Annotated in this window: 184 protein-coding genes, 7 tRNA genes, 10 pseudogenes and 2 riboswitches (1 of these 203 only partly in view); of the genes and pseudogenes, 104 read left to right on the top strand and 97 right to left on the bottom strand. The window is 71.3% G+C overall.

The window, feature by feature from the left end; translation table 11 throughout:
- From ACIGJO_RS25480 to ACIGJO_RS25470, 3 genes and pseudogenes are all read right to left on the bottom strand, one after another.
- Positions 1–81, bottom strand: a pseudogene (locus ACIGJO_RS25480) (electron transfer flavoprotein subunit beta); the annotation flags it as partial.
- A gap of 202 nt (positions 82–283) precedes the next feature.
- On the bottom strand, positions 284–790 hold the full coding sequence (locus ACIGJO_RS25475) for a flavin reductase family protein (protein ID WP_399961725.1): 507 nt from the start codon (positions 788–790) through the stop codon (positions 284–286).
- 196 nt (positions 791–986) lie between these two features.
- Positions 987–1,313 carry a TlpA family protein disulfide reductase gene (locus ACIGJO_RS25470; protein WP_399961723.1) on the bottom strand — a complete coding sequence of 109 codons (327 nt, stop codon included), beginning with the start codon at positions 1,311–1,313 and terminating at the stop codon, positions 987–989.
- 218 nt (positions 1,314–1,531) lie between these two features.
- Here ACIGJO_RS25470 and ACIGJO_RS25465 point away from each other — a divergent pair, with 218 nt between their 5' ends.
- The 3 genes from ACIGJO_RS25465 (at position 1,532) to ACIGJO_RS25455 (ending at position 4,415) form a co-directional block, all read left to right on the top strand.
- A complete protein-coding gene (locus ACIGJO_RS25465) occupies positions 1,532–2,254 on the top strand; it encodes a lysophospholipid acyltransferase family protein (RefSeq protein ID WP_399961721.1) in 723 nt (240 codons plus the stop codon).
- 278 nt (positions 2,255–2,532) lie between these two features.
- Positions 2,533–3,153 (top strand): TetR/AcrR family transcriptional regulator, encoded by a 621-nt coding sequence (locus tag ACIGJO_RS25460; RefSeq protein WP_399961719.1) that lies wholly within the window; start codon positions 2,533–2,535, stop codon positions 3,151–3,153.
- A 68-nt stretch (positions 3,154–3,221) separates the two neighbouring features.
- Positions 3,222–4,415, top strand: a complete 1,194-nt coding sequence (locus ACIGJO_RS25455) for an MFS transporter (RefSeq protein WP_399961717.1) — start codon at positions 3,222–3,224, stop codon at positions 4,413–4,415.
- A 118-nt stretch (positions 4,416–4,533) separates the two neighbouring features.
- Here ACIGJO_RS25455 and ACIGJO_RS25450 read toward each other — a convergent pair whose 3' ends face one another.
- Genes ACIGJO_RS25450 through ACIGJO_RS25440 form a run of 3 tightly spaced genes read right to left on the bottom strand, consistent with a single transcriptional unit; the run spans position 4,534 to position 7,795 of the window.
- Positions 4,534–5,628 (bottom strand): threonine aldolase family protein, encoded by a 1,095-nt coding sequence (locus ACIGJO_RS25450; RefSeq protein WP_399961715.1) that lies wholly within the window; start codon positions 5,626–5,628, stop codon positions 4,534–4,536.
- A complete protein-coding gene (locus tag ACIGJO_RS25445) occupies positions 5,607–6,371 on the bottom strand; it encodes an SDR family NAD(P)-dependent oxidoreductase (protein WP_399961713.1) in 765 nt (254 codons plus the stop codon). Before ACIGJO_RS25445 ends, ACIGJO_RS25450 begins: the two co-directional genes overlap by 22 nt.
- A gap of 26 nt (positions 6,372–6,397) precedes the next feature.
- The gene (locus ACIGJO_RS25440) at positions 6,398–7,795 is read right to left on the bottom strand and encodes a DUF6421 family protein (RefSeq protein ID WP_399961711.1); all 1,398 of its coding nucleotides are present in this window, start codon (positions 7,793–7,795) and stop codon (positions 6,398–6,400) included.
- 295 nt (positions 7,796–8,090) lie between these two features.
- Between ACIGJO_RS25440 and ACIGJO_RS25435 the strand changes: the two genes are divergently transcribed.
- On the top strand, positions 8,091–8,774 hold the full coding sequence (locus ACIGJO_RS25435) for a glycerophosphodiester phosphodiesterase (RefSeq protein ID WP_399961709.1): 684 nt from the start codon (positions 8,091–8,093) through the stop codon (positions 8,772–8,774).
- A 96-nt stretch (positions 8,775–8,870) separates the two neighbouring features.
- Here ACIGJO_RS25435 and ACIGJO_RS25430 read toward each other — a convergent pair whose 3' ends face one another.
- On the bottom strand, positions 8,871–9,419 hold the full coding sequence (locus ACIGJO_RS25430) for a GNAT family N-acetyltransferase (protein WP_399961706.1): 549 nt from the start codon (positions 9,417–9,419) through the stop codon (positions 8,871–8,873).
- 236 nt (positions 9,420–9,655) lie between these two features.
- Between ACIGJO_RS25430 and ACIGJO_RS25425 the strand changes: the two genes are divergently transcribed.
- The 5 genes from ACIGJO_RS25425 (at position 9,656) to ACIGJO_RS25405 (ending at position 12,988) form a co-directional block, all read left to right on the top strand.
- Positions 9,656–10,288: a DUF5134 domain-containing protein gene (locus ACIGJO_RS25425; protein ID WP_399961704.1), complete on the top strand. Its 633-nt coding sequence runs from the start codon at positions 9,656–9,658 to the stop codon at positions 10,286–10,288.
- 87 nt (positions 10,289–10,375) lie between these two features.
- Complete coding sequence (locus tag ACIGJO_RS25420) at positions 10,376–11,311, top strand: M56 family metallopeptidase (protein WP_399961702.1); 936 nt, start codon at positions 10,376–10,378, stop codon at positions 11,309–11,311.
- A 33-nt stretch (positions 11,312–11,344) separates the two neighbouring features.
- The gene (locus tag ACIGJO_RS25415; RefSeq protein WP_399961700.1) at positions 11,345–12,052 is read left to right on the top strand and encodes a phosphatase PAP2 family protein; all 708 of its coding nucleotides are present in this window, start codon (positions 11,345–11,347) and stop codon (positions 12,050–12,052) included.
- A 171-nt stretch (positions 12,053–12,223) separates the two neighbouring features.
- The gene (locus ACIGJO_RS25410; protein ID WP_399961698.1) at positions 12,224–12,421 is read left to right on the top strand and encodes a hypothetical protein; all 198 of its coding nucleotides are present in this window, start codon (positions 12,224–12,226) and stop codon (positions 12,419–12,421) included.
- 90 nt (positions 12,422–12,511) lie between these two features.
- Entirely contained in the window at positions 12,512–12,988 is a 477-nt protein-coding gene (locus ACIGJO_RS25405; RefSeq protein WP_399961696.1) for a GNAT family N-acetyltransferase, read from the top strand.
- Positions 12,989–13,241: 253 nt separating this feature from the next.
- On the opposite strand, the gene ACIGJO_RS25400 is transcribed toward ACIGJO_RS25405, so the two are convergent.
- Positions 13,242–14,732, bottom strand: coding sequence for an LVIVD repeat-containing protein (locus ACIGJO_RS25400; protein WP_399961694.1), 1,491 nt, complete (start codon positions 14,730–14,732; stop codon positions 13,242–13,244).
- A gap of 158 nt (positions 14,733–14,890) precedes the next feature.
- Here ACIGJO_RS25400 and ACIGJO_RS25395 point away from each other — a divergent pair, with 158 nt between their 5' ends.
- A complete protein-coding gene (locus tag ACIGJO_RS25395) occupies positions 14,891–15,577 on the top strand; it encodes a DUF305 domain-containing protein (protein WP_399961692.1) in 687 nt (228 codons plus the stop codon).
- 250 nt (positions 15,578–15,827) lie between these two features.
- Here the strand turns inward: ACIGJO_RS25395 and ACIGJO_RS25390 are convergent, their stop codons facing one another.
- The 6 genes from ACIGJO_RS25390 to ACIGJO_RS25365 all read right to left on the bottom strand — a co-directional run bounded on the left by ACIGJO_RS25390 (position 15,828) and on the right by ACIGJO_RS25365 (position 21,674).
- On the bottom strand, positions 15,828–16,220 hold the full coding sequence (locus ACIGJO_RS25390; RefSeq protein WP_399961748.1) for an ArsR/SmtB family transcription factor: 393 nt from the start codon (positions 16,218–16,220) through the stop codon (positions 15,828–15,830).
- A gap of 201 nt (positions 16,221–16,421) precedes the next feature.
- Entirely contained in the window at positions 16,422–17,150 is a 729-nt protein-coding gene (locus tag ACIGJO_RS25385) for a class I SAM-dependent methyltransferase (protein WP_399961690.1), read from the bottom strand.
- Positions 17,151–17,188: 38 nt separating this feature from the next.
- A complete protein-coding gene (locus tag ACIGJO_RS25380; protein ID WP_399961688.1) occupies positions 17,189–18,904 on the bottom strand; it encodes a PHP domain-containing protein in 1,716 nt (571 codons plus the stop codon).
- 325 nt (positions 18,905–19,229) lie between these two features.
- Positions 19,230–20,336: an NADH:flavin oxidoreductase/NADH oxidase gene (locus tag ACIGJO_RS25375; protein ID WP_399961686.1), complete on the bottom strand. Its 1,107-nt coding sequence runs from the start codon at positions 20,334–20,336 to the stop codon at positions 19,230–19,232.
- A gap of 115 nt (positions 20,337–20,451) precedes the next feature.
- On the bottom strand, positions 20,452–20,856 hold the full coding sequence (locus ACIGJO_RS25370; protein ID WP_399961684.1) for a hypothetical protein: 405 nt from the start codon (positions 20,854–20,856) through the stop codon (positions 20,452–20,454).
- 101 nt (positions 20,857–20,957) lie between these two features.
- Positions 20,958–21,674, bottom strand: coding sequence for a cupin domain-containing protein (locus ACIGJO_RS25365; protein WP_399961682.1), 717 nt, complete (start codon positions 21,672–21,674; stop codon positions 20,958–20,960).
- A gap of 271 nt (positions 21,675–21,945) precedes the next feature.
- On the opposite strand from ACIGJO_RS25365, the gene ACIGJO_RS25360 reads away from it, so the two are divergent.
- The 4 genes from ACIGJO_RS25360 (at position 21,946) to ACIGJO_RS25345 (ending at position 26,017) form a co-directional block, all read left to right on the top strand.
- Positions 21,946–23,031: a WD40/YVTN/BNR-like repeat-containing protein gene (locus tag ACIGJO_RS25360; protein ID WP_399961680.1), complete on the top strand. Its 1,086-nt coding sequence runs from the start codon at positions 21,946–21,948 to the stop codon at positions 23,029–23,031.
- Between the two features lie 45 nt (positions 23,032–23,076).
- On the top strand, positions 23,077–23,754 hold the full coding sequence (locus tag ACIGJO_RS25355; RefSeq protein ID WP_399961678.1) for a uracil-DNA glycosylase: 678 nt from the start codon (positions 23,077–23,079) through the stop codon (positions 23,752–23,754).
- A gap of 107 nt (positions 23,755–23,861) precedes the next feature.
- Positions 23,862–24,926, top strand: coding sequence for a BadF/BadG/BcrA/BcrD ATPase family protein (locus ACIGJO_RS25350; RefSeq protein WP_399961746.1), 1,065 nt, complete (start codon positions 23,862–23,864; stop codon positions 24,924–24,926).
- 167 nt (positions 24,927–25,093) lie between these two features.
- On the top strand, positions 25,094–26,017 hold the full coding sequence (locus tag ACIGJO_RS25345) for a sirohydrochlorin chelatase (protein WP_399961676.1): 924 nt from the start codon (positions 25,094–25,096) through the stop codon (positions 26,015–26,017).
- 119 nt (positions 26,018–26,136) lie between these two features.
- Here the strand turns inward: ACIGJO_RS25345 and ACIGJO_RS25340 are convergent, their stop codons facing one another.
- Both ACIGJO_RS25340 and ACIGJO_RS25335 read right to left on the bottom strand, forming a co-directional pair.
- Complete coding sequence (locus ACIGJO_RS25340; RefSeq protein ID WP_399961674.1) at positions 26,137–27,204, bottom strand: lactonase family protein; 1,068 nt, start codon at positions 27,202–27,204, stop codon at positions 26,137–26,139.
- 211 nt (positions 27,205–27,415) lie between these two features.
- Entirely contained in the window at positions 27,416–28,918 is a 1,503-nt protein-coding gene (locus ACIGJO_RS25335) for an FUSC family protein (protein WP_399961744.1), read from the bottom strand.
- Between the two features lie 228 nt (positions 28,919–29,146).
- Between ACIGJO_RS25335 and ACIGJO_RS25330 the strand changes: the two genes are divergently transcribed.
- Both ACIGJO_RS25330 and ACIGJO_RS25325 read left to right on the top strand, forming a co-directional pair.
- A complete protein-coding gene (locus ACIGJO_RS25330) occupies positions 29,147–29,629 on the top strand; it encodes an Lrp/AsnC family transcriptional regulator (protein ID WP_399961672.1) in 483 nt (160 codons plus the stop codon).
- 291 nt (positions 29,630–29,920) lie between these two features.
- Positions 29,921–31,276 (top strand): serine/threonine-protein kinase, encoded by a 1,356-nt coding sequence (locus ACIGJO_RS25325; protein ID WP_399961669.1) that lies wholly within the window; start codon positions 29,921–29,923, stop codon positions 31,274–31,276.
- 57 nt (positions 31,277–31,333) lie between these two features.
- On the opposite strand, the gene ACIGJO_RS25320 is transcribed toward ACIGJO_RS25325, so the two are convergent.
- The 3 genes from ACIGJO_RS25320 to ACIGJO_RS25310 form a co-directional block, all read right to left on the bottom strand.
- The gene (locus tag ACIGJO_RS25320) at positions 31,334–31,726 is read right to left on the bottom strand and encodes a VOC family protein (protein ID WP_399961667.1); all 393 of its coding nucleotides are present in this window, start codon (positions 31,724–31,726) and stop codon (positions 31,334–31,336) included.
- Positions 31,723–32,025, bottom strand: a complete 303-nt coding sequence (locus ACIGJO_RS25315; RefSeq protein WP_399961665.1) for an ArsR/SmtB family transcription factor — start codon at positions 32,023–32,025, stop codon at positions 31,723–31,725. Before ACIGJO_RS25315 ends, ACIGJO_RS25320 begins: the two co-directional genes overlap by 4 nt.
- A 143-nt stretch (positions 32,026–32,168) precedes the next feature.
- A complete protein-coding gene (locus tag ACIGJO_RS25310) occupies positions 32,169–33,080 on the bottom strand; it encodes a family 16 glycosylhydrolase (protein ID WP_399961663.1) in 912 nt (303 codons plus the stop codon).
- Positions 33,081–33,358: 278 nt separating this feature from the next.
- Between ACIGJO_RS25310 and ACIGJO_RS25305 the strand changes: the two genes are divergently transcribed.
- Complete coding sequence (locus tag ACIGJO_RS25305) at positions 33,359–33,919, top strand: DNA polymerase ligase N-terminal domain-containing protein (RefSeq protein ID WP_399961661.1); 561 nt, start codon at positions 33,359–33,361, stop codon at positions 33,917–33,919.
- A 94-nt stretch (positions 33,920–34,013) separates the two neighbouring features.
- On the opposite strand, the gene ACIGJO_RS25300 is transcribed toward ACIGJO_RS25305, so the two are convergent.
- The 3 genes from ACIGJO_RS25300 to ACIGJO_RS25290 all read right to left on the bottom strand — a co-directional run bounded on the left by ACIGJO_RS25300 (position 34,014) and on the right by ACIGJO_RS25290 (position 40,536).
- On the bottom strand, positions 34,014–38,849 hold the full coding sequence (locus ACIGJO_RS25300) for a HEAT repeat domain-containing protein (protein WP_399961659.1): 4,836 nt from the start codon (positions 38,847–38,849) through the stop codon (positions 34,014–34,016).
- Between the two features lie 23 nt (positions 38,850–38,872).
- Positions 38,873–39,283, bottom strand: coding sequence for a MerR family transcriptional regulator (locus ACIGJO_RS25295; protein WP_399961657.1), 411 nt, complete (start codon positions 39,281–39,283; stop codon positions 38,873–38,875).
- An 80-nt stretch (positions 39,284–39,363) separates the two neighbouring features.
- Positions 39,364–40,536: an MDR family NADP-dependent oxidoreductase gene (locus ACIGJO_RS25290; protein ID WP_399961655.1), complete on the bottom strand. Its 1,173-nt coding sequence runs from the start codon at positions 40,534–40,536 to the stop codon at positions 39,364–39,366.
- Positions 40,537–40,878: 342 nt separating this feature from the next.
- Here ACIGJO_RS25290 and ACIGJO_RS25285 point away from each other — a divergent pair, with 342 nt between their 5' ends.
- Positions 40,879–41,292, top strand: a complete 414-nt coding sequence (locus ACIGJO_RS25285; protein ID WP_399961653.1) for a DUF6083 domain-containing protein — start codon at positions 40,879–40,881, stop codon at positions 41,290–41,292.
- 45 nt (positions 41,293–41,337) lie between these two features.
- Here the strand turns inward: ACIGJO_RS25285 and ACIGJO_RS25280 are convergent, their stop codons facing one another.
- The 6 genes from ACIGJO_RS25280 to dgoD all read right to left on the bottom strand — a co-directional run bounded on the left by ACIGJO_RS25280 (position 41,338) and on the right by dgoD (position 50,746).
- On the bottom strand, positions 41,338–42,336 hold the full coding sequence (locus tag ACIGJO_RS25280; protein WP_266928903.1) for an alpha/beta hydrolase family protein: 999 nt from the start codon (positions 42,334–42,336) through the stop codon (positions 41,338–41,340).
- Between the two features lie 92 nt (positions 42,337–42,428).
- The gene (locus ACIGJO_RS25275) at positions 42,429–43,145 is read right to left on the bottom strand and encodes a C39 family peptidase (RefSeq protein WP_266928904.1); all 717 of its coding nucleotides are present in this window, start codon (positions 43,143–43,145) and stop codon (positions 42,429–42,431) included.
- Positions 43,146–43,306: 161 nt separating this feature from the next.
- Positions 43,307–44,305 carry an ArsR/SmtB family transcription factor gene (locus ACIGJO_RS25270; RefSeq protein ID WP_399961650.1) on the bottom strand — a complete coding sequence of 333 codons (999 nt, stop codon included), beginning with the start codon at positions 44,303–44,305 and terminating at the stop codon, positions 43,307–43,309.
- 212 nt (positions 44,306–44,517) lie between these two features.
- Positions 44,518–46,842, bottom strand: coding sequence for a 5-methyltetrahydropteroyltriglutamate--homocysteine S-methyltransferase (gene metE / locus ACIGJO_RS25265; protein WP_399961648.1), 2,325 nt, complete (start codon positions 46,840–46,842; stop codon positions 44,518–44,520).
- A gap of 160 nt (positions 46,843–47,002) precedes the next feature.
- Positions 47,003–47,221, bottom strand: a riboswitch (cobalamin riboswitch).
- A 138-nt stretch (positions 47,222–47,359) separates the two neighbouring features.
- A complete protein-coding gene (locus tag ACIGJO_RS25260; protein WP_399961646.1) occupies positions 47,360–49,516 on the bottom strand; it encodes a DUF6351 family protein in 2,157 nt (718 codons plus the stop codon).
- 87 nt (positions 49,517–49,603) lie between these two features.
- Complete coding sequence (dgoD, locus tag ACIGJO_RS25255) at positions 49,604–50,746, bottom strand: galactonate dehydratase (protein ID WP_399961644.1); 1,143 nt, start codon at positions 50,744–50,746, stop codon at positions 49,604–49,606.
- A gap of 234 nt (positions 50,747–50,980) precedes the next feature.
- On the opposite strand from dgoD, the gene ACIGJO_RS25250 reads away from it, so the two are divergent.
- The 9 genes from ACIGJO_RS25250 (at position 50,981) to ACIGJO_RS25210 (ending at position 65,067) form a co-directional block, all read left to right on the top strand.
- Complete coding sequence (locus ACIGJO_RS25250; RefSeq protein ID WP_399961642.1) at positions 50,981–51,982, top strand: LacI family DNA-binding transcriptional regulator; 1,002 nt, start codon at positions 50,981–50,983, stop codon at positions 51,980–51,982.
- Positions 51,983–52,101: 119 nt separating this feature from the next.
- Complete coding sequence (locus ACIGJO_RS25245) at positions 52,102–53,442, top strand: ABC transporter substrate-binding protein (protein ID WP_399961640.1); 1,341 nt, start codon at positions 52,102–52,104, stop codon at positions 53,440–53,442.
- Between the two features lie 7 nt (positions 53,443–53,449).
- Positions 53,450–54,400, top strand: coding sequence for a carbohydrate ABC transporter permease (locus ACIGJO_RS25240; protein WP_399961638.1), 951 nt, complete (start codon positions 53,450–53,452; stop codon positions 54,398–54,400).
- Entirely contained in the window at positions 54,397–55,275 is an 879-nt protein-coding gene (locus ACIGJO_RS25235) for a carbohydrate ABC transporter permease (protein WP_399961636.1), read from the top strand. The genes ACIGJO_RS25240 and ACIGJO_RS25235 overlap by 4 nt, the downstream gene beginning before the upstream one ends.
- 125 nt (positions 55,276–55,400) lie before the next feature.
- A complete protein-coding gene (locus ACIGJO_RS25230; RefSeq protein ID WP_399961634.1) occupies positions 55,401–57,692 on the top strand; it encodes a hypothetical protein in 2,292 nt (763 codons plus the stop codon).
- 11 nt (positions 57,693–57,703) lie between these two features.
- Positions 57,704–59,926 carry an FAD-dependent oxidoreductase gene (locus ACIGJO_RS25225; protein WP_399961632.1) on the top strand — a complete coding sequence of 741 codons (2,223 nt, stop codon included), beginning with the start codon at positions 57,704–57,706 and terminating at the stop codon, positions 59,924–59,926.
- 25 nt (positions 59,927–59,951) lie between these two features.
- Positions 59,952–60,818 (top strand): NAD-dependent epimerase/dehydratase family protein, encoded by an 867-nt coding sequence (locus ACIGJO_RS25220; RefSeq protein ID WP_399961630.1) that lies wholly within the window; start codon positions 59,952–59,954, stop codon positions 60,816–60,818.
- An 81-nt stretch (positions 60,819–60,899) separates the two neighbouring features.
- Positions 60,900–61,460, top strand: coding sequence for a hypothetical protein (locus ACIGJO_RS25215; RefSeq protein WP_399961628.1), 561 nt, complete (start codon positions 60,900–60,902; stop codon positions 61,458–61,460).
- Between the two features lie 262 nt (positions 61,461–61,722).
- Positions 61,723–65,067, top strand: coding sequence for a S8 family peptidase (locus tag ACIGJO_RS25210; protein WP_399961626.1), 3,345 nt, complete (start codon positions 61,723–61,725; stop codon positions 65,065–65,067).
- 200 nt (positions 65,068–65,267) lie between these two features.
- Here ACIGJO_RS25210 and ACIGJO_RS25205 read toward each other — a convergent pair whose 3' ends face one another.
- The 8 genes and pseudogenes from ACIGJO_RS25205 to ACIGJO_RS25170 all read right to left on the bottom strand — a co-directional run.
- A complete protein-coding gene (locus ACIGJO_RS25205) occupies positions 65,268–65,927 on the bottom strand; it encodes a hypothetical protein (protein WP_399961624.1) in 660 nt (219 codons plus the stop codon).
- The gene (locus ACIGJO_RS25200) at positions 65,924–67,444 is read right to left on the bottom strand and encodes an ATP-binding protein (protein ID WP_399961622.1); all 1,521 of its coding nucleotides are present in this window, start codon (positions 67,442–67,444) and stop codon (positions 65,924–65,926) included. The genes ACIGJO_RS25205 and ACIGJO_RS25200 overlap by 4 nt, the downstream gene beginning before the upstream one ends.
- A gap of 2 nt (positions 67,445–67,446) precedes the next feature.
- Positions 67,447–68,130 (bottom strand): response regulator, encoded by a 684-nt coding sequence (locus tag ACIGJO_RS25195; protein WP_399961620.1) that lies wholly within the window; start codon positions 68,128–68,130, stop codon positions 67,447–67,449.
- Between the two features lie 221 nt (positions 68,131–68,351).
- Positions 68,352–70,643, bottom strand: a complete 2,292-nt coding sequence (locus ACIGJO_RS25190) for a PQQ-binding-like beta-propeller repeat protein (protein WP_399961618.1) — start codon at positions 70,641–70,643, stop codon at positions 68,352–68,354.
- A 303-nt stretch (positions 70,644–70,946) separates the two neighbouring features.
- Positions 70,947–72,014 (bottom strand): iron-containing redox enzyme family protein, encoded by a 1,068-nt coding sequence (locus ACIGJO_RS25185; RefSeq protein WP_399961616.1) that lies wholly within the window; start codon positions 72,012–72,014, stop codon positions 70,947–70,949.
- A complete protein-coding gene (locus ACIGJO_RS25180; RefSeq protein WP_399961614.1) occupies positions 71,995–72,273 on the bottom strand; it encodes a CDGSH iron-sulfur domain-containing protein in 279 nt (92 codons plus the stop codon). The genes ACIGJO_RS25185 and ACIGJO_RS25180 overlap by 20 nt, the downstream gene beginning before the upstream one ends.
- Positions 72,257–72,589 (bottom strand): hypothetical protein, encoded by a 333-nt coding sequence (locus ACIGJO_RS25175; RefSeq protein ID WP_399961612.1) that lies wholly within the window; start codon positions 72,587–72,589, stop codon positions 72,257–72,259. The genes ACIGJO_RS25180 and ACIGJO_RS25175 overlap by 17 nt, the downstream gene beginning before the upstream one ends.
- Positions 72,590–72,824: 235 nt before the next feature.
- Positions 72,825–73,390: pseudogene (locus ACIGJO_RS25170) on the bottom strand (hypothetical protein); the annotation flags it as partial.
- Between the two features lie 295 nt (positions 73,391–73,685).
- Between ACIGJO_RS25170 and ACIGJO_RS25165 the strand changes: the two are divergent.
- The 4 genes and pseudogenes from ACIGJO_RS25165 (at position 73,686) to ACIGJO_RS25150 (ending at position 77,149) form a co-directional block, all read left to right on the top strand.
- Positions 73,686–74,012, top strand: coding sequence for a plasmid stabilization protein (locus ACIGJO_RS25165; protein ID WP_399961610.1), 327 nt, complete (start codon positions 73,686–73,688; stop codon positions 74,010–74,012).
- A 707-nt stretch (positions 74,013–74,719) separates the two neighbouring features.
- Complete coding sequence (locus tag ACIGJO_RS25160) at positions 74,720–75,358, top strand: flavin reductase family protein (RefSeq protein WP_399961607.1); 639 nt, start codon at positions 74,720–74,722, stop codon at positions 75,356–75,358.
- Between the two features lie 76 nt (positions 75,359–75,434).
- Positions 75,435–76,364, top strand: a pseudogene (locus tag ACIGJO_RS25155) (transposase); the annotation flags it as partial.
- Positions 76,365–76,729: 365 nt separating this feature from the next.
- Positions 76,730–77,149, top strand: a complete 420-nt coding sequence (locus ACIGJO_RS25150; RefSeq protein ID WP_399961605.1) for a hypothetical protein — start codon at positions 76,730–76,732, stop codon at positions 77,147–77,149.
- Between the two features lie 285 nt (positions 77,150–77,434).
- On the opposite strand, the gene ACIGJO_RS25145 is transcribed toward ACIGJO_RS25150, so the two are convergent.
- A complete protein-coding gene (locus tag ACIGJO_RS25145) occupies positions 77,435–77,857 on the bottom strand; it encodes a YjbQ family protein (protein ID WP_399961603.1) in 423 nt (140 codons plus the stop codon).
- A 92-nt stretch (positions 77,858–77,949) separates the two neighbouring features.
- On the opposite strand from ACIGJO_RS25145, the gene ACIGJO_RS25140 reads away from it, so the two are divergent.
- The 5 genes and pseudogenes from ACIGJO_RS25140 (at position 77,950) to ACIGJO_RS25120 (ending at position 82,099) form a co-directional block, all read left to right on the top strand.
- Positions 77,950–78,033 carry a putative leader peptide gene (locus tag ACIGJO_RS25140; RefSeq protein ID WP_350692898.1) on the top strand — a complete coding sequence of 28 codons (84 nt, stop codon included), beginning with the start codon at positions 77,950–77,952 and terminating at the stop codon, positions 78,031–78,033.
- A 251-nt stretch (positions 78,034–78,284) separates the two neighbouring features.
- The gene (locus ACIGJO_RS25135; protein ID WP_399961742.1) at positions 78,285–79,142 is read left to right on the top strand and encodes an ABC transporter permease; all 858 of its coding nucleotides are present in this window, start codon (positions 78,285–78,287) and stop codon (positions 79,140–79,142) included.
- Positions 79,115–79,597, top strand: a pseudogene (locus tag ACIGJO_RS25130) (ATP-binding cassette domain-containing protein); the annotation flags it as partial. The gene ACIGJO_RS25135 and the pseudogene ACIGJO_RS25130, both read left to right, overlap by 28 nt.
- Before the next feature lie 108 nt (positions 79,598–79,705).
- A complete protein-coding gene (locus ACIGJO_RS25125) occupies positions 79,706–80,920 on the top strand; it encodes an LLM class flavin-dependent oxidoreductase (protein ID WP_399961740.1) in 1,215 nt (404 codons plus the stop codon).
- A 90-nt stretch (positions 80,921–81,010) separates the two neighbouring features.
- On the top strand, positions 81,011–82,099 hold the full coding sequence (locus ACIGJO_RS25120) for an NAD(P)-binding domain-containing protein (RefSeq protein WP_399961738.1): 1,089 nt from the start codon (positions 81,011–81,013) through the stop codon (positions 82,097–82,099).
- A 65-nt stretch (positions 82,100–82,164) separates the two neighbouring features.
- On the opposite strand, the gene mltG is transcribed toward ACIGJO_RS25120, so the two are convergent.
- Positions 82,165–83,016, bottom strand: a complete 852-nt coding sequence (gene mltG / locus ACIGJO_RS25115; RefSeq protein ID WP_399961601.1) for an endolytic transglycosylase MltG — start codon at positions 83,014–83,016, stop codon at positions 82,165–82,167.
- 366 nt (positions 83,017–83,382) lie between these two features.
- Entirely contained in the window at positions 83,383–85,188 is a 1,806-nt protein-coding gene (locus ACIGJO_RS25110; RefSeq protein ID WP_399961599.1) for an ABC transporter ATP-binding protein, read from the bottom strand.
- 105 nt (positions 85,189–85,293) lie between these two features.
- Between ACIGJO_RS25110 and ACIGJO_RS25105 the strand changes: the two genes are divergently transcribed.
- From ACIGJO_RS25105 to ACIGJO_RS25080, 6 genes are all read left to right on the top strand, one after another.
- Positions 85,294–85,737: a MarR family winged helix-turn-helix transcriptional regulator gene (locus tag ACIGJO_RS25105; protein WP_399961595.1), complete on the top strand. Its 444-nt coding sequence runs from the start codon at positions 85,294–85,296 to the stop codon at positions 85,735–85,737.
- 58 nt (positions 85,738–85,795) lie between these two features.
- The gene (locus ACIGJO_RS25100) at positions 85,796–88,726 is read left to right on the top strand and encodes an FAD-binding and (Fe-S)-binding domain-containing protein (RefSeq protein ID WP_399961593.1); all 2,931 of its coding nucleotides are present in this window, start codon (positions 85,796–85,798) and stop codon (positions 88,724–88,726) included.
- 314 nt (positions 88,727–89,040) lie between these two features.
- Positions 89,041–90,492, top strand: coding sequence for a Gfo/Idh/MocA family protein (locus ACIGJO_RS25095; RefSeq protein ID WP_399961591.1), 1,452 nt, complete (start codon positions 89,041–89,043; stop codon positions 90,490–90,492).
- A 198-nt stretch (positions 90,493–90,690) separates the two neighbouring features.
- A complete protein-coding gene (locus tag ACIGJO_RS25090) occupies positions 90,691–92,589 on the top strand; it encodes an ABC transporter transmembrane domain-containing protein (RefSeq protein ID WP_399961736.1) in 1,899 nt (632 codons plus the stop codon).
- The gene (locus ACIGJO_RS25085; RefSeq protein ID WP_399961589.1) at positions 92,586–94,367 is read left to right on the top strand and encodes an ABC transporter ATP-binding protein; all 1,782 of its coding nucleotides are present in this window, start codon (positions 92,586–92,588) and stop codon (positions 94,365–94,367) included. Before ACIGJO_RS25090 ends, ACIGJO_RS25085 begins: the two co-directional genes overlap by 4 nt.
- A gap of 170 nt (positions 94,368–94,537) precedes the next feature.
- A complete protein-coding gene (locus ACIGJO_RS25080) occupies positions 94,538–95,899 on the top strand; it encodes an NAD(P)/FAD-dependent oxidoreductase (protein WP_399961587.1) in 1,362 nt (453 codons plus the stop codon).
- Between the two features lie 86 nt (positions 95,900–95,985).
- Here ACIGJO_RS25080 and ACIGJO_RS25075 read toward each other — a convergent pair whose 3' ends face one another.
- Both ACIGJO_RS25075 and ACIGJO_RS25070 read right to left on the bottom strand, forming a co-directional pair.
- Positions 95,986–97,521: an ATP-dependent DNA ligase gene (locus ACIGJO_RS25075; protein WP_399961585.1), complete on the bottom strand. Its 1,536-nt coding sequence runs from the start codon at positions 97,519–97,521 to the stop codon at positions 95,986–95,988.
- A gap of 101 nt (positions 97,522–97,622) precedes the next feature.
- Positions 97,623–98,414, bottom strand: a complete 792-nt coding sequence (locus ACIGJO_RS25070; RefSeq protein ID WP_399961583.1) for a metal-dependent hydrolase — start codon at positions 98,412–98,414, stop codon at positions 97,623–97,625.
- Between the two features lie 138 nt (positions 98,415–98,552).
- Between ACIGJO_RS25070 and ACIGJO_RS25065 the strand changes: the two genes are divergently transcribed.
- From ACIGJO_RS25065 to ACIGJO_RS25050, 4 genes and pseudogenes are all read left to right on the top strand, one after another.
- On the top strand, positions 98,553–101,066 hold the full coding sequence (locus ACIGJO_RS25065) for a DEAD/DEAH box helicase (protein ID WP_399961580.1): 2,514 nt from the start codon (positions 98,553–98,555) through the stop codon (positions 101,064–101,066).
- 64 nt (positions 101,067–101,130) lie between these two features.
- Positions 101,131–101,310, top strand: a pseudogene (locus ACIGJO_RS25060) (acyl-CoA thioesterase); the annotation flags it as partial.
- Positions 101,310–101,876 carry a DUF4352 domain-containing protein gene (locus ACIGJO_RS25055; RefSeq protein ID WP_399961578.1) on the top strand — a complete coding sequence of 189 codons (567 nt, stop codon included), beginning with the start codon at positions 101,310–101,312 and terminating at the stop codon, positions 101,874–101,876. The pseudogene ACIGJO_RS25060 and the gene ACIGJO_RS25055, both read left to right, overlap by 1 nt.
- A gap of 9 nt (positions 101,877–101,885) precedes the next feature.
- Complete coding sequence (locus ACIGJO_RS25050; protein WP_399961576.1) at positions 101,886–102,131, top strand: hypothetical protein; 246 nt, start codon at positions 101,886–101,888, stop codon at positions 102,129–102,131.
- 65 nt (positions 102,132–102,196) lie between these two features.
- Here the strand turns inward: ACIGJO_RS25050 and ACIGJO_RS25045 are convergent.
- Positions 102,197–102,270: transfer RNA gene (locus ACIGJO_RS25045), tRNA-Pro, on the bottom strand.
- Between the two features lie 186 nt (positions 102,271–102,456).
- Here ACIGJO_RS25045 and ACIGJO_RS25040 point away from each other — a divergent pair.
- Positions 102,457–102,669, top strand: a complete 213-nt coding sequence (locus tag ACIGJO_RS25040; RefSeq protein WP_399961574.1) for a hypothetical protein — start codon at positions 102,457–102,459, stop codon at positions 102,667–102,669.
- A gap of 421 nt (positions 102,670–103,090) precedes the next feature.
- On the opposite strand, the gene ACIGJO_RS25035 is transcribed toward ACIGJO_RS25040, so the two are convergent.
- The 7 genes from ACIGJO_RS25035 to ACIGJO_RS25005 form a co-directional block, all read right to left on the bottom strand.
- Positions 103,091–103,163, bottom strand: a tRNA-Glu gene (locus ACIGJO_RS25035).
- A 12-nt stretch (positions 103,164–103,175) separates the two neighbouring features.
- Positions 103,176–103,246, bottom strand: a tRNA-Trp gene (locus ACIGJO_RS25030).
- A 74-nt stretch (positions 103,247–103,320) separates the two neighbouring features.
- Positions 103,321–103,392: transfer RNA gene (locus ACIGJO_RS25025), tRNA-Met, on the bottom strand.
- A gap of 10 nt (positions 103,393–103,402) precedes the next feature.
- Positions 103,403–103,477, bottom strand: a tRNA-Arg gene (locus ACIGJO_RS25020).
- 52 nt (positions 103,478–103,529) lie between these two features.
- Positions 103,530–103,600 (bottom strand) — tRNA-His (locus ACIGJO_RS25015).
- A gap of 57 nt (positions 103,601–103,657) precedes the next feature.
- A tRNA-OTHER gene (locus ACIGJO_RS25010) sits at positions 103,658–103,744 on the bottom strand.
- A gap of 596 nt (positions 103,745–104,340) precedes the next feature.
- Complete coding sequence (locus ACIGJO_RS25005) at positions 104,341–105,597, bottom strand: recombinase family protein (protein WP_399961734.1); 1,257 nt, start codon at positions 105,595–105,597, stop codon at positions 104,341–104,343.
- Positions 105,598–105,703: 106 nt separating this feature from the next.
- On the opposite strand from ACIGJO_RS25005, the pseudogene ACIGJO_RS25000 reads away from it, so the two are divergent.
- The 4 genes and pseudogenes from ACIGJO_RS25000 to ACIGJO_RS24985 form a co-directional block, all read left to right on the top strand.
- Positions 105,704–105,880 (top strand): annotated as a pseudogene (locus ACIGJO_RS25000) (acyl-CoA thioesterase); the annotation flags it as partial.
- Between the two features lie 74 nt (positions 105,881–105,954).
- Complete coding sequence (locus ACIGJO_RS24995; RefSeq protein ID WP_399961572.1) at positions 105,955–106,650, top strand: hypothetical protein; 696 nt, start codon at positions 105,955–105,957, stop codon at positions 106,648–106,650.
- A gap of 74 nt (positions 106,651–106,724) precedes the next feature.
- Positions 106,725–107,270 (top strand): GNAT family N-acetyltransferase, encoded by a 546-nt coding sequence (locus tag ACIGJO_RS24990; RefSeq protein ID WP_399961570.1) that lies wholly within the window; start codon positions 106,725–106,727, stop codon positions 107,268–107,270.
- A 375-nt stretch (positions 107,271–107,645) separates the two neighbouring features.
- A complete protein-coding gene (locus tag ACIGJO_RS24985) occupies positions 107,646–108,134 on the top strand; it encodes a glutathione peroxidase (RefSeq protein WP_399961568.1) in 489 nt (162 codons plus the stop codon).
- Between the two features lie 101 nt (positions 108,135–108,235).
- On the opposite strand, the gene ACIGJO_RS24980 is transcribed toward ACIGJO_RS24985, so the two are convergent.
- Positions 108,236–109,462, bottom strand: a complete 1,227-nt coding sequence (locus ACIGJO_RS24980) for an acyl-CoA dehydrogenase family protein (protein WP_399961565.1) — start codon at positions 109,460–109,462, stop codon at positions 108,236–108,238.
- A 173-nt stretch (positions 109,463–109,635) separates the two neighbouring features.
- On the opposite strand from ACIGJO_RS24980, the gene ACIGJO_RS24975 reads away from it, so the two are divergent.
- Entirely contained in the window at positions 109,636–110,289 is a 654-nt protein-coding gene (locus tag ACIGJO_RS24975) for a TetR family transcriptional regulator (RefSeq protein ID WP_399961563.1), read from the top strand.
- 46 nt (positions 110,290–110,335) lie between these two features.
- Here ACIGJO_RS24975 and def read toward each other — a convergent pair whose 3' ends face one another.
- Positions 110,336–110,881, bottom strand: a complete 546-nt coding sequence (gene def / locus ACIGJO_RS24970; protein ID WP_399961561.1) for a peptide deformylase — start codon at positions 110,879–110,881, stop codon at positions 110,336–110,338.
- A 114-nt stretch (positions 110,882–110,995) separates the two neighbouring features.
- Here def and ACIGJO_RS24965 point away from each other — a divergent pair, with 114 nt between their 5' ends.
- The 7 genes from ACIGJO_RS24965 (at position 110,996) to ACIGJO_RS24935 (ending at position 117,528) form a co-directional block, all read left to right on the top strand.
- A complete protein-coding gene (locus tag ACIGJO_RS24965; protein ID WP_399961558.1) occupies positions 110,996–112,234 on the top strand; it encodes a MurT ligase domain-containing protein in 1,239 nt (412 codons plus the stop codon).
- A gap of 34 nt (positions 112,235–112,268) precedes the next feature.
- Positions 112,269–112,997 carry a type 1 glutamine amidotransferase gene (locus ACIGJO_RS24960; RefSeq protein WP_399961556.1) on the top strand — a complete coding sequence of 243 codons (729 nt, stop codon included), beginning with the start codon at positions 112,269–112,271 and terminating at the stop codon, positions 112,995–112,997.
- Between the two features lie 140 nt (positions 112,998–113,137).
- The gene (locus tag ACIGJO_RS24955) at positions 113,138–114,163 is read left to right on the top strand and encodes a 6-phosphofructokinase (RefSeq protein ID WP_399961554.1); all 1,026 of its coding nucleotides are present in this window, start codon (positions 113,138–113,140) and stop codon (positions 114,161–114,163) included.
- Positions 114,164–114,276: 113 nt separating this feature from the next.
- Complete coding sequence (locus tag ACIGJO_RS24950; protein WP_399961552.1) at positions 114,277–115,227, top strand: cytochrome c oxidase assembly protein; 951 nt, start codon at positions 114,277–114,279, stop codon at positions 115,225–115,227.
- Between the two features lie 66 nt (positions 115,228–115,293).
- A complete protein-coding gene (locus ACIGJO_RS24945) occupies positions 115,294–115,464 on the top strand; it encodes a hypothetical protein (RefSeq protein ID WP_266928956.1) in 171 nt (56 codons plus the stop codon).
- Between the two features lie 236 nt (positions 115,465–115,700).
- Entirely contained in the window at positions 115,701–116,411 is a 711-nt protein-coding gene (locus ACIGJO_RS24940) for a lysophospholipid acyltransferase family protein (protein ID WP_399961549.1), read from the top strand.
- Positions 116,412–116,475: 64 nt separating this feature from the next.
- The gene (locus ACIGJO_RS24935) at positions 116,476–117,528 is read left to right on the top strand and encodes an NAD-dependent epimerase/dehydratase family protein (protein ID WP_399961547.1); all 1,053 of its coding nucleotides are present in this window, start codon (positions 116,476–116,478) and stop codon (positions 117,526–117,528) included.
- 74 nt (positions 117,529–117,602) lie between these two features.
- On the opposite strand, the gene ACIGJO_RS24930 is transcribed toward ACIGJO_RS24935, so the two are convergent.
- The 11 genes from ACIGJO_RS24930 to ACIGJO_RS24880 all read right to left on the bottom strand — a co-directional run bounded on the left by ACIGJO_RS24930 (position 117,603) and on the right by ACIGJO_RS24880 (position 126,669).
- Positions 117,603–119,183 (bottom strand): alpha/beta hydrolase, encoded by a 1,581-nt coding sequence (locus tag ACIGJO_RS24930; protein WP_399961545.1) that lies wholly within the window; start codon positions 119,181–119,183, stop codon positions 117,603–117,605.
- A 156-nt stretch (positions 119,184–119,339) separates the two neighbouring features.
- Positions 119,340–120,125, bottom strand: coding sequence for an urease accessory protein UreD (locus ACIGJO_RS24925; protein WP_399961542.1), 786 nt, complete (start codon positions 120,123–120,125; stop codon positions 119,340–119,342).
- The gene (gene ureG / locus ACIGJO_RS24920) at positions 120,122–120,799 is read right to left on the bottom strand and encodes an urease accessory protein UreG (protein ID WP_399961540.1); all 678 of its coding nucleotides are present in this window, start codon (positions 120,797–120,799) and stop codon (positions 120,122–120,124) included. Before ureG ends, ACIGJO_RS24925 begins: the two co-directional genes overlap by 4 nt.
- Positions 120,800–120,826: 27 nt before the next feature.
- Positions 120,827–121,489 (bottom strand): urease accessory protein UreF, encoded by a 663-nt coding sequence (locus ACIGJO_RS24915; RefSeq protein WP_399961538.1) that lies wholly within the window; start codon positions 121,487–121,489, stop codon positions 120,827–120,829.
- A gap of 13 nt (positions 121,490–121,502) precedes the next feature.
- Positions 121,503–123,224, bottom strand: coding sequence for an urease subunit alpha (locus ACIGJO_RS24910; RefSeq protein WP_399961536.1), 1,722 nt, complete (start codon positions 123,222–123,224; stop codon positions 121,503–121,505).
- Positions 123,217–123,528, bottom strand: coding sequence for an urease subunit beta (locus tag ACIGJO_RS24905; RefSeq protein WP_399961534.1), 312 nt, complete (start codon positions 123,526–123,528; stop codon positions 123,217–123,219). Before ACIGJO_RS24905 ends, ACIGJO_RS24910 begins: the two co-directional genes overlap by 8 nt.
- Before the next feature lie 15 nt (positions 123,529–123,543).
- A complete protein-coding gene (locus ACIGJO_RS24900) occupies positions 123,544–123,846 on the bottom strand; it encodes an urease subunit gamma (RefSeq protein ID WP_399961532.1) in 303 nt (100 codons plus the stop codon).
- Positions 123,847–124,089: 243 nt separating this feature from the next.
- Positions 124,090–124,374: a type II toxin-antitoxin system Phd/YefM family antitoxin gene (locus ACIGJO_RS24895; protein ID WP_399961530.1), complete on the bottom strand. Its 285-nt coding sequence runs from the start codon at positions 124,372–124,374 to the stop codon at positions 124,090–124,092.
- 650 nt (positions 124,375–125,024) lie between these two features.
- Entirely contained in the window at positions 125,025–126,071 is a 1,047-nt protein-coding gene (locus tag ACIGJO_RS24890) for a cytochrome P450 (RefSeq protein WP_399961528.1), read from the bottom strand.
- Between the two features lie 77 nt (positions 126,072–126,148).
- Positions 126,149–126,226 (bottom strand): tryptorubin family RiPP precursor, encoded by a 78-nt coding sequence (locus tag ACIGJO_RS24885; protein WP_353962296.1) that lies wholly within the window; start codon positions 126,224–126,226, stop codon positions 126,149–126,151.
- A gap of 152 nt (positions 126,227–126,378) precedes the next feature.
- Positions 126,379–126,669 carry a hypothetical protein gene (locus tag ACIGJO_RS24880; RefSeq protein ID WP_399961526.1) on the bottom strand — a complete coding sequence of 97 codons (291 nt, stop codon included), beginning with the start codon at positions 126,667–126,669 and terminating at the stop codon, positions 126,379–126,381.
- A gap of 148 nt (positions 126,670–126,817) precedes the next feature.
- Here ACIGJO_RS24880 and ACIGJO_RS24875 point away from each other — a divergent pair, with 148 nt between their 5' ends.
- The 3 genes from ACIGJO_RS24875 (at position 126,818) to ACIGJO_RS24865 (ending at position 129,031) form a co-directional block, all read left to right on the top strand.
- On the top strand, positions 126,818–127,453 hold the full coding sequence (locus tag ACIGJO_RS24875; protein WP_399961524.1) for an ATP-dependent Clp protease proteolytic subunit: 636 nt from the start codon (positions 126,818–126,820) through the stop codon (positions 127,451–127,453).
- A 7-nt stretch (positions 127,454–127,460) separates the two neighbouring features.
- Positions 127,461–127,769 carry a hypothetical protein gene (locus tag ACIGJO_RS24870; RefSeq protein WP_399961522.1) on the top strand — a complete coding sequence of 103 codons (309 nt, stop codon included), beginning with the start codon at positions 127,461–127,463 and terminating at the stop codon, positions 127,767–127,769.
- A 601-nt stretch (positions 127,770–128,370) separates the two neighbouring features.
- Positions 128,371–128,557: riboswitch (cyclic di-AMP (ydaO/yuaA leader) on the top strand.
- Positions 128,558–128,560: 3 nt separating this feature from the next.
- A complete protein-coding gene (locus tag ACIGJO_RS24865; protein WP_399961520.1) occupies positions 128,561–129,031 on the top strand; it encodes a C40 family peptidase in 471 nt (156 codons plus the stop codon).
- Positions 129,032–129,049: 18 nt separating this feature from the next.
- Here ACIGJO_RS24865 and ACIGJO_RS24860 read toward each other — a convergent pair whose 3' ends face one another.
- Entirely contained in the window at positions 129,050–129,691 is a 642-nt protein-coding gene (locus ACIGJO_RS24860) for a LysE family translocator (RefSeq protein ID WP_399961518.1), read from the bottom strand.
- Between the two features lie 72 nt (positions 129,692–129,763).
- Here ACIGJO_RS24860 and ACIGJO_RS24855 point away from each other — a divergent pair, with 72 nt between their 5' ends.
- Complete coding sequence (locus tag ACIGJO_RS24855; RefSeq protein WP_399961516.1) at positions 129,764–130,681, top strand: LysR family transcriptional regulator; 918 nt, start codon at positions 129,764–129,766, stop codon at positions 130,679–130,681.
- Positions 130,682–130,748: 67 nt separating this feature from the next.
- Here ACIGJO_RS24855 and ACIGJO_RS24850 read toward each other — a convergent pair whose 3' ends face one another.
- A complete protein-coding gene (locus ACIGJO_RS24850) occupies positions 130,749–131,180 on the bottom strand; it encodes an ATP-binding protein (RefSeq protein ID WP_399961514.1) in 432 nt (143 codons plus the stop codon).
- A 235-nt stretch (positions 131,181–131,415) separates the two neighbouring features.
- Here ACIGJO_RS24850 and ACIGJO_RS24845 point away from each other — a divergent pair, with 235 nt between their 5' ends.
- Positions 131,416–132,288: a helix-turn-helix domain-containing protein gene (locus tag ACIGJO_RS24845; protein WP_399961511.1), complete on the top strand. Its 873-nt coding sequence runs from the start codon at positions 131,416–131,418 to the stop codon at positions 132,286–132,288.
- 46 nt (positions 132,289–132,334) lie between these two features.
- Positions 132,335–132,541, top strand: a complete 207-nt coding sequence (locus tag ACIGJO_RS24840) for a DUF397 domain-containing protein (protein WP_329943081.1) — start codon at positions 132,335–132,337, stop codon at positions 132,539–132,541.
- Here ACIGJO_RS24840 and ACIGJO_RS24835 read toward each other — a convergent pair.
- The gene (locus ACIGJO_RS24835; RefSeq protein WP_399961508.1) at positions 132,534–133,694 is read right to left on the bottom strand and encodes an 8-amino-7-oxononanoate synthase; all 1,161 of its coding nucleotides are present in this window, start codon (positions 133,692–133,694) and stop codon (positions 132,534–132,536) included. The genes ACIGJO_RS24840 and ACIGJO_RS24835 overlap by 8 nt on opposite strands.
- A gap of 143 nt (positions 133,695–133,837) precedes the next feature.
- On the opposite strand from ACIGJO_RS24835, the gene bioB reads away from it, so the two are divergent.
- Genes bioB through ACIGJO_RS24815 form a run of 4 tightly spaced genes read left to right on the top strand, consistent with a single transcriptional unit; the run spans position 133,838 to position 137,799 of the window.
- On the top strand, positions 133,838–135,016 hold the full coding sequence (bioB, locus tag ACIGJO_RS24830) for a biotin synthase BioB (protein ID WP_399961506.1): 1,179 nt from the start codon (positions 133,838–133,840) through the stop codon (positions 135,014–135,016).
- Positions 135,009–136,361, top strand: coding sequence for an adenosylmethionine--8-amino-7-oxononanoate transaminase (locus ACIGJO_RS24825; RefSeq protein WP_399961504.1), 1,353 nt, complete (start codon positions 135,009–135,011; stop codon positions 136,359–136,361). Before bioB ends, ACIGJO_RS24825 begins: the two co-directional genes overlap by 8 nt.
- A 1-nt stretch (position 136,362) precedes the next feature.
- The gene (bioD, locus tag ACIGJO_RS24820) at positions 136,363–137,061 is read left to right on the top strand and encodes a dethiobiotin synthase (RefSeq protein ID WP_399961501.1); all 699 of its coding nucleotides are present in this window, start codon (positions 136,363–136,365) and stop codon (positions 137,059–137,061) included.
- Between the two features lie 60 nt (positions 137,062–137,121).
- Entirely contained in the window at positions 137,122–137,799 is a 678-nt protein-coding gene (locus tag ACIGJO_RS24815; RefSeq protein ID WP_399961499.1) for a class I SAM-dependent methyltransferase, read from the top strand.
- A 109-nt stretch (positions 137,800–137,908) separates the two neighbouring features.
- On the opposite strand, the gene ACIGJO_RS24810 is transcribed toward ACIGJO_RS24815, so the two are convergent.
- Positions 137,909–138,280 (bottom strand): fic family toxin-antitoxin system, toxin component, encoded by a 372-nt coding sequence (locus ACIGJO_RS24810; RefSeq protein WP_399961497.1) that lies wholly within the window; start codon positions 138,278–138,280, stop codon positions 137,909–137,911.
- Positions 138,277–138,504 carry an antitoxin gene (locus tag ACIGJO_RS24805; RefSeq protein ID WP_336674683.1) on the bottom strand — a complete coding sequence of 76 codons (228 nt, stop codon included), beginning with the start codon at positions 138,502–138,504 and terminating at the stop codon, positions 138,277–138,279. The genes ACIGJO_RS24810 and ACIGJO_RS24805 overlap by 4 nt, the downstream gene beginning before the upstream one ends.
- Positions 138,505–138,669: 165 nt before the next feature.
- Between ACIGJO_RS24805 and ACIGJO_RS24800 the strand changes: the two genes are divergently transcribed.
- The 6 genes from ACIGJO_RS24800 to mug all read left to right on the top strand — a co-directional run bounded on the left by ACIGJO_RS24800 (position 138,670) and on the right by mug (position 144,872).
- Positions 138,670–139,095 carry a GNAT family N-acetyltransferase gene (locus ACIGJO_RS24800; RefSeq protein WP_399961495.1) on the top strand — a complete coding sequence of 142 codons (426 nt, stop codon included), beginning with the start codon at positions 138,670–138,672 and terminating at the stop codon, positions 139,093–139,095.
- Between the two features lie 183 nt (positions 139,096–139,278).
- Positions 139,279–140,616, top strand: coding sequence for a hemolysin family protein (locus tag ACIGJO_RS24795; RefSeq protein WP_399961493.1), 1,338 nt, complete (start codon positions 139,279–139,281; stop codon positions 140,614–140,616).
- Positions 140,613–141,632 (top strand): hemolysin family protein, encoded by a 1,020-nt coding sequence (locus ACIGJO_RS24790; RefSeq protein ID WP_399961491.1) that lies wholly within the window; start codon positions 140,613–140,615, stop codon positions 141,630–141,632. Before ACIGJO_RS24795 ends, ACIGJO_RS24790 begins: the two co-directional genes overlap by 4 nt.
- A gap of 165 nt (positions 141,633–141,797) precedes the next feature.
- Positions 141,798–142,643, top strand: a complete 846-nt coding sequence (locus ACIGJO_RS24785; protein ID WP_399961489.1) for an SGNH/GDSL hydrolase family protein — start codon at positions 141,798–141,800, stop codon at positions 142,641–142,643.
- 215 nt (positions 142,644–142,858) lie between these two features.
- Positions 142,859–144,301: an adenylosuccinate lyase gene (gene purB / locus ACIGJO_RS24780; protein WP_399961487.1), complete on the top strand. Its 1,443-nt coding sequence runs from the start codon at positions 142,859–142,861 to the stop codon at positions 144,299–144,301.
- Positions 144,302–144,320: 19 nt separating this feature from the next.
- Positions 144,321–144,872, top strand: a complete 552-nt coding sequence (gene mug, locus ACIGJO_RS24775; RefSeq protein ID WP_399961485.1) for a G/U mismatch-specific DNA glycosylase — start codon at positions 144,321–144,323, stop codon at positions 144,870–144,872.
- 172 nt (positions 144,873–145,044) lie between these two features.
- Here mug and ACIGJO_RS24770 read toward each other — a convergent pair whose 3' ends face one another.
- From ACIGJO_RS24770 to ACIGJO_RS24760, 3 genes are all read right to left on the bottom strand, one after another.
- A complete protein-coding gene (locus tag ACIGJO_RS24770) occupies positions 145,045–145,482 on the bottom strand; it encodes a hypothetical protein (protein ID WP_399961483.1) in 438 nt (145 codons plus the stop codon).
- A 121-nt stretch (positions 145,483–145,603) separates the two neighbouring features.
- On the bottom strand, positions 145,604–146,341 hold the full coding sequence (locus ACIGJO_RS24765) for an ABC transporter permease (protein WP_399961480.1): 738 nt from the start codon (positions 146,339–146,341) through the stop codon (positions 145,604–145,606).
- Positions 146,342–146,343: 2 nt separating this feature from the next.
- A complete protein-coding gene (locus ACIGJO_RS24760; protein WP_399961478.1) occupies positions 146,344–147,282 on the bottom strand; it encodes an ATP-binding cassette domain-containing protein in 939 nt (312 codons plus the stop codon).
- A 108-nt stretch (positions 147,283–147,390) separates the two neighbouring features.
- Between ACIGJO_RS24760 and ACIGJO_RS24755 the strand changes: the two genes are divergently transcribed.
- The 3 genes from ACIGJO_RS24755 to ACIGJO_RS24745 all read left to right on the top strand — a co-directional run bounded on the left by ACIGJO_RS24755 (position 147,391) and on the right by ACIGJO_RS24745 (position 150,479).
- Positions 147,391–148,566 carry a sensor histidine kinase gene (locus tag ACIGJO_RS24755; protein ID WP_399961476.1) on the top strand — a complete coding sequence of 392 codons (1,176 nt, stop codon included), beginning with the start codon at positions 147,391–147,393 and terminating at the stop codon, positions 148,564–148,566.
- A 4-nt stretch (positions 148,567–148,570) separates the two neighbouring features.
- Entirely contained in the window at positions 148,571–149,221 is a 651-nt protein-coding gene (locus ACIGJO_RS24750) for a response regulator (RefSeq protein WP_399961474.1), read from the top strand.
- A 100-nt stretch (positions 149,222–149,321) separates the two neighbouring features.
- On the top strand, positions 149,322–150,479 hold the full coding sequence (locus tag ACIGJO_RS24745; RefSeq protein ID WP_399961472.1) for an ROK family transcriptional regulator: 1,158 nt from the start codon (positions 149,322–149,324) through the stop codon (positions 150,477–150,479).
- Positions 150,480–150,649: 170 nt separating this feature from the next.
- On the opposite strand, the gene ACIGJO_RS24740 is transcribed toward ACIGJO_RS24745, so the two are convergent.
- On the bottom strand, positions 150,650–151,417 hold the full coding sequence (locus tag ACIGJO_RS24740) for a GntR family transcriptional regulator (RefSeq protein ID WP_399961470.1): 768 nt from the start codon (positions 151,415–151,417) through the stop codon (positions 150,650–150,652).
- 283 nt (positions 151,418–151,700) lie between these two features.
- On the bottom strand, positions 151,701–152,585 hold the full coding sequence (locus tag ACIGJO_RS24735; RefSeq protein WP_399961468.1) for an RNA polymerase sigma-70 factor: 885 nt from the start codon (positions 152,583–152,585) through the stop codon (positions 151,701–151,703).
- 121 nt (positions 152,586–152,706) lie between these two features.
- On the opposite strand from ACIGJO_RS24735, the gene ACIGJO_RS24730 reads away from it, so the two are divergent.
- Positions 152,707–153,537, top strand: coding sequence for an alpha/beta fold hydrolase (locus ACIGJO_RS24730; protein ID WP_399961465.1), 831 nt, complete (start codon positions 152,707–152,709; stop codon positions 153,535–153,537).
- A 72-nt stretch (positions 153,538–153,609) separates the two neighbouring features.
- Here ACIGJO_RS24730 and ACIGJO_RS24725 read toward each other — a convergent pair.
- Positions 153,610–154,476: pseudogene (locus ACIGJO_RS24725) on the bottom strand (DMT family transporter); the annotation flags it as partial.
- Between the two features lie 47 nt (positions 154,477–154,523).
- Between ACIGJO_RS24725 and ACIGJO_RS24720 the strand changes: the two are divergent.
- The 5 genes and pseudogenes from ACIGJO_RS24720 to ACIGJO_RS24700 form a co-directional block, all read left to right on the top strand.
- Positions 154,524–156,017, top strand: coding sequence for a PLP-dependent aminotransferase family protein (locus tag ACIGJO_RS24720; protein WP_399961463.1), 1,494 nt, complete (start codon positions 154,524–154,526; stop codon positions 156,015–156,017).
- A gap of 157 nt (positions 156,018–156,174) precedes the next feature.
- Entirely contained in the window at positions 156,175–157,755 is a 1,581-nt protein-coding gene (locus ACIGJO_RS24715) for an alkaline phosphatase D family protein (protein ID WP_399961461.1), read from the top strand.
- 72 nt (positions 157,756–157,827) lie between these two features.
- On the top strand, positions 157,828–159,201 hold the full coding sequence (locus tag ACIGJO_RS24710; RefSeq protein WP_399961459.1) for an SWIM zinc finger family protein: 1,374 nt from the start codon (positions 157,828–157,830) through the stop codon (positions 159,199–159,201).
- On the top strand, positions 159,198–161,975 hold the full coding sequence (locus ACIGJO_RS24705) for a DUF6493 family protein (RefSeq protein ID WP_399961457.1): 2,778 nt from the start codon (positions 159,198–159,200) through the stop codon (positions 161,973–161,975). Before ACIGJO_RS24710 ends, ACIGJO_RS24705 begins: the two co-directional genes overlap by 4 nt.
- 65 nt (positions 161,976–162,040) lie before the next feature.
- Positions 162,041–163,480 (top strand): annotated as a pseudogene (locus ACIGJO_RS24700) (GNAT family N-acetyltransferase); the annotation flags it as partial.
- Here the strand turns inward: ACIGJO_RS24700 and ACIGJO_RS24695 are convergent.
- Complete coding sequence (locus ACIGJO_RS24695) at positions 163,416–164,726, bottom strand: trans-sulfuration enzyme family protein (protein ID WP_399961455.1); 1,311 nt, start codon at positions 164,724–164,726, stop codon at positions 163,416–163,418. The pseudogene ACIGJO_RS24700 and the gene ACIGJO_RS24695 overlap by 65 nt on opposite strands.
- A gap of 59 nt (positions 164,727–164,785) precedes the next feature.
- Between ACIGJO_RS24695 and ACIGJO_RS24690 the strand changes: the two genes are divergently transcribed.
- Together ACIGJO_RS24690 and ACIGJO_RS24685 are read left to right on the top strand one after the other, a co-directional pair.
- The gene (locus ACIGJO_RS24690) at positions 164,786–165,313 is read left to right on the top strand and encodes an Lrp/AsnC family transcriptional regulator (protein ID WP_399961453.1); all 528 of its coding nucleotides are present in this window, start codon (positions 164,786–164,788) and stop codon (positions 165,311–165,313) included.
- Between the two features lie 80 nt (positions 165,314–165,393).
- Complete coding sequence (locus ACIGJO_RS24685; RefSeq protein ID WP_399961451.1) at positions 165,394–167,079, top strand: DUF885 domain-containing protein; 1,686 nt, start codon at positions 165,394–165,396, stop codon at positions 167,077–167,079.
- 121 nt (positions 167,080–167,200) lie between these two features.
- On the opposite strand, the pseudogene ACIGJO_RS24680 reads toward ACIGJO_RS24685, so the two are convergent.
- The 4 genes and pseudogenes from ACIGJO_RS24680 to ACIGJO_RS24665 all read right to left on the bottom strand — a co-directional run.
- Positions 167,201–167,457 (bottom strand): annotated as a pseudogene (locus ACIGJO_RS24680) (rhodanese-like domain-containing protein); the annotation flags it as partial.
- A gap of 85 nt (positions 167,458–167,542) precedes the next feature.
- Entirely contained in the window at positions 167,543–170,632 is a 3,090-nt protein-coding gene (locus ACIGJO_RS24675) for an AAA family ATPase (protein WP_399961449.1), read from the bottom strand.
- Complete coding sequence (locus ACIGJO_RS24670) at positions 170,629–171,810, bottom strand: exonuclease SbcCD subunit D (RefSeq protein WP_399961447.1); 1,182 nt, start codon at positions 171,808–171,810, stop codon at positions 170,629–170,631. The genes ACIGJO_RS24675 and ACIGJO_RS24670 overlap by 4 nt, the downstream gene beginning before the upstream one ends.
- 180 nt (positions 171,811–171,990) lie before the next feature.
- Entirely contained in the window at positions 171,991–172,617 is a 627-nt protein-coding gene (locus tag ACIGJO_RS24665; RefSeq protein ID WP_399961445.1) for a YigZ family protein, read from the bottom strand.
- 74 nt (positions 172,618–172,691) lie between these two features.
- Between ACIGJO_RS24665 and ACIGJO_RS24660 the strand changes: the two genes are divergently transcribed.
- Both ACIGJO_RS24660 and ACIGJO_RS24655 read left to right on the top strand, forming a co-directional pair.
- Positions 172,692–173,108 carry a CoA-binding protein gene (locus ACIGJO_RS24660; protein WP_399961443.1) on the top strand — a complete coding sequence of 139 codons (417 nt, stop codon included), beginning with the start codon at positions 172,692–172,694 and terminating at the stop codon, positions 173,106–173,108.
- Between the two features lie 42 nt (positions 173,109–173,150).
- Positions 173,151–173,966, top strand: a complete 816-nt coding sequence (locus ACIGJO_RS24655) for an aminoglycoside N(3)-acetyltransferase (RefSeq protein WP_399961440.1) — start codon at positions 173,151–173,153, stop codon at positions 173,964–173,966.
- 122 nt (positions 173,967–174,088) lie between these two features.
- Here the strand turns inward: ACIGJO_RS24655 and ACIGJO_RS24650 are convergent, their stop codons facing one another.
- Positions 174,089–174,643 carry a YbaK/EbsC family protein gene (locus tag ACIGJO_RS24650; RefSeq protein WP_399961438.1) on the bottom strand — a complete coding sequence of 185 codons (555 nt, stop codon included), beginning with the start codon at positions 174,641–174,643 and terminating at the stop codon, positions 174,089–174,091.
- Positions 174,644–174,733: 90 nt separating this feature from the next.
- A complete protein-coding gene (locus tag ACIGJO_RS24645) occupies positions 174,734–175,537 on the bottom strand; it encodes an acyltransferase (protein ID WP_399961436.1) in 804 nt (267 codons plus the stop codon).
- 141 nt (positions 175,538–175,678) lie between these two features.
- Here ACIGJO_RS24645 and ACIGJO_RS24640 point away from each other — a divergent pair, with 141 nt between their 5' ends.
- Complete coding sequence (locus ACIGJO_RS24640; protein WP_399961731.1) at positions 175,679–176,209, top strand: gamma carbonic anhydrase family protein; 531 nt, start codon at positions 175,679–175,681, stop codon at positions 176,207–176,209.
- 111 nt (positions 176,210–176,320) lie between these two features.
- Here ACIGJO_RS24640 and ACIGJO_RS24635 read toward each other — a convergent pair whose 3' ends face one another.
- Together ACIGJO_RS24635 and ACIGJO_RS24630 are read right to left on the bottom strand one after the other, a co-directional pair.
- Positions 176,321–176,977 (bottom strand): DedA family protein, encoded by a 657-nt coding sequence (locus ACIGJO_RS24635; RefSeq protein ID WP_399961434.1) that lies wholly within the window; start codon positions 176,975–176,977, stop codon positions 176,321–176,323.
- A gap of 144 nt (positions 176,978–177,121) precedes the next feature.
- Positions 177,122–177,559: a DUF4442 domain-containing protein gene (locus ACIGJO_RS24630; RefSeq protein ID WP_399961729.1), complete on the bottom strand. Its 438-nt coding sequence runs from the start codon at positions 177,557–177,559 to the stop codon at positions 177,122–177,124.
- A 108-nt stretch (positions 177,560–177,667) separates the two neighbouring features.
- On the opposite strand from ACIGJO_RS24630, the gene ACIGJO_RS24625 reads away from it, so the two are divergent.
- Positions 177,668–178,726, top strand: coding sequence for a hypothetical protein (locus tag ACIGJO_RS24625; protein ID WP_399961432.1), 1,059 nt, complete (start codon positions 177,668–177,670; stop codon positions 178,724–178,726).
- A gap of 138 nt (positions 178,727–178,864) precedes the next feature.
- Here the strand turns inward: ACIGJO_RS24625 and ACIGJO_RS24620 are convergent, their stop codons facing one another.
- The 3 genes from ACIGJO_RS24620 to ACIGJO_RS24610 form a co-directional block, all read right to left on the bottom strand.
- Complete coding sequence (locus ACIGJO_RS24620; RefSeq protein ID WP_399961430.1) at positions 178,865–179,710, bottom strand: spermidine synthase; 846 nt, start codon at positions 179,708–179,710, stop codon at positions 178,865–178,867.
- 112 nt (positions 179,711–179,822) lie between these two features.
- Complete coding sequence (tuf, locus tag ACIGJO_RS24615; RefSeq protein WP_399961428.1) at positions 179,823–180,998, bottom strand: elongation factor Tu; 1,176 nt, start codon at positions 180,996–180,998, stop codon at positions 179,823–179,825.
- A gap of 94 nt (positions 180,999–181,092) precedes the next feature.
- The gene (locus ACIGJO_RS24610) at positions 181,093–181,239 is read right to left on the bottom strand and encodes a hypothetical protein (RefSeq protein WP_399961426.1); all 147 of its coding nucleotides are present in this window, start codon (positions 181,237–181,239) and stop codon (positions 181,093–181,095) included.
- A 265-nt stretch (positions 181,240–181,504) separates the two neighbouring features.
- On the opposite strand from ACIGJO_RS24610, the gene ACIGJO_RS24605 reads away from it, so the two are divergent.
- Positions 181,505–182,215, top strand: a complete 711-nt coding sequence (locus ACIGJO_RS24605; RefSeq protein WP_399961424.1) for a TVP38/TMEM64 family protein — start codon at positions 181,505–181,507, stop codon at positions 182,213–182,215.
- Between the two features lie 258 nt (positions 182,216–182,473).
- Positions 182,474–183,346, top strand: coding sequence for an undecaprenyl-diphosphate phosphatase (locus tag ACIGJO_RS24600; protein WP_399961422.1), 873 nt, complete (start codon positions 182,474–182,476; stop codon positions 183,344–183,346).
- 88 nt (positions 183,347–183,434) lie between these two features.
- Here the strand turns inward: ACIGJO_RS24600 and ACIGJO_RS24595 are convergent, their stop codons facing one another.
- Positions 183,435–183,608: a hypothetical protein gene (locus ACIGJO_RS24595; protein WP_399961420.1), complete on the bottom strand. Its 174-nt coding sequence runs from the start codon at positions 183,606–183,608 to the stop codon at positions 183,435–183,437.
- Positions 183,609–183,874: 266 nt separating this feature from the next.
- Between ACIGJO_RS24595 and ACIGJO_RS24590 the strand changes: the two genes are divergently transcribed.
- From ACIGJO_RS24590 to ACIGJO_RS24575, 4 genes are all read left to right on the top strand, one after another.
- Entirely contained in the window at positions 183,875–184,615 is a 741-nt protein-coding gene (locus tag ACIGJO_RS24590) for a class I SAM-dependent methyltransferase (protein WP_399961418.1), read from the top strand.
- A complete protein-coding gene (locus ACIGJO_RS24585) occupies positions 184,612–185,736 on the top strand; it encodes a pyridoxal-phosphate dependent enzyme (protein ID WP_399961416.1) in 1,125 nt (374 codons plus the stop codon). Before ACIGJO_RS24590 ends, ACIGJO_RS24585 begins: the two co-directional genes overlap by 4 nt.
- Entirely contained in the window at positions 185,733–187,025 is a 1,293-nt protein-coding gene (locus ACIGJO_RS24580; protein ID WP_399961414.1) for an argininosuccinate lyase, read from the top strand. The genes ACIGJO_RS24585 and ACIGJO_RS24580 overlap by 4 nt, the downstream gene beginning before the upstream one ends.
- A gap of 109 nt (positions 187,026–187,134) precedes the next feature.
- The gene (locus ACIGJO_RS24575) at positions 187,135–188,469 is read left to right on the top strand and encodes an MFS transporter (protein ID WP_399961412.1); all 1,335 of its coding nucleotides are present in this window, start codon (positions 187,135–187,137) and stop codon (positions 188,467–188,469) included.
- Positions 188,470–188,479: 10 nt separating this feature from the next.
- Here the strand turns inward: ACIGJO_RS24575 and ACIGJO_RS24570 are convergent, their stop codons facing one another.
- Positions 188,480–189,217 (bottom strand): sigma-70 family RNA polymerase sigma factor, encoded by a 738-nt coding sequence (locus ACIGJO_RS24570; RefSeq protein WP_399961410.1) that lies wholly within the window; start codon positions 189,215–189,217, stop codon positions 188,480–188,482.
- 175 nt (positions 189,218–189,392) lie between these two features.
- Positions 189,393–190,067, bottom strand: a complete 675-nt coding sequence (locus ACIGJO_RS24565) for a hypothetical protein (protein ID WP_399961408.1) — start codon at positions 190,065–190,067, stop codon at positions 189,393–189,395.
- Between the two features lie 230 nt (positions 190,068–190,297).
- On the opposite strand from ACIGJO_RS24565, the gene ACIGJO_RS24560 reads away from it, so the two are divergent.
- From ACIGJO_RS24560 to lnt, 4 genes are all read left to right on the top strand, one after another.
- The gene (locus tag ACIGJO_RS24560; RefSeq protein ID WP_399961406.1) at positions 190,298–191,359 is read left to right on the top strand and encodes a ferric reductase-like transmembrane domain-containing protein; all 1,062 of its coding nucleotides are present in this window, start codon (positions 190,298–190,300) and stop codon (positions 191,357–191,359) included.
- 198 nt (positions 191,360–191,557) lie between these two features.
- On the top strand, positions 191,558–192,424 hold the full coding sequence (locus ACIGJO_RS24555) for a universal stress protein (protein ID WP_399961404.1): 867 nt from the start codon (positions 191,558–191,560) through the stop codon (positions 192,422–192,424).
- A 98-nt stretch (positions 192,425–192,522) separates the two neighbouring features.
- Complete coding sequence (locus ACIGJO_RS24550) at positions 192,523–193,020, top strand: nuclear transport factor 2 family protein (RefSeq protein WP_399961402.1); 498 nt, start codon at positions 192,523–192,525, stop codon at positions 193,018–193,020.
- Between the two features lie 177 nt (positions 193,021–193,197).
- A complete protein-coding gene (gene lnt / locus ACIGJO_RS24545) occupies positions 193,198–194,862 on the top strand; it encodes an apolipoprotein N-acyltransferase (RefSeq protein WP_399961400.1) in 1,665 nt (554 codons plus the stop codon).
- Here lnt and ACIGJO_RS24540 read toward each other — a convergent pair.
- Entirely contained in the window at positions 194,786–195,691 is a 906-nt protein-coding gene (locus tag ACIGJO_RS24540) for a Gfo/Idh/MocA family protein (protein WP_399961398.1), read from the bottom strand. The two genes, lnt and ACIGJO_RS24540, sit on opposite strands and share 77 nt — an antisense overlap.
- A 199-nt stretch (positions 195,692–195,890) precedes the next feature.
- On the opposite strand from ACIGJO_RS24540, the gene ACIGJO_RS24535 reads away from it, so the two are divergent.
- Together ACIGJO_RS24535 and ACIGJO_RS24530 are read left to right on the top strand one after the other, a co-directional pair.
- On the top strand, positions 195,891–196,403 hold the full coding sequence (locus ACIGJO_RS24535) for a DinB family protein (RefSeq protein WP_399961396.1): 513 nt from the start codon (positions 195,891–195,893) through the stop codon (positions 196,401–196,403).
- Positions 196,404–196,499: 96 nt separating this feature from the next.
- On the top strand, positions 196,500–196,991 hold the full coding sequence (locus ACIGJO_RS24530) for a hypothetical protein (RefSeq protein ID WP_399961394.1): 492 nt from the start codon (positions 196,500–196,502) through the stop codon (positions 196,989–196,991).
- A 22-nt stretch (positions 196,992–197,013) separates the two neighbouring features.
- Here the strand turns inward: ACIGJO_RS24530 and ACIGJO_RS24525 are convergent, their stop codons facing one another.
- The 7 genes from ACIGJO_RS24525 to ACIGJO_RS24495 form a co-directional block, all read right to left on the bottom strand.
- Entirely contained in the window at positions 197,014–197,487 is a 474-nt protein-coding gene (locus ACIGJO_RS24525) for a hypothetical protein (protein ID WP_399961392.1), read from the bottom strand.
- Between the two features lie 268 nt (positions 197,488–197,755).
- Positions 197,756–198,439 (bottom strand): uracil-DNA glycosylase, encoded by a 684-nt coding sequence (locus ACIGJO_RS24520; protein WP_399961390.1) that lies wholly within the window; start codon positions 198,437–198,439, stop codon positions 197,756–197,758.
- Between the two features lie 76 nt (positions 198,440–198,515).
- A complete protein-coding gene (locus tag ACIGJO_RS24515) occupies positions 198,516–200,096 on the bottom strand; it encodes an ABC transporter substrate-binding protein (protein ID WP_399961388.1) in 1,581 nt (526 codons plus the stop codon).
- A gap of 118 nt (positions 200,097–200,214) precedes the next feature.
- Positions 200,215–200,970 (bottom strand): SDR family oxidoreductase, encoded by a 756-nt coding sequence (locus ACIGJO_RS24510; RefSeq protein WP_399961386.1) that lies wholly within the window; start codon positions 200,968–200,970, stop codon positions 200,215–200,217.
- A 20-nt stretch (positions 200,971–200,990) separates the two neighbouring features.
- Positions 200,991–201,752: a 3-oxoacyl-ACP reductase FabG gene (gene fabG / locus ACIGJO_RS24505; RefSeq protein WP_073718729.1), complete on the bottom strand. Its 762-nt coding sequence runs from the start codon at positions 201,750–201,752 to the stop codon at positions 200,991–200,993.
- A 229-nt stretch (positions 201,753–201,981) separates the two neighbouring features.
- The gene (locus ACIGJO_RS24500; protein WP_399961384.1) at positions 201,982–202,365 is read right to left on the bottom strand and encodes a DUF3037 domain-containing protein; all 384 of its coding nucleotides are present in this window, start codon (positions 202,363–202,365) and stop codon (positions 201,982–201,984) included.
- Positions 202,362–203,261: a HipA family kinase gene (locus tag ACIGJO_RS24495; RefSeq protein WP_399961382.1), complete on the bottom strand. Its 900-nt coding sequence runs from the start codon at positions 203,259–203,261 to the stop codon at positions 202,362–202,364. Before ACIGJO_RS24495 ends, ACIGJO_RS24500 begins: the two co-directional genes overlap by 4 nt.
- Before the next feature lie 269 nt (positions 203,262–203,530).
- On the opposite strand from ACIGJO_RS24495, the pseudogene ACIGJO_RS24490 reads away from it, so the two are divergent.
- Both ACIGJO_RS24490 and ACIGJO_RS24485 read left to right on the top strand, forming a co-directional pair.
- Positions 203,531–203,734: pseudogene (locus ACIGJO_RS24490) on the top strand (hypothetical protein); the annotation flags it as partial.
- A 249-nt stretch (positions 203,735–203,983) separates the two neighbouring features.
- On the top strand, positions 203,984–204,871 hold the full coding sequence (locus ACIGJO_RS24485; protein ID WP_399961380.1) for an IS3 family transposase: 888 nt from the start codon (positions 203,984–203,986) through the stop codon (positions 204,869–204,871).
- A gap of 143 nt (positions 204,872–205,014) precedes the next feature.
- On the opposite strand, the gene ACIGJO_RS24480 is transcribed toward ACIGJO_RS24485, so the two are convergent.
- Positions 205,015–205,655, bottom strand: partial view of a TIGR02679 family protein gene (locus ACIGJO_RS24480; RefSeq protein ID WP_399961378.1) — the 3' portion only. It continues 580 nt past the right edge of the window; 641 of the gene's 1,221 nt are visible here — the last part of the coding sequence; the start codon falls outside the window, past its right edge — the gene reads right to left on this strand; it ends in the stop codon at positions 205,015–205,017.

The raw sequence follows: 205,655 nt of genomic DNA, 5'->3' as shown, positions 1-205,655 counted from the left end.
CACCGTCAGGTCATCGGCGAAACGCCGGTCACCGGTCGCGTCGGGCACATACTTCACACAGACAACGATCCTCAAGCTCACGCCGGCTCTCCTACTGCATCGTCTTTCCCGGGCTGCCTTGTTGCACGCAGCATAGGCGCCTTTTGGGGCGGTTTCCGGTCGGGGCGACCGACGCTCCGAACGAAATATTACTCGCCAGTACACCCAGTGTTCCACGCGCAGGCAAGCGCTCCGCACTGTGACGTTGCCAACGCGGTGCGCCCCCTGCGCCGCCTGCGCGTTCTCAGTCTCGCAGAGCTGTGAAACGCCCCTGGTGGTAGAGCAGCGGACGACCGCCGCCGGCCGGGTCACCGGCCTCCGCGCGGGCGATCACGATGCGATGGTCCCCGGCGGGGACGCGGGCGACCACGCGGCACACCAGCCAGGCCGACACCCCGCCCAGCACCGGTACGCCTTCGGGGCCGCTGCGCCAGTCGGTGGACGGGCCGAACCGGTCGGCCCCGCTCCGCGCGAACCTGGCGGCCAGCTCCTCCTGGTGCTCACCGAGTATGTGGACGCCGACGTACTCGGCCTCGGCGATCACCGGCCAGCTGGAGGAGGAGACGCCCACGCCGAAGGAGACGAGCGGCGGTTCGGCGGCGACGGAGTTGAGCGACGTGGCGGTGAAGCCGACCGGGGAGTCACCGGCCGCGGTGATCACGGCGACGCCCGCGGCGTGCCGCCTGAAGACGGAGCGGAGCAGGTCGGGCGAGGCGGTGCGGGCGGTGGCGAGATCGGGCGAAGCCGTCATGGAGGTGTCCTTCTGCGTGAGTGGCGTACGTGGCCGCAGGCGCTCAGGCACCCGGACAGCGCGCACTCGCGTTGCGTGCGAGGTCCACGTGGACCCGGCCGTAGAGAAGGAGTTCTGTCGGCATAGCGTCAGACTGACGATACGAGGCGGGTGCGGTCAAGGGCGTTCCGCAATGTGGGAGATGCGTCACGGTCCGTCATATGGCCCGCCCCAGTGCCGCGACGACGTCCACGGTGCGCGGCTGTCCGGAGGCCCGGCGGACGACGTCCCCCAGGGCGTCGAGCACCAGCACGGTCGGCGTACTGGTGATGTCCAGCTGCCTCACGAGAGTGAGATGCGCCTCCGCGTCGATCTCGATGTGGGCGACCCCTTCAACCATCCCGGCCACCTCCACGAGCGTGCGCCGGGTGGCCCGGCAGGGCTGGCAGAAGGCACTGGAGAACTGGACGAGGGTAGCCCGATCCCCCAGTTCCGCGCCGAGTTGGGACGCGTCGAGCCTGTCGTTGCGTGTCCGCCCGTCCACTTCCGGCCTCCTGTCAGAGCTCTACGCAAAGAGTCAGCACCGGCCGGCGTCGGGACATTCCCGCAGTTCCCACGTGACGAGAATCTCGCGCCCCGGACCCACCGGGACTGGCCAGCGCGTCGCACATGGGGCACCATCGCCACAATGCCGAAAACCTACGGCTGCGTAACTTCCGCCGGGAGAACCCTCCTCAGGCGCTGAAGAAGGGTCTTCCCCAGATGGCAGAACTCGTCTATCGGCCGGTCATCGGCGCCGCTCGCACTCTGTTCAAGGCGCTGGACCTGAAGATCGACACTCAGGGTTCGGAGCACATCCCGAAGACCGGCGGTGCCGTACTGGTCAGCAACCACATCAGCTATCTGGACTTCATCTTCACCGGCCTCGGCGCTCTGCCACAGAAGCGGCTCGTCCGGTTCATGGCGAAGGAATCGGTCTTCCGGCACCGGATCTCCGGCCCCCTGATGCGCGGGATGAAGCACATCCCGGTCGACCGCAACCAGGGCGAGGACGCCTACGCGCACGCGCTCGAATCGCTGCGCTCCGGCGAGATCGTCGGGGTGTTCCCGGAAGCGACCATCTCGCAGTCGTTCACGCTCAAGAGCTTCAAGTCGGGCGCCGCCCGGCTGGCCCAGGAGGCCGGCGTACCGCTGATCCCGATGGCCCTGTGGGGCACACAGCGGATCTGGACCAAGGGACGGCCGCGCAATTTCAAGCGCAGCCACATCCCGATCACCATCCGGGTCGGCGAGCCCGTGGAGGCACCCACCGACCAGTACGCCGGTGCCATCACCCGGCGGCTGCGGGAGCGGGTGCAGGAGCTCCTCGAGGCCGCGCAGCGGGCCTATCCGGTGCGCCCGAAGGACGCGAGCGACACCTGGTGGGTGCCCGCCCACCTCGGAGGCACGGCCCCGACACCCGCCGAGGTGCGCGAGCTCGGCTGACCCGGGCGCTCGGGCGGGCGCTCGGGCGGGCGCTCGGGCGGAAACGTCACTCCGGAGCGTGGACGGTGATCCGCGCGCCGGGGACCGGCCTTCCCCGCGAATCGGCGGGTTCGGTGCCTGTGGCTCCGGGCTCGCCGATTCGTCATGCGCGTGAGGCCCGCCAGCGGGAGGACCGCCTGCACGGACCTCTCCCGGTGACGCCCCCGTCGTCGCGCCGGACGACAGCGCCTCCGCGAACCCGTCCCCTTTATTTGTCACACCCGTGATAATGTACGACGATGCCAGCCCGGATTGATCTCGAACAGCGCCGCGCGGAAGTCATCGAAGCGGCTTTCCGTCTCCTCGTCGACGAGGGCTTCAGCGGTTTGTCACTGCGGAAGGTCTCCGCCGAATCGGGATTGAACATCGGATCGGTACGCCATTACTTCGACGACCACCGCAGCCTTCTCGTGGCGGCCGCGAGCGAGGTCGGCGCCCGCATGGGAAGAAGGCTCACCCGCTATCCGGCCGGTGCCCTGTCCGGGCTCACGGGCGAATCCGCCGTCGACGCCCTGCAGGATCTTGTCGAGGAACTCCTGCCGATCGACGAGGAACGCCGCGTCGAGTCGATCGTCCTGACGGAATTCATCGTTGCCGCCCGGGTGAACCCGGCCTTCCGCCCGGTGACCGAACAGATGGCCGCGGACATGCGTCAGGTCATCACGGACGCCCTGGGCGTTCTCGATGTGGACGACCCGGCCGAGGAGGCCGAGCGGCTCATCGCGGTCCTGGGCGGTCTGATTCTCGATTCGGTGACACCGCACGGGTCGATCGGCGTCGAGCGGCTGCGCAGAACGCTGCGCGCGCACCTGTGCTCGATCCTGGTGAAATCCCCCGGCACCGCGCCGGCGACCCATTGATCCCATCCCGCCCCTTGACCTGATCCGCTCACTTGCAGGCTTCTTCGAAGCACAAAAGGAGATCGGTTGTGCCCGCATGGCTTTTCGCTCTGCTCGCTGCGGCTTTTGTGTTCTATACGGATGACTATGTGATCGCGGGAGTTCTTCCGGAACTCGCGAGAGATCTGGAGGTCAGTGAGGCACACGCCGGCCAGCTGGTCACCGTCTTCTCCCTCACTGTCGCGCTGGCCGCGCCGGTCGCCGCGTTCACCCTGGCGCGGGTGTCACGCCGCCGCCTGTTCACCGCCTCGTTCGCGATCTTCATCGTGGCGAACCTGGCGGCCGCCTCGGCAACCGGCTTCGGCCTCCTGATGGCCCTGCGGATCGTGGCCGCGCTCGCGGCGGCAGCCTCCACACCGGCGGTCTTCGCCTACGCCGCCGGGCGGGCTCCGGCAGGCCGGATCGGCGGGTACGTGGCGGTGGTGTCGCTCGGTGTCACGGGGTCGATCGCCGCCGGGGTCCCGATCGGCACCTGGATCGGCGGCCAGTACGGCTGGCGGGCGACGTTCCTCTCGATGGCGGTGGCGGGGGCCGGGGCGCTGGTCTTCCTGCTCCTGACCCTGCCCCGCGAGCGGGAGGCGGCCGGTGAGGCGCTCAGCGTCCCCGAACAGTTGCGCGCCCTCGCCAACGCACCGGTGGCACTGGGAGTCCTGGCGAACTGTGTGCTCATGACCGGATCGATGATGATGCTGACCTACATGGCCCCCTTCCTCACCTCCGTGAGCCGGGCCGACGTGGATCAGCGCGCGCTGGCCTTCAGCCTGTCCGGGGCCGCCGGCATCGTCTGTATCTGGGCGGGCGGGAAGGCCACCGACCGGTGGGGGCCGGACCGCACGCTGATCGCCGGAATCAGCGCGTTCACCTGCGTGATGGCGGCGCTCGGGGTGCTGTGGTCCGTCCGTCCGGTGCCGTTCTCCGTGCTCCTCGTGGTGGGGACGGTATGGGGCGGCATCGCCTTCTGGAACGCCCCGGCGATCCAGGCACGCCTCTACCTGCTCGCCGGTCCGGCCGCCGCGCAAGCCATGGCGCTCAACACCTCGGGCACCTACCTCGGAGTCTCGCTGGGCGGAGTCGTCGGCGGACTGGCCCTGAGCACCCTGGGGGCCGGACTTCTGCCGGTCATCGCGGCCGCCCTCGGACTGGGCGCGCTGGCGCTGCTGGGACTCGCCGTCGGTGCGTCGAGGAAATCGCCGAGCGGCAGGGCGGCTGTCGTGGAGTCCTGACCCCGGGCAGCCGGGGCTCCCGTACCAAGGGACCGCGCTCCGGCACGAACAGGCGGCCGACGGGCATCAGTTGATCTCCCGTCGGCCGCCTGTTCACATGAGTCCCGGGCGAGGGGCGCTACTTCGCCGCAGGGGTGTTCGCCATTTCTTCCTTGAGTGCCTGGATGAACGCGTCGACGTCGTCCTCGGTGGTGTCGAAGGCGCACATCCAGCGGACGTCCCCGGCCGTCTCGTCCCAGTAGTAGAACCGGTAGCGCTTCCGCAGACGTTCACTGACTTCGTGCGGCAGTCGCGCGAAGACGGCGTTGGCCTGTACGGGGTACAGGATCTCCACCCCGTCGACCGTCCGGACCCCCTCGGCGAGCCGCTGCGCCATGGCGTTGGCCTGGCGGGCGTTGCGCAGCCACAGGTCACGCGAGAGCAGGGCCTCCAGCTGGACGGAGACGAAGCGCATCTTGGAGGCGAGCTGCATCGACAGCTTGCGCAGGTGCTTCATCGCCCGGACCGCGTCGGGGTTGAGCACGACGACGGCCTCGCCGAAGAGGGCACCGTTCTTCGTGCCGCCGAAGGACAGCACATCGACACCGACCGTGTTGGTGAACGTACGCATCGGTACGTCCAGCGACGCGGCGGCGTTGGCTATCCGGGCACCGTCGAGGTGGACCTTCATGCCCCGCTCGTGGGCGTGGTCGCAGATCGCGCGGATCTCGTCCGGTGTGTAGACCGTGCCCAGCTCGGTGTTCTGGGTGATCGAGACGACCTGCGGCATCGCCCGGTGCTCGTCGTCCCAGCCGTACGCCTGCCGGTCGATGAGCTCGGGTGTCAGCTTGCCGTCCGGGGTCGGAACGGTGAGCAGCTTCAGACCGCCCATCCGCTCCGGGGCTCCGCCCTCGTCCACATTGATGTGGGCGGACTCGGCGCAGATCACGGCGCCCCAGCGGTCGGTCAACGCCTGGAAGGCGACGACATTGGCCCCGGTGCCGTTGAAGACCGGGAAGGCCTCGGCGGTCGATCCGAAGTGGCTGTGCATGACCCGCTGGAGGTGGCCGGTGTAGTCGTCCTCCCCGTAGGCGACCTGGTGGCCGCCGTTGGCGAGGGCGACGGCGGCCAGGACCTCCGGGTGCGCGCCCGCGTAATTGTCACTGGCGAAGCCGCGTACCTGCGGGTCATGGTGACGTCGAGCATCGGTCCTTACGGTTGCGGGGTCAGCCACAGGCGCTTTCCGTTCACTTCTGCGGCGGGCCTGTCCCAGACGCCGGCGATGGCCTCGGCCAGCTCCTTGACGTCGGTGAAGCCCGCGAACTTCGCATTCGGGCGCTCGGCGCGCATCGCGTCGTGCACCAGTGCCTTGATGACCAGGATCGCAGCCGCGGTCCTGGGCCCCTCGTCGCCCCCCGCTTTACGGAAGGCGTCGCCGAGCGCGAGCGTCCAGGCCTCGGCCGCGGCCTTGGCCGACGCGTAGGCGGCGTTGCCCGCCGTGGGCTTGCTCGCCCCGGCGGCGCTGATCAGCACATAGCGGCCGCGGTCACTGCGCTGCAGGCCGCTCTGGAAGGCGAGCGAGGTGGACTGCACCGTGCGGATCAGCAGCTTCTCCAGCACGTCCCAGTCGGCCAGGTCGGTCTCCTCGAAGGTGGCGCTGCCGCGCCAGCCGCCGACGAGGTGGACCAGGCCGTCGATCCGGCCGAATTCCTTCTCCGTCTTGGCCGCCCAGTCCCGCGCCGCCGCAAGGTCGAGCAGATCGACGGTGTCGCCGGTGACGGTCGCACCGCCGTGGGCGTACCGCGCCGCGTCGACCGCTTCGGCCAGTCGCTCGGGGTTGGCGTCGGACGCGACGACGGTCGCGCCGGCCTCGGCGAGCCGGAGCAGTGTCGCCCGGCCGGCCGGGCCCGCCGCTCCGGCCACCGCGATCACCGCGCCCTCGAGCGTCCCGGTTCCGTTGCCCCTGATTCCGTTCATGGCCACCGTCTCCTTGGCACCAGCGCTCACGCGGCTGCCCTCTCGGCATTCGTCGCGGTGATCCCCTTGGTGGAGGCGATCACGTTCTTCAGTTTCTTGGACAGCGCCTCATAGAACATGCTCAGGGGAAACTCGTCCGGAAGCACGTCGTCGACGAGCTTGCGCGGGGGCAGACTGAGGTCCAGGGCGTCCGGACCCTTGGCCCAGCGCGAGCCGGGGTGCGGGGAGAGATAGGTCGCGACCAGGTCGTACGCGGCGAACCAGTGGACCAGCTTGGGACGGTCGATGCCGTCGCGGTAGAGCTTCTCGATCTCGGCGCAGAGCTGGTTGGTGACCTGCGGCGCGCGCTCCCAGTCGATCTTCAGCGTGTTGTCGGTCCAGCGGACGACATCGTGCTTGTGGAGGTACGCGAAGAGGAGCTGGCCGCCGAGGCCGTCATAGTTGCGGACGCGCTCGCCGGTGACGGGGAAGCGGAACATCCGGTCGAACAGTACGGCGTACTGCACGTCCCGGCCCTGGCCGAAGCCGTCGGCCTCCAGCTTCACGGCCTCCTTGAAGGCGGTGAGGTCGCAGCGCAGCTCCTCCAGTCCGTACATCCAGAACGGCTGGCGCTGCTTGATCATGAAGGGGTCGAACGGCAGGTCGCCATGGCTGTGGGTGCGGTCGTGGACCATGTCCCAGAGCACGAAGGCCTGCTCGCAGCGCTCCTGGTCGCCGACCATCTCCCGGATGTCCTCGGGCAGCTCCAGGCCGAGGAGATCGACGGACGCCTCGGTCACCCGGCGGAAGCGGGCGGCCTCGCGGTCGCAGAAGATGCCGCCCCAGCTGAAGCGCTCGGGAGCCTCGCGCACGGCGATCGTCTCCGGGAAGAGCACCGCGGAGTTGGTGTCGTAGCCGGCGGTGAAGTCCTCGAAGGTGATGCCGCAGAACAGGGGGTTGTCGTAGCGGGTGGCTTCGAGGTCGGCGAGCCACTCGGGCCACACCATCCTCAGCACGACCGCTTCGAGGTTGCGGTCGGGGTTGCCGTTCTGCGTGTACATCGCGAAGACGACCAGGTGCTGGAGGCCGTCCACGCGGTCCTTGGCGGGCTGGAAGGCGAGCAGCGAGTCGAGGAAGTCCGGCACCCGGAATCCGTCCGCGGCCCAGCGGCGCAGGTCCGCGGCGAGAGCGCGGTGGTACTCGGCGTCGTGCGGAAGCAGCGGGGAGAGCTCCTCCACCGCGGCGATCACCCGGTCGACGGCGGCCGCGGCGGCGTCGGGAGCCGGGGCGCCCTCGGCCTCGAAGTCGATGGAACCGTCCTTGGACTGCCAGGGCCGGATCTCCTCCACGGCCTCCTTGAGCGCGGGCCAGGCCGGGTGCTCGATCACCCGCTGGGCAGCAGTTATCGCACCGTCGGTGGCTTCGTGCACAAGAATTTCCGTCATCACACTTCCTCCACGGGAGAACCTCGCATAAAGCCACCGTAACCGCGCACGGTTCCATCGGACAAGTGCGGAGCCGGAAAATATCCTGTGGACCCCCCATGGTCACCGCTGTTTTTCCTGTCGTACACCGCCGCAGCGGCCAGTTCACTTCGCCTGGGCGGGACAGGGAGGCCCGCCCCCTCGCGGCGGAAGACAGCCGCACCCCGGGCCATTACCCTCCGCAGTGCCGGATTGCCCAACAGCCCCCTGGGCAGAAGCAGCTCGCGGGGCAGCCGACGACGGAAGCGAGACCGCCTTGACATTTCTCACCATCGGCCACCGCGGGGTCATGGGCGTCGAACCGGAGAACACCCTGAGGTCCTTCGTCCGCGCCGAACAGGCCGGGATGGACGCCATCGAGCTGGATCTTCATCTGAGCAAGGACGGCGCGCTCGCCGTGATGCATGACGCCGACGTGGACCGCACGACGGACGGCACCGGACCGATCGCCGGGAAGACCCTCGCCGAACTGCGCGAGCTGGACGCCGGACTCGGAGAGCGGGTCCCCGTCTTCGAGGAGGTCCTCGACACCGTCGGGTCACCGCTCCAGGCGGAGATCAAGGATGCGGCGGCCGCGCGTGCGCTGGCCGGGGTGATGGTGCGGCGTGGACTCGCCGGACGGGTGGAGGTGTCCTCGTTCCATGACGGGGCGGTGGCCGAGATCGCCCGGCTCGTGCCCGGAGTACGGACGGTGCTCATCGCCAGCCGCTGGGGCGGCGATGTGGTGGAACGGGCCAGGGCCGTGGGCGCGGCGACGCTCGCGCTGAACATCCGGCGCCTCACCCTGGAGGTCGTCGAGGAGGCGCACCGCGAGGGTTTGAAGGTGATCGGATGGGTGGTGAACACCCAGGACCATCTGCGGCTGGTGCGCGCGCTGGGCCTGGACGGCGCGACGACCGACTTCCCGGAGATCCGCCGCGCCGGACGGTTCACCGCCTGAGCGTTCCCGGCCGCCCCCGCGCCGGCCCCGTCCCCGCCGCAGGCCGTCCCCGCGGTCGGCCCCGGGAGCGGGAGCCGTCGGCCCGGGGAGCGGGAGTTACAGGGTCTTCACCAGCAGCTCGAAGGCCAGGTCCGGGCGCTGCGGGATACCGAAGCGCTCCTCCCCGTACGGGAACGGGGTGAGCTGTCCCGTACGGCGGTAGCCCCGGCGCTCGTACCAGGCGATGAGTTCGTCGCGCACGGATATCACCGTCATATGCATCTCGCTCACGCCCCAGTCCGCCCGGACCGTGCGCTCCGCCTCCGCGATGATCTTCTTCCCGAGGCCGGCGCCCTGGAGACCGGGCCGCACCGCGAACATGCCGAAGTACGCGGCCTCGCCCCGGTGTTCGAGCTGGCAGCAGGCGACCAGGGCGCCGTCCCGCTCGACCACGAGCAGCCGGCTGGAGGGCGCGGTGACCACGGCGCGCACTCCGTCCTCATCGGTCCGCTGCCCCTGAAGGATGTCCGCCTCCGTGGTCCAGCCGGTCCGGCTGGAGTCGCCGCGGTAGGCCGACTCGACCAGTACCACGAGCGCCGGGACATCGTCCTCGGTCGCGTCGCGGAAGGTGAGCCGGTCCGATTCGAGGGGCAGGGCGGTGTCCATGGCGGAGCTCTCCTGTGTCTGTCTCTGCTGCTGATGCGTTTCTCTGTGCCGATCGCTCTTCATACCGCCGATCGCTCCTCACGACACTAACCCGGCCGGAACCGCCCCTCGCAGGCCCCGGCGCACTCCCCCAGCGCGCCAATGCGCCGGGTACGACCGGTGCGGCATGGGCATCGATCAGTCGACCCGACACCGGTGTCGATGTCCTGAGCGACTGGCCCAGGGGGAGGTGCGCCGTGCACGGACCGGCCCTGTCCGGCTGGCTGCTGATGGTGCTGTGCGGGGTGACGGGCGCGTACTGCCTGCTGCGTACGCGCAGCGGTGGCCCCCGGGAGCGCAGCACCGCGCGCGCGGAGGCGTTGATGGGTTTCGGCATGGCGGCGATGGCCGTACCGGCCGCCCTGCTCACGCCCCCGGCGTGGGCCTGGGTGGTGTACGCGGCGCTGTTCGGCGGCGCCGCGCTGCGGGCCCTGTGGTCCGTCCGGCGCGGCGGGCACCATCTGCATCATCTGGTCGGTTCGCTGGCCATGGTCTACATGGCCCTGATGATGGTTCCGGGCATCGCGTGGGGCGGTGGGAGGGGCGGGCACGCAGGGCACGACGCCCCGGGCACGGCCGCACCGGAGGCGGGTGGGATACCCCTGCTGACCGGCGCCCTGCTGGTGTACTACGCGATCTACGTGCTGCGGTCCGCCGGGCGTCTGATACCGGTGGCCGTCCCCGCGGGCGGCCCGGGGGGCGACGGCGGTACGGCGCCCGTGTGCGGCGCGGGCGGTACGGGCGGTGGCTGGGGCGACCGGCCCGAGCTCACACTGGCCTGCCGGCTCACGATGGGGATGGCGATGTTCGCGATGCTGCTCACTCTGTGAGACGGCGCACCCCTTCAAACAGTGTCGTACGTCACTTGGCGGTCGCATCCATACCCGCGGGAACCCCGCCCTCATAGGCTGACGCCCATGTTGGTCTCCCTCGTGCTGCTGTTGCTCGGAGCGCTGGCCGCCCTGGTGACTCCGCGACTGATGGCACGGGCCCAGTGGCCGGAGCGCGAGCCCGTGGTGGCGCTGTGGGTGTGGCAGTGCGTGGTGGCGGCGGTGCTGCTGTCGTTCGGCCTGTCGATGACGTTCAGCGCGGCCGCCGCGTGGCAGGCGGTCCGCGGCCATGTCTTCGCCCCCGCGCCGCACGCCGTCGTGGAGGCCTACGCGCTGGCGGCTTACGGACCGTGGTCGGCCGTCATCGCGGTGCTGCTGGCCCTCGGGGGCGTCTGGAGCGGCGCCATGCTGTTCCGGGAGATTCGCCGCGCGCGGCGCCGCCGCAGGCAGCGCCGCGCCGAACTGCTGGTCCGCTCCCCGCTGTTGCCCGGCGAGGAGCCCGGCAGTGGGCGGCTCGTGGTACTGGAGGGCGAGCGCCCCGACGCCTGGTGTCTTCCCGGCGCCGCTCCCCAACTGGTCATCACCACTGCCGCGCTGGGCCGCCTGAAGGGCCGTCAGCTGGATGCGGTGCTCGCCCATGAGCAGGGGCACGCCCAGGCCCGGCACGACTGGCTGCTGAACTGTTCCTCGGCGCTGGCGACCGGCTTCCCGCAGATCCCCGTGTTCGCCGCGTTCCGCGACGAGATGCACCGGCTGGTCGAGCTGGCCGCCGACGATGTGGCATCGCGTCGTTTCGGCCGTCTCACGATCGCGCTCGCGCTCGTCGAACTCAATGAGGACCGCGGGGTGTTCGGCCCCTGCCCGACGCCGCAGGCGGAGGTGCCGCTGCGGGTGAACCGGCTGCTGGCCCCGGTCGAGCGGCTCACGGCCGGCCGCCGGCTGCGGCTGACCGCCGCGGCCGCGCTGGTGCCGGTCGTTCCGGTGCTGGTGGCGTTCATCCCCGGGCTCAGTGCCCTGGGATAGCCGGTGAGCGGGGCCGTCCGCGAGGATCACCCCATGCACACTCCGTCCCCGTACCGGCCCGGCCGCTCCCGTACCGCCCCGCGCGCCCTTCGGACAGCCTGCATCGGCGTCTGCCTCGCCGCGCTGCTGATGGTTCTCGTGGTCACGCGCTGGTCCCCGCTGATGTCGCTGGACCGCACGATCGCCGAGGAGCTGCACCGGCACGCCGTGAACGAACCGGGTCTGGTCCAGCTCAACCGGGTGCTGACGGACTGGGTGTGGGATCCCTGGACGATGCGCGCGCTCGTCGCCGTCGTTGTGATCGGCCTGTGGTGGCACGGCGCACGGCTGCTCGCCGGATGGGTGGCGGCGACGAGCCTGGTCTCCACTCTCGTGCAGCAGGGTCTGAAGGCCGCGGTCGGCCGGGAGCGCCCGAAGTGGCCGGATCCGGTGGACTCGGCCCACTACGCGGCGTTCCCGTCCGGTCACGTCATGACGGCGGTCGTGACCTGCGGGCTGCTCCTGTGGCTGCTGCGTGTGTTCGGAGCGGGGCCGCGCGTGTGGCGGGGCGCACTCGTCGTGGCGGGAGTCTCCGTGGCCGGCGTGGGATTCACCCGGATCTATCTGGGCGTGCACTGGATGACCGATGTGCTGGAGGGCGTCCTGCTGGGCGTGGCCGTCGTGGCGTTCTCGATCGCCGGACACCAGGCGTGGACGGCCCGTACGACAACGGGGGCCGCCGCCCCCCGCCAGGACGGCTGAGCCCCGCCGGCAGGGCCGGTAGCGGGCCGGAGAAGAGCCGGGAGCAGCCGTGCGAACACGCCGGGCGACACACCTCACAACCCGTGCCGGCGCCCGGCGGGCGAGCATGTGAGGGATGTCCCTGCCGCACAATGGGTCGGATTGTCGGACAGGGGTCGTAGCCTTGTACGCATGTCCCCCATTCCGTCCTCGTCCCGTTCCGTGCGTCCGATGCGTCCCGTGCGTTCCGCAGCAGTGGTGAATGAAGAGATTCGCGACCTGTGGCAGTGCTCCGGTGGGCTGCTGTCCCCCGACGGCGAGGCGGAGTATCAGCGGTTGCTGGTGGAGTGGGCGGCGGCCACGGGCAAAAGCGCCCGGGACGCGGCCTGACGCCGGGCCCCGCGCGAAGGGCGGGGCAGAGGACAGGGCCGCCGACGGCCCTGTCATGCTGACCGTCATGACGCACCGGTCCCCCTCACCGTGACCGCTCTGGCGGGCCGGGAGCTGTCCCCCGCGGACGGACTGGCCGAGCTGCTGACCGCCTACCACCTGGCCACGGAGGCCGAGAAGGGCCTGACCGTGCCCGGCGCGGACGAGCTTCCCGAGCGCTACCGCTCCGAGATCCGCTCGCCGAGGAACGCGTTCGCCGACGACACCGTGCTGGTCGCCCGGGACGGGCGGCGTGCGGTGGGCTGTGTGGTGGTGACCGCACCGGCCGACGGCACCGCGGAGATCAGGAAGCTCTGGGTGGACCCCTCGGTACGGGGGCGTGGCGTCGCCTCGTCCCTCGTCGAGGGGGTACTGGCCCATGCGGCGGAGCTCGGTGGGGGCCACCGGCTGCGGCTCTCGGTGTGGAACTGGCGCACCGGCGCCATCGCGCTGTACGAGCGGGCCGGATTCGCCGCGGTCGAGTCCTGGGACGCCCGGGACGGGCTCGTATGCATGGAGCACGCCTGATTCCGGCGATCCCCCGCGTCGCCGGATCCAGGCGCGCACCCGTGGCCCGGTCCCTGGGGGCAGGGCCGCGTGCCACGCCGACGACCGAGGAGCTGGAGGGCGTCGGCGCAGGGATACAGCATGTCCCCGCGCGACTCATCGGTCAATGAATTATGACGGTGAAGCCCGCCGGGCGGGGTACGCCCGGCGGGGGAACCGCCCGGCGCACCCCGGTCCCGGCCCGGGATGCCCGGACGCGTGACGAAGCGACGGATCAGTGGTCGAAGTAGTCCGGCTGCGTCTGCACATTGAGTTCCCTCATCCGGACCCTCTTCGCCGGGTCGGTGCGCCGGTCGTCGAGCCTCAGGACGTCGAAGCCCTTGGCGATGTCGTTGGAGTAGATGTGGCCGTTGTAGTAGTACGCCGACCACGAACCGGCCGTGGTGACTCCGTCGAGCGTGACGGGACCGCGCTCGAAGTAGGCGATCTCCTTGGGCTTCGAGGAGTCGGTGAAGTCCCAGACGGAGATGCCGCCCTGGTACCAGGCCTGGACCATCAGGTCACGGCCCTCGACCGGGATGATCGAACCGTTGTGGGCGACGCATACCTCGACGTCGGCCTGGTGACGGTCGATCTTGAAGTAGCTGCGGAAGACGAGCTTGCGGTGGTCACCGCGGCCCACGATGTCGTAGATGCCGTCGGCGCCCCGGTCCGGGCCGATCTCCTCGTTGCAGGTGGCCGCGCCGCCGCCGCCGAGCTCGTCGGTGAAGACGACCTTGTCGGCGTCCTGGTTGAACGTCGCCGAGTGCCAGAACGCGAAGTTCACGTTGTCCTGCACCCGGTCGATGATCTTCGGGTTCTCCGGATCCTTGATGGAGAACAGCAGGCCGTCACCCATGCAGGCGCCGGCGGCCAGGTCCTTCGACGGCAGAACGGTGATGTCGTGGCAGCCGGTCGTCTTGGAGACACCCGGGTTCTCGGGCGCACCCGGGTTCCCGCCGTCCGGAAAGAGGACGGGGAAGTTCACGATCGCGGCCTTCTCGGGCGCGCTGCGCGGCACCTTGATGACGGAGATGCCGTCGTGCGGCGGCCGGCAGTCGGGGAACGCCTCGCTGGGCGAGTACGAGGAGACGTACACGTAGACGTTCCTGCGCTCGGGCACCAGTGTGTGGGTGTGCGAACCGCATGCGGTCTCGACGGCGGCGACGTACTTCGGGTTGCGCTTGTCACTGATGTCGAAGACCTTCATGCCCTCCCAGGAGGACTTCTCCGTGGCGGGCTGGGTGGTGCTGGCACAGGAGTTGTCGCTGCGCGAGGAGTCGGTGGACAGGAACAGCAGGTCCCCGGAGACCGAGATGTCGTTCTGCGAGCCGGGGCAGAGGACCTGGGCGACCGTCTTCGGCTTCTTCGGGTTGCTGATGTCGAAGATGCGGAAGCCGTCGTAGTTGCCGGAGAAGGCGTACTTGCCCTGGAAGGCCAGATCCGTGTTGGTGCCCTTGAGGGCGTCCTTCGGGATGTTGGCGAGGTGCTTGATGTTGTCGCTGTGGACGATCTCGTCCACGCCGGGAATCTCGCCGCTCTTGATGGCGGCTGCGGCTTCCGCCTCCTGGCTCGCGGAGATGCCGCCCCGCTGTGCCGGGGCGTCGCCGGGATCGGGCGTCGCGGCTGCGGTGGTGGCCGTCAGCAGAGTGGCGAAGAGCCCGGCCGCGGCTGCCGCCACGCCCAGACGTCTGCGCCGCGCACGGGTGGTGGGCAACGAGGTCACTGCGTCCTCCCTTGTATCCGTTCGAAGTTGAACGGCTTACGGACCCCGGCAGTATCGTCCTTCCCATGTACACACCAACAGATGGCAACACAGACGTAACGAAATTTTCTGATCATCACCGCGCGGAAGCGTGCTAGGACGGTCTGCAACAAACCCTTGTGGCACAGGAGGTCGCCGTGTTGATCCGCCGTCAGTCCACGCGCGTGCGCGCAACCGCCCTCACGGCAGCGGCCGTTGCCGTGGCCCTGGCCTTGACCGCCTGTGACGCGGCAGAGGGCGACGGAAGCCCGAAGGCCGGGTCGGACCCGGCCTCGTCGGTCGTGGCGCCCGGCAGACCGGGTGAGCCGGCCCGGACGCTCTCGGCCGAGGAAGCCGTCAAGGCGGCCGGCCAGGACACCGCGAACTCCGCCGACTTCCGCTATGCGCGGATGATGATCCAGCACCACGGCCAGGCCCTCGTCATGACGGAACTGGTCCCGGACCGCGCCTCCTCCGCATCCGTCGAACGGCTTGCGGAGCGCATATCCGCAGGCCAGAAGCCGGAGATCGGTGCGATGGAAGGGTGGCTGAAAAGCAATGGCGGAGACAGCCGCAAGCAGACGCACGACCACGCGGCCATGCCCGGCATGGCGACCGACGCACAGCTGAAGGAATTGCGCGGGGCGCGGGGCAAGGCGTTCGACGAACTGTTCCTGAAACTGATGATCACCCATCACCAGGGGGCGATCACGATGGCCACCGAGGCACTCTCGGAGGGGAACAACGTGCTGGTCGAGGAGATGGCGGGTGATGTCGTCGCCCAGCAGACGGTGGAGATCGACCGGATGCGCGGGCTGATGAGCTGAGGAGGCGGGCACAGCGCCGGCCGAACGGGCGGAAGCGGCGCTTCACCGGCCGCCGGGGCGCGAGCCGTGAAGATCCCGGTCCGGACCGGGCTGCTGGACACGGGGCGGGGCGAGGACCGCCGAACGGCGACCACTGAACGGCGACCGGGCTGCTGGACGCGGCGCGGGACGGGACGAAGACCACCGAACGGCGACCGCTGCACCGTGACCGGCCGGGCCGGCTCGGCCTACCGGCCGGCCCTCGATACGGTCAGCCGTCGGTCCGTTGTACGTGCCCGTCCTCGCCGAGACGTCGGGCCTGATGGTCCGCGGCGCGGAGAACGCTGTCGAGCAGCCCGGGGAAGAGCGCGTCCAGGTCCTCCTGCCGCAGGCAGCTGACCTTCGCGGTGCCCCGGTAGATCTGGTGGATGACGCCGCTCTCGCGCAGCACCCGGAAGTGGTGGGTGGAGGTGGACTTGGACACCGGAAGGTCGAACCGCGAACAGGCCTGTCCCTCGCCCGCACCCGACAGCCGGCGGACGATGCGCAGCCGTACCGGGTCGGCCAGCGCGTGCAGGACGTCCTCGATCCGGATCTCCTCGCGCCCGGGATGGGCCAGGGCGCGGGGCCCCGTCGCAGCGGCCGGGTCCGCGGCCGCCGACAGGACACCGGTACCGGCGGCGGAGGCCGGGGCGTCGGGGACCGCGGCGGCGGCGCTTGCGGGGGTCACGGTGGCTCCACTTCGTCCGGGGAACTCCATGGTACGAGAGTCATCGGAATTACCACCCCGGGCAGCCGTCGGAGGCCGCCCGCAGCCGCCGCCGGGGGCCGGGCCCCGGAGCCGTCCCCGGAGCCGTCCCCGGCGTCATTCCCGGGTCGCCACCACCAGCCGGGCGCGCGGGCTGCCGTCGGCCCGCGGCCCCAGCTCCGTCAGCGGCAGGAGCCGCACGGAGAAGCCGGTCCGGGTCAGGTCGTCCAGGACATCGGGGAGCCTGAACGTGCGGTAGTACATGATGAACCGCGGGCGCCGGAGCGCGTTGCGCACCCGCATCGCCGCGTCGAATCCGAACAGCGCCCAGTAGTCCCGGGATCCCACCGCGGGCGGCGCGCCCAGCGGGAAGACGAACCGTCCGCCCGGCCGCAGCGCCCCGTACACCTGGGCGAACAGCCCGGGGCGTTCCTTCGGCAGGAAGTGGCCGAACGCGCCGAAGCTCAGGGCCAGATCGAAGGACCGCGCGAAGGGCAGCGCCCGCGCGTCGGCCCGTACCCAGTCCACCGCCGGTCCCCCGGCGGCGTCCGGCAGCGCGGACCGGGCCTCGGCGAGCATGCCCGCGCTGAAGTCGACCCCGGTGACCCGCTCCCGGCACAGCTGCCTCAGCACGCCCACACCCGCTCCGGTGCCGCAGCAGACGTCGAGCCCGGCGTCGAACGGTCCCAGCGGGCGCACGGCCCGGGTGACGGCGTCGAGAACCCGGTCCGGCGTCCGGTAGGGCGTGTGGTCGAACTTCGGGGCGAGCAGGTCGTATCCACGCTCGGTGGAGGAGAGCGCCTGGACGGCCAGCTCGCGGAACGTGGGTCCCTTTTGTGTGAACATTGCCGGTCAGCGTACCGACCGGCGGACCCGGTCCGGAGTCATCGCCCGGACACGTCCACGAAGACCGGGTTTGTGTAGAACCAGGTGTCCAGCCACGGATTGCCCTGTCCGGGCTCGTGCGGGAGCGGGCCGTGCGGGTCGACGGACCTGCCGAGCGGTCCCGTCCCGTGGCGCTTGCCGTCGCTGCCGCGCAGCCGCAGGTAGAACGGCTCGTCGGCGCGTCCGACGGGGATGCGCAGCGTGTACGTTCCGCGGCGTCCGGAGACGTCCGCCGTATGGGCGACCCGGGTGTCGGGGGCCCGCCACGCGTCGCGGTCGGCGGCCGGGCCGGTGACGGCGCCGCGGATGACGTCGACATGGGTGAGCTTCGGGAGCAGGCCGTGCGGGTTGCGGCGGGATGCCGTGGTCACGGTGACGTCCAGCGTGAGCTTCTCGCCGCGCCGGGCGCGCAGCCGGCCGCCGAGGGTGACGCCGCGGCCGTGTTCGCCGCGCAGCCGGACATCGACGGCGTCCAGGAGGTGACCGTGGTCGACCCAGACCCGGCCGGCCCGGAGCCCCGCCATCACGTCGCGGTAGCCGTACCGGGTGACACCCACATGCGTACGGCTGAACTGGCCGGGCCAGAAGTCGCCGCCGGGCTGCGGCTCGGTGGTGTTGTACGGGTCCGGGAGGCGGCCGGTGCTGTCGAACGTCGCGCCGGGCGGCCAGGCGCCGTTGACCCAGGTGTCCTGGGCGACGCGGTGGACATCGGAGTTGGAGGTGATGGTGAAGAGCTTGCCCTCGGCCAGCATCGCGTCCCAGAGTCCGCCGACCGTCGCCGTCGCCCAGTCGAAGCCGCCGTGGGTGACGTAGGCCTCGCGCGGATAGCCCGGCCAGGAGTCGGCGGACGGCTGGTTGGTGTACTCGCCGCGGACGTTGGCCGGCGGGTGCCAGCCGGGGATCGCTCCGGCCTGCGCACCGGGTGCGCCTTCCATCCCGATCATGATCTCGGGCGCCGCGTCGCGCCAGGCGCGCAGTTCGTGCGGGGAGTCGATGCCGAGCCGCATCGGGTGGTTGGCCAGGACCAGTACGTCGTCGACATAGCCGGTACGGCGCTGCTCGGCGAGCCACTGGAGGGCCTTGACCGCGTGCGCCTCGTTGCGGAGGGTGTCGGGGTGCGTGGGCCCGCCGGCGGTGTAGCCGAGCAGCTTTCCGTCGTACGCCGCCTCGAAGCGGGTGAGCAGGTCGACCTCGTGCCGTCCGGGCGGGGAGAAGACGGTGCAGTGTTCGGCACCGGGGATGTACCACTCCAGACCCTGGAAGATCAGCATGCGCTTGTTCCGCGCCCGGGCCTTGAGGATCTCGTGGTGTTCCTGATGCGCGCCGAACTCGGCGTGACCGATGTTGCTGTGCTCGGTGAAGACCATCCAGTCGAGCCCGAACCTCCGCCCGGCGGTGGCCAGCTGGGAGAAGGTGTACTTGGCGTCGTGGCTGTAGACGGAGTGGTTGTGGTGGTCACCGACCAGATAGGCCAGTTCCGGATCACTGCCGCCGTGGCCATGGCCGTTCCCGTGCCCGCCATGACCGCCGCCTCGGCCACCGCCGTGACCTCCGCCCCGGCCGGACGCCTGAGCCGGTGACGCCAGCGACGCGGCGGCGAAAGCGGCGCTGAAGAGGCCCGCGCGGCGCAGAATCCCCCGGCGGCTGAGCCCCTGGGCGTCGAGCGATTCCGCGGGGACCTTCGGGTCGGCCCATTCGGGCAGGGGCTGGTGCATGACGACGTGCTCTCCTCCGTGCGGAAAGGGCCGGCACGGCGGGATCGTCGCATCGATGTGCGTACGCATCCATGACGGGCAGCCCCCGGGGCTGCCGCCGGCCCCTCGTCACAGAGTGGCGTGACACCGGAAACCGCAGGTGAACCAGGCACCAAGGTGGGGCGATGCCCTTATGGCCGGCCGGATACCGCCTTGCCCCGGCCCGGAACCCCGAGGGTTCTTCGCCGGGTGCCGCGCGGAACCGGATGCCACGCGGTACCGGGCGTCACCCGGTACCGCGTGCCCCACCCCGGGCCCGCTCCACAGCACGTACGGCGCGCCGCCCTCAGGCCGCGCGGCCGTACTGCGGGGGCGCGGACACCTCGCCGCCCAGTTCGCGTGCGGCGCTGCGGGCGAAGTAGGGGTTGCGCAGCAGTTCCCGGCCGAGCAGCACCGCGTCCGCCCGGCCCTCGGCGATGATCTTCTCGGCCTGGACCGGTTCGGTGATCAGACCGACCGCGGCGACGGGCAGTCCCGCCTCGGTGCGTACCCGCTCGGCGAACGGCACCTGGAAGCCGGGGGCCGCCGGGATGTGCGCCCCCGGGGCGAGCCCGCCGGTCGAGACGTCCAGCAGGTCGACACCGTGCGCCCGCAGCTCGCGGGCGAAGCGGACGGTGTCGTCGGCGGTCCAGCCGTCCCGTTCGTCGTCCTCGTTCTCGGTCAGCCAGTCGGTGGCGGAGATCCGGAAGAACAGCGGCAGTTCCTCGGGCCACACCTCACGCACCGCGTCCACGACCTCCAGCGCGAAGCGGGTGCGGTTCTCGAAGGAACCGCCGTAGGAGTCGGTGCGGCGGTTGCTGTGCGGGGAGAGGAATTCGCCGATCAGATAGCCGTGCGCACCGTGGATCTCCGCGACCCGGAAGCCCGCCGCCAGCGCCCGCCGCGCGGCGTCGGCGAACTCGGAGACCACGGCCTGGATCCGGCCGGTGGTCAGCTCCGCCGGAACCGGGTGGCCCTCGTCGAACGCCAGCGGGCTCGGACCCAGTGGCTGCCACCCCTCACCACTCGGCGCGTCGGCCCCGATCGGGCCGCCGCCGCGCCACGGGCGGTCGGTCGAGCCCTTGCGGCCGGCATGGGCGAGCTGGATACCGGCCACCGTGCCCTGCTCGGCCAGGAAGTCGGTGATGCGGCGCAGGGCCGTCACCTGCCGGTCGTTCCAGATGCCGAGGTCCGCCGGACTGATCCGGCCCTCCGGACTGACCGCGGTGGCCTCCAGCAATATCAGGCCGGTTCCGCCCGCAGCACGGGCGGCGTAGTGGGCGAAGTGCCAGTCGTGCGCGACGCCCGCCTCGGGCCCGGACGCGGCCGCGCTGTACTGGCACATGGGAGCCATCCAGACGCGGTTGGGAATGGTCAGCGACCGCAGGACGCAGGGCTCGAAAAGGGCGCTCACGCCGGACTCCGTTTCACCGGGAAGGACCGAATGGAGGCACGGGTGACAGAGCCCCGCGCCTAGTACGAGAGTTATCGTACTACGGCACCCATCGAATTACGATGACTCTCGTACTTCACCGGCCCTCCGTGCGCCGGCGCCGCAGCGCGATATCGGCGTCGGCGTCGTAGCCCTGGGTCCAGCTGCGCCCGGCACCCGAAGTCCAGGTGACCTGGACGGTGCCCCCGTCGGCCTTGACACTCACCACCGTCATCGCCCGGCCACCGTCCCGCACATCGCCGCGGAGCAGTTCACGCGCCTTGACCGTGACGGGCCGCGCCGACCGCGCGTCCTCCGTCTCCCCGGCCGCCCGGACGAGTGCCGCCGCCAGTTCTCTGGCCGCCTCCGGGGTGCAGGTCCAGTCGGACCGGCCCGCCGGGGGCCCGATCCGGACGGCGATCAGCGACGGGCCGCCGGCCGCACCGGCGATCACCTCCACCGGCGCCGCCCGCCCGTCCGCGTCCATGATCTCGACACCCATCGCCGCCGCTCCTCATCACCTCGCCGCGGACCGGCCCGCCCGGGACCGGCCCCTTGTCCGGAATTGGAGCACACGCCCGACACCGGCCGGCGTCCCCGGCGTCACCCCGGGTAGATGTCCAGCCGGCCGCACATACCGAACCTGCCGCGCACGGAGGGCTGTTCGGCGTGCAGGCAGGCATCGGCGAGATGGCCGCCGTCGCCCCGGGCCAGCGCGTCGAGTTGCTCACCGGTCGCCTCGGCCGCCGCGGCGGCGCCCCGCCGCCATCGCTCGCGCCAGTCGCCGGCCCGGGGACGTACGAGCGCGGCGGCGGCACGGTGGAACGCGGCCAGCGGCTCGGGGTCGCCCGCCTCGGCCGCGCGGCGCAGCGCGAGGAAGCCCTCGACGGCGAGGTCGCGGCGCGTGCGGGCGGCCCGCTCCTGCTCCGCCTCGGAGCCGTCCACAGGCAGTGTGACGGCCGCGCGGTAGAGGTCCGGGTCGGCGAGGAAGCGCGGCGGCAGGGTGAGAACGGCGTCACCGGCTTCGGGGAGCCCGCTGTTCTGCATCAGGACGACGATGCGCAGCCCGTCCTCGTTGACGAGCCGGTGGACGGTGCCGGGGGTGAACCAGACGAGGGCTCCGGTTTCCAGCGGGGTGCGCCGGAACCCGGAGGCGGTGAGCGTCTGCACGGAGCCGCTGCCCCCGACCACCACGTACCCCTCGGAGCAGGTGAGGTGGATGTGCGGGGTACCACCGCGCAAGCCGTCCTCGGCGAGCCAGTCGTAGACGCTCAGATGCGAGACGGCGACGGCGCCGGGCAGTCCCTCGAAGGTCACCACGGGTACTCCTGGGGTTCGGGCGCCCGGCCCGCCGCGACCGCGTGCGCAAGCGCTTTCTATGGGCAGCTGCACGCTAGGGCGACCGCCGGACGCAGGTCAAGGGCCGACCGTCCGCGACCCCGCCCCGGCCGCCCCTCTCTCCGGGCATGCCCGCCCCTCCCGGGCATGCCCGCCCCTCGGCGCGCCGGACGCGCTCCGCGCGAGCCGCTGTCAGCGGTCGGGTGCAAACTGGCCGGTATCCGGCACAACGGCGTTTCGGGAGGTCGTGGTCATGACCGAGGTACTGCTCACGGTAGGCACCCGCAAGGGACTCTTCATCGGCCGCAGGCGCGGCGGGACCTGGGAGTTCGGCGATCCGCATTTCCACGCCCAGGCGATCTACTCGGTCGGCGTCGACACCCGCGGGCCGGCTCCCCGGATCCTGGTGGGCGGCGACAGTTCGCACTGGGGCCCGTCCGTCTTCCACTCCGACGACCTCGGCACCACCTGGGTCGAGCCCCGGCAGCCCGCGGTCAAGTTCCCCACGTTCACCGGGGCGTCGCTGGAGCGGGTGTGGCAGTTGCAGCCGGCCGGCCCCGAGGCTCCCGGCGTGGTCTACGCGGGGACCGAGCCGGCCGCGTTGTTCCGGTCCGAGGACCGCGGCGAGAGCTTCGAGCTCGTCCGTCCGCTGTGGGAGCACCCGACCCGCTCGCAGTGGGTGCCCGGCGGTGGCGGCGAGGGTCTGCACACCATCCTGACCGACCCGCGGGACCCGCGGGCGGTGACCGTCGCGGTCTCCACCGCCGGGGTGTTCCGGACCAAGGACGGCGGGGAGAGCTGGGCCCCGTCCAACAAGGGCGTCTCGGCGGTCTTCCTGCCCGGCCCGGACCCGGAATTCGGCCAGTGCGTCCACAAGGTCACCCGGGACGCGGCCGATCCCGACCGGCTCTACCTCCAGAACCACTGGGGTGTGTTCCGCAGCGACGACTCCGGGGACCACTGGACCGACATCGGCGGGGGACTGCCGTCCGACTTCGGCTTCGCGGCCGCCGCGCACCCGCACCGGGGCGAGACGGCGTACATCTTCCCGATCAACGCCGATGCCGACCGGGTCCCCGCCGGGCACCGCTGCCGGGTCTTCCGCACGAGCGACGCGGGACGGACCTGGGAACCGCTGTCGACGGGCCTGCCCGAGGGGGCGCACTACGGCACGGTGCTGCGCGACGCGCTCTGCACGGACGACGCGGAGCCCGCCGGCGTCTACTTCGGCAATCGCAACGGCGAGTTGTACGCGAGCGCGGACGACGGGGACAGCTGGCGGCAGCTCGCGTCCCATCTGCCCGATGTGCTGTGCGTACGGGCGGTGGCGCTCGCCTGACCGGCAGTTGATCGGAGTGGTCGTATCACCAGTAGAGTGCGGCTCGTGGCAGCACGACCGTTGAAAGAAATCGTAGAGCCGGGGTGGGCGCAGGCCCTCGAACCCGTGGCCGACCGCATCGCCGCGATGGGCGACTTCCTCCGCACCGAGATCGCCGCGGGGCGCACCTATCTGCCCGCCGGGGCGCATGTACTGCGGGCGTTCCAGCAGCCGTTCGACGAGGTGCGGGTCCTCGTCGTCGGCCAGGACCCGTATCCGACCCCGGGTCATGCGATCGGGCTGAGTTTCGCCGTGGCGCCCGAGGTGCGGCCGCTGCCCGGCAGCCTGGAGAACATCTTCCGGGAGCTGCACGCGGACCTGGGCCTTCCGCGGCCGTCCAACGGCGACCTCACACCCTGGACCCAGCAGGGGGTGCTGTTGCTCAACAGGGCGTTGACGACGGCGCCACGACGGCCGGCCGCGCATCGCGGCAAGGGCTGGGAAGAGGTCACCGAGCAGGCCATCCGGGCCCTGGTGGCACGCGGCACGCCCCTGGTGTCGGTCCTGTGGGGGCGTGACGCCCGCAATCTGCGGCCCCAGTTGGGCAACTTCCCGGCCATCGAGTCCTCGCACCCCTCCCCCATGTCGGCGGACCGCGGGTTCTTCGGCTCACGCCCCTTCAGCCGGGTCAACGAACTGCTGGAGCGCCAGGGCGCGCAGCCGGTCGACTGGCGACTGCCGTGACGGACGCGCCGTCGCACGGCACGGCTTCCGGCACGGCTTCCGGCACGGATACGGCAACGGCCTCCGGGACTTCGGGCGCGCCGGCCGTCGGCCCGTACGTCCTCGGCGTGGACTCGGGTGGATCCGGGCTGCGCGTGGCGCTCGGGACGCCCGGCTCACCGGCCCCGCCGGCCACCCTCGTCTGCGCCGAGCCGGTGCGGACCGGACCGGCGGGCATCGACGCCGCCCATCTGCTGGAACAACTGCTGCCCGCCGTGCGGACGCTGCTGGACCGGCAGGAGGCCGCACAGGGCGCCGGGCGGAGCACCGGGCCGGCCCCGGAGGGTGCCCGGGATCGGATCGCCGCCGTGGCCATCGGGGCTGCCGGGATGGCGACGCTCGGCGATCAGCTGCGCGCGGAGCTGCCCGCGGCGCTCGCGGAGGCGCTGGGGGTGCGCCGGCTGGCCCTGGCGGCCGACGCGGTGACCGCGTACGCGGGCGCGGTGGGCCAGCGGCCGGGAGCGGTCGTCGCGGCCGGTACGGGCCTGATCGCGCTCGGCACGGACCTGACGACATGGCGCAGGGCCGATGGCTGGGGTCATCTTCTGGGTGACACCGGCGGCGGCGCGTGGATCGGCCGGGCCGGTCTCGACGCGGCGATGCGCGCCCATGACGGCCGGCGCGGCGGATCCGCCGCGCTGCTCGCCCGGCTCACCGCGGTGTTCGGACCCGCGGCGGGGCTGCCCGGCCTGCTCTACCCACGGACCGACCGCCCCGCGCTGCTCGCGTCGTTCGCCCCCGAGGTGGCGGCGTGTGCCGGTGACGACCCGGTCGCCGCGGACATTCTGCGCCGGGCCGCCGGCCATATCGCCGAGGCGGCCGCCGCGGTGTGCCCCGGAGCGGCTCCCGACGGAGGCTCCGCCGACGGGCCCGGCTGCGAAGTGGCCCTGACCGGGGGCCTGTTCCGGATGGGCGACGCCCTCCTCGTGCCGCTGCGCGAGGAGTTGGCCCGGCAGGTTCCGCAGGCTCTCGTGGTCCCCGCGTCGGGTGATCCGCTGGACGGCGCGCTGGGGATCGCGCGGGCGCTGGCGGAAGGCGGTCTGCGGCTGCCGCTCCATCCGACGCTGCTGTGCGTACCGGGGGCCGCGCCGCCGCTCGTACGGGAGTCCCCATCGGCGGCGGACCACCCCTGACGCCCCCGCGCACACCCGGCGCCCGGCGGCGCGCCCCTGTCCGAAACCCGACCGACAGAGCGGGGCAGTTGCCCGGTACATCACTCATCAGACATAAGCGGACAGATAACGCCTGACTGGACCCTCCCCGAACAGAGGAGCATCCAAAACCAGTAGCATGCGGCGCCATGAGCACCCCCACTGGGCCCGCTTCCGGCCTGCCTGTACGAATGCCGCGACCTCGCCAGTCCGGACGGCACCGCCGCCCGGAGCCCGTGGTCGCGCCCGAGGGCGCTGCCGCGCTCGTTCTCGCCGTTCCCGGTACCCCCTCCTCGGCCACGCGCAGCCTGGCCGAAGAGGTGATCAGCATCGCCCGTTCCGAGCTTCCCGGTCTCAATGCGCAGATCGGCTACCTCGACGGCGACGACGCCGAGTACCCCACCCTGACCACCGTTCTCACCCATACCGCCGCCGAGCGCGTCGCGCGCTACGAGCAGGCCAGGGCCGTGGGCCGCGAGGTCGACGAGCCCTCGGGGCCGCCCGCCGTCGTGGTGCCGCTGCTCGCGGGGCCCGACAGCGCCCTGATCCGGCGCATACGGCAGGCGGTCATGGACAGCGGCACCCCGGTCGAGCTGACCGATGTGCTGGGCCCGCACCCGCTGCTCGCCGAGGCGCTGCACGTACGGCTGTCGGAGGCCGGGCTGGCCCGCGCCGACCGCGCGAGGCTGTTCACCGTGGCGACCGCCGCCGACGGCATCGTGCTGGCCACGGTGGGCGGCGACGAGGCCGTGCGGGCGGCCGGAATCACCGGAATGCTCCTTGCCGCCCGCCTCGCGGTGCCGGTGATGGCCGCCGCCCTCGACGTGGAGGGTTCGGTCGCGTCGATCGCGGAGCAGTTGCAGAGTTCCGGTTCGGCGCAGCTCGCGCTGGCGCCGTACCTGGTGGGGCCCGAGGTCGACCCGGGCCTGCTGGACGCGGCGGCGAAGGAGGCCGGCTGCGCGGTCGCCGAGCCGCTGGGCGCGTACCCGGCGATCGGCAAGCTCGTGCTGTCGCTGTACGCCACGACGCTGGGGATCACTCCTGCCGCTCCGCAGGGCGCGCAGGCGCACTGATCCGGCCGTCTCCGGGAGCGGCGAAAGCGGTGGGGCGGGACCGGTCATCCGGTCCCGCCCCACCGCTCGTGGCGCATCCCCCGGCCCCTGCCCGGGGTCCGAGGGGTGGGGGTGACGGATCAGGCGAAGACGACGCAGGAGGCCGCGGGCGCCTCGATGGAGCCCGCGAACCGCGGGACTCCGGTCTCCGCGTCCACGCCGAACCAGCTCACGTCCCCGGAGTGCTCGTTGGCCGCGTACAGCCACTGGCCCGTGGGGTCGAGGGTGAGGTCGCGCGGCCAGCGGCCGCCACAGCTCACGGTCGCGGCCAGCGCCGCGCTCCCGCCCGCCTCGTCGAGGGTCAGGACCGAGATGCTGTCGTGCCCGCGGTTGGCGGTCCACAGGAAGCGTCCGTCGTGCGAGACCACCACTTCGGACGGGTAGGTACGCACCGTGTCGTCGAAGGACGGGCGCTCGGGCAGGACCGCGATCTCGCCGGCCGGTTCGAGGACCCCGGCGGCCGCGTCCCAGCGGCAGACCGTGACGGTCGGCTCCAGCTCGTTGAGCACATAGGCGTGGGCGCCCCCGGGGTGGAAGGCCATATGACGCGGCCCGGTGCCCGGCCGCAGCGCCGTCTCGCCGTGCAGGCTCAGTGCCCCGGTCCCCGGATCCAGGGCGCAGACGCGTACGGAGTCGGTGCCGAGGTCCACACTGAGCACCCATGCGCCCGAGGGGTCGGCGAGCACCTGGTGGGCGTGCGGGGCCTTCTGACGGGCCGTGTCCGGACCGCTGCCCTCGTGCTGGAGCACGGAGGCCGCCTCCCCGAGCGACCCGTCGGCCCGTACCGGCAGCGCGGTGACGCTGCCCGAGCCGTAGTTGGCGGTGACCAGGTGGCCGCCGGCGAGCGCGAGGTGGGTGGGAGCCTCACCGTTCACCTCTTGGATCCCGCCGAGGAGCCGCGGTACGTTGCCGCTGATGTCCAGGGCGGCAGCCGTGCCCCGGGTCGTCTCGCCGACCGCGTACAGGGCGCTGCCGCCCGGCCCCGGGCCCAGCCCGACAGCGAGGAACGAGGGGTCCGGCACGGCGTCCGTGGACCCGAGCACCCTCAGTGCGCCGGTGTCGCGGTCCACGGCGACGGCGGTGATGCCCGGCCCCCCGTTCGAGGTGAACGATCCTATGAATGCCCGCCCGGCGCTGTCGCCGCCCATCGCGCTACCCCTTTTCACCGTTCGTCGCGATCTTCACGGCCGACGGTAGCAGGCAGCGTCCAGCCGGTCTGGACCAATCGTGGGCCGAATCCCTGGGACGTGGGCTCTCCGGCCCACGCCACCGCTTGCGTACCGGTTCGCTCCACGGGAGGGCGAACCGGGGCCGGGGGGGCGGGGAAGGGCCAGGGGAAGGGGCAGGGGCAGGGCAGGGTCAGGCGGGGACGAGCGGTGCCCGCGGTGAGCTGCGCAGTGGCGCGGCGAGATCCGCCAGCACGCCCTCCAGGGCATGCAGATGTACGAGCGCGGCCTCGGCCCCCGGGTGGTGGTGCGGCGCCTGGAGGGGTACGGCCGGCCGGTCCCTACGGGGCTGTCCGGGCGGCGCCAGGGCCAGCAGGGCGGCCTCCACCCGGTGGCAGGCGGCGGTGAGACGCGCGTCGTGGGAGGCGTCCGGGTCGGCGGCCACGGAAGCGAGACCGCGCACCTCGCGGGCGCACGAGTCGAGCAGGTCCAGGACCCGGCGGGCGCGGACCTTGCGGGCGCGCAGCGGGCTGAGGGGGTGGACGAGCGGGGCGAGGGAGAGCCTGGCCCGGCCCAGCAGCAGTTCCAGCTCCGCGGCGAGCGGTGCGGGGTCGGCGTGCTGGTCACCGGCCAGCCGCATCGCCGCCGCGCCGGTGCAGCGGTGCACGCAGTTCAGGGCCCGCTGTATCCAGGCCTCGGTGGTGGCATGCGTGGTGACGGGCAGGATCAGCGCGACCCCGAGGGCCGCGCCGAGGGCCCCGGCGGCGGTCTCCTCGAAGCGGAGCCACAGCAGCCCGGGGTTCAGGACACCGAGGAGTCCGTAGAGCAGTCCGGCCATGACGGTCACGAAGAAGGTCATCCAGCTGTACGAGGGGGCCGCCGTGTAGAAGATCCCGAAGACGCAGACGGCGACGAGGGCGGCGGTGGGCGCGGGTGCCCCGTGCAGCGGTACGGCGACGAGCAGCCCGACGCCGATGCCCGCGACGGTCCCGATGACCCGGCGGAAGCCCCGGACCAGCGTCTCGCCGCGCGAGGCGGTGTTGACGAAGATCCACCAGGCGGTGCCGACCGCCCAGTACCAGCGGTCCGGGGAGAGCAGCAGCCCCACCACGAGCGCGATCCCGCAGGCCGCGGTGGCCTGGAGGGCCTGCCGGGTGGTGGGCCTGGCGAGGCCGCGCCCGGTGAGGGGCGCGGGCTGGGCGGGCGGCGGGATGCGGCGCTCGACGCACCAGAGGCCGAACCGGACCGCGCAGGAGGCCGCGACGGCCAGCGCCACCGCTGCGTACAGCTCGGGCAGCTGACCCGGGACGGCGTGCAGGAACTGGGTGCTGAAGAACATCATGAAGCCGAAGATGCCCAGGGCGTGGCCACGTGGGCCCCAGCGGCGCGCGTACACCCCGGCGAAGACGACGGCCAGCCAGCAGACGGCCCGCAGCAGGGGCTGGCCGTGCAGGGTGCTCGCCAGGGCGAGGACCGGGAAGCCGGCCACGGGCAGCAGCAGGGTGGTGACCGCCTGCCCGCGGACGGTGGGGTCACCGACCGTGAACAGTGCCAGGAGCGCGGCGAGACCTCCGGTGATGGAGGCGGTGAGGGACAGACCGGCCAGTTCGGCCGCGGTCACGGCCAGGCCGATGCCGAGCACGGCGCGCAGGGAGACCCGCAGTCGCACAAGCCCCGGATCCGGGGCCACGAACATCCTCTTCACGACGGTCGGACCGCCCCCTTCGGCTGGAGAACACCCTCTTCTGCATGGCAAAGGCGCCGCGGAACCGGAAGCGGCTTCGTCGCCGTCCGGCGCTGCGCGGCGCCATCTATCGGCAAAGGAAAGCACTTGTCAGGACAGTGGCCCAAATCGACCGGATAGCACTGTGCCATTGGTACAGTCGAGGCCCGTATCGAGCAACCAGGAAGAAGCCAACGGACCATGGCGGTGGACGCCCTCGACACCCGCATCCTGCGGCTGCTCATCGAGCAGCCGCGCACCAGCGTGCGTGAGTACGCGCGCATCCTGGGGGTGGCCCGCGGCACTCTGCAGGCCCGGCTCGACCGGCTGGAGCGGGACGGAGTGATCACGGGCACCGGCCCGGCCCTCTCCCCGGCGGCGCTCGGCCACCCGGTCCTGGCCTTCGTCCATCTGGAGGTCACCCAGGGGCATCTGGACGATGTGGGTGACGCGCTCGCCGCCGTCCCCGAGATCATCGAAGCGTTCTCCACCACCGGCGGCGGGGATCTGCTGACGCGGGTGGTGGCCCGGGACAACGGGCATCTGGAGGATGTGATCCAGCGGCTGATCCAGCTTCCCGGGGTGGTCCGGACACGGACCGACGTGGCGCTGCGCGAGCGGGTGGCGCACCGGGTCCTGCCGCTGGTGGAAGCCGTGGGGCGGGCAGCAGCGGCCGACGACTGACCCGAGGTCGCGCCCCCTCGGCGCCGGTCGGTCCGGGGCGGCCCCGTCCACGATCTGCCGATCCGTCATCTTCCGGCCACTCCTGATGACGGCCGGAGCGGCCTACGGGGCATTCGCGGTCCTACAGACCGATATCCTGACCGGGTCGCGCGTCCCACCCCTGACCCGCTCCCGAAAAGTGCGAAGAGGGGCGGGTCCCACGACAGTCGGAACGGGCCACAATTCGAGATTGGTGCACAGGTGCTGGTAGCTGGTCGGTACCGGTTGGTATCCCCCATCGGTCGTGGCGGCATGGGCGAGGTATGGCGTGCCACGGACGAGGTGCTGGGCCGGGCCGTGGCCGTGAAGCTGCTGCTGGGAGACCACGCGGACGCCTCGTCGACGGCTCGCTTCCGCATGGAGGCGCAGACCGCCGCCCGGCTGAGCCACCCTCATCTGGTCGCCGTGTTCGACTTCGGTGCCTGGGAGGGCCGCTTCTATCTGGTGATGGAACTGGTCGAGGGCCGGAGCCTGAGCGACGTACTCGCCACACAGGAGACCGTTCACCCCGAGCAGGTGGCCCTGATCGCAGGTCAGGCGGCCGCGGGACTGGCCGCCGCACACCGTCAGGGCATCGTCCACCGGGACATCAAGCCCGGCAACCTGATGCTGGACGCGGAAGGGTCGGTGAAGATCGGCGACTTCGGGATAGCCCAGTTCGTCGACGATCCCTCCACCGCGTTGACGACGGCCGGTCACATCGTGGGCACCAGCCTCTACTTGGCACCGGAACGCGCGCTGGGCCGTACGGCCGACTCCGCCTCCGACATGTACTCCCTCGGCTGCGTCATCTACCAACTCCTGCTGGGCCAGCCGCCGTTCCGCTCCGACACCGCGACCGCGACGCTCTACCAGCATGTCGACACGGCGCCGGTGCCGCTCAGACAGCGGGGCGTGGACATCTCCGCCGCGTTCGACTCGTTCCTGCTGGGGCTGCTCGCGAAGCAGCCCGAGGACCGGCCGAGCGCCCAGCAGGTCTCCGACTGGTTCCGCACCGACGCCTGGCGCGGCCACCCCGAGCCCCTGCCGATGCAGACGCAGCCCGCCCCGCGGACGTCCCGCCCCGCCCCGGTCTCGCCGTCACCGGTGGCTCCGGCCGCGCCGGCCGCTCCTGCGGGCCCCGCGACCTACCGGCTCCCGCAGCCCACGGGCAGAAGGCGCAGCACCTCGAACAGAGCCGCGCCCGCCCGTCGGCGCAGCGCGCGCGAGGCGATCAAGCGGCGTCCGCGGGTGGCGAGCGCCATCGCGGGAACGGCGACTTTCCTGGCCGCGGTGTATCTGGGGATGGTCCTGTTCTCGCCGGACTCCAGTTCGGCCGGCACACCCGACTCCGGGCCCGGTTCCGGTCCGGCCCCGACGGCGGGCTCCGACGCACCGGCACAGGGCGACGCGGACGGCGACCGCTCCACCGGGAGCGGCCCGGCGCAGAACCAGCAGAACCAGCCTCCGCAGAGCCAGTCCCCGCAGAATCAGGCTCCGCATGACGTGTCGGCCGAAAACGGCGGACAGCCTCAGGACGGCGGACAGCAGGGCAAGGGCCACGGGCGGCAGCAGGGCAAGGGGAACAACGACGGGCACGACGGGGACGAGGAGGACGGGGAGGACTGAAGCGCGGGGCGCGCACCGTCCGTCCGGCGTACGGCCGTCCGGCGTACGGCCGTTCGTCTACCGCGGCTGTGTCGCGATCTGGATCAGGTTGCCGCAGGTGTCGTCGAGGACGGCGGTGGTGACAGGGCCCATCTCCAGGGGCTCCTGGGTGAAGCGGACACCGAGGCCGGTCAGCCGTTCGTACTCCGCCCGTACGTCGTCGACGGCGAACTGGGCGAGGGGGATGCCGTCCTCGACGAGCGCGTCGCGGTAGGTCCTGGCCGCCGGGTGACCCGCGGGCTCCAGCAGGAGTTCGGTACCGCCGGGCTCCTCGGGCGAGACGACGGTCAGCCACCGGTCCTTCTCCCCCAGCGGGACGTCGTGCTTCTTCACGAAGCCGAGGACTTCGGTGTAGAAGCGCAGGGCCTCGGCCTGGTCGTCGACGAAGACGCTGGTCAGATGGATCTTCATGGGGCGCTCTTCTCCGGTCCGGATGTGTCGGGCACGGGCCAACGCTCGGCGATCCGCCGCAGCGGGGCGGTGTTCAGGTCATGGAATTTGCAGCGGCCCTCCCGCCTGGTCCCGACGAGGCCGGCGGCCTCCAGCACGGCGAGGTGCTGGGAGACGCCCTGGCGCGAGATCCCGAGCTGATGCTTCGAGCTCAGGCGCGCGCAGATCTCGAACAGCGTCTGTCCTGACTTCTCCGCGAGCTCGTCCAGGATGGTGCGGCGGGTGGGGTCGGCCAGGGCTTTGAATATGTCGTCGGCCACGGCCCCAGAATAGGCAAACGTTCACTTGCCTATCAAGTCGGGGAACACCGCGTCGCGGGCCGTCCCCGGCAGCACCCGTGCCGGAGACGCCGGGGACGCCGTTCGGGCGGGCGGCAGGGACCGGCCGCCCGCCCGAGCACGGCTCAGCCGGTGGTGACGCGGACGTAGTCGACGACGAGTCGCTGCGGGAACGTGGTGTTCCCGTCGGGGTCGCCGGGCCAGTAGCCGCCGACCGCGAGGTTGAGGATCAGGAAGAACGGCTTGTTGAACACCCACTGCTTTCCGCCGAGGTCGGCCGGTGTGCGCCGCTGGTACACCGTGCCGTCCACGGACCAGGTCACGGAGTCCGGGGCCCAGTCCACGGCGAAGGTGTGGAAGTCGTCGGCGAAGGCGGCCCCGCCCGGGAGGGTGTAGCCGGCACCGATGCCTCCCGAGCCGGAGTAGCCGGGGCCGTGCAGGGTGCCGTGGACCGTGCCCGGTTCGAAGCCGACGTTCTCCATGACGTCGATCTCACCGCTGTTGGGCCAGCCGACACTGCCGATGTCGTCGCCGAGCATCCAGAACGCGGGCCACATGCCCTGACCGCGCGGCACCTTCATCCTGGCCTCGACATGGCCGTACGCCGTGGTGAACCTGCCGGAGGTGTTGAGCCGGGCCGAGGTGTACTGGCAGGTGCCGTACCAGCACTGGTAGTTGGCGGGATTCTCCTTGCGGGCCGTGATGACGAGATTGCCCTGACCGTCGAGTGCGGCGTTGTCGCTGCCCGCGGTGTAGAACTGCCGCTCGTGGTTGTTGACGTTGTCCCCGGTCTCGATCTGCCACTTGCCGCCGTTCACGGCGGACCCGGCCGGGCCGTCGAAGTCGTCGGAGAAGGTGACCGCCGAAGGCGCCGCAGCCGCGTGGGGGACGGCTGGGTGACCCGTGGGCCCGGGGGCGGCTCCGGCGGGCAGGGCCGTCACCAGTGCGGAACAGCAGAGCAGGGAGAGCGCGTACAGGGTGGTGCGGCGGCGCCCGGAGGCGGGCCGCACGGAGTGGCGCGAGAGGTGCACAGTCATCACATCACTTTTGTGTGGGGGTATGCGCATGACAGACACACGCCGAGAGGTGAACGATCTGCGGGGTCACCTCGGGCGTACTTTTCATTACTTGTTTTAAGGGAGCGCTCGAACGGGCGTCAATGGCCTGGTCCAGACCTGAGCGGGATCGGAATACGCCCCTGGCATGTGCGCCTGAACCCGGCGCCTCGTCGGCGTTTCCGGCTCCCTTCCGTCGTGCGGTCCACGGCCCGCGGCGGCACAGTGGAAGAAGGAAGCGCGGGCGGAGGGAGCACGGCGTGGACAACGACGGCACACTTCGGCCCCACTTCGTGGTGCAGATCCACGACGCACGGCGCATGCACTTCGACTTCCGGCTGGAGGTCGGCGGCGTGCTGAAGTCGTGGGCGGTACCCCGGGGCCCCTCCGAGAACCCGAGCGACCGGCGGCTGGCCGTTCCGACGGAGGACCACCCGCTGGAGTACCGCGAGTTCGAAGGGGTCATCCCGCAGGGCGAGTCCGGCAGCGGCACCGTGATCGTGTGGGACCAGGGCACGTACCGCCCGCTCGGTCACGACCAGGAGGGCGCCTCCGTACCGTTCGAGGAGTCACTGTCCCTCGGTCACGCCACGTTCTGGCTGTACGGCACCAAACTGCACGGCGAGTTCGCCCTCACCCGGTTCCGGTTGGGCGACGAGCCGGACGCGGCGGGCCAGGAGGCATGGCTCCTGATCAAGGCCAATGACCGGCTGGCCGTGCGCGACAAGCCCGGCTCGCCCGACCCGTACCACGCCCGGTCGGCACGCACCGGGCGGACGCTGCACCAGGTCGCGGCCGCCGCGCGGGGGCATGGCGGCTGAAACGCGTACCTGGACGCGCGGGGCCCGGACGCGCGGGGGCCCGGACGCCGAGGGCACGGTGCCCAGGGACGGCGCAGTGGACCGCGCGGAGCCTCTACGCGTTGTCGGCGCCCATGAGCTGTGCCAGGACGTCCGTGTAACGGGACCGCCGGTCGGGGCGTGCGTGGGCGGCGGCCCGCCGCAGCGCGGGGACGGCGGCGGCTCCGAAGCGGCCGATGGCCTCGACGGCCGCGCTACGGACGGTGGGCTGCGCGTGGCCCAGAAGTCCGGTCAGCGCGGGGAGCGCCGGTTTCCAGCCCGCGTGGGCGAGTGTCCGGATCGCCATGCGCACCACATCGGGCTGGGGGTCGTCGAGCAGGAACATCGTCTGCCGCGCATGGGTGGAACGGTCCAGCAGAGCGCGCGAGGTCCGGTGGGCGTGCAGACGTACACCGGCCTTCGGGTGGCGCAGCAGGTCGTCGATCAGAGCGCACAGCTCCCGCTCCGGGCCGCCGTGCGTCCCCGGCCGTCCCTCGTCCACCGGCCGCCGGCCGTACTGCTCGGCGAGGAGGGTGAGGGCCCGGCGTATCTCCTCGGGGCTACCGGTGCGGGCCCGGTCGAACAGGTCCCCCGAAGCGGGCGGGGCCCCGGCTTCCTCCGTCGCCGCCGGGGCCGGGGAGCGCAGGGCCTCGAGTGCGGCGGCGTCCTCCCCGGCGGCTCCGGGCCCGCGCAGAGGGCCTTCGACGAGGCGGAGCCGGTCGGCCAGAGCGTCGCGTCCTTCGGTACGCAGGAGTCGCCGGGCCCGGACCAGGGCGGGGGTACGCAGCAGCGGCTGTCCGCAGAGCAGTTCCAGGATGTCCGGGGAGCCCGCGTCGACGCGCTCGCCGAGGAGCTGCGCCAGTACGTCGCCGGGGACTCTGCTCAGTACGTTCCGGGCCTCCGCGCGGAGGCCGGGCGGCCCGCTCTCCCACCACTCCACCACCAGCGGGACGAGCGGTGGCAGGTCCCAGGGGTCCAGCCACCCGGCCATGCGGAGCACCCGGTCCGGGCGGACCCCGTCGCCGCGCAGCTCCGCCTCGCCGACCGTGGCGAACGTACGGGCGAGACCGGCTCCGCCGGCCTCTTCGTCCACCCGGCCGCACAGGAACGCGCGGAGCACGGTGCGGGCGGTCCCGGGCTCGGGCCATGCCCGCAGGGCCTTCGCCGCGGTGTTGCGCCCGCCGCGATCGGGTGCGTCCAGCATGGTCAGCAACCGGGCGCGCAGGGCGGCCGAGCGCGGCTGGTCGAGATCGTCGGAGTGTACGGATCCGGCGGCGGCCGGGGACGTGGCCGCAGGCGCCCGCACCGTCCCGGCTCCCCCGGCCGTCTCGGTGATCGTCCAGGCCGGTGCGTCGAGGGGCTGAAGCTGCTGCATCCAGTCGACGAGGCGGTCGCGCACTCCGGGGCCGGCGTCCGGGTAGGCGACGATCAGTGCGTCCAGGCGTTCCCTGGAGTCCGGGGCGGGGAGGGCGGCGCGGCGGCGGAACTCCTCCAGGGCCCGGGGCGTGCGTACGGCGGCGCTCAACGCGGCCTGCCAGGCGGACAGTTCGCGGGAGGGGGCAGCCCGATCGCCGGATGCGGTCCCTCCGCCGGGGGCGGCCCGGCCGGCGGGGACAGCGGCACGCTCCGGCACGCCGAATGCCTCACGCAGCACCGCGGGCGCGGCCTGCCAGGGGTCGGCTCCGAGGCGGGCAGCGTCGAGGGCCCGGACCAGATCGGCCCGGACCAGCACGGCACCGCACTGCCGGAGCAGGCCCAGAACCTCTGTGCCGCCCCCCGCTCCGAGGGGCAGGGCACGTACCGACTCCACGACGGCGAACCGCTCGACGCCCGACAGCCGCGGCGCCACGGCGGCCAGAACGGCCATGAGTTCCGCGGCGAACTCCTCGGCCACCCCCGGCCGTCCGCCCGCGATCTCGTCGAGCACGGTGGTCAGCACCCCGCCGAACCGGGCGAACGCGGCCACTTCGCCGGATGTCCACGGGCCGGGGCAGAGCCGGAGCACACAGCGCAGCAGCCGCAGCCGGGCGTCGGCGGAACGGGCGCGGGCGGTCAGCCCGAGCCAGTCCTCCAGCAGGGGCCGCAGTTTCCGCAGCTCCTCCAGGCGGTGCGCGTCCAGTGGTTCGGGCCGTGCCGCGATACGCAGGGCGGCGGATGCGTTCCATCCCCCGGTCAGCAGGAGCGCGACGTCGAAGCCGTCTGCGTCGCCCGGCCCGCAGGCGCGTGCGGCAGCGGCCCCGGGGGTACGTGTGGCAGGGGGTGTGACACCGTGCCTCGACATGGGCTCCGCCAGCTCCTCGGCGGAGCCCGACGCCAGACGGACGCCGCCCGAGGACACCAGGCCGAGCAACGCCGGAACGACCGCAGACACCTGGGCGTCCAGGGCCAGGACCGCGCGCGCGGTGAGTACGCCGTCGAGGCCCGCCAGCAGGAGTCCGCGGGTGCGCCGGTCCTCGCTCTGTTCGGCGGCGGCGAGCAGGGTGGCCGCGTAGGCGTCCCCGAGGATCGTGCGCAGCGCCTCGACGAGTGCGGTACGCAGGCCCGGATTGTCGTGCCTGGCCAGCCAGTGGAGCAGCCGGGGCACGGCCGCCGGTCCGCCCGCGCGGACCAGGACGGAGGCGGCGGTCTTCTTGATGTTCATGTTCGGGTGGTCGAGGCAGGCGGCGACCGCCACGGCCGCCCAGCGTGCCCGTGCGTGCCCGAGGGCCAGCAGCGCCTGGCGGACGGTCCTGATGTCCCCGGACCCGGTCAGCACGGTCAGCGTCGCCGAAAGAGCCTGTGCGTCGTCCTCCTGGGCATCGCGTGCCAGCAGGGCGATCACCTGTTTGCGTACGTCCGGGTCCCGGCTGCGCAGCAAGGGGTGCACACGCGCCCGGACGTTCACCACGTCCGGCACCCGGAGCAGCGATCTCAGCACCACCGCCTGCTCACCGCCGGACAGCGCGGGGCGCTCCAGCAGGTCCAGTGCCATCGTGGCGACGAGGCAGTGGCCCGCCTCCCGCTCGTCCGCCGCGTCGAGCAGACAGACGGGCCGGATGCGCCGCCGCTGGTGGAGGCGCTGCCCCAGGGCGTGCACCGCGTCCAGGACTTCCTGCGGCAGCTCGGGTTCGCCGGGCGGGCGGGCCGCGTCGGGGCCGGACGCGGCGGAGCCCTCGGCCGGGGGGGACGCGAGGTCGCGCACGATGCGCAGGAGCAGGTCGGCGATGACGGGCAGGGTTCGGGTACCCGCGCCGCCGTGCTCCGCCAGCCGGCACAGCTCCGCCACGGGTTCGTCCGGGGCGGGCCGGGAGCGCAGGAGGGCGAGTTCCGCCTCGTCGGGCCCGCCCAGGTCGGCCGCGATGCGGCCGGGCAGATCGGTGGGGTCGAGCCGTACGAGGACGCGCTCGCGTTCCTCCGGTTCCCGGCTCAGGTGCCACAGGATCTCCAGGGCCCGGTTCCGTACGCCCCGCAGCGACGGCACGATGGTGCCCGTCTCCCCGCCCGTGACGGTGACCCCGTCACCGTCACCGAGGGGGTGCAGACCGAGGCCTTCGGAGAGCACCCGGACCGTACGGCTGCCGCCGATGGCCTCCAGTGCGCCGAGGGCCGCCGCGGGCGCGGTGGGCAGGAGCGCGATCACCGCCTCCTCGGCATCCACGTGGCGCAGCGTGCGAATCGCGTCGAGGAACGGTCCGGGCGCGGGAGCCGCCGGGAGCCGTCCGGTGATGGTCTCCCCGATCGGCAGTTCCGGTGCCCCCTGACCGGCCAGGGCGACGAGGAGGTCGAGGCGGCGGGGCCAGCCCGGGTCACCGTCCGGCGCGTCGGCCAGGGCCTCGTACATCGCCCGGCGGCAGGTGTAGAGCACCGTGGCGACATCACGCGAGGGGATCGAGTGGTCGGCCAGGGCCAGCCCGACGAGGGGCCGGACATCGCGTTCCGCCGGGAAGTGCCCGCGCCGGTGCAGCCCGCGCAGACAGGTGAGCACCGGCCCGGCGAACAGCAGGGGGTCCTGCGCGGCCACTGCCAGGAGTCCGCTGATGTCCTCGCGTTCCGCGGACGCGCCCAGGAGTTCCAGGGCACGCCCGCGCAGGACGGACGGCAGGTCCGGGTCCTGGGTCACCTGCCGAAGGAGGGCGCCGTGTCCGTGCCGGGCGGCGGTGGTGAGCGCGGCCGCCGCGGCCCCCGGCCTCCCGGTGGCGGCGTCCGCGGTGAGGAACGGGGCCAGGAGCGACCGCTCCACCGGCAGCATCGCCGCCCAGGGCTCGGCGAGTTCGTCCAGTGCGCCAGCCGCGACCCCGGCGTCGGCCGCGTCGAGCAGCGCAACCAGCCGGGCGCGTACGGTCGCGGGAGCGAGCAGTCCGGTGTGCAGCCCCTGCCGGGCCAGCCGCAGGGCCTCCGCCCGGAGCACCGGGTCCCGGCTGCCGGCCAGCTCGGCCACGAGGTGCGCGGGCCTGTGGGCGCTCATGAGGTCGCTGCCGCGCACGGCCTGGTACAGCAGCTCTCCGGGGGTGCCGTCGCGGATGATCGCGGGGTCGGTGAGGACCTCGGCCCGGAGCCAGGCGACCCGTACCGGCACCGGCAGACCCGCGCTCCGCCAGTCCGGCCACCGCTCGGGAGACAGCCGCGGCCCGAGGTGTGCGCACAGTCCGGCCAGGACGAGCGACTCCTCCGGCGAACCGGACAGGACCCGGGGCAACAGCGCCACCAGGCCGTCCCGTTCGGCCGCACCGGGATCGCCCGCGCCACGCGGGGACGCCGTCACCCGCTCCGCGAGCAGCGTGAGCCCCAGATGCCGCACCCGGGCGCTCCCGTGCCGGACGAGGCGTCCGAGGACGTCGGGCCCGCAGCCGCCCGCTCCGAGGAGCCGGGCCAGCCGGGCGGCGTCGGCCCGGCGGAGAGCGTCCTGGATCTGTTCGTCCGGAGGTGTCGTCACGACCGGATATTACGGGACACCCTTCACGGGCTGTCCCGTCCGGGACCGTCCGCGGAACGCACGGCGACTCGGGCCGCCAGCCGCTCACGCAGCAGCGTCAGCCGGGCGATCTCCGCGTCGATGGCGGCGAGCCGTCGCGCCGCGACTCCCGCGCTCCCGCCGCCTTCCCCCGCGTCCGCGGGGACTCCGCACCGCTGCGGCAAGGGGGCGTCCAGCAGCGAGTCGAGATGGCCGGCACAGCCGCGTACGTCCTCGACCGTCAGCCCGAGGGCCAGCAGTTCCCGGACGACTCCGATCCTGGCGATGTCGCGCGCACCGTACTCGCGCTGGCCCGTGGCGGTGCGCGGCGGAGGAGGGGGCAGACCCCGTTCCTCGTAGAACCGGAGGGCCCTCGGTGTGGTCCCCGCCGCTGCCGCCGCGTCACCGATCCGCATCCGCCACCCCCGACTGGCTCACCGGCACCGGCCGTCCACGCGCGCCCGGCGGAGGTGTAGGTGTACGTGAAGACGCACACCTACACCTCGACGACCACCATCCCGAAGTGGCGGCCACCGATCACCTCGTGCAACGCCCGTGCGGCGTTGTCCATGCCCTGAATCCGTACATGGGGAAAGGTGATCTTCCCCGAGCGCAGCCACCGGCCGAATTCGCGGTCCCACTCCGAGCGGACTCCCTGGAGGTCGAGGCCGCCGAAGCCCCGCATCGTGATCCGCTTGACGATGACCTCGAACAAGTCGATCTCGACCGGGGCCGAGTCACCCCTGCTCCCTTCGGCCAACTGCCCGGACAGCGCGCCGACCAGCACGAACCGCGCACCCGGGCGGGCCACCGCGACGGCGGCCCGGAGCTGTTCGCCTCCGACCATGTCGATGAACACGTCGATGCCGTCGGGCGCCGCCTCGGCCAGCCGGGCGGCGAACGGGGCGCCGGGTTCCCGCAGGACGGCCGCGTCGTAGCCGAGACTCTCCGTCATCCGGTGCGCCTTCTCCGCCGAACCGGTGCTTCCGATGACCCGGCCCGCGCCCAGGAGCCCCGCGAGCTGTCCCGCCATCGAGCCGACCGCACCGGCCCCACCGGACACGAACACCGTTTCGCCGGGGCGGAGTCCGGCGCCCCGCGTGAGTGCCGCGTACGCGAGGGGTCCTTCGGAGAGATGAGCCGCCGGGTCGGGCAGCTCGTCACCGAGCAGGGTGTATCCGCCGGCCGGGACCACGGCGTACTCCCGCCAGCCCAGCCAGTGCGACACCCATGCGCCGGTCCGAGGGGCCCCCGTCCGCGCACCGTCGCCGTCGAGTTCCTCCGGCCCGTTCCCCTCTTCCCCGCCCCTGGCCACCACCTCGCCGACCGCCGCCCCGAACAGCGGTTCACCGGGCCGGATACCGGGGAAGGGGGCGCCCTCCACACCGCCGGCGATGACCGTGCGAAGTGCCGGGAAGACCTGGAAGTACCGGTTCCGCACCAGCACTTCACCCGCGCCCAGCCGCGGGATCACCGTCTCCGCGACCCGGAAGTGCTCGGGGCGAGGCAGCCCCTCGGGAACGGAGACGAGCCGCACTTCCCTCGACGTTCGGGCGACCGGTGAGGCGGCGGAGGCGTGGGGCGTGCGGCGGTCCTGCGGGGAGCCGGAGTCGTGAGGGGTGTCGGTGGCGGAGGGCGGTCCGGGCAGGATCGGCTGGTCGGCGGGCATGGCGGTCTCCTCGTCTGCCGTCTTTCCTCCGGCCGTCCGGCCCGGAGGCACCTGGACGGTAACCCCTCACCCGTACGTCAAGGGCAAGCACCGGCCACATCCGGCCCGGTGGTGTCCGGCTGTCCGGCTGTCCGGCTGTCCGGCTGTCCGGCGGACGGAAATCCGTCTCTTCACCGGCCGGTCCGGCGAGTACCAGTACGGGACCGGCCAAGGAGTTGGCTACCGCCGCGCCGGAACACGCCTCATGTGGCGTGTGGCGTCACTCTGGTCAACACCTGCCCCCTGCGTCACGGCCGGATCGCGTCCTACCAAAACCCTCACGCGGTCCGGACCCTGAAAACCATGGGGTACACCGAGAACGCCGCGCCCGCCCCGTACCACCCCGACGACGCTCCGCAGTCCGTACGCGAGGGAGCCACCGCTCCCCCTCCGCCGGCACCGCCCGAATGCCCGCAGTGCGAACTCCCGCAGGACCGCTACCCCACCCTCCATCCGCAGGCATGGGTGCTGCTGGAACCCGGCATCACCGTCCCCTCCCACACCGTGCCGCCCCGGCGGCGGTGGCTCATCACCACGGACGGCGTCGCCTGGAACACCTGGGACGCGGAGCCGGTCCCGGGCGCGCGGTGCCGGATCGCCCACCACATGGTCTGTCCGTGGCTCGAAGCCGATGATCTCTGGCCATGGGCGACCGCGCTGCGGCAGGAGAACGTGCGCCGGGCGCAGCGTCTCTTCAACCTGCCGGACGCGGGCTGAGGCCAGGCCGCTCGCGCTCGCCACCGACGAGCGCGAGCGGCTTCCCTACGCCTTGCGGAGCCGGGCGACGATGCCGTCCAGGTCCCGCTGGAACAGATCGGGGCGGACGAAGTGCCCACCGGGGACCTCGTGCCACTCGTGCGGGATACCGGCGGCGCCGAGTCCGCCCCGGAACTCCCGCTGCCCGGCGAGCACCTGTGTCTCGTTGACCCGGTCGAACCAGTTGACCGGATCGGGGCTGGTGCCCGCGACCAGGAAGACCCGCTTGTTCCGGTAGCTCTCGATGCGCTGCACGGGGTTGTCGGCGCTGACCCTGGCCTCGTCCCACAGCGGCGCTCCGTAGACCGTGCCGCCGCCCAGTTCCACGGCCGCGGAGGAGACGTTGGCCCAGTGCGTGACGAGACCCGCGTCGCGGCGCAGGCTGGCAGGCCCGGAGTGGGCGCTCACCGAGGCGAAGTGACCGTAGTACTTGGCCGCGTACTTCAGCGCGCCGAAGCCGCCCATCGAGAATCCGGAGACCGCGCGGCCGTCGTACTCGGCATAGGTGCGGAAGTTGGCGTCGATCCACGGGAGCAACTGCGCGATATGGAACGTCTCCCAGTTCCGGGGGCCGACGTTGGAGCTCACCGGGTTGGAGTACCAGCCCGCGTGGCCGCCGTCGGGCATCACGACGATGACCGGCTTCCCGGCGGTCCAGGCACGGATGCCCATACGGTCGAAGGTGATGAAGTCCTGGTCCGTACCGCCGCCGTGGAAGAGGTACAGGACCGGGTAGCGGCGCCCGCCGGTGTGGTATCCGTCGGGGAGCAGGACGTTGACTCCAGGATCCCAGCCGATCGCGTCGGTAGCGAAGCGGTAGTACCACATGCGGGGATCGCTCTCGTTGTGGTCCACGATCCGCAGCCCGAAGCCGTCGCCCGCCGCACTGGCCGCGGAGGCCGAGGCCAGGACCCCGCCTGCGCCCAGAGCCGTCGCCGCGGTGATTCCGCCGATGGCCCTGATGACACTTCTGCGGCTGGGACTGTGGGAACTGTGATGGCTCAACTTGATCTCCTGGTCTGGAGGTTATGGGGGGAATCACGTTCACCGGACGCCGGGGCACCGGGCACCGGGGCGGGAGAGTCCTCGGCCGGGGGTCAGGCGGAGTACCCCTTCGGAGGGATCAGCGTGGCGAGCTGGTCGAAGGAGATCCAGTAGATCTGGTTGCCGCCGAAGGAAGCGGGGTCGGCTATGAGGACGGTGCGGTCCACCTCGTCGTAGCCGAAGACGGTGAAGTAGTGGTAGATCGTCTGGTCCGAGGGGTACCCGGGCGGCTGATTGCCCGGCGGCGCGACGATGTTGGCCACCAACGGGTAGTTGCGGTCGATATCGAACACGATGTCGGACCAGAGCAGGTCCCGCTGCGCCTGGGTGGGCGGGTCGTTCGGCATTTCCTTGGTCTCGTACCAGCCGCCGCCGAGGTTCGCGTTGAGTACGCCGGTCACCTGGCCGATGTGGTCGGTGCCCGCCTCGGTGGTGCCGAGCTGCCGGGCGAGCTCGCCCTGGGCCGGCGGGGCGGTGCGGGCGGAGAGGGCGATGCGGGTGGCTGCCGGACCGCACCAGTAACCGGTCTCCTGGACCTGGTAGTCGATCTGCAGCCAGTGCGCGCTCCGGGTGCGTCCGGAGTCGACGCTCAGCCGGCTGCCCGGCCGGTCGTACCCGCTGACGACGGCCGTGCCGGCCTTCGTGCCATGGGCGAGCACGGACACGGCCGGGATGCCCGGCGCGGACGAGGCGTGGGCCGCCGTACCGGGAAGAAGGAGGGCTCCGACGACGGCCGCGGCGGCCGTGAGGGACACAAGTCTCTTACGCATGAAGGCTCCTGGAGGGGGACAGGCCCTTGCGGGAAGAAACGGCTTCGGGGATCACCCGGCCGTGTGCGGCTGCGGAACCAGCGTGGTTCCTCACCCTCCACGGGCACAAGCGCCGTAAGCCCAGGCTTACGGCCCGCCCCGGCACGGCCGGGCCCGGCGGGTTACGGACGGACCGCACGCTCCTCCGTGGCCAGCAGGGCCCGCCCCTCCGCCGTCGCGACGTGGAAGGCCCGTCCGGCCCTGCGGACAGTGGTGATCAGGCCCGCCGCGCGCAGCACATTGAGGTGCTGGCTGACGGCCGGGTGGGTCACCTCGAGCAGCCGGGCGGCCTCGACCGTGGAGCAGCCGGTGCGGGCCGCCCGCAGAACGCCCGCCCTGGTCTGTCCGAGCAGCGGCCCCAGCGGACCGGCGGCTGCCGTGGCGCGGTCGTCGGAGGCGGTCCCGGCCCAGTCGGCGTTGTGGTGGATGGGGTGGACGAGCACGGGCGGCAGGTCCCCGTCCGCGAGCGTGATCGGTGCGGGCCAGCAGAAGAACGACGGCTGGAGCACAAGTCCCCTGCCTTCCAGGCGCAGTTGCTGATCGACGGGGTAGGTGACCTCCAGTACGGGCGGGCGCCAGCGGAAATGCGGGCCGAGACCGGTGAGCAGCCCCTCGGTGCCGCCGTCCAGCAGGCTGTGCAGGCGGAGGGCGCGGTCGGCGTCTATATGGGCGTGCACACGCTGCCAGTGCGGTTCGAGTGCCTCGCGCCGGTAGGCGTGCAGAGCGTCACCGAGCCGGTGGAGGGCTTCCCGGTCTCCCCTGGCCAGGGAGCCCACCCAGCCGGGGAGTCGGGACGACGAGGACAACCGCGTCAGCTCGGCGCGCAGGCGGCTGCGCGGAGTGCTCATCAACGTGTCGACCGCCGCCTGCATGGTCGTGCGGTCGCCGGAGGTGGGGGTGAGGAAGTCCGGTGAGTAGCCGCGGGGCGGCAGCAGACCGGACAGCAGCCGGCGGCTGCCCGAGAGGCGTGGCCGGGCCCAACGGCGCCAGGCGCCGAACACCCTTTCCCCGTCGCGCCGTTGCAGGGTCTGCACGCTGTTGCTGATCTCCCAGAGGAAGTCCGGGCCCGGGGCCACGCGCACCCGTGCCAGATCCTCGGACGTGAAGTACACCCGCAGCATGGCCGCTCCGTCGTGAGGTGAAGGTGTGCTGACGCCGACCGCGCCCGTATATCCGTCGGTTCAGTGATCACGCGGAGGCGGGGAGTTGTCCGGACACCCCGCCGCACCCTCGCAGCGTACCCGCCGCTCGGCCGCCGCACGGGTGGGAGCGGAGGGGCGCGTACGGCGGGGCCGGGGCGGACACGACGGGTGTCCGCCCCGGCTCCGCGGGATCAGCCGTTCCCGGTGGCCAGTTCCGCGCGGACCTCGCGGGCGGCGGCGACCAGGTTCTCCAGGGAGGCACGGGTCTCGGGCCAGCCGCGGGTCTTCAGGCCGCAGTCGGGGTTGACCCACAGCCGGCCGGCCGGGATGGCCTCAAGTCCTGTACGGAGAAGGGCCGCGGCCTCCTCCGTGCTCGGGACGCGCGGGGAGTGGATGTCGTAGACGCCGGGTCCGGCTTCACGGGGGTAGCCGTGCGCGGCGAGTTCGCGGGCGACCTGCATGTGGGAGCGGGCCGCTTCCAGGCTGATGACATCGGCGTCGAGGTCGTCGATGGCCTCGACGATGTCCCCGAACTCGGCGTAACACATGTGCGTGTGGATCTGGGTGTCCGGGCGTACGCCGCTCGTGGTGAGGCGGAACGCCTCGGTGGCCCAGGCCAGGTAGGCGCCGCGGTCGGCGGCGCGCAGCGGCAGTGTCTCGCGCAGTGCGGGCTCGTCGACCTGGATCACCGAGGTGCCCGCGGCTTCCAGGTCGGTGACCTCGTCGCGCAGGGCGAGGGCGACCTGCCGGGCGGTCTCGCCGAGCGGCTGGTCGTCGCGGACGAAGGACCAGGCGAGCATGGTGACCGGGCCGGTGAGCATGCCCTTGACGGGACGGGCCGTCAGCGACTGGGCGTACGCCGTCCAGCGGACCGTCATCGGCTCCGGCCTGGAGATGTCGCCCGCGAGCACCGGCGGCCGGACGTAGCGGGTGCCGTACGACTGCACCCAGCCGTGCTGGGTCGCGAGGCAGCCGGTGAGCTGTTCGGCGAAGTACTGCACCATGTCGTTGCGTTCGGGCTCGCCGTGCACCAGGACATCGAGCCCCGCCTTCTCCTGGAAGGACAGGACCTCCCGGATCTCGTCCCTGATCCGCTCCTCGTACCCGGCGGTGCCGATCCGTCCGGCCCGCAGGTCGGCACGAGCGGTGCGCAGCTCATGGGTCTGCGGGAACGAACCGATGGTCGTCGTCGGCAGCAGCGGGAGCCCGAGGTGCGCGCGCTGGGCGGCGGTCCGCTCCTGGTAGGGCTGCGAGCGCCGCGCGTCCGCGGCGGTGACGGCGGCGGTGCGGGCCCGCACCGCGGGGTCGCTGGTCAGTGCCGATCCGGCGCGGGAGGCGAGGTCGGCGCGGTTCGAGGCGAGTGCGGTGGCGATGGTGTCGGTGCCCTGCTCGAGCCCCCTCGCCAGGACGGCGACCTCCCGCGTCTTCTGCCGGGCGAAGGCGAGCCAGCGGGCAATCTGCGGGTCGATGTCACGCTCGGCGGTGGCGTCCAGCGGTACGTGCAGGAGGGAGCAGGAGGCGGAGACATCCACCCGGTCGGCGAGGCCGAGGAGGGTGCCGAGGGTCGCGAGGGACTTCTCGTAGTCGTTGATCCAGATGTTGCGTCCGCTGACGACGCCCGCGACCAGGCGCTTGCCGGGCAGTCCGCCGGCCGCCGCGAGGTCTTCGAGGTTGGCGGCGCCCGATTCGGTGAAGTCGAGGGCCAGTCCTTCCACCGGCGCCTTGGCCAGCACGCCCAGCGCCTCACCGAGCCGCCCGAAGTACGAGGCGACCAGCAGCTTCGGCCGGTCGGTGGCGGCACCGAGATCGCGGTAGGCGCGGGTGGCGGCGTTCAGTTCGGCAGGGCTGCGGTCCTGGACGAGTGCGGGTTCGTCGACCTGGACCCACTCGGCGCCGGCCGCCCGCAGATCGGCGAGCACCTCGGCGTACACCGGCAGCAGCCGGTCCAGCAGGGTCAGCGGCTCGAAGTCCCCGGGCGCGCCCGGCGCGGGCTTGGCGAGCAGCAGGTAGGTGACGGGGCCGACGAGGACCGGACGGGCGGTGTGTCCGAGCGCGAGGGCTTCCGTCAGCTCGGCGACCTGCTTGGCGGAGTGCGCCGTGAACACCGTGTCCGGGCCCAGCTCGGGGACCAGATAGTGGTAGTTGGTGTCGAACCACTTGGTCATTTCCAGCGGTGCGATGTCCTGGGTGCCGCGGGCCATCGCGAAATAGCCGTCCAGCGCGTCTTCCTCGGCGAGCGCGCGGTGCCGTTCGGGGACCGCTCCGACCATGACGCTGGTGTCCAGTACATGGTCGTAGTACGAGAAATCGCCGGACGGCACTTCATGGATGCCTGCGTCGGCCAGCTGCCGCCAGTTCGAGCGGCGAAGATCCGCCGCGGTCTCCCGGAGGGCGTCCGCGCCGACGCTGCCCTTCCAGTAGCCCTCGACGGCCCTCTTCAGTTCACGGTTCTGTCCCTGGCGGGGGTAGCCGTACACGGTGGCCCGTGCTGCCGCGGCTGCGGGCTTCGCTGTCACAGAACTCTCCTTCGCGAGATGTGTCCTGGATCCCGGGGACGGGACGCGGACGCGAAGGGACGACCGACCGGGCGGACCACATCGCGGAGTTCTGCCGCACGTGCCGCCCGATATGTACGCCGACCCGCCCACGAGGTCACCGGGATCTCCGTACGCGATCGGTCGCGTACGGGCAACGGGCAGGTCTTCGGACTCGCGGGCACATCTGCCGGGGCAGATTCCTACTGGCCGTCGCTTCCCGGATCCGGCCGGATCCAGTGCGTATGACGGCGTTCGTTCCCACTCACCGCTGCGGGGCAGTCCCGGATTCCCACCGGGTTCCCTCTTACGACGCGTCCCGTCCGGCTGACGGGGGCGAACCAGCTGCGTCCGCCACCCTAGGCGACAGACGGCGCCCGCACACCCCCGCCCGGATACCGGGACGCGTGAGGGCGGGGGTGTGCGGGGGAAATGACGGGCACGGTGGAGTGAACGGACACCGGGGCCTGTCGGAACAGCCTTCAGGGCTTGCGCGCCGCTATCCGGTCACCGCGTCGAAGGAGAGCCAGGTACCCATGGGGGCCTGCTGACCCGCCCCGGGAACGGACCAGTCGCAGACACCGTACGGGAAGATCCCCGTCAGCTCCTTGAGCTGGGCGTCGGTCACCGGCACCTGGTAGTCGGTGCTGACCACGGGACGCTTGCGGCACTTGACTATGTCGTTGGCCACATCGGCTCCGGCGACCATCCGCGGCGATGTCCACACCGGGTAGAGCGTGTTGCACTCGGTGTTGCCGATGCCTTCCACCTGGGGCTCCGAGATCTTCGTCGCCCCGATGCCGCGGGTCCAGCAGGCGTCGTTGAGTCCCTGCGGCCGATTGCGGACGATCTTCTCGATGGGCGCGTCGGCGCCGGGGTCCCCCTTGATGCCGGTGAGCCACTTGTCCATGTCGGCCACCATCCCGGCGAGGGTGAATCCGTGTCCGCTGGAGCGGGTGAGCATGACCTGGTTGGCGTGGGTGCCATTGGCCTTGTCCAGGCGCGCCCGGGTGGAGAAGGAGTGGAAGCGCATGTGCATGTCGCCGGTCGCGGCGTCGTCCGTGTAGTCGCGGTAGTCGATGATCGGGATGTCGGCCAGGCCGGCACCGCCGTTCAGCAGGCGGCCCGTGCGGTAGGCGAGCCGAACCGCCTTGAGATCGGCGGCCGTGCGCTGCGCGGCGGGCTTGGCGTCGTCGTCGAGGCCGCCGATGCGCCGGTTCAGGTCGATGAACTGGTCGATGCCGATGGTCCCGTTGTTCAGGGCCTCAAGTCCGTACTGGATACCGGTGTTGTCGAGCGGCCTGCGCGCCTTCCCGGTCTCCGGCACCTCGCCGTAGACGTTCACGGCGTGGCTGTACACATCACAGCGGGCACCGTCGGGGTTGGTGACGGGGTGGTAGCGCTGCGCCACGGGCAGCTGGGCCGGGCAGTACACCGTGGGGTCGATCCGGCCGGCGGCCCGTGCCAGGCTGCCGATGCTCTCCCACTTACCGAACCCGGAGACCGCCCGCTGCTGCTCCTGGGTGAACGCGTCCGGCGCGACATTCTTGAAGTAGTGGTTCAGGAGCTGGGCGTCGCTGAGCGTCTGGATCGTCCCGAAGCCGACGTCGGGGAAGCTGCAGCCGGAGAGGATGCCGTCCAGCAGGCCCGGGTAGTTGTCGGCGATCTGGTGGGTCTGGTACGAGCCGCCGGAGCAGCCGTTGCCGATGGTGAAGGCCGGTTCGCCGTACGTCTCCACGAAGCGTTCCTTGACCATGCTCATGGTCTCGGCCGCCAGCACATCGTTGCAGTTGTTGCCGAAGACGTTCAGCGATGACGAGGCGACGCCATAACCCTTGCTCAGGTACGTGTCGTTCATGATGCCGACGGTGTTGCGGCCCTGGACGTACCAGCCGCCGTTGCAGCCCCCGCCGAATCCGTACACGAGGCGCCCGTTCCAGCCCGGCCCGCGCTCCAGCGGGTCGGGGGCGGGGGACAGCGGGTCGTGCAGCACGGCCGTCTCGTAGATGCCCCGGTTGATGGTGCCGGTCTCGACGCGGACGATGTACGGCACCTTGTTGCCCGCGCTCGTCGTGGCGGTCGCCAGGTCGGCGGGACGTTCGGCCGTGTCGGGCAGGGCGACGAACTTGCCTGCCGTGGTGCGGTACATGTAGTCGACGCGGGTCTCGACGGAGCAGTCCTCGTCGGTCGGCGGCCCGAGGGTGACGCCGGTGGCCGTCTTGAACTCGGCGGTGTCACAGATGAACGGCTGCTCGTGCGGCCCGGCGAACACCGGCCCGGTGATGGGGTGGTTCTTCAGGGTCAGCTGCCCGGCGTCCGCGCCCTGGGCCGTGGCCGTGAGCAGGTTGTCACCCGTGGACAGCTCCTTCACCACGCCCATGACCGTGTTGTCGCCGGAGGGCCGGAAACTGGATGTCACGTCCCGGCCGGCCACCTCGACCCGGATGCTGCCGGCGGCTATGGAAGCGGGCGCCGTGACACGTATCAGGGCGTCGTTCCCCGACACCACGCCGGGCCGCGACGACACGGCCGTCACCTGCAGCGTCTCGCGTTCCTGGCTGCCGGCCGGCGTCGCCGACGCGCCGACCAGCACGCCCATGAACACTATGCCGGCCAGGCCCATCCGGACCGGTCTCGCGGCTCCTGTGAACGACATGCGGAACTCGCCTCACTTCCTGGGGTGGGAAATCGTGTGTGATGTACGTAACGGGCTGCGGCCGGCCCTGCCCGGCGCCGCCCGGGGCTACCAGTTGGTGAACGCCCCGTCCGCCGTGCGCAGGTGCGGGCGCTCGGCCGCATGGGCCTGGTACCGGCGCGCCGCCTCCCGGTCGATGTCGACGCCGATGCCGGGCAGTTCGCTCAGTTCCACCCGCCCCGGCACGATCGTCGGCCGCGCGGTGAAGAGGGCGGCGATGTTGGGCTCGGGGTCGGTCTGGTGCTCCTGGATCGCCGCGTTGGGGCAGGCCAGGTTGAGCTGGAGCGAGGAGGCGGCGGTGACCGGGCCCAGCGGGTTGTGGGTGGCGAGCTTGATGTGGTGGGCCTCCGCCATCGCCGCGATCTTCTTCGCCTCGGTCAGACCGGCGGCCACCCCGACGTCCACGCGCGCGTAGTCGATCAGGTCGTCCTCGATGAGCGTCCTGAACTCCCATTTGGAGCCGTACTGTTCGCCCGCCGCCAGCGGCACCCCGGTGCGGGCCCGCAGCATGCGGTAGCTGTCCGGGTTCTCGCAGCGCAGCGGGTCCTCGACGAAGAACGGACGGGCCGCCTCGATCTCCCGGCACAGGGTCAGTGCCTCCGGCGGGTCCAGGCGCGTATGCACGTCGAGGATCAGCTCCACCTCGTCGCCGACCGCGTCGCGCACCTGGTGGAAGAGGGCGACCGAGTCGCGCAGGCAGCGGCGCGCGTCGAGCGTGCCGTCGGCGTCGTGCGGCGAGGCGAACCGCAGATGACGCCAGCCCTGCGCGACCAGGTCGCGGCACCGGTCCAGGAACCACTCGCGGTCGTCGTAGCCGTCGCCGACATGCACGTAGGCGGGTACGTGATCCCGCACCCGGCCGCCGAGCAGTTCGTGCACCGGTACGCCGAGCGCCTTGCCGCGGATGTCCCAGAGTGCCACGTCGACCGCGGCGATGGCGGCGCCCAGGATGCGGTCGGCGGGGAAGAACCCGCGCCGGAACATCACCTGCCAGAGGTGCTCGATACGCCGCGGGTCCTCGCCGACGATCAGCTCCGCGAGATGTTCGAGACCGCCCGCGACCGCCCGTTGGCGCGACCTGATGCCGACCTCGCCCAGGCCGTGGATGCCCTCGTCGGTGTCGACCACGACCAGCATCATGCTGTCGCCGTGGTCGGGAAGAGTCAGCACTTCCAGGCCGGTGATCTTCATTCCACTCCTCTATGAAAACGTTCCCGCGATTTCAGTGCCGTTCGTGAGAGCACATCATCGACAGCAGTCGAACCGGAGCGCAAGACCCATGCATACAGAAGGTTTCCCTGGATGAAATAGTCCTGACACATCTCTTGACATGCTGTGGGAACGTTCGCAAACATCAACCGCAATCGCAGGGTCCTGCTGCGAGGGTGCCGGGGTCCCCGGCTCGGAACGACGAGGAGGCCGTCCGTGGCAGTAACGATCCGGGAGGTGGCGAGCGCCGCGGGCGTCTCGGTGTCGACGGTGTCCCGTGCGTTCACCGCACCCGACCAGGTGCAGCCGACGACACGGCAGCGCATCCTCGACGCCGCGGCCAAGCTCGGCTACTCCCCCAACCCGGCGGCCCGTTCACTGCGCGGCGGCGGCACCGGAACGCTCGGCCTGATCGTCCCGGACATCGCCAACCCGTTCTTCCCGCCGATCATCAAGGCGATGCAGGCCCGCGCCCGGCACCTGGGCTATACGGTCCTGGTGGCCGACAGCGACGAGCGCGAGGCGGACGAGATGGCCGCCATCGCGGCCGTGTCGAAGCGGGTCGACGGCCTGATCCTGTGGGCCTCCACCCTCACCGAGGACCGGCTCCATGAACTCGCGGGCCGGATGCCGCTGGTGGTGGTGAACCGGCACGTGCCGGGCATCCCCGAGGTCCGGATCTCCCTGTCCGCCGGCATCGCGCAGGCCGCCGAGCTGCTGAAGGCGTACGGCCACCGGCGCTGCGTGTTCATCAACGCCTCCCGCGCCGAGCTGAGCCGCGGCAAGTCCATCCAGGAGTCCTTCGAAGCGCTCGACCTCTCCCTGTCCGAGCTCGGTCCGTACGAGCCGCGGTTCGAGACGGGCGTGCACGCCGCCACCCTCGTGGCCGCCCACGAGGCGACGGCCGTGATCGCCCACAACGACCTGGTCGCCCTCGGCGTGCTGCACCAGATGGCCAACCTGGGCATGAGCGTGCCGGGCGACGTCAGCGTCATCGGCATCGACGACACCCTCCTCGCCTCCGTCTCCACCCCCAGCCTCACCACGATCAGGATCGACCCCGAGGAGATCGCCACGCGTGCGGGCGACCTCCTGATCGAGACGATCGCGAGCGCGGCGGGGCGTACCGGCCGAGGACCCGAGGTCACGTCCCCCGTCGTCGAGATCGGCTCCCGCCTGATCCCCCGCGCCTCGACGGGTCCCGCACCCACCCACTGATCCACGACGCGCGCCACCGCGGCGCGCCGAACACCCCCTTGCACCGCACCGAGCCCACTCCTGCCCTTCTTGGAGCCGTTATGCCCAGAAACTCCCGCTCTGCTGCCGTACTTGGCTGCATGGCGCTGACCGCGACCCTCGCGGGCTGTTCCTCCCTCACCCCGAGCAGCGCCGGCGGGGGCGGCGATCTCGTGCTGCGGGTGCAGGGCATGCCGCCGGCCACCGACAAGCCGGGGCTCGCCCTGTTCAAGAAGCAGGTGGCCGACTTCGAGAAGGCCAACCCGGGCATCAAGGTCAAGGGTTCGACCACGGTCTTCGACCCGCTGACGTTCTCCGCGAAGCTGTCCGGCGGCAATGTCGAGGACGTCATCAAGGTGCCGCTGACCGAGCCGCAGCGGCTCATCCAGCAGAAGCAGGTGCAGCCGATCACCGGGCAGCTCAAGGAGTGGAAGCACTTCACGGAGTTCAACCCGCAGGTCCTCCAGCCGCTCACCGACAGTGCCGGCGATGTGTACGGCGTACCGCAGAATCCTTACGCCCAGGGCCTGGTCTACAACCGCGAGCTCTTCGAGAAGGCCGGCCTCGACCCCGACCGGCCGCCGGCCACCTGGGCGGAGGTCCGTACCGCCGCCAAGAAGATCAGCGACAGTACCGGCAGGGCGGGCTTCGTCCACGAGTCGAAGGACAACCAGGGCGGGTGGCAGCTGACGATGCTGTCGTACGCCTTCGGCGGCGATCTGCAGAAGGCGGAGGGTGGCACCTACACCGCCACGCTCACCGGGGAGCCGACGAAGAAGGCGCTGGGGCTGCTCAAGGACATGCGCTGGAAGGACGATTCGCTCGGCAAGACCCTTCTCAACAACCAGAACGACGTCATCAAGCAGTTCGCGGCCGGACAGGTCGGCATGTTCATGGGCAGCCCGGGGACGTACCGACTGGCGAAGATGCAGTTCGGCATGGAGAACACCGACGCCTTCGGAGTGGCCCCGATGCCGCAGTCCGGCGGCGACGCGACGCTCACCGGCGGCGACATCTACATGGTTCCCAAGTCCGCCGACAAGAAGCACGCGGCAGCCGCGGTCGACTGGCTGACCTTCGCCTACGCCAAGCCGCAGTACAGCACCGACATCGCCGCCGAGCAGGCCAAGGCGCTCTCCGCCGACCCGAAGTCCGCGGTGGGCGTGCCGACGCTGCCGGTCTTCGACGCGGCACGGCAGGCCGAGATCGACGCCGCGATCAAGCCGTACGTCAATGTGAAGCTGAAGAACTTCAAGCCGTACACCGACGGTCTCTCCACGCTGAAGCTGAAGCCGGAGCCGCCGTTCCAGGCGCAGACGCTGTACACGGCGCTCGACCCGGTGGTCCAGGCAGTACTCACCAAGCGCGACGCCGACATCGACTCCCTGCTGGCCGCGGCCGAGAAGGACGTCAATGCCAAGCTCGCCGCGGACCAGAAGTAGCCGGCCCATGGCCCTGCTCACTCCGTCCCGGCGCCCGGCCGCCGCGCCCAAGGAACCCGCGCCGCAGACCACGCCGCCGCAGCGGCGCGGCACCGGCGCCCGCAAGCAGCTCACAGCCTGGCTGTTCCTCGTTCCCGCACTGCTGGTCTTCGGGCTCTTCGCCTGGTGGCCGATCGTGCGCAGCATGCTGCTCAGCTTCCAGAAGACCAACCTCGTCGATCCTGCGGTCTGGGTCGGCCTGGACAACTTCCGTACGCTCTTCGACGACCCGCTGCTCGGCACCGCCGTCGGGAACACCCTGTTCTTCGTGGTCCTCGGCCTGCTGATCGGCTTCCCGGCGCCACTGATCCTGGCGGCGATCATGTCGACGGTGCGCCGCGGCGCGGGCGTCTACCGCTTCCTGGTGTATCTGCCGGTCGTCATCCCGCCCGTCGTGGCGATCCTGCTCTGGAAGTGGTTCTACGATCCCGGGAGCGGGCTCTTCAACAACGTCCTCGGCAAGGTCGGGCTCGGCCCGTACTCGTGGCTGGAGTCCTCCGACAGCGCCATGCTCTCGCTGGTCCTGGAGTCCACCTGGGCGGGCATGGGCGGCGCCGTCCTGATCTACCTCGCGGCGATGGTCGGCATCCCCGGCGAACTCTACGAGGCCGCCGAGATGGACGGCGCCGGAATCTGGCGGCGGATCTGGCATGTGATGCTGCCCCAGCTCCGTTCCGTCATCGGACTGCTGCTGCTCGTCCAGCTGATCAACACGGTGCAGGTCTTCACCGAGCCGTACGTCTTCACCGGCGGCGGACCCGAGAACTCCACCCTCACGGTCCTGCTGCTGATCTTCCGGTACGCCTTCCAGGACGGCGAGTACGGCCAGGCCGCCGCGCTCTCCTTCCTGATGGTGCTCGCCCTCGCCCTGCTCTCCGCGGTCTATCTGCGGGCCACCCGCAGCTGGAGCACGTCATGACCACGCTCACCACCTTCGTCTCCACCAACGACCGCCAACGCCCCGGCGTACGCGCCGCAGTGCGCTCCATCCAGGTGCTCACCCTGATCCTGCTGCTGCTCATCGGCATCGGGCCGCTGTACTGGATGGTCAAGGGCGCGGTCTCACCACCCACCGAGCTCACCACCCAGCCCCTGGCCCTGTGGCCGGACCGGCCGGCCCTGGGCAACTTCGCGACGGCATACACCGATCTGAGTGTCGGGCGCTATCTGATGAACACCTTCCTGGTGGTCGGCGGATCGTGGTTCGTGCAGCTCTTCGTCTCGGCCACGGCGGGCTTCGCCCTTTCGGTGCTCAGGCCGAAATTCGGCAAGGTCGTCTACGGGGCGATCCTCGCCACGATGTTCGTGCCGTACACGGTGAACATGGTCAGCCTCTTCATGACCGTGATCGATGTACCGTTCCTGCACCTCAATCTGGGCGACACCTACTGGGCGATCTGGCTGCCGGCCGGGACGAACGCCTTCACGGTGCTGCTCGCCAAGCAGTTCTTCGACGCCCTGCCGAAGGAGCTGTTCGACGCGGCGCGGGTCGACGGGGCGAACACCTGGCAACTGCTCACCAAGATCGTGTTGCCCATGAGCAAGCCGGTGATCGCCGTGATCAGTCTGCTCGCGGTGATGCACTCCTGGAAGGACTTCATCTGGCCGCTGGTGGCCATCACCGACCCCGAGAAGCAGCCGATCAGCGTCGCTCTCGCCCAGCTCGCCACGCAGGCTCCGCAGGACCAGCTGATCGCCGCGATGGTGCTCGCCGTCGCCCCGCCGGTGCTCGTCTTCGTCGTCTGCCAGAAGTACATCGTCTCCGGGCTCGGCTTCACCGGAGTCAAGGGCTGAGTTCCCCCGGAGCCGGCGCCGAGTTCCACCGGAGCCGAAGCCGAGCTCTCCGTTCCCCTGCCACAGCTTCCGCTTCGGAACATCCGGAGCATCCGGAACACCCCCACCAAGAGAAGGGCACCTCCATGTCAGTCGCCCGCCGCAGATTCATCCAGGGCACGGCCGTCGCCACCGGCGCCGCGCTGTTGCCGACCGTTCCCGCATACGCCGCGGACCCGGTCACCATCCAGGCCGACGGCATCACCCTGGTCGGTCGCAGCGACGGCAGCGTCCTCGTGCAGGACGGTGCAGGCACCGACCGCATCCTGCTCAACCACTTCATGTTCAAGGACTCCGCGCTCGGCCAGCAGCGCACCTTCGGCGGTACGCCCGCCCGGATCACGCTCCCCGACGGGCGGCCCGCGATCCAGGTCACGTACACGATGGCGAGCGGGACGTCCGGAATCACGGTGCGCGGCACCTTCGACGTCACTGCTCGCAAGGCGCACATGAAGTGGGAGGTCGGCGGCTCCAGCACGCTCACGCCGACCGGCTTCATGTTCTCCCGCACGGTGTACGAAGCGAGCGCGGCGGAGTCGTACGAGGCGCTGACCGTGTGGGAGCGGGACGCCCGGGGCGGCATTCCGTACGAGGTGAACGCGGGCGGCGTGTACGTGGAGACATGGGCGGGATCGAAGGGCTTCTTCTGCCTCCCGTCCACCAACCCCGCGAACACGAACGCCACCTGGGTCCATTCCCCCGGCACCTCGACCGGTGCGGACACCGCCGTCACCGAGGCCGATCTGGTCCTCGGCGATCTGCGGCCGCGCGCGGCGGGAGCGCTCGCCGCCAGGAGGCCCCTCGGCGTGGAGGTGTGGACGGACCAGCCGTTCAACCTCTACAAGGCAGCCGGGCAGACGATGACGCTCAAGGCGCAGGTCGTCAACGGCTCGGCCGCGGCCAGGAAGGTGACCCTGACGTGGTGGGCGCGCGACTTCGGCGGCACGAAGATCGCCGGTGGAACGCTCTGCAAGAACCTCGCGGCGGGCGCCGCCTGGGACGCCTCCTTCCCCGTGACCTCGCCGTCGCAGAACATCGTGTTCACCGGGGTGGAGGTGGTCAGTGGAAGTGACAAGGCGCTGGCCCGCACGAATCTGAGCGTGCTCCCGGAGTTCACGTACAAGGCGGGCAAGGAGTCGATGTTCGGCCTCGCCAACTACCCCTGGCTGCTCAAGCCCAGCAGGGAGGCCGTACTCGGGCTGGTCAAGACGCTCGGCATCAAGTGGATCCGCATCGCCTACGCCGGCGCACCGGGCATCGACACGGCGACTCTGGACGCGAACGGCATCGGGCACAACGTGGAGCTGTCCGGCATCCCCGTGGGCGGCAGTCCGGAGCAGATCACGGCCTGGGCCGACACGAATGTCGCCAAGGCCCTGAACGCCGAGGCCGCGTACTTCGAGGTGAGCAACGAGGTCAACCAGCCCTGGATGTCGGGCCGCGGCGCCGACGCCTATGTCCGGGACGGTCTGCGCCAGGTCACCACGCGCCTCGACGCGGCGGGCTCGCAGATGAAGGTCATGAACGCCGGACTCGGCGGCATGGACTACGTGTGGACCAAGAACTTCCACGACGCGGGCGGCTGGGACCTCATCGACGCCTTCGCCTTCCACCCCGGTCGCGGCAACTTCACGCCGGACTTCGCGCCGCCGCCGGAAGAGTGGACGCAGGGGTCGGCCGGCACGTACTGGAACTTCCTGGGCGCGCTGCGCAAGGCGAACCAGGTCCTTGAGGAGTACGGCGGCGACAAGGAGCTGTGGCTCACCGAGGCGTACGCGCCGACCCGGCCCAACGCCTGGTGGAGCGACACCTACCGGCACGCGGCCGAGAACACGCTGCTCACGCTCGCTCTCGCCAAGGCCGAGAAGGTACGTGCCGTCAACTGGTACCAGCTGCACGACTCGGTGCTCTACCACCCCCAGGAGGCCGATCCGGCCAACGCCGAGTACCACTACGGCCTGATGAACCGCGACACCAGCGCCAAGCCCTCCCTTCTCGCCTTCGCGACCGCCGCCCGGGTCCTGGACGAGGCCGAGTTCGTCCGGCATCTCGCCTTCGCGGACAAGGACATCAAGGGGCTCCTCTTCACCACTCCCGGCGGACCGGTGTCGATCCTCTGGAGCCGCAAGGACGGGTACATCCTCAACCCCGAGCACGGTGAGGATCCTTGGTTCGCCTCGCCGGAGCCCTGGGTCGACACCTGGACGACCAGGACCCCGGTCGTCGCCCACTCGGGGACGGTCAACGGCACGGTGCGGGAGCTGAACTGCATCGGCCAGGAACGCACGCTGAAGGCCTCCGGCGGCAAGATCACCCTCACCCTCGACGGCGCCCCGCGCATCTACTACGGGCTCGCCGCCAATCCTGACTGGAAGTAGTGACGTACGACATGAGGAACGAAACCGCACGGCACGACATCACCGTCGTCGGCGGCGGCCTGGCCGGGGTGTGCGCGGCGATCGCCGCGGCCCGGCTGGGCCGGAGCGTCGCGCTGATCAACAACAGGCCGGTACTCGGCGGCAACGCGAGCAGCGAGGTCCGGGTATGGGTGTGCGGCGCGACCGGCCACGGCAAGAACCACCATGCCCGTGAGGGCGGCATCATGGGCGAGCTGCTCGTGGAGAACCAGTTCCGCAACCCGGAGGGGAACCCCTACTACTGGGACGCCGTGGTCCTGGACGCCGTGCGCGCCGAGCCCGGCATCACGCTCTACCTCAACACCGACGTGCGCGAGGTCGACGCCGAAGGCCCGGACGAGGCCCGGCGGATCACCTCGGTCACCGGCTGGATGATGGGCTCCGAGCGGCGGATACGTTTCGAGAGCTCGCTCTTCCTCGACTGCACGGGAGACGGCCTCATCGGCCACCTGGCCGGCGCCCACCACCGCATCGGCCGGGAATCGCACGCCGAGTACAACGAGGCATGGGCTCCGGAGACGGCCGACGACATCACCCTGGGCTCGACTCTCCTCTTCTACACGAAGGACGCCGGTCACCCGGTCAAGTTCGTGCCGCCGAACTTCGCCAAGGACATCACCGGGACCTCCATCCCGCAGCGCCGCATCATCAAGGCGGGCGACAACGGCTGCGCGTACTGGTGGATCGAGTTCGGCGGCGAGCTCGACACCGTCCACGACAACGAACGCATCCGCGACGAGCTGTGGTCGGTGATCCACGGCATCTGGGACCACATCAAGAACTCCGGCGAGTTCGACGCGGAGAACATGACCCTGGAATGGGTGGGCTCGATCCCCGGCAAGCGGGAGTACCGGCGCTTCCTCGGCGACTACGTCCTGCACCAGGGCGACATCCTCGGCCAGACCGAGTTCGCCGACCGGGTCGCCTTCGGCGGCTGGTCGATCGACCTGCATCCGCCGCAGGGCATGTACGCCACCGAGGCAGGTGCCAAACAGCTCTACGCGGACGGCATTTACCACATCCCGTACCGCAGCCTCTACTCGGTGAACACCGAGAACCTGCTCTTCGCCGGGCGCAACATCTCGGCCAGCCATGTCGCCTTCGGCTCGACCCGCGTCATGGCGACCTGCGCCACGATCGGGCAGGCGGCCGGCACGGCGGCGGCACTCTGCGCCGCCGGGGATGTCACCCCGCGCGGACTCCCCGTACCCGAGCTGCAACGGGCGCTGCTGAGCCAGGACGCCTCGCTCATCGGCCTCGCCTCGACGGACCCGGACGACCTGGCCCTGCGGGCGACGGTCACGGCGTCGTCCGCCCTGTGCGGCCTGGCGGTCGAGGAGTCCGACGAGCGATGGCCGCTCACCGCGGACGCGGGACTCGTCCTCCCCGCCGACCCGGACCTCTCCGGGGTGGAACTGCTCATCGACGCCGACCGCGACACCGAGATCGTGATCGATCTGTACGACCCCGAACTCGGCCAGAACTATGTCCCGCGCCGCCTTGTCTCCTCCACCACCCTGCCCGTCACCGCCGGTGCCCGTCAGTGGCTCAAAACCGGCCTGGACTGGTCACCCGAAACCCCGCGCAACGCCTTCCTGGTCGTCCGCGCCAACGACGCCGTCGCCCTGCACCGCTCCGACCGCCCGACCCCCGGCGTCCTGTGCTTCACGCGCGTCCCGCTGCGCCCGTCGGACGAATCGCCGCAGCCGCTGCGCGAGTGGACGGACAAGGGCCTGCTGCGCCGCACCTTCTGCTTCCGCACGGGAGAGACCGCGGCCTACTCCCCCGCCAAGGCCACCGACGGCTACGCCCGCCCGTACGCGGGACCGCACATGTGGGTCTCGGCACCGCTGGCTGACGCCCCTTCCCCCTGGATCGAGTTGACCTGGCCCGAACCCGTCACCCTGAGCCGGATCGAGGTCATCGCCGACGACGACGTCAACGAGGACCTGATCAACCTGCACCACCACCGCACCCCCTTCGACACCCTCCCCACCCTTCTTCGCGACTACCGCGTCGAGGCACGGGATACTGACGGCAACTGGCGCAATATCGCCCATGCGGCGCAGAATCGGCGGCGACGGGTGACACACACGCCGGCGGAGCCGCTCACCACATCGGCGATCCGGATCGTCGTCGAAGCCACCAACGGGGCGGCGTCGGCGCACATCGTCGCCGTGCGCGCCTACGAGTAGAAGAACCGACGCAGGGAGTGACTGGATGGTCGTCAGAGCGATGGTCACCGGGGCCGCCGGGCGGATCGGGCGAGCGGTCCTCGCGCTGCTCGCCGAGCGCGGGATCGAGGCGAACGCCCTGGTCCTCGACGATCCCGGTGACCTCGCGGCGCGCCTGGTCGTGACCGGCGACGCGGCCGACACGAAGACCGTACGGGCGGCCCTGGAGGGCGCCGACGCGGTCATCCATCTGGCGGCCATCCCGACTCCCGCGCGCAACACCCCGGGCGAGGTCTTCGGGGGCAACAGTCTCTCCACCTTCACCGTCCTGGAGGAGGCGGGCCGGGCCGGGATCCGGCACGCGGCGGTGGCGAGCTCCTGGGGGGTCACGGGCCTGCCCTGGACGGACGCGGAGGATCCGCATCCGCCGTACGCACCGGTCGACGAGGCGATGGCCTCCCAGGTGGCCGATCCCTACGGCCTGTCCAAGCAGGTCGACGAACTGACGGCGCGGATGATGGCGCGGCGGCACGGGATGAGTGTGGTGTGCCTGCGCTATCCGTTCGTGGGCGGCTTCGAGGAACGGCTGCACGCGCAGGCCGCCCGGCTCACGGCCGACCCCGCCGCCGGGGCGCGGGAGCTGTGGACCTACCTGGAGGTCCATGACGCGGCGAGGGCCGCGCTGCTGGCCCTGGACGTACCCGGCCGCGCGGCGCACGCGGTACACCTCTGCGCCCCCGAGATCATCGTGCCGTACCCCACGGAGGAACTGCTGCGGCGCTACCACCCCACCACCGTGCTGCGGCGCCCCATGCCGGGCCGCACGGCGCCGGTCGACACCTCGGCCGCGTACAGGCTGCTCGGATTCACGGCACACAACCTCCTCGGCGACGCGGCGGCCGCCCCGGGCTGAGGCCGCGGCGGCCGCCGCGCCAGCACCTCACCCGTGCCCGCGCGGCGGCCGTTGTCCGAGGCCACGGTTACGATCCCGGCCATGCGTCTTGAGGATCAGCTGGACACGTTGGCGGAACTGGGGCTGCCGCTCGCGGCCGGACGGACCGTGGAGGAGTTGCTGCGGTCGTGGCCGCGGGAGGCCTTCGAGACCGAGCCGTTCGACCTGGTGCTGTTCGCACTGGGCTGCGCGGTCGAGGAGGAGCCGTGGGAGCGCTGGTTCTGCGACCGGGCCTGGCACTTCGACACCGAGTGCGTCCGCGGGCACGGTTCGTACGTGGCGATCGCCCGGCAGCTGTGCCGGATCACCGGCCGGCCTGACGCCCTGTCCGACCTGCGGGACCACGTCGACCTCGGCACGGAGGAGGCGTGGATCGCGTACACGGCGGGCGGCCGGCGGGTCGAATGGTCCATCGACGTCCATGACGACTGGGCCGACCTGATGGTGGTCGGTTATCTCATGGACGAACTGGAACACGGGTCGCGGCGTTTCCATGTCCGGCACAACGGCCAGGCCATGACGGTCTTCTTCCTCGACGACGACGCGGCCGGACGTCTCGACGCGCTGGCCGGCGGTCAGGCGGTCGCCCCGTTCCCGGGGTAGCCGGCTCCGCTCGCCCGGGTACCGCGCCTCGGACCTGACGGTTCGTACGGCCGGCGTTCGTGTCCACCGGACTGTGCCGGTCCGGGGCGGGCGCGCCCTCGCGAACGGGCCGGACCGGGCCGGACAGCTGTTACACAACGATCATTGAGTGCCTTCGAACGGCCTCGGCATACTTCAGAGCCCCGGGGTCGTACGCACATTCGAGCACGCCCCGTGCGGCCGGGCCCTCGCCCGCCCGATTCACTCCTGAGCAGGGGCAATCTTGCGTAAACGATCAAAGAAGGCGTACGCCGTCGTCGCCGCGGCCGCCGTCGCCCTCACCGCGGGCATGACCGGCCCGGTATCGGCGCGGACCGGCGGCCCGGACACGGCGTCCCCGGTCGGCGTCAAGAACTCGCGGACCGCCGGCAACGCCATGCACACCGTCACCCTGATCACCGGCGACCGGGTCCTCGTGGACTCCCGCGGCCGGGTCGGCGGTATCCAGCGGGCGAAGGGCCGGGAGGACATCCCGTTCTTCACCCAGACCTACGACGGCCGTACCTATGTGGTGCCGCGTGACGCCCGGCGGCTGATCGCCGACGGCACGCTGGACCAGCGGCTGTTCGACATCACCGGACTCGCCGCGCCGGAGAGCCGCAAGGCCAACCGTGCCGGGCTCAAAGTGATCGTGGGCTACCGGGGAGCGGCGGCCAAGTCCGCCCGCGCCGGGGTGCGTTCGTCCGACGGCACCACGGTCCGCCGGACGCTGTCGGCGCTCGACGCCGATGCCGTCACGACTGCCGGTGCCACCGACAGCACGGGCGCCCTGTGGGACGCCCTGACCCGTCAGCGGCGCGACGGTTCGGCGGCCACGACCTCGGGCATCGCGCGGATCTGGCTGGACGGCGTGCGCAAGGCGTCGCTCGACCACAGCACCGGTCAGATCGGCGCCCCGGCGGCCTGGGCCCGCTCGTACGACGGCACGGGTGTCAAGATCGCCGTCGTGGACACCGGGATCGACGCCACCCACCCGGATCTGGCGGGCCGCGTGGTGGCGGAGGAGAACTTCAGCGCCTCCCCGGACGCCAAGGACCGTGTCGGACACGGCACACATGTGGCCTCCACCGCCGCCGGCACGGGGGCGAAGGACGCCCGGTTCAAGGGCGTGGCGCCCGGGGCCCGGCTGATCAGCGCCAAGGTGCTGGACGACCGCGGCGTCGGCGACGACTCCGGCATCCTCGCGGGGGTCGACTGGGCCGTCGCCCAGGGTGCCGACATCGTCAACATGAGCCTGGGCAGTCCCGACACCGCGGGGATCGACCCACTGGAGGCCCAGGTCAACAAGATCTCCGCGGAGAAGGGCGTCCTGTTCGCGATAGCCGCGGGCAACAGCGGGCCGGGGCGGGGCACGGTCGCCTCTCCGGGCAGCGCCGACGCGGCCCTGACGGTCGGCGCGGTCGACGACAACGACCGGATCGCCGACTTCTCCAGCGTCGGGCCCCGCACCGGGGACAACGCCGTCAAGCCCGACATCACCGCGCCGGGCGTGGAGATCACGGCGGCCGCGGCGGCCGGCGTCCCGGAACAGAACCCTCCCGGGTACGTCAGCCAGAGCGGTACGTCGATGGCGACCCCGCACGTCGCGGGCGCCGCGGCGATCCTCAAGCAGAAGAACCCCACCTGGACGGGCGCACAGATCAAGGCTGTCCTGACGGCCTCGGCCAAGGGCGGCTCCCACACGGTCTTCCAGCAGGGCGCGGGCCGGCTCGCCGTCGACAAGGCGATCGACCAGAGCCTCGTCTCCGAGCCGGGCTCGGTCAGCCTGGGCACCCAGCAGTGGCCCCACACCGACGACACGCCCGTCACCGAGCAGGTGAAGTACAAGAACAACGGCACCGCCGACGTGACGCTGGACCTGTCGCTGGAGGCGCCCACCGGCGGGGACGGAAAGCCCGCCCCGGCCGGGTTCTTCACCCTCGGAGCACAGCGGCTGACGGTCCCGGCGGGCGGCACCGCCGCCGTGGACCTGACGGCCGACACCCGGCTCGGCGGAACGGTCGACGGCTCCTACTCGGCCACGGTCGTGGCGTCCGGAGGCGGTCAGGCCGTGCGCACCGCGACGGCGGTGGAGCGGGAGAGCGAGTCGTACGAGGTCACCTTCAAGACCATCGGCCGGGACGGTGCGCCCAGCACCGGCTGGCAGGCCGACCTGAAGGGCTACCGCGAGTCCGCGGCAGGCCTGCGGTTCTTCCCCGACCTGTCCTCGGGCTCCACCACGGTCCGGCTGCCGCGCGGCACCTACAGCCTCGCCGCCGACATGCTGGTCGACCCCGCGGCCCCGGACAAGGGCGCCGATCTGATCAACAATCCGCAGCTCTCGGTGACCGGTCCCACCACCGTCACCCTGGACGCCCGGACCACCCGGCCCGTGGACTTCAAGGTGCCGGACGCGGCCGCTCGCTACACGCGCGCCGGAATGATGTACACCCTGAGCACGCCCGAGACCTTCATCATCGAGGGGGGCGAGTTCAGCGGCTTCGACAATCTGCGCACCGCGTACCAGGGTCCCCGGATGGACGAAGGCGCCCTCGCCCAGCAGTGGTCCGCGAACTGGGAGCAGGGCACCAGCGAGTACAACGTCCTCACCGGCGGCCCGGTCCAGGAGCTGGCCACCGGCTACAGCAAGACGTACGCGGCCAAGGACATGGCCCTGGTGAAGACGACGATCGGCTCGTCCGTACCCGGCCTCGACGGTGCCGTCGCGGCGCACGGCATCCTGGACTACGGAGGCGGCGTCGAAGCCCCCTACTCCGTGCAGTCCGCACCGGGGACGCGGAATGTGTATGTGTCCACGGCCGACGGGGCCTCCTGGAACATCGTCGCGGGCGTCCTGGGTGAGAAGGACCCGACGGGCTACCGCCTCCTCGACTCGGCGTACGAGCTCGGCGGCCCGCAGCGGTTCGTGGCGGGCAGGACGTACACCGAGAAGTTCAACATCGGTGTCATGGGTCCGCGGATGACCGCGGACGAGGGGATCGTACGCGACGGCGACGAGATCCACGGCGCGTTCCCGCTGGTCAGTGACGGGGCAGGCCATTCCGGGTTCGCCCGGTACTCAAGCGCCGGCACCACCATTCACCGCAACGGCGAGCTGTACGCGCGCAAGGACGTCGCCATCGACGAGGAGCCCTTCACGCTGCCGGCGGACTCCGCCGCGTACACGGTGTCGACCACGGTCAACCGGAACCCGGCGTTCAACCGCACCGGGACCCGGATCGACGCCTCGTGGACCTTCGACTCGGCCCACGCCGAGAGCCCGGCCCAGCTCCCGGTCTCCACGGTCCGCTTCCTGCCGCAGCTCGCGCCGGACTCCACCGTCCCGGCGGGCAGCAGGCAGACCTTCCCCGTCGCCGTACAGGGAGCGGCGGCCGGCGCCAACCTGAAGACCCTGCAGGTCCTGGTGTCGTACGACGGCACGACGTGGCTGCCCGTCCCGGTCGTTGCGGACAAGATCACGATGCGCGCCCCGGCCAAGGACAAGGCGATCTCGCTGAAGGCCGTCGCGACCGACAAGGCCGGCAACCGGTCGACGGTCACGATCCACAACGCCTTCTTCGGCAAGTGAGGCAGCCCCGGGCCGGAACCCACGGCGCGCGATCGGGTGAGACCCCGACGGGCGGCATTCGGCCCCGGGTGAGCTGAGGAGAGCGGCCCGCCGGAACCCACGTTCCGGCGGGCCGCTGCTTTCGTGTGCGGTCCCCCGGAACAGCCCGACCGGCCTCTTCGTCACCCGTGTTCGGCCGGCTCGCCCTCCTCTGCCGCGGCTCAGCGTGCCGGCGCCGGCACCGGTCGCAGGGGGCAGTCGGCCGGGGCGAGGCGTGCTTCCTGCCCCACCAGACGTACGGACACGGCTCCCTGGGCATGCGACGCGTACGCGGCCGTGCAGACGATCTGGTCGCGGGCCGGCGCGGTCAGCCGTGTCACCCGCAGGCGCAGGCGGACCTCGACGGTGGGGCCGTCCCGCACGATCCGGTCCACGGCCGATGCCGCAGGGGGCAGCGAGGGAGCGCTGCGGAGCCCGGCCCGCCGTTCGGCCTTGTCCGGTCCGGCGAGCAGGGCGGTGACGGCCGCGAACGGCGAGAGGGGTTCGTCCTCACCCACCGGGAACGAACCCCCGGGGCCGTCCCGTCCGTACGGCTCGTCCGGACCTGCCGCGGGGTCGTCCGGCCCGAGGGGGACCGCGGCGCCGTCGCGCCACTCCGCTTCGACGGCCCGTGGCACGGGCAGCAGTTCGTTGTCGGGCGAGAAGAAGAACAGCAGCATGCGCCCCTCGCGCGGGGGAAGCAGATCGGCGACAACCGGGCCGCCCGCCTCGATCACGGCCGTCTCCTGAATACCGCAGCCGGCGAGCGGGCCACCGGCGAGCACCAGCAGCGCGGCGGCGAGCCGGACCGCCCGACGCCCATGGGCCGCCTGCTTCTTCACGCGGTGGCCTCCGTCCGGTCGCGGCTGTCCGCCGGTCTCGTGCCACCGTGCGCGGGCGGGGGACCCTCCGGTGTGCCGCTCCGGGACGCGGGCCCGTCGAAGGGCAGCTCCACGGTGAACAGGGCGCCGCCGCCGGGCGCGTTGTCCGCGCGGATCGTGCCGCCGTGCAGCTGTACGTTCTCCTGGGTGATCGCGAGCCCGAGGCCGCTGCCGATCGAGCGGGAACGTGCGGCGTCCGCCTTGTAGAAACGGTCGAAGATGTGCGGCAGCGCGTCCGGCGCGATCCCGGAGCCGCTGTCGTGCACCTCGGTGACCAGCGCACCCCCGCGTGCCGACAGCCGCACGGTGACGGGTTCGGCACCGTGGCGCAGGGCGTTGCCGACCAGGTTGGCCACGATGACATCGAAGCGGCGCGGGTCGAGGCGGATCCGCAGGCCGTCGGGCAGTTCCGAGCGGACCCGGCCGAGCCACTGTCTGTCGGACAGGGTGCTGCGCACGGCCTCCGCCGCATCCACCTCGTCGGCGTTGAGCTCCGCCGCGCGGGCGTCGAAGCGGGAGATCTCCATCAGATCCTCCACCAGTACGGCCAGTTTCCCGGTCTCGGCGCTGATCAGGCGCACCGCCCGAGCGGTGTCCGGGGCGAGTGTCCCGGCGTCCTCGTCCACCACGTCCGTGACGGCGAGCATCGCGGCGAGCGGGGTGCGCAACTCGTGCGAGACGTCCGAGGCGAAGCGCCGGGCCCGCGTCCCGGCGTCCCGCAACTCCTGTACGGAGCGTTCGAGTCGGGCCGCCGACTCGTTGAACGTCCTGGCCAGGTCGGCCATTTCGTCCCGGCCGTGCACGGGGATACGTGTGTCGAGGCGGCCGCCGCCCATGGAGTCCGCGGCGCGCCGCAGTTCACGGACGGGGCGCAGCACGCTGCGTGCCGCGAGCAGTGCGGGCACCAGGGCCACCACCAGTCCCGGCAGAGCGCCGTGGCGGGCAGCGGTCACCAGGGCGTCGATGTCCACCTCCTCGTTCGTCATGGGCATCACGGCGTAGAGAACCAGGCCACTGGGTACCGCGCCGCCGCCTGCGACCACCCGGGTCATCACCGGCATCCCGATCGTCAGATACGCCTTCCCGTCCTTGACGACCCGCTCGAAGCTGCCGTGCGGCGAAGTGAGCGCCGTGCGGCGCAGTTCCTCGGTCAGAACGCCGGAGACGGGCCGGTCGCCCGAGGAGGCGCGTAACGATCCGTACTCGGCGAAGACGATCCACGGGTGCGGTTTGGCGCGCGCCGCGATGTCGTAGAGGTACCACCTCAGCGAATCCGGATCCAGCGGCAGTCGGGGGACGAACCGCTCGACCTCCTCGCGGAAGGAGGCGACCGCCGTGTCCTGCGCGCGCACGAGGACCGCGCTGCGCGCCTCCCGATAGGTCAGCGCGGCGGTCGTCACGGCGCTGACGGCGGCCACCAGCAGGAACGCGATCACCAGCCGGGTGCGCAGCCCGAACGCGGCCCTCGCTCCGGGCATCCTCACAGGGGACCGAAGCGGTAGCCGAAGCCCCGCAGGGTCTGAATGTACCGAGGGCTGCCGGACGGGTCTTCTATCTTGGCGCGCAGCCGGCGCACACAGGCGTCCACCAGCCGGACGTCATGGTGGTAGCTGTGCCCCCAGACCTCTTCCAGGAGGCGCTGCCGGCTGAAGACCTGCGCCGGCGCCGCCGACAGGTACAGCAGCAGCTTCAGTTCGGAGGGGGCGAGGGCCACCCGGTCGCCCGACTTGAGGACGGTGTGACCGGCGCGGTCGATGTCGAGTCCGCCGTGGCGCTCCACGGCGGGCCTGGCGCCGACCGGGCCTTCGATGCGGCGCAGCACGGCACGTATGCGGGCCTCGATGACCTCGGTACGGGCGGGCTTGACGATGTAGTCGTCCGCACCCGCCTCCAGGCCGACGACGATGTCGACGTCGTCGCCGCGCGCGGTCAGCATGATGATCGGTAACTGGCTGGTCTCGCGCACCCGGCAGCACACCTGGACACCGCTCATGGCGGGGAGCATCAGGTCGAGCAGCAGGAGATCGGGACGAAAGGCGGACAGTGCCTCCAGACCGGCCTCGCCGGTCGCGGCGGCGAGGACCTCGTGCCCGCGCCGGCGCAGCCCGATCTCGACGCCCTCTCGCACGGCGGGGTCGTCTTCGACGAGGAGGACGCGTGGCATGGCGGTATCTCCGGGGTGAAGGGAAATGAGGGGTGGCGGTGGGGATGGGGCGTCGTGGCGGTGGGGATGGGGCGTCGTAAAGGACACGGCGGACGGGGGTCAGGGGACGGAGCAGTGGACCGGACGACCGCGTCCATGCGGGAGAGCGGCCGGACGGACGGACCAGTGGACCGGATGACTCCGTCCGTGCGGGAGAGCGGCCGGCGTCCGGTGCCGCCGGGTCAGCCCGATACCGGCGGCTTCCGCGCGTCGAACGCGAAGACGGTGTTCTCGGCCGCGGCCACGATCACCGCACGCCCCGCGAGGGTGACGCGCGGGCTCGCGCCCTGCTCACCCGTCAGACCGTCGGCCTGGGGATCAGTCGTCCACAGGGTCCTGCCGTCGTCCGGCGACAGGGCGACCACCCGGCCGGTGGCCGAGCTGAAGTACAGCGCACCGGCTCCCGCCGCGGGTCCCGACGCACCCTCCACGGCCGTCTGCCGCGACCACTTCTTCCGGCCGGTCGCGGGGTCGAGCGCGGTGACGAGACCGGTCTGCCCGCTCAGGTAGACGGTGCCGTCCGCCATGCCGGGCGTTCCCTCAAGCGTCCTGGACAGCCGGGAGTACGTGACCTTCCGGGAGGCCGGGTCGACCCGCGCCACGCCCTCGTAGCCGGCCGGCGCCGTTCCCTCCATGTGCCTCTGAAGGAGTACGAGCCGGCCGTCGGCGACGCCCATCGGCACGGCGGGGCCGTCGACCGCGATGGGCCTGCCCAGTTTCCCCGAGGCGCGGTCGACCGTGTGCAGGGTGGGGTGCTGCACCTCCGAGGCATCCAGCTCCTCGTCCGTCGCGCACATCGCGAGGAGCTGAGCGGCCATGGGGACGGGAGCGCACCGCCGGCCCACGGGGAACGGCGTCGTCCAGGCGACATCACCGCTGTGCGCGTCCCGGGCCTCGAAACTGGAGTTGAAGCCATCGACCGTCACCACGGCCGAGCCGACCACGAGAGCGTCCTGGGACCGGCCCGCGACGGCCTGCGACTGGGCGCCGGACGGCACGGACCACAGCTCCCGGCCGCTGTCCGCGTCGAGGGCCACCACCTCACTGGGAGGGTCCTGCGGGGCGTCCTGGGCGGCGATGCGGTAGCCGAGCACCGTGTCGTCGGTGGCCCCCACCAGGTGCATGCCCTGGACGGGGACACCCGGACTCTTCACCGTCCACACCGGCGAGCCGTCCAGGGCGCTGATACGAGTCGCGACCACACTGCCGCCGCCGCAGAACACCGCGTCGCCGTGGGCGAGACAGCGCAGTTCGTCGGGGATGTCCTCGCGACCGCCGTGCACGGTCCGGCGCCACGGCTCGAAACCGCCCGGAAGCGCGGTACCCGGCGCCGCGACGCTGTCGCCCTTGTCGCCGCCGTTTCCCCCGAGGTCGCCCACCTTGAGCGCGGCGACTCCCCCGCCGATCGCCACGACCGCGACCGCGACCGCAGCCGCGAGCACGGGCCTCCATCGGCGGCGCGGACGGCGCCCGACGGGGCTGCCGGTACTCCCGTTCCCGGTTCCGGGACCGGCTCCGGTTTCGGGACCGGCTCCGGTTTCGGAACCGGCCGGGGCGGTGGCCGGGGCGGGGGCCGGCGCCGGGGTGTCCTCCGTCGCGACGTGATGCTGGGTGTTCATGTCGCGGGTGCGGCCCATGACGACCCTGTTCGGGTCGGTCCCGCCGAGGTCGGCCGGCAGGTCCCGCAGCAGCACGAGGAGTTCGTCCGCGAAGGGCCGCCCGTCGGGCTCCTTGTCCAGGCACGACTCGACGACCGCGCGCAGAGCCACCGGCACCGCGCCCAGCGACGGCTCCTCGTGCACCACCTGATACGCCGTCATATAAGGGCTGTCCGCGTCGAAGGGCCCGTGGCCCGTCGCCGCGTACACCAGCAGCGTCCCCAGCGAGAAGACATCGGACCGCGGCCCCACACCACGCGGCGCCTGCAACTGTTCCGGCGACATGAAGGGGGGCGTACCGATGACCCGCCCGGTCATCGTCAGTGTCTGCTGGTCCACGGCGCGCGAGATGCCGAAGTCGATGACGCGCGGGCCCTCGGGCGAGAGCACGACGTTCGAGGGCTTCAGGTCGCGGTGGACCACCCCCACCCGGTGGATGTCGCGCAGCGCCTCCGCCAGTCCGATGGCGAGCCTCCGCAGCTCCGCCCCGTCCAGCGGGCCCTCCGCGGCGATGTGCTGGGCGAGCGTGTGCCCCTCGATGTAGGTCGTCGCCATCCACGGCTGCTCGGCCTCAGGAGCGGCGTCGACCACGGCGGCGGTGAACGCGCCGCTCACCCGCCTCGCCGCCGCCACTTCCTGCCGGAAACGGATGCGGAACTCGTCGTCCCCCGCGAACTGCTGGTGGATCAGTTTGATCGCGACAGGTCGCCCCGAACTCGTACGGGCCAGAAAGACCGTGCCCATGCCACCCGAGCCGAGCCGAGCCTCCAGTGGATAGCCACCGATCTCGACCGGATCACCTCCGCGCAGCGACACTCTTCCCGACCTCCCGTTCCCCGTGGGTCTCCGCCACCACGGGCCCGCGTACCTGTCCTGCACACAAACTAGCCGCAGAGCGGTACGACGGAGCAATGCGGGTGACGAACTGGGAGCCCGGGACCGCTCCCGTGCCGCAGACGACGAAGCCCCACCGGGTATTCGCCGATACAGAAATTCGTCGCGGCACACGGCGGCAGACCCGAGAACTCCAGGAGGGCGGGAGGCCTCCTGGCACGGCGACCGCGCGATCCTCCCCGCGGCGGACGGCCGGCCGGGCCCGCGCACGGGCACCCACGCCCTCTACATGTCGGGCGGCGTGACAGGGTGCTGACGAGAGCGCGAGCGCGGGTCGGCAGCAACGGCGCCGCCGCGCAGCGCAGACCGTCCGGTCCGCCAGGTGTTCAGGAGATGAGACGCCAGTCGGCTCTCCAGGTGCACCGTGGCGTCGGCTCCGAAGGCCACCTCGGAGTCCAGGTGCGGCTCTTCGGCGAGCAGACCGCCGATCACCTCTCGGCGTACGACCTGTTCGTGTACGGCGTCCGCCTCGACGTGCTCCGTGTAGAAGCGCTCGGCCGCGGGCCCGGCACCGGTACGCCGCATCGCCTCGGCGAGCCGACGGGAAGCGGGCGACGAGGTGACCTCTGCGCAGGCGAAATGGCCGACCAGCGCTCCGCGCAGGGCCCGGTGCAGGCCGAACAGCGTCATGACGTTCACGACGGCGAGGGCGGGGGCGGGGGCCACCTCCACGTAGTGGCCGTAGCGGGTGTTCAGGCCCAGATCACCCATCAGCCCGGCGAAGAGCCGGGCATGGATGTTCTCGGCCCGCCCGGCGCCGAACTCGTCGTACTCGATGGCGGCCATGCCGGCCTTGGCCCGCCCGCGCAGCCGGGGAATCACCCAGGCGTGCGGGTCCGCCTCCTTGAGGTGGTAGAGCGAGCGCAGCGCCGCGTACTCGCGGATCTGCCACAGCTCTCCGGCGTGCTCCAGATGGTGGGCGATGCCGCCGCGTGGGTCGGTGGGCTCGGCGAGCAGTTCACCGAAGGCCACGTCCGTCGAGCGTCCGGAAGGGACATCTGTCCGCAGAACGCAGAGAAACCGCTGCTCAAGTGCCCGGCGCAACGGCATGAGCACGGGGTCCCACTCACGGTCCTCGGCGACGCCTGCGAAGCCTTGGTAGTGCAGTTCGTAGAGCACGTAGAGGGCCAGGTGCAGGTCCTCCCCGTACGGGTCGGCGGCTGCGGCCTCGTCCACTCCGGGAGGAGCCTGTCGCGGCGAGGCGAGGGCCGCGAACAGACCCGCCGTCAACGGTCCCCGGGAGGTGGGAACGGCCGGGCCCGCAGAGCTGTGGTCAGTGGGGGGCGCCGTCATGGGAACCCTTCGGGTCGCTTCCGGACGTCCGGTCGCCGTCCTCACGGAGGCCGGTGCCGGAGGGCTTCGTACGCCTGCGGTGGCTGGTGTCGCACCAGGGGTACGCGCGGCTGCGCCGGCAGACGCACACGGCGACGACGAACCGGTCGGAAGCGGCGATCGTGCCGTCGTCCCGGACGATCTCCACCGGCCCGTCGATCAGAATCGGCCCGTCGCGGACAACGGTCACACGCCTGGCACGGTCAGCTTCGTTCGGCACGGACGACCACCGGTTCCTCTGCGTCTTCGTCGGCGCCGATCAGACCCTGGGCCCTCGGCCACGGCAGCCGGCAGGTGATCACAGGTCCGCTGGCCCGGTCCGTCACTGAGCGGCGCGACACGGTGGCAGCGGCCCTTCGGAACGTTTCCTCGGCGTCGCCGACTCCGCAGTGCACCAGGAGTGCCTGCCGTACGCCCTGCCCCGCGTCCCGGGCGTACCGCACGGCGGCCTCACCGGGCCGCCCGCCGGTCATCGCCCCGAGGTGGTGGTGAACGGCCCACCGTACGTATCCACGCCCCACGACCGGTGCCGTCATCGGAAACCTCCACGGTGGGGCAGACAGGTTCATGTCCCTGCTCGTCTCGCCGGGCGGGTGCCCCGCCCATTCAGGTTCGGCCTGTTGGTGGTCCGCCGCCACTTCACGGCGCTCCCGGCCCCCTGACCTGTGTCCGCCCGCACAGGCCGGCGTACGGGTGACAGGTCTGCCGCCCGGTGGCCGGTCAGTCGGCGCCCACATCGTGGACGGACATGCGGAGGGCGCCGACGGTGCTGTCGGCCGCGTGCGGAATGCCGGCGCAGGTGCCGTACGGTGCCGGACCGGTGACGAGTGCCCCTCGTGCGTCGGGATGTTCCTCGAAGGCCGCCCGGAAGGCCTCGGGAGCCGTGGGGGGCGAGATGGCGATCGGGGCCCCACTGAGGGTTGGCCCATACCGGGCGAATGCCGGCAGGGATCAGGCCCGCGATGACTGATTCATGCACATCACGCCTGACAAGCAGCGCTTCATACGGGCCGGCGACGGACAGCATCGCCGCCTTCACCGAGAGCGAACTACCCCGGGTTAAGAAGGAACGTGTGCTCGGCGCCCACCACGTCGGCCATCAGCTCCTCCGCTCTTTTCACGATCCCGTGGGATGTGGTCCGGTCATCCAGACCCGACACGGCGAGCATGTCCGCGCCGAACAGGGCATCACCCAGGACCGCCCGTACCCTCGGGTCGGCCCCCGCCGAACTCCCTGGCCGAACTCCCTGGTGTCCGGGAGCATCGCGGGGATCAGAGGTATCCAGAACCGGCCCCGGCGCCACGGCGTTGCCCCGGACGCCGTCGGTGGCAACCATCTGGGCCGGCCCCTGGGTGAACGGAAGGTGCGCCGCGCTCCGTGGCATGCATTCTGTCCGCGCCCGGCGGAGTGCTCCCTGTTGACGTGGTCCATTCGGCCTCTTCGGCAGCTGGACTCCGACGACGGCACCTGGCGTCACCCGAGCGCACGGCCCGATGGGCATATCCGGGGCAGCGATGCCATGTTTCGCACGTGGACCAGTGGCAACCCGTCGTGGGCGGCGCCGTGTCGCCATCGCCCGAACAGACCAGGTGCCCGGGGGAAGAGCTCCTACGAGCAAGAAGGAGAACGCCGTGCCGGCAGGATCCAGCCGCAAACGCGAGCGCCAGTACGAACACGTGAAGGAGAGCGCCGAGAAGCGCGGGGAGTCGGAGAAGCGCGCGAAAGAGATCGCCGCCCGCACCGTCAACAAGGAACGGGCCCGCTCGGGCGAGTCGAGGACGGCGAGCAGGACGTCCACCCAGGACCCCAAGTCGGCCTCCCAGCGAGGCGGAGAGCGCTCGCACAAGGGCGCGCAGGGCCGCACCAGGGACCAGCTGTACGAAGAGGCCAGGAGGAAGAACATCGAGGGCCGCTCAACGATGAACAAGGAGCAGCTCCGTCAGGCCGTCAGCCGCTGAACAACCGGTCCACGGCGGTCCGCACGGCGAGACGGCCCTGCTGCCGGTGTTCAGGCAGTCGGAGACAGCCACGTTCCGCAGCTCGGTGGTGACGCAGTTCATCACCGGGTACGCGTACTCCGCTCCGTCACCGATCTCGAACGGGCCGGTGGAGTCCACCCGGGTGGGGACCGGCAGGTCACCCCGAGGCGCCTCAACCTCCTGCGTGTCCCCGTACTCCTACGCCGACAACGAGCCCACCCTGCTGACCGACCCCAGCCGCCTGCCCCCCGAAGACCCCAACAGCCCAGGAGCGGTCCTGGGAGACTTCGGCCCGGGCTTCCTCCAAGGGCTGAAGGCCCTTTCCAGTTCCTCGGAGACTCCTACGGCGCCGTAACCGGCCAGAACGGTGGCTTCGGGGCCTTCGTAGACAAGTACCTCCCCGTCCACCCCGCTCATCGCCGGCCACGGGGCATACATCCGAGGCACACGAGGCACACGAGGTACACGAGGTACACGAGGTACACGAGGTACAGGGGACACTCAGATGCCTAGGAGGGTGTCCGGGTAATCACGCCGGGCCCGTCATCGGGCGATCGCTCCACTCGTTCGAAACGCGATGTCGCATTTCCGCCAGTATCATCGTTTCGCTCACGAGAGAGTCAACGACGGTTCGTGTTCCTGATCGCGGACCCTGTCTGTCCGACACTCCGCGAAAGGCACAGCGCATGCACGTCGTCCCCGGGCTCAAGGTCCTGTACTTCGGAACTCCGGTGGTGCTGATCAGCTCACTCAACGAGGACGGCACGGCGAACCTCGCGCCGATGTCCTCGGCATGGTGGCTGGGTCAGTCCTGCATGCTCGGTCTCGGCAACAACGCCCAGACCACCGCGAACCTGCTTCGGGAAGGCGAGTGCGTCCTCAACCTGCCCTCGTCGGCGATGGTCGATACGGTCGACCGGATCGCGCTCACGACCGGAAAGCCGGCCATGCCGGACTACAAGACGAAGCAGGGCTACCGGTACGAGCCGGACAAGTTCTCCATCGCACGGTTGACCGAACAGGCATCCGACCTGGTCCGGGCCCCCAGGGTTGCGGAGTGCCCGGTCCAGCTGGAGTGCAGGGTCGTCTCGGCCCAACCTTTCGGCGGTCCCGAGCCGCACGCCACCGCCTTCGAGGTCGAGGTTCTTCGCGCCCATATCGAGGAGCACCTGGTCGTCCCGGGGACGCACTATGTGGACCCGCTCGGCTGGGATCCGCTGATCATGAAGTTCTGCGAGTTCTTCGGCGGGGGACACAACCTTCACCCGTCGAGACTCGCCGAGGGCTGGAGCATGCCGCACCAGCTCCGGTCGACGACCGCCTGAGCAGGCATCGGCAACCATCGCCCGCATCCCGTGACCATTCGTACGAGATGTTCACGGTATGCCTGATGGAGAGGGCCTGTTCGAGGTCGAGCCGGTCGAGAAGCGTCGGCCGCAGATGCGTGCGGCGGCGGACAAGCGGTTCCGGGGGTTCGACCCGCATCAGGTTCTGCTGCTGCCGCCGCCGCTGGACGACTGGCTGCCCGAGGGACACCTCGCCCGGTTCGTCGCGGACCTGGTCAACGAGGTACTCGACCTTGGACCGGTCCTGGCCGACTGCACCGAGAAGCGGGGCTACCCGCCCTACGACCCCAGGCTGATGGTACGTCTGCTGATCTACGACTGCACCACGGCGTCCCCTCCTCCCGGGCGATCCAACGCAAGTACGCCGACGACGCCACGTTTCGGTTCCTGGCCGCCGGCCAAGCCCCGGACTTCCGCTCGATCGCCCGGTTCCGCCGCCGCCACCTGAACGCCCTCACAGGCCTGTTCACTCAGTCGCTGCATCTCGGAACCAAGCCCGGCAGGGTCACAGTGGGCCACGTCGCCCTGGACGGCACCAAGTTCGGAGCGAATGCCTCCAAGCACAGGCGATGAGCTTCGGCCGCCTCGTCGACAGGGAACAGCGCATCCAGGCACAGATCGCCGCGCTGGAGGCGAAGGCCGCCGCCCCGCTCGCCGACGCCGAGGTCACCGACGAGACCAAGGACGCCACCCTTGGAGTCGCCGGCAAGGAAACCGACCTGCCCGCCGAACTCGACCGCCGCGAGAAACGCCTCGCCAGGCTGCAGGCCGCCTGCGCCCAGATCGCGCCGAGGCCACCGACGTGACGACCGACGCCTCCGACGCGCTCAACTACACCACGATGCTCGACCAGTCCGCCGCCAGCACAGGAACCCATCCCAAGCAGGCCCTCGTCGATGCCGGCTACCGCTCGGAGAGCAACCTTGAAGCCGGACAGGACCGCCAGCCCACCTGCCGAACCGACACGTTCATGGCCACCGGCCGGACACCAGGGATTGCCGCCCTGACGGGCTGACCAGCTGGGCCTCCCCGGCCACGTCACGAGCACTGTCGACGGGCGTACAGCGAGCAGACCCCTACCGGAGTTTCACAGGCCCCGACAGGGCCGCCGCGACTGATCCGCCGGCCACAGAATGCCGAGCCGCTTGCTCGTTACTGACCCACGTTCCTAGCGGCACCTGGGGCTACCTCTACGTCGAGGATGGGAAAATGCTCGGACAGCCCGTCGGACCTGCTGTCGAGCAGGGCAAAAAAGTGCCACGCAGATATTCTGCCCCGGCGAGGACATACCGAACTGCACCGTATTCCCGGGGTCGATCACGGTGAGCAAGCCCACGCTGAGGAGTGATCATGCCCCACTACCCCGACATGACCACCTACGTGTACGACACATCGGACCAGGCGATGCTCAACGTCGGCTGGTTGGCGCCCGATTGCGCTTACCGCACCGGCGCTGTGGACGATCGTGTGACAGATGCGCTGAAGACCCTCAGCAGTGCCTACGACAACCAGACGCGCGGTGTCCACGACTGCGAGTTCTGCTCCACCGAGCGGCCCGTCATTCTTGGTGGTCCGGCTTTCGACACCCAGGTATGGCTCGGGTCTGCCGAGATCCGGGCGCAGGACGCCGACGGCACTGTCTACGCGGCCCCCAACCTCGTCATCCACTACATCACGGAGCACCACTACCGCCCTCCCGTGGAGTTCTGCCGGGCGGTAGTCAGGACGGCTGGGATGGATACCACCAACGAGCCGGCCTTGGCCGACTAGTTCCAGGAGTGCGGAGGAGGTGGCAATCCTCGGGTCGCGAGAGGAAATCAGGTCGAGCGACCCAACCAAACCAAAAATCCGCAGGTCAGATTCCCTTGCCCGCAGGTTCCAGAATCGCCACACACTCCACGTGCGATGTCATCGGAATCAGGTGGACGAAGCGGAAGCGGGGTTGCTACCCGAAGATGGAGCTAAGCCCGGTAAACCGCGCCGACGAACAACCCTGCGCATCCCTCAGTTGGTGCGACCAGACTTCCCCACTGCAGTCCCACCGACGCTCTCCCACTAACCGAGGAAGCTCAGACGAACCTGACGATGCGAATTGTCCATATTCGTATCGACCAGGCACACCGACTGCCACGTCCCCAGTGCCAGCTGTCCCGCGATGACCGGCAGGGTGGCGTGCGGCGGGACGAGAGCCGGCAGCACATGGTCGCGGCCGTGGCCGGGGCTGCCGTGGCGGTGCTGCCAGCGTTCGTCGGCGGGCAGCAGGGTGTGCAGGGCCGCGAGGAGGTCGTCGTCGCTGCCCGCGCCGACTTCCAGGACGGCGATTCCCGCGGTGGCGTGCGGCACGAAGACATTGAGCAGACCGTCCCGGCCCGCCGCGGTGCGGGTGAGGAACTCCTCGCAGTCATGGGTCAGGTCGGTGACGCTCTCCGTGGAGCCGGTGGTGATGTGCAGAACACTGGTGGTGAAGCTGTCGGCCATGGCTTCATCTTGCCGCCCGCGCGGCACGATGGCACGTCCACGTGCCGAGACGCCATCGACCGGTTCCGCAGCGCATCGCTACGTTCAGCGACATGTTCCGATCGGCTCTGCTCACTTCGCGCGGTCACATCGACCTGCTGCGGGTGGCCTCCGCCGCGTGTCGCCGCGGCTGCTGACGTTCTCCCAGCGCATGTTCCGCCCGCTCTGACCGGGTGCTGACGTTCGCCCGCGCCGAGCGGGTGCGCGCGCCTTCGTCGTACATACCCCCGCCGCGTCCCGTTCCGCCGGCACCGTGACGTGATTCCTGTGCCACTGTCCTGGCCGGCGTGCGGGTGCGGATGAACCGGGTGGCGCCGTTCCGCTGTTCCCCGCCCCTGCCCGTGGACTGCTCGTGGAGCCCTCATGACCATCCGCCCCACCGCCCGGCATATCCATCGCTCCGGCCAGGACCTCCGGCCCGCGGCCGGGTCCGCCGGATCTCGAACCCGTACTCCCCTCGTCCGCCCGCGGGACGCTTCTGCGGTCCGTTCCGCGCTGGCTGCGCCGTACGGCCGGTCCACTGCTGCTGCTCGCCCTGTGGCAGGTGTTCAGCGCCACGGGTGTTCTGCACCCCGACGTGCTCGCCTCGCCCGGCACCATCGCGCGGGCCGGGGCCGGTCTGGTCGCGGACGGGACTCTGCCCTCCGCCATGGCGGTGTCGCTCCAGCGGGTGGCCGCCGGTCTGCTGCTCGGCGCGGTGGCCGGGACGGCGCTCGCGCTGGTCTCGGGGCTGTCCCGGCTGGGCGAGGACCTCGTGGACGCGACCGTACAGATGCTCCGCACCGACCCGTGGGTGGGACTGATACCGCTCTTCATCATCTGGCTCGGCATCGGTGAGGCTCCGAAGGTGGCGCTCATCGCCCTCGGGGTCGCCTTCCATCCGTACCTCAACGTCCATGCCGGAATACGGAGCGTGGACGCCCAGCTCATCGAGGCAGGACAGTCGTTGGGGCTCGGCCGGTGGGCCATGGTGCGCCATGTGGTGCTGCCGGGAGCACTGCCCGGAGCCATGACCGGACTGCGGTACTCCCTCGCCACCGCCTGGCTGGCGCTCGTCTTCGGCGAGTCCGTCAACGCGGACGCGGGGATCGGCTTCCTGATGAACCAGGCCCGGGAGTTCTTCCGCACCGACGTGATCGTCGTCTGCCTGGTCGTCTATGCCTTCCTCGGCCTCGCCGCCGATGCCATCGTCCGGATTCTCGAAAGGCTGCTGCTGCAATGGCGACCGACCTTCACGGGCCAGTGACCGCCCGTGTCCCCGTCCCGTCCGAAGGTCCGGAGGCCGCCGTTCGGGTCGCGGGGCTGACCCGCGCGTTCGACGGGCGTCCGGTCATCGACGGTCTCGATCTCACCCTGCGGGCCGGGGAGTTCACCGCCCTGCTGGGACGCAGAGGCTGCGGGAAGTCCACGCCCCTTCGGGTGCTGGCCGGTCTCGACCGGGAGATCGACGGCACCGTTCTCGTACCCCGCCGGCGGGCCGTCGCCTTCCAGGCACCCCGGCTGATGCCCTGGAAACGGGTCTGGCGCAACGTACTGCTCGGACTGCCCGGAAAGCCCGGACGAGCGGTTGCGGAACGGGCGTTGGAGGAGGTCGGACTCAAGGGCCTGGCCGGGGCCTGGCCCAGGACGCTCTCCGGCGGGGAAGCCCAGCGCGCGTCCCTGGCCCGAGCCCTGGCGCGTGAGCCCGATCTGCTGCTGCTCGACGAACCGTTCGGCGCGCTCGACGCGCTGACGCGGATCCGGGCGCAGCGCCTGGTGGCCGAGCTCTGGCGGCGGCGCGGCTGCGCGGTGCTGCTGGTCACCCACGACGTGGACGAGGCGCTGCATCTGCACTGGTTCCTGCCCACCGGCGGCGACGGCCGGACCCTCGTCGACCGGCACGCCTACACGGACGGCGGCATCGGGCGCGACCGGATCACACCGGTGTCCGGGGTGCGCGCTCCCGACATCGAGTATCTGGCGCAGATGGCGAAGGCCGCAGAGCAGCTGGGTTTCGAGGCCGTGCTGACACCCACCGGCACCTGGTGCGAGGACGCCTGGCTGACGACGGTCGCCCTGGCCCAGCACACCGAGCGGCTGAAGTTCCTGGTGGCGTTCCGGCCCGGTGTGATCTCGCCGGTGCTGGCCGCCCAGATGGCCGCGACCTACCAGCGGATCACGCGCGGGCGGCTGCTGCTCAATGTGGTGACCGGCGGCGATTCCACGGAGCAGCGGCGCTTCGGCGACCATCTCGGCCATGACCGCCGCTACGCCCGGACCGCGGAGTTCCTGTCGGTGGTGCGGGGCGCGTGGAGCGGCCGCCCGTACGACTTCGACGGGGAGCATTATCAGGTGGAGGGCGGGCTGACGGCATTGCCGCCGGACCCGTTGCCCGACATCTTCTTCGGTGGCTCGTCGGCGGCGGCCGGACCGGTGGCGGCCGCGCACGCCGATGTCTATCTCACCTGGGGCGAGCCGCCGACCGCCGTGAAGGAGAAGACCGACTGGATTCGCGGGCTGGCGGAGGAGCAGGGGCGCACCGTGCGCTTCGGGATCCGGCTGCACACCATCTCGCGGGACTCCTCGCGCGAGGCCTGGGCGACGGCCGACCGGCTGCTCGGGGATCTCGACCCCGGGACGGTCGCGGCCGCGCAGCAGGCACTGGGCCGGAGCGAGTCGGTCGGGCAGCAGCGGATGCTGGCGCTGCACGGCGGCTCGCGCGACAACCTGGAGATCTCGCCGAATCTCTGGGCGGGCGTCGGTCTGGTGCGGGGTGGTGCGGGTACGGCCCTGGTCGGCAGCCACGCGGAGGTCGCCGACCGGATCGAGGAGTACCACTCGCTGGGCGTGGAGCACTTCGTGCTCTCCGGCTATCCGCATCTGGAGGAGGCGTACTGGTTCGGTGAGGGCGTGACTCCCGAGCTGGCGGCCCGCGGGCTGCTGTCGACCGTCCCGGCGTCCCCGCTGCTGGGGGTGCCCGGGGCACATGGCCGTCCGGCATCCGCGCCGGGCGGGGCGCCGTTGCTGGTGGCCGGGGGGCGTTGAGCCGCGGGATGCCCGGCCGGGTTCCTGGATCCTCCGGGCGGGAAGATCCAGGAACCCCGCACAGTTAGTAGAAGCGTGAACGAATTTGGGGTGCGCGAGCTGGACGTGGCCGTGATCGGCGCCGGACAGGCGGGACTGTCCGCCGCCTACCATCTGCGCCGCTCCGGCCTGGAGCCGGACCGGGACTTCGTGGTGCTCGACCACTCGCCCCGTCCGGGCGGAGCCTGGCAGTTCCGCTGGCCCTCACTGACGTACGGCAAGGTCCACGGGATGCACGCACTGCCCGGGATGGAGCTGACGGGCGCCGACGGGAGCCGGCCCTCGTCCGAGGTGATCGGGGAGTACTTCGAGGCGTACGAACACCGTTTCGGGCTGCGGGTGCACCGCCCGGTCGAGGTGAGCGCCGTGCGCGAGGGGGGCGGCGGACGGCTGCTCGTCGAGACCTCCGAGGGCACCTACGCCACCCGTGCGCTGATCAACGCGACGGGTACCTGGGACCGGCCCTTCTGGCCGCGATACCCAGGACAGGAGACCTTCCGGGGACGGCAGCTGCACACGGCGAACTACCCGGGGCCCGGGGAATTCGCCGGTCAGCGGGTGATCGTCGTCGGCGGCGGCGCCTCCGGCACTCAGCATCTGATGGAGATCGCCGAGGTCGCCGCCGCGACGTACTGGGTGACGCGGCGGGCCCCGGTCTTCCGGGAGGGGCCCTTCGGCGAGGAGCAGGGACGGGCCGCCGTGACGATGGTGGAGGAGAGGGTACGGCGCGGGCTGCCGCCGCAGAGCGTGGTGAGCGTCACCGGCCTGCCGCTCACCGATGCCGTCCGGCACGCCCGTGAGCAGGGGGTTCTCGACCGGCTCCCGATGTTCGACCGGATCACGCCGACCGGGGTGGTCTGGGAGGACGGGCGGATGGTCGAGGCCGATGTGATTCTCTGGGCGACGGGATTCCGGCCCACCGTCGACCATCTGGCGCCGCTGAAGCTCCGCGAGCCGGGAGGCGGCATCCGGGCCGAGGACACCCGGGCCGTACGGGACGGGCGCGTGCATCTCGTGGGGTACGGCCCCTCCGCCAGCACCATCGGCGCCAACCGGGCGGGACGGGCGGCGGTCCGGTCGGTCCGGCGCCTGCTGGACGGGGCCGGACGCGAGGAGGCCCCGGCGGCCGTTCCCGCCTGACCGGACCCGCCCGGACGCGCGGCACGTTCCCGCGGTGGCGGCGCGGCCCGGCCCGTGGTGGCTGCTCAGCCCGCGGTGGTGGCGCGGCGGTTTCGGTTGAACTCCTCGACGTTCCTCATCTGTTCCGCGTAGCTGTCGGTGAAGCGGGTGTCGCCCGGCTTCACCGTGACGAAGTACAGCCAGGGTCCGGGCGTCGGACTGATCGTCGCCCTCATGGCCTGCTCCCCCGGATTGCCGATGGGCGTCGGCGGCAGCCCCTTGCGTTCGTAGCTGTTGTACGGGCTGTCGATCCGGGTGTCCCCGGCCGTGGTGTCCACGGTGGAGCGCTTCAGCGCGTAGTTGAGCGTGGAATCCATCTGGAGGGGCATGTCGCGGGCCAGCCGGTTGTAGACGACGCGGGCCACCTTGCCCATGTCGGTCCCGGTGTCGGCCTCGGCCTGCACCACGCTGGCGATCGTGACCGCCTGGTAGACGGAGACGCTGTTGCGCTGCGCCCCCGCGGTGATGTGGTCCGCGCCGAAACGCTTGAGGGCGGTGTCCACCATGTAGCGCAGCAGGCTCTCGGAGGTGGCGCCGGAATCGATGGGGTAGGTGGCGGGGAAGAGATACCCCTCCGGATTGCCCCCGGCCTCGGCCGGGAGTGCGAGGCCCGCGGTCGGAACCGCCTTCGTGGTGGTGCCTGCCGCGACACCGAGAGCACTGTCGGTCGCCTCGTACACCTGGGAGGCCCGCCGGCCCTCGGGAATCAGGAGTGTGCGCGGCTGCTCCTTCTTCTCTTCCGCTCCGCTGATCAGCAGCAGGGGAATCAGTACGGCCGCCGCCACGACGAGCGCCGCGCCGATCAGAAGGACCAGCCGCCCGCGTCGCGTCGGACGCATTCCACGGCGGGGCCGAACGTCCGGGGACTCGTTCACCATGCGGGCACGGTAACCCGCACCGCCGCCCTCGTCCCGGACCTCGGCATCGACGACACGAACAGCGCCCGAACAGACAGAACGCACGAACAAGGGAGCGGATGTTCGCTGGAACGTGTGATCGTATCGATTTTCGTTGCTCAACTCCGGTGCGGGGCCTGATGATTACAGAGCGCAGGCAACGGGCTGCAGACCGCGACTGCGCAGTCCCACATATGCATCACGCAACAAGGAGAAGCACCAGATGAACTTCCTCACCAACCTGCTCGCCGGCATCGTCCACTTCGTGGGTTGGCTCGTCTGACCATTGCCTCACCGGCGCCGCCGCTCCCCGTCCCACGGGAGCGGCGGCGCTGCCGTTTCCGCAGCTCATGACACTGCCGGGACGGGCTGGGCATCGCGGCGGACCAGGGCCGCGTACCGGCCGCCCCGGCCGAGCAGCTCCTCGTGCGTACCGCGCTCGGCCGTTCGCCCGCCGTCCAGGACGACGATCTGGTCCGCGTCACGGACCGTGGAGAGCCGGTGGGCGATGGTGATCGTCGTGCGCCCCGCCGAGAGGGAGTCGATCGCCTGCTGCACCGCGTGTTCCGTACGGGTGTCCAGGGCGCTGGTCGCCTCGTCGAGGATCAGCACCGGGGGGTCCCGGAGAATCGTGCGGGCGATCGCCAGCCGCTGTTTCTCACCGCCCGAGAAGCGGTAGCCGCGCTCGCCGACCAGCGTGTCGTACCCGTCGGGCAGGGACGTGATGTGGTCGTGGATCTGCGCGGCACGCGCCGCGGCCTCGATCTCCTCGTCGGTGGCGTCCGGCTTGGCGAAGCGCAGATTCTCGGCGACCGAGGCGTGGAAGAGATACGTCTCCTGGGAGACCACCCCGACCGCGCGGGCGAGGGTGTCGAAGTCCAGGTCCCGCACGTCGACGCCGTCGAGCGTCACCCTGCCACCGGTGACGTCGTACAGGCGGGGCACCAGATAGCTGAGGGTGGACTTTCCGGAGCCGGTGGGCCCGACGACGGCCAGGCTGCCGCCCGCCGGAACCTTCACGTCGATGCCGGTGAGGGTCGGGCCGTTCTTCTCGTCGTAGCTGAAGTCGACGTCCTCGAAGGCGACTTCTCCGCGGACCTTCTCCAGACGGACCGGGTTCTCGGGTTCGGTGACGTCCACATCGAGGTCGAGATACTCGAAGATCCGCTGGAAGAGCGCGAGGGAGGTCTGCATCTGCACACCCGTGGACAGCAGGCTCACGGCCGGACGGAACAGCCCCTGCTGGAGCGAGACGAACGCGACCAGCGTGCCGATGGAGACGGCCGTGCCACCGGACTGGAGGGTGAGACCGGCGGCCCAGTAGATGACGGCGGGCATGGCGGCCATGACGATGCCGATCGTCGACATCCGCCACCGTCCGGCCATGTTGGAGCGCACTTCCAGGTCGACCAGCCGCTCTGACTCCTCGGCGAATCCCTGTGTGAGGGAGTCCGAGCGGCCCATGGTGCGGCCCAGCAGGATTCCGCTGACCGAGAGGGACTCGGTGACCGTGGCCGCCATGGCGGCCATCTGCTTCTGGCGCTGCGTGGTGATCTTCTTGCGCTCCCGGCCGACGCGACGGCTGATCCAGACGAACACGGGCAGCAGGAGCAGGGAGACCACGGTCAGCCGCCAGTCCAGCGCCAGCATGGCGACGACGGTGGCGATGACCGCGGTGAGGTTGGAGACCAGCGACGTCGCGGTGGAGGTGACCGTCGCCTGCATGCCGCCGATGTCGTTGGCGATGCGGGACTGCACCTCACCCGTGCGGGTCCTGGTGAAGAAGGCCAGTGGCATCCGCTGGAGCTGGGTGTAGACGGCGGTGCGCAGATCGTGCATGACCCGCTGGCCGACGGTGGTGGAGATCAGTGTCTGCAGGACGCCGAAGACGCTGTTCATCACGGCGGTGAGGATCATGCCGAGGGCGAGCAGCGTGAGCAGCCCCGTGCGCCCCTGCGGGATCGCGGTGTCCAGGATCTCGCGGAGCAGGAACGGGGAGGCGACCGACACCAGTGACGAGGCGCCGACCAGCAGGCCGACCAGCGCGAGCCGGCCGCGGTAGGGACGGAAGAGCCGGAAGATGCGGCGCAGCTCGGCGGGCGGCTGGGCGGCATCGGCGGGCGGGGGTGTCCACGTGGGTACGTCGGGTTTCATGTGCTCCTTCGCCGGGCTTGAGACACAGACGCATGTCAGGATTTCAAGAGCATAGCTCATTGTTACCTATACTCACAATGAACGGAGTCCTGATATTGTTCCCGTATGGACTCCCCCGACTCCGACGGCCTGCTGGCCGAGCAACTGCTGCGGCTGACGCGCAGGCTCCACCGCATCCAGAGCCGCCAGCTGGAGCCGGCCGGCATCACTCCCGCGCAGTTCCGGCTCCTGCGCACCGTCGCGCAGTACGACGCCGCGCCCCGGATGGCCGATCTCGCCCAGCGCCTGGACGTCGTGCCGCGGGCCGTGACCACCCTGGTGGACGCCCTGGAGGCGGCGGGCCGGGTGCGGCGCGCCGCCGATCCGGACAGTCGCCGGGTGGTGCGCGTCGAGATCACCGACGAGGGGCGCACCACGCTGCGCTCCCTGCGCAGCGCGCGCCGGGCCGCCGCAGAGGAGATCCTGGCCCCATTGACCGCCGATCAGCGCGAGGTGCTCGGCGGACTGCTGTCAGCCCTGGTCGACGGAATGCCCGAGCGGCACTGCTGACATGCTGAAAGGGAACGGGCGCGGGGTACCGCGCCGAGCTGCCTGAGGAGACTTTGACATGCCGTTGCTGGAGCCGAACCCGGAAGCCCTTCGTCCCGGTACGGTGCGTGAGCCCTCGCCCGACCGGGTGCCCGACCGGAACGCGCAGGGCACCCCCGAGCCGCTGCGCTCCGAGCTCACCGCGCTGCTCGGCGCCGGCAAGGTGCTGTGGAAGGTCTCCGACCTCGTGCGGTACGCCTCCGACGCGAGCCCCTACCGGTTCCTTCCGCAGGTCGTCCTGGTCCCCGAGGACATCGACGACATCTCGGCGATCCTGTCGTACGCGCACGGCAAGGGCCGCGACGTCGTCTTCCGGGCCGCGGGCACCAGCCTGAACGGCCAGGCCCAGGGCGAGGACATCCTCGTCGACGTACGTCAGCACTGGACGGGGATCGAGGTCCTGGACGACGGGGCGCGGGCCCGGATCCGGCCGGGGACCACCGTCATGCGGGCGAACGCCACGCTGGCCCGGCACGGACGGCTGCTGGGACCCGACCCGGCCAGCGCCATCGCCTGCACCATAGGCGGGGTCGTCGCCAACAACGCCTCCGGGATGACGGCCGGGACGACCCGTAATTCGTACCGCACCGTCGCCTCGCTGACCTTCGTCCTGCCGAGCGGCACGGTCGTCGACACGGCCGGTCCCGACGCCGACGGGGCGCTGGCCCGCGCCGAGCCGCAGCTGTGCGCGGACCTGCTGGCCCTCAAGGCGGAGATCGAGGCGGACGCCGCGCTCACCGCCCGGATCCGCGCCAAGTACGAGATCAAGAACACCAACGGCTACCGCCTCGACGCCTTCCTCGACGGCTCGACCCCCGTGGAGATCCTGCGCGGGCTGATGGTCGGCTCCGAGGGCACGTTCGGCTTCATCTCCGAGGTCGTCTTCGACACGCTGCCGCTGGACCGGCGGATCTCCACGGCGCTGCTGTTCTTCCCCTCGCTGACCGCCGCCGCGGCCGCCGTCCCCCGGTTCAACGAGGCGGGCGCCATCGCGGTGGAGCTCATCGACGGCAACACCCTGCGCGCTTCGGTCAGCGTCCAGGGAGTCCCGGCGGACTGGGCCGCACTGCCCAAGGAGACCGCCGCGCTGCTCGTGGAGTTCCGCGCCCCGGACGAAGCCGGGCAGGAGACCTACGAGCGGGCGGCGGGCGAGGTGGTCGCGGACCTCGACCTGGTCGCACCGGCCGCCTCCATCACCAATGAGTTCACGCGTGACACCCGGACGATCTCCGGCTACTGGAAGGCCCGCAAGGCGTTCGTCACCGCGGTCGGCGGTTCCCGCCCCTCGGGGACGACACTGATCACGGAGGACTTCGCGGTCCCGCCGTCGCAGCTCGCCGACGCGTGCGAGGCGCTGCTCGGACTACAGGCGGAGCACGGCTTCGACGCCGCCGTCGCGGGTCACGCGGCCCACGGCAATCTGCACTTCCTGCTCGCGTTCGACGCCGCGCGGCCCTCCGACGTCGAGCGGTACGCCGCGTTCATGGAGGACTTCTGCACGCTCGTCGTGGACCGCTTCGACGGGTCGCTCAAGGCGGAGCACGCCACCGGGCGCAACATCGCGCCGTTCCTGGAGCTGGAGTGGGGGCCGCGGGCGACCGAGCTGATGTGGCGCACCAAGCAGGTCATCGACCCCTCCGGGGTCCTGGCCCCCCGTATCGTCCTCGACCGCGATCCCCGGGCCCATCTGCGCGGGCTGAAGACGATCCCGAAGGTGGAGGCGGTCGCCGATCCGTGCATCGAGTGCGGCTTCTGCGAACCCACCTGCCCCAGCCAGGATCTGACCACCACACCGCGCCAGCGGATCGTGCTGCGCCGGGAGATGATGCGTCAGCCGGACGGCTCACCGGTGGAGACCGGTCTGCTCGACGCCTACGGCTACGACGCGGTGGACACCTGCGCGGGTGACTCCACCTGCAAGCTGGCCTGCCCGGTCGGGATCGACACGGGCGTGATGATGAAGGACTTCCGCCACCTCCGGCACTCGCCCCGCGAGGAGCGGATCGCCGCCCTCACCGCGAAGAACTTCAAGACGGTGGAGGCCTCGGCACGGCTGGCCGTCGCGGCGGCCGACAAGATCGGTGACCGGCTGCTGGAGTCCGTGACCGGGCTGGCCCGCAAGGCCGTGCGCCCCGATCTCGTACCGGAATGGCTTCCGGAGATCCCCGGCGCCGCCGCCCGCAAGCTGCCCGGGACGACACGCGTCGGTGCGAGCGCGGTGTACTACCCGGCGTGTGTGAACCGCATCTTCTCGGGGCCGGACGGGCAGCGGGAGCCCTCGCTGCCCGAGGCGGTCGTGGCCGTGTCGGCGCGGGCCGGCAAGCCGGTGTGGATTCCCGAGGACGTCGCGGGGACCTGCTGCTCGACGATCTGGCACTCCAAGGGGTACGACGCGGGCAACGCGGTGATGGCCAACCGCATCGTGGAGGCGGCGTGGGGTTGGACGGCGGGCGGAAAGCTGCCGCTGGTCGTCGACGCCTCGTCCTGCACGCTGGGCATCGCCCATGAGGTGGTGCCGTATCTCACCGAGGACAACCTGGAGCTCCACCGGGAGCTGACCGTCCTCGACTCCCTGGTCTGGGCGGCCGACGAGCTGCTGCCGGAGCTGACGGTGCTCCGCAGGACCGGCTCCGCCGTCCTCCACCCGACCTGCTCCATGGAACACCTGGGTGATGTGGCGCAGTTGCGCACCCTCGCCGAGGCCTGCGCCGACGAAGTGGTCATCCCCGACGACGCCGGGTGCTGCGCCTTCGCGGGTGACCGGGGCATGCTGCACAAGGAGCTGACGGCATCGGCGACCGCGAAGGAGGCCGCCGAGGTCAACAGCCGGGAGTACGACGCCTATCTGTCGGCGAACCGGATGTGCGAGATCGGGATGGACCGGGCGACGGGGCGGCAGTACCACTCCGTGCTGATGGAGCTGGAGCGGGCCACCCGGCCGTCCGCCTGATCCGGACGGCGGTCGCCCGGCGGCCGGTCACGTCACGTGGAGCCGGGCGGCCGTCCTGGGCCACGCGGCTCCATGTGACGTGACCGGGCACCACCGCGCGCTTCGTGCTGCCCGCGCACCGGCGCGGCCCGGCCTCCCGCCGGGCCGCGCCGGTGCGAAAGTCCATGGTTTCGGCGCGAGAGTCCAATTGCATCCCTTGCGCACCCCAAGCCTCAACGTCCAAGGTCCATACCGAGGTTCGGGCCCCGCCGCACAGCCGGGGTCCCGGATCCGCACGCGCACCGTCAGAACCCCCATCCCCACCTGGAGGCTCGATGAACGACGACGCACAGCACGGGAACGGACCGCAGGGCGCCGACGACAGCTCGCCGAGCCGTCGTTCGGTGCTCCGGACCACGGCGGGAGTGGCCGGTGCCGGACTCGGCCTCGGCGGTCTGGGCGCCGGCGCGGCGTCCGCCGCCTCACCCGGGCCGGCCGCCGCGCTCCCCGCTGAGGAGACCGCTGCCGCGCCCGCGCGCAAGGGCCGCACCATGGCCGGGGTGCCCTTCGACGGGCGTTCCACGGTCCGGGTCGGCATCGTGGGCCTCGGCAACCGCGGCGGCAGCATGATCGATCTCTTCCTCGCCGTTCCCGGCGTACAGGTCATGGCTGTCTGCGACCCGGTGAAGGCCAAGGCCGAGAGAGCGTCCGCCAAGGTCACCGCCGCCGGTCAGCCGGCGCCCGCCGTCTACACCAACGGTGAGGACGACTACGAGAAACTCTGCGAGCGCGGGGACATCGACTTCGTCTATGTCGCCACGCCCTGGGACTTCCACTTCGAGATGGCGAAGACCGCCATGCTCAACGGGAAGCATGTCGGTGTGGAGTGTCCGATCGCTCTGCGGCTGGATCAGCTCTGGGAGCTGGTCGACCTCTCCGAGCGCACCCGGCGGCACTGCATGCAGCTGGAGAACTGCTGCTACGGCCGGAACGAGATGCGCGTCCTGCGCATGGCGCACGCCGGTCTCTTCGGCGATCTGCTGCACGGCGCGGGCGCGTACAACCACGATCTGCGCGGCCTGATGTTCGACCCCGACTACTACGAGGGGCCCTGGCGCCGGCTCTGGCACACCAGGCTGCGCGGCGACCTGTACCCCAACCACGGGTTCGGGCCGGTCTCCAACTACATGGACATCAACCGCGGGGACCGCGCCGTCAGCATCACCAGCGTCGGGTCCCCCGCGCTCGGTCTCGCGGCCTACCGGAAGGAGCACATGCCGGCCGGCGATCCCAGCTGGAAGGAGACCTATATCGAGAGCGACCGCACGATCAGCCTGGTCCAGACGGCCAAGGGCCGGGTCATCCGGCTGGAGCACGATGTGTCGACGCCGCACCCCTACTCACGTATCAACAGCCTCGGAGGCACCAGGGGAGTCTTCGAGGACTACCCGGCCCGTATCTACATCGAGCCCGACCACACCGACGACCAGTGGGCGGACTTCTCCAAGTACGCCGAATGGGACCACTGGCTGTGGAAGGAGCACGCCAACCCGCCCGGTGGTCACGGCGGTATGGACTACATGATGGTGTTCCGGCTGATGCAGTGCATGCGGCTCGGGCTCGTCCCGGACTTCGATGTGTACGACGCGGCGACCTGGACGGCGCCCGTGCCGCTCAGCCATCTGTCCATCAAGGCCAAGGGCGCCCCGCAGCAGATACCGGACTTCACCCGCGGTGAGTGGAAGAAGGCCCGTTCCGGCATGGACTCGGAGAAGCCCGCCGGGTGACGGCACGGGGTTCCGCGCCTGCCGGTGCGGAACCCCGGCCCCCGGCCGGTAGATACGGGCGTGACCGCCGCCCGATGTCCCCCAGCGGAAAACCAGTTGCCCCGGGCCGGTGCCGGAAGCGAACATTGCGCCGTTTGCTCCCCGCACCGTACGTCGGGATCCGTCGTGGATCTCACCCCTTCAGAGCCCTGGGACGTCATGCACATTCGCGACCTTCCGTATTCGGATCCTGGCGATCCCGATGTCCGTTCAGGCCCACGCTTCCTGTACTGGCTCGGGCGCAGTCAGCTCGCCGGTCAGCTGAAGTCCCTCTCCTGGGGACTGCTCCACCAGTTGTCGATCGCCGGACTTCCGCTCGCCGTGGGTGTGACCGTCCAGGCCGTCATCGACCGTTCCGGCGAGCGGCTCGCGCTGTCCGGCGGGCTGATCGTGGTTCTCGGCGTGCTCATCGCGGTCGGCGACACCATGCTCCACCGGACCGCGATCACCAACTGGATCACCGCGGCCGCCCGGGTCCAGCAGCTGCTGGCCCGCAAGACCGCCGAGCTGGGCTCCGCGCTGACCCGCCGGGTCGCCGCGGGCGAGGTCGTCGCCGTGTCCACCGGCGATGTGGAGAAGATCGGATGGTTCGTCGAGGCGCTCTCCCGCTTCGCCGCCGCCGCCACCGCACTCGTGCTGATCTGCGTCGGCCTCGTCATCTATCTGCCCTCCCTCGGCGTCCTGGTGGCGGTCGCCATGCCGGTGCTGGCACTGGCCGTACTGCCGCTGCTCCCCCGGGCCACCCGGCGCGCGGACATCCAGCGCGAGAAGGCGGGCAGGGCGACCGAGCTGGCCTCGGACACGGTCGCCGGTCTGCGGGTCCTGCGCGGCATCGGCGGCGAGGAGCTCTTCCTCGGCCGCTACCGGCGTGCCTCCCAGGAGGTCCGCAAGGCCGCTGTACGCAGCGCGCGGATGTGGGCCCTGATCTCCGCGGTCCAGGTCCTGCTGCCGGGAGTTCTGCTGATCTCGCTGGTCTGGTACGGGGCGGCACTGGCCCACGACGGGAAGATCGACGTCGGCCAGCTGGTCACGGTGTACAGCGCGGCAACACTGATGCTGTTCCCCCTGCGGCACTTCGAGGAGATCGCCATGGCGTACTCCTTCTCCCGTCCCTCCGCGCAGCGCGCGGTCCGGGTGCTGTCGCTGCACCGCAGCGCGCGGCCCGCCACGATCGGGGAGGACCAGGTGCCCGCGGGCGATCTGTACGACCCCGTCACCGGTCTGATGGCCCCCCAGGGCCTCTTCACGGCCGTGGTCTGCGGTGATCCGGACGAGGCGGGCCGGCTGGCCGAGCGGCTGGGCGGACATGTCCAGACCGGTCCGGAGACCGGCGAGGACACCGGGGGCGACAGCCGCGCAGACATCGGCGCGGGTGCCGCGACGGCCCCTTCGGTGCTGCTCGGTGGCATACCGCTGGACGAGCTGCCGCTTAACTCGGCGCGGACCGCCGTACTGGTGCAGGACAAGGATCCGGTGCTGCTGTCCGGCACGCTCCGGGAGCTGCTGGACGTTCCCTCGTCCGGTCAGGTGGCCGCCGGGGACGCGCTGGAGGCGGCCCAGTGCGGCGATGTGCTGGCCGCGCTGGCCCAGGCGTCGCCCGACACGGAGGGCGACCCGATGGGGACCCGGATCACCGAGCGGGGACGGTCCCTCTCCGGTGGCCAGCGCCAGCGGCTCGCGCTGGCCCGGTCCCTGGTCACCGACCCGGAGGCGCTGGTGCTCGACGAGCCGACCTCGGCCGTCGACTCGCACACGGAGGCCCGGGTCGCGGCAGGCATCAAGCGGCTGCGCCGGGGCCGGACGACGGTCGCGTTCGCCTCGTCACCCCTGTTGCTCGACCTGGCCGACCGGGTGGTCCTGGTCCACGAGGGCACGGTGATGGCCGTCGGTACCCACCGCGAGCTGCTGCGCGCCGAACCGCACTACCGGGCGGTCGTCACCCGCGAGACCGATGACGAAGCCGCGGCGTCGGCCGCGCCGGACGGGCCCGCCGTACCGGACAGGATCGCGCACACCGAAGCGATCGACACGATCGAGGAAATCGAGGAGAGGGCATGATCGGCGTCGCACCACCGGCGTACGACCCGGCCGCCCCGGAGTCGGCGACGACCCTGCCGGTCGGTACACCCACGACCGTACGGACCTACGTACGGGATCTGCTGCGGCGCCACCGCAAACCCTTCGCCGTGCTCGTCTCGGTGAACGCGGTGGCGGTGATCGCCTCGATCGTCGGGCCGTATCTGCTGGGCGGGCTGGTCGAGGACCTGTCGAACGGCGTGAGCGACCTGCATCTGGAGCGCACCGCCGCGGTGTTCGCGATCGCGCTGGTCGTCCAGACGCTGTTCACCCGGACCATGCGGCTGCGCGGCGCGATGCTCGGCGAGGAGATGCTCGCCGATCTGCGCGAGGACTTCCTCGTACGGTCGGTCGGGCTGCCGCCGGGTGTCCTGGAGCGGGCCGGTACGGGGGATCTGCTCTCCCGGATCACCACGGACATCGACCGGCTGGCCAACGCGATGCGCGAGGCCGTGCCGCAGCTGGCGATCGGGGTGGTGTGGGCCGGGCTCCTGCTCGGCGCGCTGACCGTGACCGCGCCGCCGCTCGCGCTCGCCGTGCTGGTCGCCATGCCGGTGCTGATCCTGGGCTGCCGCTGGTACTTCCGGCGGGCCCCGTCGGCGTACCGCTCGGAGGCCGCCGGATACGCGGCGGTCGCCGCGATGCTCGCGGAGACCGTGGACGCCGGGCGGACTGTGGAGGCGCACCGTCTGGGCGCCCGGCGGGTGGCGCTCTCCGACCGGCGGATCAAGGAGTGGACGGCATGGGAGCGCTACACGCTCTTCCTGCGCTCCGTGCTGTTCCCGGTCATCAACGCCACGTACGTGACGATTCTCGGCGCCGTGCTGCTGCTCGGCGGGTGGTTCGTCCTGGAGGGCTGGATCACCGTCGGACAGCTGACGACGGGGGCGCTGCTGGCCCAGATGATGGTCGATCCGATCGGTCTCATCCTGCGCTGGTACGACGAGCTCCAGGTGGCCCAGGTGTCACTGGCCCGGCTGGTCGGCGTACGGGAGATCGAGCCGGACGCGGGCGACGCCGGGGTCGGACCGGACGGCCGTGCGGTGCGGGCCGACGAGGTGCGCTTCGGGTACCGGGCCGGGGTCGACGTGCTCCACAAGGTGTCGCTCGATGTCGCCCCGGGCACCCGTCTGGCGCTGGTCGGCCCCTCGGGCGCGGGCAAGTCGACACTCGGCCGGCTGCTGGCCGGGATCTACGCCCCGCGGACCGGGGAGGTGACCCTCGGCGGCGCCGAGCTGTCCCGGATGACGGCGGAGCGGGTGCGTGAGCATGTGGCCCTGGTCAATCAGGAGCACCATGTCTTCGTCGGTTCGCTCCGCGACAACCTGCTGCTCGCCCGCGCCGGAGCGGGGGACGCCGAGCTGTGGGCCTCGCTCGCGGCGGTCGACGCGGACGGGTGGGCGAGGGCGCTCGAAGGGGGACTGGACACGGAGGTCGGTTCGGGCGGTCTGGCGCTCACCCCGGCGCAGGCGCAGCAGATCGCGCTGGCCCGGCTGGTCCTCGCCGACCCGCACACGCTCGTGCTGGACGAGGCGACCTCGCTCCTGGACCCGCGGGCGGCACGTCATCTGGAGCGTTCGCTGGCCCGGGTGCTGGACGGGCGTACGGTCGTGGCGATCGCGCACCGGCTGCACACGGCGCACGACGCGGATGTGATCGCGGTCGTGGAGGACGGCCGGATCAGTGAGCTGGGCAGCCATGACGCCCTGGTGGCGGCGGACGGCGCGTACGCCGCGCTGTGGCGGTCCTGGCACGGCTGACGCGCATCGCGGTGCCACGGTGCCGGGGCGGCTCCCTCATCCGGGGGACCGCCCTTCCCCCTGTGCCGGGAGGCGCATTCCGCGGCGCCCGGTGAGGATGAGGGGTGACCGGCCCGGAATGCGGGGCGGGCGAGCACAGGACCGCGTAGGCCCGAGAAGGGACGCATACCGTGGCACCACCCAGGATTCTCGTTGTCGGCGCCGGCTTCGCCGGTGTCGAATGCGTACGCCGTCTGGAGCGCAGGCTCACCCCGGGGGAAGCCGGGATCACACTCGTCACACCGTTCTCCTACCAGCTGTATCTGCCGCTGCTGCCCCAGGTCGCCGCCGGCGTGCTCACCCCCCAGTCGGTCGCCGTGTCGCTGCGGCGCAGCAGTCGTCATCGCACGCGGATCATCCCCGGCGGGGCCATCGGGGTGGACATCGCGGCGAAGGTCTGTGTGATCCGCAAGATCACTGACGAGATCGTGAACGAGCCCTACGACTACATCGTGATCGCCGCGGGGAGCGTCACGCGGACGTTCGACATTCCCGGTCTGCTGGACAACGCGCGGGGGATGAAGACCCTCGCCGAGGCCGCGTACATCCGCGACCATGTCATCGCCCAGCTCGATCTGGCGGACGCCAGCCAGGACGAGGCGGAGCGGGCCTCCCGGCTGCAGTTCGTGGTGGTCGGCGGCGGTTACGCGGGCACGGAGACCGCTGCCTGTCTCCAACGGCTCACCACCAGCGCCGTCCGGCACTATCCGCGGCTGGACCCGAAGCTGATCAAGTGGCATCTGATCGACATCGCTCCCAAGCTCATGCCGGAGCTCGGCGACGCGCTGGGGCGCAGTGCCTTGGAGGTGTTGCGCAAGCGCGGGATCGAGGTGTCGCTGGGGGTGTCGGTCGCCGAGGCGGGACCGGAGCAGGTGACGTTCACCGACGGCCGGGTGCTGCCCTGCCGCACCCTGATCTGGACGGCGGGGGTGGCCGCGAGCCCGCTGATCGCCACGCTCGGGGCGGAGACGGTACGCGGGCGGCTCGCTGTGACACCCGAGCTGAAGCTGCCCGGTTCGGACGGGGTGTTCGCGCTCGGCGACGCGGCCGCGGTGCCCGACCTGGCCAAGGGCGACGGTGCGGTCTGCCCGCCGACCGCCCAGCACGCCATGCGTCAGGGCCGCACGCTCGCGGACAATCTCGTCGCGTCGTTGCGCGGACTTCCGCTGCGGGACTACGTCCACAAGGATCTCGGGCTGGTCGTGGACCTCGGTGGCCGGGACGCGGTGTCCAAGCCGCTCGGCATCGAGCTGAAGGGGCTGTCCGCGCAGGCGGTGGCGCGCGGCTACCACTGGTCGGCGCTGCGGACGAATGTCGCCAAGACCCGCGTCCTGACGAACTGGATGCTCAACGCCGTCGCCGGTGACGACTTCGTACGGACCGGGTTCCAGTCCCGCAAGCCCGCCACGCTGCGGGACTTCGAGTACACGGACGCGTATCTGACGCCGGAGCAGATCAGGGAGCACACCCGGCCGGCGGTGACCGGCCGCTGACCGCCGTACGGCGCTGTGCCGCGTCCCGCGGCGACGGGGCTCGGCGGGGTGTTGTACGCGGGGCGCGTCGGGGTACGACCCGGGTGTCACGTCCGCCGGGACATGACCGTCTCCAGGGTGTCCGCCTCCTGCGGCGGCTTGTCCTCGCGGTAGCGCAGCACCCGGGCGAACCGCAGCGTCACACCGGCCGGATAGCGGGTGGAGCGCTGGAGTCCGTCGTAGGCGATCTCGACGACGAGCTCCGGTCGCACGGTGACCACGAATCCGTCGTCGCCGGTGGAGAGCTCGCGCAGCCGTTCGGTCTGCCAGCTGAGCATCGTGTCGGTGAGGCCCTTGAAGGTCTTTCCGAGCATGGCGAACGAGCCGTCCGGCAGCCGGGCGCCCAGGTGGAGGTTGGAGAGCTTTCCGGTGCGTCTGCCGTGTCCCCATTCGGCGGCCAGCACGACCAGGTCCAGGGTGTGCACCGGCTTCACCTTCAGCCAGGAGGCTCCCCGTCTGCCCGCGCTGTAGGGCGCGTCGAGGCTCTTGACGACGACGCCTTCGTGGCCGCGCTCCAGGGTGGCGGCGAGGAAGGTCCCGGCCGCGTGGCGCGCGGCCTCGTCGTCGGGGTCGGGCACCAGGACGCGCCGTACCCGCAGGGGCTCGGGGACCAGCCGGGCGAGCGCCGTGTGCCGGGCCGTGAAGGGCAGGTCGAGCAGGTCCTCGCCGTCGATGTACAGCGCGTCGAAGAAGACCGGAACGAGAGGGACGTGTGCCGACGCACCGGCCACGTCGCGCCGGGAGCCCACTCTGGCGGCGGTCTCCTGGAACGGGCGCGGCCTGCCCTCCGCCCCGAGGGCGAGCACCTCGCCGTCGAGGATGAACCGGTCGCCCGGGAGCCCGGCCACGGCGCGGACCACTTCGGGCAGCCGGCCGGTGATGTCGTCGAGGGTCCGGGTGTAGGCCCTCACCCGGTCGCCGTCCCGGTGCACCTGCACCCGGATGCCGTCGAGCTTCTCCTCCACCGCGCACGGCCCGAGCCGCCCGACCGCCTCGGTGACCGAGCGCGCGGTGTGCGCCAGCATCGGCTGGACCGGGCGGCCCACGGTGAGCCGGAAGGTGCCGAGCGCGTCCGGCCCGTCCGCCAGCAGGGCCCGCGCCACGTCCTGGAGCGACCCGGCGAGCATCACGGCGCGGCGTACCCCGGCGGGCGGCGCTCCGGCGGCGCGCGCCAGGGCGTCCACGGCGACGGCGTCCAGCGCGCCCTGCCGTACCTCGCCGGTCAGCAGGGCCCTCAGGAAGTGCTGCTCGTCGGCGGTGGCCGCGCCGAACAGCGCTCGCAGGACCTCCTGGCGCGCGGCGCGGGAGCCCGGACCGGAGAGGGCACCGATCTCGGTGAGCCCGGCGTCGACCGCGGCCACGGTGAGGGTGGGGGCGGCGGCGGGCGGCACGGGGCCGCCCAGCGTGCGCCACCCGATGCCCAGCCGCCCCTGCGGCAGCCGGCCCGCGAGGTACGGGATCACGATCGGCACGTCGTCCGGTCCGGCGTCCCGGAACAGTTCGGCCAGCAGCGCCACCTTCGCCGTCCGCGCGGACGTGGCGGCGACCGCGAGGGACACTTCGGCGAGCCGGGCGAGCAGCATGGTTTCATCCTGCTACGCCACCGGGCGCACCGCCCGCGCAGAACACGCGCCCCGGGCCCCGCGCCGTGTGCTCACGCCCCGGCCGCGCCCGTACGGCGTCGTCAGATGACGTTGAGGGCGGCTGCCCCGCCCACTCCCCCGAGCACCATGAAGGCGGGCATCAGCACCTTCAGCTCCACCCAGCTGCCGGCCCGGAAGCGCATGGCCTTCGGCGGTCCGATCGGGTACCAGCGCTTGCGGCCCAGGGGGATCGGCCACAGGATCGGGCAGCCCGAGACGGTGAGCGCGTCACCGATGTCATGGACGAGGGCGCCCAGCACGATGGGCAGCCCCAGCCACAGGTACTCCTGGCCGGGGGCGTCGAACAGCCAGTCCGAGCCGTTGCCCGGCTTGTCCAGGACGCCGGCCAGGATCCAGGCGCTGGTGGCGCCGAGCAGCCACACCAGGACGTCGCTGGACATCCGGGCGGCCCGCCACAGCAGACCCTCGACCGCGAGCACCAGGTGGACGAAGAGGATCGCCAGCACCGCCCAGCGGCCGCCGGTGAACGCGGCGACCGAGGCCCCGCCGCCGATCAGGACCGCCCACAGCCAGGTGTGGGTCAGGGTCCGGTGTCCGCCGTTCCTGCGCGGGTCGCCGGGGCCCCTGGTCGCCTTGTAGACCGCGTGCGAGAGCTTGTCGACGATCTCGCACAGGCCGCGCGAGACGGGCCCGAAGGCGCGCGAGATGGTCGCGGACTTGTGGTCGAGGTCGGGGGCGAGCGCGGCACCCGCGCAGATCAGTGCGCCGACGACCAGGACGGGCCAGGGCATCGCATGGCCTGCGGCGGCGGCCGCCGCGCCCACCCCCAGCCAGGCCGCTGCCCCTGACAGAGAGTGTGCCGGTCCCATCATGGTCGTTCCCGCCCCCAGTACGGTGGTGCGGCCATCGCCGTTGCGGCGCGGCCGAGTTGAGTGGAAAGCGTATCGTCCGTGATCTTCGTGCGGTCCTCCGGTTCCCTCATCGGGGCGGAAGACAGGCAAGATGGGGGCGTGACCCTAATCGATCAGCTGCCCCCGACCGACGACCCGGACGCCCTCTTCGAGGCCTTCTCGTCATGGACCGAGACACAGGGCATCACCCTCTATCCGGCCCAGGAAGAGGCGCTGATCGAGGTGGTCTCGGGGGCGAACGTGATCCTTTCCACCCCCACGGGCTCCGGGAAGAGCCTGGTCGCGGCGGGTGCGCACTTCACGGCGCTGGCCCAGGACAAGGTCACCTTCTACACCGCGCCGATCAAGGCGCTGGTCTCGGAGAAGTTCTTCGACCTGTGCAAGCTCTTCGGCACCGAGAACGTCGGCATGCTCACCGGTGACGCCTCGGTCAACGCCGACGCCCCGGTCATCTGCTGCACCGCCGAGGTGCTGGCCTCCATCGCGCTGCGCGACGGCAAGCACGCCGACATCGGCCAGGTCGTGATGGACGAGTTCCATTTCTACGCGGAGCCGGACCGCGGCTGGGCCTGGCAGATCCCGATCCTGGAACTGCCTCAGGCACAGTTCGTGCTGATGTCGGCGACGCTCGGCGATGTCTCGATGTTCGAGGAGGACCTGACCCGGCGCACCGGCCGCCCCACCTCCGTGGTGCGCTCCGCGACCCGGCCGGTCCCGCTGAGCTACGAGTACCGCCTCACCCCGATCACCGAGACGCTCACCGAACTGCTGGACACCCGGCAGTCCCCCGTCTACATCGTGCACTTCACCCAGGCCGCCGCCGTCGAGCGGGCGCAGTCCCTGATGAGCATCAACATGTGCACGAAGGAGGAGAAGGAGAAGATCGCCGACCTGATCGGCAGCTTCCGCTTCACCACCAAGTTCGGCCAGAACCTCTCGCGCTACGTCAGGCACGGCATCGGTGTGCATCACGCCGGCATGCTGCCGAAGTACCGGCGGCTGGTGGAGAAGCTCGCCCAGGCGGGTCTGCTGAAGGTGATCTGCGGTACGGACACCCTCGGCGTCGGCGTCAACGTCCCCATCCGTACGGTGCTGTTCACCGCGCTCACCAAGTACGACGGCACCCGTGTCCGTACGCTGCGCGCCCGTGAGTTCCACCAGATCGCGGGCCGGGCCGGGCGGGCGGGCTTCGACACGGCGGGCTTCGTCGTCGCGCAGGCGCCCGAGCACGTCATCGAGAACGAGAAGGCCGTCAAGAAGGCGGGCGACGACCCGAAGAAGAAGCGCAAGGTCGTCCGCAAGAAGGCTCCGGAGGGCTTCGTCGCCTGGTCGGAGACGACCTTCGACAAGCTCATCCAGTCCGATCCGGAGCCGCTGAACTCCCGCTTCCGGGTCACTCACACGATGCTGCTCGCGGTGATCGCCCGTCCGGGCAACGCCTTCGAGGCGATGCGGCATCTGCTGGAGGACAACCACGAGCCGCGCAGGGCGCAGCTGCGGCACATCCGCCGGGCGATCGCGATCTACCGTTCGCTGCTCGACGGCGGTGTGGTGGAGCAGCTGGACAAGCCCGATGCCGAGGGCCGGATCGTGCGGCTGACCGTCGACCTCCAGCAGGACTTCGCGCTGAACCAGCCGCTGTCCACGTTCGCCCTGGCCTCCTTCGACCTGCTGGACGTCGAGTCGCCCTCGTACGCGCTGGACATGGTCTCCGTCGTCGAGTCGACGCTGGACGACCCCCGGCAGATCCTCGCCGCCCAGCAGAACAAGGCGCGCGGCGAGGCCGTGGGGCAGATGAAGGCGGACGGTGTCGAGTACGAGCAGCGGATGGAGCTGCTCCAGGACGTCACGTACCCCAAGCCGCTGAGCGAGCTGCTGTGGCACGCCTACGACGTGTACCGCACGAGCCATCCGTGGGTGGGCGACCACCCGGTGTCGCCGAAGTCGGTGATCCGGGACATGTACGAACGGGCCATGACGTTCACGGAGTTCACCTCGCACTACGAGCTGGCCCGGACCGAGGGCATCGTGCTGCGGTATCTCGCGAGCGCGTACAAGGCCCTTGAGCACACCATCCCCGACGACCTGAAGTCCGAGGACCTGGAGGATCTGATCTCCTGGCTCGGCGAGATGGTGCGTCAGGTGGACTCGAGTCTGCTGGACGAGTGGGAGCAGCTGGCCAACCCCGAGGTGGAGACGGCCGAGCAGGCGCAGGAGCGGGCCGACGAGGTCAAGCCGGTCACCGCCAACGCCCGCGCGTTCCGGGTGCTGGTGCGCAACGCGATGTTCCGCCGGGTGGAGCTGGCCGCGCTGGACCGGGTCCGCGAGCTGGGCGAGATGGACGCCGAGTCGGGCTGGGACGATGACGCCTGGGGCGCGGCGATGGACGGGTACTGGGACGAGTACGAGGATCTCGGCACCGGCCCCGACGCCCGCGGGCCGAAGCTGCTGAAGATCGAGGAGGACCCCGAGCACGGTCTGTGGCGGGTCTGGCAGGCGTTCGCCGACCCCAACGGGGACCACGACTGGGGAATCCGGGCCGAGGTCGATCTGGCGGCGTCCGACGAGGAGGGCCGGGCGGTCGTCCGGGTCACCGCGGTGGGCCAGCTGTGAGTACGCAGGTGAGGGAGCGGGCCGCCGCGGCAACGGGGCGGGCCCCGGAGCGGAGACGAACGGCATGACGAATCCGGCCGAGCGCCTGGTCGATCTTCTCGACCTGGAGCGGATCGAGGTCAACATCTTCCGGGGCCGCAGTCCGCACGAGTCCCTGCAACGGGTGTTCGGCGGGCAGGTCGCGGGGCAGGCGCTGGTGGCGGCCGGCCGGACCACCGACGGGGAGCGGCCGGTGCACTCGCTGTGGGGTGCTCGTCAGAGCCGGAGCCGGAGTCGTCCACGAAGGCGGCAGCGTCCGAGCCGGCTGCTGAACCAGTCGTCGACGAGACCCTGGAGCCGTCGCCGTCCGCCTCCGCCTCCGCCGGCCCCGTCATCAAGGTCGGCGGGGAGGGCACGTACGACGTTTACGAGACGGACGAGTACGGCGAGAACCCGAAGGTCGCCACGCAGCTCGAAGTGACCGTCAAGGCCGCGGAGTACGTGACGCCGGCTGAGATCGACAAGACGAACGAGCCGGAGCACGGCCAGTTCCTCCGCCTCACGATCACCGTGAAGAACGTCGGGAAGGGCGAAGGCGAGTTCGCCGCGTACGGAATGATGAAGTGGGAAGACGCTGAGACGGCCGCCCAGGAAGCAACCACGCTCGAAGGCGTCGGGGAGGGTCAGGACGTCGACACGACGTACAAGCCTGGCCAGTCGGTAACCGGCTCGCTGATCCTCGATGTCGGCGCCAAGGGCGGGACACTGAGCTACACAAGCAGCCTCACGGCCGACGCTCCGGCCTTCACCATCACGCTCCCGAAGTCGTAAGGTTCCGACATGCTGAAGTCATTCCTGGCAAAGCGCGGATACGGGGCGATAGACGAGCTGGCTCGCATCGCCTTCAAGCGCGGGGACACGATCTTCGTGAACAAGTTCCATCCGCGGCCGATGCAGAACGACACGGATCTGACGATCGCCATCAGCGACGTCGAAGCCATCGGGTGGACGCTCATCGACCGTCAGTCAGAGGGCGAAGGGCTCCAGCGGTTCGTGAGCCTGACGTTCCGCCGGCGCGAAGCCTGACATCCTCCTGACGTAGCTCAGCCCCGCTCACGGGTTCGCTCCTCCGTGGCGGGGCTGCGTCTGTGTCGGGACAGCAGGATTCGAACCTGCGGCCCTCCGCTCCCAAAGCGGATGCGCTACCAAGCTGCGCCATGTCCCGTTGTTTGCGGTGCAGTTGAACATCACGTAAGGTGCAGTCGTCATCTCCACATCTGACAGGAGCTCGTGTGCGCGAAACGGGGCTACAGCGGGGCTAAGAACCCGCTGTACATGGAAACGGACCACTCACCCAGGTGAGCCGTGCCGTTTCCGTCTACAACGTTTCGACACACATTGGAGTCCCTGCATGACGACTGCTCAGTCCCAGCCCTCCGCGTCTCGCAAGGGCCTGGAGATCACTACTGTCTTCTTCGCGGCCACGACTGCCGCACTCAGTGCGGGCATCATCGCCACCGTCTTCCACGCTCCGGCGTTCGTCGCAATTAGCGCCGGCGGCATGTCGTTCGTCGCCGCATTCACCCTTGGCATGAAGGTCTTTGAGCACCTCAGCCACAGCTAGGCGTGTGGGCGGGGGTTGGCGTCAGCCGCTCCCGCCCTCAGTGCGTCGCCGTGGAATCGAACCACGCAAGCCGCTCTCACAGCGCAGGCTCTACAGGCCCGCTTGCCTCCCAGGCATCCCCGCGTTCAGCGCGTCTGACACGCTACGGGCAGCTCCCCACCGAGGATTCAAACCTCGTCCTCCGAGTCCAGAGCCCGGTGTGCTGCCGAATAGACCAGCAGGGAAGGTGCTGCCCGGGTCCCGCCGTCGGACAGCCGCATCGGATCCAGCCCGGGTTGCCGGGTCAACCGTGGTCGCTGCTACGTCGGCCGCGCGCTAGCTAGCCGCAGCACGGGACGGCCCTCGTACCCCCACGGAGACTCGAACTCCGTTCCCCGGGGCGAAACCCGGGATCCTAACCCATAGACGATGGGGGCTTGCGCGTCCTCAGCGGGGGTCGAACCTGCGGTCTCTTGGTTGAGAACCAAGCGAGATAACCACTACTCCATGAAGACATGTACCTTGCGCCCGGATGGAGGGAATCGAACCCCCGTAGGCGGCTTTGGAGACCGCCGCTCTGCCACTGAGCTACATCCGATTGACGTCGGCCGCAGTATCACCGGACTGTTCTCCGGGTGCGATGGTTTCCCACCGCCTGCGACCATCCATCTGTGCCAAGCGATGGATTCGAACCACCGGCCTCCGGCGTATGAGACCGGCGCTCTACCGCTGAGCTAGCAAGGCGTGCACTGCGTAGTCCTGGAAGGATTCGAACCTTCGCCCTCCGCATCCGTAGTGCGGCGCTCCATCCAGACTGAGCTACAGGACCATGCGCTGTCCACGGCATTTAAGCCCCGGTGGCAGCACCTCACGAACAACCGTCCCTCCGCCCGGAGTCGAACCGGAATCACCGCGACCACAACGCGGGGCTCTACCATTGAGCTACGAAAGGTGTGACGTCAGAGGCTGGCTCCAAGAGGCCCCGGAGTGCCTGACGTCAAGGACGAGGCGTCGCGGACGGGATTCGAACCCGCGCCTCTCGCGGGGGCCCTCGGACCTACCCGCGAACGCTCTGCCTGACTGAGCTACCGCACACGCGTGCGCATCGCTCCACCTCGTCAATGGGCGCCGCGCGTTGTCGGGTGTCACCCCGCCGCGCCCCCTGCACCGGGACAGTGGTCGCTGACGAAGCGTCCGTCCGATGCAGCCCCGCCGTCCGTCTACTGAACGTCGAACGGGAAGAGAAGGGCGGCCGGCGCGCTCAACCGTGCTCTGCCCGGAGGAGAGTACGAGGAGCACAGGAGCGCGTCGGCCGTCAGGAGGGAGCGGGCGCCGCGCCATTCGCCGGCGCCGCCACTCTCCCTCTACCTCTGTTATGTGGGGCGTGTATCACGGTAATGATCATGGTCCGCCTCCCCCCCCGGGCCAGTCTGGCCAAAAAGGCAAACTAACCCCCTATTTCACTTCTCTCCAAGACGCGTTAGAGAGAGATAGAAATAAGGGGCCAGTCTGTCCATTTGGCCAATCTGACTGCCACATCGCCACTCAACGCAACGAATGAGCCCATCCATGTAACTCTATGCAACTATCCACAGCCACCCCGTGGGTACCGGAGGGGGCGGGCGACGTGGAGGCGGCCGACTGGGACGGCCCAGGTCGCCTACCGGCAACCAACAACGCCACTTCGGACCGTTATCTCATCGTAACCAACATGGGCCCGATGGCGCCCACTTGGCGGTCAGAGAAGCCCCTACCCATCACGAGTATGGGCTTCTCCACGACGACAGGGGCTCTCGACGAACTGTTCCCCACCCACTTCTCTACCGGGTCGGCGACGATATTCGCTCCGGGGCAGTTGAGCCCCTTGGATTTCGAGGGGCACCGATACCGCAGTCCGCGGCGGTACCCGTCGCTTCCCGGCTCGGTAGAGCCATCTCGGTACGTGCGTCCGTCGCATTCGTAACAGTGGAGGACGTATGTCAGCGGGCCGGTATTCTTTCTGCGGGGCCCTTCCGATCGAGCCCGCTGCGTCTCGCTCTGCGGCGTTGACTCGATCACTGCACGCAGCCGGTCTTGTTCATCCAGGGTGAGGATGGGGCGCGCTACGTACACAGGAAGGCCGTCATCCCCGCGCACGATGCGGCCCTCGTGGTCAGTGATGACGCCAGCAGTCGTGGGGTTCAGCAGGATGCGCATCAGCGTCTCACGGAGCCACTTGGTGCCCTTCGGCCCTTTGCCTGCGTCGATGAGGCGGCAGTCCGAATCAGTCGGCTCCCCTTCCGCGTTGAGCCGTTGAACTTCAGCATAGGGAGTCGACGGCACGCCGAACGCCCCGAAGATGTTGTCTGCGGCTCGTCGGATGATGCCGCATCTGTGGTGGTGATCGTTGAGTTTCCACCCCAGGGACTTGCCCGTTTCGGGATCCTTGCCGAGATGCACCTTGACGCGTCCGTATGGAACGCGTCCGCCAGGCCACCGCCCCTTCTGACGAAGGGTGTCGCGCGTCTCCTGGGCGCGCTCCTTGATCACCTCTAGCTCGTTCTCGGCGAACATGGCAGCGATGCCGGCGAACATCCTGCCTTCGCGGGTGGTGGGGTCGATGTTCATGCGCACCGTATTGATGCGCGTGCCGTTGTCGCGGCACCAGTCCAGCAGGCTGGAGAACCACACCACCCGACGGGCCCACCGGTCGGCGCGGAGTGCCACCATGCCGTCGTACGGCTTCGGCGGCGTGGGAGAGAGCCACTGAGAAAGGCCCTTTCTGCTCCACGGCGACACCTCCCCCGACACGTCCGTGTCCACCACCACCGCCACGACGACGCCGTGGGCGACGTCCTCCACCCAGCGCCGCCCCTCCTCCGTCTGCCGCTCCACGGACGTACTCTCGTCGGTGTCACGACTCAGCCGCACGTACACGATCCAGCGGTCCCCCGCCGAGCTGGCGGCCATCGTCGGCCGTCGCGAATGTCGGACGTTCCTGCGACGTGGTTCCGCTGCACTCATCTCGGTCACTAGCGCCTCCCCTGTTCACAAGGTGCGTGAATCCTGATCTGACGATCACGCGATGTGGTTCCACCGGCCCTTCCGGGCGGACGAATGGTTCCTGTACGACCAGGAGTCGCCCATCGCGACGGGGGGCCGGGGGCTGGCGCGCGGCCGGATCTATGACCGTGAGGGCCGGCTGCTGGTGTCCGTGGTGCAGGAGGGGCTGTTCCGGCGCCTGGGCGCGTAGCGGTGCCCGCGCCGCCTGTCGAACTGTCCGGTCTACCCTTCGAGGCCCAGCAGCAGAACACGAGGAGTGGGCGCGTGAGCGGCGTACTGACCATGATCCCCGTCCCCCGGGACACCACGGGCCGGGCTCCGGGAACGGACGGTCCGCCCGCTCCGGTGGGGCGGGTCATCAACCTCCGGGACGAGCGGGGCGGGCTCCGCACGGTCGCTCATGTGGAGCGCGACCTGCCGCCGGGCGGCATACCGGAGTACCTCGCGGCCCGGAAGGGCGGGGCGCGCTCCTTCGTCCTGTGGGCCGATCCGGACCGGCGGCAGCGGCTGGCCACCCTGGTCACCGTGTCGGTGAGCGGCGGCGTGGGGACGTACCGTGTGCTCGGCGACCGGGGCGAGCCGATCGGCACGCTCGTCCGTGAGAAGGCCCTCTCCGGGAAGGGACTGCGCACACGCTGGACGGTGACGCAGACCGGCTGCCCGGAGGCGGTCGGCTACAAGGGCCGGATCTTCTGGTGGTACGTCTGGTGGCTGCTGTTCCCCGTCCAGGCGGTCATCGCCACGCTCGCCCTGCTCAGCGGCAGCGGCGATGTCGCCCGTGGCCCCCGGCGCATCGTGTGGCGCGCGGGCGGGGAGGCGCCGCTGGAGTTCCGCTCGGACAAGGACGAGCTCCATCTGCACGCGGAGTGGTGCGACTGGCGGCTCGGTGCGGCGCTGGTGGCCCTGCTGCCGACGTTCGAGGGCTGGCTCGGCCACCCTTGGGACGACAAGAAGAAGTAGACGCCCGCGGTGCGTCCCGGCAGGGGACGGTCCGCCGCCCTGCCCTCGTACCGCCGTGAAAGGACCTCAGCTCCATGACCGAGATCGCCCTCGTGTCCGGCCCCGAACTGGTCACGTACGCCGATGAACTGGCCGCCCTCCTGGTGGAGACCGTCGAGGAGGGGTCGTCGGTGGGGTTCCTCGCCCCGCTGGACCGTGATGTCGCCGCCGCCTGGTGGCGCGAGCGGGCCGCGGCCCTCGACACGGGCGGCCTCCGTGTCTGGATCGCCCGTGACGGTGAGCGGGTGGCCGGCACCGTCGGTCTGATCCGGGCTCCGTTGCCGAACGCCCGGCACCGCGCGGAGGTCGCCAAGCTGATGGTCCGCCCCTCCGCCCGTGGCCGGGGGGTCGGCCGTTCGCTGCTCGCCGCCGTCGAGGAGTGGGCGGCCGGGGCCGGGGTGACGCTGCTGGTCCTGGACACGGAGAGCGGAAGCTCCGCCGAGCGGCTCTACCGCGCGGCGGGCTGGACCGCGTGCGGTTCGGTGCCCGGGTACGCCGCCGACCCGTCGGGGGTCCTGAAGGCGACCACGTACTACTACCGGGCGATCGGCTCCCCGGCGGGCCCGTCGGCGTCCTCGTAGGCGGCCCTGTCCGCCCAGCGGCGGTCCTCCCGCGGGCCACGAGATTGGCCTCCCACGGGACGGCGGCGGCCGAACACCTGGACGCGACGACCGGGCCGGCGAGACCCCCGGGAACCGGCGGTGTCCGGTACTCACGGAACCGCAGAATCCCCTCGCCGCGGTCTGGGTATCGTCCCTGGTGGACGCCCGAGCCCTGGAGGTACCACTGGCCGCCGCACTGCCCCGTCCGCCCATCGCCGCCAGGGCTTTCCTCCTGCGCGCGGTCGGGCCGACGGGCAGGCGGCCGGACCCGGAGGGGCGGGCCGTCGGCTTCGCTGCCGGGAACCTCCGGGCGTCCGGATGAACAACCGCGCATCGGAAACAAGGAGCGATCTCATGACGCTGCACGACATCCCGCTGAACACGCTGGCCGGCGAGCCGACCACCCTGGGCGCCTTCGGCGGCCGGGCCGTCCTGCTGGTGAACGTGGCCTCCAAATGCGGACTGACCCCGCAGTACGAAGGCCTGGAGCGGCTCCAGAATCAGTACGGGGAGCGCGGCTTCACCGTGGTCGGCGTGCCCTGCAACCAGTTCGCGGGCCAGGAGCCGGGCAGCGCGGAGGAGATCCGGACGTTCTGCTCGACGACGTACGGGATCACCTTCCCGCTCCTGGAGAAGCTCGACGTCAACGGGGAGGCTCGGCACCCGCTGTACGCGGAGCTCACGGCGCTCGCGGACGCGGAGGGCGAGGCCGGTGATGTGCAGTGGAACTTCGAGAAGTTCCTGATCTCACCGGCCGGTGTGCCGGTGGCCCGGATCCGTCCCGGCACCGATCCGGAGGCCCCCGAGGTCGTCGCTGCCATCGAGGCCCAGCTCCCGGCCTGACCCGACGCCGTGGGCCGCGCGGGGGTGCGTGTGTCCCCGCGCGGCCCACGGCCGGACGTGCCCGGCCCGCGTCCGCGGGTCCGGGCCCCGCGCGAACCGCTTCAGCGGATCGGCATGCCCGAGAGGGTCCGGGCGATCACCAGGCGCTGGATCTCGCTGGTGCCCTCGAAGATGGTGTAGATCGCCGCGTCCCGGTGCATCCGCTCCACCGGGTACTCCCGGGTGAAGCCGTTGCCGCCGAGGATCTGGATCGCCTGGGCGGTGACCTTCTTCGCGGTCTCGCTCGCGTAGAGCTTCGACATGGAGCCCTCCGCCGAGGTGAACGGCTTGCCGGCGGAGGCCATCCAGGAGGCGCGCCAGACGAGCAGCCGGGCCGCGTCGATCTGCGTGCGCATATCGGCGAGCTGGAAGGCGATGCCCTGGTTGTCGATGATCGGGCGGCCGAACTGGGTGCGTGTCCTCGCGTAGTCGAGGGCGACCTCGTACGCGGCACGGGCGGTGCCCACGGCCATGGCGCCGACGGCCGGACGGGACGCCTCGAAGGTGGCCATCGCGGCGTTCTTGACCCGCTCGCCGCCCGCCCTGACCCGCTCACGGGCCCGCGCGAGACGCTCGTCGAGCTTCTCCTTGCCGCCGAGCAGACAGTGTCCGGGTACCCGCACATCCTCCAGGACCACTTCGGCGGTGTGCGAGGCGCGGATGCCGTGCTTCTTGAACTTCTGCCCCTGCGAGAGGCCGGGGGTGCCCGGCGGCACGATGAACGAGGCGTGCCCCTTGGAGCCGAGCTCCGCGTCGACGACGGCCACGACGACATGGACGTTGGCGATGCCGCCGTTGGTCGCCCAGGTCTTCGTACCGTTGAGGACCCACTCGTCCTTGGCCCCGTCGTAGACGGCGCGGGTGCGCATCGAGGCGACGTCGGAGCCCGCGTCGGGCTCGGAGGAGCAGAAGGCGGCGACCTTCACATCGCCGGGGTCGCCGTACATCTGCGGGATCCAGGTGCCGATCTGCTCCTCGGTGCCATTGGCGAGGACGCCGACGGCCGCCAGGCCCGTACCGACGATCGACAGGGCTATGCCCGCGTCGCCCCAGAAGAGCTCCTCCATGGCCATGGGGATACCGAGGCCCGTGGGGTCGAAGAACTGCTGGGCGTAGAAGTCGAGGGAGTAGATGCCGACCTTGGCCGCCTCCTGGATGACGGGCCAGGGCGTTTCCTCACGCTCGTCCCACTCCGAAGCGGCCGGACGGATCACATCCTCGGCGAAGCCGTGGAGCCAGTCGCGGACCTGCTTCTGGTCGTCGTTGAGCTCAAGCGTGAACTCGGCCATGTTCCCCTCCATGCGCTGCTGCGAAAACATGCGTTACTTGCGGTAACAACAGTCTGTTACCGGCAAGTAGCCACTGTCAACCGCCCGGAAGCCGCCCGGCACACCCGCGGGGCAGGGTGTTACGTTGCCCGGGCGTGAAGAAATGCAAGGCCAGGGGTGGGGAGAGACACGGCATGGAGACCGCACGACAGGCCGAGCGGCAGCGGAGCGCGGCCGAACGCCGCCGCCGCGAGCTGCTGGAGGCCGCGGACCGAGTGGTGCTCAGGGACGGCCCCAAGGCATCGATGAACGCGATCGCCGCCGAGGCCGGAATCACCAAGCCCATCCTCTACCGGCACTTCGGCGACAAGGGCGGGCTGTACCGCGCACTCGCCAAACGGCACACCGACGCCCTGCTCAGCGCACTGCGGGCGGCCCTGGACGCACCGGCCGAGCGCCGCGAACGGGTGGAGGCCACACTCGACACCTATCTCGCCGCGATCGAGGCCCGCCCGCAGGTCTACCGCTTCCTGATGCACCCGTCCGACGACGACGCCACCCCCTCCCCCGAGCACGGCTTCGATGTCGGCCGGCACTCCGCCCCGCTGCTGCGCCGCCTGGGCGAGGAACTCGGCAAGGTGATCGCCGAGCGGGTGGACCTGGGCCCGGACAGCGAGCAGATGGCCCGTATCTGGGGCCACGGCATCGTCGGCATGATGCACGCCGCGGGCGACTGGTGGCTGGGCGACCGGCCCTGCTCCCGCGCCCAGTTGGTGGGCAGCCTCGCCGATCTGCTGTGGGGCCGGCTGGCCGCGGCGGGCGACCGGCCCGGCGGACCGGGCTTCTGACCTCCGGCGCCGCCGACGCCCGCCGGCAGCCGTATGCACGCCCCGCTCAGGCGCCGCTCCCCCAGGGCGCCCGCCGGGCCGCCCGCAGCGCCCTGGCCCGGCGCAGGCCGGTCAGCCGGTCGGTGTAGACCATGCCCTCAAGGTGGTCGCACTCGTGCTGGAGGCAGCGGGCGAACCAGCCCGTACCGGTGATCCGCACCGGTTCGCCGGTCACGTCGACCCCTTCGACGACCGCGTGGTCGAAGCGCGGCGTGCCCGCCTCGATGCCCGGAAGTGAAAGACACCCCTCCGGTCCGCGTACGGTAATGCCGTCCGCCTCGACCAGTTCCGGATTGACGATGTGCCCCAGGTGCCGGACCTCGTCGTCGTCCGGGCAGTCGTAGACGAACACCCTGAGCGGGACGCCGATCTGATTGGCGGCGAGCCCGACACCCTGCGCCGCGTACATGGTGGCGAACATGTCCTCGACCAGCCCTGCGAGCGAGGGCCCGAAGTCCGTGACGTCCTCGCAGACGCCGTGGAGGACCGGGTCGCCGAGCAGACTCATGGCACGGATGAGTCCGGAACTGCCGGGGATCGGGCGGTTTCGCATGGCGGCAAGCGTACGTTCCGCCGCGGCCACGGACTTCCCGTGGTGCCGCGGTGCGGTCGTCGCACCGGACATCGATAGGCTGGGCGTGGACCGATGCAAGGAGGATCTAGGACGATGGCAGGCAACACGGAGCCGTTGTCGCCGCGGGCCAAGCTGGCCGTGACGGCGGGCAAGGCCGCGGCGGCGGTGTCGCGCGCCGCGGGGCGCGGCAGCGGATCGGTGATCGGCGGCCGGGTGGCGCTCAAGCTCGACCCCGACCTGCTGGGGCGGCTGGCGCAGCACCTGGACGTGATCCTCGTGTCGGCGACGAACGGCAAGACGACCACCACCCGGCTGATCGCCGAGGCACTGCGGGCCGCCGGGCCCGTCGTGTCGAACGCGCTGGGCGCGAACATGCCCGCGGGCATCACCTCGGCACTGGCCGGCGGCTCGGACGCGAAGTACGGCGTGATCGAGGTCGACGAGAAGTACCTCGCCGGTGTCGCACGCGACACGACGCCCAAGGCGATCGCGCTGCTCAACCTCTCCCGCGACCAGCTGGACCGCGCGGCGGAGACCCGGATGCTCGCGGAGCACTGGCGTGAGGGGCTGTCCGGCTCGAAGGCCGTGATCATCGCCAACGCCGACGACCCGCTGATCGTGTGGGCGGCGTCCTCCTCCCCCAACGTGGTGTGGGTGGCGGCGGGACAGGCGTGGAAGGACGACGCGTGGTCCTGCCCGTCCTGCGGCGGTGTGATGCAGCGCCCCGGGGACGACTGGTTCTGCGGGCAGTGCGGCTTCCGCCGCCCCGCCCCGAGCTGGGCGCTGAACGGCGACTACGTACTGGACCCGCACGGTTCGGCGTGGCCGATCCACCTCCAGCTGCCGGGCCGGGCGAACAAGGCGAACGCCACGAGCTCGGCCGCCGTCGCGGCCGTCTTCGGGGTGCCGCCGCAGGTCGCCCTGGAGCGCATGTACCAGGTGCAGGCCGTCGCGGGCCGCTACGACGTGGTCTCCTTCCAGGGCCGTGAGCTGCGGCTCCTGCTGGCGAAGAACCCGGCGGGCTGGCTGGAGACCTTCTCCCTGATCGATCCGCCGCCGACCCCGGTGATCCTCTCCGTCAACGCCCGGGGCGCGGACGGCACGGACACCTCGTGGCTGTGGGACGTCGACTACACGCAGCTCGCCGGCCACCCGATCTTCGTGCTCGGCGACCGCAAGCTGGACCTCGCGGTCCGGCTGGAGGTGGCCGGTCTCGACTTCCGCGTCTGCGAGACCCTGGACGAGGCCGTCCAGCTGTCTCCGCCCGGCCGTATCGAGGCCATCGCCAACTACACCGCCTTCCAGGATCTGCGCCGTCGTGTCGGCAACTGACCCCGGCGCCGGCCACCTCCGGAGAGGACGAAGCATGAGCAACAACGGTCTGCGTCTGGTCTGGGTCTACCCCGACCTGCTCAGCACGTACGGCGACCAGGGCAACGCCCTGGTCGTGGAGCGCCGGGCCCGGCAGCGCGGTCTGGACGTGCAGCGTGTGGACGTACGCAGCGACCAGCCGGTCCCGACCTCGGGCGACATCTATCTGATCGGCGGTGGCGAGGACCGGCCGCAGCGGCTGGCCGCGGAGCGGCTGCGCCGCGACGGCGGGCTGAGCCGGGCCGCGTCCAACGGCGCGATCATCTTCTCGGTGTGCGCGGGCTACCAGATCCTGGGACACGAGTTCGTCAACGACCTCGGTGAGCGCGAGGCCGGCCTCGGCCTGCTCGACGTGGTCTCCACCCGCGGCGAGGGCGCCCGGTGCGTCGGCGACGTACTGGCGGACATCGACCCGCACCTGGGGCTGCCGCCCCTGACCGGGTTCGAGAACCACCAGGGCGTCACCCATCTCGGCCCCACCGCACGGCCGTTCGCCCGGGTCCAGTTCGGCCGCGGCAACGGCACCGGGGACGGCACCGAGGGCGCGTACAGCGACACCGTCTTCGGTACGTACATGCACGGTCCGGTGATGGCCCGCAATCCGCTGATCGCGGACCTGCTGCTGAAGCTGGCCCTCGATGTGAACGCGCTGCCGCCGACGGACGACCGCTGGTACGACGCGCTCCGCTCCGAGCGCATCGCCTCGGCGACACAGCCCGCCTGAGGCGTTTTTCGCTCAACTGAGCGGAGTCCAGCAGGCGGACGTCCGGTTCGGTCCCGCCACCCTGCGCCGGTAGGGTGGCGGGGATCCAACCGGACGACGTGGTCCGGTCGTCGGCCCACGTTGCAAAGGTTTCCCGGGCAATGCGAATTGGTGTGCTCACCTCCGGCGGCGACTGCCCCGGCCTCAACGCAGTCATCCGATCCGTCGTGCACCGCGCGGTGGTCGACCACGGCGACGAGGTCATCGGCTTCCACGACGGCTGGAAGGGACTGCTGGAGTGCGACTACCGCAAGCTCGATCTGGACGCGGTGGGTGGCATCCTGGCGCTCGGCGGCACCATTCTCGGCTCCTCCCGGGTCCAGCCCGCGCATCTGCGTGACGGTGTGGAGCGGGCCCGCGGCCATGTCGCCGAGCTCGGTCTGGACGCGATCATCCCGATCGGCGGCGAGGGCACGCTGAAGGCGGCCAATCTGCTCTCCGAGGCGGGCCTGCCGATCGTCGGGGTGCCGAAGACCATCGACAACGACATCGCCTCCACGGACGTGACCTTCGGTTTCGACACGGCCGTCGGGGTCGCCACCGAGGCGCTGGACCGGCTGAAGACCACCGCCGAGTCGCACCAGCGGGTACTGATCGTCGAGGTCATGGGGCGGCACACCGGCTGGATCGCCCTTCACTCGGGCATGGCCGCCGGGGCGCACGCCATCGTCGTTCCCGAGCGCCCCTTCGACATCGACGAGCTGACCGACGTGGTCGGCAAGCGCTTCTCCGCGGGCAAGAAGTTCGCGATCGTCGTGGTCGCCGAGGGCGCGAAGCCGCGCGCGGGCTCCATGGAGTTCGAGCAGGGCGCCAAGGACATCTACGGTCACGAGCGCTTCGCCGGAGTGGCCACGCAGCTCTCCATCGAGCTGGAGCAGCGCCTCTCCAAGGAGGCCCGGCCGGTGATACTCGGCCATGTCCAGCGCGGCGGAACGCCCACCGCGTACGACCGCGTCCTCGCCACCCGCTTCGGCTGGCACGCGGTGGAGGCGGCGCACCGGGGCGAGTTCGGCATGATGACGGCGCTGCGCGGCACGGACATCACCATGGTGCCGCTGGCGGCCGCCGTGGAGACGCTGAAGACGGTTCCCGCCGACCGGTACGCCGAGGCGGAGTGCGTGCTCTGAGCGGCACGACCTGAGTAACTGCCCCCGGACGCAACCGCGGCCGGGGGCAGTTCTACTCTGGAGCGGACAACCGGCACGAAACGGGGACGTCCGTCCCCATCGGGAGTGAACAGATGGATCACAGCGGGCACGGCATGAACATGGATCTGCCGCCGTTCACGCTGGGCCGCGGGCTCGAGTTCTCCGCGGAGCCGTTCTTCCTGACCGGCTGCGCACTCGCCCTCGCCCTGTACGGATACTCCGTGGTGCGGCTGCGCAGGCGCGGTGACGGCTGGCCGGTCAACCGGACCGTCTTCTTCGTCATCGGTGTGCTGAGCATCGCCCTGGTGATGTGCACCAAGCTCAACGACTACGGCATGGTCATGTTCAGCGTGCACATGGTGCAGCACATGGTGATCAGCATGCTGTCGCCGATCCTGCTGCTGCTGGGTGCTCCGGTGACACTGGCGCTGCGGGCGCTGCCGGTGGCGGGACGGGGCCGTACCGGGCCGCGCGAACTGCTGCTCATGCTGCTGCACAGCCGGTACATGAAGATCATCACGCATCCGGTGTTCACGATTCCGCTGTTCATCGCCAGCCTCTACGGGCTGTACTTCACCCCGCTCTTCGACTTCCTGATGGGCTCCAAGCCCGGTCATATCGCGATGATGGTGCACTTCCTCGCGGTCGGCCTGGTGTTCTTCTGGCCGATCATGGGCGTCGACCCGGGTCCGCACCGCCCGGGATATGTGATGCGGATGCTGGAGCTGTTCGCGGGCATGCCGTTCCACGCGTTCTTCGGCATCGCCCTGATGATGGCGACCACGCCCATGGTGGAGACCTACAAGAACCCGCCGGCCTCGCTGGGCATCGAGGCGCTGAGCGATCAGGGCTGGGCCGGCGGCATCGCGTGGGCGTTCAGCGAGATCCCCTCGGTACTGGTGCTCATCGCGCTGGTCTTCCAGTGGTACCGCTCCGAGCAGCGGGTCGCCAAGCGCGCGGACCGGGCCGCCGACCGGGACGGCGACCAGGAGCTGGCGGCGTACAACGCGTATCTCGCCTCTTTGCAGGCACGCGGACGGTAGCGCGGGGCATGTCCACGGGGTGACCATGGGCTCAACGGCCGCCCGGCCGATGAGGAGCGTGCGCTCATGTCCGGATCGACGAAGACCATGGGAGTCATGACCGTCGGAGCACTGGTGGCGGTGACCGCGTACACAGTGGCTCTCGGGAGCAACGGCTGGCTCTGGTTCGGATGGGTGGTGCTGGGTCTCATCACGCTCGGGATGCTCGCCACCCCGGATACTCCGGACCGGCCATGACCTGCTCCGGACAGGGCGGCACCTGGTGTGCGGGCCGCCCTCCCGGGGCGCGTGGCGGCATCCCCCGTCGGAGTGGGAAGCATGCCCGGCGGAAGCAGGGGCAGGAGCCGGGGTGACCGGTGAGTACGGCCGTTCCGCGCCACCGGGGACCCTGGACCGACGGTCCCCCGCACCACGACGACCTGGTAACACGCAGCCCTGACGCCGACCCCGGCAGAGCGAGGTGCACACCATCCGTGTTCTATTACGTCCTGAAATATGCCGTTCTGGGGCCCATTCTGCGACTGCTGTTCCGGCCACGGATCGAGGGCCTGGAGCACATTCCGGCCGACGGTGCGGCCATCGTCGCGGGCAATCACCTGTCGTTCTCCGACCACTTCCTGATGCCGGCGATCCTCAAGCGCCGCATCACCTTCCTCGCGAAGGCCGAGTACTTCACCGGGCCGGGTGTGAAAGGCAGGCTGACCGCCGCGTTCTTCCGCAGCGCGGGGCAGATTCCGGTGGACCGGTCGGGCAAGGACGCCGGCCGGGCGGCGATCCGTGAGGGCCTGGGGGTGCTGGGCAAGGGGGAGCTGCTGGGGATCTACCCGGAGGGCACCCGCTCGCACGACGGCCGGCTGTACAAGGGCAAGGTCGGGGTCGCGGTGATGGCGATCAAGGCCCAGGTGCCGGTGATTCCGTGCGCGATGGTCGGGACGTTCGAGATCCAGCCGCCCGGTCAGGTCGTCCCCCGGGTCAGGCGGGTCACGATCCGGTTCGGTGAGCCGCTGGACTTCTCGCGCTATGCGGGCCTGGAGGACCAGAAGGCGGCGATCCGGGCGGTCACCGACGAGATCATGTACGCGATCCTGGGCCTCTCGGGCCAGGAGTACGTCGACGAGTACGCGGCCAAGGTGAAGGCCGGGCAGCCGGCGCAGCCGAAGAGGTTCCCGAAACTGCGACGCTGACGGCGAATTCGCCGGCGGCGAAGTCCGCCCGTCGGCGGGCCGGAACGCGCCTAGCCTTCCTCGCATGATCAAGGGAAGCGCATGGGTGCTCGGAGCGACGGGACAGATCGGGCGGGCCGCCGTACGGGCCCTGACCGAGGACGGCTGGGAGGTGACCGCCGCCTCGCTCGGCGGAGGCCATGACGAGCGGTGGGCGGACGGCGTCCGGACCGTACGCCTCGACCGGGACGAGGAGGGCGCGCTCGCGACGGCACTCGGCCCGGGGTGCGACGTCCTGGTGGACATGGTGGCGTTCGACGCGGCGCATGCCCGGCAGTTGACGGGGCTGGCCGGGCGGATCGGTTCGGCGGTCGTCATATCCAGCGGTGCGGTGTACGAGGACGATCGGGGACGCGGTTTCGACACCCAGGGGGAGCCCGACGGCGCGCCGGCCTATCCGGTGCCCATGGGTGAGGAACAGCGCACGGTGGCGCCCGGGGACACGACGTACGGGACGCGGAAGGTCGAGCTGGAGAAGCTGCTGCTGGCGGCGGTCGGGGAACTGCCCGTGACGCTGCTGCGGGCGAGCGCGGTCCATGGACCGTACTGCCGGACCCCGCGCGAGCTGTATTTCGTGAAGCGGGTGCTGGACGGCCGCAGGCGCCGGGTGCTGGCGTTCGGCGGGAGGAGCGTCTTCCATCCGGTCCACGCCTCCAATGTGGCCGAGCTGATCCGGCTGGCCGCGTCGCGGCCGGGCTCGCGCGTGCTGAACGCCGCTGACCCGCAGGCCCCGACGGTCGCGGAGATCGGTGCGGCGGTCGACGAGGTGCTGGGCGTGGAGACGGAGACCGTGCTGATGGAAGGGGCACCCGGGGCGGACGGGGTCGGGGACAGCCCGTGGAGCATCGAGCATCCGGTGGTGTACGACATGTCGGCGGCGGAGCGTGAGTTGGGCTACCGCCCCGTGACGGGCTACGCCGAGTCGCTTCCCGGGACGGTCGAATGGCTGGCCGCGCGACTGGCCGGACGGGAGTGGGCGGACGCCTTCCCCAAGATGGCCCGGAACTACGGCCCGGGGCTCTTCGACTACGCGGCGGAGGACGTCTGGCTGGCCCGGTACGACGCCGGGACGATCTGAGGCCGACCCCTGACGGGACGAGGCGGGCGGCCGGAGGAGACGCTCCGGCCGCCCGCCCCTGTTGTGCCGGGACGTTACGGCTTGGGCGTGGCGTGCGGGGTGCACGTCACGTCGCGCCGGTCGGTCTTCCCGGTGAGCAGGTAGGTGTCCACCCGCTCGTTGACGCAGGGGTTGACCAGGCCGGTGACACCGTGCGAACCGGCGCCCTTCTCGGTGATGAGACGCGAGCCCTTGAACCGCTCGTGGAGCTCGACGGCGCCCTGGTACGGAGTGGCGGCGTCACGCTCGGACTGCACGATCAGGACCGGCGGCAGACCCTTGCCGGTCTTGACGTTCAGCGGGGTCTGCTGCTTGGACGACCAGGTCGCACAGGGCAGGTTCATCCAGGCGTTCGCCCAGGTCATGAACGGGTAGTCCTTGTGCAGCCTGCTGTTGTCGCGGTCCCACTTGCGCCAGCTGGTGGGCCACTTGGCGTCCGCGCACTCGACGGCCGTGTAGACGGCGTTGCCGTTCTCCGAGGAGATATTGCCCGCGATGTCCGACATGTCGGGGGCAGCGGCGTCGATCAGTGCCTGGGTGTCGCCGCCCAGGTAGTCGCTCCAGGTCTGGGCCACGAGGGCCCAGGTGGAGTCGTAGTACGGCGCGTTCTGGAAGAAGCCGATGAGCTCGGCGGGTCCGAGGACGCCACCGATCGGGCTCTTCTTGGCGGCCGCACGCAGCGTGAGCCACGCCTTTTCGACCTTCTCGGGCGTGTCGCCGATGTGGTAGGCGGCGTCGTTCTTGGCGACCCACGCCTTCCAGTCGTTCCAGCGGGTCTGGAAGGCGATGTCCTGGTTCAGGTTGGCCTGGTACCAGATGTTGTCCTTCGACGGGTCGACCACACTGTCGACGACCATGCGGCGCACATGGTCCGGGAACAGCGTGCCGTACACCGCACCGAGGTAGGTGCCGTAGGAGACGCCCAGGAAGTTGAGCTTCTTCTCACCGAGCGCGGCGCGGATGACATCCAGGTCGCGTGCGGTGTTGGGCGTGGTCATGTGCGGCAGCATGTCGCCGCTGCGCTCGGCACAGCCGTCCGCGTACTCGGCGGCGAGCTTGCGCTGGGCGCGCTTGTCGGCCTCGCTGTCGGGGACCGGGTCGGCCTTCGGAGCCTTCACGAACTCCTGCGGGTCAATGCAGGAGATCGGCGCCGAGTGACCGACACCGCGCGGGTCGAAGCCCACGAAGTCGTACGCTTTCGCGGCCTTGGTCCACAGCGGGTTCTTGGTGACGATCCGCTTCGGGAACGCCATGCCGGAGCCGCCGGGGCCGCCGGGGTTGTAGAGGAGCGCTCCCTGGCGCTCCGCCTTCGTGCCGGTGCTGACGTGGCGGTCGACGGCGAGCTTGATCTTCTTGCCGTTCGGCTTCGCGTAGTCGAGCGGTACGGTCACCCATCCGCACTGGATGGGCCGGGCGATCGCCCAGTCGGCCGGACAGTCCGTCCAGTCGATCCCGGCTGCGGCCGCCCGCTCCGCGGCGATCCTGACGCCGCGCGCCTCGGAGCCGCCGCTGTGGTGGCGTCCGTCGGCAGTGGCCGCGGGTGCGGCGATCGCGCCCGCTATGAGCGTGCCCGCGATCAGAGCGCCGGCCGAGCCGAGCACTGCTGTGCGTCTCAAGTGGAACCTCCCCCATTATCCGATGCGCCGCCGGTGGCAACGCAGTTCATCGGGACTTCCCCGAGATCCTTTCGTCTGTGGGGTTCCTGAGAACAGTGCGTACGCGTGTTTCTTTACCGAACCAATAACCGGTGACCGCGGTCCCGCTGAGCGGACTCACGCCCCCAGCGGCGACGGCGGCCCTTTCAGCAGGTCGTCCAGCGCTTCGTCCAGTACACATCGCAGCAGCCGCGCATCGGCGGCCACGGCGGTCACCAGCACGGCGGGTCCGGCCAGCGGGGTGAGCGCGGCGGTGTCGCCGAAGAGCCGGGGCCGGGCCGGGACGGCGTCGAATTCCGGGTCCACCACGAGGAGTTGGCCGACCGCCCGGTGGCCTCCCAGGACGGCCGGACCGTCCCAGCCGCCGGGCGCCCCGGGGCCGAACGCGAGCTGCTGATCGAGCAGGGGCCGGCCCGCCCGGCGGACGGTGAGCCGGGTGGCGAGCGTTCCGGTGCTCTCCCCGTGGCGTCCGAGGATCTGTTCCTCGCGCAGCACGAGCCGTGCGGTGGCGGCGAGTTCGACCCGGGTCGCCATGTGCAGCTCGCTGCCGTGCGCGGAGATGAGCTGTTCCGGGAGCCAGCGCAGTTCCGCCCCCTCCCCCACGGACAACTCCACTGTGTATCCGGCGGGTTCGTCCTCCGGTCCGGTACCCGGAAGCGCGACCGTGGCCGCCGCCGAGTCGACCGTCAGCCGGGCACCGGCCTCGACGCGCGCCTCGACAGTGAGGCGGTCCCCGCCCAGCGGCGCGCTCATCGCACCGACGACGGTGACCCTGGCGCCCGGACCGCCGGCGGCCCGGGTACGGCGCAGGGCGAGCGGCCCGCCGCTCTCCAGCACGGGGAGAACGGTCGCTCCCCCGGCGTCGGTGACGGCGACAATCCGGGCCGTCGCCCGCACGCTCACGCGTTCCAGGCGGCGAGCTGCGCCCGTACCCAGTCCGCGACCGGGCGGACGCCCTCGGCGGAGGTCAAGGAGGTCAGGACTACGGGGAGTTCACCGCGCTGCTCGGCGGCGTCCCGGGCCATCCGCTCCAGGTCCGAGCCGACGTACGGAGCGAGGTCGGTCTTGTTGATGACCAGCAGATCGGCGGTGGTGATGCCGGGGCCGCCCTTGCGCGGGATGTCGTCGCCGCCGGCCACGTCGATGACGAAGACCTGGGCGTCGACCAGCCCCTTGGAGAAGGTGGCGGTGAGGTTGTCGCCACCGGACTCGACCAGGATCAGATCGAGCGGGCCCACCGAATCCTCCAGGTCCTCGACCGCTTCGAGGTTGGCGGAGATGTCGTCCCTGATGGCGGTGTGCGGGCAGGCCCCCGTCTCCACCGCCTGGATGCGCTCGGGCGGCAGCACGGCGTTGCGGAGGAGAAAGGCGGCGTCCTCGCGGGTGTAGATGTCATTGGTGACGACGGCCAGGGAGAGCCGGTCGCGCAGGGTGCGGCACAGCGCGGCGACGGTCGCGGTCTTGCCCGAACCGACCGGCCCGCCGAGTCCGATCCGCAGGGCCCTGCGGGAGCCGTCGGGGCGTGCGGCGTCCGCGCCGATGGCAGCGGGTCCGTCGTGGGAGTGGTCGAGGTGCATGGGGTGTGGCTCCTGGTTCCTGCGGAGTTACGAGGCGAACAGCCGGACGGGCCAGGCCGCGTGCGCCTCGGCGGTGATGTCGAGCAGCGGGGCCGAGGCGGCGGGCAGGGCGTCGATGCCCTGCCGGGCGGCAGCGGCGGCCCGGTCGGCGACATGGTCGAGTTCGGGGGCGAGACGGGCGAGGACGGCGGTGGCCTGGAAGGGGTCCAGGGAGAGCAGCCGGACCACCGCGGTGGCCGGCCCGCTGACCGTCTCGTACGCGGCGCAGTGCGCGGCGTCCACCGGCCCGAGTCCCGCGGCGCGGGCGGCGAGGCCGAGGACGACGGGCTGGTGGGCACCGCGCGGCCGGGCGGCGGCGAGCGCGGCGAGTTCCGCGCTCGGCCAGGTGGCACGGGCGGCCCGCATCAGCTGCCGGCCGAGTCGGCGCGCGATGGCGCGCAGGGCGGGTGACGGGGTGCGGGCGTCGGCGGCCTCGTCGAGCGCGAGCGGGTCGAGGCCGTGCGCGGCCGCCGCGGCCAGTGCCGCGGCGGTGAGTCCGGTGGTGTGCAGCCGGCCCCGGCAGAAGTCGGCGAGGTCGTCGGCGGTACGGATGCGTCCTGCCGTAACGGCCGGTTCGGCGCCGCCGGAGTGGGCGTGGCCTCCGGCCGGGAACCGGCCGTCGGCGAGGACGAGCAGAGCTGCGCGTGACATGGTCCCTCCGCCGTCAGAAGAGGAAGTAGCGCTGGGCCATGGGCAGTTCCGCGGCAGGCGCGGGTTCGACCCGCTCGCCGTCGATGGTGACGGCGAAGCTGTCGGGGTCGACATGGACGTGCGGCAGGGCATCGTTCTCGCGCATGTCCGCCTTGGTGACGCCCCGGGTGCTGGTGATCGGCGTGAACCGCTTGCCGAGGCCGAGCCTTTCGGGGAGTCCGTCCTCGATCGCCGCTGTGGGGACGAAGTTGAAGGAGTTGGCGGCGGGCGCCCGGCCGATCGCGCCGAACATCGGACGGGGCAGCACCGGCTGCGGAGTGGGGATGGAGGCGTTGGCGTCCCCCATCTGCGCGTAGGCGATCTGACCGCCCTTGATGACGGTCTGCGGCTTGACCCCGAAGAAGGCCGGATCCCAGAGCACCAGGTCGGCGAGCTTGCCGGTCTCGACCGAGCCGATCTCGCGGCCGAGTCCCTGCGCCACCGCCGGGTTGATCGTGTATTTGGCGACATACCGACGGACCCGGTGGTTGTCGGCGGCTCCGTCGCCGGACAGCGCGCCGCGCCGCCGCTTCATCACATGGGCGGTCTGCCAGGTCCGCAGGACGACCTCGCCGACGCGGCCCATCGCCTGGGCGTCGGAGGAGATGATCGAGATCGCGCCGAGGTCGTGCAGGATGTCCTCGGCCGCGATGGTGGAGGGCCGGATCCGGGACTCGGCGAACGCGAGGTCCTCGGGGACGGCGGGGTTGAGGTGGTGGCAGACCATCAGCATGTCGAGGTGTTCCTCGATGGTGTTGACGGTGTGCGGCCGGGTGGGGTTGGTGGAGCTCGGCAGGACGTAGGGCTCCGAGACCACGGTGATGATGTCGGGGGCGTGCCCGCCCCCCGCGCCCTCGGTGTGGTAGGCGTGGATGGAGCGCCCGGCTATCGCGGCGAGGGTGTCGGCGACGAACCCGGCCTCGTTGAGGGTGTCCGTGTGGATGGCGAGCTGGGCGCCCGTCTCCTCGCAGACGCCGAGGCAGGCGTCGATGACGGCCGGGGTGGCGCCCCAGTCCTCGTGGATCTTGAACCCGAGTGCGCCGCCGCGCAGTTGTGCGTGCATGGCGTCGCGGGACATCGTGTTGCCCTTGCCGAGCAGCCCGATGTTGACCGGGTACGCCTCCAGCGCCTCGAACATCCGGGCGAGATGCCAGGAGCCGGGCGTGATGGTGGTGGCCTTGGTCCCCTCGGCGGGACCGGTGCCGCCGCCGACCAGTGTGGTCACCCCGCTGGAGAGTGCCTGGTCGACGATGGTCGGCGAGATGAAGTGGACATGCGCGTCGACGGCGCCCGCCGTGAGGATCTTCCCGTTGCCCGCGATGATCTCGGTCTCGGGTCCGATGACCAGGTCGGGGTGGACCCCGTCCATGGTGTCGGGATTTCCGGCCTTGCCGATCCCGGTGATCCGGCCGTCCCGGATGCCGATGTCGGCCTTGACGATGCCCCAGTGATCGACGATCACCGCGCCCGTGATGACGGTGTCGGGCGCTCCCTCGGCGCGCGTGGTGCGTGCCTGGCCCATGGACTCGCGGATCACCTTACCGCCGCCGAACACGGCCTCGTCCCCGGCGAGTCCGGGGCCGCCGGAGCGGTCCTCCTCGATCTCGACGAGCAGGTCGGTGTCGGCGAGCCGGATGCGGTCGCCGGTGGTGGGCCCGAACAGATCGGCGTACACGGCGCGGCTGAGCTCAGGCATCGAGGGCACCTCCGGTCCCGCCGCGCAGGCCGGGGACGACGCGGCGCCCGGCGATCGGGACGAGCTCGACATCGACGGGGATGCCGGGTTCGAAGCGCACCGCCGTACCGGCGGCTATGTGGAGCCGCAGTCCGTGGGCGGCCGACCGGTCGAAGCGGAGCCCGGGGTTGGCCTCGGCGAAGTGGTAGTGGGATCCGACCTGGACAGGGCGGTCGGCGGCGTTGAGGACGGTGAGCCGGGTGACGGGCCGGCCCGCATTGACCGCCACGGGGCCGTCCGCGTACAGGATCTCTCCGGGAATCATCGGCGGCGCTCCCCGTCAGACGATCGGGTCATGGACGGTGACGAGTTTGGTGCCGTCCGGGAAGGTGGCCTCGACCTGTACGTCGTGCAGCATCTCGGGTATGCCGTCCATGACTTCGGCCCGCGTGAGCAGTTGACGTCCGGACGCCATCAGCTCGGTGACGGTGCGGCCGTCCCGGGCGCCTTCCAGCAGATGCGAGGTGATCAGGGCGACCGCCTCGGGATGATTGAGCCGAAGCCCGCGTGCCCGGCGCTTCTCCGCGACATCGGCGGCCACATGGATGAGCAGACGTTCCTGCTCGTGCGGGGTCAGTTGCACGCTTCCACCTCATCGTCTTCCGCCCAGTACCGGCCCTGGGCGCAGCGGGACCCTATCCCGCCCTCAACAGTCTGTTGAAGGCCGAACAGGGGCCCCACGGCCAGGTATTGCACGTTAGGGCGGAAGTTTTTCCGTGGCGTTAACTGATCTTTTGCGGATCCATGGACATCGGGCCGCGCGGCCCGTACGCCAGCGGCTTCGGGCCGCAGGCCCCGAAGCCGCGCCGGAGAGACCTACCGGCCCTCAGTCGTCACGGTCGTGGTGCCCGCGGTGCTCGGCGGCGATCCCGAAGCGGCGCCGTTCGCCCGGGGCGGAGGTCATGGAGCTGATCGAGGACACCGAGCTGATCACCTGCTCCTGCTCGGCGGCCTCCTCGCCTTCGAGTCGCTGGAGGTCGGCGGCGGAGACCAGGGCGACCAGCGGCTTGCCGTGACGCGTCACGACAACACGCTCGCCGCCGTAGACGACACGGTTGATCAGTTCGGCGAGCTCTGCCCGCGCTTGCGTCACCGGAATCTCGTAGGCCATGCCCCTAGCCTATGCAATGTCCACCTGGTCCGCCGTGGCCCGTGGCGACAGGGAAATAGCCAGGTCAGAGGCGTTCGCGTACTCCCGGGCCCTCTCTTCGGTGAGAGATGTGCGGGACGAGGTGAGACGGAGATTTTTCTGGTCGCACCGAATCCTGGCAGGTTTCAGCGAGACCGGCGCCTCACATGACGCGATCGGGATGGCGCGGCCGGACATCCTGGCCACGAGGTGTCCCGGCCAAGCCCGAAGGCATCGGCGGACGGCCTGCCGAGACCGGAACACCACGCACACAGCCCCGGTCCGGTCCGGTTTCCAGAAGCAGCGCGTTCCGCGCCCGCCGCCTTCACCGCGTGTGCCCTGTTCTCGCGAGGCTGCCGCGAAGCGGGAGGCAACTCTCAGCAATCACAGCGACGCACAGCCACGGAGAGTAAGGCGCGGTCCAGGGGCTTCGCCGCCCTCCGGGTCGGCGAAGCCGGCGTGGGCGTGCTCGACGGCTGAAGCCGCCCACCCAGGTCCGCGCCGCTCAGCTTTTCCCTGTTCGGATTGGCCAGGCGCAGGTCCGAAACACGGACGAGGTCAGGGAGTCACACGCCGCAGGTAGAGGTCTTCGGAGAGTTCGACCTCGGTGATGGGCGGCTTCCGCCGGACCGTCACGGTCGAGTCATCCGCACCTCGGACACTTCGAGCAATCCATCGAGTTCGACCTTCCCCCTGGTCTGGTCCGGACTCACCACGAGCCCGTCCCGGCGCACGATTTCCAGGAGCCGTTCGGCCAGGGGCAGGACCATATGACGGCCCCAGCACCGTTCGCTCACGTGGCCGAAGGGCAGATAGCCGGGGTGGGTATCTCCATCCAGCTCGTCCCAGCGGTCGGGGTGAAACTCGTCGGGCTCCTCCCAGAGCTTGGGGTCACGATGGCTCAGCAGGGGAAGCAACAGGACATCGTCCTTCGGGCCGATCCGTGCGTCCACGTCCGAGAACTCCGGGGAAGCCACTCGCAAGATATTCCACGACGGGGGGAGCAGCCGGAGTGCCTCAAGGAGGATATTCCGATTCGATACGTCGTCGCTGAACGGAGCTCCGAGCCACAGGGCACTGGTGACAAGCGCGGAGACGGTGAAGCACACCGGTGCCGCCACTCGCCTGTACAGGTACATGGCATAACGTCGGTCACTGTAGTTCTTGGAATCGACAACGAGAGCGGCAAGTTTTGACAGCGGTACGTCCGGACCAGGTCTGCCCAACAAAGCGGCACCGGAGGCGACGGCCGACCAGGTCAGTTTCGGGGTCAACTCCAGTCGGCGGTCGACCAGAACCCGGAATCGCCGACTTTCGTCTCCGAAGACGAGATCCCGCAGGTAAACATGCGCCACATGCGGCCACCGGCCGGTCAGGTCGACCGTGCCATCGAGGGGACGTTGCAGCGCGGTTCGTACGTCCGAGCCCACGGCTTGCATAAAGGTGGACGCATCGGCACGGCTGACAAGCCGCTTCTGGACGGGTTTGAAGGTAGGCCTCTCCTCCGCGTTGGCCGGCCTGCTCCGGAGCAGGCCATCCATCAGATCGGCACCGGATACGCCGATCGTGTCGGGCTCCAGACGGAACAGCGACGCATCGCGATAACGACTCAATAGCTCGTCGAGCCTCGGCGCGAACTCAATGACCCGACCGCTCCCGCCGGCGCGGAGCATAGACATGGGTGAACTCCGTGGGTAGGCGGCTCGCGTCGACAAGAATTCCTGACCGACGCGAGCCCGGCATGGAAACTATCTGATTAGATCCAGCCGTACCAGGCGTAAGCCTTGAGGCTCTTCTCCGGGCGGAACTTATTGACGAGGCGAACGAGCTTCATGAGAACCTCCATGCGTGATGAACGAGACGCTTGTTCGGTGACAGGAGATATCAATGCCGGACGGAATTCCCGGCATTCATTTCAACTGCCGTGGGAAGTTAAGACCTGCTCGATGTATATGTCAAGTGACTCATATCACTGCCTGAATTGACTCATTCACGTTTCGAGTTCACAGATATTCGCATCTCGGCAAAGCGCACTGAATTCAGCCATTGGCGCACAAATACGGACAGTCCGGGGGTATGGATGGCCTCGGATGCGGCGGTTCGGCCACGCCGGCATGGCAGACGCAACTCCTGCGGGGACGAGCGCGCCACTTCCGACCACCGAGCCCCGGCGAACTCCGCAGACAGCCCCGACAGGAGGGCCGGGGCGGCGGCGATGAGTTCCGCCTCCGCCCGCACGCCCTCCTGAACCGCCCGGAACAGCACGTCCGCTTCCACACCCCCCACCATCACCTTCTGTACGTCCTGTACATTTCTTACGGACGCGGCCGCGGACACCCCCAGGGACCACGTGCCCGGGGACGGCGTGCCCGCAGAACAGCGACCCACCGAGAACAACCGCGCAGATCCCAGGAGAGGCATCGCCATGATCCGACCTGCCGCCCGTTATGTCCTGCCGGAGTTCACCGAACGCACAGCGACCGGGACCCGGACCCTGGACCCGTACTCCAAGCTGCTGTCCGAGCGGATCGTCTTTCTCGGCACCCCGGTCGACGACACCGCGGCCACCGACCTGATCGCGCAGTTCATGTATCTGGAGTACGCCGAGCCGGACCGGCCCATCTCGCTCTACATCAACTCCCCCGGCGGCGAGTTCAACGCCATGGCCGCGATCTACGACACCATGCAGTACCTGGCGTGCGACGTGGAGACGTTCTGCCTCGGCCAGGCCTTCTCCAGCGCCGCCGTGCTGCTGGCGGCAGGCGCGCCGGGCCGCCGACATGCACTGCCCGGCGCCCGGGTAGTCATCCGGCAGCCGACGCTGGACGAACCGGTCCGGGGCCAGCCGTCCGATCTCGAAATCGAAGCACGCGAACTGATGCGGGTGCGCGAGATGCTCGCGGCCATGCTGTCCCGTCACACGGGCCGGTCCACGGAGCGGATCACGGCCGACATCGAGCGCGACACCATCCTCGACGCCCGAGCCGCCCAGGCGTACGGGCTCGTGGACCACGTCATGGAGAACCGCGGCCCGTCCCGGCCGCCGCACCCCCCGAGGTGAACCGACCATGCTTCCACCGGAGTACCCGCCGCTCCCCGCGCTGACCCGCGCCGAGGGGGAGTTCATCGACTGCTACCTGGAAGTTCTCGACCAACTGGGCCGGATCAACCCGGCCCGCGGCAGCGACACCTATGGCGCGCTCCGGGCCGCGCAGGCCCTGGCCTCCCGGGCCGCGGCGCTGCGCGACGCGCTGACGCTGATGCACGAACGGGGCGAAGCGCAGATCCACGCGGCGACGCTGGCGCGGGCCCTGCGCCTGCTGGACGGGGAACGGCGCGCCGGGCGCGTCACGATGCCCCCGCCACCGGCGAGCTGACCGGGCCCCGCCGCCGGTGAGCTGACAGGCCCCCGGCCCGACACCGGGCCGGGGAGTCCGCCCCGGCCGACGCCCGGCACCACGCCCGGCACAGAGCCCGGCACCACATCCGCACCGGCTCCCGGCTCCCGCTCACGGGGAGCCGGGACCTCGCTGTGCCTCGCCACGCCTCGCCGCGCTCGCCACGCCTCGCCGCGCTCGCCACGCCTCGCCGCGCTCGCCACGCCTCGCCGCGCTCGCCACGCCTCGTCGCGCTTCGTGCGCTCCTCCGCACCCCGACGCACCTCACCGCGTCCGCCCCGCGACACGCCCGGCCAGGAGATCAGATTTCCTCCCTCGTTCGGCGTAGTCAGTCCCCCTCGCGAGGGACAGCCCAACTTGCGCTCAGCGCGTGGACAGCACGCGGAATCTGACGTTCCGTCGCTGGTGCGAGGGTGGTCGATCAGCCCGGCCGAGGGCCGAAAACGGGCTCGTCCACCCGAACGGATCAGTCGTGACGACTCTCACAAATCGCTGTTTCAGCTCGGAAATCCGGCACTTCGTGAGTCAAGATCCCTGGGACGACAAGCCCCCGCCACCGCGGCGGGGCGGTCCGGGCGGACGCCGAGTCCTGCCGCTGCCCGGATGACTGGTCGACAGAAGTGGATCGGCAGGAGTGGAGGACCCGAGCACAACGGGTCGGCCGGGCAACCGGTCGCCCCTCGGGGTGAAGCCGCACACTGCGGCCGGGCAACTTCGCCAGCCCGAACCCGACAGGTCATCCTTCACAGGCGGCTGACGAAGGGTTGCGCATGACTGCGCAGGTACATGTCCCGTCTCTGCTTACCCGGGCCGGTACGGCCTCGGTACTCACCTTGGCCGTCGGCTCCGCCATGCTGGCGCCGGGCCTGGTCAACGAGGCCGAGGCCGCCACGCACTCGACGAAGGCGCTCAAGGTCGCCGCGTCCAAGAAGGGATCGCCCTACAAGTACGGAGCGTCCGGTCCGCGCCGGTTCGACTGCTCGGGGCTGACTCTCTACTCCTTCAAGAAGGCCGGCAAGAAACTCCCCCGTACGGCCCAGCAGCAGTACAACAAGACCCACCACATCTCGAAGTCGAAGCGGAAGAAGGGCGATCTGGTCTTCTTCCACTCCGGCCGCAGCGTGTACCACGTGGGCATCTACGCGGGTAAGGGGAAGATCTGGCACTCCCCGAAGACCGGGGCGGTGGTCCGGCTGGAGAAGATCTGGTCGAACAGCGTGTGGTACGGACGGGTCCGTTGACCCACGGCCGGACCCGCTTCAGCGCAGCAGCGGTCCGGTCACCAGTACGAGCCCCAGTGCGGTGAGCGCCGCGCCGCTGCCGCCCTCGATCGCACGGGCGGTGCGCGGCCGGCGCAGCCACCGCCCCAGCCGGTCCACCAGCAGGGCCACGGCCGGGAACCAGACGAGCGCCAGCGCCACAACGACCGCCGCGAGCAGCAGGGTCCTGGGCAGCGGCGGCTGCCCGTCCGGCACGAACTGGGGCAGCAGGCTGAGGAAGAGCACCGGCGCCTTGGGGTTCAGCGCGTTGGTCAAGAAGCCCTGCCGCAGTGAGCGTCCCAGCTCCCGCTGCGCGGGGCGGGCCTCCGGTTTGGCCGTCCGGTCCGCCTCGGCGGGCCGCCGTCGCAGCGCGAACAGGGCGCTGAGGCCGAGCCAGAGCACATACGCGCCGCCCAGGAGCTGGACCGTGCGGAACAGCACGGGCATGGTCACCAGCACCGCGGCCAGGCCCGCCACGGCGAGCGCGGTGTGCACCACGAGCCCCCCGGCGACACCCAGCGCGGTGGCGACCCCGGAACGGCGCGAGGCGAGTGCGTTGCGTACGACGACGGTGAAATCGGCGCCGGGCAGCGCGACCATTCCCGCGGCGACTCCCGTGAAGGCGAGCAGTTGTGCGTCCATGGTTACACCCTGGACCGAAAGAGCCTTTAGCGTGTACTTGCAATCTTCTGGGTCTGCCAAAAGGAACGCTTAATGTACGACCCCACACGGCTGGCGGCGCTGGTGGCGGTCGCCGAGGCCGGATCGATCACGCGTGCGGCCGCGCGCCTGGGCTACACCGCGCCCGCCCTCTCCCAGCAGCTGGCCAAACTGGAGCGCGAGGCCGGTGCGGCGCTCCTGGTCCGTCATCATCGCGGGGCGCGGCTGACGGCCGCCGGTGAGCTGCTGGCGGGCCGGGCCCGACGGGTCCTGGACGAGCTGGACCAGGCGCGGCACGAGCTGGCGCAGCTGGCCGGGCTCTCCGGGGGGCGGCTGCGGGTCGGCACGTTCACCACGGCCGGAATCCATCTGCTGCCGCCGGTCCTGAGCGCGTTCCGGCGCGCACATCCGGACGTCGAGCTCGCCGTGACCGACTACGAGCCGCCCGGGGGAGTCACCGCGGTGGCTGCCGGAGAGGTCGATCTCGCCCTGACCCATGCGTACGAACCGGCGGCCGCGGGCCCCTTGCCCATGGGCGTCGTCGTCGAGCCCCTCCTGGTCGAGGAGCTGGTCCTGGTCACCGCGGTCGGCCACCGGCTCGCCGAAGGGACGGGCCGCCTGCCGGTCACCGAGCTGGCGGGACGGCCGCTGATCAGCAGCGCGCCCACGCATCCGCCCCGGCGCGGGGTGGAGAGCGCCCTGGCCGAGGCCGGCGCCACCCCGGCCGTGGTGTGCGAGTCCCCCGGCTACGCCCTGGTGTGCGCGCTGGTCAGCGCCGGGATCGGGGTGGCCGTGGTTCCGGAGATGGTCGCCGCGATGTCCCCGACCCCGCTGGCTGTGCGCCCGCTCGATCCGGCCGCCTTCCGCCGGACGATCTCCGTCGCGCACCGGGGCGACCGGGCGACCTCCGCCGCGTCGACCCTGCTGGCACTGATGCGCAGCGGATTCGGACGGGGCGCGGCGGCGCGGTAGGCCGGGGCCCGGCCCGGACCCCGGAGCCCTGCCCGGGAGCACGTGGCCCCGGCACGCCCGCTCGCCGTCAGCCCTGGCCCGGAACGGTCCAGGGCAGGGCGATCCAGACCGTCTTGCCTCCGTCGGGGGTGGGAGTGACGGTGAGCTGTCCCCCGTACTCCTTGGCCAGGGCCCGGATGATCACCATGCCGCGTCCGTTGTCCTGCTGGACGGCGGCCGGCAGCCGCTGGGGCCAGCGGGGGTGACTGTCCGTCACACCGAGATGCAGCTCCTCCTCCCGGTCCAGCCGGAGGTCCACGGTGAAGGTGGGTGACAGCCCGAACGTGTGCTGTACGGCGTTGGTGGCAAGCTCCGAGACGATCAGCCGGATGGAGTCGGCGATCTCGGTGTCGTCGGCCAGACCCCATTCGGCCAGTATCCGGGCGACATACCTGCGGGCCGAGGAGACCGAGACCGGATCACTCGGCAGGGTGACGGTTGCTTCTTGATGATCTGCCATGGCGACGCCGTCCCTTTCCAGCCCCGGCCGAACCGCGATCGGCCGGGATTGTGCTTCGCGCCAGATTGCCACTGATGCTGCCCTCTGTAACGACGATCGGCCAAGATATGCATATATCTGTCGCTCAAAGCGGTGAACTCCGCCCCGGCGGTACTCGAACGCGCGGCACACTGACCTCTCTGCGGGCCGGAGCCGTGCGGGCCCGGCTCTCCCTGCACAGCGGAAGGAGGCCGGCATGCTGCACGGTCCCGTGGTACGCCGACGCAAGCTCGGAGAGGAGTTACGCGGCCTGCGCCATGCGTCCGGGCTGACGAGCCGGGACGCGGCGCGGCTGCTCGGCTGGCACCAGTCGAAGGTGAGCCGTATCGAGACCGGTGCCAGTGGGGTCTCTCCCGCCGACGTGACCCGGCTGCTGGACGCGTACGGCGTGCGCGACGCCCAGTTGCGCGCGCTCCTGGAGGTGCTCGCGGGTTCGGCGGGCGGCGGCGGAACAGGCTGGTGGCACGCGTACCGGGGGCTGATCCCTCCCCAGTACCGCGACTTCATCAGCCTGGAGTCCCAGGCGAGGACCGCGCGGACGCTGGAGACCTCGGTGGTGCCCGGACTTCTCCAGACCGCCGCCTACGCCCGCGCGGTGACCCGGTCCTCACTGGACGGGCTGCCGGCCGGACAGCTGGATTCCCTGGTGGAGGTACGGCTGACCCGGCAGGCCGTGCTGCGGGCGAATCCGCCGCTGCACCTGACGGCCGTACTCGACGAGGCCGTCCTGCGGCGCGAGGTGGGCGGTCCCGAGGTGATGAGGGACCAGCTGCGCCATCTGACCCAGGTGGGTCAACTGCCCCACGTACAACTTCAGTTGCTGCCGTTCAAGGTAGGGGGTTACATCGGCATGACCGGCCCTTTCGTAATTTTCTCCTTTCCGAACATTTCTGATCTGGATGTGGTCGTTCTTGACCACTTGACGAGTAGCCTCTATCTGGAGCGGAAAGAAGACCTTGAGGCGTACAGCTCGGCCTTCCGCACCTTGCAGGCTCACGCGCTGTCGCCGGAGCGTTCGTTGGATCTCATCGCCGCGATCAGCCGCGGCGGCCAGGGGGACTCCGGCTGACCGGCCGTGCTCCCCCGCGCACCTTCCGACTGCCCGAGGGAGCATCATGTCCGACCGCCTCGCACAGCCCGCGTTACGGTGGCGCCGCAGCAGCCGCAGCACCGGAATGAACAACTGTGTGGAGACCGCGCCGCTCGACGGTGAACACCTCGCCGTACGGGACTCCAAGGATCTGGACCGGACTCCGTTGCGGATCTCCGCGACGGCCTGGACCTCGTTCGTTACGGGGCTGCACGACCGCCCGGTCAGCTGACCGGAGCGGTCTTCGTCCCGGGAGCGGTCCGTACGACGGCGTCCACCGCGGCCGCGACCTGCTCCCGGGTCAGATCGGCCCGCGCGGTCAGCCGCAGGCGGGAGATTCCGTCCGGCACCGACGGCGGGCGGAAACACCCCACCGCGATCCCGGCCGCGCGGCAGTCGGCCGCCCACCGCACGGCCGCCTCCGCGGACGGCGCGCGTACGGAGACCACCGCGGCATCGGGCCGGACGGCGGTCAGCCCGGCCGAGGTCAGCCGTTCGTACAGGGTGAGGGCGACCTCCCGGGCCCGGTCCGCGCGCTGCGGTTCGCGGCGCAGCAGCCGCAGCGCGCCCAGGGCGCCGCCCGCCGCCGCGGGGGCCAGTCCGGTGTCGAAGATGAACGTCCGGGCCGTGTTGACCAGATGATCGATGACCCGGGCCGGGCCGAGCACGGCGCCGCCCTGGCTGCCGAGGGACTTGGAGAGGGTGAGCGTGGCCACGATGCCCTCGCCGCCCGCGAGTCCGGCGGCGGCGAGCGCGCCGCGCCCTCCTTCCCCGAGCACCCCCAGACCGTGCGCGTCGTCGACGAGCAGTGCGGCGCCCTCGGCCCGACACATCTCGGCCAGCGCGGGCAGCGGGGCCGCGTCACCGTCGACCGAGAAGACCGAGTCGGTCACGGCGAGCGCCCGCCCGCCGTGCGCGCGCAGCACCTTGCCCACCGCTTCGGGGTCCGCGTGCGGGACGACGGCGGTCTCGGCCCGGGAGAGCCGGCAGCCGTCCACGATCGAGGCATGGTTGCCCGCGTCGGAGACGATCAGCGAGCCCTGGGCGGACAGGGCGGTGAGGGCCGCGAGGTTGGCGGCGTAGCCGGAGGAGAGCACGAGGGCCGCCTCGAAGCCGCAGAAGCGCGCCAGTTCGTGTTCGAGTTCGGCGTGCAGTTCGGTGGAGCCGGTGACCAGCCGTGAACCGGTGGCACCGGCACCCCAGCTGTGCGCCGCCGCGGCGGCGGACCCGGTGACTTCGGGGTGCCGGGTGAGGCCCAGATAGTCGTTGCTCGCGAGGTCGAGGAGCTCCGGACCGGCGGGGCGCGGGCGGAGCGTCCGGACGAGGCCCGCCGCCGCGCGGCGGCGGGCCTCGTCATTGATCCAGTCGAACGGGGCGAAGGGCATGAGCCGGTCCCTTTTGTAGGCAGCTCACAGACCCTAGCCGGGGGCGCAGCAGGTCAGGGTGTGGCAATACACACACCCTGACCCTGCTCTCCTGTCTGGTTCCTCCTTGGCTGAAGACCGTGCCGTAGGCCAGGATCATCGCCATGGACCTGCTGCTGAACACGCTGGTGGACAAGGGGCTGCGGCGCGAACTGCCGACCCGCGAAGAAGCGCTCGCCGTGCTGGCGACCTCCGACGACGAACTGCTCGACGTGGTGGCCGCAGCCGGCAAGGTGCGCCGTCAGTGGTTCGGGCGACGCGTGAAGCTCAACTATCTGGTCAACCTGAAGTCCGGTCTCTGCCCCGAGGACTGCTCCTACTGCTCCCAGCGGCTGGGATCGAAGGCCGGGATCCTCAAGTACACCTGGCTCAAGCCGGACGAGGCCTCCAAGGCCGCGGCCGCCGGGGTGGCCGGCGGGGCGAAGCGGGTCTGTCTGGTGGCGAGCGGACGCGGGCCGACGGACCGTGATGTCGACCGGGTGTCGCAGACCATCGAAGCGATCAAGGAACAGAACGAGGGCGTCGAGGTCTGCGCCTGTCTCGGTCTGCTCTCCGACGGACAGGCCGACCGGCTGCGGTCGGCGGGCGCCGACGCGTACAACCACAACCTCAATACGTCCGAGGGGACGTACGGCGACATCACCACCACGCACACCTACGCGGACCGGGTGGAGACCGTCCAGCAGGCTCAGGCGGCGGGGCTCTCCGCCTGTTCCGGGCTGATCGCCGGCATGGGCGAGAGCGACAACGACCTGGTCGACGTCGTGTTCTCGCTGCGCGAGCTGGACCCGGACTCGGTACCGGTGAACTTCCTGATCCCCTTCGAGGGAACCCCGCTCGCCAAGGAGTGGAACCTCACCCCGCAGCGCTGTCTGCGGATTCTGGCCATGGCCCGCTTCGTCTGCCCCGATGTCGAGGTGCGGCTCGCCGGGGGCCGGGAGGTGCATCTGCGCTCGATGCAGCCGCTCGCCCTCCACCTGGTGAACTCGATCTTCCTGGGCGACTATCTGACCAGCGAGGGCCAGACGGGGCAGGCGGATCTGGACATGATCGCCGATGCCGGTTTCGAGGTGGAGGGTGCGGGAACGACGACGCTGCCCCAGCACCGGGCCACGGCGGGAGGCGGCTGCGGCTCGCACGACGGCGGCTGCGCACCCTGCGGTGACGGCGACACGACGGCGTCCGCCGGGGAGCCCTCGTCCACCGAGGTCCCGGCCACGCGTACGGATCTGGTGGCGGTCCGCCGCCGGGGCGCCGGGACGGACCTCGCGCCCAATGCCTGAGACGTACTCCCAGGAGCGGCCGTCGAACGGACCGGCCCCGCGTACCGCGGCGCTCGCCCCCGCCGAGCTGCGCGCCCTGGACCGGGCCCATGTCTGGCATCCGTACGGTCCGATGCCGGGCCGGCAGGAACCGCTGGTCGTGGAGTCGGCGTCCGGCGTACGGCTGCGGCTGGCCGAACCCGCCCACGGACAGACCGAGTTGGTGGACGGCATGTCGTCCTGGTGGTCGGCGGTGCACGGCTACAACCACCCGGTGCTCAACAAGGCGGCCCGCGGCCAGCTGGACCGGATGAGCCATGTGATGTTCGGCGGGCTCACCCATGAGCCCGCCGTGCGGCTGGCCACCCGGCTGGTGGAGATCACCCCGGAGCCGCTGCGGCATGTCTTTCTCGCCGACTCCGGGTCCGTCTCGGTCGAAGTCGCGGTGAAGATGTGCTTCCAGTACTGGCGTTCGCTCGGCAGGCCGGCCAAGCGACGGCTGCTGACCTGGCGCGGGGGCTATCACGGGGACACCTGGCAGCCGATGTCCGTGTGCGATCCCGAGGGCGGGATGCACGACCTGTGGTCGGGGGCGCTTCCCCGGCAGGTCTTCGCCGACGCGCCGCCGGACGGTTTCGACGCGGAGCCGGACCCCGGGTACGTACAGCGCCTGCGGGATCTGGTCGCGCGGCACGCCGACGAGCTCGCCGCGGTGATCGTGGAGCCGGTGGTGCAGGGGGCGGGCGGGATGCGTTTCCACTCGCCCGCGTACCTGCGGGTCCTGCGTGAGGCGTGCGACGCCAACGACGTACTGCTCGTATTCGACGAGATCGCGACCGGGTTCGGCCGCACGGGAAAGCTGTTCGCCGCGGAGCATGCCGGGGTCTCCCCCGATGTCATGTGTGTCGGCAAGGCGCTGACCGGCGGCTATCTGACGATGGCGGCGACGCTGTGCACCTCGCGGGTGGCGGAGGGCATCTCCAGGGGCAACGTCCCTGTGCTGGCTCATGGCCCGACGTTCATGGGCAACCCGCTGGCCGCGGCGGTGGCGAACGCCTCCGTCGATCTGCTGCTCGGCCAGGACTGGGAGCGGGAGGTCAAGCGGATCGGCACCGGACTCCAGGACGGTCTGGCCGCCGCGGCCCGGCTTCCCGGGGTCGTGGATGTGCGGGTGCTGGGCGCCATCGGGGTCGTACAGCTCGATCACGAGGTGGACATGGAGGCCGCCACCCGGGCAGCCGTGCGCGAGGGCGTGTGGCTGCGGCCGTTCCGGGACCTCGTGTACACGATGCCGCCCTACGTGACCGGTGATGACGATGTGGCACGGATCTGCCGGGCCGTGTGCGCGGCGGCCCGGGAAGGCTGACATGACGATTCTGGTGGTGTCCGGTACGGGCACCGAGATCGGGAAGACGGTGGTGACCGCCGCCGTGGCCGCGGCCGCCCGGGGCCGCCGCGTCGCGGTGCTCAAGCCCGCCCAGACGGGCCTGGCCCCGGGGGATCCGGGGGACGCCGCCGAGGTGGCGCGCCTCGCCGGCGGCCATGTGACGCCGGTCGAACTGGCCAGGTTCCCCGAGCCGCTGGCCCCGGCGACCGCCGCCCGGCGGGCGGGTCTCGCGCCCGTGCGGCCCTTCGAGATCGCCGAGGCGGCCGGGAAGCTGGCCACCGAGCACGATCTGGTGCTGGTGGAGGGGGCGGGCGGACTGCTCGTACGGTTCGACGACGAGGGCGGCACGCTCGCGGACGCGGCGCGGCTGCTGGCGGCTCCCGTCCTGGTGGTGGTGGCCGCGGGTCTGGGCACGCTCAACACCACGGCGCTGACGGCGGAGGCGCTGCGGGCCCGGGGCCTGGAATGCCTCGGTGTGGTGGTGGGCAGCATGCCGGACGAGCCGGATCTGGCCGCGTCGTGCAATGTGGACGATCTGCCGGTGGCGGCCGGAGCTCCGCTGCTGGGCGCAGTCCCGGCCGGGGCGGGGTCGCTGGCACCCGTCGATTTCCGTGCGCGGGCGGCCCATTGGCTGGCTCCGGAGCTCGGCGGGGTCCGGTCCCGGACGAGGAAGGGCTGAGTACGCCGATACGGGGGAGAATCGAAGGGAGCCACTGCTTTCCCGTCACGGAGGCCCGTTATGCATCTGCGCAGCAGGAAGATCCCCCGGGACGCGGTGCACCACCCGGTGTTCGCCCGGTTCTACGCGCGGATGAGCGTGGATGCCGACCGGCGGGGCGGTATCGCCGCGTACCGCCGGGAGCTGCTGGCCGGGGTCTCCGGCCGGGTGATCGAGATCGGGGCCGGAAACGGACTGAACTTCGCGCACTATCCCGGCGCCGTGTCCGAGGTGGTGGCCATCGAACCGGAACGTACGCTCCGGCAGCTGGCGGTCCGTGCCGCGGTGCGGTGCGAGGTGCCGGTGGACGTGGTGCCCGGTGCCGCGGAGGCGCTGCCGGTCAAGAGCGAGGCGTTCGACGTCGCCGTGGCCTCATTGGTCCTGTGCACGGTGCGGGACCTGCCCCGGGCCCTCGCCGAGATCAAGCGGGTCCTGCGGCCCGGCGGTGAACTGAGGTTCTTCGAGCACGGACTGGCACCGGGCCGGGTACTGGCCGCGACACAGCGGGCCGTGGACAGAACCGTCTGGCCCCTGCTCTTCGGCGGCTGCCACACCGCACGCGACACCCTGGCCGCGATCGAGGCGGCCGGCTTCGAGATGGGCACGTACCGGAGGCTGCGGATTCCGGAGAAGCGTGTGCAGCTGCCGCCCTCCCCCTGTGTCCTCGGAGTGGCCCGCCGCCCCTTCCCGGTGGACTGACCCCGCCGGGGGCGGTGGCCGGTGGACGGCGGACCGGGGTCATACGTCCTGCTGGACCGGGTTCACGCGACCCGGTGCAAAAGGGTTCACGCGACCCGGTGAACCGGATTCACACACTCCACTGCCGGAGTTCGTCGGCGATGACCCGGACGTCCGCCTTGCCCTCCTTGACCAGTCGGGCCAGATCACGCACCTGCTCGGGCGAGGTGATGACCTTGAGCCCGGAAGCGACGAGATATCCGTACGCGACGGCGGAGGCGAACATCGCGTTGGAGCGTTCGAGCGCGGGAACGTGGAGCAGCAGTTGCAGCAGGGCAGCGGCGCGGGAATGCGGATCGCTGTAGACGGGGCTGCCGAAGATCTCCGCCTCGTGGCGGCTGACCGCGGCGACGAGCGCGCCCCAGTCGACAACCTGAGGATCGCCGGGCGTCTTGTGCTCGGCGACCATGAGCAGCCAGGAGAGGTCGATCCGTAGGTTCAACGGGTACCTTCGCGCTCCGGGCCGAACTCCTCGGCGAACACCGACTCGTACTGCTTCATGAAGTCCGCCGCCGCCTCGACGAAGGTGTGTCCCACTTCGCCCGCGTCCTGTTTGACGAGCTCCTCTATATAGCGGTTCACGCTCATCCCCCTCTGCAGCGCGCGCTGACGCGCGGCCTCGGCGGTGGCCTCTTCCACTCGGACGTTCAGCTGAGTCTTGGGCACAGCCATCACGCTAGCGCGCCTCCGCTAGCACCGGCAAGAGGAGCCGGGGTGCGCGCATGGTGGGTGGCATGGCCATCGACCGGGCTGCCGCAGGGCTCCGCCGCGCGGCAGCCCGGATGGCGAAACGGGGTCGACGCTCCGGTCGTCCGGTGGTGGGATCACCCCATGAACGATCTTTCGATACGTGCCGCGACCCCTGCGGACCTGGACGAGGTCCTCGCGTTCTGGAAGGTGGCCGCGGAGGGCACGAGCATCAGCGACGACCGGGACGGCATCACGCGGCTGTTGGAACGCGACGCCGAGTCCCTGATCCTCGTCGAGCGGGGCGGCACGCTCGCCGGGACCGTGATCGCGGGCTTCGACGGCTGGCGATGCCATCTCTACCGGCTGGCCGTCCATCCGGACCATCGCCGCCGGGGCGTGGGCGGAGCGCTGCTCGCTGCGGCGGAGGAGCGGTTCGTCCAGCTGGGAGGGCGCAGGAGCGACGCCATGGTGCTCGACCGCAACGAGCTGGCGCAGCATGCCTGGCGGGCCTCGGGGTACGCGCCGCAACCGCAGTGGAGCCGCTGGGTGCACCACCTGACCGGCTGACCTCGCGTACCCGCCACTCCTCGCCGCACGCAATTTTGCTGGTCCTTTACTATGGGATCTCATCCGACCGACCCCTGACGAAAGGTGTGAGCGTCCGCCCATGGGCGAGCCTCCCAGTAGCCGACATCGCCGACATCGCGCGATCCTCCTGCCCCTGCCCGATCCTGGGACGGAGGTGAACCGATGACCGAAGTGCTGCTACTGCTCGTCGCGGTACTGCTCTCCCTGGCCTGTGGCGCCTTCGTCGCGGCGGAGTTCTCACTGACCACGGTGGAGCGCGGCGAGCTCGAACGGGCCGTGGAGCGGGGTGAGCGGGGCGCCGCCAGTGCCCTGAAGGCTGTCCGCAGCCTCACCTTCCAGCTCTCCGGCGCCCAGCTCGGCATCACCGTCACCAACCTGGTGGTCGGCATGCTCTCCGAGCCGTCGATCTCCAAACTCATCCGCGGACCGCTGGAGGCGATCGGCCTCTCCTCCAGCGTGTCGTCCTCGGTCGCCCTCGTGATCGGCACCGCCCTGTCCACCGTGGTCCTGATGGTGGTCGGCGAGCTCGTCCCGAAGAACTGGGCGATCTCCTCCCCGCTCGCCGTGGCCAAGGCCGTCGCCACACCGCAGCGGGCGTTCACCGCGGTGTTCCGGCCCTTCATCAGCCATCTCAACAACACCGCCAACCGGATTCTGCGCCGTTTCGGCCTCGAACCGGCCGAGGAGCTGGCCTCCGCCCGCAGCCCCCAGGAACTGGTGGCCCTGGCCCGTCACTCCGCCAAGGAGGGCGCGCTGGAGGCGGACACCGCCGAGCTCTTCGTCCGCACCCTCAACCTGGCGGAGCTGACCGCGGAGAACGTGATGACCCCGCGCGTTCAGGTCACCGCCCTGGAACTGCAGGCGACGGCCGAGGATGTCGCCAATGCCACTCGGGCGACCGGGCTGTCCCGCTTCCCCGTCTACCGGGGCAGCCTCGACACGGTCGTCGGCGTCGCCCACATCAAGGACGTGCTGGCCATACCGGCCGAGCAGAGGCCCCGCAAACGCGTCTCGGAGATGCTGCGCGAACCTCTCCTCGTGCCCGAGACCCTCACCGTGGACCGCCTGCTGGACCGGCTGTCCGGCAAGATCGCCATGGCTGTCGTGATCGACGAGTACGGCGGCACGGCCGGTGTGGTGACCCTGGAGGACATCGTCGAGGAGGTCGTCGGCGAGGTGCGCGACGAACACGACCCGCATGAGACCCCCGACCTTGCCCCCGCGGGTGAGGACGCCGACGGACGCACCCTGTGGTCGGCCGACGGCGCGGCCCGCACCGACCAGCTCAGGACCATCGGGCTGCGGGTGCCGGACGGACCGTACGAGACGCTGGCCGGGCTGATCGCCAACGAGGTCGGCCGCATCCCGGCGGTGGGTGACACCGTCGAGCTGGCCGACTGGCGGATCGACGTGGTGGACGCCTCCGGGCGCAGGGCCGCACGCGCCCTGCTGCACGCCCCGCTGCCCGCTTCCGGGGAAGAGACGGAGGACGCACGATGATCGCCCTTCAGCTCTTCATCGGCCTGATGACCCTCGTGGTCAACGCCTTCTTCGTCGGCGCGGAGTTCGCGCTGATCTCCGTGCGCCGCAGCCAGATCGAGCCGGAGGCCGAGGCCGGGAACCGGCGGGCCCGCAGCGTCATCTGGGGCCTGGAGCACGTGTCCGCGCTGCTCGCCGCCGCCCAGCTCGGCATCACCCTGTGCACACTGGTGCTGGGTATCGTCGCCGAGCCCGCCATCGCGCACCTGCTGGAGCCCGTCTTCAACGCGGTGGGCGTACCGCACGGACTGGTCCATCCGATCTCGTTCGTGATCGCCCTGTCCGTGGCCACGTATCTGCACATGCTGCTGGGCGAAATGGTGCCGAAGAACATCGCGCTGGCCGAACCGGCCCGCAGCGCGCTGCTCCTCGGACCGCCCCTGGTGGCCCTCGCCAGGGCCCTGCGCCCGGTGATCTTCACGATCAACGCCTTCGCCAACGCGCTGCTCAAGCTCCTTCGCGTGGAGGCCAAGGACGAGGTGTCCGCGACGTTCTCGGACGACGAGCTGGCGCGGCTGGTGAAGGACGCCGGGGATGCCGGACTGGTCGACGACCGGTCGGCGCAGCGGCTGCGGCACGCCCTGGAGCTGGGCCGTCGCCCCGTGCAGGACGTGATCATGCCGGTCGACCGGGTGATGTACGCCAAGGTCGGCACCACGCCCGAGGAGCTGGAACGGCTCTCGTCCGAGTCCGGTTTCTCGCGCTTTCCCGTCATGGACAGCGAGGAGCGCATCCTGGGCTACCTCCATGTGAAGGACGCCCTGGACGCGACACCGCGCGATGTCCCCTTCCCGGTGACCGCGATGAGGCCGATCGCGCGGGTGCGCGCGTCGACCCCGCTCGATGACGTGCTGACGGCGCTCAGGCGCAGTCGTACGCATCTGGCGGCCGTACTCGACGAGGACGACCGGCTGGCCGGCATGGTCACGATGGAGGACGTCCTGCGGGAACTCGTGGGCAGATCGCAGGCACGCTGAGTTCCTGAACCCCGGGGCCGGGGCCGGGTCTCGGCCCCGGGCCAGGCAAGAGCAGGCGTGGCAGGCAGGGCGGGGGCGGGGACGGTCCGAGGGCCGTTCCCCGCCCCCGCCGGCTCCGCGCGACCCCGGAACCCGGCACGGCCGTCACGGTACGATCGCAGGGCCATGGAATTGAATGCCACCTACACCAGTCTTGTCGCGGTCGGCGACTCGTTCACCGAGGGCATGTCGGACTTGCTGGCCGACGGCACGTACCGGGGCTGGGCCGATGTCCTCGCCTCCCGGCTCGCGGCCAGGTCCCCCGGATTCCGGTACGCCAACCTCGCGGTACGCGGAAAGCTGATCGGCCAGATCGTCGACGAGCAGGTGGGCCCCGCGGCCGGCATGGGCGCGGATGTGATCACCCTCGTGGGCGGTCTCAACGACACGCTGCGGCCCAAGTGCGACATGGGCATGGTGCGCGGACGGCTCGAAGAAGCGGTGGAGCGGCTGGCCCCGTCCTGCGGGCAGCTGGTCCTCATGCGCAGCCCCGGCCGCGACGGCCCGGTGATGGAGCGCTTCCGTCCACGTATGGAGGAGCTGTTCTCCCTGGTCGGCGACCTGGCCGACCGGCACGGGGCACTCGTGGTGGATCTCTACGGTGCGCCGTCGCTCGGCGATCCCCGGATGTGGGACGTCGACCGGCTGCACCTCACGGCCGAAGGACACCGCAGGGTGGCCGAAGCGGTCTGGCAGACGCTGGGCCTGCCTGCCGAGCTCGACTGGCAGTCACCCGTACCGGCGACGCCGCCGCCCCACTGGGCGACGCGGCGTGCCGACGACGTGCGCTTCGCCCGGCAGCATCTGGCGCCCTGGATCGGGCGGCGGCTCACCGGCCGGTCGTCCGGGGACGGCCGGACGGGAGCGCAGTTCAGCGCCGAGACGGGCAGGGCCTTCTGGATCACGCCCGCGGACGCCTCGGATCCGGGCCCGGTGACGGGGTGGCGCCGGACGGACGGGTCCGGAAGCTGACGCTCCGGGACCCCCGGGTGGGCGCTCGGCACCACTCCCCACTCGCCGCAGCGGTACCCGCCCAGGGCGTGCTCCGCCCGCTCCACGCCTTCACCGCCGCATCCGCACCGCCTCACCTTCGCTGCCGCATCTGCGCTCCCTCGCCCGCGTTCGTAGCAAGCCACAAACGGGGCCGCGGCGCTGGCCTGCACAAACCGCCAGTAGAATCTGTTTACGTGACTGCTGTGTCTGCGAAGCCTCGCATCCCCAATGTCCTGGCCGGCCGCTACGCCTCCACGGAGCTGGCCGTCCTCTGGTCCCCCGAGCAGAAGGTGAAGCTGGAGCGTCAGCTGTGGCTGGCGGTGCTGCGCGCTCAGAAGGACCTCGGGATCGAGGTGCCCGACGCGGCCCTCGCCGACTACGAGCGCGTCCTCGACCAGGTCGACCTGGCCTCGATCGCCGAACGCGAGAAGATCACGCGGCACGACGTGAAGGCCCGGATCGAGGAGTTCAACGCCCTCGCCGGCCATGAGCAGGTCCACAAGGGCATGACCTCCCGGGACCTCACCGAGAACGTCGAACAGCTCCAGATCCGGCTCTCGCTGGAGCTCATGCGCGACCGGACGGTGGCCGTCCTGGCGCGTCTGGGCAAGCTGGCGGGCGAGTACCGCGAGCTGGTCATCGCGGGCCGTTCCCACAATGTCGCCGCTCAGGCGACGACCCTCGGCAAGCGCTTCGCGACGGCCGCGGACGAGCTGCTGGTGGCCCACGGACGGCTGGAGGACCTGCTCGGCCGCTACCCCCTGCGCGGCATCAAGGGCCCGGTCGGCACGGCGCAGGACATGCTCGACCTGCTGGGCGGGGACGCCGGGAAGCTCGCCGATCTCGAACAGCGCATCGCCGGGCACCTCGGCTTCGCCCAGGCCTTCACCTCGGTCGGCCAGGTCTATCCCCGCTCGCTCGACTACGACGTGGTGACCGCGCTGGTACAGCTGGCCGCGGCGCCCTCCTCGGTGGCGAAGACGATCCGGCTGATGGCGGGCCACGAACTGGTCACCGAGGGCTTCAAGCCCGGCCAGGTCGGCTCGTCCGCCATGCCGCACAAGATGAACACCCGCTCCTGCGAGCGTGTGAACGGCCTGATGGTCATCCTGCGCGGCTACGCCTCGATGACGGGCGAGCTGGCCGGTGACCAGTGGAACGAGGGCGACGTGTCCTGTTCCGTGGTCCGCCGGGTGGCCCTGCCCGACGCCTTCTTCGCGTTCGACGGTCTGCTGGAGACGTTCCTGACCGTGCTGGACGAGTTCGGCGCGTTCCCCGCGGTCGTGGCCCGGGAGCTGGACCGCTACCTGCCGTTCCTGGCCACCACCAAGGTCCTCATGGGTGCGGTCCGGGCCGGGGTGGGCCGCGAGGTCGCCCACGAGGCCATCAAGGAGAACGCGGTCGCCTCCGCTCTGGCGATGCGGGAGCAGGGCGCGGAGCGCAACGAACTGCTGGACAAGCTCGCCGCCGACGAGCGCATCCCGCTCGACCGGGCACAGCTCGACGCGCTGATGGCCGACAAGCTCTCCTTCACCGGTGCGGCGGGCGACCAGGTCACCGCGCTGGTGTCCCGGATCGAGGACATCACCAAGCAGCACCCGGAGGCCGCGGCCTACACCCCCGGCTCCATCCTCTGACATCCGTCGCTGTCACCCGATGACACCCGAGGAGCTCAGGGCCGCTCGTGACCGCATCGTTCCCGATGTGGTCACGGGTGGCCTGCGGGTGCTGTTCTGCGGCATCAACCCCAGCCTGTCGACCGCTGTCACGGGCCACCATTTCGCCCACCCCGGCAACCGTTTCTGGCCGGTGCTCCATCTCTCGGGCTTCACACCCCGCAGGCTGATGCCGTCCGAACAGGGCGAGTTGCTGAACCACGGCCTGGGCATCACCAATGTGGTGGCGCGGGCCACGGCCCGGGCGGACGAACTCGGGGCGGAGGAATTCCGTGAAGGTGGCAGGATCCTGGCCGAGAAGACGGAGCGCCTGGCACCGTTGTGGCTCGCCGTGGTCGGTGTCACCGCCTATCGCACGGCTTTCGGCGAACGCAAGGCCCAAATCGGCCCGCAGGAGCGGACGATCGGCGGTGCCCGCGTATGGGCTCTGCCCAACCCCAGTGGCCTCAACGCCCACTGGACCGTCCGGACCATGGCGGACGAGTACGCCCGTCTCCGCGAAGCCACCCGCTCGCCCCCACCCGCCGCCTGAAACCCGACACCGGCACCCAACGGCTGACGGCTGACGGCTGACGGCTGACGGCTGACACCAACGCCGGGAGCCGCCGTGTGGTCGGCGTGGCGGCCGGCCGGTTGTCGTCGACGGTCGAGGCGGCCAAGTCGGGCGAAGCTGCCGAACGGCGGCCGGCGCGGGGCTGTCGCCGTCAGGGCGGGTCGATCACCGTCACCAGGACGGTCAGCTCGCAGCCAGGGCCCCCCTCTTCGAGGAAGAGCCCCATCGCCACCCATCGGTCCTCGATCCTCCAGAGCTGAAGATACTCACAGCCGGCGACCGGATCCGCCCACGGCTCGGGGATCGTCTCGCCCGCCAGCATCCGCTCCTGCGCACTCCACAGGCTCACCATCTGCGGCTCACCCCAGCGTGAGGTGAGCAGCGTGATCAGTGCGTCGTGTTCCGCGAGGCACTGAGCTCTGTGCTCCAGACGGCCGACCTCACCGTCCTCCCCGTGCTCCTCGTCCGCGTGCAGAGAAACTGTGTGGTAGCCGGGCCCACTGACTCCCGAGCCCGAGGGGATGCGTTCCGCGGGAAATCCCTTGGTGCGCAACCCGTCGATGAGGCGGAGATGGTGTGCGGTCGTCATACCGTCAGTAAACCGCCTCGCACTGACAAGTGCCCCTCTGACCCGATCTCTGAAGCGCCCCCCAGCCCCGGCCCCGGCTCGCCTCTCCCCTCCTGCCTCCCCTCTCCCGCCCGCCTGCGGCTCAGGCGTCCCGATTCCGTACAGCGAACCAGCCCGCCAGCAGAGCGGCCGCGGTCCAGGCCGCCGTCACCGCCAGCCCCGCCCATGGACCGAGGCTTCCGTCCGGACTCTCGTGCAGCACCAGTTGCCCCGCTCGGTCCGGCAGATACTGGGCCGCTTCCCCGGCGATGTCCCCGATCACGAAGGAGGCGATCAGGATGAAGGGTATGAGAAGGCTGAGCACGGCCACCGCGCTGCGGAGCAGCGCCGCCAGCCCTGCCGCGAACAGGGCCATCAGCGCCAGGTAGACACCACCGCCGAGCGCCGCCCTCAACGCGCCCGGATGCCCCAGGCCTATCGCGTCCTCCCCCATGAAGAGCTGCCCCACCAGGAACGCCGCGAAGCTGGTGACCAGCCCCACGCCGAGGGCCAGCCCGCCCACGACAGTCATCTTGGCCGCGTAGAAGAGTCCGCGGCGCGGGACCGCCGACAGCGATATCCGCAGAGCACCATTGACGAACTCCGAGGAGAGCGCCGTCGCACCGAAGCTGATAGCCGCCAGCTGCCCGAAGTTCAGGGCGTAGAGAGCTTCGAGTACCGGGTCCGCGTCCGCGCTGTCCGCATCCGCCCCTCCGTCGATGGCGAAGGTCAGCACGGTGATGGCGAGCGTGACCAGGAACACCGCTGACAGAGATCCTGAGATGGAGCGCAGCGATCTGACTTTGATCCACTCGGAGTGGAGCACCGCGGTCGGGGACATGGTCACGCCTCCTGACGCTCAGCGGTGGATACCGTGCCGGCCGCGAATTCCGCCTCGTCCGCCGTGAGACCGAGGTACGCCTGTTCCAAGGTCAGCCGCTCATCGATGAGTTCGAAGAGGGGGATGCCTTCGGAGGCCGCGAGCGTGCCTATCTCCTCGGCCGTGACACCCTCGACCGTCCAACGCCCGTCATCGTTCCGCTCAGGTACATGGCCCTTGCGGGTCAGCACATCCTGAAGCCTGTGGGGTTCGGAGGTGCGCAGCCGCACCCGGGGCCTGCTGCGGGATTCGAGGAACTCCCGCATCGGCATGTCGACGAGAAGCCTGCCTCTGCCGAGGACCACCAAGTGGTCGGCGAAGGACGATGTCTCGTTCATGAGATGGCTGGAGACCAGAACCGTACGGCCTTCGCGGGCCAGCCTCTTCATCAGTTCGCGGATCCAGACGATGCCTTCCGGATCAAGTCCGTTGGACGGCTCGTCCAGCATCACCACGTCCGGGTCCCCGAGCAACGCTGCGGCGATCCCGAGACGCTGGCGCATACCGAGGGAGAACGTCTTTATCCGCTTTCCCCCGACCTGCGCGAGGCCAGTTTCCGCCAGCACGGTCTCCACCCGGGCGGCGGTCATGCAGTTGCTCGTGGCGAGCGCGAGCAAGTGGCTGCGGGCAGTCCGCGAGCCGTGAGCCGACTGGGCGTCGAGCAGTGCGCCGACGCGGTGCAGCGGAGAGCTGAGCGCGGCGTACGCCTGGCCGTCTATGGTGGCCGTGCCGCTGGAGGGCCGGTCGAGGCCGAGGACGAGCCGCATGGTGGTGGACTTGCCCGCGCCGTTCGGGCCGAGGAATCCGGTGACCCGGCCTGGTCGCACGCTGAACGTGAGACGGTCCACGGCACGGGTGGCGCCGTAGTCCTTGGTGAGTCCGTGGACATCGATGGTGGTCATGTCCTCAGCCTGGCCGCCGTGCCCGCCGCACGGCCTCCCCCTGCCGTGGGGTTCATCTCCCTCGCTCGGGGGAGCCGTCGCCGGCCGCGCGGCTGGCACGATGACGGCATGCCCCACCTCCTCGCTCCGCTGGCCAGACCGGTCACCTACACCCGCTGGCTGCATCTGCTCGCCCCGGCCGCCGTTGTCAGCGTGTGGCTGTTCATCTCGATGGACATGCCGTGGATGCCGCTGCTCTTCGCGGTGCCGGTGGGTCTGGTCCCCGCGATGCGTCTGGCGGAAGGGGTTCAGGCGCAGTTGCTCCTCACCCCTGACGAACGTGGCCGTCCGGATGCCTCGATCTCCGCGGCTGTCGCGGCCACGTGGGCGGACCGGTGGCGGACCGTTCTGTGGTTGGAGGTGCGGTTGCTGCTGGCCGTCGCCGCGGGGTCGGCCACGATCTGGCTGCCCGCCACCTCGGTCGATCTGATCCGGGCCGGCCTGGGCAAGGCCCCCAGCGACGAGGGGCTGTTCACGTACGGCGATCCGCACGGATGGCATGCGCTGCTGTTGGCTCCCCTGCCCCTGGTCCTGCTCATCACCGTGGTCGTGCTCATGGGCGAGCTGGCCACCGCGGTCGCGCGCCGGCTGCTCGGCCCGTCACCGGTGGAGCGGATGACCGCTCTGGAGGAGCTCACCGAGCAGTTGCTGGAGCGCAATCGCATCGCTCGCGAGCTGCACGACTCCATCGGCCACGCGCTGACGGTCGCCGTTGTGCAGGCCGGTGCGGCACGGACCGCGAAGGACCCGGAGTTCACCGAACGGGCGCTCGCCGCCATCGAGGAAACAGGGCGTGACGCGCTGGAGGATCTGGAGCGGGTGCTGCGGGTGCTTCGGGAATCGAGTACACCGGTGAGCAGGCGGCCGACTCTCGTCGAGGCCGGCCGGCTGCTCGACTCGGCTCGTGGCTCGGGGGCGACGGTGGACGCGGAGGTGTCCGGAACCTTGGACCGGGTACCGGCACCGGTGTCGCGCGAGGGGTACCGCATTCTTCAGGAGTGCCTCACCAATGTGCTGCGTCACGCCGGATCAGTCCTCGTACGGGTGAGGATCGCGGTGGTACGGGACCGGTTGGAGTTGGAGGTGGCCAATCCGCTGACGGGGTCGGACAGACTGCCGGGCGGCGGCAGCGGGCTGCGCGGCATACGGGAGCGGGCGGCGCTCCTGGGAGGGAGGGCCGAGGCGGGGCCCCGCGACGGCGAATGGAGAGTGCGCGTGAGCCTCCCGCTGGAGCGCATACGCTGACCCGATGCCGGTTACCGTTCTTCTGGTCGATGACGAACCCCTCGTGCGCGCCGGCCTGCGTGCCGTCCTTGAGGCCCAGCCCGACATCGAGGTGGTGGGTGAGGCGGCCGACGGTGCCGCGGTGATTCCTCTGGTGCGTCAGCTGCGGCCCGACGTGGTGGCGATGGATGTGCGGATGCCTCTGATGGACGGCATCGAGGCGACCCGGGTGGTGCTGCGCACAGTGCCGGATCCCCCGAAGGTCCTGGTGGTCACGACGTTCGAGAACGACGAGTACGTGTACGAGGCACTGCGCGCGGGAGCCGACGGGTTCCTGCTCAAGCGCGCCCGGCCCGCCGAGATCGTGCACGCGGTGCGCCTGGTGGCCGAGGGCGAGTCGCTGCTGTTCCCCGCGGCGGTCCGGCAGCTCGCGGCCGAGTACGGGACGAACCGGGCGAGGGCGGCCATGGACCGTGCGGCGCTCACGGAGCGGGAGGCCGAGGTCCTCCGGTTGATGGCCCGGGGCCTGTCCAACGCGGAGATCGCGGCCAAACTGGTGCTCGGCGTCGAGACGGTGAAGACGCATGTCAGCGCTGTACTGGCGAAGTTGGGTGCGAGGGATCGCACGCAGGCGGTCATCGCCGCGTACGAGTCCGGTTTCGTCGCCCCGGGGTGACGCAGGTTGCGTCTCGATACCGGCTCGCGCTGCCGCTCGCCGTGTCCCTGGCCAGCGAGTACCATCCGGCAGACATGCGCATGAGCTGGGAGGACACACGGTGGGCCGGCTGACCGGTGGGGACCCTTCGCTGTTGCGGCGGATCAATTCCGCGGTGGTGCTGCATGCCCTGCGAGGGGCCGGCACTCCGACCCTGACGGATCTGACCAGAATCACCGGTCTGTCGAGGCCGACGGTCGAAGGCGTGGTCGAGGGGCTGTTCGAGGCGGGCCTGGTCGTCGAGGCCCTGCCCGACGAGAGTGGGGCACGGCGCCAGGGGCGGCCCGCACGGCGGTTCCGCTTCCGTGCCGAGGCAGGCCATCTGCTGGGCATCGAGATCGGCCCGCACCGGGTCTCCTCGATGCTGTCGGGGCTGGACGGACGGATCATCGGCGCCGGATCGCGCGTGGTGTCCGAGACCGCGAGCGCGGACGACCGGCTCGACCAGGTCAGGGCCGTGATCGCCGACGTGCTGCGGCGCACCGGGGTCGCCAGGAGCAGCCTGCGTGCGGTGGGGGTGGGCAGCCCCGGCATCGTGGAGGCGGACGGGACCGTACGGCTGGGCACCGCGTTGCCGGACTGGACCGGCCTCCCGCTCGGCGAGCGCCTGCGGCGCTCCTTCCGCTGCCCGGTTCTCGTGGAGAACGACGCCAATGCGGCGGCGGTGGCCGAGCACTGGAAGGGCGCGGCGACCGAGTCCGACGACATCGTCTTCGTCCTGGCCGGGCTGAGCCCCGGGGCCGGATCGCTGATCGGCGGACGGCTGCACCGCGGTTTCGGGGGCGCGGCGGGTGAGATCGGCGCCCTGCATCTGCTCGGCAGGGACGTGACCCCGGAGCGTCTGCTGTCGACGACCGACACTCCTCTCGTTCCCCTGGACGAGCACGCCGTGACCGCCGTTTTCGCCCAGGCGCGGCAGGGCGATGCCGGGGCCCAGGCAGCGGTCGAGCGGTTCATCCAGCGGTTGGTGCACGATGTCGCGGCTCTGGTGCTGGCGCTCGACCCGGAGCTGGTGGTGGTCGGCGGCTGGGCGGCCGGTCTGGATGGTGTGCTGGACCCGCTCCGCAATGAACTGGCGCGCTACTGCCTGCGCCCGCCGAAGGTGGCGCTGTCGCTCCTCGGTGAGGCCGCTGTCGCCACCGGCGCGCTGCGACTGGCCCTGGACCATGTCGAGGAGGAGCTGTTCGCGGTGGAGGGCAGCGTGACGGCCCGCCGCTGAGTGTCCGGGGCACGGCAACGCGAGTGCCCGGGGCACAGCAACGGCCCGCCGCTGCGTAGGCGACGGGCCGTGCGGTGCGGATCCGGTGGGCGGGCGTGGCTCCACCGGCAGGGAACATGTCCGAGCGGATCCCGGTCGGCCTGCGCCGCCCGGGGCCGGGCTCGATGGCGTCAGGAGGCCTGACGCTCCTGCCCCTCGTGGCTGATCTCCAGCGCGCCGGAGTCCCCGAAGGTGAGCCGGCAGGTGTCGGCCCGGTAGGTGGCCACGGAGACGGCCGCGGTGCCGCCTGCGGCGAAGTAGCGGGTGGTCACCACGAGAACCGGCGCGCCGGGGAGGCGGTCGAGCTCCTTGGCGTCGTCGGCACGGGCCGAGCCGAGCTCCACGGAACGGTCCTGGCCTTCGAGGCCCAGCCGGTGCAGTTCGCGCAGCACGCTCCGGGCGCGGGCGGGGCCGGACGGTGCGTCGATCGCGGAGAGGTCCGGCACTGACGACGCCGGGACGTACAGCAGCTCTGCGGCGACCGACTGGCCGTGGGTGAAACGGATCCGGCGCAGCACATGGACGGGCTCCGCGGCGTCCGTGTCGAGCATGCCCGCCACCGCGGCCGGCGCCGTGTCGGTCGTGCAGTCGAGCGGCTGCCATGCCTCGCCGACGACACCGCCGGTCCAGTCGTGCTGCGCGGTGGAGACCGCGACGCCCACGCGCGGCGGGGCGACGGTCGTCCCCACACCGCGGCGGCGCTGCAGCCTGCCTTCGAGTTCGAGCTGCTCCAGAGCCTGACGGAGCGTGGCCCGTGCGACTCCGAACCGGGCGGCGAGATCGCGCTCGTTGGGCAGGACCGCCCCCACCGCAAAGTCCGAGTCGAGTGCCTCACTGAGCACGGTCTTGAGGTGCCAGTACTTCGGCTCCTGTACCGATTCCAGCTGCGTGGTCCCCACCCTGTCCTCCGCAATCGCCCAGCGTCTATTCCGCGACGTTATTTATTAAAGGTTCCTGTCTTAAGGTGACCTTAGGGTGACGCACCCCCTTGGTCAAGACCAATCCTTAGTCCGTGACGGAGCGAAACGGGACTCTGGCGCAGAGCGTTCACAGGACGTTCTTGACGCCGTGAGCCGCGCGCAGCACAAAGCCCCACGGCCGGGACGGCACGTGAGGCTGTGACCAGGCGTTCAGATGTCCTGTGGGGCGCGAGAAGTCAGCCCGGACGGCCGGGACGGCCGGCTATTCCAGGGCCAGACCGCCAAGTTTGTCCGGATTTCGAACAATATAGGCGCATTGAATGGCTCCGTCCCTGACGTCCACCTGGAAGAAGGTGTCGGGCTTTCCTCCCGAGAACATCACCAGCGCCGGGCCGCCGTTGAACTCCGCAATCCGGAACTCCATGTCCGGCCCCACCTCGTGCGCCACCGCGAAGAGGAACCGTCCGACCTTGTCCGCGGTCTCGATGATCCGCCGCGGGGCCTTCGACTTGCCACCGCTGTCGCTGACGAGCCGGACATCGGGGGCCAGCAGCGCGAGGAGCTGCTCGATGTCTCCGCCCGACGCCGCGGCCAGGAACCGCTCGGTGAGATCGCGCCGCTCCGCCGGATCGACGTCGTAGCGCGGCTTGCGCTCCTCCACATGGCGCCTGGCGCGCCCCGCGAGCTGGCGCACGGCGGCGTCCGTACGGTCGAGCGCGCCGGCGATCTCCGCGTACGGGAAACCGAAGGCCTCGCGCAGGACGAAGACCGCCCGCTCCAGCGGCGAGAGCGATTCGAGGACCACCAGAACGGCGAAGGACACGGAGTCGGCGAGTACGGCCCGTTCCGCGGCGTCGGGGACGCTGGGGCCGAAGTCGGTGACCACCGGTTCCGGCAGCCAGGGCCCGACGTAGCTCTCGTGGCGCGACCGGAGGTGCCGGAGCCGGTCGATGGCCAGGCGGGTGGTGATCCGCACGAGGAACGCCCTCGGCTCCCGTACCTCCTCGTGGGCCACCGACGACCACCGCAGCCAGGCCTCCTGCACCACGTCCTCGGCGTCCGCGACGCGGCCGAGCATGCGGTAGGCGACCCCGGTGAGCACGGGCCGGTGTTCCTCGAAGACGTCGGTCGCGGTATCGGCTGTCACTCCCCCATCCCAACCGACGTGCCGGACGCTGTCCAGCGAGAATCGCCACCCCCTTGAACTGAGAGCTACCGGACGGTAATTGTTGTTGACGCGACGTCTACCCACCGCAGGGAGCAGCTACATGGCCGCCACGGTCTCCTTCACCATCGCTTCGGCCGACGGCCCCCGCCCGGTCTCCATCGCGTACGAACGGAGCGGCTCCGGGGAACCGCTGCTGCTGCTCCACGGCATCGGCCACCACCGCCAGGCCTGGGACCCGGTGCTGCGGATCCTGGCCGCCGAGCGCGACGTCATAGCCGTGGACCTGCCGGGATTCGGAGCTTCCCCGGCGTTGCCGGACGGTGTCCCGTACGCCACGGACTCGGTGGCCCCGGTCCTCGGGGCCTTCTGTGCGGAACTCGGCGTCGGCCGTCCGCATGTGGCGGGCAATTCGCTCGAGGGGCTGCTCGCCCTGGAGATGGGGCGTGTGGGGCTCGCCCGCTCGGTGACCGCGCTGTCCCCGGCCGGCTTCTGGACGGAGGCGGAACGGCGCTACGCGTTCGCGGTCCTGCGCGCGATGCGCGGGGGTGCGCTGGCGCTGCCGGTGACGATGATCGAGCGGCTCTCGCTCAGCGCGGCCGGGCGCACCGCCCTCACCAGCACCATCTACTCCCGGCCCGGCCGGCGCTCACCCGACGCGGTCCTCGCGGAGACCATGGCCCTGCGCGGGGCGACCGGATTCCACCAGACGCTGGCCGTCGGCCGGGGCTCCGTCTTCGCCCACGACGTCCCGGGGCTTCCCGTCACCGTCGCGTGGGGCAGCCGCGACCGGCTGCTGCCGCGCCGCCAGGGGGTCCGGGCGAAGCACACGATCCCCGGCGCCCGTCTCGTACGCCTGCCCGGCTGTGGTCATGTCCCGATGCACGACGACCCCGCCCTGGTGGCACGCGTCGTCCTCGACACGAGCCGCTGACCCACCGGAGCCCTCCGGAGCGGAGCCGGTGAGCACACGGCGCCCCAGGACCCCGGAGCCGAGCGCCACGCCCGCACCGACCAGGAGGCTGCCCGCACCTTGGGCGATGCCGTACACACCGGCTCCGACGAGGGGCGCGGTGAGAGCGGCGGAGACCGGGATCAGGCCGGAGAAGAGCGTGGCGCGTTCGGCGCCGATCCGCTGGATGCCGCTGTACCAGCAGACGAAACCGATGACCGTGACGACGACGGCCTGCCACAGCAGCGCCGTCGTCTCGGCGGGAGTCGGAAGCCGCAGGAAGGCGGGCCCGTCGAGCAGGGCACCGAGCAGCGCGGACTCCAGGGCGGCGACGGCGCAGACGGCCGCCGACAGCAGTTTCGGGCCGAGCGGGCGCAGCAGCGGTACGGCGAGCACGGCGAAACCGGCCTCTCCCGCGAGCGCGCCCACCGAACAGAGGACTCCGGCGAGGTCGGTACGCCCCCACCCCTGGACCGTGAAGGCCCCGGCCGCGACGAGCCCGGCCGCGTACAGCACGGTCCGGGACGGGCGACGGCCCTCCAGCAGCGGGACGAGCACGCCCACGACGATGGGCGCGCAGCCGACGAGAACCCCGGGCACGGCCGGTTCCGCCGACCGCTCGGCGGCCAGGACCGCCAGGTTGAAACCGACCATGCCGACCGCCGCGAGAAGGGCGAGCCGGCCCCACTGCCGCCGGGACAGGGTGCGCAGCGGAGCGAGCCCGGAGCTTCCCTCGCGGCGTGCGGCATCTCCCTTCCGGCGCATCAGCGGCAGGAGCAGCAGCGCGGCCAGACCGTAACGCAGCGCCTGGCCTCCGGCGTACGGGTAGTCGCCGAGGACGCTGTTCGCGGTGAAGGAGGCGCCCACGAGTACGCAGGCGAAGGCGGCGAGGAGTACCCCGCGTACGGAAGGTGCGTTCATGCGGGCAACGCTAGATTTCGGACCGGACCGGTTTAAGGTCCACTTCCATGAAGTCTTCGGGGACCAATTCGCCTGCCGGCACGGAGAGTCGCGGTGGCGGCGAGGCCGGCGGCGGCCCGCCCGCCCCCGGCTCCGGAGCCTGGGAGCTACTGCTCCCCGCGACTGCCGCTCCGGCCCGGCAGAGGGGCCGTGCGCTGCGGTCGGCGCTGCGTGAGGCGATCCGCTCGGGCCGTCTCGCGGCGGGGACCAGGCTGCCGTCCAGCCGGGAGCTGGCCGCCGAACTCGGGGTGTCGCGCGGCCTGGTCACCGAGGCGTACGAACAGCTCGTGGCGGAGAGCTATCTGCGCAGCGGTCGGGGCGCGGGGACCTGGGTCAGCGTCGGGGTCCGGCCAGCGCTGCACGGGGCACGCGATCTGGCGCCGCGTGCGCCCGGCGTGCGCGTCGACTTCCGGCCCGGCACCCCTGATCTCTCGCTCTTCCCGCGTGCGGCGTGGGCCGCCACCCAGCGCGCGGTCATCGGCAGACTGCCGCACAGCGCCCTGGGCTACCCCGATCCGCGCGGGCTGCCGGAGCTGCGCGAGGCCCTGGCCGCTCTGCTGACCCGGCGGCGCGGGGTAGTCGCCGACCCCGATCGGCTGGTGGTCTGTTCCGGTGTCGCGCAGGCGGCCACCCTGCTGGGGTTCGTACTGCGTGGGCAGGGGCTGTCGGCGGTGGGCGTCGAGGATCCGGGGAGCCCCGAGCACGCGTCGCTGTTCGCTTCGACCGGGCTGGGTGTCGTCGCGCTGCCGCTGGACGACGAGGGTCTGGCGGTGGATCCGCTGCTGGCTTCCGGAGTCCGCGCGGTCGTCACCACGCCCGCCCACCAGTTCCCCACCGGAATCGGCTACTCGGCCGGGCGCCGCAGCCGGCTGCTCGCATGGGCGCGCGCCCGCGACGCGGTGATCATGGAGGACGACTACGACGGAGACTTCCGGTACGACAGGGCGCCGGTCGGCGCGTTGCAGGGTCTGGACCCCGAACAAGTGGCGTACACCGGTTCGGTGAGCAAGTCGCTCGTTCCCGGGCTGCGTCTGGGGTGGCTGATCGCCCCCGCGTCCATGACCGACGCGATCGTCGAGCGCAAGCGCACGATGGATCTGGGCAACCCCGCGATCGACCAGGCGGTGCTGGCCGACTTCATCACGCGAGGCGGCTACGACCGGCAGCTGCGACGCTGCCGGCGCGCCTACCGGGAGCGCCGCGACGCCATGGTGGGCGCGCTGCGCGAGCACTTCCCCGGCGTCGTGATCAGTGGCATAGCGGCGGGTCTGCACATCATCGCGCGGCTGCCCGAACGGTACGGAGCCGAAGGCGTGTTCCTGGACCGGGCGGCCGGTGCGGGCATCGCGCTGCGTCCGCTGCGCGACTACGCCACGGCGGGCGGCCCGGACGGCGATGACGACGCCGTGCGCCTCGTACTCGGCTATGCCCATCTGACTCCGGCCGACATCGCGCGCGGAGTGGGGCTGCTGGCGCGGGCGCGGGTGAGGGATCAGCGGTGACATGCGCGTCATCGCGGTTGTTCACCTGTGGTTGGTGTGGCAGCCTCCCCCGGGCACTAGGCATGACCTGGCGATCACCACGCGACGGACACCGCCGCGTCCCGTGATCGCTGTCCCGCCCCGTCGCTCCGCACCGTCGCCCACTGGAGGCGCACCGATGTCGAACCGTCCTCGTATCCACACCCCCGGCCGTCGGACCGTGCTGCGTGGTTCGCTCCTGGCCTCGGCGGCCGTCACGCTGCCCGCCGCCGTCGGGACGGCGCCCGCCTTCGCGCGCTCGGGACGGCCCGAGGCGGCCTGGGGTGTCCAGGCCGGTGATGTCACGTCGTCCTCCGCACTCGTGTGGGTACGGTCGGACCGCCCCGCGCGCATGCTGGTGGAGACCTCGGCCACCGAATCCTTCCGCCGGGCCCGGCGTTGGCACGGGCCGCTGGTCGGGCCGGGTACGGACTTCACGGGTACGACGCCCCTGTACGGCCTGCCCGCGGGTGAGCAGGTGCACTACCGCGTCACGCTCTCGGACCCGCACGACCCGCGCCGTACGGGCAGGCCGGTGTACGGAACGTTCCGTACCGCGCCCGCGCGGCGCCGTGACGGTGTGCGCTTCCTGTGGTCCGGGGACATCGCGGGGCAGGGATGGGGTATCAACCCGGACATCGGCGGCTATCGGGTGTACGACGAGATGCGCCGCCTCGATCCGGACTTCTTCCTGTGCAGCGGCGACAGCATCTACGCGGACGGGGTGATCGAGCCCAGCGTGACGCTGCCCGACGGGCGGATCTGGCGCAACATCACCACCGAGGAGAAGGCGAAGGTCGCCGAGACCCTCGACGAGTACCGCGGCAACTTCCGTTACAACCTGCTGGACGAGAACCTCCGGCGGTTCAACTCCCAGGTGCCCTCCGTCATCCAGTGGGACGACCACGAGGTGCGCAACAACTGGTACCCCGGTCAGATCCTGGACGACGCCCGCTACACCGAGAAGAACGTGGACATCCTCGCGGCGCGTTCGATGCGCGCGTTCCGTGAGTACGTCCCCGTGTCCACGCTGCGCGGTCCCTCGCACGCAGGGCGGGTGCACCGCGTCGTGCGGCACGGACCGCTGCTCGACGTATTCGTCCTCGACATGCGGTCGTTCCGCAACGCCAACTCGCCCGGCCGGCGGCCCGACGACACGACGGGCATCCTCGGGGCCGAACAGCTGCGCTGGCTCACGCACGAACTGTCGCGCTCGCGCGCGGTGTGGAAGGTGATCGCGGCGGACATGCCGCTCGGCCTCGTCGTCACCGACGGCGCCACGGACTTCGAGGCGGTGGCGCAGGGCGACCCCGGCGCACCGCTCGGCCGGGAACTGCAGATCGCCGAGCTGCTCCGGTTCATCAAGCACCGGCGGATCACCGGCACGGTCTGGCTGACCGCCGATGTTCACTACACCTCGGCACAGCACTACGCCCCCGAGCGGGCGGCCTTCAAGGACTTCGCCCCGTTCTGGGAGTTCGTCTCGGGACCGCTGGCGGCGGGCGGATTCCCCGCCAACGCGCTCGACGGCACCTTCGGCCCCGAGCGGGTCTTCGTCCGGGCACCGGAGAGGGCGAACGTGTCCCCGATGGAGTCGCCGCAGTTCTTCGGCGAGGTCGACATCGACGGCGACAGCGGAGAACTGACGGTCCGGCTTCGGGCGCAGGGCGGATCCGTCCTGTTCAGCAAGGTCCTCCAGCCGGGTCTGACAGGGCAGTGATCAGGATCTGGTGACCCGGTACGCGGCGTTCGGCCGGGGCCCGTTGTCAGTGGTGGCCTCTACGGTTTTCCCATGACCCGATCCGTTCAGGCCTTGGCCTACGCACGCCATTCCGCCCTGGAGTCCTCGCCCACCGGAACCCTGCTGGGGCTGGAGACCTCGGGCGGTCTCACCCCGCGCGGGGCCGAGGCCCATCCCCGGTTCTTCGCCGGTTTCCTCTCCTCGCCGCGCATCGCCGCGCGAGGCCTGCTGGCCGTGGCCGACGTGGCCTCAGCCCGCTACTACCAGCGCTCGTTGGCCTCGTCCCTCGACCCGGTCGTGACGGGGAACGGGGACCGGCTGCGCTTCGAGTCGTTCTCCGGATGCTGCGGGGTGTACGCGCGGCTCGATGTGCTGCAGGAGGGCCTGGAAGGGGAGCGGACAGGTCACGGCACGACGAATGTCGATGTCAACAACCCTCTGCGGGAGGCTCTTTCGCGGATAACGGCGGACGACCCGCTGCATCTGCGGGTCGGCCCCGAGGAGATGACGGTCACCACGCTGGACGGGCCGGTGGTGGAGAAGAAGGTTCCGCTGCCGGACCGGTGGCTGCGCGGCTTCGCCGAGGCACAGGTGGCCTCGGCAGCCTTCGATCTGCGGGCCGAGCTGCCTGCGGCCGAGGCCGTCAGATTCCTCCGTTCCCTCCCCCGCTCCTCGGGCAGCGCCTCCCGCGGCGCCCGGTGGGTGATCGCGACGGGGGCAGGTCTGCGGCCGACGACCCGGCCGGTTCCGGGTGCGGTGTGTCTGCCGGGCCCCGAGCGGCTGGTGGCTCTTCAGCGGGTGCTGCGTCATGCGACGGCCCTGCGGGTGTACGGGCCGGTGGCCGACGGCGTGGCCGCGGCGAGCGCCTGGGAGGTCGTCCTGCCGGGGATGCGTCTCACGGTGACGCTGTCGCCCGATGCCTCGCGCGGGTTCTCCGGTGAGGGCGGGGTCCTCGAAGCCCTGGCCACCGACGACGCGGCAGCGGACGCCGAGCTGATCTCGGTGCTGCTGGCCTGGGAGCCCCGGATCGAGCCGGCCGGCCTCGCCGAGCAGTCGGGACTGACGGTCGAGCGGGTACGGGCCGCGCTCACCCGGCTGGGAACCGCGGGCCGGGTGGGATACGACCTGGCGGACGCCGCGTACTTCCACCGCGAGCTGCCCTACGACGCGGACCGGGCCGAGCGGCACAATCCGCGGCTCGTCGACGCCCGGCGGCTCGCCGGTTCGGGCGCGGTGACCCTGGACGGTGACCTGGCCTCCGTCGCCTCGGGCGAGCGGAGGTACCGGGTGCGCGAGCACGAAGGAGTGCTGAGCTGCACCTGCCCGTGGTGGGCGGACTACCGGGGACGCCGGGGCCCGTGCAAACACGCGCTGGCCGTCCGGATGGTCCGCCGCGGCGCGACCGTCGCCGGAGGTGCGCGATGAACGATCTGCTCACCGCGGTACGGGAAGGCCGCACGCAGGACGTTCCCGCGCTCGTGCTGAAACTGGACCCCGCCGGCCGCAGGGCGGCTCTGACCGAACTGAAGGAGCTGCGCAAGGAGGCGCGGAGCTGGGAGTGGCAGAAGCAGGACAAGATCCAGAAGGCCTTGCTGGTGGCCGGGGCGGGCTGCCACACGGGGGCGGCCGGCTGCGCCGCGTGGATGAGCGGCCGTGTCCTGCGCGAATGGGTGCGAACTCCGTACCCGCTCGTCCTGGAAGCACTCGCGGACCGCGATCCCGCCTGGCTCGCCGACCTCGCCCACCGGCTGGCCGCGAGGTCGGCCACTTCGGACGCCGAGTACGGGTTCATCTCCGAGCTGGTACGGATCGCCCAGTGCCCGGTTCCCGTCACGGACAGTCTGGTGGTGGGCTGGACGGAGAAGGTCGGCTCCTCCCGGTGGCGCAGGGACTCACCCACGTCACTGCTGGACATCCTGCGCGCCGAACCGCATCTGACCGTTTTCGCGCCGCGGCTCTTCGAACTGCAGGACCTCCCGCCGCAGGTCGGCTGGTTCGAGGAACCCGACTCCCTGAGACACTGGCCCGCCGCGCTCACCGCGCTGGCGGAGGAAGGCCTGCTGGACCGCGGGATGCTGGTCGACGGGTGCGTGACGCGGCTGCTGCGCGGCGGAAAGCCGGGCGACCAGCGCTGCTTCCTGGTGATGCTCCGCCGGCTCGCCCTGACCGAACAGGAAGAGACGGAGCGGATCGCCGACTGGATGGGCATGGCGGCGGACGGCATCTCGACCGTGGCGGGCCACGCCCAGGAGGTGCTCATACGGCTGGACGGGCTCGGCCGGCTCACCCCGCGGGACCTCGCGGAGGTTTCGGCCTCGGTGCTCTTCCGCAGGGAGAAGAAGCTCGTACGCGGACAACTGGTGTTCCTGGGGAAGGTGTTGCGCAGGGACGCGTCGATGGCCGGCGAACTGCTGCCGGTCGTCGCTGAAGCCCTCGGCCACGAGGACACCGGCGTCCAGGAACGGGCACTGAAGCTGATCGCCCGGCACCTCTCCGCCGTGGACGGCGCGCTCCGCGAGGAGCTCGCCCTCGCCGCGGAACAGCTGGGTCCGATGCACCGGCCCGCCGCCGTCGAGCTGTTCGGCGAGCTGCTGGACGAGGCCTCCGGCAGCGGTTCCCACGAAGAGCAGCTGCCGCCCGCACCCGCCCTCCGCCGGCTCGAACCGGCACCGGAGAGTGTCGCCGAGCTCGTCGAGGAGGTGGCGGCGCTGACGAGGTCCGGTTCGCGGGAGACCCCCGCCTTCGAGCGGACGCTGGACGGTCTGGTCCGGCACGCCCGGACGGACCGTGCGGCGCTCACCACCGCGCTCCGGGAGGCGCTGTCCGGACACTGGCTCCTCAGCGGCACCTCGCAGCAGGAGACCGACAGGAGATTCGCCAGGAACCCCAGCGGGCTGGACCTGATCGCGGCCTCCCTGCTCGACCTGGTGTCCCCGGCCGTCGTGCGGGACGGAAACGCCCGCTGGACCGGAACGGGGACGTGTACCCATGCAGCGCTGGACGGGGTGCTGTTCGCCCGGATGTGGGAGGCCGCCGCCGCGGTACGGAGCGGACAGACCCCGTTCCTGCTCGCGACGCCGACCTGGCACACCGGGTCGCTGGACGCGCGGGAACTGGTCGAGCGGCTGCGCGCCTACCAGCGCCTCGGCTCCGTACCCGGCCCCGTCGACTTCGCCCAGGCGCTGCTGCGCGTACGCCGGACCGGGGAGCTGGAGGCGGCGCAGGCCGCCGCGCTGCTCGGCACCCCGGAGGGTGACCGGCTGGCCGCCTGGATACGTGCCGACGAACCGGTCGCCCGGGTGCTGGGACACCGTCCGGGCGAGAGCCGGCCGTCCTCCGGCAACTGGTGGCAGCGTTCGGCCGCCGGAACGCGGCGGGTCCTCCTCGCCACCAAGGAGCGTCCGGTGATCCAGCGGGAGTTCCCGCGTTCCTTCCACTGGCTGGGCCGACCGCATCTCCCCGAGGCGCGTCAGTGCTACCACTGGGAGGGCGCGAACTCGGAGCACTGGCTCGCCACGCTGCCCGAGGACGGGGAGACCATGGCCGCCTGGCTGATGCCCGACCTGATGCACGGCGCTGACGAGGGTACGCAAGGCGCGGCCCGGTGGCTGCCCTCCCTTGCCGAGGCCGGCGGACCGGCCGGCGGGGCGATCCATCTGGCGCTGGGCTACGGGCTGGGGGCCCGGCACGCGGAGGACCGGCTGTCGGCGGTGGACACCCTGCTGGTTCTCGCCGCACAGGGACGTCTGGACGCGCCCCTGCTCGGCCGGGAGCTGTCGATCCTCGTCGACCACGACCTGGTGAAGCTCAGCCGGCTCACGGACTCCGCGCGGACGGCCGCCGCCACCGGCGCGTACCGGACGGTGCTGTCCGTGCTGGTGGAGCTGCTGCCCCCGCTGCTGGCGTACCCCAAGTCTCCGTACGGCCTCGGCGAGATGCTCGCCGTCACCGCGGACTGCGCGGAACGCAGCGGTGCGCGGGAGCTCGCGCCGATCGACGGGCTCAGCGCCGTGGCCGGGCGCAAGGGCTCCTCGCAACTCGTGCGGCAGGCCGGCCGCCTGCTCGCCGTCTGCGGGCCGGAGCCCAGGCCCGCGGACGGCCCGAGCGAGGACAGCCGTGCGACGGAGTCGGACAGCAGCCGAAATCAGGCCGCAGAATCTGGCCAAAAAGCGACCATAGGCGACCAGATCCACACTTAACCCATCAGTCACAAGACGTTCGCGATCAGGCAACACCGCTCGGTCACAGTGAGGTCATGACCGATGTGACATCTGCGAAGAGTGCCCGCCGTCCGCACCACTGGCGGCGGGACCTGATCGAACTGGCCGCCCTGTTCACGGCGGTCGCCGTCGCCGACGCGATCGCCAATCTGATCGGCCACCAGCCGGACGGGCCCTACCTTCTGATCGCCTCGGCCGTGGCGCTGGTGGCCACGACCGCCTTCCACACATGGTGGGCAAGGCGTCACAGCCACGCCCCGCCGCCGGGCCCCGGCAGCGGGGCGACGGCCTCCTCCACGGATTCCGTCGCGGATTCCGTCACGGCCCCGGCCACGAGCCCGGACATTGTCCCCGTCCCCTCCGACGGGGAGGGACCGTCGCTGTCCGCCGGGGAGACGGTGCTCTGGCGGATGCGGACGACCGTACGGGACAGTCCGGGCACCCTGGCCGCGCTGTGCACCGCACTCGCCCGGTTCCGTGTCGACATCCTCACCCTTCAGACCCACCCGCTGGCGCGGGGCACCGTCGACGAATTCCTGCTCCGCGCGCCCGCGACGCTCCGGGCCCGGGAACTGACCCGGGAGATCTCGGCGGCGGGCGGTACTTCCACCTGGATCGAACGCGCGGACGCCCACGATCTGGTCGACACACCGACGAGCGTCCTCGGGCTGGCCACCCGAACCGCACTCGACGCGGCGGAACTCCCCCTGGCACTGCGCCGGCTGCTCGGCCGGTGCACCATCCACTCGCTGCCCGCGGTATCGGTCACCGGACGCCCCACCGGTGAGAGCGCCCCCGTGGAGGGCGTGCTGGAGGAGACCGTGATGCGGCTGCGCGACCCGTCCGGCGGCCTGATCACCGTCGAACGTCCGTATCTGCCGTTCACACCGGCCGAGTTCGCCCGCGCCCGCGCGCTGGTCGAGCTCGACGCCCGGCTCGGCCCCCGGGTCCCGCGCAGTCGGGCCGTGCTCACCCTCCCCGAGGGCAACGAGATCACCGTGCGCCGCGCGGACCGCGGCGACCTCGCCGCCGCCCGCGCCATGCACGACCGCTGCTCCGAGCGCACGCTCGGCCTGCGCTACCACGGTCCGGTCCGTGACGCGGACCGGTATCTGGACCACTTGCTGAGCCCTCGCTTCGGCCGCACCCTCGCCGTGCGGACGGCCTCCGGCCGCCTGGTGGCGCTCGGCCATCTCCTCTGGGACGGCGACGAGACCGAGGTCGCACTCCTCGTCGAGGACGACTGGCAGCGACGGGGAATCGGCTCGGAACTGCTCGGCCGCCTCGTGGCGCTCGCCGTGGAGGCGGGCTGCGAGAGCGTGTACGCCGTGACGCAGTCCCGCAACACCGGCATGGTCGCGGCCATGCGCGGGCTCGGGCTGCCCCTCGACTACCAGATCGAGGAAGGCACCCTGGTCATCACCGCCCGGCTGAGGACGGCTCCGGCTGTTCCCGGCGCTGCTGCCGCTCCGACAGCACAGGCTCCGGCGACTCCGTCGGAGCCGACAACTCCGACGGCTCCGACGGCAGTTCCCGGCCGGCCGGACGGACCCGGTCCACGGGGCGGACAGGTCCGTCGCTGAGCGCCTGGCACAGATCCGCCCACAGGTCCTCGACGTCCTCCAGGCCGACCGACATACGCAGCAGCCGGTCCCCCACACCGGACGCCTGCCGGTCTCCCTCATCCACGATGCGGTGGCTGATGGAGGCCGGATGCTGGATCAGCGAGTCCACACTGCCCAGGCTGACGGCGGGCGTGATGAGCCGTACCCCCGCGATCACGTGGTGCGGATCCCCGTGCACCTCGAACGAGACCATCGCGCCGCCCAGCGCCGGGTAGTGCACCCGCGAGATCCGTGGGTCGGCGGTGAGGCGGCGGGACAGCTCGGCCGCGCTCGCCGAGGCCGCACGGACACGCACCGGCAGCGTGGAGAGCCCGCGCAGCAGCAGGTAGCCGGCCAGCGGATGCAGCACGCCGCCCGTGGCGAACCGCACCTGGCGCAGCCGGGCCGCGAACTCCTCGTCGCAGGCCACGACCCCGCCCATCACATCGCCGTGCCCGCCCAGGTACTTGGTCGCGCTGTGCAGGACGATCCGGGCACCGTGCTCGGCCGGCCGCTGGAGCACGGGAGTGGCGAAGGTGTTGTCCACGAGCAGCGGCACGGACCCGCAGGAGTGGGCGACGGCCCGGATGTCGACCTCCGCGAGGGTGGGGTTGGCCGGTGTCTCGACCATCACCAGGCCGGTGTCGGGCCGGATCGCGTCAGCGATGCCCGCCGGATCGGTCCAGGTCACCTCGGTGCCCAGCAGTCCCGCGCCCAGCAGATGATCGCTGCAGCCGTACAGGGGACGGACGGCCACCACATGGCGCAGCCCCATGCTCGCGCGGGCCAGCAGGACGGCCGTCAGCGCCGCCATGCCGCTGGCGAACGCGACAGCGCTGTCGGTCCCCTCCAGCTGGGCCAGCGCCGTCTCGAAGCGAGCGGTGGTCGGGTTGTCCAGCCGGGCGTAGACCGGCGGACCGTCCGGCCGGGCGCCGGTCGTGGCGAACGCGTCGATCCGTTCGGCCTCGCCCCGGGAGTCGTACGAGGGATAGGTGGTGGACAGGTCGAGCGGTGGGGCGTGCAGTCCGAGTGAGGCGAGATCGTCGCGTCCGGCGTGCACGGCTTCGGTGGCCAGCGCCCTGGACCGGGATGGGGCCGGGGGCGTCATCGAGACTTCGTTGTCCATGGGCCCACCCTGAACACCTACCGGAAGGTAGGGGCAAAGGCCCGTGCTACGTTCGCCCGATGGCCGAATCTGTCGCACTGGATCCGGTGGATCTGCACATTCTGCGACTGCTGCAGAACGATGCGCGGACCACGTACCGCGAACTCGCCGCTGAAGTGGGTGTGGCGCCGTCCACCTGTCTGGACCGGGTGACCCGGCTGCGCCGCTCGGGTGTGATTCTCGGCCATCAGCTGCGGCTCGACCCCGCCATGCTCGGCCGGGGCCTCGAAGCCCTGCTCCTGGTGCAGGTCCGGCCGCACCGCCGGGAGCTCATCGGCCCGTTCGTCGAGCGGATCAGGGCGCTGCCGGAGTCCCGTGCGCTGTTCCACCTCACCGGCCCCGACGACTATCTCGTCCATGTCGCGGTCGCCGGAACGGCGGATCTGCAACGGCTCGTGCTGGACGAATTCACCTCGCGCCGTGAGGTGGCCCGGGTGGAGACCCGGCTGATCTTCCAGCAGTGGGAGTGCGGTCCACTGCTGCCACCGTCCGAGGGAAGCCGGGCGGAGGGAGGCCGGGCGGAAGGAAGCCGGGCGGCGGCTCCGTGACGGCCGCGAAAAACGCGGTTCCGGACGCCTGAGCCCGAATGATGGTGACGCGGAGGGCCGCGCCGTACGAGGATGTCCGCATGTCAGACACATCGAGCCGCGCGCTGCCCCGCCAGGTCGCCGACGCCTACGTCGACGCATTCATCGAACTCGACCCGATCACGGGAACCTATCTGGGTGTGCCGGAAAGCTCGCGCCGCCTGCCCGATTTCTCACCGGCCGGTCAGGCCGCCCTCGCCGCACTCGCCCGCGCCACCCTGGCCGAGCTCGATGCCGCGGAGCGGGTGCCCGGCGCCGACAGCGACGCGGAACGCCGCTGCGGACGGCTGCTGCGCGAGCGCCTGACGGCCGAGCTCGCCGTCCATGACGCCGAGGAGGGGCTGCGGGCCGTCTCCAACATCCATTCGCCCGCCCACAGCATCCGTGAGGTGTTCACGGTCACCCCGACCGAGACCGACGAGGACTGGGCCGCGGTGGTGGACCGCCTGCGCGCGGTTCCCGCGGCTCTGGAGGGGTACCGGGCCTCGCTGGCCCTCGGCCTGGAGCGCAAGCTCTACGGCGGGCCGCGCCCGACCGCCACCTTCATCGAGCAGCTGGCGGAGTGGAGCGGAAGCGAGGGCCCGTCGTTCTTCGAGGACTTCGCCGCTCCCGGTCCGGCCGCTCTGCGTGCGGACCTGGACGACGCCGCCCGGCAGGCGACGGAAGCGGTCGTGGCACTGCGGCAGTGGATGAGCGAGGTCTACGCCCCCGCGATCGAGGGTGCGCCCGACACCGTGGGCAGGGAGCGCTACGCCCGCTGGTCCCGCCAGTTCAACGGCACCGATCTGGATCTCGACGAGGCGTACGCGTACGGCTGGGCCGAATACCACCGGCTGCTCGCCGAGATGAAGACGGAGGCCGACAGGATCCTGCCCGGCGCGGGTCCCTGGGAGGCGCTCGCCCACCTCGATGTGCACGGCAAGCACATCGAGGGTGTCGAGGAGGTCCGGGACTGGCTGCAGAGCCTGATGGACGAGGCGATCGAGGCACTCGACGGCACCCACTTCGAACTCGCCGAGCGGGTACGGAAGGTGGAGTCCCGGATCGCCCCGCCCGGGGGCGCGGCCGCGCCTTACTACACCGGTCCGTCCGAGGACTTCTCGCGCCCCGGCCGCACCTGGCTGCCGACGATGGGCGAGACCCGCTTCCCGGTGTACGACCTGGTCTCCACCTGGTACCACGAGGGTGTTCCCGGCCATCACCTGCAGATCGCCCAGTGGACGCATGTCGCCGACAGCCTGTCCCGCTACCAGGCGTCCGTGGGCCAGGTCAGCGCGAACGCCGAGGGATGGGCACTGTACGCGGAGCGGCTGATGGACGAGCTGGGCTTCCTGCCCGACGCGGAACGGCGGCTCGGCTATCTGGACGCCCAGATGATGCGCGCCTGCCGGGTGATCGTGGACATCGGCATGCACCTGGAGCTGGAGATCCCGGCGGACTCGCCGTTCCACCCGGGTGAGCGCTGGACACCCGATCTGGCCGAGGAGTTCTTCGGCCGCCACAGCGGCCGTCCGGCGGACTTCGTGGCGAGCGAGCTGACCCGCTATCTGTCGATGCCCGGTCAGGCCATCGGCTACAAGCTGGGCGAGCGCGCCTGGCTGCTCGGCCGGGAGAACGCCCGCAAGGCGCACGGAGACGCGTTCGACCTCAAGGCCTGGCACATGGCCGCGCTGTCACAGGGTTCGCTGGGTCTGGACGACCTGGTGGACGAGCTGTCGAAGCTCTGACGATCCGACGGGTCATCGGCGCCCCGGCACGGGCTCATGGCACTCCGGTCCGGCGCGCTCCGCTCCGGTACGCCGGCCGGAGCGCCCCTCCGGGGTACGCCATGAGCCCGGCCGCCGTCGGTCAGCGGCCGCAGTCCCCGGCATCCGCCGATGCGGTGAGCGAATCGGCGGTGCGCCGCTCACGGCCCGCCCAGGTCTCGAACGCGAAGCCCCGCGCGCCCCGCACTCGAATCCGCCGAGCATCTCCTCGGCCTGATGGCCGAGTCCGGCGAGAGCCGGGGCGGCGACGCGGGTCGCGCCGTTGCAGCCGGGGCCCCAGCAATACGTCACCACCGGCACGGGGGTCCAGAGTGCGGCCGGCCGCCCGGGAACGAGGGCGGGCCGGATCGGTGCCCTCGGCTCCGTCACCACCAGCGTCGTCCACTCCTCGCCGCGGCCCCGGCGGCGACCGGTCTCCGAGCCCTCAGGTCACCCGGTGGCGCACCGCTGATCCGTTCCGCTCCTTCACCACTTCGAGCTGGGCCGGGATCCGGCGACGCAGATCGGCGACATGGCTGACGATGCCAACACTGCGGTCCCGCTCGCGCAGCGAGTCCAGCACGTCGAGCACCTCGTCCAGGGTCTGGTCGTCCAGGCTGCCGAAGCCCTCGTCGATGAAGAGCGTGTCCAGCCCGGCGCCTCCCGCCTCGTCGGTGACGACATCGGCGAGACCGAGTGCCAGGGCGAGCGAGGCGAAGAACGTCTCACCCCCGGAGAGCGTGGCCGTGTCGCGCTCGCGGCCCGTCCAGGCGTCGACGACATGCAGGCCGAGTCCCGACCGGCGGCCTCCGGCACGGGCATCGGAGTGGACCAGGGTGTAGCGGCCCGAGGACATCTGCTGAAGCCGGGCGGTCGCGGCCGCGGCCACCTGTTCGAGGCGGGCGGCGAGTACATACGCCTCCAGGCGCATCTTGCGCTCGTTGTCGGCGGCGGTGCCCGCGGTCAGCCCGGCGAGCCGCGCGACGCGCTCGTACTCCTGGCGCACCGGGCCCAGACCCCGGACCTCCTCGGCCGCTCGCCGCGAGAGCCGGCCGAGTTCGGCGCACCGTTCCTCCGCGGCGGCGAGTGCCGTCGCGGTGTCGCGCAGCAGACGCTCGGCCCGGTCGTAGGCGGCCTGGGCGAGATCCGGCGCCGCTCGCGGGCGCTCGGCGGCAGCGCGCGCGTCGTGTTCCGTGCGCCGGTCGGCCACCGCGGCGGCCTCGGCCTGCCAGGCGTCGATCCGTTGCTGGAGGTCGCGCTGGCCGGCGGCGTCGAGCAGGGTCTCCGCGGCCTCCTGGGGGGTGTTGAAACCCGCGCGGAAGGCAGCGTCGGAGAGCCGGTCGTCGGCCTCCTTGCGCCGCTGCGCCGCGTCCTGTTCGGCGCGGACGGCCGCCGCGGCCCCGGCGAGAAGCGTGACCCGGCGGGTGAGCAGGTCGGCGTGCGCGGCGACGGAGTCCGACTCCCCACGGGCCATGACGAGTCCGGATTCCAGCGCGGACTGCTCACGGTCGAGCGCCTCCCGCTGGGAGGTCCGGGCGGCGGCCCTCCGCTCGGCCTGTTGTTGCTCGTCGAGGCGGCCCAGGTGCTCCCGCTCGGCCGCGGCGAGGGCCTCGCGTGCGGCATGCGTCCCGGCCGCGAGGCGGTGCGCCTCGGCATGCTCGCGCGCCAACCGGTCCACGAGCGCTTCCAGTTCGGCGGCGGCGGGGTCCACGGCCGAGGCCCGGACGGCGCCGCCCGACCCCGGAGCCGTGCCCGGCCCCGTACCCGCCGCGGCGGGTACGGCTCCGGCGGCGTCAGCCCCTTCCGCCGCCTCGCCGCGCGCCGCGGTGTGCCGTTCGCGTACGACTCCGAGCGCGTGTTCCGCCTGGGCACGCGTCTCCTCCGCGTGCCGGTGGGCGGCGAGGGCCGCCTCCTCCGTCGCCCGGTCGACATGGCCGTCGCCCGCGCTGGCGGGTGCCGGGTGCTCGGCCGAGCCGCACACCGTGCAGGCCGCGCCGTCGACGAGTTCGGCCGCCAGTTCCGCCGCGATGTCCCGCAGACGCCGTTCGCGCAGACCGAGCCAGTTCTCATGGGCCGCGAGGGCTCGTTCGCGGGCCTCGTCCAGCCGGTGCCGGGCGGCCGCCGCCTCGACGGCCAGCGCGTCGCGGCGACGTGCGGCGTCCAGCCTCCTGCGGGCCGGGGCCAGACGCCCCGCCACCTGTTCGGCGCGGGTCGCGGACTCCTGTGCCGTCTCGATCCGCTCCCGCAGGGTCCGGTGGGCGGTGTCCCAGCCGGCCAGCCAGCCGGCCGCTTCCTGGATCAGTTCCTCGTCGGCCCGGGACTGCCGTTCCAGCCGGCTCCGTTCGGCGTCGATCTCCGCGCTGCGGCGTTCGGCGCGGCGGGCGGCGTCGAGTCCGCCGAGCTCCTGGCGGAGTCGGCGCTCCAGTTCGGCGAGCTGTTCCGCGCCCGCGTCGCGCAGACTCCCGGGCAGCAGGGCACGGGACCGCTCGCGGGCCTCGTTCGCCGTGCGGTAGGCCCGTTCGGCCTCGTCCCGGAGCTCCAGGGCCGGTGCGACCCGGTCCGCCTTGCGCGCACGCTCCAGACGCGCGTGCAGGCGGTCCCGTCCGGGGCGCCGTTCCTCCAGCGCCGCGGCGCGCCGCAGGGTCTCCTCGTACCGCTGCTGGAGTCTCGCCAGCTCGCGTTCCGTGTCCAGTGCGCGGCGGGCGGCTTCCTGTTCCCCCTCCACCGCGGACAGGACGGAGCGGGCGATGTCGAGCCGTTCGCGCGCCGTGCTGCGGGCGATGGCTGCCCATTCCAGTACGCCTTCGGCCAGTCCCGGCTCTCCCGGCTGCGCGGCGGGCGGGGCGGTCTCGTCGGCCGCGGGGCCGGCGGCCTGGGCGATGCGCTGGGCGACGGCGAGGATCTTCTCGTCCCCCGCCTTCACCCTGGCCTCTGCGCCGCGTCGCAGTTCGGCGAGGCGCTCCTCCACGGCGGCGAAACGCCGGGTGTCGAAGAGCCGCCCGAGGAGTCTGCCGCGGGCCTCCGCGTCGGCGCGCAGGAAGCGGGCGAAGTCACCCTGGGGCAGCAGCACGACCTGGCAGAACTGGTCCCGGCTCATGCCGATGAGCCGGGTGATCTCCTCGCCGATCTCCTGGTGGGAGCGGCTGAGGGCGCGCCAGCCGTGCTCGGCGTCGTACTCGCGCAGCCAGCTCTGCGCCTTCTCCGTCGTGAAGCCGTCGCCCTTCTTCTTGGGGCGGGGCTGGGCGGGCCTGCGGGTGACTTCGAGGCGGCGGCCCCCGACGGTCATCTCCAGCAGGACCTCGGTCGGCAGCCCCGCGGGCGCGTGGTCACTGCGCAGGGAGGTGCCGGGGCTCTGCCGGGCGCCGGGAACCGCGCCGTACAGGGCGTAGCAGACGGCGTCCAGCACCGAGGTCTTCCCGGCTCCCGTGGGTCCGTGCAGCAGGAAGAGGCCGGCCGAGCTGAGCGCGTCGAAGTCGACTTCCTGGGTGGCGCCGAAGGGGCCGAAGGCGGTGAGGGTGAGGCGGTGCAGTCTCAACGCGACACCTCGTGCACGCCGTCGTCCACGCGTACGTCGTCGAAGGCCTCGCGCAGCACGGTGCGCTCCCGCTCGTCGGGCCCGCTGCCGCCCCGGACATGGGCCACGAAGTCCTCCGCGATCTGGTGGTCGTCGCGCCCCTTGAGCCGCTGGGCGTACGAGGCGTGGGGATCCTCGGGGGCGCGGTCCGGGTCGAGGACCAGGCTGAGGATGTGCGGGAAGCGCCGTGCGAGGCGGACCATCGGCTCGGCGGGGCGTGCCGGGTCGGTGAGGGTGGCCTCGACCCAGGAGTTCTCGTGCCGCTCCAGGGCCGGGTCCTCGATCAGGGTGTCGAGACGGCCGCGGATCCGGGCGAGAGGCCGCGGGACCGGGCAGTCGACGCGTTCGGCGGTGAGGCCGCCCGAGCCGTCGAGGTCGATGAGCCACATGGTCTTGCGGTGGCCGGCCTCGGAGAAGGAGTACGCGAGGGGGGACCCGGAGTAGCGGATGCGCTCGGTGACCGTCTGGCTGCCGTGCAGGTGGCCCAGGGCCACGTAGTCGATGCCTTCGAAGATTCCGGCCGGGACGGCTGCGACCCCGCCGACGGTGATGTCGCGCTCGCTGTCGCTGGGCCGCCCGCCCGCGACGAAGGCGTGGGCGAGGACCACGGACCGGGTGGCGCCGCTCCCGGTGGCACCGGACCGGGCGGAGAGGTCCGCGCGGACCTTGTCCATGGCGGCGCCGAGGACGGCCTCGTGGCCGGCCCTCGCGGCTCCCAGGGTGTCCTTGACGAGGGCGGGTTCCAGATAGGGCAGGCCGTAGAACGCCACATCGCCGTGGTGGTCGCTCAGCACGACGGGGGTGGCGCAGCCCTCGGGGTCGGTACGCAGATGGATGCCCGCCCGCCCGAAGAGGCCCGCGCCGACGCCGAGCCGGCGGGCCGAGTCGTGGTTGCCGGAGATCATGACGGTCGGGACGCCCGCGTCGGCGAGCCGGTGCAGCGCGGTGTCGAAGAGTTCGACGGCGGCCAGCGGCGGCACGGCACGGTCGTAGACGTCACCGGCGACCAGCACCACATCGACGTCCCGCTCCCGCACGGTCGCCAGCAGGTGGTCGAGGCAGGCGGCCTGCGCGTCGAGCAGCGGGACGCGGTGGAACGAGCGCCCCAGGTGCCAGTCCGAGGTGTGCAGAATCCTCAAGACATCACTCCGCCGACTCCGACCTGCATGTTCTTCGTCCTCCACCCCATGGGCCGGTCCGGCCCCGCACCGGATCCGGGCCGGTCCGGCCCGTAATCACGCTGTCAGCACCGACCACGCTAGCGCCGGTGCGCCCCTGAATCCGCATCGATCACGGTTTTCCCCGGGCACGGTGCGGTGTCAGGCATCGCCGTACGCCTCGCCGCCCAGCACCAGCGTCGCCGATCCGGCGGTCGCGTCGGCCAGCCAGGCGATGAACGCCGGGACGTCGGAGTCCGGGAGTCCGATCTCGATCGTGACGGCCTCCGCGTACCGCACCTCGCGCACGTCCCGGCCGGTGGCGCGCAGATCGTTCTCCAGCTTCCCCGCCCGCTGATGGTCGACGGTGACCGTCGCGAGCCGGAACCGCTGCCGGGTGAGGGTGCCGAGTTCGTCGAGTGCTTCGCCGACCACTCCCCCGTACGCCCGGATCAGACCGCCGGCGCCGAGTTTCACGCCCCCGTAGTAGCGGGTGACGACCGCGACGACGTAGCGCACCTCGCGGCGCAGCAGCATCTGGAGCATGGGCACACCGGCGGTGCCGCCGGGCTCGCCGTCGTCGCTCGCCTTCTGCACGGAGGCGTCGGCGCCGATCACGTACGCGAAGCAGTTGTGGGTGGCGGTGGGGTGTTCCCTGCGGACGCGTGCGACGAACTCCTGCGCCTCCTGTTCGGTGGCGGCGGGGGCGAGCGCGCAGAGGAAGCGTGATCGGTTGATCTCGCTCTCGTGCACGCCCGCGCGGGCGACTGTCCGGTACTGCTCCTGCATCCGGCCACCCTATGCGCCGGTGTCCGGGTGCGTCCGGGCGGGAATGGCGCGCGGGTATCGTCCGTTGTCCGGGCATGTACGCAGACGAAGCGACGATCCGGCGGATTCTTCAGCACACGGGCGACACCTGGGCGGTGGTGGGCCTGTCCGGCAACCGTTCGCGGGCGGCCTACGGCGTGGCCGAGGTGCTCCAGCGCTTCGGCAAGCGGGTGGTGCCCGTGCATCCCAAGGCGGAGCCGGTACACGGCGAACAGGGGTACGCCTCGCTGGCGGAGATCCCGTTCCCGGTCGATGTGGTGGATGTCTTCGTCAACAGCGAGCTGGCGGGCGGGGTCGCGGACGAGGCGGTCGCGGTGGGCGCGAAGGCGGTGTGGTTCCAGCTGGGGGTGGTGGACGAGCAGGCGTACGAGCGCACGCGCGCGGCCGGGCTCGACATGGTCATGGACAGGTGCCCCGCCATCGAGATTCCGAGGCTGGCTCCCGGGGCCTGAGCCGTCCCGGGGTGGCATGGCACCTGCCCCGGGACGGGAAGAATGCCCACCGTGAGCGTTCCTCTCGACGGTGACCTGGCCGCCGCCCACCTGGTCGCGCTCGGCGTACGGCCGGGCGATGTCCTGCTCGTGCACGCCTCGCTGCGGGCGGTGGGACCGGTCGACGGGGGCGCGCGGACGGTGGTGCACGCCCTGCGCCGGGTCCTGGGGCCGGCGGGGACCGTGGTGGTTCCCGCCTTCACCCCGGAGAATTCCGACACCTCCCCGCACTACCGGGAGCGCGTGGAGGGACTGAGCACCTCGGCCCGGGAGGCGGTGCGCGCGTCGATGCCGCCCTTCGACCGGGACACCTCGGCGGCACCCTCCATGGGCCGTCTCGCCGAGACCGTCCGGACCACCCCGGGGGCCGGGCGCAGCGGGCACCCGCAGACCTCGTTCGCGGCGATCGGCCCGGCGGCGGGCGAGCTGCTCGCGGGGCACCGCGCCGACTGCCATCTCGGGGAGGACTCACCGCTGGCCCGGCTGTACGAGGCGGATGCCCGCATCCTGATGCTGGGAACCGCCTTCGACACCTGCACCGCCTTCCATCTGGGCGAGTACCGGCTCCCCGATCCGCCGCGGCGCCGCTACCGCTGTGTGGTGACCCGTGAGGGCCGGCGGCAGTGGTGGGAGTTCGAGGACGTCGACCTGGACGACAGCGACTTCGGGGGCCTGGGGGCGGCCTTCGCCGGTGCGGCGGGCGAGGGGACCGTGCGCACCGGCAGGGTGGGAGCGGCGCCCTGCCGCCTCGTGCGGTTCACCCCGGCCGTCGACTTCGCCACCGGCTGGCTCGCCGCCCACCGGCCCGTCCGGGGCTGAGGCGCCGGTGCTGGGCCGGGACATCGGGAGCGGGCCCGGGACATCGGGAGCGGGCCCGGGACATCGGGAGCGGGCCCGGGACATCGGGAGCGGGCCCGGGACACCGGGAGCGGGCCCGGGGCTCAGACGCCGAGGCCCTCCACGAGGACGGCACCGGGCAGGGCCGCGAGGGCCTTGCCGGGGACGATCAGCTTGCCGCGCCGTCTGCCGCTGCCGATCAGTACCCACTCCTCGTCGACGACCGCGGGGTCGAGCAGCAGCGGCCAGGAGGCGGGCAGTCCGATCGGGGTGATGCCGCCGTACTCCATGCCGCTCTCGCCGACCGCCACGTCCATCGGGGCGAAGGACGCCTTGCGGGCGCCGAGGTGACGGCGTACGGCGCCGTTCACATCGACCCGGGTGCGGGAGAGCACCACGCACGCGGCGAGGGTGACCTCGCCGCCGCGCTTGCCCGCCACGACGACGCAGTTGGCGGAGACATCGAGCAGTTCCGCGCCGTGGTGCTCGGCGAAGACGGCGGTGTCGGCGATCGCCGGGTCCGTGTCGACATGGATGATCCGCTCGGCGCCGATGTCTCCCCACCCTCCGGCCAGCACCTCGGCGACCGGACCGGGGAGCAGATCGAGCCGTTCCGAAGCGGGGGAGGCATCCTCGAAGGTGCCGATGGGAGCGCGCATGGCCTCACGCTAACAGCGCCCGGCGCCCGCCCCGGGGCCGTCCCGGAGTGCGGACGGCTCGGCGCGCGGGCGGGACGGGGACGGCCGTGATCAGCTCGGCCGACCCGGTGCCGCCTGCGCGGGAGACGTGCGGATCCCGCCCCGCTGCCCGGCGCCCGGCGACTCCTGCGACCGGGCCAGCGCCAGCAACTGGTCGGAGGTGACGCCCGCCGGGATCGGCACGGGAGCCGGTGTGCGCAGGGGCGGCTGCCAGCCCCGGTCCGGATCCCAGCTGCGTACGACACGCGCCGGCGCCCCCGCCACCACCGCGTGGTCGGGGACCTCGCCCCGGACGACCGCGCCGGCCGCCACCACCACATTGCGGCCGAGCCGGGCACCGGGCAGGACCACCGCGCCCGTACCTATCCAGCAGCCGGGGCCGATCTCGACCGGCTCCATCCGCGGCCACTGCTTGCCGACGGGCTCGTGCGGGTCGTCGTAGCTGTGGTTGGTCGAGGTGATGTAGACGTACGGACCGCAGTACGTGTCCGGGCCGATCGTCACCGTCGTATCGGCGATGACATGGCTCCCGCGGCCGAGCACCACCCCGTCACCGAGGGTCAGTATCGGGTCGGGTCCCAGGTCCAGGCCGGGCATCATCCCGGCCGTGAGCGTCACCTGTTCACCGATGACGCAGTGTTCGCCGAGCATGATCCACGGCTCGCCGAACACCGTGCCCTGCGGGAACGCGAGCCTGGTCCCCGTGCCTATCCGGCCGAAGCGCAGTCTCCCGGGGTGCTGGGCGGTGACCGCGCCGGACTCCCGCAGCCAGGCCCAGCCGCGGTGGACAGCGCGGGAGGCGGCGCGGCGGCGCCAGCGGGCGAAGGAGGAGAACACGTTCCGGTTGTTCGGCACGGGCTCACGGTAGTCGGCGGCGCACGGGCCCATCCGTGCGGTGACCTGTGATGTTCACCCCACCCCGGGGGCAGGCGGAGAATCCTCACCTACCGTTTCCCTGGCATGAGCGCACCACACCGGAGCACGGAGGAGCAGACCATGGCGGAACAGGCGTTGATCACGGGCATGGGCGGCAAGGAGCCGGAGATCGATGCGGAGGCCTTTGTGGCACCGACCTCCGTGGTGATCGGCGAGGTGACCCTGGCCCCGGGTTCCAGCGTCTGGTACCAGGCCGTGCTGCGCGCCGACTGCGGCCCGATCACGCTCGGCCCGGACAGCAACATCCAGGACAACTGCAGCGTGCACACCGACCCCGGGTTCCCGCTCACGGTGGGGGCGCGGGTCTCCGTCGGTCACAACGCGGTGCTGCACGGCTGCACGATCGAGGACGACGTGCTGATCGGTATGGGCGCGACGGTGCTCAACGGGGCACACATCGGCGCCGGTTCACTGGTCGCCGCGCAGGCGCTGGTCCCGCAGGGAATGCGCGTACCGCCGGGTTCGCTCGTCGCGGGAGTGCCCGCCAAGGTGAAGCGGGCGCTGACCGAGGAGGAGCTCGAAGGCGTCAGGTTCAACGCGGCCGGTTATGTGGAGCTGGCCAAGGCGCACCGCGCGGCCCACGAGGGCTGAGGAAGGCCTCCCGGCGGCTGCCGCGGCCCCGGCCCCGGGTCGGCCCTGCCGCGCCGCGGGGGTCAGTCCGCCGTTCCGACCCGCGGCCCGTACACCGTTCCGCGCCGCGGGTCAGTCCGCGGCCGGGACTGCCGCCGGTTCGGCCACCGGGTGGCCGCCGGACCGCGCCGCCTTCTTCGCCCGGTTCCTCAGGACCAGCATCGACGCCAGCCCGAAGAGCACGGCGATCACCAGACCCAGCCACGAGAAGCGCTTGAGCCAGGCCTCGGCGACGACTCCCACCGAGTAGACGACGGCCGTGGTGCCGCCCGCCCAGACGATGCCGCCGAGCACGTTGGCGGTCACGAACTTCCAGTACGGCATCCGCAGGACTCCGGCCAGCGGCCCGGCGAAGATCCGCAGCAGAGCGACGAAGCGGCCGAAGAACACGGCCCACATGCCCCACTTCTCGAACGAGCGCTCCGCCATGGCGATCTGCGCCTCACCGAAGTGCTTGGGGAACCTCCGGCCCAGCCGGGCGAGCAGCGGCCGGCCGCCCCTGCGGCCGATGGCGTAGCCGATCGAGTCCCCGATGATCGCCCCGGCCGACGCACAGGCGCCGAGCACCACCGGGTCGATCTCGCCGTGCTGGGAGGCGAGCAGCGCCGAGCTGACGAGGATGATCTCGCCGGGCAGCGGAATGCCCAGGCTCTCCAGTCCGATCACGACCCCCACGAGGAGGTAGACGCTGATCGCGGGAACCGTCTCCAGCCACTCCTGGACGTGCAACGCCGGTGCCTCCCGTACGGGTTGTCGGCCGCGGGTGCCGCGGCGCAGGCGGGAAGCCTACCGGCCCGCGGCAGCGCGAAGGGCCGCCGCGCCCCCCTCGCCGGGAGCGCGGCGGCCCTTGGCCACCCCTGGTACGAGCGTCCGTCAGCTGTTCGGGCGCAGCGTCCAGACCACGGTCATCTCACCCGTCACCGCGCCGTCGGCCCGCTGGATCTCGATGCCCACGGGGAACTCGGGCCGCTTGCCCTCGTCCAGTTCGGCGACCACCTCGGCGATGGGGCGGCCGAGCGTCGCGGTCGCGGTGACCTCTCCCATCGCCAGCTTCTTGTAGCCGATCTCCGCCTTCACCGCGAGCGGCACGGCGCGCGACATCTGGTCGCCGAACGCGGCTATGACGATCGCGCCGCTGGCCGATTCGGCGAGCGTGAACATCGCTCCGGCGTGCGGGCCGCCGACATGGTTGTGGTACTCCGCCTGGTCCGGCATCCGCACGACCGCGCGTTCGGCGGTCGTCTCCAGGAATTCGAGGTTCAGGGTCCGGGCCATCGGAACCGTCGCGACGAGCATCTCGCCGACGGTCATCTGTTCAGCGCTCATGGCCCGAATGTTACTCACGGGTAGGACCGTTTGGCCATCCCTCGCAGGGGCGGCCGTGGCAGCGGGGGCGCCGCCCCTCTATGGTTACTGGCCATGTGGCCAGGACAGCAGCCGCCCGGGGGCGAGCAAAACCCGCAGGACCAGAATCAGAACCCGTACCAGCAGCCGGGGTACCCGCAGCCGAATCCCTACCAGCAGCCGGGATATCAGCAGCAGGGCCAGCCGGGTTACCCGCAGGGGCAGCCCGGCCAGCAGCCGGGTTACCCGCAGCCCAACCCGTACCAGCAGCCGACCGTGACGGCTCACGCCGTTCCGGGGCCGCCCGGGGGGCCGCGCCCCGACGACAAGAAGAAGACGACCGTCGTCGCCATCGTGGCGGCGGCCGCGGTCGTCGTGGCCGCCGCGGTCACCGGCGTCGTCGTGATGAACAAGAACGACGACGACAAGGCCACGACGGTCGCGGACGACAAGAAGTCGTCCTCGCCCAGCGCCGAGGTGTCCGGTTCCCCCTCCACGCCGGTGGAGAACCCGCGGGGCGCCGGCGGGGAGGCCAAGCCCCTGATCCCGGGCTGGAAGGTCGTCACCAACCCCAAGTGGGGGACCCAGTTCGACGTTCCGGGTGACTGGGAGGTCGCGGGCACGGGTGTGTTCGCGGGATTCGAGGACGCCAAGAAGCCCGAGGGGCCGCCCGCCGTCGGATTCTCCGCGCCCGCCTACTACAAGAGCAAGTGGTGCGTCGACGACGCCGACAAGGACGGCACCAAGGAGGACACCGGTCTGGCCGGTGTCGGAACCAAGGGCGCCCAGGGTGCCAAGAGCACCGACGAGGCCGCCACGAACGAGGCGGGCAACTGGGTGTGGGCCGCCTACGCCCAGACCGAGCCCAAGGGCACCGTCAAGGTCGGCAAGCCCAAGCCGTTCACCACGAAGTCGGGCCTGTCCGGAAGCGTCGTGACGGCCACCGCGTCCGGGGTGTCCAAGAAGGAGAAGTGCGACACCGACGGCAAGTCGATCGCCTTCACCTTCAAGAACGCCAAGAGCGAGTACTCGACGTGGGTGCTGTACGCCAACGCGGCGGTCAAGGACGAACTCCCCGACACCACGATCCAGCAGATCCTCAGCACGGTGCGGCTCGCGGAGACCACGCCCTGAGCCTGCCATGACGCGGCCGGTGGGCGGCGAACGGCAGGCGAACGGCGGACGCCGCCGCGGTCATCACGAGCCCGCTCCCGCGGGCCCACCCGGTCGCGGCGGCGTCCGCCGTTCCCGCCCGGGTCCGGCACTTGTCCCTCAGCCGATGCCGAACGCCCCGTCCGGCGGTACGGGTGAGGCGACCGCGTCCGCGTCCGTGACCGGCTCCGCCGCGCCGATGAACCCTACGAGGGCGTCGTCGTACTCGACCCTGGCCGGAAAGGCGTCGGCGGCGCAGCGGCGGGCGAGCGCCGCCGTGTCGAGGGTCGTGTGCGAGGCGATGAGCACGACGTTGCCGAACCTCCGGCCGCGCAGCACGGCCGGTTCGGCGATCAGCGCCAGCTCGGCGAAGACCGCGGCGAAGTTGGCGAGCTGCGAGCGCAGAAAGCCGAACGGAGCGCCGTCGGCCAGATTGGCGGCGTAGAGCCCGTCCGCGCGCAGGACCCGCCCGGCGGCCCTCGCGTACTCGACGGAGGTCAGCTGGGCGGGAACCCGGGAGCCGCCGAACACATCGGCGACCAGGACATCGGCCGAGCCCGGCGCGGCCTGCTCCAGCCACCCCCGGGCGTCGGCGCCGTGGACCGTGATGCCGCTGCCCTCCGGCACCGGAAGGTGCTCCCCGACCAGGTCCAGCAGTGCGCGGTCCGCCTCGGCCACGTGCTGCCGTGATCCGGGCCGGGTCGCCGCGACGTAGCGGGGCAGGGTCAGGGCGCCGCCGCCCAGGTGCACCACATCGAGCGGGGTATGGGGTACGGCGGCGCAGTCGACGGCGTGGGCAAGCCTTCGGACGTACTCGAATTCGAGGTACGTCGGGTCGTCGAGGTCGACATAGGACTGGGGCGCGTCATCGACCGTCAGCAGCCAGGCCCGCTCGCGGTCCACATCGGGCAGCAGGCGGGCGGTGCCGCGGTCGACGTCGCGGATGACGGGTATCGGCTCGTTCACTCCCCCATTGTGCGGCGTGGTCCGCGCTGCTCCGCACCGCGCGGACCCGCAGCGGTGCCCTCGTGGACCCGCGCCCGCGGTCTGCGGGGACGGGTCCACGAGTCCCGGTCCGTCAGAGCAGTCCGGTGACCGTACCGGCGCCGACCGTGCGGCCGCCCTCGCGGATCGCGAAGCCGAGGCCGGCCTCCAGCGGGATGTCACGGCCCAGCTCGACGGTCATGGTGACCGTGTCGCCGGGGCGCGCGACCGCCGCCTCGCCGAGGTCCACGTCCCCGACGACGTCCGCCGTACGGATGTAGAACTGCGGCCGGTAGCCGGTGCCGACCGCGGTGGTCCGGCCGCCCTCCCGCGCCGACAGCACGTACACCTGCGCGGTGAACCGGCGGCTCGGGGTCAGGCTGCCCGGCGCCGCCACCACATGACCGCGGCGGACCCGGTCGCGCTCCACTCCGCGCAGCAGCAACGCCACGTTGTCGCCGGCCTCGGCGGACTCCATCGGCTTGCCGAAGGTCTCCAGGCCGGTGACGACCGTGTCGATGTCCGCGCCGAGCACGGCCACCCGGTCACCGACACGTACGGTGCCGCGCTCCACGGCGCCGGTGACGACCGTGCCCCGGCCGGTGATGGTCAGGACGTTCTCCACCGGCAGCAGGAACGGCGCGTCGGTGTACCGCACCGGCATCGGCACGTAGGTGTCGACGGCGTCCAGCAGCCCCTCGATCGCGGTGGTCCACCGGGGGTCGCCCTCCAGCGCCTTGAGGCCGGAGACCCGCACCACGGGCACGGTGTCGCCGCCGTAGCCGTGCGCGGAGAGCAGCTCGCGGACCTCCAGCTCGACCAGGTCGGTCAGTTCCGGGTCGCCCGCGTCGGCCTTGTTGAGGGCGACGACGATGTGGTCGACCCCGACCTGACGGGCGAGCAGCACGTGCTCGGCGGTCTGCGGCATGATCCCGTCGAGCGCGGAGACGACGAGGATCGCTCCGTCGAGCTGCGCCGCACCTGTGACCATGTTCTTGATGTAGTCGGCATGGCCCGGCATGTCGACATGCGCGTAGTGCCGGGTGTCGGTCTCGTACTCGACGTGCGCGATGTTGATGGTGATGCCGCGCTGGGCCTCCTCGGGCGCCCGGTCGATCCGGTCGAACGACACATAGGAGGTACTGCTGCCGCCGCGCTCGCTGAGCACCTTGGTGATGGCGGCGGTGAGCGTGGTCTTGCCGTGGTCGACATGGCCCATGGTGCCGATGTTGAGGTGCGGCTTGGTCCGTACGTACGCCGTCTTGGGCATGGCTCGTTCCTTCGGAGAATCGAAGCTGAGTGCAGAGGACCCCAGGTCCCGCCGACCCTCCCCCTGCGGGGTCCGCCGGACTGTCGGGGGAGGGTCAGCTTCGGGCGCCGCCGATGGGCGCCGCCGCGCAGGAGACCGCGGCGGGGAAGGCGGCTGCCGCGATGACCGCGACAGCGCTCTCGGCAGCCTTCGGCGCGTCCGCGACTGCGGACGACGCTGCGGGGAAGGCGTACCGGAACATGCCCCGATGATGGCCCGGCGGTACGGCCGCGTCGAATGGTTTTCGGTGCCCGGAAGCTGTCCCGTACCTCCCTGGCGGGCGCCCGACGGCACAGGCGCGGCTCCTCCCGGCATCGCCGACGGCTTGCGCGGAACGCCCGCGTGGGATGCCTGCTCGGGGTGCCCGCTCGGGGTGTCACGTGGGGTGCCCGCGTGGGATGTCGCGTGAGGTGCCCGCCATCTGCGCATTACGGCGATCACACACACGTTTCGGTTACTCTCCCCGAATGTTCGACCCCGTCCCCGCGGCCCGGCCCACCGGTGGTCTCGCCATGCGCTGTTCGAGGGCGCTGCTCTCGCCCTGGTCCCGGTTCTCCCTGCTCGTGGTGGTGCTGCTGGCCGCCGCGTCGACGATGCTGCTGTTCGAACCACAGCGACTGCTGGCCTCGGGGTGGCCCCCTCAGCTGACCGGCGGCGCCGCCGCCATGCTGTTCGGCCTCGCGTACGGGGCCTGCACGGTGGCCTTCGTCCCGCGCCCCCTCCTCAACATCGCCGCGGGTGCCCTGTTCGGCACGCAGGCGGGGCTGGCGGCGGCCCTGGCGGGCACGGTGCTCGGTGCGGGAGTCTCGTTCATGCTGGGCCGGGTGCTGGGCCAGGACGCGCTGCGCCCGCTGCTGCGCGGGCGCTGGCTCAAGGCCGCCGACGGGGTGCTGAGCCGGCACGGCTTCCGGTCGATGCTGGCTCTCCGGCTCTTCCCCGGGGTGCCCTTCGCCGCAGCCAACTACTGCGCGGCGACCTCGCGCATGGGGTATCCGCCGTTCCTGCTGGCCACGGGAATCGGCTCGATACCCAATACGGCCGCGTACGTCATCGCGGGCAGCGAGGCGGCCTCGCCGACGTCGCCCGCGTTCCTGGCCGCGATGGGGTTCATCGTGGTGTCCGGCCTCGGCGGGGCGCTGGTCGCCTGGCGCAAACGCCACCGGCTGAGCGGCGAATGACCCGGACGCCGGCGAGGGAGGCCCGGAGGCCGCGGCAGCACGAGTACCGCGGGGCGGGCACCCCCGGTGCCGGGGGCGGGCGGCGGGGGCAGGCGGCAGAACGTTCACTCACAGGCGATACGCTGCCCGCGACCCACAAAGGATCCCCGGGGCCGATGCCCTGATGCGTCCCTTCCCCTTTGACCGCAATCCGCACGCTGCCGGCGGCCCTGTGCCCACCGGCCGATGCACGATCACCTCCGGGATGGCCAAAGCCCCATGAGCTGGTTCGAATCATTCGTCCTGGGCCTCGTTCAGGGACTGACCGAGTTCCTGCCGATCTCCTCCAGCGCCCATCTGCGGCTGACCGCGGCGTTCGCCGGCTGGCACGACCCGGGGGCGGCGTTCACCGCCATCACCCAGATCGGCACGGAAGCGGCGGTACTCATCTACTTCCGCAAGGACATCGTCCGGATCGTGTCGGCCTGGTTCCGGTCGCTCACCAACGCCTCGATGCGCAGCGACCACGATGCGCAGATGGGCTGGCTGGTCATCGTCGGCTCGATCCCGATCGGTGTGCTCGGCGTGACGTTCAAGGATCAGATCGAGGGCCCGTTCCGGGATCTGCGGCTGATCGCGACGACTCTCATCGTGATGGGCATCGTCCTCGGAATCGCGGACCGGCTCGCCGCCCGCGACGAGGCGGGCGGCAAGCACCGCGCGGTGAAGGAGCGCAAGTCCCTCAAGGAGCTGGGGGTCAGGGACGGCCTGATCTTCGGTTTCTGCCAGGCCATGGCGCTGATCCCCGGCGTCTCCCGCTCCGGCGCCACGATCAGCGGTGGTCTGCTGATGGGCTACACCCGTGAGGCGGCGGCGCGGTACTCGTTCCTGCTGGCGATCCCGGCCGTACTGGCCTCGGGCGTCTTCGAGCTGAAGGACGCGGGCGAGGGCCATGTGTCCTGGGGACCGACGATCTTCGCCACCCTGATCGCCTTCGGTGTCGGGTACGCCGTCATCTCATGGTTCATGAAATTCATCACAACCAAGAGCTTCATGCCGTTCGTCATCTACCGGGTGCTCCTCGGCATCCTCCTGTTCGCCCTGGTCGCGGCCGGTGTGCTGAGCCCGCACGCGGGTGAGTCGGCGGGCTAGCCCCCCGGCCGCCGGATCCACCACGGACCGCGTGACCGCCCCGGCCCCGTCCCGTCGCCCCGGGCCGGGGCCGTCCTCGTCCGGGGGTTCAGTCCACGTCGGCGACGGTGCCGGCGAGCGTGAAGGCGAGGCTGTACGTGACGTCGGGATAGAACGCCCGGTGCTGGTCGAAGAGCGCCTCGGTCCACTCACGGGCCACGGGGTTGTTGAAGGCTCGCTCGGGAGCCGCCTTCTTGGCCTCCGCGGCATCGGGCGAAGCCACCCACATCACCGTCCCCCCACACGCATGCAGCTGGCGGCTGATCCGGGGCGCACGGACCCACGCCCGACGGATCCGGCCGGCCGGACACCCCGTCCACGGCCGATTCCCCCATGGCCCGGCGGTGTCCCTCCGCCGGGCCATGGGCCCCCGGCTGCCTCCGCAGCGGTCCCCGGGAACTCCCCGTACCTCACCTCCGACTACTGGAAGGAACGCTCAGAGGTACGTGCGCAGTCAGGGCCCTTGGGCCCGGGAGGAGGCCGAGAGGCATGCACTGGTACGAGGACGACGCGCTCTGGTCGGATTTCGCGCCCACGATGTTCCCGCCCGCCCGCGCCGAGGCCGCCGCGGACCTGGTGGGCACCTCCCCCCTGCTGGACTTCGCGCCGGGCTCGCGGGTGCTCGACCTGTGCTGCGGCCCGGGGCTCTTCGTCGTGCCGCTGGCCCTGCGCGGATACGAGGTCACGGGGGTCGACCTCTCGCCCACGATGCTGGAACGGGCCGGCGGTGCCTGTGCGCGGGCGGGCGCCGAAGCGCGGCTGGAGCGGGCGGACATGCTCACGTACGCGGTGCCCGGCGCCTTCGACGTCGTGCTGAACGTCTTCACCTCGTTCGGCTACTTCAACGATCCCGAGGACAACCTCCAGGTGCTCCGCAACGCGTACCGGAGCCTCGCCCCGGGCGGGCAGCTCCTGGTGGACGTCATGGGCAAGGAGGTGCTGGCCGGCTGGATCGGGCGTCCGCAGGCCGTCGATCTGCCGGACGGTTCGTACGTGGTCCAGCGCGATGTCGTCCTCGACAGCTGGCGCCGGCTGCGGACCGACTGGACGCTGGTGCGCGGCACCTCGGCGCGTACCGCCTCCCTGACGTCCTGGCTCTACAGCGCCGCCGAGCTGCAGACGCTGTTCGAGGACGCGGGATTCACCGATGTGGAGTGCTTCGGCGGCTTCGACGGATCCGGCTACGACCACCGGTCCGCCCGTCTGATCGTCCGCGGGCGGCGCAAGTGAGGCCCCGCGCGGAGCCGGGCCCGCGTCCCGCCACCGCCCCGCTCCCCCTCCCCTCCCCCGGCCCCGCCCCCGTCCATGAGCACATCACCGACGCGGTCAGGACACCGGACCTGATCCGGCTGGACGGCGATGTCGTGCTCGCCCGGTTCGAGACGATGAAGGTGTACGCGGCACTCGGCGCCGTCCGCTCGCTCCTGCGCCGCGGACGCGTCGCTCCGGGGCAGACGCTGATCGACAGTTCGAGCGGGATCTACGCCCTGGCCCTCGCCATGGCCTGTCACCGCTACGGGCTGCGGTGCCACATCGTGGCGTCCACCACCGTCGACTCGGTGATGCGCGCCCAGCTGGAGATCCTGGGCGCGACGGTCGACCAGATGCCGCCGTCGCAGAGCCTGCTGCTCGACCAGGAACGCCGCGTACGCCATGTGCGCCGGCTGCTCGCGGAACGCCCCGACTTCCACTGGATGCGGCAGTACCACGACTCCGTCCACTACGAGGGGTACCGCGAGTTCGCCGACCTCATCACCGGGTCGCTGCCCGGGGGGCCGGTGACCGTCGTGGGCGCGGTGGGCACCGGAGCGTCCACCGGCGGGCTCGTCCAGGCGCTGCGCGAAACCGGGCGCCCGGTGCGGCTGGTGGGCATCCAGCCGTTCGGCAGCGTGACGTTCGGCAGCGAGGGGTTCAGCGACCCGGAAGCCATCATCGCGGGCATCGGCAGCTCCATCCCGTTCGAGAACGTCCGCCACGAGCTGTACGACACCGTCCACTGGCTGGACTTCCGGCACGCGATGGCCGGGGCGGTCGGCCTGCTGCGCCGGCACGCGGTCTTCGCCGGTCTGTCCACCGGTGCGGCGCACCTCGTCGCGTCGTGGGAGGCCGCCCGCGCCCCGGGGCGGCTGCATCTGGTCCTGGGTGCCGACACCGGACACCGGTACGCGGAGCGGGTCTTCGCCCGCCACCGCGAGGCGCTGGACATGTCCGCCCTGCGGCCCCGTCGCATCGAGTCACTGGACGCGCTGCGTCCGCCGTGGTCGGTACTGGAGTGGGCGCGACGCGCCGCACCCGCGTCCGGCAACGCCGGGAACCCCGTCCCCGTACCGACCGTGGAGCTGCTGCCATGACCCTCGTCGCGCTGGAGTCCCTGTCCTTCGGGCTCGGCCGGATGGCGGCGGCCGCCGCGGAGACCGGGCATCGTCTGTGTCTGCTCACGGGCGACCGGTCCGTGTACCGGCACGAGCTCGCCACGCTGCCGCCGGACGCGTTGACCGTCGTCGACGTCGACACGCGCGACCCGTCGGCGACGCGCCGCGCGCTGGCCGCCGTACCCGACGTGGCCGGACTGATCAACACCACCGACACCTGGAGCGTGCCCGCCGCCGAACTCGCGGCCTCCTCCGGGCTGCCGGGCCCCGCCCCCGACGCGGTCCGGCTGCTGCGCGACAAGTCGCGGGTACGCGCCCTGCTGCACGCGCGGGGGCTGAGCCGGAGCACGGCCGTGCGCCTCACCGGGGGACGGCCGGGGGCCGGGGAGGTGCTGCGCCGGGTGGGACTGCCCGCGGTGCTCAAGGACTCGGCGGGCACCTCGTCGCGCAATGTCTGGATCGTCCACGACGAGGAGTCGCTGCACCGGGCTCTGGACGAGGCCGCCCAACAGCCGTTGATGGGCTCGCTGTTCGCCGAGGCGTTCCTCGCCGGGCCGCTGTACAGCGCGGAGACGCTGAGCTGGGACGGCACCACCCGGCTGCTCGGTGTGCTCAGCCGCCAGACCTCCCGGGAACCTGCGGTACGGGAGGAGGCGGCCGCGTTTCCGGTGGCGCTGCCCGACGACGAGGCCCCCGGCCACGAGGCCCCCGACGACGAACCCGGTGACGGGCACGGCGGCGCGCGGAACGACGGCGGCCGGCGCGGGATCGAACGCTGGGCCGGCCGGGTCCTGCACGCGGCCGGGCACCACCGGGGCTTCGCCCATGTGGAGTTCATCCTCACCGCGCACGGCCCGGAACTGGTCGAGATCAACCGCAGGATCGGCGGTGCCCTGGTGGGCGAGGTGCTGTGCCGCTCGCTGGGAACGAACGTGTACACGGCGATGATGGAGGAGGCACTCGGCCGCAGGCCGGGTCTGATGGACGCCCCGCTGGACCGTACGGGGCCCGCGTACGGCTTCGTCCTCGTCCATGCGGACCGCCCGGGAGTGCTCAAGGGCTGGCACGGTCTGGGTGAACTGGCCGCGTTCCCCGGCTCCGTGCAGTGGTATCCCACCCGGGAGCCCGGTGAGACCCTCGCCCATGTCACCGACCAGCGGGGCTGCACCGGCATCGTGCTGGCCGAGGCGGCCACCGCCGAGCTGGCACAGCACCGGGCCTGGAGCGCGGCGACCCGGGTGCGCCCGATCGTCGTCGGCGGGGCGTGAGCGTGCGGAGCACCGGCGTACGGGCGGGCGGCGGCGGACGAACGGCCGGCTGCGGACGCGGCGGGCGGTGAACGGACGGCGGTCGGGCGGGGCGGTGGACGGTGGACGCGTGCCCGGCCGACGGCGGTTCACCGCTCCGCAGGTGTTCCTGCTGGCCGGTTCCTTCCTGATCACGCTGGGCAGCTTCGCCGTCCTGCCGTACATGTCGGTGCTGCTGCACCAGCGGCTCGGGCTGGGTCTGGGCACGGTCGGCTCCGTGCTGGCCGTCGCCTCGCTGATCCAGTTCTCCGGGGGCATCGTCGCGGGGCCGGTGACCGGGCGGATCGGGCTGCGGAGGTCGATGCTGCTGGCGCTGGCTCTGCGTACCGCCGGGTTCGCGGCGTTCGTACCGGGGCTGACCAGTCCGGTCCTCGCGGTCGGGGCCCTGTTCCTGGTGTCGGCCGGGGCCGCGCTCTATCTGCCCGCCAACAAGGCGTACCTGGTGGACGGCGCCACCGGGGCGGAACGGCCCCGGCTGCTGTCGGCGAGCGGTTCGGCGTTCAACGCGGGCATGGCGCTGGGGCCGCCGCTCGCCGCACCGCTCGTCCTCGGCTCGCCCGCCGTGCTCTTCTCCTGCGTCACCGGGCTGTTCACGCTCGTGGGCATCGGCCACGCGCTGCTGCCTCCGGCGAAGGGGAAGGGGAAGGGGACCGCCACAGGGACGACGGCACCGGAGCGGAAGGCGACGCCGCCAACGGCGGACCGGCCTGACGGGAACGGTGAGGACCGGAGCGGTGAGGACGGGAGCACGGAGGACCCGAGCGCCGGGAGCGGGGGCGGTGACCGGCGGCGGGAACCTTCGCCCTTCGCGGTGACGGTCCTGAGCGTGTACGTGTTCATGTTCTTCCAGCACTATCTGGCGCTGTACGCGGTGCCGCTTACCTCGGCGGCCTTCTACGGAGCCGTGCTGACGGGCTACGCCGGCCTCCTGGTCCTCGCGCAGCCACTGCTGTCCCGGCGGATCGCCGCCCTGACGTACCGGGGCGCGATGCGGCTGGGCTTCGGAGCCATGGCGGCGGGTACGGCGGGCATCGGCCTGGGCGGACACGTGGGCATCGGCGCGGGCAGCGCCCTGATGTGCCTGGGGGAAGCCGTTCTCTTCCTGAAGAACGACCTGGAGGCCCTGGCACGCTCCCCCGCCCCCGCGGCGGCGGTCTTCGGGCGCCAGCGACTGGCGGCGGGCATCGGCGCGTTCGGGAGCGGGGTGGTCGGCGGTCTGCTGTACGGGGCGGCGGAGGCGGCCGGCTCCGCACGGGGTTTCTGGGCCGCGGTGTGTCTCCAGGGGCTGCTGCTGCCTCTGGTCCTCCTCGGCGGGCGGGCGGCACCGGCATCCGGGGCCGCCCGCCGCCCGAGCACGCAACGGCCGCCGGGCGGACCCGGCGGACCGTTCCGTACCTCGCGCTGAGGGAGAGCTCTCAGGGGCTGTCCCGGCACGGGACGTACGGGTCCGCGGGGTTGCCGGTGCGGGTGGCGGGCTGCCGTCCGCCGGGCTCCGGACCCCACAGCTCCGCGAGATCCCGCCGGGCACGGGCCACCCGGGAGCGCACCGTACCGATGGGGCATCCGGCCGCGGCGGCCGCCTCCTCGTAGGAGAGACCCAGGAGCTGGGTGAGCACGAAGGCCTGCCGGCGGGCGGGCTCCAGACTCCGCAACGCGTCGAACACCGCGACGGACTCGTCGAATCCGGGCAGGTGACGGGGCTGGGCACGCTCCACCGCGGCCTGCCAGTCGGCGGTGTCGGCGATCCTGGGACGGGCGGCGGCCGTGCGGTGACGGTCGATCACGACGCGCCGCGCGATCGACAGCAGCCAGGTCCGCGCGCAGGAACGGCCCGCGAATCGCGCCAGACCGGTCATGGCCCGCAGATAGGTCTCCTGGGCCAGGTCGTCGGCGCCCGGGACATCCGCGCTGAGATGGGCGACGAACCGTCGTACGTCGTCGTAGGTCGCCCGGACGAACTGCTCGGCGGCCTCCCGGTCGCCGCCTCCGGCGGCGAGTGCCCAGCCGGTGATCTGTAAGTCGTTCTGCCGGGCGGAGAACACCCGGGGCCGGGGCACCCGTACGGGGATCCGCGGTGCCGGGGCCGGCGGTGCGGAGGGCACCCGTGCGGGGAGCGCCTGGGCAGGGGACATCGGGGCAGGGGGCATCGCCATGGTTCCTTCGCGTCCTCGCGGAGCCGCGGCGTACCCGCGCGCGGCTCCTCGTCGCCGTCTCCCGGGGCGGTGTCGCCCGTGGGACCGGCATGCCTGTCGCAGGTGCCGCACCCGGGGTGGGCGCGCGCACCCGCAACCGCCCCGGGGCATACCGGCCCGACGGGGCGGGTGAAGGTCAGAGAAGGCGGACGCGCGGGGGTGGTCCCCGCCGGGAGAGCCCGTGCAGCGCGAGGAGGTCCTGGAGGCGGCGCCCCGGCCTGCGCCGGGGCCGCCACCGTGCCAAGGGGCTCCGGCCCGCCTCACGGGCCGACCAGAGCCGCCAGGCCGACCGCAGCGGGGCACACACGAACAGGGCCAGGGAGCGGCCGAGTTGGAGGAGCGCCGCCTCACCGCCCCACAGCCACCAGCCGCAGAGCAGTCCGGCGATCACATGCGCCATGAGCATGCCCACACCGGCCGGGGAGCCGTCGAGGACCGACGCCGACGCCATCGCGTCCACGGGGGCCCCGGACATCGTGTCGTGCGCCGCATGCGTCATGGCACCGGAGGAGGAACCGGCGCTCCCCCGGCCGCCCGCCCCCATGGCACCCGGCAGACAGGGCTGCACGGAGGTGAAGAAGGTGTGCAGCGACAGCTGGCCCACGGCGCCCGCCGCCACGGTCACGGGTGCGCTCCGCGCACGGCCCGCCAGCCACCAGCCGCCTCCGCACACCAGCAGGAAGGCGGACACGAGGCCGAGCGGCGGCAGGCTCCCGCCGGACATGAGCGCGTGCCCGAGCCCGGACACGGCGACGCACACGACCGCGAACATCACGGTCCGTACGAGGCGGGGTGCGGGTCCGGCTCCCATGGCGGCCATCGTGCCAGCGTCACCTGCCCCCACGAGAAGAGCAACAGATCACCGGATAGCCGCAGTTCATCCGACATCAGGCGATACACGTAGTGAGTGATCCATATCACACGCACCTCCGGGGAACTTTCCCCCTCTCCCTCCCGACTGCTCCAACAACGCTTCTGCGCATGCCTCGTGGCCCGGGGCCACGCATCCGCCCCGCCAGCCGACGCCACCGAAGAGGCCGTATGACGAACCCGCCCGCCGCACCCGAACCGGCCGAGACCGCCGCCCCCGCACATGCCCCCGCACCGGCCGGCAGCCCAGGTCCCGGTCCCGGCCCCCTCCCGGAACCCGGCGCCGGCGTCGATCCCGGCGCCGCCCCCGGCCCTCGGCAGCCTCGGCCCACCCTCCGGTCCGATCTGCGCGCCTCCCTGCCCGACGGCCTCGTCGCCCTCGCCGTGACCGCGGCTGTCTTCGCGCTGCTCTACGTCCGGATCCGCGACAAGTCCTCCTCGACCGTCACCGTCATGCCGTTCATGGCCGACGCGGGCGGCTTCTGGATGTACTTCCTGAGCCAGGCGTTCGGCTGGTCCGCGCTGCTCTGGGCCTGGGGAACGGTCGTCCTCGGCCTCCTGCTGTCCGGCTCCCGCCCGGGGCGCCGGCCGGTTTCGGGCCCGCGTCTGGAACGCCTGCACCGCACCACGAGCCTCAACACCATCGCGCTCATCGCGGCCCACGCGCTGCTGTTCGCCGCGGAGCTGGTCCGGCACGACACGGCGGCCTGGAACTCGGCACTCGCCACCGCCCTCACAGAAGCGCTCGTCCCCGGCGGCTACGACTCGGGCACCGGCCGCGTCGCCATCCCCGTCGGGCAGGCGGCCCTCTATCTCGCGATACCGCTGGGCCTGCTCTTCTACGTGAGACATCGCATCGGCCCCAGGACCTGGCGCGTCCTGCACCGCTGCGTGATCGTCGTCTATGTGCTGAGCGTCTGGCACACCCTGCTCTACGGGACGAACGTCTGGTACGACGGCTGGTTCCGCACCAGCGTGTGGCTCCTCCAGCTGCCGATCGCGGCCCTGCTGCTCCTGCGCCTCCTGCGGCCGGCCCGCCGCTCGGAACGGCTGCCCGCCCGGCCCGGCGGCGACGGCCCTCGCGGATCCTGGGGACGCTGGAGCCTTCGCCTGGGCGGCCGTCTCGTCGTGGCCGGAATCCTGGTGGCCCTCGTCGCCGTCGTGGTCGGCGGCAACGACGGCGGCCGGTCCGTACCGCCGGACGACACGTCCTCCAGCCACAACCACGACTGACGCAGCCCGCCGGGGCGCCGCGCGCCGGGCGGCCGTAGCGTAACGGGAGGACCCCGTTCCGGGACGTATGGCTGCCAACCGGGACACACAGCAGGCAAAGGAGGGCTTCGGACCTGCGGTCAGGGCCGAAAGTCCCTCCCGTTCCGGCCCCACGAGGACAAGGCTGGGACGCGCAGGCCCCGCACCCTGGAGGGAACCATGACCACCAACGAGCTTCCCGTGATCGCCGCCGTGGACGGTTCGCCGCACAGTTGGGACGCGCTCGACTGGGCCACCCACGAGGCCGTGCGGCGGCGTCTGCCCCTGATGATCGTGCACGTCCGGCCGCTCACCCGCCGGATCGGCCAGGAGACTCAGCAGCGCGAGGCCGAGGAACTGCTCACCGAGTCCGTGCGCCGGACCAAGCTGATCGCCCCGGAGCTGCACCCCTCGACCCTCGCGCCGCTGGACTTCCCCTCGGCCGCGCTGGTCTCGCTCAGCGGCGACGCGTCGATGGTCGTGGTGGGTTCGCGCGGTCTCGGCGGATTCCGGTCGCTGATGATCGGCTCCAACAGCCTGGCGACCGCCTCGATGGCCCAGTGCCCCGTCGTCGTCATCCACAGCGGCCGCGGTGACGAGGACGACGCGGCGGCCACCGAACCCGTCTTCCCCGACATCGTCGCGGGGGTGGCCGCCGACGAGAGCAGCGAGGCGGTGCTGGACTTCGCCTTCGAGACCGCCGCCTCCCGGCCGGGCGCACGGCTGCGCATCGTGCACGGCTGGACGATGTTCTCCTCGATGCTGTCGGGCGGCCCCGTCTTCGACCGGGAGGCCGCGGCAGACTCGGCGGAGCGGACCCTCGCGGAACTCACCGCGGGCCGGCAGGAGAAGTACCCGCAGGTGGAAGTCGTACGCGAACCGGTCAGCGGTTCCGCTTCACGCACCCTGGTCACCGCTTCGGCCACGGCGGCGCTGACCGTGATCGGACGGCGCAAGGGCGGCGAGTCGCTGGGACTGGGGCTGTCGCCGGTGGCACAGACGACCGTCACACACGCGCTGGGGCCGGTGGCCGTCGTCCCCTGCTGAGGCCGACGGCGCAGTCCGTTGCCGTCCGCGCCGACGCGGACGGCAACCGTCCGTGCGAGCCTCTTGGCCTCGCGCACGTCCTGACGGAGACTTGGCCGATGACACAGCGTGTGGCACTCGCGACCGTAATGGATCAGCTCGCCATCGATGCCGTGATCACTGACTACGCGGTGGCCGTCGACGACGGCGCCTGGTCGGACTACGGCTCCCTGTTCACCCCGGACGGCCGCGCCGACTACCGCGGCGCGGGCGGTGTGGAGGGGCCGGCCGCCGAGGTCACGCAGTGGCTGGCGGAGACGATGCGGCTCTTCTCCGTACGTCAGCATCTGATCGTCAACCGCCGGATCGGCCTCCAGGATCTGGGCGGCTACCCGGGTGACCGTGCCGAGGTGCAGGCCGACTACCTCAACCCGATGCGACTGGCCGCCCCGGCGACGGCCGGTGTCCCCGCCGAGGGCGGGGACACCGCACCGGACTTCGTCTCCGGCGGCCGGTACGCCTTCGAGCTGTCGCGTACGGAGCCGGGCTGGCGGATCCGCAGTGTCGTCGTCCACGAGAAGTGGCGGCGGACGCCGACCCGCCCGAACTCCGCCTGAGCCGTTCCGCGTCGCCGCTCCCCAGCACCGCCCCGGCAGCGCTTGCTCCCGCCCCCACCGGCGACGCGCCGCGGTCCGGTGCCCTGTCCCCTCCGGTTGCCCTCCCGCACACTGGGCACGAAGAGGGTGTCCGGCGGAAACGGACCGCTCACCCGGACAGGACGAGGAGGACTCGGCATGCGGAAGCGGCGCGGGCACGTTCCGGCCGGCCGGGTCCCGGCCGACGGCACCCCTGCCGCTCGGACCCCCGGCGGTGCGCGTGCGGCGGGTGAACGGCTGCTGGCCTCACCCTGGGGACGCGGCGCCGCCGCCCTGCTCGCGGGCGCGCTGCCGGCCCTCGCGTTCCCCGCTCCGGGGCTCCTGTGGTTCGCCTGGGTCGCGCTGGTCCCCTGGCTGCTGCTGATCCGGTCGGCGGGGACGGCGCGCCGTGCGGCGCTGGACGCCTGGATCGGCGGCACCGGCTTCATGCTGGCCGTGCATCACTGGCTGATGCCGAGCCTGCATGTGTTCATCGTGGTCCTGGCGGCGCTGCTGGGCCTGCTCTGGGCTCCATGGGGGCTGCTGGTGGCCGCGCTGCTCGGCGGCCGCCCGTCCGCCCTGCGTTCGGTGGCCGCGGTCGTCCTCGTACCGTCCGGCTGGCTGATGATCGAGCTCGTCCGCTCCTGGGAGGGCCTGGGCGGTCCCTGGGGCCTTCTCGGCGCCTCCCAGTGGGAGTTCGCGCCCGCGCTGCGGGTGGCGTCGGTGGGCGGCGTGTGGCTGGTGAGCCTGCTGGTGCTGGCCGTCAACACGGGCGTCGCACTGCTGCTCGTCGCGCCCGCCGCCCGTGCCGCCACCGGTCTCTCCCTCCTGGCGTGCGCCGTGACCGTGGCGGCGATGTGGAGCTGGGCGCCGCGGCCGGAGCGCGCCGGGACGGCCCGGATCGCCGTCGTGCAGCCGGGTGTTGTCGAGGGGCCGGGCAGTGTGGAGCGCCGCTTCGCGCGCAGCGAGGAGCTGACCCGTTCGCTGGCGGGGCGCGATCTCGATCTCGTGGTGTGGGGCGAGAGCAGTGTCGGGGTGGATCCGCTGCGGAGCCCGGGGGCCGCGGCGCGGCTCGCGGCGCTCTCGCGCCTGGTGGGCGCCGAGCTGCTGGTGAATGTGGACGCGCGGCAGACGGACGCGTCGGGCCGGACCGGGATCTTCAAGTCCGCGGTGCTGATCGGACCGGGCGGGCCCACCGGGGACCGCTACGACAAGATGCGGCTGGTGCCGTTCGGCGAATACGTCCCCGCGCGTGCGGCGCTGGGCTGGGCGACCTCGGTCGGCAAGGCCGCGGGAGAGGACCGGCTGCGCGGCACCCGGCCGGTGGTGATGGCCCTGCCGGGCGAACAGGGGCTGCGGTTCGGGCCGCTCGTGTGCTTCGAGTCGGCGTTCCCCGACATGAGCAGGCAGCTGACCCGGGACGGTGCGCGGCTGCTGATCGCCCAGTCCTCGACCTCCTCGTTCCAGCACAGCTGGGCACCCGCACAGCACGCGTCGCTCGGGGCGCTCCGGGCCGCCGAGACAGGCCGCCCGATGGTGCACGCGACACTCACCGGAATCAGCGCGGCGTACGGGCCGGGGGGCGACCGGGTGGGCGCCCCGCTCGGCACGGGGACGAGCGCCGCCGCCGTGTTCGACGTACCGCTGACCCGCGGCATCACGCTCTACGTCCGGTTCGGCGACTGGCCGGTGTACGGCGCGCTGGCGGCGCTCGCGGCCCTGTGCGCCGCCGAGGGGCTGCGGTTCCTCAGGAGGCCTGCTCCAGCGACTCCCGCACCACCCGTTCGCACAGCTCATGGGTCGCCAGGGCGTCCCGGGCGCTGAGGACCTTCCCGGCGCGGACGGCGTCCAGGAACGACAGCACGCTCTGCTCGATGCCGCGCTGCCGGGCGACCGGCACCCAGTCGCCGCGCCGCCGCAGCGTGGGCTGCCCCTTGTGGTCGATGACGTCGGCGAGGTTCACGACCTGGCGCTTGGTGTCCTGGCCGGAGACTTCGAGGAGTTCCTCGGTCGATCCGCTGAGCCGGTTCATCAGGCCGATGGCGGTGAATCCGTCGCCGGACAGCTGGAGCACCACGTGGTGCATCAGCCCGTCGACGACGCGGGCGCGTACGGACGTGTGGTCGACGGGCCCCGGCACCAGGAAGCGCAGGGTGTCGACGACATGGATGAAGTCGTCCAGCACCAGGGTGCGCGGATCCTCGGGCAGCCCGACCCGGTTCTTCTGCATCAGGATCAGTTCGCGAGGGTGCTCCAGGCACTGCGCGTAACCGGGCGCGAGCCTGCGGTTGAAGCCGACGGCGAGGCTGGTGCCCCGTCGCTCGGCCAGCTCCACCAGGCGCTCGGAGCCGGCGAGTTCGTAGGCGAGCGGCTTGTCGACATAGGTGGGGACACCGGCTTCCAGGAGGCGGCCGACGATCTCCGGGTGCGCCGACGTCGGGGCGTGCACGAAGGCCGCGTCCAGATCCTGGGCGAGCAGCGAGTCGAGCGAGGTGTGACGCTGTGCGGCGGGGATCCGGTGGGTCTCGGCGACCGCGTCGAGCGTCGCGGGCGTACGGGTCTGCAGATGCAGTTCGACCCCCGGCAGCATGGTCAGCACCGGCAGGTAGGCCTTCTGCGCGATGTCGCCGAGCCCGATGCAACCGACCTTCACAAAGATCTCCCTATCGCTGTCCTACGCCTGACGTGGTCCCGGCAGCATACGTGCGCCGCGGCGGCGGCCGGTCGGCGAAGCGGCCGGAGGTGCGCAGGAGGCGTGCGGAGGTACAGCGGGACAGGCGGCGGCGCCCGCTCTGCGCGCGGCCGGGAAAACGCCTGGCAGCGGCCATGATCAATGAGTGAGGATGGCCGCCATGACTACTGTGGAACGCTCCGAACCCGCCATCGATGCCGCCGAACGCCCCATGCTGGAGGGCTGGCTGGACTTTCACCGCGAGACGCTCGCCATGAAGTGCGCGGGCCTCACCGACGCCCAGTTGCGCGAGGCGTCCGTACCGCCGTCCGAATTCACCCTGCTCGGTCTCGTGCGGCATATGGCGGAGGTCGAACGCGGCTGGTTCCGCGAGGTGCTGGCCGGTGAGGACGTGGCGCCGATCTACGGCACCGACGAGGATCCGGACGGCGAGTTCCACCTCACCGAGGCCGACACCTGGGCGGAGGCGGAGGCCACCTGGCGTGCGGAGATCGCGCAGGCCCGGGAGATCGCCGCGAGGACGGGCGTCGACGACATGTCCGTGGGGCTGAGCCGGAAGGGCAAGCCGTTCAACCTGCGCTGGATCTACACGCACATGATCGAGGAGTACGCCCGGCACAACGGCCACGCCGACCTGGTGCGCGAGCGGATCGACGGCGCCACCGGCGCCTGACGGCCACCGCCGCGCCGTAGCGGCCGCGTCACTCGTGCGGGCCAATCCTGCCGCACCGGCTCCCCGGGCGGCCTCCCGCACAGCAGAGTTGCCCGGGTGCATCGAACGAGAATCACCGCGAAGCTCCTGGTGGGAATGGCCGTCACAGCGGTCTCCGGCTGTGTGTCGGTGGAGCCCCCGGCGGAACTCCCGCCGCGCCCCGGCTCCAGCAGCCCGGTCCAGGACGTGACGCCGCAGATCGTGCAGCCGCCCGCCGCCCACGAGGCCCTGGAATCCTTGGAGTCGGAGTCCCTCCCCGGCCCCAGGCCCTCCCCCGTGGCCTCCGCGCCGTCTTCCGCCTCCGTCCATCGGGCCCCCGCGGAAGTCCGGCGTCCCGCGCCGCTGCCGCCCCGGCTGCGGGAGGCCGTGGAGTCACCGAAGCGGTGGACCCCGCGCCTGCCGCCGCGTGCGCAGCCCCCCGAGTCACGGGCCGTACCCCGTCCCCCCGGCGGCAGCCCCTCGGATGTCTGCGCGCTGGGCCGGGGGTACGGGCGCTGGCCGGCCGGCAGTCCCCAGTCCAGGATCTGCGAACGGACCTACGGGGACTGAGCCCCGGGGCCCGGCCCGGGGGTCATCGCTGCCGCATCCGCAGTTCCAGCCGGTCGATGGCGGCGCGGACCCCTCCGCCGTGCCCGCCGTCCGCGAGGCCGTCGGCGGCGGCCCTGGCCCGGTGCAGATGGATCCGGGCGGCCTCGGGGCGCTGGAGCTTCAGATAGTCCGCCGCGAGGCTGAGATGCAGTGAAGGGGAGAAGGACCGCACCGCCACGGCGTCGCGGTGCTCCGCCGCACGCTCGCCGCTCAGCTCCTCCGCGGCCGTCAACGCCCGAAGGTCCCAGGCCAGTTCATCACCCGGGTCGTCCTGGGTGTCGGCCATGTAGTGCGCGAGGGTGCAGCGGTGGAGAGCGTCGCCGTCCTCACCGATCTCCGACCAGAGGGCGCCGAAGCGGTTGCGGGCCTCCTCCCGGTCACCACCGTGGAGCAGCATGACCGCCTGGCCGATCCTGGTCGTGACGGCGTCCGGGGACGCCTCCTGCCGCTCCGCCACTGCGCTCTCCCTCGTGCCCCGTACCGCCGGTCGCGGTCGTGCCGACGCCGGGGCCGTCCCGTAGCCCCTGACGGGCGCACGGCGACGGCCACGGCACCTCGCGGCGTTGCCGGAACGTCCGCATACGTCCAGTATGCGGACGTCCCTCCGCCTTGCGGTGCACCCCGCTTCCGATGCCGCGCGCCGGTCCGCCGGGGATGGCGTGGCGGCCCCTGGCCGAAGCCGTCACCCTTCCCGCCGCCCGCGGGCGGCGGCCCGTCGGCCGGGCTCAGCCCAGGTCGGGGATGCGCCAGTCGATGGCCTCGTGCCCCTGGGCGGCGACCGCCTCATTGATCTGGGTGAAGGGACGGGAGCCGAAGAACTTCTTCGCCGAGAGCGGTGAGGGGTGTGCGCCCTTCACCACCACGTGGCGCTCCTCGTCGATCAGCGGAAGCTTCTTCTGGGCGTAGTTGCCCCAGAGGACGAAGACCGCCGGGTCGGGGCGCGAGGCCACCGCGCGGATCACCGCGTCGGTGATCTTCTCCCAGCCCTTCCCCTTGTGCGAGTTGGCCTCACCGGCCCGTACCGTCAGCACAGCGTTGAGCAGGAGAACGCCCTGCTCGGCCCACGGCATCAGATACCCGTTGTCCGGGACCGGCAGGCCGAGTTCCTCCTTCATCTCCTTGTAGATGTTGCGCAGCGAGGGCGGAGTCTTGACCCCCGGGAGCACGGAGAAGCACAGCCCGTGCCCCTGGCCCTCGCCGTGATACGGGTCCTGGCCCAGGATGAGGACCTTCACCCGGTCGTACGGAGTGGCGTCCAGCGCGGCGAAGACCTGCTCGCGCGGCGGATACACCGGCCCCTTGGCCCGCTCTTCCTCAACGAAGTCCGCCAGCTCCTTGACGTACGGCTTCTGCAGCTCTTCGCCGAGGACGCCGCGCCAGGACTCGGGCAGCAGGTCGGTGTCGGTCACGTCCACAACCTCCGGTAAGCAATCAGTTCTTGATCACAGAACCTACCGGGCACCACTGACAACGGGCGTTCGAGGCCTACCAGCTGGTCTTGCGGTACAGCTCCCACAGCTGCATGACGGTCTGCGGGTCCAGTGCGCGCTCGCCGCCGCCGATGTCCTCGCCGGAGGCGATGTACAGCTTGCCCTGCCACAGCGGCAGCAGCCGGACGTCCTCCACCAGGATCTCCTGGGCCCGTTCGAACTGCTTGCTGACCGCGCCCCGGTCGCTCTCCTGCCGCGTGGAGGGGATCAGCTGCTCGTTGATCTCCTTGTTCATGTACGGGGTCCCGGTGACGCTCTCCTTGCCCATGAAGGGGGCGATGAAGTTGTCGGGGTCCGGGAAGTCGGGGAACCAGCCACGGCCGAAGACGGGGTACTCCCCCTTGGTGAAGCCCTCCTGGAAGTCCGTCCACGGCTCGCCCTTGAGCGTGATGTCGAAGAGGCCCGAATCCTCCAGCTGACGCTGGAGCTCCTCGAACTCGGGCTCCGTGGAGGAGCCGTACCGGTCGGTGGTGTACCAGAAGGTCATCTTGACGGGCTTGGTGATGCCCGCGTCGGTCAGGATCTTCCTGGCCTTCTTCACGTCCGGGTCGCCGAAGGTGTCGAAGAAGCTCGTGGTGTGCCCGGCGATACCCTTGGGGACCATGGAGTACAGCGGCTCGGCGGTGCCCTGGTAGACCTTGGCGACCAGCTCGTCCCGGTTCACGAGGTGCGCGATGGCCTTCCGGACGGCGGGCTTTCCGGCGGCCTCGTCCTTCGGGTTGAAGACGAGGAAGCGGATGTCGGCGCCGACCGTCTCGACGATCTGGAGTCCTTCGTTGTCGGCCTTGTTGTCCTCCAGGCTGACGACCTCCTCGGCGGTCAGACCCCGGTAGATCGCGTCGATCTTCTTCTTCTTGAGCGCGGTCACCATCTGCGCGGATTCCTTGAAGTACTGGACGGTGACCGCGTTGTTCTTGCGGTTGGCGAAGCCCTTGTAGTCGGGGTTCTTCGTCATCTCGGACGCGACCCTGGGCTTGTAGGAGTCCAGGAGGTACGGGCCGGAGCCGGTGACCTTGCCGTCGTCGCGGAGCTTGTCCTTGGGGTAGTCACCGGGCGCGACGAGCGACATCGCGGGGGTGGCCAGGATGAAGGGGAACGTGGCGTCCGACTTGTTGAGGTGGAAGATGACGGTGTCGTCGCCCTTGGTCTCCACCCGGTCGAGGGAACCGAGCATGCCGATGGGGCCGCCCTTGACCTTGATCCTCACGATCCGGTCGATGCTGTACTTCACGGCCTCGGCGTCGAGCCGCTCGCCGTTGGAGAACTTCAGGCCCCTGCGGAGCGTGCACCGGTAGGCCATGCTCGTGGCATCGGTGAACTTGCAGTTCTCCGCGGCGTCGGGCTCGGGACTGGTGGTGCCGGTGGGGAAACTGACCAGCGTCTGGAAGACGTTGCGCATCAGCTCCCAGGAGCTGTCCCAGGCGGCCGCCGGATCCAGGGTCGAGGGCGAGCTCGTCGAGCCGACAACGATCTTCTGGTCGGTGTCCGAGTCACTGCCGGAGAGCAGACCGCAGCCGGCCAGCAAAGAAAGGGAAGCAAGGGCTGCAGCAGCCTGCAGACTGGCCCGGTAGAACACGTGCACGCTCCTCGATCAGCCATGGGTCGGCAGACCATACCGCAGCGCCCTACCGGGTCAATCCCCTGGCCCGGTAGGGCACTTGAGTCAATCAGGGCGAAACCGGTTCAGGCCGTGCTCAGCCCACGCCCGCGTTCAGGAGAATCCCGCCGTCGACCACCAGGGTCTGCCCGGTGATCCAGTCGGACTGCCCGGAGGTGAGGAAGGCAGCCGCACCACCGATGTCCTGCGGCGTTCCGAGCCGGCCGAGCGGATAGGAGGCGACCACCTCCGCCTCACGGCCCTCGTAGAGCGCCTCGGCGAACTTGGTCCTGACCACGGCGGGAGCGATCGAGTTGACCCGGACGACCGGTGCGAACTCGTGCGCCAGCTGGAGGGTCAGGTTGACCATGGCCGCCTTGCTCATGCCGTACGCGCCGACGAAGGGCGAGGCGGAGATACCGGCGACCGAGGCGATGTTGACGATCGCCCCGCCGTTCTCCTTCTGCCAGGCCTTCCAGGTCTGCTGGGCGAAGCCCAGCGCCGAGATCACATTGGTCTCGTAGACCTTGCGGACGACGTTGAGGTCGAGCTCGGCGATCGGGCCGAAGACCGGGTTCGTCCCCGCGTTGTTGACGAGGAAGTCGACCCGGCCGAACGCCTCCATGACCTGCTCGACGGCCGCCGCCTGGTGGGCCTCGTCGTGGGCCTTGCCGGCGATCGCGATGACCCTGTCCGAGCCGAGCCGCTCCACGGCCTCGTTGAGGGCGTCCTCGCCGCGGCCCGTGATGCACACCCGGTCGCCGCGGGCGACGAACGCCTCGGCGATGCCGTAGCCGATACCCCGGCTGGCACCCGTGATGAGGGCGACCTTCCCGCTGTCCTGCACCGTCATGATGTCCGTTGCCCTTCGGGTCAGTTGAGAGGTCCGCCGGCCACGTACATGACCTGCCCGGAGACGAACCCGGCGTCCTCGCCCGTGAAGAAGGCGATGGCGTTGGCGATGTCCTCGGGGCGGCCGACGCGCTGTACCGGGATCTGGGTGGCCGCGGCGGCCTGGAACTCCTCGAAGCCCATGCCGACCCGGGCCGCGGTCTGCGCGGTCATCTCGGTGACGATGAAGCCCGGGGCGACGGCGTTGGCGGTGACGCCGAACTTGCCGAGCTCCTTGGCCAGGGTCTTGGTGAAGCCCTGGAGGCCCGCCTTCACGGCGGAGTAGTTCGCCTGCCCGCGGTTGCCGAGCGCCGAGGAGGAGGACAGCGACACGATGCGGCCGAACTTGGCCTCCACCATGTGCGACTGGACCGCCTTCGCCATCAGGAACGCGCCCTTGAGGTGCACGTTCATCACCAGGTCCCAGTCCAGCTCGCTCATCTTGAAGAGCAGGTTGTCGCGGAGCACGCCCGCGTTGTTGACGAGAATGGTCGGGGCGCCCAGCTCGGCGGCCACCCGCGCGACGGCGGCCTCCACCTGGGCGCTGTCCGACACGTCGCAGCCGACGGCGAGGGCGGTGCCCCCGGCGGCCGTGATCTTCTCGACCGTGTCCTTGCAGGCCGCCTCGTCGAGGTCGAGTACGGCCACGGCGCGGCCCTCGGCCGCCAGGCGTACGGCGGTGGCGGCGCCAATGCCCCGCGCCGCTCCCGTCACGATGGCGACACGCTGCTCGGTGGTGGACATGCTTGGTTCTCCTCGCCCTTGGATCGCGGCTCAGCGGACGTCGGGACAGTCCTGGAGCACGCTTTCCCTGACAGAGGAGTCCCGATGACTGAGCAACCGCTTAGTACCTTCAGCAGACGAGACGCTAGAAGCCCTGGCACCCGGTGTCAACGGCCCACGGGAACAGTGGCCGCATGTCACACCCGACGGGGTGGCTGCGCAGCCCTCCGGGCCACCGGGCCGGGGCCTGTCAGCGCACCAGCAGATCGAGCAGCCGGTCGACCTCCCCCGCCGGGTCCAGCGTGAGGCCGCTGTGCACGGCACCCGGCTGGACGACCGTGGAGCGCGGCGCGATCAGCCAGCGGAAGCGCCGCCCGGCGTCGTCGCCCGCCGCCTGGCCGGCCCCTTCGCCGCCGCCGCAGACTCCCTCGACCGCGCGCAGGGCGGCCCGCACCCCGACGACGTCGGCGTCCGGGTCCAGTGCCCTCAGCTTGTTCTCGTCGAGGTGGGTACGGGCCGCGACGAAGGACTTGGCCCGGCAGTACACAAGGACACCCGCGTTGAAGCACTCACCGCGCTCGACCCGCGGGACCACCCGCAGCAGCGCGTACTCGAAGACATCGCGCTCGCTCATCGGCCGTTCTCCTCGCCGCTCCGCGCGGCACTGTTCCGGCCGGCCCCGCTCTGCGCGGCACGGTCCTTCTTCGTCGGGTGGGGCCAGGGAGCAAGGTGATCGGTGAGCCAGCCCGGGGCCCGGGAGGGAGTGGTCCTGGTGGGGGCGTCCAGCGTGATCCGCTCATGGATCGTGGCGGCGCGCGCCAGCAGCGGCCGCACATACGCCCGGCGCAGCTCGTCCGTCGAACCGAAGCCGGGCTCGTCGGTCAGCCAGGCGTCCGGCACGTCGGCGGTGACCTCGGTGAGCAGCTCCTCGGTGACGAGCGGGGCGAGCGCGGCGGCCGCGGCCGCGATGTCCGGCCCGAACGGTGCCAGGACGTGGTCGGAGGCGTTGTACGGCTTGGCCGCCGAAGCCTCCGCGCCCGGCCAGTTGTGGTGCCAGATCATGGTGGCGCCGTGATCGATCAGCCAGGGGTCACCGTGCCAGACCAGCATGTTGGGGTTCCGCCAGGACCGGTCGACGTTGTTGATCAGCGCGTCGAACCACACGATCCGCCCGGCCTCCACCGGGTCCACCTCGTACGCCAGCGGATCGAATCCGAGCGAGCCGGGCAGATAGTCCATGCCGAGGTTCAGCCCACCGCTCGCCTTGAGCAGCTCCTGCACCTCCTGATCCGGCTCCCCGAGCCCGATCACGGGGTCGAGCTGGACGGTCACCAGCTCGGGCACCCGCAGCCCCAGCCTGCGGCCGAGCTCCCCGCAGATGACCTCCGCGACGAGGGTCTTGCGGCCCTGGCCCGCACCGGTGAACTTCATGACGTACGTGCCCAGGTCGTCGGCCTCGACGATCCCGGGCAGCGAGCCGCCCTCCCGCAGGGGCGTTACATAGCGGGTCGCCGTGACTTCTGTCAGCATTTCCCCAGGCTATACGGCGGGACTCCCTGCAGATCCACGGACCGAGGTCAGGGCGGTAGAGCCTGGGGGATCACCTCGATGAGCCCCGCAGGAATCCGGGGAGAATCCGGGGAGAATCCGGGGGTTTTGACCGGCAGCCCAGCGCCCAAGGAAGCCATCGATCACGGCCCGGCCCCGATTCCCGGCCTCCGGCTCCCGGCTTCCGGCATGAGGTGCGAGCAGTAACCAAGCGTGGTCGACGGCGATACGTCCTCCGAGCGCTGGGCCACCTGGTCGTCATCAAGGAACTCCTCGGCCACGCCCACATCGGCGTCACCGCCACCGTCTACGCCCACGTCCGACTCCGCCTGCAACGCCAAGCCATCGACACCCTGGACGACGCACTCGGCCCGACCGACGACGACCCCGACGACCCCGACGACCGGAAGTATCTCCGGCAGACCCTTCTTCATTCATCGTTCTGCGATTACTGACCTCGTCGATGAAAGAATTGGCCAAACTCTGCACGCCTTGGTAGCGCTCAGGTCAGCGCGGCGGTACCCATCGCACATACAAAAGCTCCAACGGAAACGATGAGCCGCCCACACGCTGCGAGCAGCTCTTCATCATTCCCTTCTGGTCACGCCGCGGGCTTCGGAGCTCCTGTGCGTAGAAATTCACCATAGATTCGATGCAGCAGAACTGCATACTGATAATGGGTCTCGATAACTTCTTGCGCGTGGGTGACCGTACGGGAAGCCCGCGAAGCACGGCGGCGGGCCGATGAGGCCCTGGCGCACGAGATCACGGTGATCCACCTCGCCTCCCGGCGCAACTACGGCGTCCCGCGCGTCACCGCCGAACTGCGCCGGCAGGACCGGCTGGTCAACCGCAAGCGGGTGGCACGGGTCATGCGGGAGCACGCCATCGTCGGGAACAGCCGGCGCACCGGCCGCCGCAGCCTGACCAAGGCCGACACCGAGGCCGCCCCGTCGCCGGACTTGATCGGCCGGGACTTTACCGCCACCCGCCCCGGCACGAAGACCGTCGGGGATATCACCTACATCCCCACCGCCGAGGGCTGGCTCTGCCTTGCCTCGTGGCTGGACCTGGCCACGCGCGAGGTCATCGGCTACTCGATGGCCGACCACCACCGCGCCGAACTCGTCGTCGACGCGCTCGACTTGGCCGCCGCGCTGGGCCGCCTGGAGCCCGGCTGCGTAGTCCACAGCGACACGCGGATCGGAATACACCTCCCGTCAACTGCGCGACAAAATCGCCATGTCGGGGAACAGGCAAAGCATGGGCCGGACCGGGAGCTGCTTCGACAACGCCGCCGCGGAGAGCTTCTGGGCCGTACTCAAAGAGGAGATCGGCACCCGCTTCTGGCCCGACCGCCCGCGCCAGCATCTTCGACTTCATCGAGACCTTCCACAACAGACGCCGCCTGCGCAAGCACGTCCACTGGGGCTACCTCACACCCCACGAGACACGCCTGCGCCACCAGCAGGATCAGGCCCTCGCGGCGTAACGACGACGTGTCCAAGATCATGGGGAACTTCACACACTGCCTGAACCTGCAAGTCAGACGCCTTCTCGACCGGCTCAGGGATCGCGACCACTCCACATGATGCGTCATCGGAAGGGCGTCGCAGGAATGGCCTCGGCAGAAGCCTCAGTTCAGACGGGGTTTTCTCGGGACCTGAAGCTGCTTTCGGGTACCGAGAGCAGCAAACGGGCGTCCCAACGGCTCCCAAGAGGTTCGTGACCTCTTTCATCCCTCGAGGTCCGTCAGCAGCACGTCCAGGACTGCCTCCTCCTCCACACGCAGCGCATGCTCGGTAAGAGCCAGCGCCAGACGCGGGTCCCATGGCGACAGCGCCGGCTTCCCGCCCAGGGGGCGCAGATCAGGTCCGGCAACTGCTACCGCCTCACGGTAGTCGTGCGCCATGTAGCGCCAGGGCCGCCAGGGCACGTGCCTCAACAATGTCGTAGCGATGCGTAGACCGCCCCAATCGAAGTCGCCGTGGTAGCGGAAAGCGGCACCGAGCGCGTGCAGACGGGCGAGGAGGGTGAGGGCAGCGGCCGACGGCTGGCCCTGGACGCAGACTAGCGGTCGGGCAGCCGGGCCGTACCTGTCCGCCGCGGCCGAAAGGACCGCAGGATTCTCACAAATGTGGACCACGGGCGGCGTCGTCCGCGGCGGACGGTTGGCGAGCTGCCGGAGGGTGAGCACGCATGGGTCACCCACGTCGGCCATCCAGTCCAGGGCCGGAGTCCCTCGGAGGTTGAGGGTGAGAACCGTCGAGGAGACGTCGTCCCGGAGCAGGCCTGCGGAAGCCCACGCGGCCCGCCGCCAGGCCGCTCCTGCTCCCTCGGGGTGGCCGGTCAGAGCGCGGGCTCCGGAGAGGGCGA

The organism is Streptomyces sp. NPDC079020 (genome assembly GCF_044542225.1).
Taxonomy (GTDB): Bacteria; Actinomycetota; Actinomycetes; order Streptomycetales; family Streptomycetaceae; genus Streptomyces.
This window is presented reverse-complemented; position numbering and strand designations above follow the sequence as displayed.

Bases quoted from the DNA above. Each gene is read 5' to 3' on its own strand.
- ACIGJO_RS25195 (WP_399961620.1), bottom strand. From the start codon at position 68,130: ATGCCACGCGTCCTCCTCGTCGAAGACGACCCCGCCGTGCGAGAGGGC.
- ACIGJO_RS24990 (WP_399961570.1), top strand. From the start codon at position 106,725: ATGACCGAGATCGCCCTCGTGTCCGGCCCCGAACTGGTCACGTACGCC.
- ACIGJO_RS24655 (WP_399961440.1), top strand. From the start codon at position 173,151: ATGCCCACCGTGAGCGTTCCTCTCGACGGTGACCTGGCCGCCGCCCAC.
- ACIGJO_RS24625 (WP_399961432.1), top strand. From the start codon at position 177,668: ATGTGGCCAGGACAGCAGCCGCCCGGGGGCGAGCAAAACCCGCAGGAC.
- ACIGJO_RS24960 (WP_399961556.1), top strand. From the start codon at position 112,269: ATGAGCAACAACGGTCTGCGTCTGGTCTGGGTCTACCCCGACCTGCTC.
- ACIGJO_RS25285 (WP_399961653.1), top strand. From the start codon at position 40,879: ATGGGGTACACCGAGAACGCCGCGCCCGCCCCGTACCACCCCGACGAC.
- ACIGJO_RS25225 (WP_399961632.1), top strand. From the start codon at position 57,704: ATGAGGAACGAAACCGCACGGCACGACATCACCGTCGTCGGCGGCGGC.
- ACIGJO_RS25410 (WP_399961698.1), top strand. From the start codon at position 12,224: ATGTCCCCCATTCCGTCCTCGTCCCGTTCCGTGCGTCCGATGCGTCCC.
- ACIGJO_RS24885 (WP_353962296.1), bottom strand. From the start codon at position 126,226: ATGAAGCTCGTTCGCCTCGTCAATAAGTTCCGCCCGGAGAAGAGCCTC.
- ACIGJO_RS24605 (WP_399961424.1), top strand. From the start codon at position 181,505: ATGTTCGACCCCGTCCCCGCGGCCCGGCCCACCGGTGGTCTCGCCATG.
- ACIGJO_RS24495 (WP_399961382.1), bottom strand. From the start codon at position 203,261: ATGCTGACAGAAGTCACGGCGACCCGCTATGTAACGCCCCTGCGGGAG.
- ACIGJO_RS25150 (WP_399961605.1), top strand. From the start codon at position 76,730: ATGCCCCACTACCCCGACATGACCACCTACGTGTACGACACATCGGAC.
- ACIGJO_RS25100 (WP_399961593.1), top strand. From the start codon at position 85,796: ATGCCGTTGCTGGAGCCGAACCCGGAAGCCCTTCGTCCCGGTACGGTG.
- ACIGJO_RS25340 (WP_399961674.1), bottom strand. From the start codon at position 27,204: ATGGGCGGCGACAGCGCCGGGCGGGCATTCATAGGATCGTTCACCTCG.
- ACIGJO_RS24975 (WP_399961563.1), top strand. From the start codon at position 109,636: ATGGAGACCGCACGACAGGCCGAGCGGCAGCGGAGCGCGGCCGAACGC.
- ACIGJO_RS24550 (WP_399961402.1), top strand. From the start codon at position 192,523: ATGACACAGCGTGTGGCACTCGCGACCGTAATGGATCAGCTCGCCATC.
- ACIGJO_RS24840 (WP_329943081.1), top strand. From the start codon at position 132,335: ATGTCCGACCGCCTCGCACAGCCCGCGTTACGGTGGCGCCGCAGCAGC.
- ACIGJO_RS24755 (WP_399961476.1), top strand. From the start codon at position 147,391: ATGCCCCACCTCCTCGCTCCGCTGGCCAGACCGGTCACCTACACCCGC.
- ACIGJO_RS25235 (WP_399961636.1), top strand. From the start codon at position 54,397: ATGACCACGCTCACCACCTTCGTCTCCACCAACGACCGCCAACGCCCC.
- ACIGJO_RS24800 (WP_399961495.1), top strand. From the start codon at position 138,670: ATGAACGATCTTTCGATACGTGCCGCGACCCCTGCGGACCTGGACGAG.
- ACIGJO_RS24955 (WP_399961554.1), top strand. From the start codon at position 113,138: ATGCGAATTGGTGTGCTCACCTCCGGCGGCGACTGCCCCGGCCTCAAC.
- ACIGJO_RS24950 (WP_399961552.1), top strand. From the start codon at position 114,277: ATGGATCACAGCGGGCACGGCATGAACATGGATCTGCCGCCGTTCACG.
- ACIGJO_RS25345 (WP_399961676.1), top strand. From the start codon at position 25,094: ATGAGCACCCCCACTGGGCCCGCTTCCGGCCTGCCTGTACGAATGCCG.
- ACIGJO_RS24685 (WP_399961451.1), top strand. From the start codon at position 165,394: ATGTCAGACACATCGAGCCGCGCGCTGCCCCGCCAGGTCGCCGACGCC.
- ACIGJO_RS24915 (WP_399961538.1), bottom strand. From the start codon at position 121,489: ATGTCACGCGCAGCTCTGCTCGTCCTCGCCGACGGCCGGTTCCCGGCC.
- ACIGJO_RS24650 (WP_399961438.1), bottom strand. From the start codon at position 174,643: ATGCGCGCTCCCATCGGCACCTTCGAGGATGCCTCCCCCGCTTCGGAA.
- tuf (WP_399961428.1), bottom strand. From the start codon at position 180,998: ATGCCCAAGACGGCGTACGTACGGACCAAGCCGCACCTCAACATCGGC.
- ACIGJO_RS24980 (WP_399961565.1), bottom strand. From the start codon at position 109,462: ATGGCCGAGTTCACGCTTGAGCTCAACGACGACCAGAAGCAGGTCCGC.
- def (WP_399961561.1), bottom strand. From the start codon at position 110,881: ATGCGAAACCGCCCGATCCCCGGCAGTTCCGGACTCATCCGTGCCATG.
- ACIGJO_RS25420 (WP_399961702.1), top strand. From the start codon at position 10,376: ATGTTGGTCTCCCTCGTGCTGCTGTTGCTCGGAGCGCTGGCCGCCCTG.
- ACIGJO_RS24730 (WP_399961465.1), top strand. From the start codon at position 152,707: ATGGCCGCCACGGTCTCCTTCACCATCGCTTCGGCCGACGGCCCCCGC.
- ACIGJO_RS25245 (WP_399961640.1), top strand. From the start codon at position 52,102: ATGGCGCTGACCGCGACCCTCGCGGGCTGTTCCTCCCTCACCCCGAGC.
- mug (WP_399961485.1), top strand. From the start codon at position 144,321: ATGACACCCGAGGAGCTCAGGGCCGCTCGTGACCGCATCGTTCCCGAT.
- ACIGJO_RS24510 (WP_399961386.1), bottom strand. From the start codon at position 200,970: ATGACGGTGCAGGACAGCGGGAAGGTCGCCCTCATCACGGGTGCCAGC.
- ACIGJO_RS25330 (WP_399961672.1), top strand. From the start codon at position 29,147: ATGGCGGTGGACGCCCTCGACACCCGCATCCTGCGGCTGCTCATCGAG.
- ACIGJO_RS25230 (WP_399961634.1), top strand. From the start codon at position 55,401: ATGTCAGTCGCCCGCCGCAGATTCATCCAGGGCACGGCCGTCGCCACC.
- ACIGJO_RS24790 (WP_399961491.1), top strand. From the start codon at position 140,613: ATGATCGCCCTTCAGCTCTTCATCGGCCTGATGACCCTCGTGGTCAAC.
- ACIGJO_RS25430 (WP_399961706.1), bottom strand. From the start codon at position 9,419: ATGGACACCGCCCTGCCCCTCGAATCGGACCGGCTCACCTTCCGCGAC.
- ACIGJO_RS24600 (WP_399961422.1), top strand. From the start codon at position 182,474: ATGAGCTGGTTCGAATCATTCGTCCTGGGCCTCGTTCAGGGACTGACC.
- ACIGJO_RS24720 (WP_399961463.1), top strand. From the start codon at position 154,524: ATGAAGTCTTCGGGGACCAATTCGCCTGCCGGCACGGAGAGTCGCGGT.
- ACIGJO_RS24665 (WP_399961445.1), bottom strand. From the start codon at position 172,617: ATGCAGGAGCAGTACCGGACAGTCGCCCGCGCGGGCGTGCACGAGAGC.
- ACIGJO_RS24690 (WP_399961453.1), top strand. From the start codon at position 164,786: ATGGCCGAATCTGTCGCACTGGATCCGGTGGATCTGCACATTCTGCGA.
- ACIGJO_RS24560 (WP_399961406.1), top strand. From the start codon at position 190,298: ATGACGAACCCGCCCGCCGCACCCGAACCGGCCGAGACCGCCGCCCCC.
- ACIGJO_RS25140 (WP_350692898.1), top strand. From the start codon at position 77,950: ATGTTCCGATCGGCTCTGCTCACTTCGCGCGGTCACATCGACCTGCTG.
- ACIGJO_RS25415 (WP_399961700.1), top strand. From the start codon at position 11,345: ATGCACACTCCGTCCCCGTACCGGCCCGGCCGCTCCCGTACCGCCCCG.
- ACIGJO_RS25325 (WP_399961669.1), top strand. From the start codon at position 29,921: ATGGGCGAGGTATGGCGTGCCACGGACGAGGTGCTGGGCCGGGCCGTG.
- ACIGJO_RS24815 (WP_399961499.1), top strand. From the start codon at position 137,122: ATGCATCTGCGCAGCAGGAAGATCCCCCGGGACGCGGTGCACCACCCG.
- ACIGJO_RS25220 (WP_399961630.1), top strand. From the start codon at position 59,952: ATGGTCGTCAGAGCGATGGTCACCGGGGCCGCCGGGCGGATCGGGCGA.
- ACIGJO_RS25475 (WP_399961725.1), bottom strand. From the start codon at position 790: ATGACGGCTTCGCCCGATCTCGCCACCGCCCGCACCGCCTCGCCCGAC.
- ACIGJO_RS24825 (WP_399961504.1), top strand. From the start codon at position 135,009: ATGCCTGAGACGTACTCCCAGGAGCGGCCGTCGAACGGACCGGCCCCG.
- ACIGJO_RS24890 (WP_399961528.1), bottom strand. From the start codon at position 126,071: ATGTCTATGCTCCGCGCCGGCGGGAGCGGTCGGGTCATTGAGTTCGCG.
- ACIGJO_RS24660 (WP_399961443.1), top strand. From the start codon at position 172,692: ATGTACGCAGACGAAGCGACGATCCGGCGGATTCTTCAGCACACGGGC.
- ACIGJO_RS24555 (WP_399961404.1), top strand. From the start codon at position 191,558: ATGACCACCAACGAGCTTCCCGTGATCGCCGCCGTGGACGGTTCGCCG.
- ACIGJO_RS25370 (WP_399961684.1), bottom strand. From the start codon at position 20,856: ATGGGTGTCGAGATCATGGACGCGGACGGGCGGGCGGCGCCGGTGGAG.
- ACIGJO_RS24935 (WP_399961547.1), top strand. From the start codon at position 116,476: ATGATCAAGGGAAGCGCATGGGTGCTCGGAGCGACGGGACAGATCGGG.
- ACIGJO_RS25090 (WP_399961736.1), top strand. From the start codon at position 90,691: ATGCACATTCGCGACCTTCCGTATTCGGATCCTGGCGATCCCGATGTC.
- ACIGJO_RS24765 (WP_399961480.1), bottom strand. From the start codon at position 146,341: ATGTCCCCGACCGCGGTGCTCCACTCCGAGTGGATCAAAGTCAGATCG.
- ACIGJO_RS24705 (WP_399961457.1), top strand. From the start codon at position 159,198: ATGAACGATCTGCTCACCGCGGTACGGGAAGGCCGCACGCAGGACGTT.
- ACIGJO_RS25465 (WP_399961721.1), top strand. From the start codon at position 1,532: ATGGCAGAACTCGTCTATCGGCCGGTCATCGGCGCCGCTCGCACTCTG.
- ACIGJO_RS25460 (WP_399961719.1), top strand. From the start codon at position 2,533: ATGCCAGCCCGGATTGATCTCGAACAGCGCCGCGCGGAAGTCATCGAA.
- ACIGJO_RS24855 (WP_399961516.1), top strand. From the start codon at position 129,764: ATGTACGACCCCACACGGCTGGCGGCGCTGGTGGCGGTCGCCGAGGCC.
- ACIGJO_RS24640 (WP_399961731.1), top strand. From the start codon at position 175,679: ATGGCGGAACAGGCGTTGATCACGGGCATGGGCGGCAAGGAGCCGGAG.
- ACIGJO_RS25105 (WP_399961595.1), top strand. From the start codon at position 85,294: ATGGACTCCCCCGACTCCGACGGCCTGCTGGCCGAGCAACTGCTGCGG.
- ACIGJO_RS24895 (WP_399961530.1), bottom strand. From the start codon at position 124,374: ATGGCCTACGAGATTCCGGTGACGCAAGCGCGGGCAGAGCTCGCCGAA.
- ACIGJO_RS24965 (WP_399961558.1), top strand. From the start codon at position 110,996: ATGGCAGGCAACACGGAGCCGTTGTCGCCGCGGGCCAAGCTGGCCGTG.
- ACIGJO_RS25295 (WP_399961657.1), bottom strand. From the start codon at position 39,283: ATGCGGATCGGTGACGCGGCGGCAGCGGCGGGGACCACACCGAGGGCC.
- ACIGJO_RS24610 (WP_399961426.1), bottom strand. From the start codon at position 181,239: ATGTTCCGGTACGCCTTCCCCGCAGCGTCGTCCGCAGTCGCGGACGCG.
- ACIGJO_RS24770 (WP_399961483.1), bottom strand. From the start codon at position 145,482: ATGACGACCGCACACCATCTCCGCCTCATCGACGGGTTGCGCACCAAG.
- ACIGJO_RS24850 (WP_399961514.1), bottom strand. From the start codon at position 131,180: ATGGCAGATCATCAAGAAGCAACCGTCACCCTGCCGAGTGATCCGGTC.
- dgoD (WP_399961644.1), bottom strand. From the start codon at position 50,746: ATGAAGATCACCGGCCTGGAAGTGCTGACTCTTCCCGACCACGGCGAC.
- ACIGJO_RS24860 (WP_399961518.1), bottom strand. From the start codon at position 129,691: ATGGACGCACAACTGCTCGCCTTCACGGGAGTCGCCGCGGGAATGGTC.
- ACIGJO_RS25050 (WP_399961576.1), top strand. From the start codon at position 101,886: ATGCTGAAGTCATTCCTGGCAAAGCGCGGATACGGGGCGATAGACGAG.
- ACIGJO_RS25445 (WP_399961713.1), bottom strand. From the start codon at position 6,371: ATGAACGGAATCAGGGGCAACGGAACCGGGACGCTCGAGGGCGCGGTG.
- ACIGJO_RS25440 (WP_399961711.1), bottom strand. From the start codon at position 7,795: ATGACGGAAATTCTTGTGCACGAAGCCACCGACGGTGCGATAACTGCT.
- ACIGJO_RS25160 (WP_399961607.1), top strand. From the start codon at position 74,720: ATGCACGTCGTCCCCGGGCTCAAGGTCCTGTACTTCGGAACTCCGGTG.
- ACIGJO_RS25095 (WP_399961591.1), top strand. From the start codon at position 89,041: ATGAACGACGACGCACAGCACGGGAACGGACCGCAGGGCGCCGACGAC.
- ACIGJO_RS25185 (WP_399961616.1), bottom strand. From the start codon at position 72,014: ATGACGGCGCCCCCCACTGACCACAGCTCTGCGGGCCCGGCCGTTCCC.
- ureG (WP_399961540.1), bottom strand. From the start codon at position 120,799: ATGCACCTCGACCACTCCCACGACGGACCCGCTGCCATCGGCGCGGAC.
- mltG (WP_399961601.1), bottom strand. From the start codon at position 83,016: ATGGTGAACGAGTCCCCGGACGTTCGGCCCCGCCGTGGAATGCGTCCG.
- ACIGJO_RS24870 (WP_399961522.1), top strand. From the start codon at position 127,461: ATGCTTCCACCGGAGTACCCGCCGCTCCCCGCGCTGACCCGCGCCGAG.
- ACIGJO_RS25215 (WP_399961628.1), top strand. From the start codon at position 60,900: ATGCGTCTTGAGGATCAGCTGGACACGTTGGCGGAACTGGGGCTGCCG.
- ACIGJO_RS24910 (WP_399961536.1), bottom strand. From the start codon at position 123,224: ATGCCTGAGCTCAGCCGCGCCGTGTACGCCGATCTGTTCGGGCCCACC.
- ACIGJO_RS25335 (WP_399961744.1), bottom strand. From the start codon at position 28,918: ATGTTCGTGGCCCCGGATCCGGGGCTTGTGCGACTGCGGGTCTCCCTG.
- ACIGJO_RS25270 (WP_399961650.1), bottom strand. From the start codon at position 44,305: ATGCTGCGGGTGTACTTCACGTCCGAGGATCTGGCACGGGTGCGCGTG.
- ACIGJO_RS24835 (WP_399961508.1), bottom strand. From the start codon at position 133,694: ATGCCCTTCGCCCCGTTCGACTGGATCAATGACGAGGCCCGCCGCCGC.
- ACIGJO_RS25360 (WP_399961680.1), top strand. From the start codon at position 21,946: ATGACCGAGGTACTGCTCACGGTAGGCACCCGCAAGGGACTCTTCATC.
- ACIGJO_RS25005 (WP_399961734.1), bottom strand. From the start codon at position 105,597: ATGGCCGCCAGCTCGGCGGGGGACCGCTGGATCGTGTACGTGCGGCTG.
- ACIGJO_RS25290 (WP_399961655.1), bottom strand. From the start codon at position 40,536: ATGCCCGCCGACCAGCCGATCCTGCCCGGACCGCCCTCCGCCACCGAC.
- ACIGJO_RS24760 (WP_399961478.1), bottom strand. From the start codon at position 147,282: ATGACCACCATCGATGTCCACGGACTCACCAAGGACTACGGCGCCACC.
- ACIGJO_RS25110 (WP_399961599.1), bottom strand. From the start codon at position 85,188: ATGAAACCCGACGTACCCACGTGGACACCCCCGCCCGCCGATGCCGCC.
- ACIGJO_RS24590 (WP_399961418.1), top strand. From the start codon at position 183,875: ATGCACTGGTACGAGGACGACGCGCTCTGGTCGGATTTCGCGCCCACG.
- ACIGJO_RS24985 (WP_399961568.1), top strand. From the start codon at position 107,646: ATGACGCTGCACGACATCCCGCTGAACACGCTGGCCGGCGAGCCGACC.
- ACIGJO_RS25075 (WP_399961585.1), bottom strand. From the start codon at position 97,521: ATGCTGCTCGCCCGGCTCGCCGAAGTGTCCCTCGCGGTCGCCGCCACG.
- ACIGJO_RS25320 (WP_399961667.1), bottom strand. From the start codon at position 31,726: ATGAAGATCCATCTGACCAGCGTCTTCGTCGACGACCAGGCCGAGGCC.
- ACIGJO_RS24580 (WP_399961414.1), top strand. From the start codon at position 185,733: ATGACCCTCGTCGCGCTGGAGTCCCTGTCCTTCGGGCTCGGCCGGATG.
- ACIGJO_RS25040 (WP_399961574.1), top strand. From the start codon at position 102,457: ATGACGACTGCTCAGTCCCAGCCCTCCGCGTCTCGCAAGGGCCTGGAG.
- ACIGJO_RS24845 (WP_399961511.1), top strand. From the start codon at position 131,416: ATGCTGCACGGTCCCGTGGTACGCCGACGCAAGCTCGGAGAGGAGTTA.
- ACIGJO_RS24945 (WP_266928956.1), top strand. From the start codon at position 115,294: ATGTCCGGATCGACGAAGACCATGGGAGTCATGACCGTCGGAGCACTG.
- ACIGJO_RS24785 (WP_399961489.1), top strand. From the start codon at position 141,798: ATGGAATTGAATGCCACCTACACCAGTCTTGTCGCGGTCGGCGACTCG.
- lnt (WP_399961400.1), top strand. From the start codon at position 193,198: ATGCGGAAGCGGCGCGGGCACGTTCCGGCCGGCCGGGTCCCGGCCGAC.
- ACIGJO_RS25240 (WP_399961638.1), top strand. From the start codon at position 53,450: ATGGCCCTGCTCACTCCGTCCCGGCGCCCGGCCGCCGCGCCCAAGGAA.
- ACIGJO_RS24695 (WP_399961455.1), bottom strand. From the start codon at position 164,726: ATGGACAACGAAGTCTCGATGACGCCCCCGGCCCCATCCCGGTCCAGG.
- ACIGJO_RS24905 (WP_399961534.1), bottom strand. From the start codon at position 123,528: ATGATTCCCGGAGAGATCCTGTACGCGGACGGCCCCGTGGCGGTCAAT.
- bioB (WP_399961506.1), top strand. From the start codon at position 133,838: ATGGACCTGCTGCTGAACACGCTGGTGGACAAGGGGCTGCGGCGCGAA.
- ACIGJO_RS24535 (WP_399961396.1), top strand. From the start codon at position 195,891: ATGACTACTGTGGAACGCTCCGAACCCGCCATCGATGCCGCCGAACGC.
- ACIGJO_RS24875 (WP_399961524.1), top strand. From the start codon at position 126,818: ATGATCCGACCTGCCGCCCGTTATGTCCTGCCGGAGTTCACCGAACGC.
- ACIGJO_RS24865 (WP_399961520.1), top strand. From the start codon at position 128,561: ATGACTGCGCAGGTACATGTCCCGTCTCTGCTTACCCGGGCCGGTACG.
- ACIGJO_RS24715 (WP_399961461.1), top strand. From the start codon at position 156,175: ATGTCGAACCGTCCTCGTATCCACACCCCCGGCCGTCGGACCGTGCTG.
- ACIGJO_RS25380 (WP_399961688.1), bottom strand. From the start codon at position 18,904: ATGCACCAGCCCCTGCCCGAATGGGCCGACCCGAAGGTCCCCGCGGAA.
- ACIGJO_RS24565 (WP_399961408.1), bottom strand. From the start codon at position 190,067: ATGGGAGCCGGACCCGCACCCCGCCTCGTACGGACCGTGATGTTCGCG.
- ACIGJO_RS24710 (WP_399961459.1), top strand. From the start codon at position 157,828: ATGACCCGATCCGTTCAGGCCTTGGCCTACGCACGCCATTCCGCCCTG.
- ACIGJO_RS24750 (WP_399961474.1), top strand. From the start codon at position 148,571: ATGCCGGTTACCGTTCTTCTGGTCGATGACGAACCCCTCGTGCGCGCC.
- ACIGJO_RS25385 (WP_399961690.1), bottom strand. From the start codon at position 17,150: ATGTTCACACAAAAGGGACCCACGTTCCGCGAGCTGGCCGTCCAGGCG.
- ACIGJO_RS25175 (WP_399961612.1), bottom strand. From the start codon at position 72,589: ATGACGGCACCGGTCGTGGGGCGTGGATACGTACGGTGGGCCGTTCAC.
- fabG (WP_073718729.1), bottom strand. From the start codon at position 201,752: ATGTCCACCACCGAGCAGCGTGTCGCCATCGTGACGGGAGCGGCGCGG.
- ACIGJO_RS24500 (WP_399961384.1), bottom strand. From the start codon at position 202,365: ATGAGCGAGCGCGATGTCTTCGAGTACGCGCTGCTGCGGGTGGTCCCG.
- ACIGJO_RS25260 (WP_399961646.1), bottom strand. From the start codon at position 49,516: ATGTCGTTCACAGGAGCCGCGAGACCGGTCCGGATGGGCCTGGCCGGC.
- ACIGJO_RS25310 (WP_399961663.1), bottom strand. From the start codon at position 33,080: ATGACTGTGCACCTCTCGCGCCACTCCGTGCGGCCCGCCTCCGGGCGC.
- ACIGJO_RS25070 (WP_399961583.1), bottom strand. From the start codon at position 98,414: ATGATGGGACCGGCACACTCTCTGTCAGGGGCAGCGGCCTGGCTGGGG.
- ACIGJO_RS24795 (WP_399961493.1), top strand. From the start codon at position 139,279: ATGACCGAAGTGCTGCTACTGCTCGTCGCGGTACTGCTCTCCCTGGCC.
- ACIGJO_RS25275 (WP_266928904.1), bottom strand. From the start codon at position 43,145: ATGCGTAAGAGACTTGTGTCCCTCACGGCCGCCGCGGCCGTCGTCGGA.
- ACIGJO_RS24570 (WP_399961410.1), bottom strand. From the start codon at position 189,217: ATGGCGATGCCCCCTGCCCCGATGTCCCCTGCCCAGGCGCTCCCCGCA.
- ACIGJO_RS24630 (WP_399961729.1), bottom strand. From the start codon at position 177,559: ATGACCGTCGGCGAGATGCTCGTCGCGACGGTTCCGATGGCCCGGACC.
- ACIGJO_RS25085 (WP_399961589.1), top strand. From the start codon at position 92,586: ATGATCGGCGTCGCACCACCGGCGTACGACCCGGCCGCCCCGGAGTCG.
- ACIGJO_RS25200 (WP_399961622.1), bottom strand. From the start codon at position 67,444: ATGCCCGGAGCGAGGGCCGCGTTCGGGCTGCGCACCCGGCTGGTGATC.
- bioD (WP_399961501.1), top strand. From the start codon at position 136,363: ATGACGATTCTGGTGGTGTCCGGTACGGGCACCGAGATCGGGAAGACG.
- ACIGJO_RS25145 (WP_399961603.1), bottom strand. From the start codon at position 77,857: ATGGCCGACAGCTTCACCACCAGTGTTCTGCACATCACCACCGGCTCC.